Genomic DNA, 225,595 nt, shown 5'->3' with positions numbered 1-225,595 from the left:
TGGGCAACAACCTCCCGCACGGGGCACGCACGGTTCGCGCTCGGGCCGCGCTCGGACTGATGCGGGGTGTGAACGACTTGGATCCCAATCTCAGTGTCGAACAGCACATCGCCGAGCGACTGATCTTCCAGCAGCCGTGGTGGAAGCCCTGGGTGTCCCGCCAAGCCGTCCACAACATCGTCGAGCTCGTCAACACAACCATGTCGTCTCTCGCACACAGCCCTGGCCTCAAGGTCGGCGCACCTCGTCTGGAAGGCAGGAACTTTCCCAGCGAAGTCACCCCACTGGAACAGTTCCTCCTGGGGACCGTGCTGGCACTGGTCGGCAGCCCCGACATCCTCCTCGTCGACGACATCGACGCACTCCGCGACCGGGCCGACCGAGTCGCCGCGTGGACGGGCCTACTGCAGTTTCTGAACGGCCCGGCGAGTCCCACGACCGTCGTCACCTGTCAGGACGACACCGAACTCGCCGAGGCGCTCGACGCTCTCGGTAGCCCACTCACTGCGACACAGATCCACCGGATCGCGCTCACATCACCGTCACGCAACTAGCCGCCAAAGGACTCCCCGTGTTCTCTCTCCCCGTGCTCGAGATCTCGCGTTTCCGCCGAACACTCCTGACCCGGCTGGCTCTGCTGATCATCATCCTCATCCCCACGTTCTACGGCGGGGTGTACCTCGTCGCGAACTGGAACCCTACCGGCCATCTCGACGAACTCACCGCAGCGATCGTCAACGACGACCAGCCCGCCGACTCGCCCAGCAGCAACGGAACCGACCCGACCGTGGTCGCGGCCGGCGACGAACTGACCGGCCAACTCACCGGAAGCGACGACGCCGGCTTCACCTGGGTCACGGCCACCGACGCCACCGCCCAGCAAGGCCTGGACGATGGACACTACGACGCCGTCCTCCACATTCCCGCCGAGTTCTCGGCCTCGCTGACATCCCTGGGCGGCAGCGACCCCCGCACGACCGACCTCACCCTCACGACCAACGACGCCCACAACTACATCACCGGAAACATCGCCTCCACGATCCTCGCGAACATCCGTGCGAATCTCGCCAAAACCACCATCTCGACCTACCTGGACAATGTCTACATCGGCTTCAACACCATCCACGACAGCGTCTCCGAAGCCGCCACCGGTGCCACACAACTCGCCACGGGCAGCACCACGCTACTCACCGGAACCGGCAGTCTCACCGATGGGCTCGCCACCCTGAACTCCGGCGCGAGCGACCTCTCCGCCGGCGCCACCCGCCTCGCCGATGGCGCGTCGACTCTCGCGAGCGGCACAACCACAGCGGCCGGCGGTGCCTCCTCACTCGCGTCAGGCGCGAGTCGCGTCGCCGACGGCACAAGCACCCTCGCCCAGTCCGCTGACGACGTCACTGCCCGGATCTCAGACATTCGCACCAGCATCGATACATCCTTGAACGCAATTGACGCGACCACACTCGCTGCGCAGGTCACCGAATCCCGCGACGCCGCCGCCGCAGCGCTCACCGATCAGATCACAGCACTGCAGGCCCGCTACCCCGATGACCCTGACATCGCATCCCTCGCCCAGACGCTGGCCACCATCCAATCCACCCTCACCCCCGCAACAGACATCGCCAGTCGCATCGAGTCAGCCCGCTCAACGATCACCGGCAAAGCCGACCAGATCGCGTCGTCCGCCGCGACCATCGATACCCAAATCAACACCCTCAATGACGGCGCCCAACAAGTCGCCACCGGCGCATCCGCCCTCGCGGACGGGACAGCCCAACTCGCCACCGGCGCCGACACCCTTGCTACCGGGGCCAGCACTCTCGCCACCGGGGCCAGCACGCTGTCTACCGGCACTGGAACCGCCCTGACCGGGGCGCAGCAACTCCGGTCCGGGGCGTCGGAACTCAACGACGGCGCCAAGACCCTTGCCGAAGGACTCAACAGCGGCGTGGCGAGCATCCCCACCTACAGCGACACCGATCGAGCAAACCGCACCGATGTCGTCTCCTCGCCCGTCACCGCAACCGCCGTCAGGGAGAATAAGGTCGCAGCATACGGGGAAGGCCTCGCCCCCTACTTCATCCCCCTCGCGCTCTGGATCGGCGGCATGATCACCTACCAGATCCTGAAGGCAGCACCATCGCGAGCCTTCGCCTCCCGGGCCCCCTCATGGCGCATCGCCCTGGCCGGCTACTACCCGGGCGTACTCTTCGGAATCCTGCAGGCCGCGCTACTCTCAGCCGTTCTGCTTCTATTCGTCGGCGTGGAAACACCCAACCCAGTGGCGTTCACTGCATTCATCGCACTCATCGCCCTCGCCTTCACATCGATCCACCAGGCCCTCGTCGCCTACTTCGGAGGCACGGGCCGTCTCATCGGGCTCGTCTTCCTCGTCATGCAACTCGCCTCAGCAGGCGGCACCTACTCCATCAACACCTCACCGCCGTTCTTCCAAGCCATCAGCCCGTACATGCCACTGACCTACGCAGTCGCCGGAGTGCGCGCACTCATCGCCGGGGGCTCCCTCGCACCGGTCGCCATGGGAGTCATCGCCATGCTGCTCACCATGGCAATCGCCTTGAGTATCACCACCCTCGCCGCCCACCACGGCCGGCTCTGGTCCATGAAACGACTCCACCCCAGCCTCAGCATCTAGACACTGCGGAGGGCGCCCCCTCAGCTACTGATTACGGATATCTCTTCCTTTTCCCTGGGTCGCAGTAACCAATAGCTTTTCGAGACACCGCAATGACGCGCAAACGACAGTTCGAACGGCGCGTCATTTCGCGGTGGGATTTGTCTTAGAAAGGCGTCTTACCGCAAATTGTCTCAGGGCCGTGACCGGCGGGGGTTTCTGAGTCAGAATGGCCATATGAGACTTCTTGGGTACACACGGGTGAGTACGTCGAGTCAGGACGCGCAGCTGCAGCTCGATGCTCTTGTCTCGGCCGGGGTTCAAAAGCGAGACGTTTTCGCCGACGTCACCTCCGGGAGTAAAACTGCGATCGAGCGTCGAGGGATGAAAAAACTCCTCGAACACGCGGAACCCGGTGACACGGTCGTTGTGTGGCGGGTTGACCGCCTCGGTCGCTCCCTGATCGACGTTCTGAATACCGTCAACTTGCTTCGCGCGCGCGGTATCCACGTGCGCTCAGTATCTGATGGCATCGACCCGGCGACGTCGACGGGCCGGCTGATGCTCAACATGCTGGCCACGCTCGCAGAGTACGAACGTGAACTAATTGTCGAGCGAGTCAACGCCGGGATTGCCGCCGCTAGGCAGAGCGGAACCCGCTTCGGCCGCCCGCTATCGGATCCCGCAGTCATTGCCGACAAGCTCGCGATCGCCGCCGATGCTCGAGCAAAGGGTCGCACGGCAGAAGACGCCGCCCGGCTTGTCGGCTGGAGTCGAGCCACCCTGTACCGACACCAGCACGCCGTGGCCGGCCGCGAAAGCGCCACCGTGTAGCGATGAAATGACCGGCGACGAGCGATGGCGCATTCTTCGACTTCACGTCGAAGACCAGATACCCCTCGCCGTCCTCGCCCGAGATTCCGGAGTGGCCCTTCGAACACTGCAGCGCTGGCATCGGCTTTACCGGAACGTCGGCGGCACCGCACTCGACTCTCGCCCTCGAGCCGACACCGGCACCCGCCGCACTGCTGCCGAGACCGTCACATTCATCGAACGACTCGCACTGACTAGGCCTCGCCCCGCCCTCGCTACGTTGCACCGCCTCGCCGTCGACGAAGCAAAACGGTCGGGCCGCTCGGCGCCGAGCTATGCCACCGTACGGCAAATCGTCCAAGCACTGGATCCAGCGCTTGTCACCCTCGCTTTGGAGGGCCCGACCTCCTATCGCGACAAGCACGAGCTCGTGTTTCGTCGCCGGGCTGAACGCCCGAATCAGACCTGGCAGGCAGACCATACCGAACTCGACGTCCTTGTCACCGGTGTCGGCGGAAAGCCAGACCGGCCCTGGCTGACGATTGTCATGGATGACTACTCGAGAGGGATCTGCGGATACACCGTGTTCACCGGCGCGCCCTCGGCGATCAATACCGCCCTGGCTTTACGCCAGGCGATCTGGCGAAAGACCGACCCAGCATGGGCGATGTGCGGCATCCCTGACATCCTCCACGTCGACCACGGATCCGACTTCACCAGCCACCACCTCGAACGCACCGCCATCGAGCTGCGAATCCGCATCATCCACTCAACAGTCGGCCGACCACAGGGCCGGGGCAAGATCGAACGCTTCTTCCGAACGATCAACACCGAGCTCCTCGCCACTCTGCCGGGACGCATCGGACCCGGCAGCAGAAAACCTCAGCCCACCCTTGATCTCCCCGCACTCGACCAAGCCGTCAGCGCCTTCATCTCGACCTACAACGAACGAACGCACCGAGAGCTAGGCCTCTCGCCTCGAGATGCCTGGGTCGCTGAAGGTTGGCTTCCGCGAATGCCCACCAGTCTCGAGGAACTCGACGGGCTGCTACTCACCGTCCCGAAAAGCCGTGTGGTGCAACGAGACGGCATCCACTTCCAGGGCCAGCGCTATCTCGCACCGACACTGGCCCCGTTCGTCGGGCACACCATCACCATCCGCTACGACCCGCGCGACATCTCCGAGATCCGCGTCTACGACCGCAACATCTTCGTCTGTGTCGCCGTTGACGAAGCCCACCCGAATCTGCGGATGAGTCTCCGCGACATCGAAACCGCCCGTAGAGCCCGCCGCAAACAACTTCGGCACACGATCAACGACCGCATCCCAACCACGGCCGCCCGCGAGGAGCCGCGCGACGTCGCGCCCGCTCCACACCGTCGCCGACTTCGAACCTATGAAGAGGACGAGTGATGAACCAGACATTCATCGTGACCAAGGAACACCGACGCTTCACCGAGTTCGCTAACGCCGTCCGCAAGGAGAGAACCATCGGTATCTGCCATGGCGATGCCGGCGTCGGCAAAACCAACTCCGCCCGCCGCTACGCGAACTGGGACACCCTCGAGCCCTACATCAACGAATGGGGACCTCGCGGCGACCACGACGCCAAGCACTACGCCCTCGCTAACCGATCCCGCACCGTCTTTTACACACCCGAAGTTCTCTGCCGCCCCAAAGACCTCATGAACGACATCGACCACTGGCAAGCGAAGGTCGGCATCTGCGCCGACGAACACCTTCGCTCAACCGAGACCGCCCCCCGGATTAGAGCCGGCGGGGTGGCACATCTCGTCGAGCTACTCATCATCGACGAAGCCGAACGACTCACGCCCACCGGGCTCGAGCTGCTCCGCGACCGCCACGACCGCGAACACCTCTCGATGATCCTCATCGGCATGCCCGGCATCGACCAACGATTCCGCCACTACCCCCAGCTCTACAGCCGGCTCGGCTTCTCCCACCACTACCGCACCCTCGGCCGCGACGAACTCCTCTTCGTCCTCGACCGCCACTGGAAACGCATCGGCCGCAACCTCGACCCCGACGACTTCACCGACGCCCAAGCCATCGCCGCGATCGAACGCATCACCCGCGGCAACTTCCGCCTCCTCGAACGCCTTCTCCCACAAATAGCCCGAGTACTCAAGATCAACGAACTCGAAACCATCACCGACGACGTCGTCGAAGCCGCAGCAAGCATTCTCGTTATCGGCAACTAATGCCACCGAGCGATCACAGAATGCCGCCACTCAGCGATCAACTCCACATCTATTGTCATCCAATACCGACCGGTTGCTGCAGCTCGCATCTTCGCAAAGAGATGAAAAACTTGCGGCCCGAATCCTGTTGCTCTCGGATGAACTAGAGACGATCTGGATCGAACTCAAAGAGTTCGAAAAAGGGGTTGAAGACTGCTACTGGGCTGAATTTGCTATCCACGGGCGTGGAGACTTCCTGCTAGTCAACGACGCTGCAAAAGGGCTTGCGGATCATGGTCGAATAGCTGTCGCGCTCGACCTTCTCGCTCTCTATTCCCACGGGGAGAAGGGCAAAGTCGATCCAGAGCTCGTACACAGACTGCTCACTGAACTTATCGGCGCCGATGATCCAGAGGCCCGAGTTCTCTCTCAGTACGACCTGACCCATCTCATTGCGATCGTCAGGGACTCGGGTAAATATTCGACCGAAGAGAATGCCCTCCTAGAGTGGGCATTCCTTCCTGCGCTCGAGTCGCGCAACGACACAAAGACACCTCAGAAGTTCCTCGCTGATTCGCCCGAGTTCTTCGTGATGATGATTTCGTATGTGTATCGACGGAAGAACCCTTTGGAATCCGACGAGCCAAAAACCCCTCAGAATGTCGTATCTAACGCTTGGAACCTGCTCCGAAAATGGGCTGTGATCCCAGGTACCAATGACTCTGATGGGGAGGTGAACCTGGATGCCTTGAATAAATGGGTAGCAGAGGTTCGGGTGTTGCTCACCGAGGCCGACCGATTGTCGCCCGGCGAGGCGCATATCGGCGAAGTACTTGCTCACTCGAAGACGGATGAAGATGGAACATGGCCGACTCGTCCAGTAAGGGACTTTCTAGAAGCGGATAGTTCTGAGGTCATCGGTCGCAATTTCACAATAGGTGTCACCAATGCTCGAGGCATCACTTCGAGATCAATAGGTGAGGGTGGGGCTCAGGAAAGGGTGCTTGCGCTGAAATACAAAGACCTTGCATCGAAAGTCGCGGATGAGTGGCCTCGAACAGCGGGCTTGCTGCGAAAGATTGAGAAGTACTACCTCGGAGAGGCAAAGCGCCAAGACGAGGAAGCGGCTCGGGAAAATGAGGGGTTTGACTACTAGGACGTAGTGAAATCCGGAGCCGCGAGGAAGTTCTTGATCGTCTTAGGATCTCGCTTCATTTCTCGGCCGATCGCATTGAAAGATAGACCCTTCGCTTAGAGCGCTTCGGCTCTAGCTATCTCGGTCGTACTCAGTGGTTGCTTCCCAAGTCTCAACCCGCGGCGCTTGAGGTGCTCCGCGATCGTATTTCGATGTACTCCGTGCCGTGCCTGTAAGACTCGTGGGTAGCACTCCTGTGCTCGATCAGGACGGTGTCCCGCCACTGGCCGGCCCAGGGGCCGTAGGTCATCAAGGCGATGCGCTCACGGATGCCGATCCGGCGGAAGCCGGCGCGATCGTGGAGGGCGAGGCTGGCCGTGTTCTCGGGGAAGATGCTGGATTGAATCGTCCAGATGCCGGCCCCTTCCGCGGCGCCGATGAAGGCGTCGACGAGCTGCCGGCCGACGCCCTGACCGGCGGCCGCGCGCGCGACGTACACCGAGTGCTCGAACACGCCTCGGTAGACCTCCCGGGCTGACACGGGGGAGGCGGCGACCCACCCGACCACGGCGCCGGTGCTGTCGATGGCGACGAGGCGGCCGACGTCGAGCTTGCCGACGTCGAAATGCTCCCAGCTCGGCGGTTCGGCCTCGAAGGTCGCATTGCCGGTCGCGATGCCGGCGCGATAGATCGCCTCGACGGCCGGCCAGTGGGAGGCGGACATCGGCCGGATGGTGACCGGGCCGGTCATGGGTGGAGGGCTTGGGCCGCTCGGTCGAGGGCGTCGTCGACGACCCGGTAGTAGGCCCAGCGGCCGCGCTGCTCGCGCACGGCGAGGCCGGCGTCGACGAGCTGCTTCATGTGGTGCGACACGGTCGGCTGCGACAGGCCGACGGGCTCAGTGAGGTCGCAGATGCACGCTTCGCTGCCCTCGCTGGCTGCGATCAGTGACAACAGGCGCACCCGGGTCGGGTCACCGAGCGCCTTGAACGTGCGGGCGATGCGCTCGGCTTCCTCGGCGGTGAGCACGCCACCGGTGACGGGGGTGCAGCATGCGGCCGCATCCGTGCTCAGCGGGGGCAGGGCGATCGTCATGGTTCGATTCTCGCACGTCGTATTGACATCTGTCGATACATCGACCACTCTCGATGCATTGAAGTTCATCGATGTGTAGGGAGTCGACGGTGCAGAACGAGCTACCTGTCGTCGTGATCGGTGCCGGCCCCCAAGGGCTGGCTGCTGCGGCGCACCTGGTCGAGCGTGACCAGTCGGTGCTGGTGTTCGAGGCCGGCGGGAGCGCCGCGGCCGCGGTGTCCGAGTGGGGGCATGTGCGGTTGTTCTCGGAGTGGAGCGAACTGGTCGACAAGGCTCCGGCCCGGTTGCTCGAGCCCACCGGCTGGGAGGCGCCGACGGCCGGCTATCCGACGGGCGCACAGTGGATCAGCGGCTACCTCGCCCCGCTCGCCGCAGCCCTGGGCGACCGCGTCCGCTACGGCGCCCGCGTCGTCGGTGTCTCCCGGCGGGGCCGTGACCGCCTGGTCGACGCGGGACGCGCGGAGCAGCCCTTCACCGTGCACATCGAAGCCGCCGACGGCACCGAGTACCGGCTCGATGCCCGTGCGGTGATCGACGCCTCGGGCACGTGGTCGGCGCCGAACCCGGCTGGCGCCGAACCCGGCTGGCGCCGACGGTCTGCCGGTGCTCGGGGAGCGAGCGGCTGCGGAGCTGCTGGAGTACCGCATCCCGGACTACCGGAGCCGGACGAAGTACGAGGGCAGGCACAGCGTCGTCGTCGGGTCGGGGCACTCGGCCGTGACGGCCGTGATCGCGCTCGGCCGGATCGCGCGCCGCGACCCGTCGACGAAAGTCACCTGGGTGCTGCGCCGCGGCACGGTCGGCACCACCTTCGGCGAGGGAGCAGCGGATGAGCTGCCCGCCCGCGGCCAGCTCGGCATCACCGCGAGAGAGTTCGTCGATGCCGGCCTGATCGACCTGGTGACCGGGTTCCGGATCGAGAAGATCGCCCGTGACGGTGACCGGGTTCTGCTCACCAGCGAAGACGGCCGCACCCTGCCCGCCGCTGATCACGTCGCGGTGCTCACCGGGTTCCGGCCCGATCTGTCGTTCCTCTCGGAGCTGCGACTGGAGCTGGACGCGACGCTGCAGGCTCCGGTGCGGATCGCGGCCGAAGTCGACCCCAACCTGCACTCGTGCGGCTCGGTCGCCGCGACCGGCGCCGCCGATCTCGCCCAACCGGAGCCGAATTTCTACCTGGTCGGCGCGAAGTCCTACGGGCGCGCACCGACGTTCCTGGCGATGACGGGCTACGAGCAGGTTCGTTCCGTCGTCGCGGAGCTCGCGGGTGACCACGAGGCCGCGGCCCGGGTCGAGCTGATACTGCCCGACACCGGCGTGTGCGGGGGAGCGGGCCTGTTCGACTCGACCGGGACCGCGATCGGCGGGAGCTGCTGCGCACTCCCGGAGCAGTCGCTGATCCAGATCGGCCGCACCCCCGCCTCGGCCTAGCCGGTCAAATGTCGACGCCCGGCTCGGCCGCATTGTCGCTCGCTCGCTCGATCTCGGCCGGCGCGAGCGGCTGCTCGCCCAGGACGAGTCCCCGTGACTTCATGATGTCGACGAGGCTCGCGAATGGTGGCTGCTCAGGCCGAGCTCGTCGTTGCAGCAGTTCGGCGAAAGAGCCCTGGTCCACTGGGCTCATCAGGGAAGTGAACGTCTTCTCAGGGTCGTCGAGGGCACCGCGGCCGGGTTCCGTGCGATGTGTCCCTCCTGTTGGGGGATGTCGCTGATCACCATGTGTGCGACCGTTGTCGCGTCACTGCGGACCAGCACCTCTCGAATGCTTCGGGAGTCGACGCCGTGGCCTGTCCCACCTGTACGGAGGAAATATGTCCGGTTCCAGCGACACCACTCGTATCCCCACATCGGGTTCGCCGTGGTTCAGGGGTCTGAGCGTGATCGTCCTCACCGGACTGCTCTCGGTGGGAGTGCCGGCTGTCGCCCAAGCGGCTCCGACACCTCCGACGACGCCCACTCCGACGCCCTCGGCGACTGCCGGAACGGGAGCGACACAGGCGCCCGTTCCCGTCGATGGCGCGAAACCCGCCGACGGGCAACCGGACGAGGTCGCACCCGTGCCGGGCACGGGCGGTTCCGCCGAACCCGCCCCCGCCGGAGGACCCGAGCGAGACGTCACCGACGTCGACGAGGGCGCCGAGTCCGATGCCGAACGCGCTGGACGAGTGTCCGGCACCGACCGTTTCGAGACCGCCGTCCAGCTCTCGAAGAGCAGCTTCCCCGGCACTGCGCCCGTGGTCGTCATAGCGACCGGCGAGAGCTTCGCCGACGCGCTGAGTGCCGGCCCGGCGGCGGTCAAGGTCGGTGGCCCGCTCCTGCTCACCTACCGTGACGACCTTCCGGCCACCGTCACAGCTGAGATCAAGCGCGTGAACCCGACACAGATCATCGTCGTGGGCGGCACCGCCGCGGTGTCCATGCGTGTTGAGCAGCAGCTTCGGTCGCTCGCTCCGTATCTGGATCGTTATTCGGGCAGTGACCGATACGCGACGTCGATGACGGTCGCTCGGTGCGCGTGGAGTTCGCGATTCAATCCGAGCGTCGTCATGACAGAGACGTCCGAAAAGGGCTTCCGGCTCTGTGACCGCATCTTCTTCGGTGCTGACACCGCCTACCTCGCCGTCGGGAGCAATTTCCCGGATGCTCTTGCTGCCGGGGCGGCTGCCGGCCGGATCGCAGCTCCGGTGCTCGTCGGACCGACGTCGAATCGTGGGTCCGGCGGGTGGTCCACGAATTTCGACACGGCCCTGCTGAGTCCGGATCGAATTTCAGATCTTCGTATCGTCGGTGGATACAACGCACTCGACAGCGAATGGGAGCAGATCGCGTCGAGGAAGAAGATCAACGCGGTTCGTCTATCCGGTTCGACCCGGTACGACACCGCGGTGGCGGTGAACAGCTATTCCTTCCGCCAAGCGCCCGAGGTCTACCTGGCGACGGGCAGCAACTTCCCGGATGCCCTGGCCGGCGCTGCGGCTGCGGGAAAGCGCGGGGCTCCGCTGTATCTCTCGCAGGGCGATTGCGTCCCTGAGTCCGTGCTCACCGACCTCGACCGTCTCGGGCTGAAGACGCCGTCGAAGGTGACGCTCATCGGCGGCCTCAACGCGCTGGACGCCAACGTGGAACAACTCGGGCGGTGCTAGCTCCGGCAGGTGCCGGATGATCGGTGTCCGGGGAAGGGGCCGCGGCTGGCAGGCTGTCCGTATCGCCCGCCCGCTCCCCCACCCCGTTAGGAACCCACGACGTGCCCGACCTGCTCACTCCCACCTCCGCCATCGACGCGTCCGCCCTCGAGCTGGAGGCGCTGCCGCTCGACCCCGGTGACGTCGAGCAGGGCTCGCCCCGCGCGGCGATCGCCGAGCTGCTGGGCACGCCGTCGTTGGCGGTGGGCGTGTGGGAGCTCAGCGAGGGCGTCGTGCGCGACACCGAGGTCGACGAGGTGTTCGTGGTGCTGTCGGGCCGCGCCGAGGTGGAGGTCGAGGGATCGGCCGAGGTGCTGCGGCTGGTCCCGGGGGTCGTGGGTCGGCTCGCCGCCGGGAGCCGGACGCGGTGGACCGTGACCGAGACCCTGCGCAAGGTCTACGTGACGGCGTCGGCGCTGGAGGCAAGCGCCGACGGGGGCGCGGGGTCGGCCCGATGAGCGGCGCCACTTACGGTCACGAGCTGCGCCTCCCCGAGGCCGAGCTCGAGGAGTCGCTCCGCGGCGCCTCGGCGGTGCCGTTCTGGCTCGACGGCCCGAGGCCGACGGCGCTGCCGCTCTCCGGCGACACGAGCACCGATCTCCTCGTAATGGGCGGCGGCTACTGCGGCCTGTGGACCGCCCTTCAGGCCAAGGAGCGCGATCCCGATCGGGACGTGATGCTCGTGGAGGCGCATCGCATCGCGTGGGCCGCGTCGGGCCGCAACGGCGGCTTCGTCGAGGCGACCCTCACCCACGGCGACGAGAACGGCGCCCGTCACTTCGCGGCAGAGCTTCCGAGCATCGAGGCGCTCGGCGAGGAGAACTTCGACGAGCTGCGTGCGACGCTCGAGCGCTACGGCATCGACGCCGAGTGGGAGGAGGAGGGCGTGCTCTCGGTCGCGACCGAGCCGCATCAGCTCGACGCGCTGCGGCGGGGCGGAGCATCCGTTCTCGAGGGCGACGCACTGCGGAAGTACACCCGGTCGCCCGTCGTGCGCGGTGCCGAGTTCGAGCGGGACCACGTCGCGCTCGTGCACCCGGGCAAGCTCGCCGAGGGGCTGCGACGGGCCTGCCTGTCGCTCGGGGTCAGGATGCACGAGCGCACCCGGGTGTCGAAGATCGAGCGGCGCCACGGCTCGGAGATCGCCGTCACCGATGGCGGCCGCATCGCGGCCCGGCAGGTGGCGCTGGCCACGAACGGGTTCCCGTCGCTGCTCAAGCGCAACACGCTGCGCACGGTGCCGATCTACGACTACGTGCTCGTGACCGAGCCGCTCAGTGCCGCGCAGCTCGAGGAGATCGGCTGGGTAGGCCGGCACGGCATGACCGACCTGTCGCGCCAGTTCCACTACTACCGCAAGACCGCCGACGACCGCATCCTGTGGGGCGGCTACGACGCCGTCTACCATCGGGGGCGGCGCATCCGGCCCGCGTACGATCAGCGGCCCGAGACGTTCCTGCGGCTGGCGGATCACTTCTTCACCGCGCATCCGAGCCTGCGTGGCACGCGGTTCAGCCATGCCTGGGGCGGCATGATCGACATGTCGACGACGTTCGTGTCGTTCCAGGGGACGGCGCACGGGGGAGCGGTCGCGTACAGCTCGGGCTACACCGGGCTGGGGGTGGCGGCGACGCGGTTCGGAGCCGCCGTGATGCTCGACCTGCTCGACGGGGTTCCCACGAAGCGCACGTCGCTCGCGTTCTCGACGACGAAGCCGTTCCCCATCCCGCCCGAGCCCGTCGCCTACCCCGTGATACAGACGATGCGCGGCGCGATCGCCCGTTCGGACGCCGACGGTGGTCGGGACGGGATCCTCATCCGGGCGATGGAAGCGTTCGGCATCGGCTTCGATTCCTGAGCGTCCGTAGGCGTGCCGAGGTGCTCCGTCAAGCCGGTTGGCCGACCGCGGCGATCAGGGTGGGATCAGGGCATGGACAGAATCTTCTACGCCGGCGATTCGATCCTGACCGGCTCGGCGATCGCGCGGGCCCTATTGGAGTACGCCGAGGCCCTGGCGAAGGCGGACACCTCCGCCACCGTCGAGATCCCGACGCGGCTCGACGACGGCCGCATCGGGCGCTCGACGTTCCTCGTCGGTCCCGCGAGCCAGCTCGTGTCCGACGCCGAGCCGAGCCCCTGGGACGAGATCGTGGACGAGCAGCTGACCGCCTATTTCCGCGAGCAGACGCAGCGGTTGCGCTTCTCGGCGCCCGGAGGCAAGGCCTCGTCGACCGAGAGCACCGCGAGTGACGACGGCGGCCCCTCGAGTGATGACGGCGGCGACGCCTGGGTGGCTGACCTCTGAGCGGGGCGCGCGGGCTCAGCTGCGAGCGTCACAGCGGGTCAGGAACGGGCCTCGGCGACGTCGCGCGCCTTGAGGTGGCGGGCGGTCGAGACCGGCTGAGTGCCGAGCACGACCTTTCCGCGCGAGTGCAGGCGCTCCAGGTCGGCGTAGGCCCGGCCCACGTCGGTGAGCGGGTAGAAGCCCGAGATGAGCAGGGTGAAGGCCTGCGACTCGGCGAGGCCCACCAGCGTCTCGAGCTGCCGGGTGCCGTGCTCCACGGCGTCGGGCTCGTCGCGCAGGAGGGCCAGCTCCACCTCGCGGCGGTCGGCGCTCGAGCGGTAGCGCTCGGCCGGCACGTCGAGTTCGCGGGCCAGCTCGTGGCCGTCCTGCCCGAAGTTGTCGATGAACGCGGTGACCCCGCCGGGCGCCGCCGCGCGGATGCGGTCGGCGATGCCGGGACCGTACTCCACCGGGGTGATGCCGAGCTGCCGGAGGTAGTCGAAGTTGCGGGCGCCGCAGGTGCCGATGACCTTGGCGCCGCGGTGCTTGGCGAGCTGCGCCTCGATGCTGCCGACCCCGCCGGCGGCCGCCGAGATGACGACGGTGTCGCCGGCGCCGACGTGCAGGTCGTCGAGCGTGTCGAGCGCCGTGACACCGGCCAGGTAGAGCCCGCCGGCGGTCTCCCAGCCGAGCCGCGACGGCTTCTTCACCAGCGCCGTCACCGGCACGGTGAGGTAGGTGGCGTGGGCTCCCGAGCGCACGTGCCCGACCACGCCGGTGCCCCGCGGGAAGCGGGCGTCGGCCGAGTCGACCACGATGCCGGCGAAGTCGCTGCCCGAGTGCCGGGGGAACGGTTCGTCGGCCCAGGTCTCCTCGCGGCCGTCGCGGATGAAGATGTCGATGTGGCTGATGCCCGTGGCGATCACCTCGACCGTCACATGACCGGGCGGCGGCGGGTAGAGGGGGCGCGTGCGCGTCTCGAGCACGTCGACGTCACCGGTGCGGTCGTACTCGACGACCCTGGTCTCGCTGGGCTTCTTCACCGCGATCACCTCGATCCTGTGGGGTAGGGCTCACCCTATTCACCCCCGGGCCCGCGCGCCAGCGACATATCGGCGAGCGGCCAGGAGCCGGGCGTAGGGTGAGCCCATGGCACGCGAATTCAGTCACGACACCGACGCCAAGCGCTATGCGCTCCGGGTCGACGGGGCCCTCGTCAGCGCGGTCGACTACGTCGTCGGCGGGCAGCAGATCTCGTTCACCCACACCTTCACCGACCCGAAGCAGCGGGGCAAGGGCTACGCCGGCGAGATCGTCTCGTACGCCGTCGATGACGTCGAGACCACCACCGAGTACCGGGTGGTGCCCATGTGCTGGTACGTCGGCAAATGGTTCGACGAGCATCCGGAGCGTGCCGGTCTGCTGACTCGCTGAGCGTTTGGCACCCGGGCCGCCTGGGCGCTATGCTCATGCGTGGGGAGGGCTTCGGCCCTCTCCACCACCGTTTAACGGGTCGTTCCGGGCTCCGTCAGCCCGTGCAGGGTCAGCCCGAGCAGGGTCAGCCCGTGCAGGCCACGTTGCTCACGAAGGCCGGGTTCGAGACCCCGTCGACCGTCGCCACGTTGTCGCAGAGCACGATGGTGCCCGCGCTCCTGGCCGCGCCCTCGACGAGCACCCCGTAGCCGTCGGCCGCCACGGCGAAGCGGTTCGCCGAGAACCGGTTCGCCGCCCCCCAGCCGTCGAGAACGACGTGCACCTGTGCCCCGTCGCGCGGGCCGCCGCCGGTGTTGCCCGACACGGTCCAACCCGAGCCCTTCACGTCGATCAGCGAGTCGACGGCGGTGCTCGCGGAGCCGTCGAGGGTGTTGGCGCTCAGCTCGCCGCCGGTCGTGCCCTCCTTGACGTCGATCGCCTCGGCGGTGGTTCCGGCGATGTCCGAGCCGGTGACCACGTTGCGGTCGCTCGCGTCGGGCGCGCAGCTCGACACCTCGCACCAGTTGCTCTCGGCGGTGCCGATGTAGACCCCCTCGCCGAACTGCGCCTCGCGCAGCCCGGTGGTGCGCACGGTCAGGCCCTCCAGCCGGTTGTCGCTCGAGCCGCCCCTGAGGTGAACGGCCTCGTCACCGGTGTTCGAGACGCGGATGCCCGCCAACACGTTCGACGAGGAGCCGTCGAGCATCACGCCCTTCTGCCCGCCCTCGACCGAGAATCCGGTGAGGCGCCAGTGCGATGCGCCGTCGAGGTGCAGCGTGTAACCCGTGTCGGTCGACCCGCCTGCGAGCACGGCATCGGCCGGGCCGCAGAGGGTGAGGGGGGAGTCGGCCGTGCCGGAGCGGTCGATGGTGATCGGGGCGTCGTAGCGTCCGGCGGCGAGGACGATGGTCTGGCCCGGTTCGGACGCCTCGAGCGCGGCGGACAGCTCGGCGGTCGTCGTGACCGCGACGCCGTCGGGGCACGCGCCGGCGGCGGTGGCGGAGGGAGTGGCGGGCGGTGCCGGCGGGGCCGTGCATCCGCTCAGTACCGTCACGGCGAGCGCCACGAGGAGAGCCCCCGCAGCGGCCGACCTGCGGTGCGCCCTCATGCGATCAGTCTACGAAGCCGGGGGAGCAGCGGTGCATGCCGCAGACGGAATGCGCTCGGCCGCACCCTGAACTGGGGGTGCCGTCACCCCCGGCTCCGGGGCGTGTCGCCGCTACGCTGAGGGCCGAGGGACCCCGCCCAGGGTCTCCCGCCCTGCGCCACCGCCGCGGCCCACCCCTCCGCGGTGCTCACCCGAAACCGCCCGAAGGGTGGCCGCCCGATGCCCAGCGACGTGTCGTCGTTCCTCGACGACCTCGGCCGCACGCTGCTCTGGGTGCTGCCCTTCGGCGTGTTCGGCATCGTCTCGTGGAGCTTCTGGTTGGTGCGGAAGGTGATCTCGGCGGCGACGAAGCCGGTGGTGAACGACTACCGCACCACGACGACGGTGGTCGTGCCCTCCTATCGCGAGGATCCGGCGGTGCTGGTGCGCTGCCTCGAGACCTGGCGGCGGCAGGGGCCCTCGCGCATCGTGATCGTGCTCGACGTGGCCGACACCGAGGCCGAGGCGCAGATCGAGGCGCTCGGGCACCGCGAGGTCGACGTGATCATGTTCCGGCACCGGGGCAAGCGCTCGGCGCTCGGTGTGGGCATCCGGGCGGCCGACACCGAGCTCGTCATCCTGGTCGACTCCGACACGGCGTGGGAGGACGGGATGCTCGACGCCATCCAGATGCCCTTCGTCGACGCGGCGGTCGGCGCGGTGAGCACGCGGCAGAACGTGTACCTGCCGGGCACGAGCATCTGGCGACGGGTCGCCGATTGGATCATCGACCAGCGGTACTTCGACTACGCCCCCGCGATGGGGCGGTTCGGCGGCGTCATCTGCGCCTCGGGGCGCACGAGCGCGTATCGGCGGGAGGTCATCCTGCCGAAGCTGCCCGACTTGGAGCACGAGATCTTCCTCGGCAAGGAGTGCGTGGCGGGGGACGACGGGCGGCTGACCTGGCTCGTGCTCTCCGAGGGGTACCGGGTGACGCACCAGGACTCTGCGCGGGCGTTGTCGATGTTCCCCGACACCTTCCGGGCCTTCGTGAAGCAGCGGGTGCGGTGGAGCCGCAACTCCTACCGGTGCTATCTCACGGCGATCCGGCGGGGGTGGATCTTCCGGGTGCCGTTCATCTCGCAGATCACCGTGATGCAGATCCTCTTCACGCCGGTGAGCATGTTCATCGCCCTGGCGTACGTGTTCCACGCGCTGTCGTCGCCGGTGCCGTGGCTCGGGTTCGGTGTGGCGGTGCTGTGGATGCTCGTGGGGCGCGGGATCCGCGGCATCTCGCATCTCTGGCGGAGGCCGCAGGACCTCGTGCTGCTGCCGCTCGTCACGGTGGTGACCGCCCTGGTGGCGCTGCCGATCAAGCTGTTCGCGCTGTGCACGATGAACACGCAGGGGTGGCTGACGCGCTCGGCCGACAGCGTGGGAGGCGAGGGGCAGTCGGAGGCGACGCTGACGCCGGCCGCCGACGAGCCGGCGCCTGACGAGGCGGCCGGGGTGCGCGCGTGAGCGGCGGGCCCGACGAGGGGAAGGCCGGGCTGCTGAGCGCGGCCGAGCGTGGGCAGACGATGAGCGCGGGGGCGCGCTGGGCGGTGCGGGCGCTCGTCGTGGCGGTGATCGTGGTCGGGCTGGGGGCGACGGTCGCGGTGGCGAACGGGGTGCCGCCGCGGGTCTCCGCGTTCGTGCAGGGCGTGCTGGGCGGGGCGGCGGGGGCCGCGACCGCCGGGCCGTCGGCCGGGGCGGCCGCCTCCGCGACGACGGATGCGACGACCGACTCGACCACCCCGCCCGGCGAGGCGCTGACCAACGCGACCAACCCGGCCGGCGACGCGACCGCCCCGGCCGGCGACGCGACGACCGACGCGACCACCGCGGCCGACACCTCCACCGGCCTGATCGACCCGCGCACCGATCCCGACGCGTATAAGGCCGCTCTTCAGCAAGCCCGCGACGCGGCCGACCCCGCGGCGGTCACCCCCGACGCCGCCGAGCTCGCCGCCTACGAGCGCGCCCTCGAGGTCACCCGCGGAACCTCCACCACCCCCGAGGAGCACGGCGAGTCGCCGGGCGACGTCGCCCAGAGCCGCCTCGTGCGGCTGCAGGACGCCCGCTGGAGCCTGATCGCCCGCACCGGCGCCCCGGCTACCCGCGCCGACACGGTCGACGTCGTTCCCGCAGGCACGCGGGTGTCGCTCGACCAGCTCGTGGCCCGCGGCTCCGCGACCAGGGTCGACGACACCACGGTGCTCGTGACGCGGTCGGTGTTCGTGGCCCGCGGGGCGGTGCTCGACCTCACGGCTCCGGGGCAGAGCATCCGTCTGCTGAGCGGTGCGCACGGGGCCGTGTCGATCGTCGCGTGGGGCGGCACCGTGACGCTGGCCGGCACGACCGATTCGCCCGTCGCGCTCACCTCGTGGGACGAGGACGCTGGCGCCTCCGACCTCGACGTCTCCGACGGGCGCTCGTACCTGCGCGTGCACGAGGGCACCCTGTCGATCGACCACGCGAACGTCGCCGACCTCGGCTACTGGAGCGGCCGCACGGGCGGCATCGCCGTCACCGGCACGCTCGCGGCCGCGTCGACGGCCACCGTCACGCACTCCGTGATCACGGGGCAGCACATCGGCCTCTACCTCGCCTTCTCGGCGGCCCCGACGATCGACGACACCCTCGTGCGCGCCTCGAGCGCCCAGGCGGTCGTGCTCGCGAACGGCACATCGAGCCCCGTGATCAGCGCGAGCACGCTCACCGGCTCGGGCGGCGACGGCCTCGTCGTGCGACCCGGCGTCGACGACGTCACCCTCACCGGCAGCACCGTGACCCGCAACGGCGCCTACGGCATCCGCGCCGACGGGCGACCGCAGGCCGATGCGGCCAACTCCTCGGGCTTCTCGGTGGAGGGCTCGTGGGGCCTCGCCATCGACGGCAGCACGATCGGCGACAACCGCGCCGGCGGCCTCTGGGTGCGGGGCACCGGCGGGGTCGACCTCGAGGGCAACACCGTCGACCAGCGCACGGTGGGCCTCAGGCTCACGGATGCTCAGGGCACCGTCGCGCAGAACACGGTGCACGTCGAACCGGGCGACGGCATCGTGCTCGAGGGCGCCTCGACCGCGGTCACGGCGCGCGCCAACCTCGTGACGGGGGAGGGGCCCTCGGCCATCCGGCTGCCGGAGGACGGCACGGGCACCGTCGCCGAGTCGGGCAACGACACCACGGGCTGGACGGGACGGTGGGAGGCGCTGCTCTGGGTGGAGGCGCACCCGCTCGCCCTGCTCTGGGGGCTGCTGCTCGTCATCCCGATCGTCGGCATCGGCTTCGTGTTCTACCGGATGCGCCGGCAGCGGGCGATCCGCGAGCTGGTGGAGGCGTCGACGATCGCGATCGCGGCGGCCGAGAAGACGCGCTACGAGCGGGACCGGGCGGGCGGCGAGGCGGAACCCCCGCTCGGCTCGGCGGCCGATGCCGGTGCGCCGTCGGCAAGCGCCGCCGCGCCGTCGGGAAGCGCCGCCGCGCCGTCGGCTCAGCGCACCGTGCCGCGCGCCGGCGGGACGGCCTACCGTCCGGGACGGGAGACGGTCGCGCCGGAATCGCGCTACACCCACCGTCCAGCCGCGACCGCGGGGGCGGCCGCCGCGGCGAGGTCGGCCGCGCCGCAGCACCCGGCGGCCCCGCCGCACCGGGCAGCCCCGCCGAACCAGCACGCCCCGGCCGCTCCGCGCCCCGCGCCCGCCCGCGCCGCCACGAAGACGCTCACCCCGCCCCCGAGCATCGCGGGCTCCGACTTCGGCCAGTTCTCCTCGGTGGAGGAACTCGCCGTCGCGGCCGTGCTCGACGCCGGCAAGCCGATCGACAGTGTGGCCCACGCGCTGCGGGTGCCGATCGGCTCGGTGGCCGGCTGGGTCGCCAAGGCCCGGCGGGCCCGCGGCGAGCTCTGACGCGCATCCTGAACCCCGTCGCGGCACCGCCGCCGGGGGAGGCGCAGGCTGAGGCGTCGTGTGACCCACCGGGCGGGCCACAGCTCGGGGCACCGGGGCCCGCCACCGGGCAAGCCACCGGTCGCCGGGTGGCCTGACGCGGCCCCGGCGGGAGTCGGCGGCAGCCAATAGCCTGGAGGCATGGCTTCGCATGACGAGTACGACTTCCGCACCTTCCCCGCCGCCGTGGCGGAGGACGGCACGCCCGACCCGGCGTCGGTGGCGTGGCTGCAGGCCGAGACCCGCGGATTCCACGACCCGCGCAAGAGCGACACGGTGCTCGCCCGGTCGGTGCAGCGCCTCGCCGACGACGGCCGCCGCCTCACGGGGGTCTACGCCCGCACCGCACCGGCGAGCGCCCTCGGCGTCGACGTGCCCGTCGCGACCTTCGCCTGGTTCCCCAGCACCCTCAACACGGGGGCGGCCGAACCGGTCGACGTGCATCTGGTCTCGAACGTCACGGTGCGGCCGACGCACCGGCGCCGGGGGCTCCTCCGCTCCATGATGACCGCCGACCTGCAGCAGGCCGTCGACGACGGCTACGCGCTCGCCGGCCTCACCGCCTCCGAGGCCACCATCTACCGCCGCTTCGGCTTCGGCGAGGCCAGCTGGGTGCGGCACGTCACGGTCACCACGGGCAGCTGGTTCCGGATGCTCGGGGAGCCCCGGGGGCGCTGCGAGCTGATCGAGGCGTCCGCCCTGCGCACCATCGGCCCCGAGATCTTCGAACGGTTCCACGCCGCGCACCCGGGGTCGATCGACCGCCACGCCAAGTACTGGGACAGGGCCGCAGGACTCTCCGACGACAAGGGCGAGCCCGACGACGCGGTGCACGCGGCGGTGCACTACGACGAGTCGGGGGCCATCGACGGCTACGTGGCCTACAAGTTCCAGGGCTGGGAAAAGGAGCCGTACACGCTCGGCATCGTCGACCTCGTGGCCGCCGACGACGAGGCCTACCTCGGGCTCTGGGAGTTCCTGGGCGCGGTCGACCTGATCGAGCGCGTCGAATGGGAGTTCGCGCCGCTGGACGACCCGCTGCCCTTCGCCCTCACCGACTCGCGCCTCGTGCGCACCACCTTCGTCGAGGACTACCTCTGGCTGCGGGTGCTCGACGTCGAGCGCGCCTTCGCGGCCCGCGGCTACCTCGCCGACGGCGAGCTCGTCATCGACGTGACCGACCTGATGGGGTTCGCGGCGGGCGTCTTCCGGCTGCGGGTCGCCGACGGCGTGGGCTCGGTGCAGCGCGACCCGGGTGCGGCAGCCGACGTGTCGGTCGACGCGGCGGCGCTGGGCTCGCTCTACCTCGGCGGGGTCGACCCCCGGGTGCTCGCGGCTGCCGGACGGCTCGAGGAGCGCTCGGCCGGTGCGGTGCAGCGGCTGCGCGCGCTGCTCGCCCCGGTGGCGCCGGTGTACGGGATCACGCACTTCTGACGGACGGGCGCCGGGTGAGCCGGAGCCGGGTGGGCCGGGGCCGGGTGGGCCGGAGCCCGGTGGCCCGGAGCCCGGTGGCCCGGAGCCCGGTTCATCAGATCCGGCGCGTCAGAGCCCGGCGGCGGTGCGGGCGCGACTGACGAACGCGGGGCGCACCAGCTCGAACCCGTCGAGGTAGGCGCCCACGAGCGCCGCGTCGCGGAGCAGCACCAGCGTGGCGGCGGCCTCCTCGGCGTCGAACCGCTCCACGCTATCGTCCTCCACGCCCTCGTCCCCGGCACCCTCGTCCCCGGCGTGTGCGGCCGCCAGCGCGTCGCGCACCGTGTCGCGGAACCAGGCGCGATGACCCGTGACGATCGCGCGGATCGGGCTCCCCGCATCCGGGAACTCGGCCGCCGCGTTGATGAACGGGCAGCCGCGGTCGTGCCGCTCGGCGACGTCGTCGGCGACGGCCTCGATCAGCAGCCCGACGAACCGGCGCGGGTCGTCGCCCGCCGCGGCCGCGACGGCGGCGAACAGAGCGCGCACCCCGGCGTCCTCCCGCTGCAGGTACGCGGCGACGAGCGCCTCCTTGCCGGTGAAGTGCCGGTACATCGTCGCCCGGGTGACGTTCGCCTCCGCGAGCACGCGGTCCATGCCCACCCGGTGGATGCCCTCGCGGTAGAACAGCTCCGACGCGACGGCCACGAGCCGCTCCCGCGCCACGGACACGCGCGCGGCCGGAACCGGAGCGGAGGTGACGTCGAGCGCAATGGACACGCCGCAATCATAACGGAACACTCGTTCTGCCAGGCCGGTCAGGCGAGATCGGCGGAACCCGGCTCCCCCTGCAGGGCCGGCTGCATCGCCTGGGCCTGCCATCGCAGCGCGTCGACGACGGCCGCCACGGCCGGCTGCGCGAGCGACTCGGGCCGCACGACCATCCAGTACGACAGCGTCTCGCCCACCTCTTCGGGCAGCAGCCGCACCAGATCGTCGTGCCGGTCGGCCATGAAGCACGGCAGGAAGCCGATGCCCGCTCCCGCCCGGGTGGCCTCCACGTGCACGAACACGTTCGTCGAGCTGAGCGAGTCGCGCATGCCGGGCACCAGCCGGCGGGGCGCGTCGAGATCGTCGACCTGCAGCATCGAGTCGATGAAGTAGACGAGCGGATGCGCGCCCAGCTCCTCGATCGACCCCGGCACCCCGTGCGCGGCGAGGTACTCCCGCGACGCGTACATCCCGAGCACGTACCGTCCGAGCAGGATCGCTTCCGCCCGGTGCACCTCCGGCCGCCCCACGACCACCTCGACGTCGAGCCCCGAGCGGTGCTGCAGGGCCCGCCGGGTGACCGAGACGAGCTCGACGCGCAGCAGCGGATGCTCGCGCTGGAGCCGCGCGACCGCCGGGGCTGCCACGAAGGCGCTGAACCCGTCGGTCGCCGACATCCGCACGACGCCGGTGATCCGCGCATCCGCGTCGTCGGGTCCGAGCAGCGCGAGGGCCTCCTCCACCCCGGCGGCGGCCCGGAGCGCCCGCAGGCCGAGCTCGGTCGGCTCCCAACCGCCGGCCGCGCGCGAGAGCACCCGCCCGCCGAGGGCGCGCTCGAGGGCGGCGATGCGGCGGGCAACCGTGGTGTGGTTGAGGCCCAGGGTCGACCCCGCGCCCGTGAAGCGTCCGGTGCGGGAGACGGCGAGCAGCACCAGCAGGTCCTGCGGGTCGGGGGCCGTCTCCGTCGACATGTCTGCAATTATGCACAGCGGATGCGCCGCATTGCCCATTGCCCGCCCCGGAGTGTGCACGAATACTCGGTGCTGTCAACGACGACACCGAGGAGACAGCATGAGCGTCAACGATCGAGTCCGGGTCGAACCCGGCACAGCAGCCGGGAACGGGCGACCCGCGGGCGCGGCCCCCCGCGGCCTGAAGAAGGTGGTCGCCGCCTCGATGGTGGGCACCGTCGTGGAGTGGTACGAGTTCTTCCTGTACGCCACGGCCGCGAGCCTCGTCTTCGGCACGGTGTTCTTCCCGAACGCCGGCACCCGGCTCGACGGCATCATCGCCGCCTTCCTCACCTACGCGGTCGGCTTCGTCGCCCGTCCGCTCGGTGGCATCGTGTTCGGCCAGATCGGCGACCGGCTCGGCCGCAAGCACACCCTGCAGGTCACCATCGTGCTGATCGGCGCCGCCACCTTCCTGATCGGCTGCCTGCCCGGCTTCGACAGCATCGGCTACTGGGCGCCCGCGCTGCTCGTGGCCCTCCGCTTCATCCAGGGCTTCGCCCTCGGCGGCGAGTGGGGCGGCGCGGTGCTGCTGGTCGCCGAGCAGAGCCCCGACCGGTCGCGCGCATTCTGGGCCAGCTGGCCGCAGGCCGCCGTCCCGGTGGGCAATCTGCTGGCCACCCTGGTGCTGCTGACGATGTCGGCGGTACTGCCCGCCGAGCAGTTCCTCGGCTGGGGATGGCGCGTGGCGTTCTGGATCTCGGCGCTGATCGTGCTCGTCGGCTACTACATCCGCACCCACGTCAGCGAGGCGCCCATCTTCGTCGAGGCGCGCGCCGAGCAGGAGGCGACGAAGGCCGCGCGCGTCGGTGTCTTCGAGGTCGTGCGCCGCTACCCGCGCGGCGTACTTAGCGCGATGGGCCTGCGGTTCGCCGAGAACATCCTGTACTACATCATCGTCAGCTTCTCGATCGTCTACCTCGTCACCGTGCACGAGTACAACACCAGTCAGCTGCTGCTCGCGCTGCTCATCGCCCACGCCGTGCACTTCGCGGTCATCCCGCAGGTCGGGCGGCTGGCCGATCGCATCGGCCGCAAGCCCGTCTACCTCGCGGGGGCCGTGCTCGGCGCGACCTGGGCGTTCTTCGCCTTCCCGCTCTTCGACACGCTGAACCCGGTGCTGATCGTCGGCGCGGTCACCGTCGGCCTCTGCTTCCACGCCCTGATGTACGCGGGGCAGCCGGCCATCATGGCCGAGATGTTCCCCACCCGCATGCGCTACTCCGGCGTCTCGCTCGGCTACCAGGTGACGTCGGTGGTGGCCGGGTCGCTGGCGCCGATCATCGCCTCGGCGCTGCTGCAGCAGTACTCCTCCTGGATCCCCGTGGCCCTGTACGTGCTGGCTGCCTGCGCGATCACGGCCGTGACGGTGCTGACCCTCCGCGAGACCCGGGGCATCTCGCTCCGCTCGGTCGACGCCGCCGATGCGGCCCGCGTGGCCGCCGAGCCGGTCGCGGTGCGCTCATGACCCTGCAGCAGGTGCCCTGGGCGGTGGTTCCGGATGCGCGGCTCCCGCTCGCGGGCCGCCGGGCCCTGGTCACCGGCGCGGCCGGCGGCATCGGCGCCGCGGTCGCCCGGGAGCTCGCCTCCCGCGGCGCCGAGCTCGTGCTCGCCGATCTCGACGGAGCCCGCGCCGAGGCGCTCGCCGGGGAGCTGCGCAGCGGCCCCTCCGGAGTCGGCACCCGGGCGTGGGCCGTCGATCTCGGCGACACCGCGCGGCTGACCGACGAGCGGCTCGCGGGGGCGCTCGGTGACGTCGACATCCTCGTGAACAACGCCGGCGTGCAGCACATCAGCCCGATCGAGGACTTCGACCCGGTCGAGTTCCGGCGCATCCTCTCGATCATGCTCGAGGCGCCGTTCCTGCTCGTGCGCGCCGCCCTGCCCGGCATGTACCGCCGCGGCTTCGGCCGCATCATCAACGTCTCGTCGGTGCACGGCGTGCGGGCCTCGGCCTTCAAGAGCGCCTACGTCACCGCGAAGCACGGGCTGGAGGGCTTCTCGAAGGCGACCGCGCTGGAGGGCGCGCCGCACGGCGTGACGAGCGTGTGCGTCAATCCGGGCTACGTGCGCACGCCGCTCGTGGAACGACAGCTGGCGCAGCAGGCGGAGGCGCACGGCGTCTCGGTCGAGGAGGTGCTGGAGCGCATCCTGCTCGCCGACGCCGCGATCAAGCGCCTGGTCGAGCCGAGCGAGGTCGCGTCGCTCGTCGCCTGGCTCGCGTCGGACGACGCGGCCATGGCGACCGGCTCCAGCTACCTGCTCGACGGCGGGTGGTCGGCGCACTGAGCACGCGGACGACCGCGCGGACCGCCGACCGGCCTCACCGGCCGATCAGGCGGGCTGCAGCTCCGACGCCAGCTCGGGGAAGCGGGTCGCGAGCAGCTCGAGCGACTCGACCCGGGCCGGCGTCTCGCGTGGGCCGTCGGCGGCCAGCGAGCCGGCGACGGGCGAGACCATGACCTCGTCGACGCCGTGTCGCTGCATCTGCGAGCGGATGCGCGACTCGACCTCGTCGGCCGTGCCGATCAGCCAGTGGCGCTCCTGCTCCAGTACCGACTGCTCCTCCATCGGGCTGAGGGCGGTGGCCTCGGCCTGCTCGACGGTGAGCTGCGGGCCGAGCACGCCGCCGGTGCGGAGCCTCGCCATGGCGATCAGCTGCGGCAGGGCGCGGCGGCGGGCCTCCTCGGCGGTGGCCGCCACCGAGATGTTCACCGTGAGCAGGGTCTTCGGTGCCGCCAGAGCCTCCGAGGGCTGGAAGCCGTCGCGGTACAGGGCGAGCGCCCGGTCGATGCCGGGCTGGCCGAAGTGGTTGGCGAAGACGTAGGCGGTGCCGAGCTTCGCGGCGAGGGCGGCGCTGTAGTCGCTCGAGCCTAGCAGCCACAGCTCGGGGGCCGACGCGGTGCGCGGGGTGGCCTTCAACTCGTAGGAACGACCGCGGATGTTCAGGCCGACGCCCGGCTGCTCGTCGCCGAAGGGCTGCCCGGCGGGGCGGTCGGAGCCGAGCAGGGCCGCCACGGTCTCGACGTCGGTGGGGAAGGACGCCGCGGGGTCGCTGTCGGTCGTCGAGCGCTGGCCGCGCAGCATGTAGGCCGTGACCGGGTCGGAACCGGGAGCGCGGCCGAGGCCGAGGTCGATGCGGCCCGGGTGCATGGCCTCGAGCAGCGCGAACTGCTCGGCCACCGTGAGGGCCGCGTGGTTCGGCAGCATGACGCCGCCCGAGCCCAGCCGGATGCGCGAGGTGCCGGCGGCGAAGTGCGCGATCAGGGTCGCGGGGGACGTGGACGCCACCGACGGCATGTTGTGGTGCTCGGCCATCCAGTAGCGGGTGTAGCCGAGGCGGTCGGCCGCCTGGGCGAGCTCGAGGCTCGCGGCCACGGCATCGCCCGTCGTCTGGTCGGAGCGGACGGGGATGAGATCGAGTACCGAGAGAGCAGTCATGTCCCTGTTCTCAGCGGCGCGGAGCCCCCGTTTATTCCGAAACTCGCCCGTGGTTGCGCGATTTTGCGGGAGGTCGCACGTACTGTGGCGGTGTGTGGCGTGCCGATAAGAAACGAGAAGCAGACGATCCGACGTCTGCCCCCGACTCTGCCGAGTCGGCCTGGGGCCGCAGTGGGCAGTCCGCTGCCGGTGGCCCGATCGGACAGGTGTTCACGACGGAGAGTCTCGTCGAACCCGCCCGGGACCAGTGGCGGGCGGAGATCGCGGCGCTCGGCGGCGAGTCGCCGCTGATCGTCTTCGACGACACCCCTCGGTCGCGCATCGAGCTCAGCACCACCCATCCCGGTGGTCTCGCGCAGTTCATCACGGGCAACTCGACGCTGCTGTCGAGCCTCATCCGCGACGAGCTCGCGCTCCGCAACGCCCGCATCGCGGCCGGCGCCATCACCGACAAGGGTGTCGAGCTCCGCTCCGTGCGCGGCATCGACTCCGTGCACCTCGCCATCGGCCTGGCCGAGTGGCGCGCCCCGAACCCCGACGGCAGCCCGGCCGGCGTCGGCGACGCCGGCGCGCAGCAGTTCCGCGCCCCCGTGCTGCTGCGTCCCATCTCGGTGCGCCGCTACGGGCGCGACTTCGAGCTGAAGCTGCGCGGAGTGCCGTTCGTGAACCCGGTGCTCGTGCGGGCGCTGCAGGAGCAGTTCGGCATCACGCTCGACGGCGAGAGCCTCGTGGCGCTGGCGCAGTCCAGCGGGGTCTTCAAGCCCCAGCCCGTGATCGACCGGCTGCGCAGCCTCACCTCGCACCTGCCCTGGTTCGCCGTGCAGCCGCGCCTCGTGGTGTCGTCGTTCGCCGACGTCTCGAGCGCGATGCTGGCCGACAGTGCCGATCTCGCGCATCCGGTGCTCGACGCGCTCGCCGGCAACTTCAGCTCTCGCCGGGCCGTGCAGGAGGGCTACCACCCGGTCGAGCCCTCGCCGCAGGACCACCGCGCCCCGAGCACCGACACCCTGTTGCTCGACGCCGACAGCGAGCAGGAGAACGTGATCGCCCAGATCTCGGGCGGCAACTCCATCGTGGTGAAGACGCTGCCCGGAACCGGCGGCACCCAGACGATCGTCAACGCCATCGGCGCCCTGGTCGCGCAGAACAAGCGCGTGCTCGTCGTGAGCCCCCGCCGGCTCAGCCTGAGCGGCATCGGCCGCCGGCTGAGCGACGTCGGGCTGCCGGGGGTCGCTGTGTCGCCGCGCACCCTGCGTCGCGACCTGATCCAGTCGATCGGCCGCAACGAGAAGGCGGCGCAGCCTCGCGTGGCCGACATCGACGAGGCCCTCGTGCGCCTGCGCGGAGTGCTCCTCGACTACCGCTCCTCGATGTCGCGCGTCGACCCGACGCTCAAGGTCTCGGTGCTCGACGCCCTGCGCGAGCTCGCCCGGCTGGCGCTGCTGCCGAGCCCGCCCTCGACCACGGCCCGGCTCGACCGCGCCGCTCTCGAGTCGCTCGCGACGGGCCGCGCCAAGGCCGCCAAGACGCTCAGTCGGGCGGCCGAGCTCGGCCAGTTCCGCTACGGCCCCGACGACTCGCCCTGGTACGGCGCGCAGTTCTCGTCGAGCGACGACGCCCACAAGGCGCACCAGCTCGCGAAGCGGCTCGACCGCACCGATCTGCCCCGCCTGCTCACGGGGGCCTACGAGCTGATCGGTCAGACCCGCATGCGGCCGTTCACCTCGCTGAACGAGCTCGGCACCTACCTGCGGCTGCTCGCCGACCTGCGCGAGACGCTCGACAAGTTTTTGCCCGTGGTCTTCGACCGCTCGCTCACCGACCTGATCGCCGCCACCTCGCCGCGCCGCGACGCCCCGCAGATGTCGTCGACCTCGCGTCGCCGCCTCAAGGCGCTGGCCCGCGAGTACGTGCGCCCCGGTGTTCACATCGGCGACATCAACGAGTCGCTCCGCCGCATCCAGCAGCAGCGCACCCTCTGGTACCGCTACGCCGCGGCCGGCATCCCGCCGGAGATCCCCGTCGGCATCAACGACGTGCAGGTCGCGTTCCAGCGCGTCACCGAAGACCTCGCGCAGCTCGACCTGCCGCTCGGCCGCTCCGGCACCGCGCAGCACCTCGCGGCGCTGCCGATCGACCAGCTCATCGGCATGGTCGAGGGTCTCGCCGCCGAGTCGGAGGTGCTCGCGAACCTGCAGGAGCGCACCGCGCTCCTCGACTCGCTGCACGAGCACGCGCTCGACCCGCTGCTCGTCGACCTGTCGAACCGCCATGTGCCCGAGTCGGCCGTGCCCGACGAACTCGAACTGGCCTGGTGGCAGTCGGTGCTCGAGCTGATGCTCGAGGGCGACCGCGCGCTGCTCGGCGCGAACACCGGTGTTCTCGACCGGCTGGAGGGCGACTTCCGGCTCGTCGACGAGGCCCACGCCTCGATGAACGGCCAGCTGCTGTCGTGGCAGCTCGCCGAGACCTGGAGCGTCGGTCTCGTCGACCACCCGAGCGAGGCGAGCGCCCTCAAGGAGCTGCTGCGCACCGACCGGGTGACCTCCGCGAGCCTGCACGAGGCCGCGCCCCACCTCGGCAAGGTGCTCGCGCCGGTCTGGCTGGCCTCGCCCTACGAGGTGCCGCAGATCACCGACGCCATCACCTTCGACACCGTCGTGCTCGTCGACGCGGGGGCGACCACCCTCGCCGAGAACGTGGGCGCCATCCGCCGTGGCCGCCAGGTCGTCGCGTTCGGCGACCCGGTCACGCAGACGCCGTCGCACTTCGAGGTCGCCATCCGGCCCTTCGACGACTCCCGCACCCGCACGGCCGTCGACGCCGAGCTGGTGGAGGAGCTGCACGCCGACTCGGCGCTCGCCCGCCTGGCCGACCTCGTGCCCACCCTCTCGCTCACCCGCAGCTACCGCGCGGGCGGCGAAGACCTGGCCGAGCTCGTCAACCACCGCTTCTACGGCGGCAAGATCGACTCGCTGCCCTGGGCCGGTACCTTCCTCGGGCACGGCAGCCTCGCGCTGCACTACGTCGAGGGCCGCGGCGGCATGCCCGACTCCGAGACGGGTGCGGTCGAGAGCGTCGACGCCGAGGTCGACGAGGTCGTCTCGCTCGTGCTCGACCACGCGATCAACTACCCGCGTGAGTCGCTGATGGTCATCACCGCGTCGCCGAAGCACGCCGTACGGGTGCAGCAGGCGGTGCTGGCGGCTTTCGCCAAGCGCAGCGACCTGGCCGACTTCATCCTGAAGGAGCGCGCCGAGCCGTTCATGGTGGCGACGCTCGAGCAGTCGGTGGCCCAGAGCCGCGACCGCGTGATCTTCTCGGTCGGCTACGGCAAGACCGCCCACGGCCGCGTGCTCACCAACTTCGGCGGGCTCGCTCGTCCCGGGGGAGAGCGCCTGCTCGCCGTCGGTATGACGAGGGCCCGTCGATCCATGGACATCGTCAGCTGCTTCATGCCCGCCGACATCGACGAGGAGCGGATGAACTACGGGGTCGTGGCGCTGCGCCAGATCCTGCAGGAGGCCGAGACCGGCCCGACGCCCGACACCTTCTCGAGCCCGGGCGACGCGCTGCTGATCGACCTCGCCCGCCGCCTCGGCGCGCGCGGCCTCGAGGTGGCCTTCGAGCACCGCGGCAAGCTGACGCTGGTCGCCTCGCACGACGGTCGCGCGATCGCCATCGAGACGGATGCGGTGGTGCACTCCACTTCGCTCCGTGAGTCCCTGCGCCTCAGGCCCGACATGCTGCGCCGGCTCGGCTGGCACTACCTGCGGGTGCACTCCTTCGAGCTGTTCACAAATCCCGAGGCCGTGGCGGCCCGCATCGCCTCGGTGATCGGCGTGCGCGAGCTGTCGTTGGTGGAGACGTCGCCGATCTCGCTCTGAGCGGAGTGCTGTGAACGGATTGCTCTGAGCAGGGTGCTCTGGGCCTCGCCGTCTACGCTGGTGCCATGGACGTGAAGAAGGTCGGCCGCCGGCGCGTGGCCACGTCGGCCGTGCCCGGCAGCGACCCGACTCCGCAGACCGGGCCCGACGGGCAGCCGGTGCGTGCCGCCGAGGACACGGATCAGGCGTGGGGCGTCGCCCCGCGGACGAACGGCGGGGGCGCATCCGGAGCCAGCGGCGAGCAGCCCAATGACGAACGACTCAGGCGGGACGTGCCCCCGCACTGGTAGAGCTGGTGCTTCGGGGTGGTTAGTGCTTCGGGACGTGCCCTGACGCCGGCGGCTCGCCCGCTTCGGCGGCGCGCTGGGCCGCGAGCAGGTCGCGGATCTCGATCAGCAGCTCGGTCTCGGTGGGCGGGAGCTCCTCGTTCTCCTTCTCCAGCGACTCGGCCGGGGTGCCCTTGATCGCGAAGGCCGCCTTCTTCAGGTGGTTGATCGGCAATACGAAGACGAAGTAGACCACCACGGCCACGATCAGGAACTGGATGATCGCGCCGAGCACCGCGCCGAACTTGATCTGCGCGTCGCCGATCGCCACGATGCCCGCGTTGTCGAGGCTGTCGGCGCGGAACAGCGCGCTGATGATCGGGTTGAAGATGTTCGCGACGATCGAGTTGACCACCGCGGTGAAGGCGGCGCCGATGACCACGGCGACCGCGAGGTCGATGACGTTTCCGCGGAGGATGAACTCCCTGAATCCCTTGAACATGCGTTCAGCTTAGGAGGAGGCGGCCTTTGACGGGGTCGACGTGGCCGACGGCGTCGACTTCGAGGTGCTGCTGCTCGACGAGGAACTGGAGCTGGAGCTGGAGCTGGAGCCCGAGTCGGACTTCGGCGCGCTGGGCGTGCTGTCGCTCTTCTTCGCGCGCGAATCGGTGCGGTAGAAGCCCGAGCCGTTGAACGTCACGCCGACGGGGCTGAAGACCTTGCGGAGCTTGCCGCCGCAGACGTCGCAGACAGAGAGGGTGTCGTCGGTGAAGGCCTGTTGGATGTCGAAGGCGTTGTCGCACTCGGTGCAGCGGTAGGAGTAGGTGGGCACAGGAGCCTCCGGGAACGGGCTTCGCGCGCGGTCAGCGCGGGAAACGGATGATGCGGGTGGGGGTGACGGCGCCGTCGACGGGTGCGTCGTGCACTTCGCGCGGCACCTCGTCGAGGATCTCGTCGTCGAACACGACCGCGAAGACGGGCGGGCAGTTCTCCATCGAGCCGAGCGTGCGGTCGAAGTAGCCGCGGCCCCAGCCCATGCGGGTGCCCCGGCCGTCGACGGCGGAGGCCGGGATGACGATGAGGTCGGCGTCGTTGATGGCGATCGGGCCGAGGATGCCGCCGGCCGGCTCGGGCAGGCCGTAGAGCCCCTCGGTCTCGCTCTCGCCGTCGGCCTCGGCCCAGTCGAGCAGGCCGTCCTGGCGCGCGATCGGGAGCAGCACCCGCCGGCCGTCGGCGAGGGCCCAGTTGATGAAGGGGCGCGTGTTCGGCTCGAACGACGTCGACAGGTACGCGGAGATCGTGCGCGCATCCGTCTCGGTGGCGATCTTCACGAGGTTCTCGGTGAAGCCGAGTTCGGCGGCGTCGACGACGTGGGCGGGGCGGGTGCGCCGGCGCTCGCGCAGCTCGGCGCGGAGGGCCCGCTTGTCGGTGCTGCGGTCGGAGGCCATGTGTTCGATTCTAGAGCCGCGTGGAGTGAGGCATGCGCGAACCTGGATATGCTTCCGGCATGGGGACACCACTCACCAAAGCAGTCATTCCGGCCGCCGGTCTCGGCACGCGCTTCCTTCCCGCCACCAAGGCGATGCCGAAGGAGATGCTGCCGGTGGTCGACAAGCCGGCCATCCAGTACGTCGTCGAGGAAGCCGTGGGGGCGGGTCTGAACGACGTGCTCGTCGTGACCGGCCGCAACAAGGCCGCCATCGAGAACCACTTCGACCGGGTCTACGAGCTCGAGTCGACGCTCGAGCAGAAGGGCAAGGGCGAGATGCTGCGGGTGGTCAACGAGTCCACCGCCCTCGCCGAGATGCACTACGTGCGCCAGGGCGACCCGCTGGGCCTCGGTCACGCCGTGCTGCGCTCGCGCATGCACGTCGGCCACGAGCCCTTCGCGGTGCTGCTCGGCGACGACATCATCGACGCCCGCGACCCGCTGCTGAAGCGGATGCTCGAGGTGCAGGAGTCCCGCACCGCGACCGTCATCGCGCTGATGGAGGTCGACCCGTCGATGACGCACCTCTACGGCGTCGCCTCGGTCGAGGCCACCGACGAGGCCGACGTGGTCAAGGTGACCGGGCTGGTCGAGAAGCCCGACGAGGGCACCGCGCCCTCCAACCTCGCCGTGATCGGCCGCTACGTGCTGCAGCCCGAGGTCTTCGAGATCCTCGAGAACACCCCGCCCGGCAAGGGCGGCGAGATCCAGCTGACGGATGCCCTGCTCACGCTCGCCGACGACGACTCCATCGCGGGCGGCGTCTACGGCGTGGTGTTCGGCGGCCGTCGCTACGACACCGGGGACAAGCTCGATTACATCAAGGCGATCGTGCAGCTCGCCAGCGACCGCAGCGACCTCGGTCCCGACCTCCGGCCGTGGCTGCAGGAGTTCGTGTCAGGGCTCTGACCGGCGCGGAGCTCGCGGTAGTGTTCCAGCCATGTTCGTCCCCACGCTGACCGAGGGTCGTGTCACGCTCCGGCCCATCCGGGTGCGTGACGCGAAGACCCTCGAACGTGAGCTGATCGAGAACCGGTCGTGGCTGCGCACCTGGGAGGCGACCAACCCGCAGGGTCCGATGTCGTTCGACACCCGGGCGAGCATCCGCTCTCTTCAGACGAATGCTCGCGCCGGTTTCGGCCTGCCGTTCCTGATCGAGTACGACGGCGAGGTCGCCGGGCAGCTGAACGTCTCGTCGATCACCTACGGTTCCGTGGCTTCGGCCTCGATCGGCTACTGGGTGTCGGAGCGCTTCGCGGGCAAGGACATCACGCCGATCAGCACGGCGCTCGCGAGCGACTACTGCTTCTTCTCGGTGGGGCTGCACCGCATCGAGATCTGCATCCGGCCCGAGAACGGGCCGAGCCTGCGGGTGGTCGAGAAGCTGGGGTTCCGCTACGAGGGGCTGCGGCGGCGCTACATCCACATCAACGGCGACTGGCGCGACCACTTCTGCTTCGCCCTGGTGCGCGAGGAGCTGCCTGTGGGCGTGCTGCGACGGTGGCAGGAGGGCACGGTGCCGCCCGGCGACGGCAGCGTGCCCGAGAGCGAGCGCATCGCAGCCCAGCGGGCCATCCCGATCACCCGACCGTGAGGTCGCGGCGGCGCGTGCGCGGCTGATTCCCACCCGACACACGTGCCGCGTTGAGGGGTGCGGGCGGCGCGCGCCCCTACCGTAGAGCCATGACGACGGACTGGCTCAGCGGAGGGTTCATCATCGCCCTCGCGGCGGTGCTGTGGCTCGCATACCTGCTGCCGTCGTGGTTCCGTTCGCGGCAGTACCTCGCCACGGAGCGGAACGCCGTGCGGCTGCAGCAGACGCTGCGCATCCTCGCCGAGACCGCCGAGGTGCCCGAGGAGGTGCGGGTCGAGGCGAGTGCGCGCTCGATCGCCGAGCAGGAGCGCATCCTGAAGCACCGGGCGCAGCAGCAGACCCTCGCGGCCGTGCCGGCCGCCGTGCGCACCGCCGACCGGCTGCGGCGGTCGCGCGCCGTCACCGCGCTGGTGCTCGCCGTCTCGCTCTCGGTCGCCGTGCTCGGCGGGATGCAGGCCGTCTACACGGGGGCCTGGATCATCCTGATCGGCGGGGCGATCGCGTCGGTCGTGTGCGTCGCGATGCTCGTGCGGCTCGCTCAGGCCGGGCGCCGGCTGAAGCTGCCGGCGTCGCTCGCGCCGACGGCCGTGCCGTTGACGTCACCGGAGCTGGTGGACTACGGGTTCGAGGACGCCGCGTCGGCGTCTGGCGCGTCTGGGTCGTCGGCCTCGTCTGTCGTGGCCGAGGCGGACACGCGTTCCGCCGGTGACCGCGCTTCGGGCTGGGTGCCCGTCGCCATGCCGCGTCCCCTCTACCTCTCCCGCTCGGCCTCGCTGCCGCTCGGTCTCGACCAGCCGGCCGAGGTCGACGTGCCCGACCGGCTCGACACGGTGAAGACCGCCGAGCTCGCCGAGGCCACCGCCCGCGCCTCGCGGGAGCGTGCCGAGCCCGACCACCACGAGTCGCTGCGCCGGGCCGCGGCGTCAGCCGAGGCCGCCCTGCGGGCGCGCCTCGAGGCCGAGTCGGCCGCGGTCGCCGAGATCCCGACCGCCGCCCCGGCGACTCCGGCGGCTGAGGCCGCGCCGGTGGCGCCCGCGGTGCCGTCGCGGTTCGCCCGGATGGGAATCGTCGACGGCGACACGGACGCGCATCTCGACATCGATGCCGTGCTCGCACGGCGTCGCGCGGGCTGAACTGCGCCGTGCTCGCGCGGCGTCGCGCGGGCTGAGCCCGGTCGTATTCCCGTGCGGCGATATGGTCCGCTCCTAGGATGGCGACATGAGTGACGCCGGAGTCCGCGCCCCCACCTCGAGATCGCAGTCGGCCTCCGGGGCGGCATCCATCGATCTGTCGAAGCGGGACCTGACCCTCGACCTGGCCCGGGTGTTCTGCGTCCTCCTGGTCGTGCTGATCCACCTGCTGATGGTGGGTGTCGGCACCGCACCCGACGGCTCGATCGTCGTTTCGCGCCCGCTCGAGGAGCAGTGGTGGTTCGCCCCGGTCACCTGGGCCGGGCAGATCATGCCGCTGTTCTTCGTGGTCGGCGGATTCGCATCCCTCACCGCCTGGCGCAGCCACACCCGCCGCGGCGGAACGGCCGCGGGCTACGTGCGCAACCGCGTGCTGCGCCTCGCCCAGCCGGCGCTGCCCCTCTTCGTCTTCTACGCGGTGGTCATCGGGGGAGCGCGCCTGATCGGCGTCGACCCGGCGCTGATCGACGTCGCCGTCACGGGTGCCGCCTCGCCGCTGTGGTTCCTCGCTGCGTACACGCTCTGCCAGGCGCTCGTGCCGCTGATGGTCGGCTGGCACGCCCGGGCGCCTCGGGCGACCCTCGTGGTGCTGCTCGCCGGGGCGATCGTGGTGGATGCGCTGCGGTACTCCACGGGCATCACCGAGATCGGCCTGCTCAACCTCTTCTTCGTCTGGCTGCTCGTGCAGCAGCTCGGATTCTTCTACGCCGACGGCTGGTTCGCCGCCCGCCGCTGGTACACCCTCGTCGGCATCGCGGCCGTGGCCTACGCGCTCCTGGTGCCGCTGACGGTCTGGGGCCCGTACGCCGACGACATGCTCACCAACCTCAACCCGCCCACGCTGCCGCTGGTGGCGCTCGCGGTGGCGCAGGCGTGCATCCTGAGACTGCTGAAGCCGGCGCTCGCGAAACTCATGAACACCCACGCCGCCCGGGCCGTGGTGTTCCTCGTCGGCACCCGGCTGATGACGATCTACCTCTGGCACCTGCCGGTGATCCTGCTGGTCTCCGGAGCGCTGCTGCTGATTCCCGGCGCATCCCCGACGCCGGCGAGCCCGGCCTGGTGGTGGTCGCGTCCGGTGATGTTCGTGCTGGTGCTGGCCGCGGTGTTCGGGCTGTCGTTCCTCGTCGGGCGCTTCGAGGCGGCACGGGAGGTGGGCCCCACCCCGCCCACGCCGGTCGTCGCGGTGGCGACGGTGCTGGCGTTCGTGCCGCCGTTCCTCGTGATGGAGTTCTTCATGGACCTGCCCACGGCCCTGATCGGGGTGGTGCTGCTCTCCGCCGCCATCCTGATGCTCGGGCGCTGGCGCCCCGGTTCGCAATCGGCCCCGCTTTCGTCGTAGAATATCGGGGTTGTCGTTTCGACGTCAGCGGGGCTATGGCGCAGTTGGTAGCGCGTCTCGTTCGCAATGAGAAGGTCAGGGGTTCGAATCCCCTTAGCTCCACCACAGAACATCTCCGAAGCAGCGGTTCTCGACAGTCGTCGTAGGCTCGGGGGCATGAGCCTGAATCGCCTCGTGAGCCCCGCGTCCGCTGTCGCTCTTCTGGCCGCGGTCATCGTGCTGACGGGGTGCACGTCGACGGCGGGTCCGTCGTCGAGCGCCACCGCCTCCCCGTCCGCCACCGCGCTGCCCACCGCCACGGCGGCGGTCCCCACGGCGACGGTCACACCGACGCCCACCTCGTCACCCACGTCCGCACCCACCTCTGCATCCACGTCCGACCCGGCGGCTCCGGCGTCGTACGACCTCGACGCGGTCTACGCCGCGTGCGTGGAGGCCACCGCGGAGATCGGCGGCATCCCGGGCGAGGCGGTCGGCTACGACCCGGCCGATGTGCAGCCGGCCTCGGAGAACGTCTACCTCAAGGACCGCTTCGCCGACGACCCCACCGCGCTGGCGTTCTACTTCACCTTCGATCCCGACTCGGACGATCTGGCCGACACCGTCCCGGTGCTCTGCTCCGTCAGCGGGCCGTTCGACGCGCCGGTCGTCGAGCACGTGCGCTCGCTCACCTGACCACCCGGCCTCGAGGAGCACACGATGGGCAGGATCGTCGTCAGCAGCATGGTGAGCGTCGACGGGTTCACGGAGGGCGCGGGCGGCGACGTCTCGCAGATGCCGATGGATCTCGCGTTCGCCGAGCACAACGCCGACCGGGTGCGCTCCGCCGGGCGGCTGCTGTTCGGGGCCGAGACCTACACCCGCATGATGAAGTACTGGCCTGGGCAGGTCGACGACGCCGACGCGATCCCCGAGGACCGGTACATCGCCTCCCGGTACGCCACCGATCTCGGCATCACCGTGGTCTCCGACCGACTCACGCGCGCCGACATCCCGGTCTGGGGTGATCGCACCGAGATCGTCTCGCGTCGCGAGGCGCACGAACACCTGAGGAGCCTGCGCGACTCCGAGCCCGACGACATCGCGGTGTTCGGCAGCCGCACCGTCTGGACCGAGCTGCTCGCCCACGGTCTGGTCGACGAGCTGCACCTGCTCATCGGGCCGAAGATCGTCGCCGGCGACGCCCGCGCCTTCACCGGGCTGCCGCAGCTCGGGCTCGAGCTGCTCGGGGTGCGCACGTGGAAGGACTCGGGCACGGTCGCCCTCTCCTACCGCCCCGAGAACGCGCCGTCGGCGACCCGCACGAGCTGAGCCCAGCGCTACGGGAGTCGGCGCGCGCTGAGCCGCAGAGGGCCGCGACTCAGCTGTGCGTCGTGTTCTCGCGCATCTCGTCGAGGCTGAGTTCCGGTGGCCCGCCGGCCGCCGCGTCGGGGTCCATCCAGACGAAGTCCCAGTGGTGGCCGTCGAGGTCGTCGAAGCTCTTCGAGTACATGAAGCCGTGGTCCTGCTCACCGGCCGGCGTCGCGCCCGCCGCGAGAGCCTTCCCGTGCAGCTCGTCGACCTCGTCCTTGCTCTCGGCGCTGAGCGCGAGCTGCACCTCGGTCGAGGTGGTGGCGTCGATGATCGTCTTGCTCGTGAACTCAGCGAAGAACTCGCGGGTGAGCAGCATCGCCGTGATCGTGTCGCTGATCACCACGCTGGCCGCGTTCTCGTCGCTGAAGGCTTCGTTGATCGAGTACCCGAGCGCCTCGTAGAACGCGCGCGATCGCGCGAGGTCGTTCACGGCCAGGTTGATGAAGACTGTGGTCGGCATCGGGGACCTCTCGGACGGTCTGCCGGAGGCCCGCCGCCTCCGGTCGTCACCGACGATGATCCGAGGTCGCGGGGGCGGTGTCTAGAACGAAGGGCCCGCCGGAGCGGACCCTTCGTCGTTGCCGTGCGTGATTCCGCGTCGACTACTCCTCGGACTTCAGCGCGAGGCCGATCGCGAAGAAGGTCGGGGCCCAGTGGCCGATGAAGATGCCCCAGCGGTCGGACTGCGCCTTGTCGTCGGACTTCTTGCCGCGCGACACCAGCCACGCGATCAGCGACACGACGATCGAGGCGAAGCCCGCGAGGTACGCGTGCTTGCTCTGGATGCCGAGTCCGTGGGCGAACTCGATCGGGTCGAAGCCGACCTTCTCGATCTCTTTCTTGGCCATGATGGGTCCTTTCGAGGATTCCCGGGGCAGGGATGCTCTCACACTCCACCTCCGGCGCGGAAAACGCCACCCCTTCCCGTCGAGAACGTCGCCCTGCGGCCCAGCACCTGCCACTCATCCGCAGATCCGGCAGTAGAATCCGATCTGTGACGCAGATACGGATCAAAGACGCGGCAACGTACCTCGGCGTGAGCGACGACACGGTGCGCCGCTGGATCGACGGCGGCCTGCTCGCGAGCGGCAAGGACGACGCGGGTCGCGGCGTCGTCGACGCCCTGGCGATGGCTGAGCTCGCCCGCCGCAACGCCGTGCTGCCGGCCGACCCCTCCGAGATCGGCCGCTCCGCCCGCAACCGCCTCGTGGGCATCGTCACCGACGTCGTCACCGACACGGTGATGGCGCAGGTCGAGCTGCAGTGCGGTCCGCACCGCATCGTCTCCCTGATGAGCAGCGAGGCGGTGCGCGAGCTCGGGCTCGAGCCCGGTTCGGTCGCCATCGCGGTGGTCAAGGCCACGACCGTGCTGGTCGAGACCCCGGGCGGGCGGGCCTGATGCGCCGCGCCACGACGGCGGTGCTGGCCGCAGCCGCCTTGCTGCTGCTGAGCGGATGCGCGGGGCAGGCGGCTCCGTCGGGTGACGCCGCCCCGTCCGCCGCCTCGAGCGGCACGGCAGACTCCCTCGAGGGTTCGATCACCGTGTTCGCCGCCGCGTCGCTGAAGGCGACGTTCACCGAGCTGGCCCAGGAGTTCGAGGCCGCGCATCCGGGAGTCACCGTCGAGCTCTCGTTCGCCGGATCGTCGGACCTCGTCACCCAGATCACCGAGGGCGCCCCGGCCGACGTGTTCGCCTCGGCCGACGAGAAGAACATGGCGAAGCTCACCGACGCCGGGCTCGTCGACGCCGGCGCACCGGTCGACTTCGCCACCAACGTGCTGACCATCGCCGTGCCGCCGGGCAACCCCGGGACGGTCGAGGCCTTCGCCGATCTCGCCGATCCGGCCGTGCGCACCGTGATCTGCGCCGCCCAGGTGCCCTGCGGGGCGGCCACCGCGACGCTGGAGACGGCCACCGGGGTGACGATCCCCGCGGTCAGCGAGGAGTCCTCGGTCACCGACGTGCTCGGCAAGGTCACGAGCGGGGAGGCCGACGCCGGGCTCGTCTACGTCACCGACGTCGTCGCCGCCGGGGACGCGGTCGAGGGAGTCGACATCCCCGAGGCGGCTGAAGCTGTGAACACCTACCCGATCGCGCCGGTCGCCGGGTCCCAGAACGAGGCGGCCGCCCAGGCCTTCGTCGCGCTCGTCACCGGGTCGACCGGACGCGACGTGCTGACCGCCGCCGGCTTCGGCGCCCCCTAGGCGACACGATGGCGGGGAGCACGTACGGCGGGGTGCCGCGCTGGGTGGCGGTCGTCGCCGCGCTCGGCGCGGCCTTCGTGCTGCTGCCGCTCGTGGCGATGCTGCTGCGGGTGAACTGGGCGGAGTTCGTGCCGCTGATCACCTCGGAGTCGTCGCTCGACGCGCTCGGCCTGAGCCTCCGCACCTCGCTGACCTCGACGGCGCTGTGCGTGCTGCTCGGGGTGCCGATGGCGATCGTGCTCGCGCGCACCCGGTTCTGGGGGCAGAAGGTGCTGCGCTCTCTGGTGCTGCTGCCGCTCGTGCTTCCGCCGGTGGTCGGGGGCATCGCGCTGCTCTACACCTTCGGCCGACGCGGGCTGCTCGGGCAGGGCTTCGAGGCGTTCGGTGTCACGATCGCGTTCTCGACCACCGCGGTCGTGCTCGCGCAGACCTTCGTGGCGCTGCCCTTCCTGGTGCTGAGTCTCGAGGGGGCGCTCCGCACGGTCGGCACGCGCTACGAGGCGGTCGGCGCGACCCTCGGCGCCCGGCCCACCACGGTGCTGCGTCGCGTCACCCTGCCGCTCGTGCTGCCGGCCCTCGTCTCGGGCGCGGTGCTGTCGTTCGCCCGCGCGCTCGGGGAGTTCGGCGCGACGCTGACATTCGCCGGCTCGCTGCAGGGGGTCACGCGCACCCTGCCGCTCGAGATCTACCTGCAGCGCGAGACCGATCCGGATGCGGCGGTCGCCCTCTCGCTGGTGCTGGTCGTCGTCGCCGTCGTCGTCGTGGCCGTCGCGCACCGCGCCGGCGAGCCCGCCGGCCTCCGCCCGGGGCGGCGGGCGCGATGAGTTTCGAGCTGCACGCGCGCGTCGCCGAGCGCGACGTCTCGGTGGCGCTCGAGGTCGCCGAGGGAGAGACCGTCGCCGTGCTCGGTCCGAACGGATCGGGCAAGTCGACGCTGCTCGCCGTGGCCGCCGGGCTGCTTCGGCCCGACTCGGGGCGGGCGCGGCTCGGCGATCGCGTGCTGTTCGACCTGCAGGGCCGCGGTGGTGCCGCCGGCGGGCGGCCGGGGCGAGGCCCCTGGGTGCCCCCGCACGCCCGGGGTATTGCGCTGCTCGCGCAGGAGGCCCTGCTCTTCCCGCATCTGACCGTGCTCGACAACGTCGCCTTCGGCGCTCGGGCGCGGGGCCGCTCGCGCGCGGAGGCCGCCACACACGCCAGGAGCTGGCTCGAGCGGGTCGACGCCATCGAGCTCGCCGATCGGCGCCCGGCCGAGCTGTCGGGCGGGCAGGCGCAGCGGATCGCCGTGGCCCGGGCGCTCGCCGCCGACCCGGCGCTGCTGCTGCTCGACGAGCCGATGGCCGCCCTCGACGTCTCGGTCGCGCCCGCCCTCCGCCGTACGCTCCGTGCCGTGCTGGCCGGGCGCAGCGCCGTGATCGTCACCCACGACGTGCTCGACGCCTTCACCCTCGCCGACCGGGTGGTCGTGCTCGACGCCGGGCGGGTCGTCGACTCCGGCCCCACCGCCGCGGTGCTCGAACGCCCCCGCACCGCCTTCGCCGCCGGGCTCACCGGTGTCAACCTGATCACGGGCACGGCGCACCGCGATGGCGTCCGCACGGCGGAGGGTCAGTTCGTCGACGTGCGCTTCGTCGAGCGGGTCGTCGACGGCGCCGCGGTCGCGGTCGCGGTGCGGCCCGCCGCGGTCGCCCTCAGCGCCGTCGAGCCCCGCACGTCGTCCCGCCTGCCGGGCCGCGTCACCGACGTCGAGCCGCGCGGCGACGTGGTGCGGGTGCGCGCCGGCGCCCTCGCCGCCGACGTGACACCCCGCCGAGCGGCCGAGCTCGACCTGGCACCCGGGGCGACCGTGTGGTTCTCGTTCGCCGCCGACGACACGACCGCGTACCCGCTCTAGCGCATCCGGAACACCTCGCTCACGCGGCCCGGTGTAGGGATCGCGTGAGGAATTCGCACGAGCCCGGGCGCGGCCCGTCAGGAAAGCGTTAGGACCGCCGGAACCGCGCTCGCCGGCGAGCACACTCTCATCCGTACCGCGCGCCCATCCGGGGCGCCTGTCGGATGGAGAACACCGTGCTCGACGTGATCTATATCGTCGCGATCCTCGCCGCCTTCGGCGTCGTCGCCCTCGTCGCGAAGGGGGTCGAGAAGCTGTGATCGTGCTCGAACTCGCCGCCGCGCTGCTGGGTGTCGCCGGTGTGGCGTACCTGGTGGTCGCCCTCGTGAAGCCGGAGAGATTCTAGATGGAAGCCTGGCTCCTGGTCGCCCAACTGGCGACCCTCGTCCTCGTGCTCGCGGTCATCCACCGCCCTCTCGGCGATTACCTCGCCTGGACCTTCACCTCCGCCAAGGACTTCCGCGTCGAGCGCGGTCTCTACCGCGTCGTCGGGGTCGATCCCGACTCCGAGCAGAGCTGGGGGGCCTACCTCCGCGGTGTGCTCGCCTTCTCGCTGATCGGCGTGCTGTTCGTCTACGCCCTGCAGCGCCTGCAGGCGGTGCTGCCGTACTCGCTCGGCTTCCCCGCCGTGCCCGAGGGGCTGTCGTTCAACACGGCCGCCTCCTTCGTGGCGAACACCAACTGGCAGTCGTACTCACCCGACGTCACGCTGGGCTACACCGTGCAGATCGCCGGTCTGGCCGTGCAGAACTTCGTCTCGGCCGGTGTCGGGCTCGCCGTGGCCATCGCCCTCGTGCGCGGCTTCGCGCGCCGCAACACGGGCACCATCGGCAACTTCTGGGTCGACCTGACCCGCGCCACCCTCCGCATCCTGCTGCCCCTGGCGGTCGTGTCGGCGGTCGTGCTGATCGCGGGCGGCGTCATCCAGAACTTCAACGGCTTCACCGACGTGACCACCCTCACCGGCGGCAGTGCGACGGTTCCCGGCGGGCCGGTGGCCTCGCAGGAGGCCATCAAGATGCTGGGCAACAACGGCGGCGGCTTCTACAACACCAACTCCGCGCATCCGTTCGAGAACCCCACGCCCTGGACGAACCTGTTCGAGATCGTGCTCATGCTCGCCATCCCGTTCTCGCTGCCCCGCACCTTCGGCAAGATGGTCGGCGACACCCGCCAGGGTTACGCCATCCTCGCCGCCATGGGCGTGCTGTTCGTCGCCTCGCTCGCCGCGCTCACCGCCTTCGAGATCGGCGGCGCCGGCACCGGCCCGCAGCTCGCCGGCGGCGCGATGGAGGGCAAGGAGCAGCGCTTCGGCATCGCCGCGTCCACCCTGTTCGCCACCACGTCGACGATCACCTCGACCGGTGCCGTGAACTCGATGCACGACAGCTTCACTTCGCTCGGCGGGATGATGACGCTGTTCAACATGATGCTCGGCGAGATCGCACCGGGCGGCATCGGGGCGGGCCTCTACGGCATCCTGATCATCGCGGTGATCACCGTGTTCATCGCCGGGCTGCTCGTCGGACGCACCCCGGAGTACCTGGGCAAGAAGCTCGGCCCGCGCGAGATCAAGCTGGCGAGCCTGTACATCCTCGCCACGCCCACCCTCGTGCTGGTCGGCACGGCGCTCAGCTTCGCGATCCCGCCGATCCGCGAGGACGTGGAGAGCACGTCGATCTGGAACCCCGGGCTGCACGGCTTCACCGAGGTGCTCTACGCCTTCACCAGCGCGGCGAACAACAACGGCTCGGCGTTCGCCGGCCTCACCGCCAACACCCCGTGGTTCAACACCGCGCTGGGCCTCGCGATGCTGTTCGGCCGGTTCATCCCGATCGTGCTCGTGCTCGCGCTGGCCGGTTCGCTGGCCGCGCAGGGCAAGGTGCCCGTCACGGCCGGCACCCTGCCGACCCATCGCCCGCAGTTCGTGGGCCTCCTCGTGGGCGTGATCGTCATCGTCGTAGCCCTCACCTACTTCCCCGTGCTCGCACTCGGACCTCTCGCCGAAGGGCTTCAGTAATGTCCAACCTCCCCAGTCAGATCGCCGCCGGGCTCCCCGGGGCGCTCCGCAAGCTCTCACCTCGATTGATGTGGCGGAACCCCGTCATGTTCATCGTCGAGGTCGGCGCCGCGTTCACCACGGTGCTCGCCATCGCGCAGCCGTTCGTCGGCGGCTCCGACTCGCTCGCCTTCACCTGGGCGATCGCCGTCTGGCTCTGGCTCACCGTCCTGTTCGCGAACCTCGCCGAATCGGTGGCCGAGGGCCGCGGCAAGGCGCAGGCCGCGACGCTCCGCTCCACCCGCACCAGCACGATGGCGGCCAAGGTCGTCGGTTACGACCCGGCAGGCGATCCCGCCGCGCTGCGGGCCTCCACGCAGCAGGTCGCCTCGGCCGACCTCACGCTCGGCGACACCGTGGTGGTCGTCGCCGGCGAGCTGATCCCGGGCGACGGCGACATCGTCGACGGCATCGCGTCGATCGACGAGTCGGCCATCACGGGCGAGTCCGCCCCGGTGGTTCGGGAATCGGGCGGCGACCGCAGCGCGGTGACCGGCGGCACCCGGGTGCTCTCCGACCGCGTCGTGGTGCGCATCACCTCGAAGCCCGGCGAGACCTTCGTCGACCGCATGATCCGCCTGGTCGAGGGCGCCTCGCGGCAGAAGACGCCGAACGAGATCGCGCTGAACATCCTGCTGGCGAGCCTGTCGATCGTGTTCCTGATCGTCGTGCTCACCCTCGGCCCCATCGCCGGGTACTCGGATGCCGCACCCTCCATCGCCGTGATGGTCGCTCTGCTCGTCTGCCTCATCCCCACCACCATCGGCGCCCTGCTCTCGGCGATCGGCATCGCCGGCATGGACCGGCTCGTGCAGCACAATGTGCTCGCCATGTCGGGTCGCGCCGTGGAGGCAGCGGGCGACGTGACCACCCTGCTGATGGACAAGACGGGAACGATCACCTACGGCAACCGTCGTGCCGCGGAGTTCCGCACGCTGGACGGTGTGCTCGCCCACGAGCTGCGGGAGGCGGCGGCGCTGTCGTCCCTCTCCGACCCGACCCCCGAGGGCAAGTCGATCGTCGACCTGGCCGCCACCCAGGGCTTCGAGCGGCCCGCGTCGGTCGACGGCGAGATCGTGCCGTTCACCGCACAGACCCGCATGAGCGGTGTCGACTTCGCCGACGGCCGCCAGATCCGCAAGGGCGCCGGCTCGGCCGTGACCGCCTGGGCGAAGGAGACCGGCACCGCCGGCAGCACGCTCTTCGCCGAGCTCGAGGAGTCGACCGACCGCATCGCGAGCCTCGGCGGCACCCCGCTCGTCGTCGCGGTGCGCGAGCCCGGTGCTCCGGCCCGGCTGCTCGGCGTCGTCTACCTCAAGGACATCGTCAAGGAGGGCATGGCGTCGCGCTTCGCCGAGCTGCGCTCGATGGGCATCCGTACCGTCATGATCACGGGCGACAACCCGCTGACGGCCAAGGCGATCGCCGAGGAGGCCGGGGTCGACGACTACCTGGCCGAGGCGACGCCCGAGGACAAGCTGGCGCTGATCCGCCAGGAGCAGGAGGGCGGCCGACTGGTCGCGATGACCGGCGACGGCACCAACGACGCCCCGGCCCTCGCCCAGGCCGACGTCGGCGTGGCCATGAACACGGGTACGAGCGCCGCGAAGGAGGCCGGCAACATGGTCGACCTCGACTCCGACCCCACGAAGCTCATCGACATCGTGGCCATCGGCAAGCAGCTGCTGATCACCCGCGGCGCCCTGACGACGTTCTCCATCGCGAACGACGTGGCGAAGTACTTCGCCATCATCCCGGCGATGTTCGCCGCGGTGTTCCCGGGGCTCGGGCTGCTGAACATCATGGGCCTGCACTCGCCGGCCTCGGCCATCCTGTCGGCGGTGATCTTCAACGCGCTGGTGATCATCGCGCTGATCCCGCTCGCGCTGCGCGGGGTGAAGTACCGGCCCATGTCGGCGTCGCGCATCCTCTCCCGCAACATCCTCGTCTACGGCCTCGGCGGCGTGATCGCCCCCTTCATCGGGATCAAGATCATCGACCTCGTCGTGAGCCTCATCCCGGGCTTCTAGCCCACCCCGACCTCCTACAGACAGGACATCACCATGGCCTCCACCCGCGGGTTCGCCCGCCCCTACTGGGTCGCCCTCCGCTACATGATCGTCGCCACGGTCGTGCTGGGCATCGCCTACCCCGTCGCCGTGCTCGGCATCGGACAGCTCGCGCTGCCCGCCCAGGCCAACGGAAGCATCGTGACCGTCGACGGCGAGCCGGCCGGCTCGTCGCTGATCGGCCAGTCGTTCACCGACGCCGACGGGGAGGCCCTGCCCCAGTGGTTCCAGTCGCGCCCCTCGGCGGCCGGCTACGACGCCTCGGCCTCGGTCGCGAGCAACTACGGGCCCGAGAACCCCGACTTCATCGCGGAGATCGAGGCCCGCAAGGCCGCCATCGCCGCGAGCGACGGCGTCGACCCCGCCGACATCCCCGTCGACGCGCTGACCACCTCGGGCTCGGGTCTCGACCCGCACATCAGCCCGGCCTACGCGAACGAGCAGGTCGCCCGAGTGGCGGATGCCCGGGGCATCCCCGTGGCGAGGGTGCAGACGCTCGTCGACTCGTTCACCCAGGGTCGCGACCTCGGGTTCTTCGGGGAGCCCACCGTCAACGTGCTGCAGCTGAACGTCGCGCTGTCGCAGCTCGAGGGCTGAGCATCCGGTGCCAGTCATGACGAGTTCGATCGCATGAAGCAGGGACGGCTGCGGGTGCTGCTCGGGGCCGCCCCGGGCGTGGGCAAGACCTACGCGATGCTCGAGGAGGGGCGGCGGCTGCGCTCCGAGGGGCGCGACGTGGTGGTGGCGGTGGTCGAGACCCACGGCCGCGCCGCCACCCGCGCCATGACCCTCGGCTTCGAGATCGTGCCGCGGCTGCGCGTGGCCCACCGCGGCGTCGAGCTCGAGGAGATGGACCTCGACGCGGTGCTCGCCCGGGCGCCCCAGGTCGCCCTCGTCGACGAGCTCGCCCATACCAACGCGCCGGGTCTCGCCCACGAGAAGCGTTGGCGCGACGTCGAGACCTTGCTGGATGCGGGGATCGATGTGATCTCGACGGTGAACATCCAGCACATCGAGTCGCTCAACGACGTCGTGCAGCAGATCACGGGGGTGCCGCAGCGCGAGACCGTGCCGGATGCCGTGCTGCGCGACGCCGACCAGATCGAGGTCGTCGACCTGGCGCCCCAGGCGCTGCGCGACCGGCTGTCGGCCGGGGTCGTGTACCCCGCGGCTCGGATCGACGCCGCGCTGTCGAACTACTTCAGGCTCGGCAATCTCACGGCGCTACGCGAGCTCGCGCTGCTCTGGCTCGCCGACGAAGTCGACTCGTCGCTGCAGCGCTACCGCAGCGAGCACGGCATCGGCCAGAAGTGGGAGGCGCGCGAACGCGTGGTCGTCGCCCTGACCGGCGGCCCGGAGGGGGAGACGCTGCTCAGGCGCGGTTCCCGCATCGCGGCCCGGTCGGCCGGCGGCCAGCTGCTGGCGGTGCACGTCACCAATCAGGACGGTCTGCGCTCCATCGACCCGGCCGCCCTCTCCGCCCAGCGCGCGCTCGTCGAGAGCCTCGGCGGCACGTTCCACCAGGTCGTCGGCAGTGACATCCCCGAGGCGCTCGTGCAGTTCGCGCGGGCCTCGAACGCCACGCAGCTCGTGATCGGGGTGTCGCGTCGCAGCCGGCTCGCCGCGCTGGTCACCGGGGCGGGCATCGGGGCGACCGTCATCCGCGAGTCGGGCGACATCGACGTGCACATCGTCACCCATGCCGCGGCGGGCGGGCGGCTCAGGATGCGCCTGCCCGAGATCGGGGGATCGCTGACGACGCGGCGCCGGGTGCTCGGCACCGCCATCGCGCTGGCGTTCGGGCCGCTGCTGACGTGGCTGCTGACGACGTTCCGCAGCGACGACTCGATCACGTCGGACGTGCTGGCATACCAGCTGCTCGTGGTGGTGGTCGCGCTGGTGGGCGGAATCTGGCCGGCGCTGTTCGCGGCGGTGCTGTCGGGGGTGACGCTCGACTTCTTCTTCGTGGACCCGCTCTACACGGTGACCGTCGACGAGCCGCTGCACCTGCTGGCGCTGCTGCTCTACATCGTGATCGCGGTGCTGGTGTCGATCGTGGTCGACCAGGCGGCCCGGCGGTCGCGGGCGGCGCGGCGGTCGGCGGCGGAGTCGGAGCTGATCGCCGGGGTCGCGGGGGAGGTGCTGCGAGGGCAGGACGCGCTGCAGGCGTTCGTGACCCGCACGCGGGAGGCGTTCGGGCTGACGGGGGTGCGGATCGTGGTGGGGGAGCGGGTGCTGGCGAGCGACGGGGAGCCTGCGGTGTCGAGTGCTTCGGCGGGTTCGTCGGACTCGCCGGACTCGTCGGGCTCGCCTCTCGACGGGCCGGTCGACCGGGTGCCGGTGGGGGAGCGGGCCGTGCTCGAGCTGCACGGGCGCCCACTTCAGTCGTCGGATCGGCGGCTGCTCGGCATCATCGTCACCCAGCTCGCCTCGGCCCTCGAGAACGCCGACCTGGAGCAGACCGCCCGGGAGATGGCCCCGCTCGCCGCTGCGGACCGGGTGCGCACCGCGCTGCTCGCGGCCGTCGGCCACGACCTCCGCCGACCGCTGGCCAGCGCCACGGCGGCGCTCACCGGGCTGAGGAGCACGACGGGCATCCTGACCCCGGCCGATCGTGAGGAGCTGTTCGACACCGCCGAGACCAGCCTCGGTCAGCTGACCCGGCTGCTCACCGACCTGCTCGACGTCAGCCGGGTGCAGGCGGGGGCGCTCGCCGTGACCCTCGCGGACGTCGACCTGCTCGACGTCGTGCCCGCCGCCCTGGAGGAGCTCGACGTCGGGCCGTCCGCCGTCGAGCTCGACCTCCCCGCCGAACTGCCGGCCATGCGCGCGGATCCGGTGCTGCTCGAACGCGTGCTGGTGAACCTGCTCGCGAACGCCCTCAAGCACGCGCCGTCGTCGGGGCCGGTGGTGGTGGCGGCGTCGGCGTTCCTGTCGGGGGTGCAGATCAGGGTGATAGACCGGGGCCCGGGGGTGCCCATCGACCGCCGCGAGGACATCTTCGTGCCCTTCCAGCGGCTCGGCGACACCGACAACACGACCGGGCTCGGGCTCGGGCTGGCATTGTCGAAGGGATTCGTGGAGGGAATGGGCGGCACGCTCGAATACGAGGAGACACCGGGCGGGGGGTCGACGTTCGTGGTGGCGCTGCAGGCGGCGGCTGTACTGTGACCGCATGCCGATGACCGAACTCGCCGCCGCCAGCTGGACCGACGTGCGAGAGCACCTGGACTCCGGCCGCACCCTCGCCGTGCTGCCGTTCGGTGCGCTCGAGCAGCACGGGCCGCACCTCCCGCTCTCGACCGACACGATCCAGGCGGCCGGCGTCGCCGAGCGCATCGCCCGCCACTACGAGGCTCTGCTGCTGCCGGCCGTGCCCTACGGCGAGACGTGGGACAATGGCGGCTTCCCCGGCACGATCTCCCTGGCCGCCTCGACCGTCACCGCGATCTGCCGCGACATCGGCCTCTCGGCCCAGTCGTCCGGCGTGACGACGCTGGTCGTCATGAACGGCGACTACGGCAACCGTGCACCCGTGCACGCGGCCGCCCGCGAGCTCTCGATCGGTGGCTTCGACACGCTGGTGCTGGACTATCCGGGGCTCGCCGAGATCGGCGACACCGTGAAGGAGACCGCCTGGGCGGCACCGGGTCTCTGCCACGCCGACGAGATCGAGACCTCGATGGTGCTGGCCCTCGAACCGCGGCTCGTGCATCCGGACCGCTTCGTCGCCGCCTACCCCGAGCTGCCCGCCGACTTCGGGCGGCGGCCGATCCGCTTCGACACCCTCTCGCCGAGCGGCGTCTTCGGCGACCCACGGCCTGCGACCGCGGCCAAGGGCGAGGCGATCATCGCCTACGTCGTCGAGCGCTCGATCGAAGAGATCGACGGGCACCTGGCCGCGATCTCCGCCTGAGCGACGAAGAGCGGATGCCCGGCCGCGCTCACTCGGGCGGGAACGTGAGGGTCGCGAGCCCCCGCGCCCGCGCGTTCGGCCGCCGCTCCATCGTCGGCGACAGCAGCTCGACCAGCACGACCTCGGTGGGGTACTGCACCACGCCCGACAGCACGTGCCCCGAGTGCGCTCGCGCCGAGTCGCCCTTCGCGCCGACGGAGGCGTGCAGGTGCACGAGCGGGCCGTCGGAGCCGCGTGCGACGGTCGCCGTGCCCTGGCCCTCGCAGTTGCGCACGGTGATCGACTCGGGCATCGGCTCGTCCTCGTCGGCCGGCGGCTCGCCCGCGCCGATCAGCGTGAGCTCGCGGAAGGCCCCGAGGAACACCGGCACGTAGCCGTCGGTCACCCCGAAGCGGATGCACGCCTGCACCAGCGCCTCGAGCACGCCGTCGCCCGGCTCGAGCACCACGAGGATCGTGCGGCCCGTGACCGCTTCGCTACCGAACATCCGTCGATTCTCGCAGGTGCCGGCACCCCGTTCCGCCCGGGCGGTGCCCTGTGCTCAGGCCGCGCGCTCCGCTCGGCCGCCGATCCGCTGGTGGCTAGGGTGGTGCCAGCGCCGGCGAGGCGCCCGAACGAGGGGAACCCGATGGACGGCACGCTCGACGGCATCACGGTGTGGAACGGCGAGCGGATGCTCGGACCGTCCCGCCTCGCGTGGACGACGCCCGGCGACCGCGGCCCCGACCGCATCACCGCACTCGCCCCCGCCGACGACCGCCACCCGGGGCTCAGCGTCATCCCGGGACTCATCGACACCCACGTGCACCTCGACACGAACGTGCTCGACGGATTGGGCCCCGGTGACGCCTGGCCGCTCGTCACCCCGCCCGAGGAGAAGGCGCTGCACGTGGCCGCGCACACGCTGCGCTTCGCGGCGCACGGGGTGACGACGCTGCGCGACCTCGCCGCCTCCTCCGTGCAGATCGCGGTGGCGCGGGCCCTCGACCAGGGCGTGCTCGAAGGCCCGCGCCTGCTCGCCAGCGGCCCCGTCGGCATGACCGCCGGCCACGGCGACCTCTTCACGCCGCCGCGGGTGCGCGACCGTCCGCCCGTCGCCGACTCGCCCGAAGAGTGCCGGCGGCTCGTGCGGCAGTGGGCGCGGGAGGGTGCGACGGGTATCAAGCTCTACACCAGCGGCGGCATCTTCTCGATGGGCGACCAGGTGGGCTGGCGCAACCAGACGCGGGCCGAGATCGCGGCGACGGTCGACGAGGCGCACGCGCTGGGCATGCTCGTCGCCGCCCACAGCCACACGGCCGAGGGAATCGCGATCGCCCTCGAGGAGGGTGTCGACTCGATCGAACACGGCACCGGGATGACCCCGGAGCAGTTCCCGGCGCTGGTCGAGGCGGCCATCCCGGTGAGCCCGACGCTGCTGATCAACGACCTGGTCGCGGCCGGGGGGCCGGGCATCCGCCCCGAGGCGGCCGAGAAGGCGCGGGCGGTCGTTGCCGGGCGCGATGAGGCCTTCCGCGAGGCCGCTCGCGCCGGCGTGCGGTTCGTGCTCGGCACGGATGCGAACGGCCGATTCGTTCGGCACGGCAGCCAGCTCGACGAGCTGCGGGCGATGAGCCGGCTGTTCGGGTGGGACGCCTCGCGGGCGCTGGTCGCCGCCACCTCGGACGCCGCCGCCGCGCTCGGCCTCGGCGACCGGCTCGGGCGCCTCGCGGAGGGGCTCGCCGCCGACTTCGTCGTCGTGCGGGGCCGCCCGTGGGAGGACCTCGACGCACTCACGCCCGACCGCATCGTCGCGGTCGTGGCGCGCGGACGCGTGCTGGCGGGCCGGCTGCCCGGCGCCTGACCGGGTCACAGTGTGCCCGGCGGTCGCGTCGGCCTGCGGAGACTATACCCAGAAGTCCTCGTGCACGACCGACGCCTCGTCCTCGAGATGCGGGCCCGAGACGTCGATGCGGCGCTGGCCGCGGGCGAAGACCTCGCGGCAGGGGAGCGAGAAGGTCGGGTTCTCGGGGTGGTCGCCGGTGAGCTCGAGCAGCCGGTGCTCGGAGAGGGCGTACACGACGCGGTCGACGCCCGTCCAGTAGACGGCGCCCGAGCACATCGCGCACGGTTCGGCGCTCGTGTAGAGCGTGCTGCCGGCCATGCCCTCGGCGCCGAGCCGGCGGAACGCGAGCGCGACCGCGCGCAGCTCGGCGTGCTGGGTGGGGTCGCCGGTGGGCGGGAGGGAGTCGTTGCCGGCCTCGGCGACGATCGTGCCCTCGGCGTCGATGACTAGGGCGCCGAAGGGGTGGCGGCCCGACTCGCGGGATTCCGCCGCGACGCGCAGACTCGCGCGCAGCAGTCGGGTATCGGTGTCGTTCACGGGCGGCTCCACATGTACACAAGACGGTTGGACAGATCACAGCGAGTGTAGACGAACCGCGGGATTACGACGAAGTGTTACGGCGGCGTTACGGTCCTGCTACATCTCCCGTACAACTTGTGAACAAGTCGCGACGGGCGGTTAGCCTGCTGGAACATCGCGGCTCCGACCGTGCCGCCGCCTCCCCGAAAGGCCAGAATGCTCCACTCCGACGCCGCTCCCGCTCGAATCGACGAGCAGGAGATCCGGCTGCTGCCGAAGGCCGAGGTGCACGTGCACCTCGAGGGCACCTTCGCGCTCGGGGACATCCTGCGGCTCGCGAAGGAGAACGGCGTCGCCCTCCCCGGCCCGGCCGCCACGATCTTCGACGTCAGTACCCACGACGGCTTCACCCGCCCCGAGGTGAGCACCGGCGGCACCGCGCAGGGCGTCGGCGGTGCGGGACTGAGCGGGTTCCTCCGCTTCCTCGACTGGCAGTGCGGGCTGGTGCGCAGCGGCGAGCAGGCCGCGCGGGTGGCCTACTCCTTCGCCGCCCGGCAGACGGCCTCGGGCGTGCGCTACTCCGACGTCATCGTCAACCCGACGCACTGGAACGCCTGGCGCGGACGCGAGATCGCCCTCATGGAGGCGCTCGCCGCCGGTTTCGACGAGGCCGAGCAGGACGGCCTGGGCTCCGCGAACATCGCGTACTCGCTGCTCCGCGGCCAGAGCGCGGCCGAGGCCGAGCAGCTGATCGGCGATCTCGTCTCCCGTCGCCCGGCCCGCGTGGTGGCCGTGAGCGTCGACGGCGACGAGAAGGCCAGCGGCCGCACCGGCGAGAAGTTCCGCGGCGCCTTCCGTCTCGCCGAGTCGGCGGGACTCCGCCGCACGGTGCACGCGGGCGAGTCGAGCGGGCCGGAGGGGGTCTGGGACGCCCTCGACCTCCTGCACGCCGAGCGCATCGACCACGGCGTGCGCTCGATCGAGGATCCGGCCCTCATCCAGCGGCTGATCGACGACGACGTCCCGCTCGGCGTCTGCCCTCGCTCGAACGTCACGCTCGGCCTCTACGCCGACTGGGCCGCGCATCCGCTGCCCCGGCTCGTCGAGGCCGGCGTGCGGGTGACGCTCAACACCGACGACCCGGCGCCGCTCGCCTGCACCATCGACGAGGACTGGGCCGTCGCCGCGGAGGTCTACGGCTTCGACCGCGCGCAGCTCGCCCGCTTCGCCGCCGAGTCCATCCGCGCCTCCTTCGCCGACGACGATCTCAAGCGGGAGCTGCTGGCCGAGCTCGAGCTGCTGACCCCCGCGCTCGCGGGCGCGGCGCCCGGAGGCACGCCATGATCCCGCTTCCGACCGGCGCCCCGCGACCGGCGGCCTTCGCCCTGGGTCTCGGCGCGATCGCGCTCGTCTCCGTCGTGGTGCTGGCGGCGGCCCCGTCGCGCGCGGAGGCGCCCACGGCCGCCACCCCGACTGCCACCTCCGCGGTCACCGCGTCGGCCGCCGCCACCGCAACCGACGGCTCCGCGATCGCGCTCGCCCCGCTCCTCGCCACCTGGCCCGACGCCTACCGCGTCACCGGCACCAAGTCAGAGCCCCTGTACGTCGAGCACATCACCTCCACCCGCAGCGGCGACGACTACGCCCTCACCATCGACGTCGTGGCCCAGGGCGACAGCCCGCTCGGCGTCCAGTCGAGCTCGGTGCACCTCGACGCCGACGGCACGATCCGCTGGGTCGACGGATGCACGAAAGCGCCCGAGCGCTGCGCCGACGACCCCGGCCTCCGCGGTTTCCTGTCCCAGGCGGCGCTGCTCGCGGCCGAACGTCGAGGTGAGCTGCCCGAGTGGGGAGTCGCCAGGACGCTGCACGGGCATCCGGTGGTCTGCGTGTCGGACGCCGCGCTGCACCCCCTCGACCCGCCCACCGTGGCGACCCTCGACCCCTGCTTCTCGACCGCGACGGGCGCCCTGCTCGGTCACTGGTCGAGTGACAGCGCCGCCTTCGTCGGACCGACCCTCGCCGAGGGTCTCGTCGACGAGGCACGCTGACCCGCGCCCCGGCGCGCCGCACCACCCAGAGCACCACCACCCCAGAGCACCACCACCCCGCACCACCCCCACCCCTGCATCGCATCCTCGAAAGGACCACCATGAGACGCCGCGCCTCCCTCCTCCCGGCCGCCGCCCTGATCACCGTCGCCGGACTCGCCCTCGCGGGCTGCAGCTCCGGCTCGTCGGCCTCGAGCAACTCCTCCACCCCCGCCGCCGACGACGTCATCAAGGTCGGTGCGCTGACCCCGGGCAATACGAACGACGGCGCCTTCAACCAGTCGCTGGCGGATGCGCTCGAGAAGCTGAAGGACGAGGGGCTGATCGACTACGAGCTGCGCGATCAGATGAGCGACCCGGCCGAGAGCGAGCCGGTCATCGCCGACTTCGCCAGCCAGGGCTACGACCTCATCATCGGCCACGGCATCGAGCTCGGAGACGCCGTGTTCTCGGTCGCCGAGACCTTCCCCGACGTGAAGTTCACCGCGTCGGGCGGCCCCGACATCCTCGAGAAGTACACCGACAACGTCGAGACGTGGACCTACAGCACCCCCGAGGTCGGCTACCTCTCGGGCTACATCGCGGGCGCTACCGGTGCCTCTCCGATCGGCCGCGTCGAGAGCCTGGAGCTCGATTTCGTCACCGCGACCGACGCCTTCTTCCAGCAGGGCGTGACCGCGGCCAACCCCGCCGCCCAGTTCCTGCCGGTCGTCTACGCGGGCAGCTTCGACGACGCCCAGGCGGCCGCCGCAGCGACCACCGGCCTGATCGGTCAGGGTGCGAAGCTCGTCTACACGACCGGTGACGGCATCGCCGCCGGTGTCGGCTCGGCCGCCGCCGACGGCGGGGTGCTGAGCGTCGGCGTGTCCTCCGCCGGTGGCGAGGCCGCCCTGGCGAACAACGTCTCGACCGTCGACCTCGACATGTACCCGATCGTCAAGGCCTGGGTCGAGGAGGTCGCCGACGGCGGCTTCGGCGGCAAGGGCGTCACCTCGACGCTGGCGAACGGCGGCATCGTCTTCGACCCGATCAACGACGTCGGCGGACAGGTCCCCGCCGAGGCGGCGGCCAAGGTCGACGAGGTCATCGCGGGCATCAACGACGGATCCGTCACGATCGGCTGATGACCATCTCACCCCAGGAGGCGGGCCGCGTCGTCGAGGCGCGGTCCGTCTCCAAGAGCTACGGCCCGGTGCGGGCGCTGCACGAGGTCTCGATCACGGTGCGCCCCGGCGCGGTGCACGCCCTGGTCGGCGAGAACGGGGCGGGCAAGTCGACCCTGGCGAAGGTGCTCGCCGGCATCGAGCCGCCGTCGAGCGGCGCGATCAGTCTCGGCGGGGTGCCCTACGTGCCGCGCGACCGAGCCGAGGCGAAGCGCCGCGGCGTCAACATGGTGCCGCAGCAGCTCAGCCTCGTGGGGGAGCTCAGCCTCGTCGAGAACTACCTCGTCGTCGGCTCGCGGCCTTTCGTCAACCGGCGATCGGCCCGCTCCCTGCTCGCCGCGACCCTCGACCGGGCCCGCGTCGAGGTCGACCTCGACGCCCCCACCGCCTCGCTCACCCACTCCCACCGCCAGCTCGGCGAGATCGTGGTGGCGCTCGCCGAGGGCGCGCACACGCTCATCCTCGACGAGCCGACCGCGAGCCTCGGCCCGCTCGAGGTGGGCGGGCTGTTCGAGCACCTGCGCTCGCTCTGCGAGCTCGGCACCGCGATCGTGCTGATCACCCACCGGCTCGACGAGGTGCGCCAGGTGGCCGACGACCTCACCGTCCTGTCGCACGGCCTCGAGGTGCACCACGGCTCGGCGACCGGGCTGCGGCCGACCGAGATCGCCCGCTTGATGGTGGGGGAGCTGCCCGAGCTCGCCCCTCGCGCAGCCCGCACCCGCGGTGCCGTGACCCTGCGAGCCGAGGCCGTCGTGGCGCAGTCCACCCGCGACGCGCGCCTCGACGGGGTCGACCTCGCGGTGCACGCCGGCGAGGTCGTCGGCCTCGCGGGTGTCGCCGGCAGCGGCCAGAACCTGCTGCTCGACGTGCTCGCCGGCTTCGTGCCGCCGCGCTCCGGCACGGTGACGCTCGAGGGTTCCCGAACCGTCACGATCACCGGCAGCCGCGCCTCGACCGCCGCCGCCGAGCGCGGCGGGGCCACGGCGAGCACGCTCCGGGCCGCGGGCCTCGCCTGGATCCCGGAGGACCGCCGCGACGCCGTCGTGCCCACCATGAGCCTCCGGGAGAATCTCGCGGTCTACTCCAGTTCCCGGGGCCGGCGAGCGGATGCGCGGTCGCGCCCCCAGGGCTCCGATGACGTGTCGGCACCAGCCGACCGCCTCGCGGCCTTCGACGTGCGCCCGCCCCGCCCCGAGCTCCTCGCCGCCGGCCTCTCCGGAGGCAACCAGCAGAAGCTGCTCGCCGCCCGCGAGCTCGGCGCCGCGAAGACCCCGAATGCCGTGCTCGCCTACGGGCCGACGCAGGGCCTCGACCTCCGGGCGGCGCAGGCCATCCGCGAGCGCCTCGTCGACCTCGCCGCCGACGGCGCCGCCGTGCTCGTGGCCTCGCACGACCTCGAGGAGGTACTCGGCGTCGCCGACCGCGTCGTGGTCATGTTCGGCGGCCGCATCGTCGCCGACCTGCCCATCGCCGAGGCCACCACCGAACGCCTCGGCCGCGCCATGGCGGGCCTCCCCGCCGATGACACGCCCCGTCCCGCCATTTCCGAGGAGCCCGCACCGTGACCGAGCTGACCGACCTCTACCCCACGGCCGCCGAGCTCGGCCGCCTCCGGGCCGTCGCCTCCGGCACCGAGCGCCCCGACCTGATCGTCCGCGGCGGCCTCGTGCAGTCGCCCGGCACCGAGGAGTGGCTCGAGCGCGACGTCGTCATCGCCGGTCGCCATATCGCGACCCTGACCCCCTGGAACCACGTCCCACCCGGCCCCGACGTCGAGGAGATCGACGCCACCGGATCCCACGTCGTGCCCACCTTCATCGACGCCCACCTGCACATCGAGTACACCAACCTCACCCCGGGCGAGCTCGCCCGCCTCAGTGTCGCCCGCGGCACGGGCACCGTGCTGACCGACCCGAACGGAGCCGCGAACGTCTGGGGCGCCCGCGGCATGGACCTCCTGCTCAGCACCGGCACCCCGCTGCACATCTTCCAGCAGGTCTCGCCCACGACCCCTGCCTCGCCCATCCTGGAGCACGGCGGCGCGGTCATCCCGGAGGAGATCGTGCGCGCCCGCCTGTGGGACCCGGTCACCACCAACCTCGGCGAGGGCAACCCCTTCGACTACGGCGAGGTCTCCACCGGTCGCTTCCGCGAGGCGCTGGTGGCCGGCCGCCGCATCACCGGCCACACGGCCGCCCAGACCGAGGAGTCGCTCTGGGGCTACCTCGCCGCCGGCGTCGGCGATGACCACAACTCCGCGACCGTCGACGAGGTGCTCGAACGCGTGCGGCTCGGCGCCATGATCACGATCATGGGGGCCTCCCTCACCGACAATACGGTGCCGATCTTCGCCGACCTCGAGCGGGTCGCCCCGGCGCTCCGCAGCCTCTGCTTCTGCGCCGACGACAAACACGTCCTCGACCTGCACACCGAGGGGCACATCGACCACCACGTCCGCCAGGCCATCCGCTTCGGGGTCGACCCGCAGCTGGCCTACCGCATGGCCACCACTCAGCCCGCCGCGTACTACCGTCTCGACCAGGTGCTGGGGCTCCTCGCCCCGTCGCGCCTGGCCGATCTGCAGATCATCCCCGAGCTCGCCGAGGTGCGGCCGTCGGTGGTCGTCGTCGAGGGCCGGGTGGCCGCCCGCGACGGCCGGGCACTGTTCGAGAACCACGACGAACTGCCGGACTGGGCATCCGGAACCGTGCACCTGCCCGAGCTGCTCGACCCTGCGATGTTCGCGGTGCCCGCGACCGGCGACGAGGCCCGCGTGCGCGCGATGGCCATGTACAAGGGCTACTTCAAGCGCGAGTTCGAGGCCGGGCTGCCGATCGTCGACGGCCTCGTGCAGCCCGACCCGTCGGCCGACGTGCTCAAGATCGCGGTCGTCGACCGGCACCACGGCTCGGCCGAGACCGGCATCGGCTTCGTGCAGGGCTTCGGGCTGCGTGAGGGCGCCGTCGCCATCACGATGAACTGCCCGAACATGAACATCGCGGTCGTCGGAGTCGACGACGCCGCCATGCTCCGAGCCGTCGAGGAGCTGCGCGCCATGGACGGCGGCTTCGTCACGGTCGACGGCTCGGGCGAGGTGGTCGGCCGGGTGGCCCTGCCCGTCGGCGGCATGATGAGCGCCGATCCGTTCGAAGAGACGGCGGATGCTCTGCAGCGCGCCCACGCCGCCACCCACGCCCTGGGCTGCCGCATCCCCTCGCCGTACATCATCCTGTCGTTCGTGGGCCTCTACGTCGTGCCCGACCTGGGGCTCACCGAACTCGGACTGATCGACACCGCGTCGCAGTCCTTCGTCGACGTGCTGCTTCCCGGAGCCGTCGACCGGTGCGGCTCGTGAGGGCCCTCGACCGGCGACGGTGGGTGCTCACGGGTGCGGTCGTCGTCTCGATCATCCTGATCGCGGGCGCACTGATCGTGTTCGCCGGAGCCGACCCGCTGCTCGGCCTGCAGGGACTCGTCGACGGAGTCTCGAGCTCGCCGTACCGCATCGGCGAGGTGCTCGTCGGGGCGGTGCCGATCGGGATCGTGGCGCTGACGCTCATCCCCGCGCTGCGGGCCGGCGTGTTCTCGGTCGGAGCCGAGGGGCAGATCGTGGTCGGAGCGATCTTCGCGACCGCCGCCGTCTTCGCCGTCAACCGGATGCTCGACGGCGGTGCCCCCGCCCTGCTGCTCTGGGTCGCCGGCTTCGTCGCCGGTGCCGTCGGCGGCGGGCTGATGGCGCTGCTGCCCGCCTTCCTCACCGTGCGCTGGCGGGTGAACGAGATCCTCAGCACCCTGCTGCTCAACTACCTCGCCGCCGGATTCCTCGGCTGGACGCTCCGCACCTGGCTCGCCACCGACGCCGAGACCGCGACCCCGCAGAGCGACGAGCTGCCCGACGCCGCGAGCCTGCCGAGCCTCATCCCCGGCACCCGGGCGCACTGGGGCGTCCTGCTGGTCGTCGTGCTCGCGGTCGTGTTCCTCGTCTGGCAGCGGAGCGCGGCCAGCACCCGGTTGAGCGTGTTCGCCAGCCGGCCGAAGCTCGCGCTGCGACTCGGTGCGACCCGCAGCCGCACGGTGTACTCGACGATGCTCGTCTCGGGGCTCGGTGCGGGCGTGGTCGGCTGGATCCAGGTGGCCGGCGTCAACGACCGGCTGCTGAGCTCGGTGTCGGGCGGGGTGGGGTTCTCGGGCATCGCGGTGGCGCTGCTCGGGGCGCTCGCGCCGATCGGGATCGTCGCGGCGGCGCTGTTCTTCTCGGCGCTCAGCGCCGGCGCCGTGGGCATGCAGTCGGCCACCGGCACCGTGCCGTCGTCGATCGCCGAGGTGATCAAGGGGGTGTTGTTGATGGGCGTGGCGTGCATCGCGGCCTACCAGCGGCAGCCGGCCGCCGTCGTGGCGCCGGCCGAGCCGGTGGTGGCGGATGCGCCCGACGGCCCCGATGCTCCAGGCCCGATCGCGACGGCCGAGGCCGAGGAGGCGCGCGCATGAGCGTCGAGCTGTGGGTCGCGATCATCGCGGGCGCGCTCGCGCTGGCCGCGCCGCTCGTGCTCGCCGGTATCGGCGAGGGCTTCGTCGAGCGGGCGGGCCGGATCAACCTCGGCATCGAGGGCATGATGATCATGGGCGCCCTCACCGGCGTGTGGGCCGGCAGCCTCGCGGGCCCGCTGGCCGGTCTCGTCGCCGGTCTCCTGGTCGGCCTGGTGCTGGCCGTCGTGATGAACCTGCTCGTCTACCGGCTGCACGCCAACGAGATCGTGATCGGCCTCGGCATCACCATGCTCGGCCTCGGCCTCAGCACCTACCTCTACCAGCTCTGGGTTCCCTCGGGTCAGACCAACGTCGCCGTCGCCACCGTGCCCCGCGTCGACCTCGGGCCGCTGAGCGAGCTGCCGGTGGTCGGCCCCATCCTGTTCGGCCAGAGCCCGCTGGTCTATCTGGCCGTCGTGCTGCTCGTCGTCGCCTGGGCCGTGATGCGGTTCACCCGCTTCGGCCTCGCGGTGCGGGCCGTGGGAACCGACCCGGCCTCGGCCGCTCTGCGGGGCGTGCGAGTGGAGCGCACGGGCGCATCCGCTCTGCTGATCGGCGGGGCGCTCGCCGGGCTCGGTGGCGCGGTGATCACGGTCGGCACCATCGGCTCGTTCACGCCCGACATCACCGCCGGTCGCGGGTACATCGTGCTGGCGGTCGTGATCATGGGGCGCAGCCGGCCGATCGGCATCGCGCTCGGCGCCCTGCTGTTCGCGTTCCTGCAGAGCTTCGCCCTGCTGTCGCAGTCGACGTCGCTGCAGCTGCCCAGCGAGCTCTATCAGTCGCTACCGTACCTGGTGACCCTCGTCGTGCTCGTGATCACCTCGCGCAGCCAGATGCGACGGCTCTTCAAGACAGTGAGGCCTGCATGACCAGTGACAGCCAGCGCGTGCTCGCGGGGGTGCTGCGCTTCGTGCGCGACGCCGCCGCTTCGGGATCGACCCTGCCCGGCGAGGTGGAGATGGCCGAGCGGCTCGGCATCACCCGCAAGCAGGTGCGCGACGTGCTCGCCTCGCTCGAGCAGCAGGGCATCGTGCTGCGCCGGCAGGGCGCCGCCACCGAGGTCGACCCGGTGGCCACCCGGATGAGCGTGCGTTTCGAGGACCAGCTCGAGTACAGCACCCTGCTGCGGCAGCTGGGATACGAGAGCACCGTCGAGGTGCTGTCGATCTCGGACGTGCTGCTGCCGAAGGAGAGTGCGGGCCTGCTGATGACCGAGACCGGCCGGCCCGCCGCCCGGATCGTGAAGCGCTGGCGGGCCGACGGCTCGGTCGCGATGCTCTCGTTCGGCACGATGCCGTTGCCCTTCCCGCGGGCCGAGGTCGACCTCGGCGACTCGATCTACACGGCCGTCAAGCAGGTGTGGGGCGAGGCGATCGCGTGGGAGATCACGACCCCGTCGGCCGAGGTGCTCGGTGAGGAGGATGCCGAGCTGTTCGAGCATCCGGTGGGTACTCCCGTGCTGACACTCGACATCGTGGGGCTCGGCCTGAGCGGGCGGCGGCTGTTCCACGCGCGGGAGCTGCACGACCCGAAGACCGTGTCGTACTCGATCATGCGCACGATTCGACCTCCGCAGGTGTTCTCGACGGCGCGGTACCAGTTCTAGCGTCGCGTTCTCCTCTCTCATCCTCCTCGCTCCCTCGAAAGGAACTCCCATGCTCCGTCGCCCCTCACCGGTCGCCGTGCCCTCCTCGGAGGAGCCCTGGATCGACATCGCCACCGCGCTCGCCGCGCGCTTCGCCGCGACGGTCGCCGCCGACGACGAGTCGGGCGAGCTGCCCCTCGCGCACCTGCAGGCGATCTCGGACAGCGGCCTCGACACCGCGTTCCTGCCCGTCGAGCACGGAGGGGAGGGGCTGTCGTACGCCGCCCTCGCGCAGATCGTGCGTCTCTTCGCGGCCGCGCATCCGGCCCTCGCCGCCGTCTGGCTGATGCACATCGGCGCCGCGCACGGACTCGTGACCATGTCGCCGCCGCCCGCCGCCGCGTTCTTCGCCGAGCGGCTGCGCGCGGGCGACCGCTTCTCGAACGCGCTCTCGGAACCCGCCGGCGGCAACCACTTCCTCGCCTCGCAGCAGGACGTCGACCCGATCGACGGCGGCTGGTCGCTCACGGGCCGCAAGCTGTTCGTATCGGGCGTCGAGGTGGCCGACCACCTGCTGCTCAACGTGCGCATCGACGGCAACCCAGCGTTCTTCGGGGTCTCGCGCGACTCGACGATGAGCCTTCCGCCGATCGACCAGACCATCGGCATGCGGGCCACTCGCAGCCGCAGCATCGTCTTCGACGGCACCGTGCTGCCGGCGTCACGCCGCTGCGGCCCGCCACCGGCCGATTACGCGAACCTCATTACGGTCGGCTTCGCCTCACTCTCGATCGGCATCGCCGAGTCGGCGGTCGACGCCCTCGTGACTTCGGCGACGACGCCCAAGGGCCCTGCCGGAGCTGTGCTCGCCGACGAGCAGTGGGTGAAGGCCGAGACCGGGATGCTCTGGACCGAGCTGCGCGGCGCCACCCTCGTGGCGGAGCAGGTGGCCTGGCTCGCCGATCGCCGCGACCCGCTCGCGATGGCGGCCGCCACCGAGGCGAAGATGCTCGCGAACGAGGTGGCGAAGAAGGCGGCGGCGCTGGCGCTCAAGGTCGGGGGCGGGGGAGCGTACCTCGCGCGCTCGCCCATCCAGCGGATCTTCCGCGACGCGCAGGCCGGGGCGCTGATGGCGTACTCGGTGCCGTTCAGCGCGGAGGTCGTGGGGTCGTGGGTGCTGGGGTCGCGCTGAGCGTGCCGCTTGCAGTTCGCGGCTCGCCGCCAGCGCCCTACTTCAGCAGCCGCGACAGAACCCGATCGGCCAACGGCTTGCCGCCCGTCTGGCACGTGGGGCAGTACTGAAGGCTCGAATCGGCATAGGTGACCTGCCGGATGGTGTCACCACAGACCGGGCACGCCTGCCCTGTGCGACCGTGCACCGCAAGACCCTGCTTCTTCTCGGCCTTCAGCTCCGACGCCGCGAGCCCTTCTGCACGCGCGATCGCCCCGCGCAGAGTCGACTGCATGGCTCCGTAGAGCAGCGCCGTTTCGTCGGCGGTCATGGCGGCCGGCTTGAACGGCGACATCTTCGCCGCATGCAGGATCTCGTCGGAGTACGCGTTGCCGATGCCCGCGATCGTCGACTGGTTGCGCAGCACGCCCTTGATCTGCGCCCGCCCCGCCTGCTTCAGGATGCCCGAGAACACCTCGAGCGTGAAGCCCTCGTCGAGGGGGTCGGGCCCGAGCCGCGCGATGCCCGGCACCTCGTCGGGCGAACGGACGACGTAGATCGCCAGGCTCTTCTTCGTGCCCGCCTCGGTGAGGTCGAAACCGGTGCCGTCGTCGAGCACGAGCCGCGCCGCCAGCGCGCCGCGCCCGGGTTTGCCGCTGGGTGGCGGCGGCGGAGCATCCCGCCACCGGAGCCAGCCCGCTCGGGCCAGGTGGGTGATGACGTGCAGCTCGTCACCGGATGCGCCCCGCAGCACGAAGTCGAGGAACTTGCCGTGCCGGTCGAGCCGCTCGACCGTGCTGCCGGCCACCGCGGAGACCGGCGGGTCGAAGGTCTTGAGGGCCGCGAACGACACGGGCTCGAGCCTGTCGACACGTCGACCCGCCAGCCGGCCGTTCAGGTCGACCGTGAGGGCGTGGACTTCAGGCAGCTCCGGCACACGTCCAGTCTCCACCCGGCCGCCGACATCGGGTCGGAAACCGCAGAAGCCGTGAGCCTCAGGGCAGGATGCGCAGCGTGTTCGACGGGTCGAGCTTCTGCAGCAGCGTCGCCATGATCCCGTCGAGCTGCGTCACCTGCTCGTCCGACAGCAGATCGATGACGTGCTCGCGCACGGTCGCCACGTGCCCGGGCGCCGCGGCCACGACCTTCGCGCGCCCCTCGTCGGTCAGGTGCGCGTTGGTCGCCCGCCGATCGTCCGGGCAGGGCATCCGCGACACGAAGCCGCGGGCCTCCAGCCGCGAGACGACGTGCGAGAGGCGGGGCAGCGTGCTGTTGGTTGTGGCGGCGAGGGCGGTCATCCGCAGCACCTCGTCGGGCGACTCGGACAGCTTCGCGAGCACCACGTACTCGAAGTGCGTCAGCGACGAATCGCGCTGCAGCTGCGAGTCGAGCACGGTCGGCAGCAGTTCGACGACGGCCTCGAGACGGATCCACGCCCTGAGCTGATCGCGCGTCAGCCAGCGCACCTCGTCCATGGGCTCAGTGTACGTCCCTTGTCGCGACAACCCAGGGCGTCACTCCTCGCGCAGATCGACCAGCGCCCACTGCCGCACCTGACCCGGGCGGGTGGTGTCGCAGGTCGACAGCAGCGGTGCCGAGAGGTGCTCGGCGAGCTCGACTGAAAGAGTCGCCCCGCCACCGCCCGGAGCGGCGAGCCGCACGGTCCACCGCGCCCCCGGCCCCTCGACCCCGTTCCAGTGCTCGTCGAGCGGTGCGAAGGCGTCGAGCCGGTCGTCACCGAACGCCGTGCGCGCGAAGTGCTGCGCCGCCTGAACCGGATGCGTCAACGCGCTCCGCCCCCGGTAGAACTCCTCGACGACCCGCCCCTCGGTGTAGGCCGTCGCCACCGCGGCCGCATCTCCGTCGTCGACCCGTCCGTAGTACAGCCCGTGCGGGAACAGCACCATCGTGCCCGCGAACCGGTCTCCGCCGAGATGCGAGCACTCCCACGTCTCCTCGGGGTAGGCCTCGGCCAGCACCGTCGCCACCTGCCGCCCGCGCACCGCGCAGCAGCGGTCATGCCGCCCGTGCGCGCACACCGCGAAGAGCGGGCGATCGGATGCGCGTCCCGCCGTGCCGTCGAGGGGCACCTCGAGCAGCTTCTCGGGCGAGTCGACCTCCCCCCACCGGATGCCCTCGTGCCCCGGCCGCGAGTCGACGAACGCCCACCGCCACGAGGTCTGCGCCTCGAGCCTCGACGGGTGCCGCCCCGTGCGCCGGATCGCCAGCGGACGCAGCCCCGCGCTCTCGATGCGAGTCACCAGCGCCCGGCCGAGCTCGGCGTCGAACGGCGGATCGAGCAGCGCCCGTTTTCCCCACCCGCTCGACACCTCGACGAGGAACCACTGCAGCCCCCGCGATCCGGTCGCGAACAGCGGATCGTCGCGCTCCCGCGAGCGGTCGCTGCACGGCGCCCACTCCTCGGGCGACGCCGGGCCGGCACCGGGGAGGCCCGTCGCGGGGAGCGCGGTGGCACTCACGCAGGAACCAGGACGCCCTCACGCAGCAGTCGCCTCACGACGACCACCGCGCTGGCGGCATCGAGCCCCGGCAGCTCGCCGAGCGCGACCTCGCCGCCCTCGTGCAGACGGCGCACCGCCGCTTCGGCCTCGACGGGCAGAGCGACGGTCTTCGTCGAGGTGCGGATGCGCACGCTCTCTCTGTCGTCGCTGAGCTCGACGGCGGCGTGCAGCGAGCCGCGCCACCGCACCCGCGACGCTTCACTGAGCGCCGAGATGAAGTCGACGGTGGCCAACGGCGATACCGGTTCGGGGCGCGTGGCCGAGGCGAAGCGCGAGGTGAGGCTCTTCGACACGGTGACCACCGCATCCGTCTCGTGGCCGGCCAGATCGGCGAACGCCTGCTGCACCGCGGCGAGCGTGTCATCGACCACCGACTTCAGGGCGGCCGGGTCAGAGAAGTCGAGCCCCGCGGGCAACGACGACCGCAACGCGGCGACGTCGCCGAGCGACCCGATCAGCGCCTGCACGACGTCAGCGCGCGTGTACGCGGCGACACCGATGGTGAGGTGCACGCTCGTTCCGCCGAGCGCCTCGGCCGAGTGGATCCACCCGCGCGGGAGATAGAGGGCGTCGCCTGGCCGGAAGACCGCGTCGATCACGGGCTCGTGCGTCGCGGCCTCGGCCACGGCGGCGCGATGGTCGCCCCAGGGCTGATCGCGCAGGGGGTCGACATGCACAGGGGTGTGGATGCGCCAGTGCTTCTCGCCCGCGATCTGCAGCACGAACACGTCGTGCACGTCGTAGTGCGGGTCGAAGCCGCGCGAGGACGCGGGCGTGATGTAGGCGTTGACCTGGATCGGATGCCCGAGGTCGTCGACCAGCCGCCGGGTGAAGTCGATCAGCGGCGGCCAGGTGCGGTGCAGCCCCTGCAGCACGATGGTGGCCCCGCCGGCGAACTCCTGCAGCACCTTCTCGGAGCTCACCTGGTCGCCGACCTCGGCGCCGAAGCCGCCGGGCGCCGTGTACGAGGAAGGGGAGAGCACCGAACCCTCGTGCGCCATACGGATGAACGGCGTGCGCAGCCCCCGCGAGCTGACGAGCTCGTCGACCGCGGCCTCGGTCATCAGGTCGCTGAAGGCCGAGGGGAGGGTGTCGGCCCGGGAGAGCAGGGGCTTCGTTCCCCAGAACTCACGGTCGAACTCCTCAGGAGCCACCGCGATGCAACGGGAGAGCGCGGGCCGGTCGACCGACCCGCGCTCGATGTCGATCGTCACGCCGAGCCGTCGGCCCCGCCGTCGTGGCCGTCGGCGTTGGCGCCGCCGTCAGCGGTGCCCTCGCCCTCGTCGGCCGAGCCGTCGGCCCCGCCGTCGTGGCCGTCGGCGTTCGCGCCGCCGTCTGCGGTGCCTTCGCCGGCCGAGGCCGAGCCGTCGGCTCCGCCGTCGTGACCGCCGGGGTTGGCTCCGCCGTCAGCGGTGCCTTCGCCGCCGCCCGCACCGTCGGTGGTGATGTCGTCGTCGTTGATTGCCATGGGTTTCTCCAATCGCCGGCGGTTGCTGCCGTCGTGATCCACCGTACGCCGCACCCCCGACACCCGACAGGCCCCCGGTTCCGACCATCGACGGAACTTCGGCAGCCGGTGCCGGTACCGTCGTCATCATGCTCGACGACCCCACGCTCTCGATCTCCCGGCCCGATCCGGCGGAGGCCGCGAACGCCCGGTTCGTCGACCGTCTCGTCACGATCGTCAACGCCGCCTACGCGATCGGCGAGCAGGGGATGTGGACCCGGGGCACCGTTCGCGTGACGGCCGACGAGCTGCGTGGCCTCCTCCGGGCATCCGAGCTTCTGGTGGCGACGGTGGGCGAGAGGCCGGTCGGCTGCCTGCACGTTCACCGCCTCGACGACGCGGTCTGGGGCTTCGGGATGCTCGCCGCCGAACCCCACGCGCAGGGCACCGGGATCGGGCGAGGGCTCGTGACGGCAGCCGAACGCATCGCACGCGAGGCGGGCGCCACCGAGATGCAGCTCGAACTCCTCGTGCCGACCGGGCACCGGCAGGAGTCGAAGGTGCGGCTCGCGGAGTGGTACGGCCGGGCGGGTTACCGGAAGGTGGCGAGCCGATCGTTCGCCGACGACTACCCCGAGCTGGCGGCTCCGCTGGCCGTGCCCTGCGACTATCAGCTCTGGCGCAAACCGCTCGCCTGAGCCGGCGAGCGAGTCGTCAGGGGGAGACGCGGGCGCGGCGGCCCTCGAATCCGACGACGTCTCCGGCGACCAGCTGCCGCCCGCGGCGCAGGTCGACCTCGCCGTTGACCGTCACGTCGCCGTCGGCGATGGCCTCCTTGACCATGCCGCCGCTGTCGAGCAGCCCCGCGAACTTGAGGAACTGCCCCAGGCGGATCATCTCCCCGCCGATCGAGACGTCGTCGATCGGCGCCTGGTTCTTCTTCGTCATGCGGCCTCGCTCGTCATGCCGCCAGGCTACGCGAGCTCAGCCGCGGAAGTAGGCGTTCGCGCTGCGGGTGTAGAGCAGCACGATCCCAATCAGCGCGAGCACGGCGTTCAGGATGCCCTGCAGCACGTTCGACGGAGTGCCGATCACGAGGTACAGTCCGCCGATCAGGTTCAGTGCCAGCACGATCGTCGTCAGCACCCGGGCGAGCTGGCTGCCGCGCAGGAGGGCGGCGCCGACGACGATCGTCACGACGCCGAGCACGATCGCGATGATCGAGGTGGTCACCACCGAGCCGGCCGACCCGGTCACCTCGGCCGTCGTCTGGGCTGTGATCAGACCGATCACACCGCCGATGATCTGCAGCGCGCCGGAGATCCACACGATCACAGCCACCAGGGTCACTCCGCCGGGTCGTCTCATCACTGCGCTCCATCTCGATCGGGGGCATCGACGGGGATGCCCACCGCCATGGCCCGAGCTTAGGAGGCCGGACCCGGGTTCGGATAGACCGACTCGGGCGAGCGTGCGAAGGTGGGGGATGGCCTCACCGCAGACGCTCAGCGAGTCCGACCGCCGCCTCGTGGCCGCCTGGGCGGCCGACTGCGCCGAGCGGGTGCTGGCGCTGTTCGAGGCGGAGGCGCCCGATGACGACGACCGCCCGCGCGACGCGATCGCCCGGGCGCGGGCCTTCGCTCGGGGTGAGCTGGATGCGGCCGGGGAGATCAGGCGGCGATTCGTCGCCAACCGGGCGGCACAGGCCGTGACGTCGCCGGCGGCCCGGGCCGCGGCGTGGTCGGCCGGGCAGGCGGCGGGCGTTGCGCACATGGGCGCGCACGCCCTCGGCGCCGCGGCCTACGCGGCGAAGGCGGCGGGGCTGGCAGCGCACGGCGCTCCTGGCGCAGCCGAGACCGCGCGCCACGACGAGATCGCCTGGCAGCTCGACCATCTCAGCGACCCGGTGCGCGCGGCGCTCGCGCTGCTGCCCGCGCTCGGCACCGACACCTCGGGGCCCCTCGGCGCAGGCCTCCTCGCGTCGGGCGAGCTCGGAGCGAGCATCCGGGCCCTGCAAGCAGGCCTCTGAGCCCGGGCCCCTCACCCGCCCGAGACGCCGCCGCGCGTCCGCTCAGCCCGCAGCCTTCGGCAGGCGGATGCCGTACGCCGTGAGCTTGCGGTAGACCGTCGCGCGACTCATGCCGAGCTCGACCGCCGCCTCCTCGATCGAGATGCCGGGGCGGGTGAGCACCCGCACCATCTCCTCGCGCTCGAAGGCCTTGATGCGGGGCAAGTGCTCTCCGCGCGAGAGCAGCTCAGGCGGCAGGTGCCGCAGGTCGATCACGTCGGTGCGCACGGCCGCGTCCTTCATCACGGTGGCCAGCTCGGCAGCGTTGCCTGGCCAGCCGTAGTCGGTCAGGGCGCGCGCCGCCGCCGGGGTGATCTCGACCCGACGGGCGCGGGCCCGGGTGGCGAGGTGGTCGGCCAGGGGCAGGATGTCGGCGGGCCGGTCACGGAGCGCGGGCACCTGCACGACGGTGTCGACAAGGCCCGCGAGCGGTGCCGGCACCGCGTCGAAGCTCTCGGCCGACAACCCGTAGGCACCGGTCACCGAGCCGCGCGCCTCGAGCACCAGCGAGCGCAGACGCTCGGCGGCGGCGACGGGGAGGTCGTCGGTGTCGCAGATGACGAAGCCGGTCTGGGGTCGGGCGAGCTCCGGCGTCCAGAACGACAGCCAGGATTCGACGTCGTGGGGTTCGGGCACCCGCACCGCGATCAGGCGGTTGCGGGGCTGCACGGCGCGCTGCGCCTGGGCGAGCAGCGTCGAGCGGCCGCTTCCGCGCTCGCCGACGGCGGCGACCACGCGTCCGCTCTGCAGCGCGCCGACGGCCTGGGCCAGGGCGGCGGTCCACGCCTCCGAGAGCGGCAGCTCACCGTCGGTGCCGGGTGCGGTGCGCAGCGCCTCGATGCGGAAGACCTGACCCCGGGCTGCCCGGCGCGGCGGTCGGTGCCCGTGTGACCGCGCGAGCATGAGGTTCGCGGTCGAGGTGGCCGCCATCTGGGCGAGCGCGAGCAGGAGGTCGGAACGCGCATCCGACCACGTGGTGAAGTTCACGGCACCCTCGAGGCGCCCCGTCTCGGGATCGAAGATGGGGGCGGCCGCGCAGGTGTAGCCGCAGAGGCTGCGCGAGTAGTGGTCCTCGGCCCGCACGAGCGAGGGCACGCGGTCGGCGAGGGCGAGGCCGAGACCGTTCGTGCCGGCATCCCGCTCGGAGTACGAGAAGCCGGGAGCCAGGTGCACGCGGTCGAGCGACTGCAGCAGCTGCCGATCGCTGGTCAGCCGGCTCAGCACCAGCCCGTCGGCGTCGGTGAGCATGAGTCCGACGGGCTCGGAGGCGAGGGTGCTGTGCAGCTCGGCGAGCACCTCGCGCCCGCACTCCGAGAACAGCGACTCGTCGTCGTAGGTGCCCGAGAAGACCGGCTGCACCTCGTCGAGGGGAACACCGTAGCCCTCGCTCCGTCGCCACGAGGCGATCAGCCGCGGGGGCAGCGCCGCCACCGGCGCCGTGTGCTCCTGCGCACGGGAGGGGAGATCGTGAACGTCCATCAGCACCTTTGCAGTCGACCGTCCCAGTCATTCTAGGTGTGCCCGCTGAGGGTGTCCCCGGAGTCCGTCTCACATTGAGACCGGGCATTCCCCACGCAGCCGGGCCCGGCGTCTAGCGTCGCCTTCAGGACCGAGGTCCTTTCACATGCGGCAAAGGAGCAGACATGTATCAGAAGGACGGCGAGAGCTTTTTCATCGTCGACGCCCACGTGGCGTTGTGGGATGCGCGACCCGAGAACCAGCGCAACATCCACGGCAAGCAGTTCATCGACTGCTTCTACGACTACCACGCGAACCTCTCGCCCGAGAGCGAGAAGTGGAGCTATGAGGAGTACCTCTACCAGGGCGGCGAGCGCTTCATGCGCGACGTCTTCGCCGACGACATCGTCGACCACGCCATCTTCCAGCCCGCCGCGCTCGGCGAGTTCTACGTGAACGGCTTCGGCCAGACCGAGGAGGCCTGGGCACTCACTCAGGCGAACCCCGACAAGCTGACGTACAACCACAACTTCGACCCCCGCAACGGCGAGGCCGGCCTCGACCAGCTGCGCGCCGACGCCGAGCGCTTCAACCTGAAGGGCGTGAAGCTCTACACGGCCGAGTGGCACGGCGACTCGCGCGGATGGAAGCTCGACGACCCCTGGGCCTACCGCTACTTCGAACTGTGCCGGGAGCTCGGCATCACGAACATCCACGTGCACAAGGGACCGACCATCCGCCCCCTCGACCGCGACGCCTTCGACGTCGCCGACGTCGACCACGCGGCGACCGACTTCACCGACCTCAACTTCGTGGTCGAACACGTCGGCCTGCCCCGGCTCGAGGACTTCTGCTGGATCGCCACGCAGGAGCCGAACGTCCACGGTGGGCTCGCCGTGGCGATGCCGTTCATCCACACCCGCCCGCGCTACTTCGCGCAGATCATCGGCGAGCTCATCTACTGGATCGGCGAGGACCGCATCCAGTTCTCGAGCGACTACGCGCTGTGGACGCCGAAGTGGCTCGTCGAGGCCTTCGTCGACTTCCAGATCCCCGAGGACATGACCGAGTACGCGCCCATCACGATGGATCAGAAGCGCAAGATCCTCGGGCTGAACGCCGCGAAGATGTACGACATCCCGGTGCCGGCCGAGCTGCAGCTGCCGGATGCGCCGGAGACCGAGACGGGGCCGCGTCAGCCCGAGCGGGCCGACCTGGCAGCGGTGTGATGAGCACCGCGATCGCTCTGCTCGCGCTCACCGAGCACGACGTGATGCGGGCCCTCGACGCGGTGATCGACCCCGAGCTCGACGAGCCGATCACCGACCTGGGCTTCGTGCGCTCGGTGCGCTTCACCGACGTCGGCGTCGAGGTGCACCTACGCCTGCCCACCTCGTTCTGCGCGCCGAACTTCGCCTACCTGATGGCGTCCGACGCGAAGGACGCACTCACGGCGCTGCCCGAGATCGGCACGGTCATCGTGGAGCTCGACGACCACCACGACTCCGGGATCATCAACGCCGGGCTCGCCTCCGACGCCGGCTACCGCGGCACGTTCCGGCACGAGGCCGAGAGCGACCTCGAGGAGCTGCGCGCCGTCTTCCAGCGGAAGGCGCACACGGCCGCGATGGAGCGGGCGCTGACCGCGCTGCTGCGGTCGCGCTCCGATCTGCTGGAGGCCGACGTGGCCGGGGTGACCCTCGGCGATCTTCCCGACGACGGAGCGAAGGAGGCGCTGCTGAGGCGCCGCGAGACGCTCGGGCTCGACATCCGCGCCGACTCTCTGGTGCTGGTCGACGACCTCGGCGTGCCGTACCCGGCGGCGTCCGCGGCGTTGGCGCTTCGGCGGGCCCGGTCGACCCGCATCTCGATCGACGGCAACGCCCACTTCTGCCGCGGCCTGCTCGCCACCCGCTATCCCGGGTCGGAGGACGACCAGGCGCCGCGCGCCGAGGAGACCTTCTTCCCCCTGACCGACCTGATCCGCACGACGCGAAGGAGCGTGGCATGAGCACGATGCGAGCCGTCCAGGTGGTCGGGTACCACCGAGACCTCGAGATGACCGAGATCCCGAAGCCCGAGGTCTCGGGCCCCTTCGACGTGATCGTGCGGATCGGCGGTGCCGGCGTGTGCCGAACCGACCTGCACATCCTCGAGGGGCAGTGGGAGCAGAAGTCGGGAGTGGCCCTGCCCTACACGATCGGGCACGAGAACGCCGGGTGGGTGGATGCCATCGGCTCCGCCGTCACGAACGTGGCGGTGGGCGACAAGGTGATCGTGCATCCGATCATCACCTGCGGGCTCTGCCGCGCCTGCCGGCTCGGCGACGACGTGCACTGCACGCAGAAGGAGTTCCCGGGCATCGACACCCACGGCGGCTACGCCGAGTACCTCAGAACGAGCGCCCGCAGCGTCGTGCGCATCGCCGACTCGCTCGAACCGGCCGACGTGGCCGCGCTCGCGGACGCCGGGCTCACCGCCTATCACGCGGCGGCCAAGGCGGCGCGCAGGCTGCGGCCAGCCGACCGGTGCGTGATCATCGGAGCGGGCGGTCTCGGGCACATCGGCATCCAGGTATTGAAGGCGCTGACGGCGTCCGAGCTCATCGTCGTCGACCGCAACCCGGCGGCTCTCGAGCTGGCCACGTCACTCGGCGCCGATCACACCGTGGTGGCGTCGCCCGACGGCTCGCACGTGACGCGGGTGCTCGAACTCACCGAGGGCAACGGCGCCGAGGTGGTCGTCGACTTCGTCGGCGAGGGCGGTTCGACCTCGGAGGGCGTGCAGATGCTGCGCCAGGCGGGCGACTTCTACGTCGTCGGCTACGGCGAGAACATCGACATCCCGACCATCGACATCATCTCGAGCGAGATCAACTTCATCGGCAACCTGGTGGGCAGCTACAACGACCTCACCGAGCTGATGGTGCTCGCCGCCCGCGGGCTCGTCACGCTGCACACCGCGACGTACGCGCTCGACGACTTCCAGAAGGCGATCGACGACCTCGACGCCGGGCGTGTGCGCGGGCGGGCGATTCTCGTCCCGTAGCGCGCCGCGCCCTCCCTCTTCTTCATCCATCCCGACCCTAGGAGCCCCCATGCCCACCGCCCGACCCATCCGCACCGTCATCAGCCCCGGACGCTACGTCCAGGGCCCCGGCGCCATCTCCCGCCTCGGCGAGTACCTCGCCCCGATCGGCTCGAAGCCCCTCCTCGTCGCCGACGATGTGGTCTGGGGTTTCGTCGGTCATGACGTCGAGGCCTCGCTCGCCGCAGCCGGCCTGCCGGTCACCCGCGAGAAGTTCAACGGCATCCCGAGCTTGGGCGAGATCGACCGGCTCGTCGGGGTGATCGCCGAGGCGGGTGCCGACGTGGTCGTCGCGATCGGCGGCGGCAGCACGATCGACGCGGTGAAGTCGGCGGGGTTCCTCGCGGGCATCCGCTGGGTCACCGTGCCGTCGGTGGCGTCGACGGATGCTCCGACCTCCGCCCTGGCCGTCATCTACACCGAGGACGGAGCGTTCGAGGAATACCGCTTCTTCCCCCGCAACCCCGACCTGGTGCTCGTCGACTCGCAGCTCGTCGCGAACGCTCCGGCGGCCTTCCTCGCGGCGGGGGTCGGCGACGCGCTGGCCACCTGGCTCGAAGCCCGGGCCACCTCGCGCTCCAACTCGAACACCATGGCCGGCGGCCTGCCGACCGAGACCGGCACCGCGCTGGCGCGGCTGAGCTGGGAGGTGCTGTGGGAGAACGCCCTGCCGGCCCTCGACGCCGTGCGCGACCACGTCGTGACCCCGGCGGTCGAGCGCGTGATCGAGGCGAACACGCTGCTGTCGGGTCTCGGCTTCGAGTCGGGCGGTCTGGCGGCGGCGCACGCGATCCACAACGGCCTGACCGCGGCGCCGCAGACCCACGGTCTGGCGCACGGGCAGAAGGTCAACATCGGATCGATCACGCAGCTCGTGCTGGAGGGGGCGCCTACCGCCGACCTCCGGGACTTCATCGAGTTCACGACGCGCGTCGGGCTGCCGACGACGCTCACCGAGATCGGTCTCTCGGCCGACTCGCCCGAGCTGGAGCAGGTGGCGGAGCTCGCGACCGTCCCGGGGGAGACCATCCACGCGATGCCCTTCGAGGTGCGCCCGGTCGAGGTCGTGGCCGCGATGAAGTCGATCGAGCGATTCGCCCGCGGCGTGCGCGCCGACGCGAAGCTGCCGGAGCCGACGCCGTACAAGGCCCACCACTAAAGGGCCATCGGGCTTCACCCAGGCCGCCGCCCCGCCCACCGTCCACCCGGACGGTCGGGCGGGGCGGTCGTGCGTCCGGCCGGCGCGGGCGGCCCCGCCCCGGCCTCACTACGGTGGACACGTGGATGCACGATGGCTGACCGCCCCACCCGCCGAGGTGGCCGCCGCGATGGCGACGCAGCGCCGCTCGGCCCGCCCCGCCTGGGTGCCCACCAAGCGCCAGATGCTCGTGCACCTCACCTGGAGCCTGCTGCTCTGGTACTGCTTCATCGTGTTCATGACGATCGGGGTGCGGGTCGACGGCTACGGCGACAACGACACCGGGCCCGACGACTGGCGCGACCTCGCGATCGCGCTGGTGGTGCTGATGGTGTGGGTGCTCGTCGCCCTCCTGCTGCAGCGCTGGGCCAAGCGGCCACCCGCGCCGAGGGCCCGGTTGGCGGAGTGGCGCCAGACCCTCACTGCGCTCGCGAACGGGTTCGAGCCGCAGCTGCGGATCGCATCGCCGCTGCCGGTGCTGATCGGGCAGCCGGCGGGGAGAGCATCCGTCTACCCGCGCTTCACGGCCGCGGGTGACCAGCGGGTCGAGTTCGGCAACCTGGTGTGGCGCACCGGGATGCACGGCAGACCCGTCACGCGCGGCTACCTCGCGGTCACCCTGCCGTCGCCGCTGCCGCACCTCTATCTCGACTCGCTCGCCAATGGACGAACCCCCGGCGACCTGCCCACGAGCGTCGACCGCAGCCAGCGACTGAAGCTGGAGGGCGACTTCGACCGCCATTTCGCCGCCTACGCCCCCTCGGGCTACGGCACCGACGCGCTCTACGCGCTGGCGCCCGACGTGATGGCGGCGCTGATCGACGACGCGGCGGGCTTCGACGTCGAGATCATCGACGACCGGGTCGTGTTCTCGACCCCCACCGCCGCCGACTACTCGGATGCCGCCACCTGGTCCCGCATCGAGACCGTGCTGAGCGGCGTCGCGCTGCGCCTCGTGAAGCGCGCCGCCGCCTACCGCGACGACCGGGTGTCGGGCCAGCACCTCCGCCCGGCGCGGGTGATCGGGCCCGGCGGCCGCCGCCTCGCCAACGGCTACCGCAGCCGGGGGCCGTGGCCGATGCTGCGGCTGGTGGGGTGGATGCTCGCGCTGTTCTTCCTCTATGTGGTGCCCGGGCTCTTCGCCTTCGCCGGCTTCATGTCGATCGTGGACGACAAATGACGAAAAGCTCTCCTCGTGCCCGCACCGCCGCCGCTCGGCTGACCGGGCGCTGCTCGCCATCCCTTCACTGAGCCGTCGCCGGGTCGCCGGCACTCGGCGTCCGAGCCTTGAGGGCCTTGCGCGCCCCGCGCCCCGACGGCTCCACCCCGGCCTCCGGCACGTCCGCCGTCCCGCGGTGCGCCGCCGTGATCATCGCGTTCGCCGTCGCGATCAGCGGCACCGCGAAGAACGCCCCCGCCACCCCCGCGATCGCGGTCCCGGCGGTCACCCCGAGCACGATCCCCAGCGGATGCACCTTCACCGCCGACCCCGTCAGCAGCGGGTGCAGCACGTGGCTCTCGAGCTGCTGCACCAGGATCACGATCCCCAGCATGATCAGCGCGTGCACCCACCCGTTGAACACCAGCGCGATGACGACGGCGATCACGCCTCCGACGATCGCGCCCACCACGGGAACGAAGGCCCCGAAGAACACCACCACCGCGATCGGCAACGCCAGCGGCACACCGAGGATGGCGGCGCCGACACCGATGCCGATCGCATCCGTCACCGCCACCACCAGCTGCACCCGCACGAACGACGTGAGCGTGCGCCACCCTGCGGCGCCGGCCACCGCGATGCGCGGCTGCGCGGCCCGCGGGAAGATGCGTGTCACCCACTGCCAGATGCGCGGCCCGTCGATCAGCGAGAACAGCGTCACGAAGATGACGATGAACAGCCCCTCGAGCACGTGGATCGCCCCGCTGCCCACCGCGAGCGCACCCGCCCCGAGGTCGGAGGCGTGCTGCTGCAGCCAGGTGACGGCGTCGTTCACGTAGCCGCTCACCGCATCCGCCGTGAGGCCGAACGGCTGCGTCGCGAGCAGCGACTGGGCCGACTGCACGGCCTGCCCGGTCTGCGTCTTCAGCGCGGGCAGCTGCGTGCGGATCTGCTCGGTCACGATCAGCGCGAGCCCCGCGATGACGGCGAACACGACCACCCACGCGGTGATGATCGCGACCCACTTCGGCCACCGGTGCCGCTGCAGGAACGCCGACAGCGGCACCAGCAGCGCCGACAGGATGATGCCGATCAAGAACGGGATGACGATCTCCGACAGCCGCGCCACGAGGAACAGCACCACCGCGATGGCCGCCCCGATCACGAGCAGCCGCCAGGCGAACCCGGCACCCACCTTGAGGCCGGGCGCTATCGGGTCGTGAACAGCGGATGCGCGCTGCACGGTCGGGGCGACGGGGGCTGTTGCGGCGCCGGGGGCGGGGGTGGCGCGGCGCGATCGGAATGAGATCATGCTCGGAAGCTATTCCCGGTTCGCTGTGAGCGTGCTGAAGTTCGCCTGAAACGCTCATCTCCGAGACGTACCCCGTTCGGGGGCCACGCTTGCCCATTGTCTCTCTGCGCACCAGCTTTGGGAAGCCTCACGGCGCGGCATTGCGGCGAGCCTAGCGTCGTGCCCATCGATCGAGGGTGCCGCTCGCGAGAGTCCCGCCCTCCAATCCCAAGGAGGAGAGATGGGTGTGAAGACAGCGGTCGCCGTAGGCGCGGCCGGGATCGCGGCCGGCGTCGTGGCGAGGGCGCTCGTGAAGAAGAAGTCCGAGTCCGACGGCGACGGTCGGCATCCCGACGGTTGGAAGGCCGTCACGGTGCTGGGGGAGTCGGCGGAGTTCGAGCGGGGCGGCTACCCCGAGCCGCTGCAGCGTATCGCCGGGACGCTCGAGATCCGGCTCCAGCCGGCGCCGGGCGACAAGGGCTTCGAGGTGCATGCGCGGGTCAAGGACGACGCCGACACGACGTCGTTCGGGGAGGACGAGCCCGACCAGGCCCTGCGAACCGCGTTGCGGGATGCGAAGCAGCTGTTCGAGACGGGTGAGGTGCTCCGGGCCGTTCCGAGGCCGCACGGCGAGCGACCGACGACGCTGCTCGGAGCCGCCGTCGACAAGGCGGAAGACGATGCGAAGGGCGAGGGTGTGCTGTGAAGGCTCTGTGCTGGACCGGAGTGAACAAGCTCGAGGTCGAACGGGTGGACGATCCCGAGATCCTGAACGCGCAGGACGTCATCGTGCGCGTCATCCTCTCCACCTCCTGCGGGTCCGACCTGCACCTGCTGGGCGGCTACGTGCCGACCATGCGGGCCGGTGATGTGCTCGGTCACGAGTTCATCGGCGAGGTGGTCGAAGTCGGCTCGGCGGTCGCGAAGCACAGCGTCGGCGACCGCGTCGTGGTGTGCTCGTTCATCAGCTGCGGCAAGTGCTGGTACTGCAAGAACGAGCTCTACTCGCTCTGCGACAACGGCAACCCGAACGCGGGCATCCCCGAGGCCCTCTGGGGCCAGGCGCCGGGCGGATGCTACGGATACTCCCACGCGCTCGGCGGGTGGGCCGGGAGTCACGCCGAGTACATCCGCGTGCCGTACGCCGACCAAGGCGCGTTCCCCGTGCCCGAGGGCGTGAGCGACGAGCGGGCCCTGTTCGCCTCGGATGCCGCACCGACCGGGTGGATGGGCGCCGACCTCGGCGGGGTGAAGCCCGGGGACACGGTGGCCGTCTGGGGAGCGGGTGGCGTCGGCCAGATGGCGGCGCGCGCATCCATTCTTCTCGGGGCGGAGCGGGTGATCGTGATCGACCGGTTCCCGGAGCGGCTCGCGCAGGTCGAGAGCGTCATCGGCGCGGAGACGATGAACTACGAGACCAGCGAGGTGCTCCCCGAACTGCGCGAACTCACCGGAGGCCGCGGGCCCGACGTCTGCATCGAGGCCGTCGGCATGGAGGCGCACAGCGACCACCTCGACTTCGCCTACGACCAGCTCAAGCAGCAGCTGCGGCTGCAGACCGACCGGCCGACCGCCGTGCGCGAGGCGATCTTCGCGGCGCGGAAGGGCGGCAACGTCTTCGTGCTGGGGGTGTTCGGCGGCGTCGTCGACAAGTTCCCGCTCGGGCCGCTGATGAACAAGGGGCTGACGCTCCGGTCGGCGCAGCAGCACGGTCATCGCTACATCCCGATGCTGCTGGAGCGGATGGCGCGCGACGAGCTCGTCACCGAGCACCTCGCCACCCACGTCATGCCGCTCGAGGAGGGGCCGAAGGGCTACGAGATGTTCAAGGAGAAGACCGACGGCTGCGTTCGCGCCGTCTTCCAGCCGTAGAAGAAAGGACAGCATCATGAAAGCAGTCGTCTATCAAGGTCCGCGTTCCGTCGAGGTCATCGACGTGCCGGATGCCCGCATCGAACGTCCCACGGACGTGCTCGTGCGCATCACCACAACCAACATCTGCGGGTCCGACCTGCACATGTACGAGGGAAGGACCGACTTCGAGACCGGTCGCTGGTTCGGGCACGAGAACCTGGGCGAGGTGATCGAGGTCGGCGACGCCGTCGACAAGGTGAAGGTCGGCGACTACGTCGTGCTGCCCTTCAACGTCGCCTGCGGTCACTGCAAGAACTGCGAGCGCGGCCTCACCAACTACTGTCTGACCGCGCAGCCCAACCCGGCGTGGGCGGGGGCCGCCTACGGCTTCGCCGACATGGGCCCCTGGGCCGGTGGTCAGGCCGAGTTCCTGCGGGTGCCGTGGGGTGACTTCAACTGCCTGCGGCTCGGTGAGGATGCGCAGGAGAAGCAGAACGACTACGTGATGCTCGCGGACATCTTCCCGACGGGCTACCACGCCACCGAGCTCGCCCACGTGAAGCCCGGCGACCAGACGGTGATCTATGGAGCCGGACCCGTCGGGCTCATGGCGGCCTACTCGGCGATCATCAAGGGCGCGAGCAAGGTCATGGTGGTCGACCGTCATCCCGACCGGCTGCGGCTGGCCGAGGAGATCGGAGCCATCGCGATCGACGACTCGGCGGTCGACCCGGTCGAGGCGGTGACCGAGATGACCATGGGTCTCGGCGCCGACAACGGCTGCGAGTGCGTCGGCTACCAGGCGCACGATCCCGCGGGCGAGGAGGATCCGAGCCTGACGCTGAACCGGCTGGTGAAGTCGGTGCGGTTCACCGGCGAGATCGGCGTGGTGGGCGTCTACGTGCCGCAGGACCCGGGTGCGTCGGACGAGCTCGCCAAGCAGGGCAAGGTGGCGTTCGACTTCGGCGAGTTCTGGTTCCGCGGGCAGAAGCTCGGCAGCGGACAGTGCCCGGTGAAGAAGTACAACCGTCCGCTCCGCGACCTCATCGTGGCGGGCAAGGCCACCCCGTCGTGGATCGTCAGCCACGAGCTGTCGCTCGACGAGGCTCCGGATGCGTACGAACACTTCGACGACCGGGACGAAGGCTGGACCAAAGTGGTCCTGCATCCCGGCCAGACGACGGCGGGAGCGTGACATGGCCGGCGAACTGACCGGACGACGGGTCGCCATCCTGGCCGCCGACGGCGTCGAGCGGGTGGAGCTGGAGCAGCCGAGGCGGGCCCTCGACGAGGCCGATGCCGAGACCGTGCTGATCTCGATCGCCGACGGCTCGATCGCGGCGCGCAACAACGACCTGGAGGAGGCCGGGAGCTTCCCGGTGGACCTGCTCGTGCAGGACGTCTCACCGGGCGACTTCGACGCCCTCCTCCTGCCGGGTGGCACCGTGAACCCCGACAAGCTGCGGATGGATCCGACCGCGGTCGCGTTCGTGCGTGACTTCGTCGACACCGGCCGCCCGGTCGCGTCGATCTGCCACGGGCCGTGGACGCTCGCGGAGGCCGACCGTGTGCGCGGGCGTCGCCTCACCTCGTGGCCGAGCGTGCGCACCGACCTGCGGAACGCGGGCGCCGAGGTGGTCGACGAGGAGGTCGTCACCGACGGGACGCTCACCACCAGCCGGTCGCCGGATGACCTGCCGGCGTTCTGCGAGCGGATCGTGCAGGAGTTCGCGCGGGGGCCGCAGGGCGGGTGAGGCGGATGGTGCGCTGGGCTCCGAGCGCAGCTCGGGGCCCAGCGGCCGCAGCTCGGAGCCCAGCGGCCTCAGCGCGCCGTCGTCACCGCCTCGCTGCGGGAGCCGCGGGTGCGGATCTCCTCGCTCCAGGCCAGCGCGATGCCGAGCCGGTCGCTCAGCAGGCGCCGGTAGTCGGCGAGCAGCCGCGCATCCGCGTGCGCCGCCGCCGGCTCGTGCGAGCCCGCCGTGCAGAATGCGGCCAGCGCCCCGGCCGCCTCGCCGATCGACCACTCGACCGGATGCAGGCGGTAGGCGCCGTTCGTGATGTGGGTGCTGCCGATGTTCTTGTTCGCCGCCACCAGGTTCGGCACATCGCGCGGGATGAGCGCCCCCAGCGGGATCTGGAACGGGTAGCAGTCGATGTCGACGTAGGAGCGGCCCGAGGTCGAGGGGTGCAGGTCGATCCGGTAGAAGCCGATCCCGACGCTGTCGTCGAACAGCTCCGAGCCCGCCCCCTCGCCCCGCATCTCGCGCCCGATGTGCGCCTCCGTCACGGTGAACAGCGCCCGGATGCGGCGCGACTCCCGCACGTACACGGCCTTTGCGAGCCCGTCCGCCGTGCCGAGCACATCGCCCCGCAGCATCAGCTCGGGGTAGCCGGACCCGCCGTCACTCCGGGGTGCCTCGGTCTGGATCCAGTGCACGAACGACAGCGTCAGCTCCCGGGCCTCCGCCAGTGCGCGCTGCTGGTCGGCGGCGGTGACACCGGGCCCGACGAGCGGCGAGTCCCAGTAGTCAACCTGCGGCCAGTTCACCAGGGTCACGTCGTGGCCGGCCCAGTCGTCGGCCATCATTCGTCGTGACAGGATGCGCCGATAGTGCCAGAGGTCGAGGTCGTCGTTCTCGACCGCGTCCTCGGGTCGGCCGGCGAAGATGGGGCGCTCGCGGCGTTCGAGGGTAATGGGCTCGATGTCGGTCCAGGAGAGCTGCGAGCCGGGCCAGAACGTCGGCACCGTGGTTCGGAACCGGTCGTAGCTCGCGGGCCGGTCGACCACGTGGTGCTCGCCGAGGCGCAGCTCGAGGGCGGCGCACCAGGTGACGGCCTGCTGGTCGAGCGGGTCGGCGACCTCCGGGGCGTGCAGCTCGCCGGTCTCGAGCGACGACTCGCTTCCGACGACGTGGTCGATGCCGCCCAGCTCGAGTAGGTCGCCGAGCTCGGTCGCATCCGCCACCAGCCCGCCGTGCAGCACCACCTCGTCACCGGTGCGCCGGTCGACGAGCACCACGTCGAGGATGCGCCCGCCGGTGACTCGCCGCACGGCGATCGGGTCGTGCTCGGTGAGCACGGTGAGCAGGCCGGACGCCTCGAGCGGTGAGGTCATCTCGCGAACCGCCAGGTGGGCGACGCGCGGTTCGTGGCAGAGCCGCGACACAAACCCGGCCCCCGGGTTCAGTGCCACGGTCGACCGGGCGATCGACGACAGCGGGTACTCGCGCCGGTAGTGGTCGCGGATCCGCTCCCGCAGCTCGGTGTAGCTCGGCGAGATCGCCTGCCGGTCGATCCACTCGTGCTCGTCGGGCGGAACGCCCTGGCTGGTGAGCTGGCCGCCGAGCCAGTCGCTCGACTCGGTGAGGACGGTGCGCACACCGAGTCGCGCGGCGGTGACGGCGGCGGCGGTGCCGCCCAGGCCTCCGCCGACGACAACGAAGGGGGCATGGAGATGGCGGGTGGGCATGAGGCATCGGCCTTTCGTGAAGGAGTGGGTGGAGAGAGGGTGAGGGGCCGGCGTCAGCCCTTCACTCCTCCGTCGGAGAGCCCCGAGATGAAGCTGCGCTGATTGAAGAGGAAGACGATCAGCACCGGCACGGTCGCGATCACCGTTCCGGCCATCAACGGCCCGTACTGCACGTTGCCGCTGCCGAGGAACCGCGCCAGCGCGAGCTGCACCGTCTGCACCTCCTGCGAACTGGTGACCACGAGCGGCCAGAGAAAGTCGTCCCAAACTCCGGTGAACGAGAAGATGGCGACCACCGCGATCAGTGGTCTGGCGAGCGGCAGGTAGACGCTGACGAAGATGCGCAGCTCCCGGCGCCGTCCATCCGCGCCGCCTCGCCCAGTTCGAGCGGGGCCGAGGTGAAGAACTGGCGGGCGAGGAAGATGTTCATCGGCATCACGATGTACGGCAGGATGACGCCGGCCAGGGTGTCGAGCAGCCCTTAAGGAGATCTGATGCGAACCATGAAACGAACCACCTCGATCAGCGCTGCTCTCGTCTTCGCCGGTCTCGGATTGAGCGGATGCGCGGGTGTCGCCGCGAATGCCGGCGAGGAAACACGGGGGGTGGGGGTCTTCCCTCCGTCCCTCGCGCAAGAGAACGCGCTGGCCGACGGTGTCGTCGACGAGGCCGAATATGAGGCCGGTTTCGCGGCATTCCAGGCGTGCATGACTGCGGGTGGTTACATCGTGGAGGTGCGGGATAACAGCACCGCGATCATCGACTACCGCTATTTGGCGCAGGCGACCGATGACGGCACGGCAGACCGCTGCTACCAGATCGAGTTCGCGGCCGTCGACGAGTCGTGGCAGACCGCCCATCAGGACGAGCAGGCAGACAGTGCTCTCCTCGACGCCTGCTTGAGCGAAAACGGCCTCGCCATTCCGACAACGCGCCAGGAGAAAGTCGATGCCCTGGTTCGGGCAGGGGTCGATCTGGGTAGGTGCATGGCCAAGGGGTGATGAGATTCAGCGCGACTTCTCAGGCCAGCGCTGCAACGGCGTCCAGTTTCGTTGCGGAGCGAGTGGAGGGGGTCTAGATGCGTGCTTCTTCGCCCCGTGGGAGGGCTTCGGCGGCAGCGAGCTCCTTCCGAACGTACAAATTTTCGAGTCGAACCGTCGCTTCACGGGCCTGTTCGAAGGCCCGATCGAGGATGCGACGAACTCGTTCAGCTCATGGCCCTGGTCTTAGCTCGCGAACCTCTGGTGGCCCGCGGATCGCGTCTGGTTCGTCGTCGCCAAGATCGACTACGACAGCACGATCGTGGCCAGCAGCCGCGAGTGCATCGACGCCCTACTGCGCACCCGGGGCATAGAGGCCCTCGAGGTGAGCCCGGGGGATACCCTCGCCATCTCGTAGCTGGCGGGTGCTTCCGCGGCGGCCACCGGTTCGTCGATGATCATTGGAACGACGATCTATCCCCCGGCTTCTACCGTTCGAGCAACCTCAGCACGGCCGCGTGCAACGCCGGCACATCAGACCGGGCGGTCTCGGTCACGATCGCGTGCGAAGTGTCGAAGTAGTGATGCGCAAGAGAGTCGCGCATACGCGCAATGTCATTCCACGGCACTTCCGGCTCGCGTGCTTTGATGCCATCGGTGAGCCCTTCACGGCCTCGCCGATCTCGACTAGTCGGATGCGCACGGCATCGAACACGAGATCCTCCGGGGCGGAGTCTCGGCTGGCGTAGTCGATGATCGCCTCGCAGGCTACGGAGATGTCCTCCAACAGCCTCTGGTCGCTGCGGCTCACAGCGACACCGCATCAGCAAGAACGCTCTCGCGGACGTCCGGTTTCAACGAGTCCTCGGGTACGACGTCGACGTCGACTCCGAGGATTCGCTCCGCTTCGCCGCGCATGCGCGACAACGCGAACAGTCCCACGCCTGCGTCGAGCGTCACAAGCAGGTCCACGTCGCTCTGCTCATTGGAGTCTCCACGCGCCACACTGCCGAACAGCCGGATGCGAGATGCACCGAGGGAGCCGAGCGCTGCACCGAGCTCGTCGCGGTGCGTGTGGACCAACTCGCGCAAGTTCGGCCTGGGTGCGGGGTGCCCTTCGGTCACGCGGGTCTCGAGGTGCAGTCCGGTGGCATTCACCAGTCGGCGGAGAGTACTGAGCGACGGCTCTCGTTTCCCACTCTCGTAGGCGCTCACAACGCTCTGCGTCACGCCGGCCCTCTGGGCAAGCTGCTGCTGGGTGAGCCCGCCCCTGACGCGCGCGCTTCGAAGAAGTTCGGCTGCAGACGACATGTAGTCAATATAGCGGATCGTAGTTACATACAATGCGCTATCTCACAAACGATCGGTCCATCTCTCACAACTAGCAGGGAGAGATACGACTCATCAGAATCCGCTCTTTGCGCGCTTCATCGTCGAGTCGCCGTACTTGCACTTCCGGTGGGTTGTGCGGCGCTCAAAGAGTTGATCGGAACCCTCGTCTCCGGCAGCATCAGCCAGCTCCGGCTCCAGGCCTGGCCGACCGTCTCGCAGTCGTCGGCGGTCAGGCATCCCTGTTCAGGTCGGCGCGTTCTCCTAGAGACGATGGCCCGAACCATCTCCACAGGGGGCGAGCAGTGACCAAGATGAGCACCGCGAAGAGGCTCTGACTGCTGACGCCGAACAACGAGAGTCCGCCGACCACAAAGAAGACGGTCCAGTTCACTGCGATGTCGGCGACGATCACGACGATTCCGAGCACGATACCGGAGCGCCGTCAAAAGATGATCAGCGCAGCGGTGGCCGGATCCAGGAACGCCAGTGACACCCAGAACAGCCGGACGCCGAGAGGGAAGTCGCTGTAGGCGTTCACTCCGCCGACGATGAGATCCGCCGTGTGCGTGGTTGTCCCCACGAGGAAGCCGATCACCCACACGACCTGGAACACTCTGAGCGCTCGTGCTGATGCGGCGAGAGCGATCATGCGCTCATGCTACCGAGCCGGATGGCGCCGTCGAGTCCTTCGTCTAGTCCACGAAAGCGTCGAACGTCTCCTTGAACCAAAGGTTTTTGGAGCAGGCGCGGTGACCGTAGACCATCTCGCTGCGGGGCACCCGGATGCCACATTGCCGGCAGCGTCGGAACCGGCTGCAGAACCGTTCGTGCGCTTCGGTGGGGTCTCGGCCAGCGGTGCCGACATGGACCCGGCGAAGTCGGACCAGATGGCGCCCTGTCGGGACAGTCTGTCGCGGCCCTCGCTATTGATGGCGTAGCACTTGCGGTGCGGGCACCCCCAGGAGGGACCACGTAGCTCGGCAGCGCGCCCGCCGCGGTCTCCCAGAGCGTGGGCCGCCTGACGAATGACGAATCGGAAATAGTTTGGGATGCATTCATGTCTCGGCCGACGCGTCGCGCCCACCTCGCAAACGTCGCACATGATCTACTAAGTAAATGACTGACGGGGGAATGGACAGTCTCGACGAGTTAGCCGAGCTGCTGGGGGCAAGTGTCACCTTGCCGGTTTTGTTTGTGGGATCGGGTCTCTCCCGTCGCTACCTTGGGTCTCCGGACTGGGAGGGTCTTGTGCAATACGCGGCCAGCCTTACCCAGTTCCCGTTCGACTACTATTCCGGCCAGCTCCGCGCCGACACTCCGAAAGAAGACCGTCTGCCGTTGATCGCCACACTGATCGCGCAACAGTTCCACCAGGAGTGGTGGACGACCGAGAAGTATAAAGATCTTCGAGAAAACAACGTTGAGCCCCTACCCGATGGCGGGGATCCTCTAAAGCTCATGATCGCAAGGCACATTGCTTCACTTGGTGACGAGCCCGAGCTCGAAGTTTCGGTGGAACGCGAAAAACTGGGAAGAGTGAAAGCCCATGCGATCATCACCACTAACTACGATCGCGTCCTAGAGGAGTCCTTTCCGGACTTTAGTGTTTTTGTAGGGCAGCAGGATGTTCTGTTCGCATCCCCGCAATACGTCGGCGAGATCTACAAGATTCACGGCTCAGTGGAGAAGCCCACATCCCTCGTGTTCACGGGCGACGACTACGTCGCCTACCGAAAAAAAAATCCATACTTGATCGCGAAAATCATGACGCTTTTTGTCGAGCATCCGGTGATTTTTGTCGGTTACAGCCTCCGTGACCCTCACATTTTGGAATTGCTTGGGACACTAGTTTCGTGTCTGTCGCCGGAACAACTCGACACCTTCAATCAGCGCCTCATCTTTGTTGGGCGCGTCAGCGCCGCAAGAGCCAAAGGTTTGTCAAGTTCAAGCATTACTGTGCCTGGCTACACCTTCGGGGTGCAAGAGTTCGGGATAGATGACTTCGGAGGTGTCTACGACGTCCTTGCCGAGCTCCCGGAGCAATACCCCGTCAAGTTACTGCGAAATCTAAGCGAGCGCGTGACCCAGATGGCCTACTCCGACACGTCGAGTGAGCGAGTCCATGTGCTCCCCTTGCAGGAAGGCGAGGACATTGACGATGTTCAAGTTGTGGTCGGCGTTGGTGCCTTTGAGAGGCTGGGAGAGAAGGGATACACAGCTTACAGTCGGGCCGAGCTGTTCCTCGACATGATCGCGGGGGCTACGGACCACAACATTGAACACATCGGGAGTCTGATTTCGCACAGTTTTCGCAACGCGAAATTCTCCCCGATCTTCTACCCGAGGTTCTTGGCCGAGCTTCATGGAGTTCCGCTCGAGGAAACGACTCTGCCCACGCGCGCAAGAGCGCTACTGGGCGGCGAAACTGTGCTCGAGCCGTACCCGGGGAAACGTCCTGAGGGCTGGGCCGAGATGGGATTTCGTGAACTCCTCATCGCTCACCCGAAGTATGCCGAGAATCTTTCGACTGGATGTGCGTACGACGAAGAGGACGTCATTGCACTCGGCAAATATCTGTGGCCAAAACTTGTCGGGAACAGTGCGCCCGGAACTCCGCTGGCGAAGGCCGGCTCGAAGTTTGACCGCCTCGTGTACGGAGACGATTTCGCAGGTGACGTTGGCGCGCTGCGTGCACGCGTGCAGGTGGAGCTGGGACGGCCACGATATTAGGGGGCGTCTGGCATACCCCAACGGAACGAGACCAATGGCATCAATAGCCTGGAACTGTGCAGAGGAATTTGCGACGGGTCGGCAGGCTAAGTGAACTGGTCGTAGTTCACTACGTTCTTACGCGTGAGGTGTCGAGCGGGAGCTAGGGGAGATTGGCTGTAGGAAATTGGCGTAATTCGCGAATCTAGTAACTGGGTATTGGGGAGAGACATGTTCGAGCGGTTAAAGCGGCGTCGAGAAGAAACAAGCCCTGAGGCGATTCGTCAGGCAGCTCGCATCGCCCAGCGGCATCAAGCCCGTGATCGCAATTTGGCGGTGGACGTTGCTGCGGACGACACCGAGGCCGCAGAACGATTTGAGCGATGGAAGGATTCCGACCCATTCCCTGAAGTCCCATCTGCACTGCTCAATAGTGCCGATATCGCGGATTACGTATCCACTACCGGATTACTCTGGCCTTTTCGACCGGACAAGCTGAAGTCGGCAAGCTACGAGGTCGCGGCAGTTGGAGACTACTTCTACACAAATCAAGGCAAACTTCATCAGGGTGTGCTGCGGGTTGGTGAAAAACTTGTGCTGCCGCGGAACAGCATCGTGTTCTTGACAGTCGAGCCGTATTTCAGGCTTCCTGATTACATCGCGCTAAGGCATAACCTGAAGATCGACCATGTATATAAAGGCCTGCTAGTCGGTACTGGCCCTCTCATCGACCCTGGGTTTGTCGGGCGAATCGCTCTGCCGCTCCATAACCTCACGGAAAACGACTACGAGATTGTGGGCGGCGAAGGCGTAATTTGGATCGAGTTCACGAAGCTAAGCCCCTATAAAGACTGGGCTACTCGGTCTTCGTCAGTAGTGCGCCACGGTGCTTACGTGAACTTTCCAGCCGAGCGGACTGGAGGTCGCACGGTAAGCGACTATGTCCACAACGCGGTCGGCAACCTTCCAATACCGGCGAGCAGCTCGGACGCGATGGCTAATAATGCGCGGAGGGCTAAGAGGGATGCTTCCGCCGCGCGCAGCTGGGCAAGAAACCTAGGTATCGGCGCGTCTTTGGCCGTATTGGCGGTGGTTGTTGGTCTGATGGTCTACTTCATCGATGTGCAGAAACAGCTCGGTGAACTCCGCGTCGAGATCATCCATTTGCAGTCAACGTCTGCCCCCGGATGATCTAACAATGAGCTATATCAAAGATCGTGTGCAGTCTTTGCGGTCCCAGATAGCGGTCTACTCGAAGCGTGAAATCCACGACGTCCGGAACTCCTCCGACTACGGCCAGCTCCGCTATCGCTTTCTGCACGCTACGACCCCGGCGCCTCTCCGCGTAGTCGTAGTCGTCTATGGACTTGAAGGTGTGACTTCCTCGTTCGACAGAGGTAGGCCAAAGTGTAGCGCCGGAATTTATAGGCGACAGGCGGACGGCATCGCGATGCCGCGCCACCAATTTCGCTGTGTCGACCGTGATTACGTCCTGTTCGAGGTGGCGATAGTTTTTTGCCTGGAGAAGTTCGCTTAGCCGGTTGGGATGTAGCCAAAAAAACACGCGGCCGTTGAGTACGTCGAACCATTCGTACTCTGTCATGTCAGTCAAACTACGGCGCAGGTGGGACAGTGTTAGCGGGCCTTGGTCTCTTACGGACACGCTGCCAATCTCAGGGTGCGTGAACGTGACGGTCTTCGGACGGCGCTCATTCAACAGTGCAGTCTGGGCAGCGGTGTCTAACCCAGCTGACCCAACCAGTTGGCTCGTAGGGAGGAGACCGAATTCTTTGATGGAGTCCCAGCTGCCTGCAGACGCCATATGAAACAAGCGCGGGTAATTGCTAAATAGTGTGGTGTCGTCCAACTCACCATTCCCTTCGATCGATCAGTCCTCGACGGTTGAAGCCGGTCGCAATCAACGAAACCGGTGCACCTGCAACTCTCTCCACTTCCTCCACAAAATTGATCGTGTCGTCGCTTAACTGGTCATACCGTCGAGCTGACGCGTTCCCTTCGGAGAGGTAGTCCGCAAATGTCAGCGCGACGTCGGTTGCTCCATTTAATTCGGAGGCGCGTTCGAGGAGAGCCCAATCAAATTCGGCGACTCGGCGCTGGGTGCGCGACACAGAACCTCGTTCTAGCTCCGAAAGAAGCTCGCCACTCAATCCCGCCCGTTCTGCGATGTTGTCCCACGTGAGCTCTTGAGACATATGTCCAGAGTCGCCTGAAGGGGGGCTGCCAACGCGGATCGGGTATGTCCGCACCACAATGATGGATCTCCTGACGCGATGGATTCCGATTCCCGCTTCAGCAAGACAAGCGTTAACCGTCGTGTCACGGCTTGTGACGAAGGGATACTCGCCGTGGTAAAGACTTAGACCGGTTCCTTGAGTGCCCTCGAGCAACACGCGATGCCCTCGCTTATATGCCGCATCCAGAACTTCGCTCGCGGGGCGAAGCCACGGCAGTAGTTCGGGGACATCCTTTGCCAAGCGCACGGCCGACGATCCATCTCCGAGACGCCCCATTATTCGTCTGGACGCTGCAGAGCCGCCGCCTTTTCCCGTTGATCCAATCGATGCTTTCATCGCGAGCTCGGAAGACTTGTCCTGGTCCTCGATCACCATTGCCTGCGGATCGATGAATAGTCTGCCGACTTCCACGTTGCAATCAGCGATCTCCTGCAGGAGAAGCGCGACATCTATCGTTGCGCCCGGTCCGATCAACAACTTTGCGTCAGGATTTGCGAGTGTGCCGGATGGCAGTAGGCGATGGGTATATACCGGGTCAGTTGGAACCTTGTGACCGGCATTGGGGCCTCCAACGCGAACGAGTAGTCCGTATTCCGAAGCGATATGAAACGCGATGTTTCCCTTTCCCTCACTTCCATACTGCCCCCCAACTATGACGTCCACTAGCCGGCTCGATCTAGGCGCACGCAAGCGAAGCGCAGCCGCAACGCGCGTCAATACGTCCTGCTGCGTGCTGCGCAACGTATCAATCGCAACGTCCGCATCGCGACCTAGAAGTGGGACATTCGCTTCAGTTTTATTGGTGAGCACGGCATCGAATCCGTCCAGCTCAACTAGTCCCGAGCGCCCACGGCGGTCCTCGTAGCGCATCGCAAGGACATCGCGTGGCGCGCTGAGGTGTACATGTGTCACTTCCGCGAATGCGTCTCGGAGTCGATCAACCTGAGCGAGAATGCGTGCGGAATCGACGATCACGAGACCGGGCATCTCAGCCGCCTCGGCGACGCCGGCGGCAACCATGTCAGCTACCCACTGACCCTTCGTCTGCGAGTCAAGAGCTTCACCGTAATCCTGCAGTTGCTTCCGGTCCGCTTCTAGGTCCGTGCCCGCAGAAGCGGCGTACTCGAAGAGTAGATCCTGCGTTCGGAACAGCAAAGCGTCAGAGTTGCCCGCTAGCAAGCGCGCTAGCGTCGACTTTCCAGCGCCGACCGAACCGCTGATGACTACAATTCTGGGTGTTCTGCTTGCCCGTTCAAGCATGATCATTTCCCCATTGCTCGGGCGTGCGAGACGGCAAAGTGTGCACTACTACCTCGACGCCCTTGGATGCGAGCCGTTCGGCCAATAGCCTTTCGACATGATCCCACCTACCTCCGGCCTGGCCAGCACCCAGCCGAGGAACATGCACCGTGGCATCCAGCTCGATTGCGCGACTGGCGACGACATCGAGACCAACTGACATCGCTTCCAGATCCAATCGCGAATCGAATGAACTCCCGTATCCCGCTTGTGCCACGATGCTGGCGATTTCGATGAGCTGGTGGTTACGGTATCGGCTGATGAGATGAACCCGCCCGAGCCTTAGGTGCTCTGGACTAAAAATGGTCCACGCACGAAACGACCCTGCGGCATCGGGAAAGGCCCGACGTAGCGCACCTGCGACACCCCAATTTGACCACTGTCGGACTTCATCGGACACAATGTGCGCGACGAGCGCGGGTCCAGAGGCCTGATCGATGTCGAGAATATCTCCCACAACATGAATGATGCCTCGGTCTGACTCGTATTCCTCCTCACTTTGTATGTATGCAAGAACTCGAGGCAACGTCGACCCAGGGTAGGGCGGTACGCCAACTGCTTGCACGGAGAGCCGCACGCCACCCTGGATCATCGTGCCTCGGACCGTCTGACCGACGGCCACACAGGTGTTGAGCAAATTAGGTTGATCGAGAATTTGTCCATGGTGGAAAAGTGTCCCCAACATGCCACTGATGCTCGGGGGGTTTTGTGCATAATCCACTCGAAAAATCGAGCGCGCTTCACCATCGACGCGAGACGTTGCGATTAGGACGCCTTCACGTCCCGAATCTGTGACGTACTTTCGCAAGATCGCTTCGGTCGATACGTCCCAGCGACGCCGAAGTTCCATGAGGAAATCGATATCGAAGTCGCTGTTGAGGTGACCCTGAATCGACTCTGTAGGCATCAGAATCTCTGCCGCAATCAAGTTGCAAAGTAGCTCGACTTCCCAGCTATCGCCCTGTGGGTCAGGGACTGCTCCTTGGGCGGTACGGTGACGGATCGACTCGCCAGCGTCAGCAAAGCATGTATGGGCGATCTCATGCGCGATGCTGAACCTGAGTCTGCCCTTGGGTCTCGTTGGGTCGTACTCGACGACGAACTGCCCCGACCGCGAATGAAGGCTAGCGTCCCATCCCTCAGCGCTAGGCCTCAATTCGATCGCAAGAGCGCGGGCGAGGCCAAATATGTCCACTGGAGGCCCCAGCACGTCGGCTGTCTGTGCTGTCCTGAGCAGATCTCTTGCTGCCGCGCTTGCGGCTTCAAGCGGGTCGCTGTCGCCAGCGAACGCGATCACGGACGAATTGCGCCACTCACCGCCGTGAGATTTCTCCACATCCTGAGCTTAGCGAGAAGAACAGACTCTTAGTCCAGGAAGAGTGGTGGTTGGTCGAGTAGAGCGCGTTCGATATTCGGGGGAGTATAGCCGTCCGGCTTCAAGACCTTCCCGTCATGCCGAAGAATCGGCTTTCCATCGGAGCCGAGTTTCGTCATGTTTGACCGGTGGATCTCGCGAAGGACCGCATCCAAATCGACGCCCCAGGTGAGGGCCGCGCCGTATGTCACGTAGAGGATATCGCCAAGCGCGTCGGCGATCTTCGTGAGGTTGCTGGCTTCGACAGCCTCCCGCAGCTCCCCGACTTCTTCTTCCAGGAGGTCGACGCGGAGGTCTGCAAGCCCGAACGGGAGTACCCGCTGAGGACGGTTTGAAACAGGTAGATCGAACGCGTGATGGAATTCAGCGACGAGCATGATCGCTTCGCTAACCCCGGTGCCGCGACGCACGAACACGCGCTGAGGCTTTGGCGGAAGTCCAAGCTCGAACTCCTCTTGGTGGTACTCATGCACGGTTTCGGAGTTCACGCTCACTATTCGCTTCCTCATCGCCCTCCAGGTCCAGCCACGCAACCTCACTTATGGCGCCAAGCGATACTGACAGCCTACGTCGGCTTGAAGCACCAAGTCGTCGTGCCCGTCACGATCGGTGCTCTGAAGTCCGTGGACGGAGTTCATCCGGGTGGTGCCGAGGACTCGAGGTGACGTCGTGATGCTTCGCGGCGAGGCGTCGCGGCGGACTGGACACGCCGACTCGCCGCTCGAACGTTTGGTTGGTGTACGAGCTAAGGCTGGTCCCATGAATGACGGCAGGGTTGCTGCGGCGCTCCGGGTCAGTACAGGATTGTCGTGTGCCTGCGTGGAAGGAATATCAAGAGGAAGCCGCGGACGTATTTCGAGATTTGGGATTCAACGCTGAGACGGATGTTTCAGTGGACGGGGTCAGAAACCGACATGACATCGACGTCCTGGCAACGTATGAGCACGCTGGACTAGATCTCACGTGGCTAATTGAGTGCAAGCAATGGAAGTCGCGCGTAAAGAAGGTGCAAGTGCTCTCGCTTCGCACGGTGGTAGAGGACGTGGGAGCGGATCGAGGCCTATTGATCGCCGAAAGTGGCTTTCAGAAGGGTGCCATTCAGGCCACGCACAAGAGCAACGTCGTCGTTACGTCGCTTGCGAAGCTTCGGATTGAGGCTGCGGCTGCTCTCGTGCAGAGACGATTGATGGCCTTACCCGAAAGGTTGTCCTCCGCTCAGGCAAGGTACTGGGCAATTCCAAAGTCGTATCGCGAGGCAACTGGACTCCGCCCCGAGAGTCTTGCCAGTGGCTACAGCGGCACCATCATTCTGCAATTGCTTCCCGGGCTGATTGTCGATGCCCTTGCTGGCACGCTTCCACCTCAACATCCCTTTGGTATTCCGATCCCGGTAAAAACGAAATCGTCTGCTGCTGATGTTGCAGAAGTGCTGCTCAGCGACCTAGAGCGGCGACTCGCCCAAGCCGAGGTCGGTCTGCCGCAGGAAATCCGCGACCTCGCAGCGGCTGATCAGCGAGCCCGGGATGAGTACGAGGTCTCTCCGGAAGACGCGCTCGCAGTCACAATGGCCGTTGACCTGTTGATGGGCCGGCCTAGTGGTTACTCGCTGGCTCAGTCCGAAGCGCCGGCGAAGCCAATAACGCATCAAGGCGAAAACGAGCGGTGATCAAGCCGATCTTCCGCAGTTGATTCAGCCCCGCCGTACGCCAAGATCGAAACATGAGTCTTGAGAAGTCAACGAGAATGCGATTGGTGTGGTGGATTGTTATCCTGTTGACTGCCTTGATCGCCGGGGCAATGGGCGGGCTTGCAATCTGTTGGGTCAACAGCGAAGCCGACAATCCCGTGGTTGGGTGGTTCGGCGGTTGGATCAAGAGCCCAGGCGCGGCTGTTCTGGGAGCCGTCGTTGCCGCGGGCATCGGTCTCGCAGGCATCTCCCTTCAGCTCACAGCAAGCAGAGAACGTGACGCGGATGCCGGATGGTGGCAGTCCTTTGAATGGGCAAGCGATAGAGGGGTACCGCGCAACCCGACGGAATTGAGTCTGTCTTATGAAGCCGCCGTCGACACCCTCAATGCTCTCGCGACGGCCGCGCGCACTGAAATTCAAAGGAACGCCGTCGGAGGTGTGGTCGACGAGCTGCTACGGTCACGTGGCGGCGAGAAGCTCGGAAACGACTCAAGCACGACAAATCGTCGAGGGGAGTCACTTGCGTCGGATGATCGAATGCCTGACGATACACCTCGAGTCAGCGCAGAGTCGGTTCAAGAAGTCGATGAGTCGAATCTGGAGGGTGCTTCCTCAGCTGTCCTGAGGTATGCGCTCCAGCAAGCCGGGACGGCTGCTGAGTCTCGTCGCGCGAATGCATCCGCATACAAGACCGAGGTGCTGAGGGCATTGAAGCATCAGTATGGAGAGGTGCTGCCCCTGCGAGCGGCCCAGGCGGGTGACGCTATCGTGCGCACGGTGAATCGCGAGCTGGTGGTGGAAATCAAGTGGTCACATGGTGCGACTTTGAATCTCAGCGACAGGCCACTCTCTAAAGAAGTAGAAGTGGTCATCTCAAATGTGGAGATATTGATTCTCCCGCCCGGCGTGAACGGTGTCGTGTGGACCCCCAAAGATGCATCGTTTGCGCTGCGCAGAGAGTTGGATGCCATCCAGTGAGCGATTCGTGATACTCGGTGCTCGAATCGAGGACCCGGTGCTTGTTATCCCCCTCTCAGATGCGCAGCGTTCATTCGGTGTGCAAGGGCGAAGGAGGTCGCCTAGTTCGACCCCGAAGGCGCGTAACGCGGCGTCGCGACTCAAAGCTTGCCCCATCGGATCCCCCGATCGTTGGATGCCGCGGATTCGATTTGGTCATCGGGCGATTCCCACGTCGTCGGACGCAGTCGGGTCATCCCAAGCGTCGCGCTCGGGTGGGGTCATCCTGGCGGGGTCGGTGCCCAATATCGTGCAGTGGTCCGACGTCCACCTATAACCACCTTCGCTCCGTACTTCCGTACCGAGTTCTTCGATGCCGACTCACCCGATTCGCTGATCTACGTCTACGCGCTCTTCGCCCTGACGTTCGTGGTTCGCCCGCTCGGCTCCTGGCTCTTCGGCCGACTCGCCGACACGCGGGGCAGGCAACGGGCGCTCGTTGCGGCGGTCACGTTGATGTCGGCCGGATCCGTCGCTCTCGTGCTCGCCCCGACCGAGCGCGCGGTCGGGGCGTGGGCGGCCGTGATCCTCGTTGTCGTGCGCCTGCTGCAGGGCATCGCCACCGGGGGTGAGTACGCGGCCGCCACGGTGTTGTTGTCGGAGTCGGGCACGTGGGGCCACCGCGAATTCTTCCCCTCATTCCAGGCCGCCACGATCGTCGGTGGTCTCGTGATCGCTCAGGCGTGCCTGCTGGTGCCGCTGCTGGTCAGCGATCGGGCGGGGACTTCGGAGTGGGGGTGGCGGGTTGCGTTCGTGGCCGGCGGGGTGGCCGGGGTTGCGTAGCCGTGGTGGGCGCGCGGATTCAAGCGCGGCGTATCCAACTCCACCACAAACGGCGACGACTGGCCGGCCCACCGGTCTGTTGCGATCGCATGAACGGTATCGGTTGCCTAGTGGTGCTTGCGCCTCGCTGCGCGTGATCCGACCCTGGTAGCATCGTGGTATGACCACCAAGTTGAGCGTGAGTTTATCGGAGAGTGATCTCGAGTACATCGACGAGCTCGCGCGCGCCAGGTCGGGCAACCGATCGGCTGCCATCCACGATCTCGTTCGCATCGCCCGCGAGCGCGCCGCGGTCAGCGATTACGCGATGGCCAACGGTGAGTGGATCGACTCCGGAGAGTCTCGTGCGTGGGAGGCGGCCCAGGCTGACGGCCTGGGGGCATGAGACGCGGAGACGTGGTCGACGTTCGACTCGATCCGGCTGAAGCCGGCGAGGCGTCGAAGACGCGGCCGTGCCTGGTGGTCAGCAATGACGGCGCCAACGAGGCGGCGACCATGACGGGCCGGGGGACGATCACCATCGTGCCGTTGACCACGAACGTGACGAACGCGCGCGGGGAGTTCCAGGTGCTCCTGGTTGACGGCGAGGCGCTCGAGTCGATGGGTCTGACGAGCACCTCCAAGGTGCAGGCGGAGCAGGTGCGCACCGTGTCGGTCGAGCGGCTTGCGCGCATCCGGGGGGCCGCGCCCGGGTGGGTGATGCAGCAGGTCGACCACGCGCTGCGCTTCCACCTGTCGCTCTAGGCGCCCGGCTCGCGTCAGGTGTGCTAGGTCGCGCTCCGCCAGTCTGCCGGCGCGGGCCGCGCATTCGGCAGGGTCGTCCCGTGATTCCCACACCGTCGGCGGCAGGCGGGGCACATTCGGGTCGGCGCGCTCAGCTACGGGTAATAGGGGCATTTCGTGGAAGATGCGCCTCCACGCGGCCCCGGTCGGAGTTCGCGGCTCACGAGGCGGCGTCTGCGGCCATCGTCGGAAACGCGACATCGGTCTGCGTGAGAGCCCAGCTCGCCAGCAGGCGCAGCTTCTCCTCGGTGGCCGAACCGCGGGCGGCGTTGTAGACGGTGAGGGTGAGTCCGGGGTCGGCGGGGAGGTCGAGGGCGTTGTAAATCAGCTCGAGTTCGCCGACGGCCGGGTGCACGAAGGTCTTCACGCCGGAGTGGTGCAGGCTCACCCGGTGGGCGGCCCAGCGGGTGCGGAAGTCGTCGCTGCGGGTGGAGAGCTCTCCGACCAGGTCGGACAGGCCCCGGTCATAGGGATTGCGGCCGGCCTCGGTGCGCAGGATCGCCACGTTGTCGTTCGCGGCGCGCTCCCAGTCGTCGTAGAACTCGCGGGCCTTCGGGTTGAGGAAGATGAACCGTGAGTGGTTCACCGGCCGTTCCGGGGCGGCGAACAGCGGCGAGTAGAGGGCGTGGCAGAGCAGGTTGCCCGCGACGAAGTCCTCCGCGCGTTCCGCACGAAGGCCGGTGCCGCCGAGATCGAGTCGAGCAGCAGTTGGATGCTCTCCCGGAGCTTCGGCTGCGACGGTCGTCTGCGGGGCCCCCGGATGCCCGCATTCGCGGTGCGCGACAGATCGAAGAGGTGCTCGGTCTCCGCGTCGTCGAGGTGCAGAGCCTGGGCGACGGCAGCGAGCACGCTGTCGGAGACGCCGGTGAGGTTTCCGCGCTCGAGGCGGGTGTAGTAGTCGGTCGAGACGCCGGCCAGCATCGCGACTTCCTCGCGCCGGAGGCCGGGGACTCGGCGCCGGCCGCCGTGGAGCGGCACACCGGCCTGCCCGGGCGTGATCCGTGCCCGTCTGGCGGTCAGGAACGCCTGGATGTCGTCGCGGTTGTCCATACGACGACGCTACGCCCGGGGTGCGGGCCGGAGAGAGTGTCTGTCATAACCGGGATAACACCGCCCTCTCACCGTTCCCTCGCGCGGGTGTCGACTGAAGATCCACCACCCGAAAGGAGCCCACCCATGCGTGGAGCAGTCATCTACGGCCCCGGCGACGTGCGAGTCGAGAACCTTGACGACGCCGGCGTCGTGAAGCCCACCGATGCCGTCATCCGCCTCGCCGCGACGTGCGTGTGCGGATCGGACCTCTGGGACTGGCGCGGCATCAACCACGTCGATCAGCCGACGCCGATGGGTCACGAGTACGCCGGTGTCGTCGAGGAGGTCGGCGACGACGTGACGACCGTGAAGGTGGGTGACTTCGTCATCGGGTCGTTCTTCGCCTCCGACAACACCTGCCCGATCTGCCAGGCCGGTTACCAGTCGTCGTGCGTGCACCGCGAGTTCGTGGGCGGCGCTCAGGCCGGGCTGCTGCGCGTGCCTCTGGCCGACGGCACCCTCGTCGCCACCCCGGGGATGCCCGACCCCGAGCTGATCCCGAGTCTGCTGGCCGCCTCCGACGTGCTGGGCACCGGCTGGTTCGGTGCCGTGGCGGCCGAGGTCGGCCCGGGCAAGACCGTCGCGGTCGTGGGAGACGGCGCGGTGGGCCTTCTCGCCGTGCTCGCCGCGAAGCAGCTCCGCGCCGAGCGCATCATCGCGATGAGCCGCCACGCCTCCCGGCAGCAGCTCGCCCGCGAGTTCGGTGCCACCGACATCGTCGAGGAGCGCGGCGACGCCGACGTGGCGAAGATCAGAGAGCTCACCGACGGGCTCGGAGCCCACTCGGTGATCGAGGCCGTCGGCACGCAGGAATCGATGATGCAGGCCATCCGCTCCACCCGCGCCGGCGGGCACGTCGGTTTCGTCGGCGTCTCCCACGACGTCGAGATCCCCGGTGAGGAGCTGTTCTTCTCCGCCGTGCACCTCCACGGCGGGCCCGCCCCGGTGCGCCGATTCCTGCCGGAGCTGATCGAGCTGATCTGGAGCCGGAAGATCGACCCGGGCAAGGTCTTCGACCTCACTCTCCCGCTCGAGGACGCCGCCGAGGGGTACAAGGCGATGGATGAGCGCCGCGCCATCAAGGTGCTGCTTCAGCCGTAGCTGCTTGGGTTAATCCGCACTGTTCCGATCCACCCGCACGAGAGAGAAGGCACACCATGAAGATCGCTGTTCTGGGAACCGGGATGGTCGGGCGAGCGCTCGCCGGACGCCTCGCCGAGCTCGGGCACGACGTCAGCGTCGGCACACGCGACGTCGCCGACACGCGACGCTCCGCGGACTACCCCGCCTGGCAGAAGCAGCACCCCGCCATCGCGCTCCGCACCTTCCGGGAGGCGAGCGAGGCCAGCGAGCTGATCCTCAACGCCGTCGCCGGCGCCCACGCCCTGCCCGCCCTCGAGACCGTCGGCGCAGCAGCGCTCTCCGGCAAAGTGCTGCTGGATCTCGCCATCCCGCTGGACCTGTCCGCCGGGCTGCCGCCGACGCTGACCACAGCGAACACCGACTCGCTGGGCGAGCGGATCCAGGCCGCGTTCCCGGACACGTTCGTGGTGAAGTCGCTGCACACGGTGTACTACGAGGTCATGATCGACCCCGCCCGTGTGCCCGGCGAGCACTCGATCTTCGTCGCGGGGAACGACCCGTCGGCCAAGGACGTGGTCATCGGCATCCTGGAGCAGTTCGGATGGCCGGCCCGATCGATCATCGACCTGGGCGACATCACGGCCGCACGCGCCACCGAGATGTACTCGCGACTGTTCTTCGCCCTCTACAACCGGCTCGGCACCTTTGACTTCAACATCACCGTCGTGCGCGCCGGCGCCTGAACCCCGCGACACGTCAGACAACCGATAGGAGAACCCCATGACTGATCAGCCCAAGCAAGTCGGCGGCGGCCGTCGCCTGTTCGGCTACGTCGCGCCGAAGCTCGCCGCCCTCACCGACGACGTGCTCTTCGACGACGTCTGGAACAGGCCCGAACTGTCGGCCCGCGACCGGAGTCTCATCACCGTGGCCGTTCTCGCCGCGGGCGGTGACACCGCCCAGCTCGAGTTCTACCTCGGGCGCGCCGTCGAGAACGGAGTGACCGAGGAGGAGCTGATCGAAGCCATCACGCACGTCACCTTCTACGCCGGCTGGCCGAAGGGCATGGCCGCGATGGGTGTCGCGAAGAAGGTGTTCTCCGAATGACGATCATCCCTAAGCCCGTCACCGTGAAGAACCCGCCGGAGCAGTTCACCGGCGACGTGTGGGTGGACGCGATCGTGTCGCCGCAGAACGACGACCAGCGCGCCACCGTGGCCCTGGTGCGGTTCAGCCCCGGCGCCCGCACCGCCTGGCACTCCCACGCGCGAGGCCAGACGCTGCACATCACCGAGGGCGTGGCGCTGCTCGGCAGCCGCGACGGAACCGTCATCGAGGCGCGGCCAGGGCAGACGATCTACACCCCGCCGGGCGAGGAGCACTGGCACGGTGCCACCCCCGACGACTTCATGCAGCACCTCGCCTGCCTCGAGATGGGTGAGGATGCCGCCACCACCACCGTCTGGCTCGAGCACGTCACCGACGCCGACTACCACCGGCCCTAGATCGCAGCGGAAAGAAGAAGGAGAGCGCAATGCACACGCGAACACTCGGACAGGGACTCGACGTCTCCGCCATCGGCCTCGGCTGCATGGGCATGTCGCAGGGCTACGGCCCGAACCCCGGCGACCGCGAGGAGATGATCGGCGTGATCCGCGCCGCCGTCGACCGGGGGATCACCTTCTTCGACACCGCCGAGGTCTACGGCCCCTACGTGAACGAGGAACTGGTCGGTGAGGCCCTCGAGCCGGTGCGCGACCAGCTCGTGATCGCGACCAAGTTCGGTTGGGACATCCGGGACGGGAAGTCGGTGGGCCTCGACAGCCGGCCCGACCAGATCAGGCGGGTCGCCGACGCCTCACTGCGGCGGCTGCGCACCGACACGATCGACCTCTTCTACCAGCACCGCGTCGACCCGGACGTGCCGATCGAGGACGTGGCCGGGGCCGTGGGCGAGCTGGTGCAGGAGGGGAAGGTGCGTTACTTCGGCCTCTCCGAGCCCGGTGCGGCGACCATCCGGAAGGCTCACGCGGTGTTCCCCGTCACCGCCGTGCAGAGCGAGTACTCGCTCTGGACCCGCGACTCGGAGTCCGAGGTGCTGCCGGCGCTCGCCGAGCTGGGCATCGGCTTCGTGCCGTTCAGCCCGCTCGGCAAGGGCTTCTTTACCGGCACGGTCGACACGGCGGCCCCGTTCGGCGCGGGCGACGTCCGGGGCAGCATCCCGCGGTTCGATGCCGAGAACCGTGCCGCGAACCAGGCGCTCGTCGATCACGTGACGCAGCTCGCCGAGGCGCGAGGGGTGACCCCGGGGCAGGTCGCTCTGGCCTGGCTGCTCGCGCAGCATCCGTGGATCGTGCCCATCCCGGGCACCCGCCGCATCTCGCGACTCGACGAGAACGCCGGCGCCACGCGGGCGGCGCTCTCGGCCGACGACGTCGCCGACCTCGACACCCTCGCCTCACGCCTCGGCGTTCAGGGCGACCGGTACAACGAGCAGCACATGGGGTACGTGGGCGGGTGAACGGGGCGGCGGATGCCCGGTTCCGGACCTGTCCGCCAACCGGCCGGCATCCGCTGAGCTCGCCTGGCTCTGCGCCTTGGGTCAGTCGCCCGTGGTGCCGTCGATGAGTTCGCGGATGATGTCGATGTGGCCGTTGTGGCGGGCGTTCTCCTCGATCAGGTGGAGAATCAGCCAGCGCAGCGTCGGATGCTCGCCCGAGCGGAACGGGATCGTCGATCGGTCGTCGAGCTGGGCGTCGGCGATGATCGCGTCGGTGACGGATGCCTGTGCGCGGAAGGCGTCGATCACCTCCTGCAGCGGCATCGTGGCGCCGTCGATGAACTCCCGGTCGGGGGACTCGTCGGTCCAGGGCCCGAGATCGGGGCCGCCGACGAAGCGGTTCTCGATCCACGAGTGCTCGACCCAGCGCAGATGGTTGATCACGCCGCCGACGGTCATCAGGGGGGAGGTGGCGATGGGGGCTGCGGCGGCCTGCGCATCCGTCAGACCCGTTGCTTTCTCGATGGCGGTGTCGCGGGTGTACTGCAGCATCGTGAGCAGGGTCGATCGCTCGTCCCAGGCGTGCGGATGATCGGTGCGTTCCATGCGTCGAGTATGTCCGACACCGCCCGTTGCCGCAGCCTCCGGGTGATGCGATTGCGGATGTGCGCCTGCAGTTGCATCGAAGCAACTCGAGTTGCAGCGTCGCCAGGGAACCGAGCCGAGCTCCTTTGGCCGTCAGGACTCCGACCCGAGTGCTGCTCGCAAGAGCCGCCGGCTCACCCAGGGGCCGCTCGCTGACCGCGCTCTTATCGACCAGGGCAGTGTGTCCCGGTCTGAAGGCGGCCGGGACGCGGGCTGCAGCATGGTCGACCGGCTGCTGGCCGGCGCTGGTCACCGTCTCTACTCGGCTCCCACCCGGCGGGATGACGCGGCGACGGCAGCGGCCGAGATCCGCCTACGTCTCAGGCAGAACGACCGAGACCGTGCGCTGCGCGCATTGCTGCAGCTCAACGACGACCTGGTCGCCGAGTACGGCCTCGTTCGCGGCATCCTGGGTCTCGCTGAGCCGGAGCAGACCGGCGAACCTTTGTGGGATGCCGCGATCGCTGCGCTGGTCGAATGGCGATTGCGGGCCGAGGGAATCCCGCTGCCCGGTTGGGTCGACCAGCCGGAGCGATTCGTCGCCGAGCCGCGGACACTCGAGGTCGATCCTTCCGACCCCGTTCGGCCTCTCTCCGAGGTGCCGGATGAATTCGCCAAGCGCGGCGTCCTCGCCTGGCGCGACACCTTCGCGAGCATGTGACCATGACAACCGCCTTGAACCGCGACGACATTATCGCGGGGTTGAGCGAGTTGCAGTGGTGCCACCTGTTGTCTCGAGGGCAGAACGTCAGCTGTAGGGCGGGTCGCGGGCGACGGTGAAAATTGCATCCATGAGCGACTGGATGCGCGCAAGGCGAGTCTGGTTGCCAACTTTATTTCGTATTACGATAAGCCGCATGGATGAGCGCGAGACCATCAACGGAGTCCCGGTCACGTCAGAGCAGATTGACGCCTGGGCGGCTGAGGCAGAGCGCGGCTATGACGTCGAGGCTTTGAAGAGGCGTGGGCGGGGACGACCGGGCCGTGGGGCTCAGCCGACTCAGGTGGTCGCGATCCGACTCACGGCTGAAGAACTCGCGGCGATCGACGATCGGGCCGCGCGGGAGCACAAGACGCGGTCGGAGGTCGTGCGCGAGGCTCTGGTCGCGTCGGCCGCATGAAGGTCCATCCGTTAGCGCTGAAGCACGGCATCGACCCCGAGGACTCGGTGCAGGCTGCGACCTGGCCGCTGTGGGCGGAAGACCTCGATGACGACAACCCGGCACGCCAGCTGCGACTCGGCTTCGACTCCGCCGGACGATTGCTCGAGCTGGTGGTGCTGAGGTTCGATAGCGGGAACGAGCTGATCATCCACTCGATGAGGGCGCGGCCGCAGATGTTCGACCTCCTGCCCTGAAACTGGCCCGAAGGCGACGCTTGGAATCGCAGCCGAGCGGGCGGCCGGGCGCGTGGGTACGGTGGTGACTCCGGGCGTGACGGGAGGAGCAGGATGGCGACGAGCACCAGCACCAGCACGAGCACGAGCACGAGCACGAGCGGCACCCCGCTGAGCGCCGCCGACCGCGAGCGGCAGGCCGCGTTGCGGCGCATGAAGGCGATCGCGACCGCGCTGCTGGTCGGCGCCGCGGTCGTGTTCGCGGTGGCGTTCGCGCTGCAGGACGAGTATCCGTGGCTCGGGTACGTGCGTGCCGCGGCCGAGGGTGCGATGGTCGGTGCGCTCGCGGACTGGTTCGCGGTGACGGCGTTGTTCCGGCATCCGTTGGGGCTGCGCATCCCGCACACCGCGATCATCCCGAACCGTAAAGACGAGATCGGGGTGAGCCTCGGCGAGTTCGTCGAGCAGAACTTCCTCTCCGACGAGGTGGTGCGCAGCAAGCTCGCGACCTTCAGCGTCGCCGACCGGTTGGGGGCGTGGCTGAAGGATCCGGCGAACGCCGAGCGCGCGAGCAGCGAAGGCGCGGTGATGGCGCAGGGGCTGCTGCGGTTCCTCAGCGACCGCGACGTCGAGAGCCTGATCGAGCGGCTCGCGCGCGAGCACCTGTTCGAGAAGGAGTGGGCGCCGACCCTGGGGCGGATGGGCGCCGAGCTGGTGGCGGCCGATCAGCAGCGCGCGGTCGTGGACGCGCTGGTCGATGCTGCTGCGACGTGGCTCGACGAGCATCCGGATGCCCTCGATTCGGTCGTCGCCACCCGCCTGCCGCGGTGGATGCCCGGGTTCGCGCGCGACTTCGCCGACGATCGGGCGCACCGGGAGCTGGTGAAGCTGCTGCAGGCGGTGAAGGGGGACCCCGAGCATCCGCTTCGCCTGGCCGTCGACGGCTACCTCGACGACCTCACCGACCGGCTGCAGCACGACCCCGCGATGTCGGCGCGGGTCGAGCAGATCAAGGCCGAGTTCCTCGAGAGCCCCCGGCTGCGCTCGTTCGCCGCCCAGCTCTGGGACGCGGCCAAGCGGGCGCTCGCTGAAGCCCTGGCCGACCCTGCGAGCGAGCTTCGAGCCGCCGCCACCTCGGCGCTGGTCGACGTGGGGGTGCGGCTTTCAAGCGATCGGATGCTCGCCGCGAAGATCGACGCGTGGATCGCCGACGCGGCGGGGTATGCGGTGCAGAAGTACCGGCACGACCTCGCGTCGGTGATCAGCGACACGGTGCAGCGGTGGGATGCGCGGGAGACGACGGAGAAGATCGAGTTGCAGGTGGGGCGGGATCTGCAGTTCATCCGGATCAACGGGACCGTCGTGGGGGCGTTGGCGGGGTTGGCGATCTTCGCGGTCGCTACGGGGGTGCATGCGCTGCTCGGCGCCTGACGCGGTAAGTAGCAAGTACTCATAGACCCGCGACCGGGGTCGCCTTAGCGTGCGTGGTAAGCAGACGAGACGGTCACCGAGGAGAGTGCGTGCACCAGCGAAGCAGACAACCGTGGCGGCGCCTTGTTGTGGCCGGGCTCGCGCTCGCTTTGGTCGGCGGGATCCAGCTCGCCGGTGGCCTGCCGGCTACGGCCACCGGAACCGCATACAAGAACTGCACGCAGGGACTGTCGGTGACGGGCAAAAGCTCTCAGGCCCTGGGTGGGCAGACGGCCTCGCCGACCAGCCCGAATCCGAAGCTGGGGTGCGGACAGGCCCGGGTGCAGGTCCGCTATCGGGTTTATCCCGGAAGCCCGACCTACAGCAGCCCCTGGCAGGCGGCCGCGGGCATCGTCACCCACCACCCCGGCGGCACCGTTGTCGGCGCGTCTCACGATTGCGGCTACAAAGCCTGGGGGTTCTCAGGCGGCTGGCCGTTCACGACATAGGGAGCACTGATGATTGCACTGAAACGGGTGACTTCGATCTTCGCCGGCGCCATCTTCGCCGGGTCCATTCTCACCGGATGTGTCGGCGTCGCAGCTAATGCCGACTCTGAGGGCCGCGACGCCAGCGCGCCCACCCCGTCGATCGCGCAGGAAGAGGCGCTCGCCGACGGAGCCGTAGACCGGGCCGAATACGAGGCGGCTTTCGCAGCCTTCCAGGCCTGCATGGCAGAAGGCGGCTACCCCGTAGAAGTCCTCGACGCGAACAGCACCCTCATCGACTATCGCTACCTGGCCGAGGCTGACGACGTCGGGATCGCCGATCCCTGCTACCGATCCGAGTTCGTCCTGGTCGACGACTCGTGGCAGCTCGCTCATCAGGATGAGCGGGCCGATGGCGCCCTGCTCGACGCGTGCCTCGAGGAGAACGGTCTTACGGTGCCGAAGACGCGACAGGCGAAGGTCGACGAGCTCATCGAGGCCGGGGTCGACCTCGGCTCGTGCCTAGATGACTAGAAGAGCTGCTGATCGACCGCCCAGCGCCGGGGCCCGAGCGACGGGCGACTAGCGGCCTTGACGCGCACGGGGCGCGCTACCCCCGCACCGCCGCGCGGATGCGGTCGACGGGGAACTTCGGGGAGCGGTCGGCGTAGAGCAGGCCGTTCGTCTCCTGGCCGGTGTCGGTGAGCTGGGTGTAGCAGAAGCCGGCGAGGGGCGCCGACGACCGCACCGCGCGGAGGATGGCCGTGACCTGCTGCTCGAACGCCTCGACGTCGTGCGCAGTCGAGTAGCCCCAGTCGCCCGAGTCGCCGGTCGCGAGGCTCACTCCGCCGAACTCGGTCAGCATGATCGGGCGCATGATGGGGCGGTGCGGATGCGCGCATCCGACGCCAGACGGCGTCCGAGCGTCCGGGTCCGCGGACATCCGCCGGCCCGCCGGCCCGAACCCGTCGATCATCCGGCGCAGGCTCTCGGCACTGCCGTACCGCTCGCCGAGCGTGGCCGGGTCGGCCTCGTAGTCGTGGATCGTCATGATGTCGGAGTCGGTGTGCTCCCAGCCGTCGTTCGAGATGACCGGTCGCGTGCCGTCGAGCGCCCGGGTCAGGTCGGCGATCGCGCGGCTGAAGGCGCGCTGACGGGGGTCGTGCGAGATGTGCTGCACCCCCCAGCTCTCGTTCAGCGGCACCCAGGCGACGATCGACGGATGCGAGCGGTCGCGTTCGAGCACGGCGGTCCACTCGGTGACGAGTGCGCTGATCGACGTCGGGTCGAAGGCGTAGGCGCTGGCGGTCTCGCCCCACAGCATCAGGCCCAGCCGGTCGGCCCAGTAGAGGAAGCGCGGGTCCTCGACCTTCTGGTGCACGCGAGCCGCGTTGAAGCCGAGCTCGAGGATCAGTTCGACCTCGCGCCGCAGCGTCTCCGCCGACGCGGCGAGATGCGATTCGGGCCAGTAGTTCTGGGCCAGCACCGAGCGGAGATAGATCGGTCGGTCGTTGAGGAGCAGGGCGTCGTCGGAGGTCGCGACGCTGCGCAGGCCGAGGTAGCTCGACACGGCGTCGAGAACGGGGGCCTCCGGATCGGCCCCCTGCACCGAGATCCGTGCTCCGATCAGCGTCGGGGACGAGGGGCTCCAAAGCAGCTCCTCGTACTGCTGCCCGTTCAGCTGGCGGGGGATCACGAGTCGCACGGAGACCGTGCGCTCGCCCATCGTTTGAACTCTCGTGGCGGCGATGGTCTCGCCGAGATGGCTGAGGGTGACGCTCACCGAGTCGGCGGCGTCGACGGGCCCGGCGAGCTCGATGTCGGCCTCGACCGTCGACGTCGTCAAATCCGATCGCCAGGTGATCGAGCCCACGGCCACCGGCGGCACCCACTCGAGCCACACCGGCTGCCAGATGCCCGTCGTGCGGTGATACCAGATGGTGTGCGGTTCCTCGCGCCAGTCCTGCTTGCCGCGCAGCGTCGAGACGTCGTCGGGCAGGTCGACGGCGCGCACCACGATCGTGAGCTCCTCGTTCCGGGAGTGCACGAGGCGGGTGATGTCGGCCGAGAACGGTGTCTGCCCGCCGAGGTGCGTGGCCACGAGGTGGCCGTCGACCCAGACGCTGGCCGCATGGTCGACGGCGCCGAAGTGCAGAAGCACCCGCCCCGGTTCGGCCCGCGCATCCGTCGGCACACCTGCGGCCTGCAGCTCGCTCGCGCCGACCGTGCGGCGGTACCAGGCGCGCGAGTGGAACCCGGTCTCATGGATGCCCGATGCCGGCGACTCGGGCGGGAACGGCACCTCGATGCGGCGGGAGAAGGGCACGGCGTCGTGCTCGTACTCGTCGTCGTCATCCCATTCGAAGTCCCAGGTGCCGGAGAGATCGTGCCAGGCGGAGCGCATCAGCTGAGGCCTCGGGTAGCTGCCGTCCTGGGTCGTCGCGTCGGGGAGCTCAACGGCTCGGGAAGCCGAGACGGGGGCCGAGACGGGGGCCGGGACGGGGGTCGTCGTGATGGTCATTGCGCTGGACCTTTCGTGCTGGCGCGATGGGTGATCGTGAACCCGACGGTGTGCATCCCCGGCTCGGGCGGCTGGGCGAGCAGCAAATCGATCGCCGTAGCGACGAGCTCGCCGGTGTTCGGCGAGACGGAGCTCAGCGTGGGCGTGCTGTACTGGCCCTCCTCGATGTCGTCGAAGCCGATCACCGCGACGTCGTCGGGCACGCCGACACCCGCCGCGGCCAGGGCGTGCATCGCTCCGAGGGCGAGCAGGTCGTTGAAGGCGAAGATGCCGTCGGGTCGGAGGCCGCTGCTCAGGATGGTGCGGGCGGCCCGGGCGCCGTCGGCGCGATGGAAGCCGTCGACCGGCAGGATCAACGACTCGTCGACCGGGATGCCCGCTTCCTCGAGCGCGGCGCGGTACCCGGCGAGTCGCAGCAGCGCCGTCTCGTTCGGCCCGTGGTCCTGCGCACCGATCGCGGCGATGCGGCGGCAGCCGATCGACAGCAGGTGCTGCGTCGCCGCCTTCGCCGCGGCCGTGTTGTCGACCGTGACGTGCGGGAAGGTGCTGGTTCCGATGTGCTCGCCGAGCAGCACGAGGGGAGTGCCGTCGCGGCGCCCCTCGAGGTCGCTGGCGCTGAGTGCAAGGGGGCTGAGGATGATGCCGTCGACGGCGGTCGCGCCGATGCCCTCGCTGATCTTGCGCTCGACGTCGGCGAGGCCGTCGGTCTGATTCACGAGCACGGTGATCATGCGCCCCTGGGCCTCGCGCACGAGGGAGGCCGCCAGTTCGGCGAAGTACGGCTGGCTGAGCTCGGGCACGGCGAGGGCGATCATCCCGCTGCGTCCGCTGCGCAGTTGGCGTGCGGCGGCGTTCGGTCGGTAGCCGACCTCGACCAGCGCGACCTGCACGCGCTCGCGCAGTTCGGCGGTCACCCAGCCGGTTCCGTTCACCACGTTCGACACCGTCTTGGCCGAGACGCCGACGCGATCGGCGACGTCTTTCAGTGTGGGCCGCGCCATTGCCGACCTCCCTTCCGTATCGCGTGCATCCGGCTGATCACCTTCACGGTAACGCCTTGTTCAACGATTACCAGTCATGTATAACGGTATTTGTCCTCTCGTTCAACGTTGAACGACACACGAAGGAGAAAGTCGATGAAGACACAGCACCGGCGCCGTTCACGTGAGCAGCGTTCCCGTCACACCATTCGCCCGCTGACCGTCGTGGCCGCCCTGGCCGTCACGGGCCTCGCGCTGGCCGGCTGCACCGGTCAGGGTTCGGGTGGCAAGGATGATCAGCCCGACGCCTCGGGCAAGGTCACGCTCGACTTCTGGAACGGGTTCACCGGGCCCGACGGTCCGGCGCTCGAGAAGGTGATCGAGGACTTCAATGCGTCGCAGGACGACGTCGAGGTCAAGGCGAACATCATGCCGTGGGACACCCTGTACCAGAAGGTCCTCACCTCCGTCGCCGGCAACGACGGCCCCGACATCATCGCGATGTCGGCGTCGCGCATGCCCCAGTTCGCGAGCCAGGGCCTGTTCGAGCCGCTCGACGACTACTACTCCGACTCCTCGAACGACAGCGCCGCGCTCGCCACCGCAGCGGTCGACGCCTCCGTGTTCGACGGCGTCAACTACGGGGTGCCCGTGAACTTCACGCCCATGATGATGTACTACAACAAGGACCTCTTCTCGGCCGCCGGGCTCGACCCCGAGGCGCCGCCGGCCACCTGGGACGAGCTCGCGAGCATGGTGCCGAAGCTCACCGTCGACGAGAACGGCGACGGCCAGCCCGAGCAGTTCGCTCTGGCCATGGCCGATCACGAGACGGTCCCCGTCTTCGCCTCGATGCTCTGGGGCACCGGCGGCAGCATCGCCAACGACGACGGCACGAAGTCCACGCTCGGCGACCCCGAGTCGATCGAGGCCCTCGACTTCTGGGTCTCGCTGATCCGCGACCAGAAGGCCACCCAGATCGGCATGTCGGGCGCGGATGCGGACAAGCTGTTCCAGACACAGAAGGCCGCCATCGAGATCGTCGGCCCGTGGATGACGACCGGGTTCGACGAGGCCGGCCTCGACTACGGTCTCGCCAAGCCCCCGGCCGGTCCGAGCGACGAGGCGGTGCTCGCCGACGTCGTGTCGATGGGCCTGCCCGCCGGCACGAGCGACGCGCAGAAGAAGGCGGCGTACGAGTTCTTCGCCTACTGGAACTCGGCCGAGGGCCAGACCACCTGGGCCGATGGATCCGGCTTCCCGCCGAACCGGGCCGACGTGGCCGACAAGGTGACCGCGAGCCCGTACCCGGCGATCTTCGGGGCGGCCGACGTCACCGACGTCTCGAAGACCCTCCTGCCCGGCGTCGCGAGCGGCGGCCCGATCATGGAGACCATCTTCAATCCCTCGGTGCAGAAGGCGCTGAACGGCGAGGGCTCGGTGAAGGACATCTTCACCGACGCCTCCGCCCAGGTGCAGGCCGAACTCGACAAGTGATCCACCCGGAGGGCGGGTGCCTCGCGCACCCGCCCTCCGCGAAAGGCGCCCCATGACGACCACCGCAGAACGGCCCACCGTTCAGCTCCAACCGCCGAAGCGGCGGCGGCCCGCCCTCCGGGTGAGCCACCGGCGCTCGCTGACCGCGTGGCTCTTCCTCACGCCCACCCTGCTCATCCTTATCGCGTTCACGGTCTACCCGATGGTGCAGGCCCTCTACCTGTCCTTCACCGACTACAACCTGATCCGGGCGGCCGAGTGGGTCGGCCTCGACAACTACACCGAGCTGCTCTCCGACGGCGCGTTCTGGAACGCGTTCGGCAACACCGTGCTCTACGCCCTCGTGGTCACCCCGGTGACCGTCGTGCTGGCGCTCGCGTTCGCATTGATGCTCAACCAGGCCTTCCTCGGCCGGGCGTTCGCCCGCACCGCGATCTTCCTGCCCTTCATCGTGTCGCTCGGCATCATCGCGATCGCCTGGGCCTTCCTGCTCGACCCCAACATCGGTCTGATCTCGCACTGGCTGAGCCTCGTGGGCATCGTGCCCGAACAGGGCTGGCTGAGTGACCCGCGCTACGCGATGGTGGCGGTCATGATCGTGGGGGTCTGGAAGAACGTCGGCTTCTACATGGTCATCTACCTGGCGGGGCTGCAGTCCATTCCGGTGGACATGTACGAGGCGGCCCGGCTCGACGGCGCGGGCGTGTGGCAGCGCTTCCGCAACGTGACTCTGCCCCTGCTGTCGAACCAGACCCTGCTCGTCTCCGTGCTGGCGCTGATCGCGACCCTGCAGGCCTTCGACCAGATCTACGTCATGACCCGCGGCGGCCCGTTCTTCCGCACCGAGACGCTCGTGATGCTGGTCTACCGCGAGGGCTTCCAGGAGCTCCGCTTCGGCTACGCCTCGGCGATCTCGTTCGTGCTCGTGGTCTTCGTGTTCATCCTCTCGATGGTGCAGTTCGGCTATCTCCGACGGAAGCGGGTGACCTACTGATGGCCGCGACGACCCTCACCAGAAGCGCGAGCACTGAGCGGGTGAACCCCGGCAGAGCGAACCCCAGACGGATGACCACCCGCCGGGCCACCACCTGGCTGCTCGCCATCACCTCCATCGCCATCGGCCTGCTCATGCTGCTGCCGATCATCTGGATGGTGTTCACCGCGTTCAAGCCCGAGAGCGACATCGTCAGCGCGCCGCCCACGCTCTGGCCCCGGGAGCTCACTCTCGAGCACTTCGTCGAGGTGTGGGACCGCATCCCGTTCGCCCGCCTCTACGTCAACACGATCGTCTTCGCCGGCAGCGTGACGATCATCTCGCTGCTGTTCGACTCGATGGCGGCCTACGCCCTGGCCCGCCTGCCGTTCAAGGGCCGGGCCGTGGTGATGGTGCTCATCCTGCTGCTCCTGATGCTGCCGTTCCAGGTGACGCTCATCCCGCTCTACGACATGCTGAACGGCCTGGGGCTGACGAACACCCTCCCCGGCCTGATCATCCCGAGGATGACGAACGCGTTCGGCATCTTCTTCCTCACGCAGTTCTTCCTGTCCCTTCCGAAGGACCTCGAGGAGGCGGCGCGGGTCGACGGAGCCTCGGAGTGGCGCATCTACTGGGGCATCATCATGCCGCTGTCCCGCCCCGCTCTGCTGACGCTCGGGCTGTTCCACTTCCAGTACAACTGGAACGACCTGCTCTGGCCGCTCGTCATGTCGTCGTCGGTGGAGACGTCGACGCTGCCGGCCGGTCTCGCCCTCTTCATGGGGCAGCACGTCGTGGAGTACGGCCTGCTGATGGCCGGCTCGCTCCTGGCGATGCTGCCGGTCATCCTGTTCTTCCTCCTCATCCAACGCAGCTTCGTGGCGGGCATCGCCACCACGGGCCTGAAATGACGAAAGGATGCCGCGTGAGCGACACCCCCTGGTACCGCGAAGACCGCCTGCACTACGGCGTCGGCATCGAGGACACCTTCATCCCGCAGGAAGCGGTCGGCCATCGCAAGCTCGACGAGTACGAGCTCACCCAGCACTACGCTCGGTGGCGCGAGGACCTCGACCTGGTGGCCGAGAGCGGGGCCGAGTTCGTGCGGTGGGGCATCCCGTGGTACCTCGTCGAACCGCGGCCGGGCGAGTTCGACTGGTCGTGGCTCGACCAGGTCGCCGAGCGGATGCGCGAACTGAAGCTGCGCTGCATCGTCGACCTGATGCACTACGGCACGCCGCTGTGGCTCGACAACTCGTTCATCAACGCCGGCTATCCCGAGCGGGTGGCGTCGTACGGCCGCGCGGTCGCCGAGCGGTACCGTGACGTCTTCACCGACTTCACCCCGCTGAACGAACCGGTGGTCAACGCGGAATGGTGCGGCGAGAACGCCAAATGGCCGCCCTACCTCTCGGGCCATGACGGCTTCGTCAAGGTGACCCTGCAGCTGGCTCGCGGCATGGTGCTCACGCAGCGGGCGATCGCCGCCGTGCATCCGGACGCCACCTTCGTGCACGTCGACGCCGGCTTTCTGTACCGAGGAGACGGGGAGTCGCCGCTGCTCTCACGAGAGCTGCTCGAGGAACGGCGCTTCGTCGCCCTCGACCTGATCACGGGGCGCGTCGACGCCGACGCCCCGCTGCACCCCTGGCTGACCTCGCACGGGGTCACGGAGGCGGAGCTGCAGTGGTTCCGTGACAACGCCGTCACGCCCGACGTGATCGGGGTGAACTACTACCCCCACTTCACCACCGGCGAGTTCGTCGACGGCAGGCTCACCCCGGTGCACAACGACGGGGGAGGGCTGCGCGCCCTCGTCTCGCTCTACTCCGATCGCTACGGCCTGCCCATCGCCGTCACCGAGACCTCCCTGGTGGGCACTCCCGCCGAGAAGATCGACTGGATGCGCGAGGCGGGAGCGGTGCTCGAGGCGATGCGGTCCGAGGGCCACCCCATCATCGGCTTCACGTGGTTCCCCTTCTTCTCGATGGTCGACTGGCTGTACCGCTTCGACCAGCTGAAGCCCGACGACTGGATGCTCGAGTTCGGCATCGTCGACCTCGTCCGGGGCGCCGACCTCGGACTCGAGCGGGTGCGGAACGAGGCGTTCGAGGTGTTCCGGCGGGCGGCGGTGGCGGCGCGGGAGGGCTGATCGCAGGCGTTCAGTGCGTTCGTTGCCACTTGGGCTTGTTGTCGTAGGTGTAGCGGTAGTAGTCGGTGAGCCGGAGCCGTGATGCGGCCGCTTCGTCGACCACGATGGTCGCGTGTTCGTGCAGCTGCAGCGCGCTCGCCGGCACGAACGCGCTGACGGGTCCTTCGACCGCCGCCGCGATGGCGTCGGCTTTCTGCTCGCCCTGCGCCACCAGGACGAGGGCGCGGGCGTCGAGGATCGTTCCGAGTCCCTGCGTCAGGCAGTGGGTGGGAACCTCGTCGGGTGTCGCGAAGAACCGCGCATTGTCTTCGCGCGTGCGGAGGGCGAGCGTCTTGATGCGGGTGCGCGAGGCGAAGGAGGACGTCGGTTCGTTGAAGCCGATGTGCCCGTTGGTCCCGATCCCCAGGATCTGGATGTCGATGCCGCCGGCGGCCAGGATGGCTGCCTGGTACTGCCTCGCCGCGAGGTCGAGGTCGCTCGCCCGGCCGTCGGGCACCTGGACGAGGGAGGGATCGAACCCGAGCGGCTCGACCACGTCGCGAGCGATGATGCTGGCGTAGGACTGCGGGTGCTCCTGCGGGATGCCCACGTACTCGTCGAGGGCGAAACCGCGGGCGCGCTCGAACGCGATCTCGCCCGCGTCGACCCGACGAGCGAGGTCGCGGTAGATGCCCTGCGGGCTCGACCCCGTGGCGAGGCCGATCACGGCTTCCGGACGATTCGCGACGACCGCCGCGATCACGCCGGCGGCCGCGCGGCCGACATCGGCCGGGGTGGGGAGGATGAGGATTTCCATGGTGATCTCCGGTGAGGGTACGGGGGAGTCGGCGCGGGTTCGTCAGCCGATGCGGCTCGCGCGAATCAGCGGCCCATAGCGATTGACGTCGACGTGCAGGAGTCTGCTGACGCCGTCGAGCGGCCCGCCGACGGGTGGGACGCGTGATGCCTGTGGTGCGAGAGGCCTCAGCCGCGCGTCGAGGCCGGGCTGAAGGAGGTCGTCCGCTCGGGACAGCCGTCCGATGAGTGTCCACTGCGGGCGGTCGCCCAACCCGGCTCCCGCGGCCGCGGCGGCGACCACGCCACCGATGTGCTCGCCGGCCTCGCGCCAGATGCCGGCGGACACCGCGTCACCGTCCCTGGCGGTGTCGGCGACGTCTTTCGCGAAGGACGCCACGACCGCCACGGGGGAGGGGTCGGCCGCGAGGGTGCCGGGGAAGTCGGCGACGGCGCCGAAGCGGGTCTGCAGCCGGGCGAGGAGCGCGGCCGATCCATCGGGGCGCCCGTCGGCGGCGCTGATCGCGGCGATGATGCCCCGTCGTCCGATCCACCAGCCCGAGCCCTCGTCGCCGATGAGGTACCCGACCCCGTCCACCCGGGTGGCCCCGGCCGGTCCGAGACCGAGGCCGACCATGCCGGTTCCCGCTGCGACGACGACGCCGTCCTGATCGCCCCGGGCTCCGAGGTAGGCCGTGACCGCATCGTCGGCGAGCACGATCGACGTCGTCGTCAGGGTGCGGTTCAGCTGACGCAGCACCTCGTCGACGGCGGGAACCCGACCGTGCAGGCCGGTGCTCCCCACCGCCACCGCGTCGACACGGTCCAGACCGAGAGTCCCGGCGCATTCCGTCACGATCCGGGTGATGCTGCCGAGAAGGTCCGAGCCGTAGACGAAGCCGGCGGTCTCGAGTTCCCGGCCGGGCCCGCCGTGCTGCACGACTCGGATGCGGGCCTGGGTCTGCCCGATGTCGATTGCGAAGTCGACCACTGGTTCCTCTCTACGGGTGGCAGGGCGCCGCCGGCCCGGGTTCGTTCCGTCCGCACGACTGTCGGGATCAGCCCTGGAGCTGCTCGTCGGCGATCCGGCTGCGCTCGCCGGCGATGGCGTCGACGTACCACGAGGTGATCGAGGCGGGATGGGTGATGGCCGTCCCCACGACCACCGAGTAGGCGCCGGCCTCCAGTGCCCGGCGCGCCTCGGTGGGGGTGTGGATGCGCCCCTCGGCGAAGAGCGGGACGCGGAGGCGAGCGGCGAGCGCGTTGACGAGCTCGAGGTCCGGCCCCGTGGTCCGAGGTCGTTCACCGGTGTAGCCGGCGAGCGTGGTGCCCACGATGTCGGCACCCGCGTCTTCGGCCGCCAGCCCGTCGTCGACGCTTCCCGCATCGGCCATCACCAGCACGTCCGCACGCTGCTTCAGCTCGCGGATGGTCTGCTCCAGGGTGCGCCCGTCGGGTCGTTCGCGGCGTGTCCCGTCGATCGCGACGACGTCGGCGCCGGCGTCGGCGACCGCCAGGGCGTGCGTGAGCGTCGGCGTGATGAACACCCCGTCCGAGCCGACCTTCCACAGACCGATCTGGGGAACGGCCACGCTGCGGGCGATCGCCCGGATGTCGTCGAGCCCTTGGGAGCGGATGGCCGCAGCTCCGCCGATGACCACCGACTGGGCGATCCGCGCCATCGTCTCGGAGTCTCGGAGGGGCTCGCCCGGGTAGGCCTGGCAGGAGACGATGAGGCGGCCGCGCAGGGTGTGGAGCATGGGGAGCTTTCTGTCGGGGGTCGGGTCGGACGTCATTTGTCGTCCCGGGTGACGGCCAGTTGGAAGGTGTACCGGTCGGCCCGGTACGTGGTGCGGGCGAATTCGATCAGCTGACCACGGCGCGAGGAACTGACCCGGGTCACGGAGAGCGCGGCAGAGCCCTCCGCGACGTCGAGCAGGTGACTGTCGTCGGCCGACAGGGAGATCGCCATGATCTCCTGCTCGGCTCGGAACACCTCGTACCCGGCCACGCGGAGCTGCTCGTAGAGCGACGAACCGAGGTTCAGCGACTCGGTGGGCAGCACCGTCGTCGGAAGGTAGACCTCTTCGAGCGCGATCGGGGTGTCGTCGGCCAGTCTCAGCCTTCGGATCTTCGTCACCTCGCTGGACGGGGCCAGACCGAGGGCCGACGCGACCTGGTCGGGCGCCGCTATGCGCGTCAGTTCGAGCACCCGCGAGGAGGGGGTCGATCCCCGGCTGATCATGTCCTCGGTGAACGAGGTCAGCTTGGGGGTCTTCGAGAAGATGTCGGCCGAACCGACGAAGGTGCCCGAGCCGTGGACGTTGTAGACCCGGCCCTCCTCCACGAGGACCGAGATGGCCTTCCTCACGGTCATCCGGCTCACGCCGTGGATGGCCATGAGCTCGCGTTCGGACGCCAGCGCATCGTGCGGCGAGAGGGACCGGGCGATCGATTCCCGGATGCTGGCCGCGACCTGTTCGTACTTGTGGACCACGATTCGTCCCTCCCCGCCTTCCCCGGTCATCCCTTGACCGCGCCGGAGGACAGGCCACTAACAAGGTAGCGCTGCGCGAACACGGCGAAGAGGAGCGGGGGCAGGGTGGACAGCACCGAGGCGGCGGAGATGTCGCCCCACCGGATGCCGGTGCTGGTGATGAAGTTCGCCGCGCCGAGGGTGACCGGTGTGGCGCTCGAGGTCGACAGCACCAGGGCGAACAGGTAGTCGTTCCAGCTGAAGATGAACACCAGCACCGACACGGCGACCATGGTGGGTGCCAGCAGCGGGAGCACGATCGACCCGAGCGTGCGATAGATGCTGGCACCGTCGACCGCCGCTGCCTCCTCGATCTCCTGCGGGATGTCGCCGAGGGCCGACGAGAGCAGGATGATCGCGAGCGGCAGATTGAGGAAGGTGTTCGCGGCGATCAGGCCGGGGATGGTGTCGGCGAGCCCGAGGGTCGAGAACAGGATGAAGAACGGCACGACGAAGAAGATGGCGGGAAGCAGGCGGAGTCCGGATGCGCTGCTGATGATCCACCGTCCGCCGAAGTTCAGTCGCACGATGGCGTAGGTGGCGGGAATGGCGATGACCAGGACGAGCAGCACGGTTCCCACGGCGATCATCGCCGAGTTGGCGAAGAAGCGGGGGAAGTCGTAACCCGATGCGTAGAGCACGTTCGCGTAGTGGTCGAGCGTGGGCGAGGTGGGGAGGGAGATCGGGTTCTTCGCGATCTCGCCGTCGGGCTTGAAGCTCACCAGCACCGCGTTGAGCAGCGGCACGTTGACGATCAGCGCGATGACGCCGGCGACGATCGTGAAGACCCACGCTCTGCGGTGGCCCGGAGCCTTCGCGGGTGGCCGCTCGGCCGCGGTCGTCGTCGAGTCGTTGACCAGGACGCTCATTTCTTGGCCTCCATTCCGGTCGAGGAGATACGTCGCACGATGAACGGCACGAACGGGATCAGGCACACCAGCACGACGAGCGCGGCCGCGGCGGCCTTGCCGAAGTCGCCCGACTCGAATGCGGTCTTGTAGATGTAGATGCTGAGAGTGGTGGTGCTGGTGCCCGGCCCGCCTGCGGTCAGCACGTAGATGACGTCGAAGGTCCGGATGGCGTCGATCGCACGGAGGAAGAAGGCCGCGAAGAGCACCGGCTTGAGAACGGGCACGATCACCGACGTCAGCGACCTCAGGTAACCGGCCCCGTCCATCGCGGAGGCTTCGAGGAGCTCCTTCGGAAACGACTGCAGACCCGCGTAGATGATCAGGAAGGTGAAGGGCGTCCACTGCAGCACGTCGAGCACGACGAGCAACGGGACGACGGAGTCGGGGGAGAACAGCGAGACACTGAGGCCGACGCTGTCGAGCAGTGCGGGCAGGGCGCCGATGTCGCCGTTCAGCAGCAACCGGAACATCACGCCGAGCAGAGCCGGAGCGACCATGATCGGCAGGAGGAGCAGGGTGAAGAACAGCTTCTTGCCGGGGAACGCCCGATTCATCAGCAGGGCCAGGGCGAACCCGAGCACCATCTCGATCGCGACGACGGCGGCGGAGAAGCCGAGGGTGAAGCCGGCGGCCTTCGCGAATCCGTCGCTGCGGAAGAGCGAGACGAAGTTGTCGATGCCGTTCGGTTCGTTGGACTGGTCCAGCAGGGTGCTGCTCTGGAAGGCGGTGAGTGCCCCTGAGGCGAGCGGGTAGATCACGAAGACGGCGGCGAAGAGGATGAGGGGCAGGCTCAGGATCACGGCTGCCGTGGTGCGCTTGCGGCGTTCCGTGGCAGATGATCTCGGGCGTTCGGCGACGGTGGGTGGCATCTGTGGTTCGACCTTCTGTGCAGGAGGAGACCGAGGGGCGGGCCGAGGACGGCCCGCCCCAGGGAGTCGATCAGCCGAGCAGCTCTTGCAGGTTGGCGTTGGCGGTCTCGAGTGCGTCGTCGACGTCCGTCTGGCCGACCCAGGCTCCGCTCAGGTCCTCGGCCAGCTTGCTGTAGGCCTGGAACGTCTTCGGGAAGACGGGCTCGGAGAAGCCGTTCTCGTCGATGGTCTCGGACACCTGGGCGAAGGCCGGGTTCACGGCTGCCTGGGCCTCCAGCACCTCGGGCATGGGCGGGATGCCGCCCGCCTGGGCGTACTGGGTCATCGCGTCGGTCGACGCCAGGAACGAGAGGAACTTCTTCGCGGCGGCCTTGTTCTCGCTGTACTTGTTGAGCGAGACGGCGAGCGCGTGCACGTGGGTCTTTCCGCCGGGAACCGGGGCGATCGCGATCTTTCCCGCCACGTCAGGCGACTGAGCGGGGTCGTTCAGCGCGGCGAAGGCGGCGGACCACTGGATGGCGAACGCGGTGTCGCCCGACTGCAGCGCGGCCTGCGTCTCGGGGAACTCCGCCTGGGCGCTGTCGGGGGAGGTCCAGCCGTTCTTGTAGATGTCGGCGTAGAGCTCGACGGCCTTCTTCGCGGCATCGCTCGTGAGCGCGGCCTGGCCGTCCTCCTCCCAATTGCCGCCGTAGCCCCACAGCACGTCGTTCCAGATCATCGTGTTGTAGAGGAGGTTCTTCGCCTGCAGGATGGTGCCGTACTCGGTGGGGGAATCGGGGTTCTCGCTCTTCGAGAAGTAGGCCGCCGCGACCTTGAAGTCGTCCAGGTCCCACTCGGCGGGGTCTTTCGGCGCTCGCTTCTCGCCCAGGACCGACTCGCTGACCGTCTCGTACTCGGCCTGTGCGGCCGGGTCGCTCAGCAGAGCATCGGTCAGGTCTTTGCGATAGAGCAGGAAGTGGTTGCTCACGTCGAGCGGGAGCGCGTACAGCTCGTCCTCGTAGGTGAGGCCCTCGGCCGCGACGGGGAAGTACGCCGAGGTGTCGATGTCGGTGAGCGGCTCGAGCGAGGGGGCGAACTGACCGATGTTGTACGACGCGGTGAAGTAGATGTCGACGTCGGAGGACTTCGACGCCATCAGCGCGGCCTCCTTCGAGAACGTGTCCTGCCGCGACAGCAGCGTCAACTCGACGTCCACACCGTCGTCTTCGCCTTGACCGGCGTTGTAGGCGTCGACGACCTTGCTCATCGCGTCACCCTCCGGGCCCGGCCAGGCGACCAGCTTCACGGTGCCCTCGCCGGAGCCTTCATCGCCGGCCGACCCGTTCGAGCCCGCCGAGCAGCCGGCAAGCAGCGCTGCCGACACGACCATCGCGCCGAGCGCCATTGCTTTCCTACGCATCATTCCTCCAGTGGTACGGTCCAGTTGTGGTATCTACTGTCCCATAGCAATGGCGAATTAAGCGAGCATGTAACTCAAACGAAACATTGGTACGGTCCAGTGGCTATTGGTGGCGGGCGGGCTTCCGCCAGACTGGGCCTATGACCAGCGCGAGGTATCCGATCGTCGACGTGCTGAGAACCCGGCACACCGGATACCTCCTCGTCACGTCGCTGCTCGGCCGCCTGCCCGGCGCCATGGCCGCGCTGGCGATCGTGCAGCTCGTTCGGGCGACGAGCGACGACTTCGGGTTCGCGGGACTGGTGACGGCGGTCTACGTGGTCGCCGGCGCGGTGGGGCAGCCACTTCTCGGACGACTGATCGACCGCGTCGGGCAGACGGCCGTGCTGGCGGTCAGCGGCATCCTGAGCTTTCTCGCGTTCGCGGGGATGGCGCTGGCCCTGGGGACCGCACCCGGGCTCGCCGTGGCGCTCGCCGCGGCCGCCGGGGTGTTCACACCGCCGCTCGAGCCGGCGCTGCGCGCGCTGTGGCCGCGGCTGGTGGCGCCCGGGCCGCAGCTGAAGGCGGCGTTCATCCTGGATGCCGGGGCGCAGGAGATCATCTTCATCGTCGGGCCGCTGCTCACCGTTCTGGGGATCGCGGTGTTCGGGCCGGTCGGGAACCTGCTGTTCGCGGGGGCGCTGGGCCTGGTCGGAGCGATCGCGTTCGTGCTGAACGCCGCGCCGCGCGCTGCCTCGAGGAGCCGACGCGGCGCTGGTCCCCGCCACCCGGGCGTCCGTTCGCCCATCCTGATTCCGGCGGTCGCGCGGGTCGCCGTGTTCACGTTCGGCATCGGCGTGCCGGTCGGTGCGCTGACCATCGTCGCGACGGCGTCCGAAGCGGCGCGCTCCAGCGCGGGGCTGGCGGGGTGGATGCTCGCGGTGAACGCGCTCGGAGCCCTCGTCGGGGCGACCGTCGTCGGGATCCGGCCGCTCGGTTCGACGCCGGCGCGGCTGCTCACGGTGTGCGGGGTGCTGCTCGCCGTCGGCTACCTGCCGCTCGCCGCGACGTCGCTGCCGAACGTGGCGTACCTCGTCGCCGCCGGGCTTTCGGGGCTGATGCTGCCGCCGACGCTCGGTCAGGTCTTCGAGCGGATCTCGCAACTCAGCCCGGCGGCGGCCCTCACCGAGGCGAACGGCTGGGTGGTGAGTGCGATGACGCTCGGGGTGGGGGCGGGGACGCTCGGCGCGGGGGTGGTCGTGGGGGCGAGCGGCTCGGCGGCGGTGACGTGGGTCGTGCTGGGGGCTTCGGCGCTCACGGCGGCGCTGTCACTGATCGTGCTCCCCGGCAGAGCTGAGAGCGTCCCGCTCTCGGTGGACTAGTTCCGCCCTCCGATGAAGCGACGATTCCGCGACGGCACGGGCGGATGGCCGTCTCCCGCCGCTACTCTGGTGGCATGTCGCTTCTTGATCGCATCGTCGTCGACCCGGAGGTCGTGCACGGCCGGCCCGCGGTTCGCGGCACGCGCGTTCGGGTCACCGACGTCCTGTCCCTCCTCGCCGCCGGGGCGTCCGAGGCGGAGATCCTCGATGACTACCCGTACCTCACGGCCGATGACATCAGGGCCTGTCTGGCCTACGCGGCAGCGCAGGCCGATCACCCGATCCTGCTCGCGTCCTAGTTCGTGCGCTTCCTCGTCGACGCTCAGCTTCCGCCGGCGCTCGCCCGCATGCTGACCGCCCACGGCCATCAGGCGGAACACGTCGCGGACATCGGCCCGGTCGACGTGTCCGATCGGGAGCTCTGGCTCTACGCGCTCGATCGCGGGGCGGTGCTCGTCACGAAGGACGAGGACTTTCCCGCCATGCTCGCCCTCGGGGGCGATGGGCCGGCGATCGTCTGGATCCGCGTCGGCAACACACGGCGTCAGGCCCTCATCGCGTGGTTCGAGCCGCTGATCGGCACCGTGGTCGCAACCATCGAGGCCGGCAACGGTCTCGTCGAACTCCGCTGACCGAAGCGCCGAGTCCGGGCCGCCTCAGTCGGCGGGCGGCGGGGTCGTCGCCATGTGGTCGCGCATCGGGATGAGGTTCGACAGCGGCGCGAAGTAGCCGTGGGTGGGGAGGTCGAAGGCGATGCCCTTCACCCCGACCGCCGCGAACGACGCCGCCCACTCGATGGCTGAGGGCAGCGGCATCGCGAGCAGCCGCGAGGCTTCGTCGTCGGAGAGGCCGGCGCCGAGTCCCGCGGCGCGAGCGCGGTCGCCCGTGGTGAAGGCGAAGAGCATCGGGCCCTGGGCGAGCTCGCCGGCGTACGGACCGGGCTGCTCGTCGGTGCCGCGGGCGATGAAGATCCAGCGGTCGAGGGAGTAGACGGCGCGCCAGAGGGCGTCCATCGCGGCGAAGCTGTCGGGCTGGTCGCGCAGCGCGGCGGCACGGCGGTCGATCTCACCGACCTGCTCGGGCGACGGGTCGAGGCTGGGCTGGTCGGCGTTCTCCATCCTTCTACTCTTCCACGCCGCCCTGCGTCCGGGTGAGGCCGCCTCCACCCGCCGAGTAGGGGCCGTCCGCGATCCGGTGCCGGGCGTGCCCGTCGAGCCGCGACAGGATAATTTCACGCCGGCCGTGCATCCACGCAGGCGTGCAGGCGTGCAGGCGTCCCAGTCCGCCGCGGGTGGCACGTACAGCACGGGTGGCTCGACGCCCCAGCCCGCGTCGAACAGGAAGCCCACCGCAGGGCCCACGTCAGCGGGTGCGGAGGCCGTCGAGCAGGAGGCGCACCATCGGGTTCGGCGAACCGTCGGGCGAGGGCGCGCGGTGGCTGAGGTCGCCGACGGCCTGGAGGAGCACGACGGGGTCGATCCCGGGGCGCACCGCGCCGGCGGACTCGGCGGCCTCGAGCAGCGAGGTGATGGCGGGGCCGAGCTTCGCGGTGAAGTGCGCCGGCAGCGCGTCGAACGCCGGGTCGCCCGAGTGCAGCGCGGCCGAGAGGCCCTGCTTGGTGGCGACGAAGCGGGTGAAGTGAGTGATCCAGAGGTCGAGGGCTTCGCCGGGCGGATGCTCGGCCAGCAGTTCGCCCGCCGCCGAGGCCGTGGCGTCGATCTCGGTGGTGAAGACCGCGGCCACGAGCTCGGCGCGGTTCGGGAAGTGGCGGTAGAGGGTTCCGACCCCGACTCCGGCTTCGGCGGCGATCTCGCGGGCCGGAGCGTCGACCCCTGAGCGCGCGAAGACCGTGCGCGCGGCGGTGAGGAGGGCGTCGAGGTTCTGGCGGGCATCCGCTCGCACTTTGCGTGGTTCTGTCGCTGCGGTCGACATCGAAGACCCTCTTGCGTAAGCGGAACAGCGTTCCGTATAGTGATGGACATAGCGGAACACTGTTCCGGCTCTGATCCTAACAGGAGGACCCCATGCAGTATCGACCCCTCGGCCGCACCGGAATCAAGGTCACGCCCTACGCGCTCGGCGCGATGATGCTGGGCTCGTTCGGCAATCCCGATCGCCAGGAGGGCGTGCGGATCATCCACCGCGCGCTCGAGGGCGGGATCAACTTCATCGACACGGCCGATCGGTACGGCGACTCCGAGGAAGTCGTCGGCGAGGCCCTCGTCGGCCGGCGCGACGACGTCGTGCTCGCGACGAAGTTCTGGGGGCCGGTCGACGACGACGTGAACCACCGCGGTGCGTCGCGGCGGTGGATCCGGCAGGCCGTCGAGCGCTCGCTGCGCAACCTCCGCACCGACCGAATCGACCTCTACCAGCTGCACCGCCCCGACCCCGAGACCGACATCGAGGAGACGCTCTCGGCCCTCACCGACCTCGTGCGCGAGGGAAAGGTGCTCGCGATCGGCACGTCGTCGATGCGCGGGTCGGAGATCGTCGAGGCGCAGTGGGCGGCCGAGCGCCGCGGGTTCGAGCGGTTCCGCACCGAGCAGCCGAACTACTCGATCCTCGACCGCGAGATCGAGCGCGAGATCCTGCCGGTGGCCGAGCGGTACGGCATGGGCACGCTCGTCTACAGCCCGCTCGCGGGCGGGGCGCTGACGGGGAAGTACCGGGCCGGGCAGGCCAACGAGAACTTCCGCGCGAGCACCGGCATGCGGCACTTCCACGACGAGCGGCGGCTCGGGGCCATCGAACAGCTCATCTCGCTCGCCGACGAGGCGGGCATGCCGCTGACGCACCTGGCCATGGCGTTCGCCATCGCGCATCCGGGGGTCACCTCGGCCATCGCCGGGCCGCGCACGATGGAGCAGCTCGAGGACACCCTCGCCGAGGCGGACGTCGTGCTGTCGGAGGAGCTGCTCGACCGGATCGACGCGATCGTGCCGCCCGGCGAGAGCATCGGCGCGATGGACATGGTCTACCGCGGGCCCGAGGTCGGCGACGCGTCGCTGCGACGGCGGCCGCCGGCAGCGCGGTCGGCGAGCTAACGCTGCGGTCGGCGCGCTAGCGGCGCGCGTCCCACTCGTCGAGCCACGCGTGCACCGCGTTCCAGTGCGGGGCGTCGGGCGCGATGGCGTCGAGGTGGGGCAGCGAGTCGAGTTCGAGAACGGATGCCCGCCCGCCCGCAGCCCGCGTGGCCTCCGCGTAGGCGCGGGAGTGGGCGACCGGCACCCGATCGTCGTCCCGCCCGTGCACGATCAGCACCTCGGCCGGCGACGGCTCGCGGGCGAGCGGCGACGCCTCGGCGTAGACCTCGGGCAGCTCGGCGGGCGAGCCCCGGAGGAACTCCGCGACCGCGTCGCCGCCGTTCCCTTCCGCGTAGGCGCGAGCGAGGTCGGTGACCGGCGCCAGCGCCACCACCGCATCCCCGGCCTCGCCGCCGAGGAGCGCGAGCTGCCCGCCGACGGAGTGGCCGACGAGGGTCACCTCCGAGAAGGGGCCCGCCGAGCGGATCGCTGCCAGCCCCGCCGCCAGGTCGTCCTTTAGTGCGGCCCACCCGTCTGCGGCGCGGCGGTACTCGAGGTTGGCGACCGTCCAGCCGCGGGACGTGAACGGCGACACGAGGGGGAGCATGAGGTCGGCCGTGTAGCGGGCACGCCAATAGCCCCCGTGGATCAGGACCGCGGTGCCCTGCGCCGGAGCATCCGGAGACCACCACTCGACCCACTGGTCGGGATGCGGCCCGTAGCGCTCGAGCCGGCCGCCCGTCACGCGCCCTCGACGGTGCCCGGCGCCAGGAAGTCGACGCCGTTGAGGGCCGAGAGTCGCACGACCTCCTCGGGGTCGGTGACGTCGTGCAGCAGGCTGAACAGGTTCGCGAGCTTGCCGCCGGGGCTGACCCAGAACAGCGACTTCGCGTCGGACTCCTGCTTGTTGTAGTAGGCGTGCGGCAGGTTGCGGGGCATCTGCACGAGGTCGCCGGGGCCGGCGGTGGTCCACTGGCCGTCGAGGTAGAGGGTGTAGACGCCCTCGAAGACGTAGATGAACTCGTCCTGGGTCGAATGCACGTGGGGAGGCACTCCCGTGCCGGCCGGGTCGTGCGACAGCCACGAATAGGTCGACGCGCTCTCGATCTTCGTCGTGTAGGTGTGGCCGAGCACGTTCCAGACGCGGCCGTTGAAGGCCTCGTCGGCGCGCACGATCCCTGCGGGCAGGTCTCCCAGGATGATCTCGTCAGCGCTCACGGTCGTACTCCTTCGTCGGGGATGCGGGTCGTGCCAGTGTGCCCGACGGGGCGCTCGATTGCACGGAAATGTCGCCCGAGGCGCTGATGACAGTCAGCCGGTCTCGCGGGGCGTCCGGTCGGGGTCCGGTGGACATCGGGGCGCGGGCCTATTCAGAATCAGTCCCACGGCGAGGAGCGCCGTCCCGAGGGGTGCCGCAATGTTCTCGAGAACCCGGACCCCTAGCTCGACCGCGACGAGATACTCCTGGCCCCCGGACGTGTTCGCGTCGAGCATCGCGTAAGCGAGTGCGGGCAGGGTGACGGTCACGACGGCGGACAGCACGATCAGTGCCGCACCGGCGATCAGGTACCGATTTCCGACCTTCATGCAGACCTCCTGGACTGTGCACAGATCGCTGGAACCACTTGAGGACCTCCTCGGTTTCAGACATCCTTCGCAGTAACTGATGATCCCTCAGTATAAAATCAGCGAAGGAGAAGCTGTGACCAAACGAATTGAGATTCGCGCTCGACGGGGTAATCTCACCGCGATCGGCATACTGACGCTGGTGCTCTACTCAGCGCTGGCCCCGTCGTCACACGCGTCGGCGGCGGACCTCGAGGAAAAGCTGCAGTCGCCGGCGGCGAGCCAGGAGTCGCCATCCGGCCCACTCGATGAAGACACTTATGCCGGTCCGGTCCTCATTGCGACGACGGAAGGCGACGTCTACGTCGTCGTTCAAGCCGGTGAACTGATGACTGTCGCCGCGCAGGTGCGGGCGGAGGTGGCAGCCGGGACGCTCGACCCGAGAGAGCTCGCCGACGAGACCAAGGAGTTGAGGGCCGGCGGATGTCGCGACTGGGCGAACGCGGTGGCGAGCCCATTCGGATACGCCGCGTCGACCAATGGGTGCGCGGTGATCGGGTATCCCGGCTACACGCGAACCTACAACTGGAACAACGGTTCGGACGTGCAGATCTGCGTGCAGGCCAAGGCCTTCACGAGCCCCGGAGTTCAGAGCTGGTCGTCGATCGGCTGTCAGGGCAATCGGGACTTCGCGGTCGCGTGGGGCAATACCTTCGCTCACAATCAGGTCCGCGGGCGCTCACTGTCCGGCGCGACCGGCGCCTCCTACATCTGGTGGGACTGATCGGCATTCGAAAGGGTGAGTATCGACGGGGGTGCCCGGATGCGGACATGTCCGGAAGAGGGTCTGGTCGGCGGGGCCCGCGCTGCCGGAGAGTGAGGGGATGCCCGAAGCGCCCCGCGACGAACCGACGTCGCTCTCCGATCTGTTCGCGATCTTCTCGCACCGGGCGACGGATGGCCGCTCCGCCGGTGTCTCGCGACGCACGCTCCTCGGCGCGGCCTGGTCGGCCCCCGTCATCGCCGCCGCGGTCGCCGCACCGCTCGCGGCCGCCAGCACGACCCAGCCTGACGCGTCGCTGTACTGGTCGGAGGCCGAGGGCATCCAGGGGCAGCCCTCGGTGCTCACCCTCTCGGTGCCCGCCGGGTCGCCCGGCATCGGCAGCACAGGGACGATCGTGCTGCAGATCCAGAACTACGGCCCCATCCCCGACACGATCGCCTCGGGGCGCTGGACCTGGACGCCGAACTTCGGGGCGTCCAACGGGATCCTCGCGTCACCCCTGGGAGGTGTGACGGGGGGTACGAGAGCCTTCACCGTCGACGAGTGGGGTGAACTCTCCGGCCCCTACACGGTCGTCGCCACCTACACGAACGACCAGGAGCCGGGGTCGCTGACCGCGACCATCACGGTCGGTTTCGGGCCCGAGCCGACGCTCGAGTGGATCCCGGATCCCGCGGAATTCGGCACGACGACGACGCTGAGGGTCACCGTGCCCGAGCATTCGTACGCGATCGGGCGACGGGCTGTCGTCGCCGACCTCAACCAGTTCCCGCCTCCCTTCCAGACCCCGCCGTTCCCGGCCGGCACGACCGTCGTCGCGGCGCCGGGCTGGGTGGAGACCGAAGATCCCCAAACCGGCCAGTCGGGTTTCATCTTCGAGTCACTTGTGGCGGGCGTCTACGACTTCGCCTACACGCTCGGCGCGGGCAGCACCGCCGTGTCGCCCGGCGTGGTGCTGGCCGTCGGCTTCGGCATCCCGGTGCAGGCCACCCTGAGCATCGTCCCCGCCTGAGCGAACCCCGCCCGCCCGGCGTGAGCCCCGCCCCGCTCCGCGTGAACCCGCGCCCCGCCATAATGGTGGGCATGGAGGCGGATGCGGTCGGGACCATCGTGTGGATCGTCTCGTTCGTCGTCGTCACGGTCGCAGTCACCGGGGTGGCCGGGCGGGTGGGCTGGTCGGCGCCGGTCGCGCTGGTGGCCGTCGGCGCCATCGTGTCCTTCATCCCCGGGGTGCCGACGATCGCGGTCGAGCCCGACCTCATCCTCTACGGGCTGCTGCCGCCGCTGCTGTTCGCGGCGGCCATCCGCACCTCGTTCGCCGACGTGCGGGCGAGGCGCGACGGCATCCTGCTGCTCTCGGTCGGCCTCGTGGTGTTCACCGTCGTCACGGTGGGGCTCACGGCCTGGCTGATCATCCCCGCGATCTCGCTGGCGGCGGCGTTCGCGTTCGGCGCGGTCGTGGCACCGACGGACGCGGTGGCCGTGACCGCGGTCGCCGGCCGGCTCAAGCTGCCCCGCCGCCTCGTCACCGTGCTCGAGGGCGAGAGCCTGCTCAACGACGCCACCGCGCTGGTGGCCCTGAACGCCGCCATCGCGGCGATCGTCAGCGCCAACACGCCGGGCGCCGAGCCGCTGACGCCGTGGGGCATCATCCTCGAGTTCGTCGTCGCGGTGGCCGTGGGGGTCGGGGTCGGGTTCGGCGTGGGCTGGGTGTTCGCGCTGATCCGCAAGCAGTTGCGCTCCCCGGTGCTCGACACGAGCCTGTCGCTGATCACGCCGTTCGTGGCGTTCATCCCGGCCCAGTTCCTGCACGGGTCGGGGGTGCTGGCCGTGGTGGTCGCCGGCCTCTACCTCGGCTACAAGGCGCCCGTCATCCAGACCGCCGAGTCGCGCATCGCCGAGTCGCTGAACTGGCGCACCATCCAGTTCCTGCTCGAGAACGCGGTGTTCCTGTTCATCGGTCTCAGCCTCTTCGGCATCTTCCAGGGGGTGGCGAACAGCGGCCCCGGGCTGTGGCCGACCGTGGTCATCTCGGTCGTGCTGCTGCTGGCGATCTTCCTGTCGCGCTTCGCCTGGATGATGCTCACCACCACCGTCTACCGCTTCGGCCCGCAGTGGCTGCGCAACCGCGGCTGGAGCTACCGCACGGGCACGGCGGTCGCCTTCGCGGGCATCCGCGGGGTGGTCACCCTGGCCGCGGTCTTCCTGTTGCCGGAGGAGACCCCCGAGCGGTCGTTCCTGCAGTTCCTGGCCTTCGTGGTCGTGGTGGGCACGCTCGTCGAGGGGGCGTTCCTGCCGTTCGTCATCCGCCGGCTGAAGCTGCCGCCGCCCGACTTCTCGCAGGAGATGACCGAGGTGCACATGCTGATGGCCGAGGCGCAGGGCCAGGGCCTCGCGCGCCTCGAGAGCGAGGTCACCGACTCCGACGAGCAGCGGGTGGTCGACCGTCTGCGCCTGAACGCCACCTTCTTGACGGATGCCCTCGAGAACCCCGCACCGGAGGGCAGCGAGCCCCCGGCGCGCGCCTACAACCGCCTGCGCCGCATCATGATCGAGGCCGAACGCGAGGCCGTGCTGCAGGCGCGCTCGGAGGGCCGCTACCAGGAGCGGGCCGTGAAGTCGGTGCTCGCCAAGATCGATGTCGAGGAGACCGAGCTCAACATCGGCAAGCCCCGCAAGGGAGAATAGGCGGGAGCAGGTGACCGGCTAGCGCCGCTCGGCCACGAACCCCTCGATGAACGTCGCGGTGTCGTGCCAGCTGTGCACGGCCACGGTGTCGATGCCCATCGCCTTGACCGGGTAGTCGTTGCCGCCCTCGTCGAGGCGGTCGCCGACGAAGAGCATGTCGCTCTGCGCGATGCCGGTCAGCTCGGCGAGACGGTTCATTCCGTAGGCCTTGTCGATGCCCTTGCGGGTGATGTCGACCGAGGTCGATCCGCCCGAGCGCACCTCGAGCTCGGGCAGCAGCGCCGCGACGGCGGCCCGGAGGCGCTCCTTCTTCTCGCCCGTCGGGTCCCAGGCCGACTTGATGTCGACGGGCGCCGCCTGGCCGAGGGCCGAGAAGGTGATCTGCGAGCCGCGGTCCTCGAGTACGGGGCCGTAGGTCTCGGTCTCCCAGAGGCCCAGGCGCTTCGCCTCGGACTCGAGCGCCGCCTGCGCCTCGGCCTTCTGCTCGTCGGTGAGGTTCTCGGCGTAGACCTGCGTCCAGCCGTCGTTCTCGTAGCGGTAGTACTGGGTGCCGCAGGTGGGCATGAGGTGCAGGCGCGCGAGCTTGTCGCCGGCCGACGCGGGCAGGTTCGCCACGAGCTGCGACTCGAACTGGCCGAACTGGCCGCCCGAGATGACGCACACGGGAACGACGTCCAGCAGCTCGACGAGCAGCTCCGCCATGCGCGGATCGAGGGGCGCCTTCGAGGGCGCGAGCGTGTCGTCGAGGTCGAAGGCGACCAGGCGGACGTTCGTCGTCAAGCGGAGTTCTCCTCTGTCGGCCGCCGGTGCGGCGGGGCGGTGGGGGTTCCAGGCGAGGCTAGCAGGTCGTCTATCCGCTCGGCGGGCACCGGCTCCGAGATCAGGAAGCCCTGCACGCTGGTGCAGCCCATCTCCGCGAGCAGCCGTCGGTGCTCCTCGGTCTCGACACCCTCCGCGACGGTCTCGCTGCCGAGATCGCCCGCCAGGGCGATGGTCGAGCGCACCAGTGACCGGGCCCGCGGGTCGTCGCTCAGGGCCGCCACGAAGCTGCGGTCGATCTTGACCTCGTCGACCGGGACGTCGTGCAGCGCGATCAGGGAGTTGTAGCCCGTGCCGAAGTCGTCGAGCGAGATGCGCACCCCCGCGGAGCGGAGCGGTTCGATCCGGCGCCGGGCCGCCTCGGGGTCGGCGACGAGCGACTGCTCGGTGATTTCGAGCGTGAGCGTCGAGGGGGGCAGCGAGCGGAGCCCGAGCGCCGGCAGCACCTCGTGCACGGCCCGGGCATCCTGAAGCCACTCGGCGGTGATGTTGACGGCGACGCCCACGGGTGTGCCGCGACGGCGCCAGCGGGTGGCATCGTCGAGGGCGTGGTTCAGGATGCTCGAGGTCCACTCCCGCAGCACCCCCGCCTCCGCGAGCAGCGGCACGAACTCCGCCGGGCCGACGAGGCCCCGGGTCGGATGGTTCCAGCGCACCAGCGCCTCGACCCCGTCGATGCGGCCGGTCGAGAGCCGCAGCTTCGGCTGGTAGACGAGCACGAGCTGCTCGTGACTCGCGGGGGAGCGCAGCTCGCGCACGAGGCGCTGACGCCGGCCCGTCGCCCCCACCCCCGGCAGAGCCCCGCGGCGGAGGGCGACCGAGAGCACCGTGGTGAGCAGCGCGCCCATGGCGAGCGCCACCGCGATGACCGACCCGTCGACGATCGGTGCCGCGACGAGCACGACGAGGGCGCCGGCCATCGACACGATGGACAACGTGGTGCCGGCCCGGGTCGTCGATGCCCGCCGGGGCGCGGCGACGGGGCGGGCGGTGATCGCGCAGACCCAGAGCGCGATCAGGAACGACCCGGCGATCCACACGGCGTCGAGCGGGGTGCCCGCCCGGTACCCGTCGCTCGGCAGCTGCAGGGCGAGCACCGTGTCGGCGAAGGCGAAGAGCAGCAGCGCCCCGGCCAGGATGCGCCACTGACCCCCCACGCCGTCGGAGGCGCCGATGGCCACGATGGTGGCCACGAGCAGCAGGTCGAACAGCGGGTAGACGGCCGAGAGCACGAACTCCGCGGTGCCCACCCCGTCGAGCGCCGCGTCGAGCACCGGGCTGAGGGCGAGCGCGAGCAGCGCCGCCAGCCCGAAGGAGGTGATGACCAGGTCGAAGACCACCGCTGCCGTCGGGGCCACGAGGTGACGGCGGGCCAGCGCCGAGACCGCGACGTAGAGCAGCAGGTAGAACGCGAGGTAGGCCGCGTCGGGCCAGGCCGGGAACGGCACGGCGCCGCTGAGGTCGGCGACCGCGATCGAGAGCGTGTCGCCCAGCACCGTCGCGGCCAATGCTGCCGTGGCCAGGGCGGGCGCGATCCGGCCGCCGCGGCTGAACACCACCGCGGTGGCGGCGGCGAGCACGGCCACCCACTCGCCGCCGAGCGACAGCACGGCCTCGAGCAGCGGATGCACGCCCGGCACGGCGAGCACCACGACCGACGCCACCAGCAGCAGCGCAGCGACGAGCAGCAGCAAGCGAACCGGCAGGCGCCCGCGGGCCCGGGCCACGGGGGCACCCGGAGCGTCCCGACGTCCCCCCGGAAACCCCGCGTCGCGCGTCACAGCACCCCTGCCCTGAGCGTAGCGCCCGCCGCCCTGTCAGACGAAGGAGATCGCGCTGTCTCCCCACGCTTCCCGGATACTCGCGTCCGGATCGTCGATGACGCGCTCGCCGCGGTCGAAGACCATCGTCGCCCGGCGCTCCTCGTCGTAGCGGGGCCACTCGGGGGCGGGGCCGCCCTCGAGGGGGCTGAGACCGGCCGGCTCGCCCTCGCTGGCGAACGAGAGCCAGCGCCGCTGCATCGCCTCGGAGAGCTGCCTCGCCTCGGCCAGACCGCCGAGCCGGAAGCTGGGGTCGCGGCGCCCGATGCCGAGCGTGCCGAAGACGTAGGCGATCTCGGCGCCGTGCGTGGCTCCGATGCCGAGCAGGGTGAGGGCCGGGGTGCTGTGGTCGAAGCGGTACATCCAGGTGGGGAACGTGCGGCTGTGGGCCGACGCGAGCCAGATGCCGGGCATCCGGAAGCCGGCGTCACGCGAGAGCTCGGCGGGCGTGCGATGGTGCGGGAAGCGCGGGTAGGCGGCCTCGATGCGCGGCTCGGCGGCGGCGAACTCCGGATGCTCGGCCGCCAGTTCCTCGAACATGACGTGCACCGAGTCGGCCGTGATGGGCATCAGCGGCGACTTCATCAGCCGGAACAGCGACGCCTCGTCGTGGTTCGTGCCGATCATCAGGGGCACTCGCAGCTGTCGGCCCGCGCGGTAGGCGTCGACCGGATGCTCGGGCACGAGCTCCCCGTCGACCACCGGTGCCACGGCGAGCGTTCCCGGCTGCTCGGCCGCCACGGCCGCGACGAGGTCGAAGGTCGCTCGGGCGAGGTCGGCGGCGGGCGCCGTGCGCAGCCGGGCCGGCGTGCCGGCGTCATCCGGATCGAGCCCGAGCAGGCCGAGGAAGCGGCGGGACACGCGGGCGGCGCGCTCACCGTCGTAGACGCTCGTCGCGGGGGAGCTCTCGGCGATCGCGCGATGGAACAGCCCCGCGGCGGCGGGCGAGGTGAGGAGGGTGGTGATGCAGCCGGCGCCGGCAGATTCGCCGAAGAGGGTGACGTTGCCCGGGTCGCCGCCGAACGCGGCGATGTTGCGCTGCACCCAGGCGAGCGCGGCCAGCTGGTCGCGCAGGGCGACGTTGGTCTCGAAGCCGTCGCCGAGCAAGGAGAAGTCGAGGAAGCCGAGGGCGCCCAGCCGGTAGTTCAGGCTCACCACGACCACGTCGCCATTCGCCACCAGACCGGTGCCGTCGAAGAGCGGCTGGGCGCTCGATCCGGCGACATAGGCGCCGCCGTGGATCCAGACCATCACCGGGAACGGGCCCTCGTCGAAGCCCGGGTCGCGGGGCGGGGCGAGCACGTTCAGGGTCAGGCAGTCCTCCGACTGCACGACGCCCTCGGGCAGGGCGACCGCCCGGTTCTCGTGCTGCACCGCCGCCGGGCCGAAGTCGAGGGCGTCCCGCACACCGTCCCAGGGCTCCACGGGCTCGGTCGCCCGGAAGCGCAGCGGCCCGACCGGTGGCGCCGCGTAGGGGATTCCGCGCCAGGAGCGCACGCCGCGGCGCAGGGCGCCGCGCACGGCCCCCGAATCGGTCTCGACGAGGAGCGGATCGCCTGAGGAGCGCGTCATGGGGTCACTGTAGCGATTGAATGGGGACGTGAGCCACGAATCGATCGCCCTGCCGTCCGCCCTCAGCTCGTCGGCCTCCGCCGACGTCGCGCTGGTCGACGCGCTCCGCGACGACCTGGTGGCCGCGCGCTACCGGGTCGACGTGATCGACGCGCTGTGGGGGCCCTCGGCGGCGGCCGCCCTGCACCGCGGGCAGCGGGAGCCGGCGGTGCGCGCGATCGAGCGGGCACGGGCATCCGGAGCCCCCGTCTCGCCGGTTTCGACGCTGGCCCGGCTCTTCTTGCTGGGGTCGGCTGTGCCCGTCGCCGAGCTGGCGGATGCACTGCCGCGGCTCGGGGCGGAGGGCCTCGAGGCGCTCGGCTTCGTCGGGCCGGCGAGTGACGGGGCTGCGGGTGACGGGACTGCGAGTGACGGGTCGGCGGGCGGCGGGCCGTCGGATGACCCGGCGGGTGGGCTGCGGGCGCGGCTCGACCTGCGGCCCTACAGTTTCGTCGACTCGCTCGGCGCGGGCAGCTGGTGGATCGCGTCCGACCTCGGCGAGTCGGTGCTCGGCCGGCCGCTCGACCCCGATCACGTGCTCGGCATCGGTGGCGCGTCGATGACGCTGTCGGGGCTGATGATCCCGACGCCCGTCGACTCGGTGCTCGACCTCGGCACCGGCTGCGGCATCCAGGCCCTGCACGCCGCCCGGCACGCGCGCCGGGTCGTGGCCACCGACATCTCGCTCCGCGCTCTGGCGCTCGCCGCGTTCAACGCGCGACTGAACGGCGTGGACTCGATCGAATTCCGGCACGGCAGCCTGTTCGAGCCTGTCGCGGGGGAGCGGTTCGACCGGATCGTGTCGAATCCGCCGTTCGTCATCACGCCGCGGCAGGAGGCCGTGCCGCTCTACGAGTACCGTGACGGCGGGCTGGTGGGGGATGCGCTGGTGGCCTCGGTCATCCGCTCAGCGCCGCTGCACCTGACGGCCGGGGGCATCGCGCAGCTGCTCGGCAACTGGGAGTACGGAGCATCGGACGGGCTGCACCGGGTGCGCACGTGGGTGCAGTCGGCCTCCGTGGGGGTCGACGCGTGGGATCGAGCGCGACCGTCAGGATGCGCCGCTGTACGCGGAGACGTGGATCCGCGACGGCGGCACGCGGCCGGGCACGCCCGCGTTCGACGCCCTCTACGCCAGCTGGCTCGACGACTTCGAGGCGCGGGGAGTGCGCGAGGTCGGGTTCGGGTACGTGCTGCTGCGGGTGCCGGCGGCGGCGTCCGGGCCGTCGGGTGCCCCCGGCCCGGTGTCGATCGGGGTGCCCACGCTCGACCGCTACGAACGCGTCGACGCGGCCATCGGCTCCAACCCGATCGGGCTCGGCGACCACCTCGCGGTCTGCCTCGCGGGCCACGACTGGCAGGCGCACCGCTCGGACGACGAGCTGCTCGCGGGCACCTACGTCTACGCCTCCGACGTGACCGAGGAGCGGCACTACTGGCCGGGGCACGACGACCCCGTCGTGATGACCCTCCGCCAGGGCGGCGCATTCTCGCGCTCGGTCGACCTCGACACCGGCCTCGCGGCCTTCGTAGGGGCCTGCGACGGCGACCTCTCGGCCTCGGCGATCGCGGCCGCAATCGCCCAGGTGCTCGACGCCGACGAGACGGCGCTCCGCGCCGCCCTCGCTCCGCGCCTGCGCGAGCTCCTCGCCGACGGGTTCCTGCTCCCCGCCCCCTGACCGGGCCCGCCCCGTGTCAGGCTCGTGCGCACCGGCCCGGTGCAGCTCGCGCACAGTCAAACCACAGACGGCGCGGGAAAACTGGGGGGAAGCGACGGCGCACGCGGCGCCGCCTGAGATCGGAGCGATCAGCATGGGATTCCTCGACCGACTGCTTGGCCGGGAAGAACCGCAGCAGAACCCCGGCTACGGCCAGGGCGGGTACGGGCAGCCGGGCTACGGCCAGCAGCCACCCGCCGCACCGAACGGCGGCGCGTCCGCGGCGCAGGGCGGCCAGGGCGCGCAGGGCGCTCAGCGCAGCGACGACGAGATCGCCGTCGAGCGCTACCGCTACCTGCTGCGCACCGCGCCGCCCGAGACGATCGAGCAGGTGCACGAGGAGGCCTTCACGAAGCTGACGCCCGAGCAGCGGCGCATCCTGTTCACCCAGTTGAGCGAGAACGCGCCCGCCGGCGACCAGCCCAAGGGCGATGACCCGCACTCGTTGGCGCAGTCGGCGACGCGGTCCGAGATCCGTCAGCCGGGCACCATGGAGCGCGCCTTCGCGGGCGCCGGGCGTCAGGGCGGCGGCCTGGGCGGCGGGGGAGGCATGGGCTTCGGCTCGATGATGGCCTCGTCGATGCTCGGCACGGTGGCCGGTTTCGTGATCGGGTCGGCGCTGGTGAGCGCCTTCCTGCCGCCGGTCGGATTCGACCAGGCCGGCGCCGACGGTGCTGACGGCGGCGACGGCGGCGATGCCGGGGCCGACGGCGGCGATGCGGGCGGCGATGCCGGGTCGGACGTCGGCGGCGACGCGGGATCGGTCGACGCCTCGGGCGGCGACTGGTCGGGCGGCAGCGGCGACTTCGGCGGGGGTGACTTCGGTGGCGGGGGCGACTTCGGCGGCGGAGACTTCGGCGGAGGCGACTTCGGCGGCGGCTTCGACTTCTAGGTCACCCGAGTTTGCGACGACGTCGCGCGGCCGGCAGATCCCGCCGCGCGACGTCCAGACCCCGCCGCGACGGGCGGACGGCTGTCGACTGGATAGGGTGAACGGTATGACCGATCTGCGCATCGTCGAGCACGAGCAAGACGACACCGTCACCTACTACGTCGTCACCGACCTCAACCCCGACGACTTCCCCGACGCCCCGTCGCTCGGCCCGTTCGCCACCCGCGCCGAGGCCGAGCAGGCCGTCACCGATTGGGACGCCGAGCTGGTCGCCGACGCCGACTCGGGTGACGAGCCGCTCCCCGCCTGAGATGACCACGAACGCCTACGACAGCCGTCCCTGGTTGGCGAGCTACTCGCCTGACCTCGCTCCCACGATCGGCGACCGCGAGGTCGACTCCGTCGGCGCGCTCGTCGACGCGACCTGCCGCCGCTACGCCGACCGCCCCGCCTTCTCGAACCTCGGCAAGGTGCTCACCTTCGCCGACGTGGGCCGGCTGAGTGACGACTTCGCCGCCTTCCTGATCGGCGATCTCGGCCTGAACAAGGGCGACCGCATCGTGGTGCAGAGCCCCAACCTGCTGCAGTACCCGATCGCCGTCTATGGCGCCCTCAAGGCCGGGCTCGTGGTGGTCGGAGCCAACCCGCTCTACAGCGCCAGCGAGATGAAGAAGGTGTTCATCGACTCGGGCGCCGTCGCGATCGTCGCGCTCGAGAACTTCGCCGACAAGCTCGAGAAGGTCATCGGCGAGACCGCGCTGCAGCACGTCATCCTCACCGAGGTGGGCGACCTGTTGCCGGCGCCGAAGCGCGTGGTCACGAACTTCGTGGTGAAGCGGGTGCGCAAGCTGGTGCCGTCGCACGGGCTCACCGGCACGATCGGCTTCCGGCAGGCCTTGGCGGCGGGGGCGCGGCGAACGGCCGGCCGCGGGGCCGACCCGGCACGGGCATCCGTCGACCGGCCCGCGGTCGAACCGGGCGACACCGCCCTGCTGCAGTACACCGGCGGAACCACCGGGGGCACCAAGGCCGCCGTGCTCACCCACGCCAACCTGCTCGCGAACCAGGCGCAGATGCTCGCGCCGATGAAGCTGCGGCTGACGCCCGGCGAGGAGACGATCCTCGCGGCGCTCCCGCTCTATCACATCTTCTCGATGACGGTGAACGGCCTCGCGTTCTTCGCCTACGGCGCGCACAACGTGCTCGTGACGAACCCGCGCGAGACCGCCGACCTCGTCAAGACGCTGCAATCGACGAAGCCGTCGGTGTACATCCTGGTGTCGACGCTCGCCGCCCAGCTGCTCGACAACGAGGCCTTCCGGGCGCTCGACTTCTCGGGCCTGAAGCTCGCGGTCGCGGGCGGCATGGCCGTGCGCAGCGCCACCGCGAACGACTGGCGCGAGGCCACCGGCAGCGACATGCTCGAGGGCTACGGTCTCACCGAGGCCTCGCCGGTCGTCTGCGTGAACCCGACCTGGGAGCATCCACGGGTCGGCACCATCGGCCTGCCCCTCCCCTCCACCGACATCGAGCTGCGCGACGACGACGGCCGGCCGGTCGCGCTCGGCGAACGCGGCGAGCTGTGCGTGCGCGGGCCGCAGGTGATGTCGGGCTACTGGAACCAGCCCGAGAACAGCGCCGAGGTGCTGGTCGACGGCTGGCTGCGCACCGGGGACGTGGGCACGATGAGCGACGACGGCTTCATCACGATCGTGGACCGCAAGAAGGACATGATCGTCGTCTCGGGCTTCAACGTCTACCCGAGCGAGGTCGAGGAGGTGGCGATGTCGCACCCCAAGGTGAAGGACGCCGGCGCCATCGGCGTGCCCGACGACCGCACCGGCGAGAGCGTCGTGCTCTTCGTCGTGCCCGGCGATCCGTCGCTCACGGCCGACGAGCTGCGCGCCTACTTCAAGGGCGAGCTGGCGGGCTACAAGCGGCCGCACCGCATCGAGTTCCGCGACGAGCTGCCGAAGACGAACGTCGGCAAGGTGCTCCGCCGCGAGCTGAAGGCGCTGCTCGACGAGGCCCCGGCCGCCTAGCCGGCGGCGCTCGTGGAGGGCGGCGCCGGGGCCGGGGCGGGGGAGGGCACTCGGCGGTAGAGCACCGTGGCGGCGACGGCCGCGGCGACCGCCAGGGCGGTGAGCAGCACGACGGCGCCGAGCGAGATCGCCGGGGCCGCGAGCGGCAGCAGCAGCACCACGGCCGCCGCCCCCAGACTCACCGCGGGCGGGATGACGGTGGGGCCGGTCAGCGGCCGGTAGAGCACCCACATCATCACGAAGAACGCCGCCACCGGGATGCCGATCGCGTAGCCCACGACGGTCACCGGCACCTCGAGCTCGTGCCCGATCGACTCGACGGCCACCTCGAGCCCCGCCCCGAGCGCTGCCAGGGCCGCGAACACGAGGTAGTGACCATAGCCCCAGAAGTACGAGCGCGAGCGGTGCTTCTCGAGCCCCTCATGCGCCGGTTCGAGGAAGTACACCCACCACAGCCCGAACAGCAGCGCCAGCCCCGACGCGGCGATCAGCACGAACTCGCCGGTGGCGGCGCCCGCGCTCACCACGCCCTGAACGGCCGAGCTCGACGCCGCCACCGATTCACCGAGCAGGATGATCGTGAACAGCGAGTACCGTTCGGCGACGTGATGCGGGTGCCACGCGATGCGGCGCTTGCGTTCGGCGATCAGCGGCACGGCGAGCTCGCACAACGCGAGCAGCGAGAACACCGCGACCTGAGCGGCGAAGGGCAGGTCGTTCAGCACGAGGAGCCGGAAGATCCACAGCGCCTGCACCACAGAGATGCCGATCGCGTAGCCCAGGGCGGTGCCGCGCCCCGGTTCGTCCTGCGCAGCGGCCCGAAGCCACTGGCCCACCAGGGCGATGCGCATGATGAAGTACCCCAGGGTGACGAGGCCCCAGTCCTCGTCGTTGAAGGCGCCGGGCACCCCGGCGGCGAGCACGAGCACTCCGCCCATCTGCAGCATGGTCAGCAGCCGGTAGGGCACGTCGTCGGTGTCGTACGCCGAGGCGAACCAGGTGAAGTTCAGCCACGCCAGCCAGATGGCGAAGAACACCATCAGGAAGTTCGGCAGCGCGGTGGCGATGTGGTCCTCCGCTACGGCGTGGGCGAGCTGGGCGACGATCGACGCCACCGCGACGACGAAGGTGAGGTCGAAGAGCAGTTCGAGTGGCGTCGAGACGCGGCCCTTCTCATCGATGCTGCGGCCGCGCATCCTGAGCACCGGCACGATGCTGCGGCGGCGCAGGCCGCGCTCGTGCACGCTGCGCTCGTGCAGGCTGCGCGGGCGGATGCTCATGCCGCCGTCGAGGACACGATCAGCAGCACGAACTGCAGTACCACCGCGGCCACCCCGATGCCGAGCAGCACCCACCCCGTGGTGCGGAACGCGCGACCCTCGTGCGACGGGTCGTCGATGCGGCCGATCGCCGGATCGCGCGGGTTCACGTGCACCGTGACGTCGTCGCCCGGTTCGGGGGAGTGCCCGTGGTCGTCGGCGCAGGGGGCCTCGTAGAGCACGCCGTCCTCGCCCATCCAGCGGTAGACGAGCTCGCCGCGCTCGTCGAGCACGACCACGCCGAGGGTCTCGGGCCAGTTGCGGAAGAACGCGCCGCGCACGGAGCCGACGACGAGCAGCAGGGCGCCGAGGCCGATGCCGATCCAGCTGAACAGTTCGGTGATCAACGAGAGCGCGTCGACCGGATCGTCCATGCTGACACCCTATTGCCTGGCCGCTGCTCGACGGCTGACGTTCCGTGCTCGCTAGAGTTCTCGCATGAACGGCGTGCAGCTCCTGCTGGTGATCGTGGGTGCGATCGCCGTGACCGGCATCGCTCAGCGGCGGGGGCTCCAGCCCGCTCTGGTGATCACACTCGTGGGGTTCGCGGCGTCGTTCATCCCGGGGTTCACCGGGCTCGAGCTCGACTCCGAGATCATCCTGGGGCTGGTGCTGCCGCCGCTGCTGTACTCGGCGGCGCTGAACTTCTCGTTCGTCTCGTTCCTCCGCAACCTCCGGCCGATCATCGGGCTGGGGGTCGGCCTCGTGGTCGTCACGGCGCTCGTCGTGGGCGCCTTCGCCTCGTGGGTCGTGCCGGCGCTGACCCTCGGCACGGCCATCGTGCTGGGAGCGATCGTGGCGCCCCCGGATGCGGTGACCGCCGTCGCGATCGGCACGAAGCTCGGCCTGCCGAAACGGGTGATGTCGATCCTCACGGGCGAGAGCCTCGTGAACGATGCGGCCGCGCTGACGCTGTTCTCCATCGCGGTCTCCGCCGTCGTCGGCACCCACACCTTCATCGACAGCCCGGTGCTGCTGTTCCTCTACAGCGCGGGTGTCGGTATCGGGGTCGGGGTCGTGCTCGCGATCGTCGCGACCATGATCCGGCGCTTCCTGAACGATCCGCCGCTCGAGACCGTGCTCGGGCTGATCGTGCCGTTCGCCGCCTACCTGCTGGCCGAGCAGCTCGAGGCCTCCGGCGTGCTCGCGGTGGTGGCGGCGGGGTTCGCGATCGGGGCCTCCTCGCGCCGGGCGGGCTACGCGACCCGGCTGCAGGAGCGCGACGTGTGGTCGTCGATCGACGTGCTGCTCGAGGCCTTCGTCTTCGCCTACATGGGGCTGCAGCTGCGCTTCGTCATCCAGGACGTGCAGGAGGCGGGCGGGCCCGACTCGGTCTGGCAGGTCTTCGCGGCGGCGCTGCTGGTGCTCCCCGTGGTGCTGCTGATCCGGCCGGTCTGGGTGTTCGGCTCGTTCGGTCGCAACGTGGTCACCGACCGGCTGATGCGGCGCAAGGTGGCGAGTGACGAGCGGATGCGCGCCCGCATCCAGCGCGAGAACGCCGCCCGGGCGGCCCGCGGCCGAAAGCCCCGGCAGTTCCCCGTCTTCCTGTCGTGGAAGGAGAGCGTCGTCGTGTCGTGGACCGGCATGCGCGGCGTGGTGACGCTCGCGGCCGCCGCGGGTGTGCCGCTCTCGCTGGCCGACGGCACGCCCTTCCCCGGGCGACCCGAGATCCAGGCGATCGCGTTCACCGTCGCCGTGGGGACCCTGCTCGTGCAGGGGCTCACGCTGCCGGTGCTCATCCGCTCGCTGAAGCTCAGCGACCCGGAGCAGGACGCCCAGGACGCCGAGCAGGCCGAGCACGCCCAGGAGGTCGCCCGGGCGGCCTCGACGTCGGTGTTCGAGGAGTTCGTGCGCAACCCGCCGGCGAGCATGCCGCCCGAGATGGTCGAGCGGGTCGAGGAGCGCGTGGCGCAGCGCGCGGCGGAGGTCGAGCGCCAGCCCGATCCGGCGACGACCGAGTTCGGGAAGGAGATGGGGGCGCTGCAGCGCCGGGTGATCCAGGCGCAGCGGTTGGCGATCATCCGGGAGCGCGACCGCAACCAGCTCGACGACGAGGCGGCGCGGGAGTTCCTGGCGAAGCTCGACTACCAGGAGGCGGCGATCGAGTCGCGGTTCGGGGACCGGCTGTGAGCCGCCCGAGGAGGAGGACGGCATGATCATCGCGGTGAACGGGCACACACCCGTCGTGGACGAGGCGGCGTGGATCGCTCCGACCGCGACGGTGGTCGGCGAGGTGCGGCTGGCGCCGGGCTCGAGCGTGTTCTACGGCGCCGTGCTGCGGGCCGACGGCGACCGGATCGAGCTGGGCGCCGGATCGAACCTGCAGGACAACGTGGTGGTGCACGTCGACCCCGGGCATCCGGCGATCATCGGCTCGGGTGTCAGCGTCGGCCACAACGCCGTGCTGCACGGCTGCACGGTCGAGCACGACAGCCTGATCGGCATGAACGCCACCGTGCTGAACGGGGCGGTGATCGGATCGGGGTCACTCGTCGCCGCGGGCGCCGTGGTGCTGGAGGGCACGGTCGTGCCGCCCGGATCGCTCGTCGCGGGGGTGCCGGGGAAGGTGCGCCGGTCGCTCAGCGAGGAGGAGCGGGAGGGCATCCGACGTAACGCGACGACGTATCTGGGGCACGTCGAGGCCCACCGGGGCGGCACCGTCGGGGGCTGAACCTAGAGTGGAGGAATGACCTCTCCACGTGTCTACGTCATCCACGAGAACCCCGAGTGGCTTCCGCCGCTCGCCGCCGCGTTCGAGGCGGAGGGGGTGCCGCTCGAGGAGATCCTGCTGACGGAGGAGTCGCCGTTCGGGGGCATCGACCTCGCGTCGCCTCCGCCGCCCGGCGTCTACTGGTCGCGCATGAGCGCCTCGGCGCACACCCGCGGCAACCCGCACGCGAAGGAGTACACCCGCGCGGTGCTCGCCTGGCTGCAGGCCGGGGGAGCCCGCGTCGTGAACGGCAACCCGGGGGCGTCGTCGGCATCCGGGCTGCCCGTCATCGACCTCGAGGTGAGCAAGATCGCGCAGCACCTGCTGCTCTCGCAGGCCGGCTTCGACGTGCCCCGCACGGTCGCGGTGTTCGGCCGCGGTGGGCTGCCGGCGGCGGCGCGGCAGTTCGGGCTGCCCTTCATCTCCAAGCACAACCAGGGCGGCAAGGGCCTCGGTGTGCGGCGGTTCGACAGCTACGAGGAGTTCGACGCCTACGTCGACGGGCCCGAGTTCGAGGAGCCGATCGACGGCATCACGCTGCTGCAGGAGTACCTGGTCGCCCCGTCTCCCTTCATCACGCGGGCCGAGTTCGTGGGCGGGCGGTTCGTCTACGCCGTGCGGGTCGACACCTCGGCGGGCAGCTTCGAGCTGTGCCCGGCGGATGCGTGCGCCGTGCCCGGGGCGGAGCCGCTGTTCTCGGTGCGCCAGGGGTTCGAGAGCGATCCGCTGGTCGCCCGGTACGAGGCGTTCCTCGCGGCGAACGGCATCGAGATCGCGGGCGTGGAGTTCATGGAGACGCTCGACGGGCGGCGCGTGACCTACGACATCAACACGAACACGAACTACAACCCCGACGTCGAGGCGTCGAGCCCGGTGTCGGGGCCGCGGCGCATCGCGCAGTTCCTCGGCGGTCTGCTGGCGCCCTCGCTCGCTCCGGTGGGTGCCTGATGGCGGGCATGCGGTTCGGGTACTGGACGCCGATGTTCGGCGGGTGGCTGCGCAACGTCGACGACGAACAGACGCCGTTCAGCTTCGAGCACGTCAAGGAGATCGCGCAGACGGCCGAGCGCATCGGGTTCGACCTGACGCTGATCGCCGAGCTCAACCTGAACGACATCAAGGGCCAGGAGGGCCCGAGCTTCGACGCCTGGGAGCTCGCGGCGGCCATCGCGGCCGTCACGTCGACGCAGGAGATCATGACGGCGGTGCGCCCGGGCTATCACCTGCCTGCCGTGGCCGCGAAGCGTGCGGCCACCATCGACGAGATCTCGGGCGGGCGCTTCTCGCTGAACGTGGTGTCCGCGTGGTGGGCCGAGGAGGCCCGGCAGTACGGCGGCATCTTCTCGGAGCACGACGACCGGTACCGGCGGAGCCTGGAGTTCGTGTCGATCCTCAAGGGGCTGTGGGCCGAGACGCCGTTCAGTTTCGACGGGGAGTACTACTCGCTGTCGGGCACGTACCTCTCGCCGAAGCCGCGGCGGGCGCCCGTCGTCTACGCCGGCGGGGAGAGCGAGGGCGGCAAGCAGGCCATCGCGCGGTTCGCCGACGCCTACGTCACGCACGGCGGCACCCCCGACGAGCTGCGCGCGAAGGTCGCCGACCTCACCGCGCGGCGGGCCCAGGTGACGGATGCGCCGTTCCAGTCGTTCGGCATGGCCGCCTACGCCATCGTGCGCGACACCGAGGAGGAGGCGCAGGCGGAGCTCGAGCGCATCACCGACGTGCGCGGGGGAGCGGCCTACGAGTCGTACCAGGACTTCATCTCGAAGTCGCAGCTCGACACCAAGGTCGACCTGCGCGACTACTCGGTCTCGAACCGGGGGCTGCGGCCCGATCTGGTGGGCACGCCCGACCAGGTCGCGCGGCGGGTGCTCGAGTTCTCGGACGCCGGGGTCGATCTGCTGCTGCTGCAGTTCTCGCCGCACCTGCGGGAGATGCAGCGGTTCGGGGAGCAGGTGATCCCGCGGGTACGGGAGCTGGAGGCGCGGGGGTAGATCGGCTGCGGCCGGGCGCTGCGGCTGCGCACGGGCGCTCTGCCGCTGCCGTGCTCGGCGCTGCGGCGCTTTCGTCCCGCACGACAAAGGGGGGCGGTGACCAGATGGTCACCGCCCCCTTCAGGCGTTCAGCGGGAGGTTACTCCGCGCGGCGTGCCTTGTTGGTGCGACGTGCGACCAGCAGCATTCCACCGGCTGCGAGCAGCAGCGCGATGCCGCCACCGGCGAGCGGGGCGATCGGCGCGCCGGTGTTGGCCAGCGAGCCGTTGCCGCCGTTGCCGGCCGGAGCCGGAGCGGGCGTCGGGGTGGTGCCGCCGTTGTCGACGGGGGTGACCGTGATGGTCGACGTGGCGACCGCGCTGGTGGCGCCGTCGATCGTCTGCGTGGCGGTGATCGTCACGGTGCCGGCGTCGAGCTGCTTCGACAGCGCGATCTTCCAGGTGCCGTTCTTGACGACGGCGGAACCCGCCTCGTTGCCGTTGATCGTGAGCTTGACCGTGGCGCCGTCGATGCCGGTGCCGCTGACCGCGACCGGGCCGGAGCCGAGGTCGTAGCCGAGGCCCGACTTCGGGTCGGTGATCGCCGGGGCGACCGGCACGACCGAGAACTTCACCGTGGTCGGCGCCGAGGAGGAGGCGTTCTCACGGGTCTGCACGGCGGTGACGCTGTACGAGCCGTAGGACAGGTCGACGTCGGTCGACCAGGTGCCGTTCTGCGGAACCGTGAGGGTCTTCTCGACGTCGCCCGACAGGGTCAGGGTCGCACCGGGCTCGCCCTTACCGGAGATGACCGGCACCGAGGTCTCGACGACCTGGCCGTCGAACGGCGAGCTGATCACGGCCGGCTCCAGCGGTGCCGGAACGACGTTCACCGAGAAGGTGCTGCTCGCCGAGGTGTCGAAGCCGCGCTCGGCGCGCACGGTGTAGCTGTACTCGCCGACGGTGCCGGGGGCCGGGAAGGACCACGTGCCGTCGTTGACCGCGACCTCGAAGGGCTCGCCCGAGCCCTGCGTGGCGATGACGGTCGAGCCGGCGGGAGCCGTGCCCGAGATCGCGCGACCGGTGTAGACGTCGCCGCCGTCGGCGGGCGAGGTCAGCGCGGGAGCGTCGAGGTGCAGCGCGACGGTGTAGCCACCGGTCAGCGCGAGGCCGGCCTCGAGGTTGGCGCCCCAGACGAAGTCCTGACCGTCGACGGTGCCGCCGCCGGAGAGCACGCCCACTGCGGTGTTGCCCTGGACGAGCGCGCCGCCCGAGTCACCGGGAGCAGCCGTGAGCAGTGCGCCGAAGCCGTAGACGAGGCGGTCTTCGCCCTCGTCGTTGCGGATGTTCGCCCAGCCGTTGACCGAGTCGACGGTGCCGCTCGTGTAGCCGGTGGTGCGACCGCTCTTCACGATCGAGGCGCCGACCGTGGCGGAGCCGACCGAGTCGATGTCGAAGGTCGAGGCGGCGAGGTCTTCGCTGTCGGCCGTCGTCCAGTCGGTGACCTCGGGGCGGAGCTTGAGGGCGTCGTTGGTGACGTCGATCACCGAGATGTCGACGCTCTTCGTGTCGCCCTGCGCACCGGTGGAGTTCCCCGCTCCACCGAACTGCGAGAAGGACAGCTCGCCGAGCTCGGCGATCGGCTGGAAGTCGCTGTTGTCGTCGGCGCCGCCACCTGCGGGGTCACCGGTCGGCAGCGTCAGCTGGCTGAAGGTGAGGGCGTTGTCGCCCGTGCAGTGGCCGGCCGAGATGACGGCGGGGTCACCCTCGGGCGACCAGCCCGAGAATCCGACGGAGCAGAGGCCGCCGGAGGTCGCGGACGGCGAGCTGGTGGCGAAGTAGCCGGCGCCGCCGACGACCTCGTCGGTGTCGTAGGCCTGCAGCGGCGCGGAGAGCACCTTGACCTCGACGTTGCTCTTCGACTCGACGAGGAAGCGCGCATCCGCACCGATCTCGGCGACGGGTTCGGTCGTGTAGACCACGGGGCCGTTCGCGCCCGCGGCGACGGCCTGGATGTTCTCGTCGGTCAGCAGCGACTGGGCGTAGGCGTCGAACGCCGGGCCCGAGGTCGGAACGACCTCGTCATCGCCGGCCGCGAAGGCGACCTGACCGAAAGCGCCGGTCATGCCGGCGATGGCCACTGTTCCGACCGCGAGATACGCGAGTCTCTTCTTCATCGTCATCTATGACTTCCCCTGGTTCTGTAGTGCTGATTCGGGGGCATAGCTCTAGCCGCGCATGCGGCGACCTGGATTCCCCCGTCAACGACCATAGTCAACAACTGACGGCAAACACAGAGGAAGGTCGCAGAAAGAACAGGGTTTCTTGTGGATGAGGTCACCGGATGATCGGATGGGGGGCATGACCGCACGCACCGTTCTCTCTGCTCTCGTGATCCTCGTGGCCGCCTCGGCCCTCACCGGGTGCGCCTCGGGTCAGGGCGGGACGGGGTCGGGTGGGGACTCGTCCGGGGGCGCCGGGGGGTCGGGTTCGGGTTCGGGCTCGGACGCCCTTTCGATCGAGGGGGAGTGGCGCACCGCGGCCCCCGACGAGGCGTGGCTGCGCTTCGACGCCGACGGCGGCGTGACCGGCAGCGACGGGTGCAACGGTGTCGGGGGCACCGCCACGGTCGAGGGCGACGAGGTGAGCTTCGCGCTCGACCCGTCGACGTTGAAGGCCTGCGTCGGGGTGACGGTCTCGTTCTCGAAGCTCGGGTCGGCGGTGGTGGATGGCGACGTCATGACGACCCGCGCGGTCGACGGGGGCGAGATCGTGCAGCTGCAGCGCCAGTAGTCCCAGCCGCTGGGGCGTCTCCCGGCCGCAGGGGCGGCTCCGGCGTCCTCCGCTTCGGTGCGACTGAGGGGGTTGTCAGGGGTCGGCGGTAGCGTGGGAGTATGCCCGAGAACCTGCCCACCGGTGGTGTCGGCGACGGTGCCACCGCGTCCGTCGTCGACGACGAGCTGCTCGCGCGCATCCGCTCGAGGGCCGCGACGCACGACCGCGAGAACACCTTCCCGCACGACGACCTGCGCGAGCTGCGCGAGGCCGGCTACCTGCGGATGTTCGCCCCGCTCGATCGCGGCGGCCTCGGCTTCGGCCTCGAACGGGTCGCCCGCGAACAGACCCGCCTCGCCACCGCGGCACCCGCCACGGCTCTGGCGCTGAACATGCACCTGGTCTGGACGGGAACGGCCAAGGTGCTGCTCGACCGCGGCGACGACTCGCTCGCCTGGGTGCTCGACGACGCGGTGGCCGGCGAGGTCTTCGCCTTCGGCAACAGCGAGGCCGGCAACGACCTCGTGCTCTTCGGCTCCCGCACGGTGGCGGCACCGCAGCCCGACGGCGGCTACCGCTTCACCGGCACGAAGATCTTCACCTCCCTCTCGCCGGTCTGGACGAGGCTCGGCGTCTTCGGCCGCGACGACACCGATCCCGATGCGCCGCTGCTCGTGCACGCCTTCCTCGACCGCCAGCCGGGGGTCGAGACCCTCTCGGATTGGGACACGCTGGCCATGCGAGCCAGCCAGTCGAACACCACGGTGCTGCGCGACGCGGTGGCCTCGGCCTCGCGGGTGGTGCGGCGGCTGCCGGCCGGTCCGAGTGCCGACCCGCTCATCTTCGGCATCTTCGCGAATTTCGAGGTGCTGGTCGCCGCGGTCTACACCGGTCTCAGCCAGCGGGCGCTCGAGCTCGCCGTCGAGGCCGCGCACCGCCGCACCTCCCTGAAGGTGAATGGTCGCCCCTACGCGCACGACCCCGACATCCGCTGGCGCATCGCCTCGGCGGGCATCCAGCACGACGGGATCCCGCCGCAGATCGCCGAGCTCGCCCGCGCGGTCGACCGCCTCGAGAACCGCGGCGCGGCCTGGTTCCCGGCGCTCGTCGGGCTGAAGGTGCGCGCCACCGAGAGCGCCCGCGTCGTCGTCGACCATGCGCTGCGAGTCTCGGGCGGCTCCGCAATCGCGTCCGCGAGCGAACTGGGGCGGCTCTATCGCGACGTCATCGCGGGGCTCTTCCACCCGTCCGACGACGAGTCGGCGCATTCCACGGTGGCGAACGCACTGCTCGGGCCCGTGCCCGAATGAGGCGCATGGTCTCGACCCGGCACCGAACGGCGGCCGGGCGCATCGGGGTGCTGTCGGGGGTGCTGCTCGCATCGACGCTGGTGGTGTCCGGATGCACGGGGTCGGCGTTGTTCGGGGGCGAGGACTCGGGCGCGCCGTACGGTGGGGCGACGGCGGGCGGGGGCGTCGCCCCGTCCGCGGGGGCGACGGCGGGTGCGGGCGGCGCCTCGGCGGCGGCACCGGAGGGGAGCGGACGGGTGCGCGGGGAGTTCCCTGTCGTGTCGGAGCGGCAGCGCATCCGCCTGTATGCCGAGGCGCGACTGTCGACCATGACGCTCGAGCAGAAGCTCGCGTCGCTCGTGATGGTGCACGTCGGCGGGCCCGACCCGGCGCCGTTGCAGGCGTACCTCACGGCGAACCAGCCGGCCGGGCTGCTGCTGCTCGGCGACAACGTGCCGGGGTCGAGCGCGCAGGCGGCGACGCTGACGTCGGCGCTTCGGCAGAGTGAGGGGCTCGGCACCCTCGTGGCGATCGACGAGGAGGGCGGGATCGTGGCGCGGTTGGCCGAGGACGGGTATCCGGCGGCGGACACGCTGAAGTCGGTCCCGGTCGCCGAGACCGCCTCGGCGTTCGGCCAGCGGGCGGCGCTGCTGGAGTCGACCGGCATGACGGTGAACTTCGGCGTGGTGGCCGACGTGACGGCCGACCCCGGGTCGTTCATCTTCGAGCGGGCGCTCGGCACGGATGCTCCGGCCGCCGCCGACCGGGTGGCCGCCGCCGTCGGGGCCGAGCGCGGGCACGTGTTCAGCACGCTGAAGCACTTCCCGGGGCACGGGGCGACGGCGGGCGACTCGCACACGTCGATCCCGTCGACCGGGATGGCGCTCGATCAGTGGCGGAGCGACGTCGCGCCGCCGTTCGCCGCGGGGGTCGAGGCGGGGGCCGAGCTCGTGATGTTCGGGCACCTGGCCTACACCTCAGTCGATGCGCTGCCGGCGTCGCTGTCGCCGGAGTGGCATCGCATCCTGCGCGAGGAGCTCGGGTTCGACGGGGTCGCCGTCACCGACGATCTGCTCATGCTCGAGGCGTCGGGGGTTCCGGCGTACGCCGATCGCACGGCGAACGCGGTCGCGGCGGTCGCGGCGGGCAACGACGTGCTGCTGTACAACAGCACGGTCGACCTGCCTCCGCTCGTCGCGTCGCTCGCGGCGGCGGTGCGGGCGGGCACGATCCCGGCGTCGCGCGTGGACGACGCGGCGCTGCACGTGCTGACGCTCCGCCGCGAGCTCTGGCTGCAGCAGCACCCGGGCGCCTGACGTCGCGCGCCCTCTTGCGTGCGATCGAGTTGCCCCTATCCGCCCTAAAACGTCGTGGTTGGGGCGGATAGGGGCAACTCGATTCTCGCTAGAGGGTGTCGGGGCGCGGGGGGTCGTTCGGGGTGCTGTGCGCTTCGGTGGGCGCGGTGGCCGGCGCGGGTTCCGCTGGTGGCGCGGGTTCCGCTGACGGCGCGGTGGCCGGGGCGGGCGCGGGTTCCGGGTGTGCGGGGCCCGACGGGCCCGCGGGGTGGGGGCGGCGGGAGGAGCGGCGCACGAGGGCGACGATGAGAAGCGCGATCGCCGCGAGCACCGCGAGGGGCAGCAGCCACGGGATGAGCACCCCGACGAGCACCAGCAGCCCCGAGGCCGCGGCTCCGAGCGAGGCCCAGCCCGCCGCGAGGCCGCTCCAGAAGTCGCCGGGCACGGCTGAGGGCAGCGCGCCCTTCTGCCGCAGGTCGAGCGTGATCGTCGAGTAGTCGATCTGGTCGGAGAGGTACTGCTTCTGCGACTTCAGGCTGTCGAGCTGCCCCTGCCGATCCGAGATCGCGGTCTCCAGCTCGATCAGGTCGGCCGTGGTGGCCGCCGAACCCACGAGGTCGAGCAGGCGGTCGACGGAGGCCTGCAGGGCGGAGATCTGCGCATCCAGGTCTCGCACCTGCAGGGTGACGTCGCTCGCGCTGATCGACACCGACTCGACGTCGCCCAGCTCGCGGAGCCCGTCGACCGCCTTGTCGACGGAGTCGGCCGGCACTCGGATGGTCAGCTGCGCGCTGGCCTGCTGCTGATCCGAGCCGGCCTGCTGCGTGCGGGAGTCGATTCGCCCGTCGAGCGACTCGACCAGCGCCACGGCGTCGTCGGTCGCGAGGGCGGGGTCGTCGACGGTGATGGTGATCCAGCCGGTGGTGATGACGCTCTGGTCGGTGTCGGTGAGCGACTCCGTCGAGCCGTCGGCCGCGACCCCGCCCTCGCTCGTGCCCGGGCCGCCCGGCAGGGCGGGCTCCACGCGCTGCCCGTCGGCGGAGGGGACGCCGCCGGACTGGCTCGACGAGGAGCCGCCGGCCGAGCATCCGGCCAGCAGCAGGGCGGTGGCGACAGCCGTCGAAGCGAGGATCATTCGTCTCATGCCGCTCACGTTAGAGGCGGTTCTCTGAACGCCGCCTGGGACGGCGGCGATGGTTACCCGGTCGTTATCGCGGGCCTGCCGTCGGCTGGTCGTGGGCCCGAGACTCGGCCGTCGTGAGCCGTCCCGGACTGGTCGCCGGCTGATCGCGGGCCGATGTCGGGGGCTCGCATTAGGGTCGGAGCATGCTCGAACGAACCCTCGGCCGCACCGGCCGCTCAGTCTCCATCATCGGTCTCGGCACCTGGCAGCTCGGCGCCGACTGGGGCGACGTCGACGAGAACGCGGCGCTCGACGTGCTCGCGGCCTCGGTCGACGCCGGCGTCACCTTCTTCGACACGGCCGACGTCTACGGCGACGGGCGCAGCGAGACGATCATCGGCCGCTTCCTGCGCGAGAATCCGGATGCTCGGCTCACCGTCGCCACGAAGATTGGCCGCCGTGGCGCCCAAGACCCGGCGGAGTTCACCCTGGCGAACTTCCGCGCGTGGACCGACCGCAGCCGCGCCAACCTCGGCGTCGACACCCTCGACCTCGTGCAGCTGCACTGCCCGCCCACGCCCGTGTTCTCGAGCGACGCCGTCTACGACGCGCTCGACACCCTCGTCGAAGAGGGCGCGATCGCCAACTACGGCGTGAGCGTCGAGACCACCGCCGAAGCACTCGCCGCCATCGCGCGGCCGGGCACGGCGACGGTGCAGATCATCCTGAACGCGTTCCGCCTGAAGCCGCTCGACGAGGTGCTGCCGGCGGCCCGCGAGGCCGGCGTCGGCATCATCGCGCGGGTGCCGCTGGCCTCGGGGCTGCTGAGCGGCAAGTACACGGTCGACACGACGTTCGCCGAGAACGACCACCGCAATTACAACCGTGACGGCAGCGCCTTCGACGTGGGCGAGACCTTCTCGGGCGTCGACTTCGCGACCGGGGTCGAGGCGGCGCAGGCGTTCGCGGCGGCCCTCCCCGAGGGTGTCTCCCCGGCGGCGGCCGCGCTGGCCTGGGTGGCGGCGCAGGACGGCGTGTCCACGGTCATCCCCGGAGCGCGCAACCGCGCCCAGGCCGAGTCGAACGCGGCGGCCGGCTCGCTCGAGCTCCCGCCGACGCTCGACGCCACCGTGCACGAGATCTACGACCGCTCGTTCCGGGCGGCGATCCACGACCGCTGGTAGCAGAACCGTCGGTCGAGGTCCCCTGACTGGGGGTGCGGGAGCGCGCCCGGTCGGGGGATGCTCGGCCTAGTCTGGGCTCGCGGCAGCTCGGAGGGCCGAACGGCTTGGGGGATCGATGAGCAGCGGAACCGGTGCGGCACCGGCCTCGGGCGCGGACGCGGACGGATCGCCGGGGCCCTCGGTCTCGGGCGCCCCGTCGGGCGCGAGCGTGTCGCCGGCCACAGGTGGGTCACCGGCCACAGGTGGGTCACCGGGCGCTTCGGTCCGGGGCGGCTCGCCGGGTGCGGCTATCCCGGGTGGGTCGCCGGGCGCGGGGGGCGCGGTGGGCGGAGCATCCGGGGTGCGGCGGGCGACCGTGGTCGCCGTCGTGTCGCTCGTGCTCGCGACCGCGTTCTGGGCGGGCAACAACGTCGTGGGTGTGGTGGCGGTCCGGGAGCTCGATCCGATGAGTCTCGTGCTGCTGCGGTGGTGCCTCGCGCTGGTGCCGCTCGTCGTGATCGCGCAGCTGGTCGAGCGGCCCGACTGGCGGGCGTTGGCCCGGAACTGGCCGTGGTTGCTGGCGCAGAGCGTGGCGGGCATCCTGGCGTACTCGCTGCTGCTGTACTCGGCACTGCAGCACATCGATGCGCTCAGCGCCTCGCTCATCAACGCGTTCAACCCGGCGCTGATCAGCATCGCGGCGATCGTCGTGCTGCGGCAGAGGCTGTCGCGCACCGCGGCGGTCGGAATCCTCGTCGCGCTGATCGGGGTGCTGATCGTGCTGTCGCGCGGGTCGATCGTGTCGCTGTTCACCGGCGGGTTCGGGGTGGGCGACGTGCTGATGATCGGCGCGATCCTCGCCTGGACGGCCTACACGCTTCTGCTGCGCCGTGCCCCGCGGATGCCCGCCATCAGCGCCACCGCCGGCCAGGTCGCGATCGCGGTGGTGCTGCTCGCACCCGTGGCGCTGCTCACCGGCGGACCGACCCTCCCGCAGACCAGCGGCGGGTGGTGGGCGCTCGGGTTCATCGCCGTCTTCCCCTCGGTGCTGTCGTACCTGCTCTGGGGGCGGGCGCTCGCGGTCATCCCGCCGGCGCGCGCGGGGGTATTCCTCAACCTGATCGCGGTGTTCACGGCGATCTTCGTGGTGGTCGCGGGGCAGCCGCTCACCCTCGCCCAGGCCATCGGTGGCCTCATCGTGCTCGGCGGCGTGGCCCTGGCGAACAGTGCGGCCTTCCGCCGCGCCCCGGCCCCCGCCTAGCCCGCTCCCACCCGGCGGCGGGCCCCCGCCTAGCCGACCGCTCGCCTGGCGGCGAGAAAGCTCAGCGGCCACCCGCGGCACCGCAGCTCAGTTGCGGTCGTTCGGGTCGACCCCCGTGCGCTCGCCCGTCTCGAGCGACGCGATGGCCGCGAGATCGTCGGCATCGAGCGTGAAGTCGAACACATCCAAATTCTCGACGATGCGCTCCGGCGTGACCGACTTCGGAATGACCGAGAGCCCCAGCTGCACGTGCCAGCGCAACACGATCTGCGCGGGCGAGCGCCCATGCTTCGCAGCGAGCCGCGCGAGCACGGGGTCGGCGATGAGGCCCCCACGCGCCAGCGGCGACCACGACTGCGTCACGACCCCCTGCGCGGAATCGAAGGCCCGGAGCGAGGTCTGCGGCAGCCGCGGGTGCAGCTCCACCTGATTCACGGCGGGGACGATGCCGGTCTCCTCGACGATCCGGGTGTGGTGCGTGGGGTGGAAGTTCGCGACGCCGATCGAGCGCACCCGACCCGAGTCGCGCAGGGCGATGAGCGCCCGCCAGGCGTCGACGTACCGGTCGCGCAAAGGCGCCGGCCAGTGGATCAGGTAGAGGTCGAGGTGGTCGAGGCCGAGCATCCGCATCGACTCGTCGAAGGCGCGCATCGTCTCGTCGTAGCCGTTGTCGGTGAACCAGACCTTCGTGGTGACGAAGACCTCGGAGCGGTCGACGCCGGACGCCCGCACGCCCTCGCCGACGCCCCGCTCGTTGAGGTACATCGACGCGGTGTCGATCAGGCGGAAGCCGTGCTGCAGGGCGAAGGAGACGGCGGTCGCGGCCTCGTCGTCGGTGGTCTTGTAGACGCCGAGCCCGAGCTGCGGCATGGCGGCGCCGTCGTTCAGCAGAAGTAGAGGGGAGGACGGCACGATCAGCCCGTGATCGTCGCGACGGGCTCGGTGTCGGGCAGCGGGCTCGCGTCGCGCCCCCGCAGGTCGGGGTGGAACCGCTTGCCGAACAGCGGCACGAGGAACCCGAACAGCGCCAGCACGGCGGCCACGATGAACGCGCCGACCGCACCGATGCCGTCGATCAGGAAGCCCGCGAGCGCCGACCCGACGGCCGCGCCGATCAGTTGGCCGGTGCCCACCCAGCCGTAGGCCTCGGCGGTGTCGCTGAAGCGCACGCTCGCCGAGACGATCGCGAACATCACCGCGAGGGCCGGCGCGATGCCGATGCCCGCGATGAACAGGGTGATCGACAGCCACCAGATGTTCAGCCAGGCGGCCGCGATGGCGGTGCCGACGAACACGATCGCCATGCGCCGGGCGAGCGCCCACGGGCCGATCGGCTTGTGGCCGAGCGAGAGCCCGCCCACCAGCGAGCCGATCGCGAAGACCGCGAGCACGATGCCCGCCTCCGCGCCGCCCTCGCCGAACGTCGACACCACTCCGGCCTCGATGGCCGCGCACGCCGCCACGAGCAGGAAGCCGACGATGGTCGCGAGCAGCACCGGCGGCTTCTTCAGCACGACGCCGAGCTTGCGCTTCGAGCGCGGGATGCGCACCCGACCGAGCTCGGGACTCGTGAGGAACCAGATGCCGCCGCCCACGAGGAACGCCACGGCCAGTATGATGCCCCAGACGGTGCCGATCTGCACCGAGACGAAAGTGACGATCACGGGGCCGAGCACCCAGATGATCTCCTGCGCCGAGGCGTCGAGCGAGAACAGCGGGGTGAGCTGCGACGAGTTCACCATCTTGGGGTAGATGGTGCGCACGGCCGGCTGGATGGGCGGGGTGCTGAGACCCGCGACCAGGGCGATGGCCATGTCGGCCGCGATGCCGAGCGGGAACAGCGCGATGCTCGTGATGGCCAGCGAGCAGACGATCATGGCCGACAGGATGACCGGCCGCATGCCCCAGCGGCCCATCAGCCGGCTCGTCAGCGGCCCGGCGATCGCCTGGCCGATGCTCAGGGCGGCGAGCACGAGACCGGCGACGCCGTACGACCCGTAGGTGTGCTCGATGTGCAGCAGGAACGCCAGCGACAGCATGCCGTTCGGGAAGCGAGCGGTCAGCTGGGCCGCGATGATGCGCGCGACTCCGCGCGTCTTCAGGAGGTCCCGGTAGCTGCTCATAACCGAACTAGCCTACCCTCCCGCTCCCGCCGCCAGCAGTTTCGTGACCCGCTGCAGCGACGCGGGCTCCGCGGTGCCGAGGGGTTGGGCGAACAGGCCGACCCGCAGCTCCTCGATCAGCCATCTGGCCTTCACGATCTGCGGGGGCGAGTGCGGGGCGAGCGGGATGCGCCCGCCGGCGTCGATCAGCTTGGCGACCGCGGTCTGCACCTCGGTCATCCAGGCGCGGTCGCGCGCGGGGTTGTCGGGCAGCTTCTCGAGCCGGTAGACGATCGCCGCGAGGTAGCGCGGCAGGTGTCCGAGCCGGGCGAGGCCCGACGCCGAGACGAAGCCGGGGCGTACGAGGGCCGCGAGCTGCTCGCGGGTGTCGGCGATGGCCGGCAGCAGGGCCATGCTCGTCACCGACTTGATCGCCCGCTCGACGTCGCGCACGCCGGTCAGGATGCGCACGACGGTGGCGACGGTCTGGTCCAAGAGCGGCAGCACGGCCGTCGAGAGGCGGTCGCGCACCGCGTCGAACTCTTCCTCGGTCCAGACCAGGCCGTCGGGGTGCAGCGCCGTGAGCGCCTCGTCGGCGCAGGCCTGCATCGCGTCGTCGAAGAGCGCGTTGACGTTCTGGTAGGGGCTCGTGGCCAGCAGCAGCTTCTCGTTCTGGGTGAGGTGCTCCCGAACGTACGAGGCGGGGCTCGGCACGGCGAGCAGCAGCAGGCGCCGCACGCCCTCCGGCGTCGAGCGGGCCTGCTCCTCGGGGGTGGCCATCAGGCGCAGCGACACGCTCGTCTTCTCGTCGACGAGGGCCGGGTACGCCCGGATGACGCCACCGTGCTGGCGGGTGTCGACGTGGTGGGGGAGGGTTCCGATGCTCCACGAGGTGAGCTGCGACCGCTCCCGGAAGGCGCCGGCGGCATCGCCGGCCGAGGTCGGTGCCGCGGGGCCGCTCGCGGCCGCCACGGCGTCGGGGCCCGCGCCGCGTCGGCTGCCCTCGACGGCGCCTGAGGGTGCGCCATCGCCACGGCGGGTGGGACGAGCATCCGGAAGCTGTCGCACGGCGCGCGAGATCGAGGCGCGGGCGGCGTCGGAGAGGGTGCGCTGCAGCTCGACCAGCTCTTTCGAGGCGCCGACGGTGCGGCCGCGCTCGTCGACGACGCGGAAGGTCACGCGCAGGTGCTCGGGGAGCTTGGAGCGGTCGAAGTCGGCGGCCGTCACGGGAGTGTGCGCGAGCTTCGCCATGAGCGCGGCGAGGCGGGTCGGGAAGTCGTCGCCGACGTCGGGGCCGAGCTCGTCGAGCAGCCGGCCGGCCCAGTCGGTGGCGGGCACGAAGTTCACGCGCAGGCGCTTCGGCATCGAGCGGATGAGCGCGGTCACCAGGTCCTTGCGCAACCCCGGCACCTGCGCCTCGAAGCCCTCGGGACGCAACCGCGGCAGCAGTGCGAGCGGCACCGTGGCCGTCACGCCGTCGTCGGCGGCACCCGGCTCGAAGCGGTACGAGAGCGCGAGCCGCTGGTCGCCCTGCTGCCACTCGGCCGGGAACTCGGTCTCGTCGACGTCGGGAGCGCCCTCGGGCAGCAGCGTCTCGACCGTCATGGTGAGCAGCTCGGGATCGTCGTGGCGGGCCTTCTTCCACCAGCCCTCGAAGCTGCGCTGCGAGACGACGTCGCGCGGGATGCGGGCCTGGTAGAACTCGAACACGGCCTCGTCGTCGAGCAGGATGTCGCGGCGGCGGCTGCGCTCCTCGAGCTGCTCGAGGTCGCGGCGGAAGGCCCGGTTCGCGCGGTCGAAGGCCTGCTGCGACTCCCACTCGCCCTCGACGAGCGCATGTCGGATGAACAGCTCCCGGGCGTACTCGGGGTCGATGCGGGCGAACTGCACCCGGCGGTGCACGACGATCGGCACGCCGAACAGGGTCACCCGCTCGTAGGCGACGGCGGCGCCCTGCTTCTTCTCCCAGTGCGGCTCGGAGTAGCTGCGCTTCACCAGGTCGCCCGCCAGCGCTTCGGCCCAGCCGGGGTCGATGGCGGCGTTCATCCGCGCGAACAGGCGGCTGGTCTCGACGAGCTCGGCGCTCATCACGGCCGCGGGCTGCTTCTTCGCCAGCGCCGAGCCGGGGAAGATCGAGAAGCGGGTCTGGCGGGCGCCGAGGTAGTCGCGCTTGACCTGGTCGCGCAGGCCGATCTGGCTGAGCAGGCCCGACAGGATCGAGCGGTGGATGCCGTCGGGGTTCACGCTCGGCTCGCCGATCTCGAGGCCCAGGGGCTTGGCGAGCTGGCGCAGCTGGCGATGGACGTCCTGCCACTCGCGGATGCGCAGGTAGTTCAGGAACTCGGCCTTGCACAGGCGCCGGAACGCGCTCGAGCCGAGCTCGCGCTGCTTCTCCTCGAGGTAGTTCCAGAGGTTGAGCAGGGTGAGGAAGTCGCTCGTCTGGTCGGCGAACCGGGCGTGCAGCTCGTCGGCGCGGCCACGCTTCTCGAGGGGGCGCTCGCGCGGGTCCTGGATCGTGAGGCCCGCCACGATCGCCAGCACCTCGCGGCTCGTGTTCGTGCGCTTGGACTCCACGACCATGCGGGCGAAGCGCGGCTCGATCGGCAGCCGGGCGAGGTCGCGGCCGATCGCCGAGAGCCGCGGCGGCTCGCCCGCCCGGCCGGGGCGCGTCGCGTTCAGCTCGGCGAGCAGGTCGAGTCCGTCTTTCACACCGCGCGAGTCGGGCGGCTGCAGGAACGGGAAGGAGGCGATGTCGCCGAGCCCCAGCGAGATCATCTGCAGGATGACCGCCGCGAGGTTCGTGCGCAGGATCTCGGGATCGGTGAACTCGGGCCGCCGCGTGTAGTCGTCCTCGGAGTACAGCCGGATCGCGATGCCGTCGCTCGTGCGGCCGCTGCGCCCCGAGCGCTGGTTCGCGCTCGCCTGCGAGATCGGCTCGATCGGCAGCCGCTGCACCTTCGAGCGCACCGAGTAGCGGCTGATGCGGGCGGTGCCGGCGTCGATCACGTATTTGATGCCCGGCACCGTCAGGCTCGTCTCGGCGACGTTCGTGGCCAGCACCACACGGCGACGGATGCCCGGGGTGCTGCTGCGCTGGAACACCCGATGCTGCTCGGCGGCGGTCAACCGCCCGTACAGCGGCAGCACCTCGGTCTGGCCGGCGCCACCGGTCGCCGCGAACTTCCCGCGGAGGGCCTCCTCGGCGTCACGGATCTCGTTCTCCCCGCTGAGGAACACGAGCACGTCGCCCGGCTTCTCGCGGGCGAGCTCGTCGAGGGCGTCGCCGATGGCCTCGAAGAGGTCTTTCGTCTCGGTCTGACCGGGGGCGTCGTCGGCGGGGTCGTCGGAAGGAGCATCCGGAGCCAGCGGACGGTAGCGGATCTCGACCGGGAAGGTGCGGCCCGAGACCTCGACGATGGGCGCCGGCGTGCCGTCGGGCTCGGCGAAGTGGCGCGCGAAGCTCTCGGGGTCGATTGTGGCGCTGGTGATGATGAGCTTCAGGTCGCGGCGCTTCGGGAGCAGCTGCTTGAGGTAGCCCAGCAGGAAGTCGATGTTGAGGCTGCGCTCGTGGGCCTCGTCGATGATGATCGTGTCATAGCGGCTGAGCAGCCGGTCATGGTTCATCTCGTTCAGCAGGATGCCGTCGGTCATCAGCTTGATGCGCGTGTCCTTACTCGCGCGGTCGGTGAAGCGCACCTGGTAACCGACGAGACCGCCGACCTCCTGGCCGAGCTCTTCGGCGATGCGCTCGGCGATCGTGCGGGCGGCGAGGCGGCGGGGCTGCGTGTGGCCGATGTTCTCGCGGCCGAGCTCGAGGCAGATCTTCGGCAGCTGGGTGGTCTTGCCCGAGCCTGTCTCGCCGGCGACGATGACGACCTGGTGGCCCTCGATGGCGCGCGCGATGTCGTCCCGCTTCTGGCTGACGGGCAGCTCGGGAGGGAAGACGATGCGCAGGGGAGGGGCGGCAGACATGAGCCCTCCATCGTACCGCCGCGCGGGCGGCGGCCGTCAGCCGAGTGCGCGCACGAACTCCACGAGCTCGGCGGCCATAGCGGCCGGCTGCCACGAGTGCATCGCCCCGGCGACCGTCTTCTCCCGCGCGCCCGGGATCGCGCCGACGATCCGGGCCGCCGCGATCGGCATCTGTGGGAACGTCTCGGTGCCGTACACCGCGAGCACCGGCACGTCGATCTCGGGGAAGCCCCCGTTCTCGAGCGCCGCGTTCGCCCACTTCATCGACTGCCCGTCGGCTCGCTCCGTGCGGGCGTTGGCCACGATCGCGGGCCAGGCCGGCGAGGCCTTCGCCCCGGCGAGGAACTCGGGCGGCATGTCGCGCATGTAGTGCTCCTTCGCCCGCTCGTCCTCGCCCGCGTCGAGCAGCTCCTCGAAGCCGTCGCTCCACTCCGCGGTGTCGGCGGCGGTCTCGCTGAGCGGCGCCTCCCAGAGCACGAGTCCGCTCACCGGCAGTCCGCGCACGGCGGCGGCCAGGGCGATCGAGCATCCCGACGAGTGCCCGACGAGCACCGCCCGCCCCTCCTCCGAGCCGGACGCCGCCGCGATCGCCGCCCGAACCGCCTCCAGCTCGCGATCGAGGTCGACCACGCCGTCGGCGACGCTCTCGCCGCGGCCGAGCCGGTCGAACACCAGCGTGGTCAGACCGTCCGCCGCCGCCAGCCGGGCGGTCTCGGTGGTGACGGCGTCCCCCGCGCGGAACGGCCCGGCACCGGCGATGAACACGACCGCCGGGCCGCTCCCGTCTGCGTACCGGTCGAACGCCACGGTGTCGCCCGTGCTGGTGCGCGTGAACTCGGTCATGGGGGCCTCCGTCGCTCTCGAGCCGGCCTCGACGACGGCTCCCGGATGCGCGGCGGCGCCGCCGCGCGGCACCCAGTCTCGGGCATTCCGGCCCTCGGGTCCAGCGCCGGTCGTAGGCTCGACGCGTGACCGACCAGAACGCCCCCGCTGCCGCTGCCGCTCCTGCTTCCGCTGCCGCTGCTGCTCCTGCTTCTGCTGCCGCTCCGGCCCCGCCCCGCTCGGAGTTCGAGGAGGACTGGGCCTCCTGGCACCAGGCGCGACTGCGGCTCGTGACCGCACCGCAGGGCATCGCCGCCCTCGTCGGCACCCACTGGCTGACGCCCGGCGCCGACCCGGTCGCGATCGACGGCCTCGACGGCACCTGGCGCGTCGAGGACGGCGACATCGTCGGCGACGACCTCACCATCGAGGAGGGCGGCGAGGTGCTGCTCGGCACCCGGGTGCTGCGGCACTTCCGCCGCGACGACGACGTGGCGCTGCGCGTTCTCGACGCCGAGGCGCCCAGCCGAGCATCCGTCGCCGACATCGACGCGTACATGCCCGATGAGGCATGGGTTCTCACGGGGCGCTTCGAGCCGGCGTCGGAGGGCTCGACGATCGACGTCGAGGAGATCGACGGGTACACCGAGACCAGTGCGCTGGCCGGCACCGTGACCGTGACCATCGACGGGCAGGAGCACGCGCTGCTCGCGACCGGGCCGCTCACCGGGCTGGAGGTCGTCTTCGCCGACGCGACGAGCGGAACCGAGAGCTACCGCTTCCGCTTCCTCAAGCTCAGGGCCGACGGCGGCGCCCGCACGATCGAGGTCGACTTCAATCGGGCCTACCTGCCGCCCTGCGCGTTCGCCGACTTCTACGTCTGCCCCCTGCCGCCGGCGCAGAACCGCCTGCCCGTGCCCGTGCGCGCGGGCGAGAAGCAGGTCACGCGCCGCTGACGGGCCCCGGGTGGGAGGGTGAGGGCATGACGAATCGGCTCGCGGACGCCATCAGCCCCTACTTGCGGTCGCACGCGGGGAACCCGGTGGACTGGTACCCGTGGAGCGAGGAGGCGTTCGCCGCGGCGCGGGAGCGGGACGTGCCGGTGCTGGTGTCCATCGGATACTCGACGTGCCACTGGTGCCACGTGATGGCGCGGGAGAGCTTCAGCGATCCGGGGCTCGCCGCGTTCCTGAACGAGCGGTTCGTGGCGATCAAGGTCGACCGGGAGGAGCATCCGGAGGTCGACTCGGCCTATCTCGCAGCCGCGGGGGCGTTCACGCAGAACCTGGGGTGGCCCCTGAACGTGTTCGTCACGCCGTCGGGGCAGGCGTTCCACGCCGGCACGTACTCGCCTCCGGTGCCGGTGGACGGGCATCCGTCGTTCTCGCAGGTGCTCGCCGCGGTCGACGACGCCTGGACCACCCGCCGCGCCGAGGTCGAGCGCTCGGCCGCGGGGCTCGCCGAGATGCTCGCCGAGGGGCAGCAGCGGCTGCGGTCGCGGGGTGCCGTCGCGCTCGAGGCGGGTGAGGCGGGCCCGGTCTCGCCGTCGCAGCTCGCCGCTGTGGTCGCCGAGCTCGGCCAGTACGAGGATGCTGAGCACGGCGGCTTCGGCGGCGCACCGAAGTTCCCCGTGGCGCCGGTGCTGCGGTTCCTGCTCGAGGTGGGGGCTGCGCCCGGGGCCGACGGGGCGCCCGGGGCCGACGGGGCGCCCGGGGCCGACGGCGCCGCGGCGGCGCTCGCGACCCGCACCCTCCGGGCCATGGCGCGGTCGCCCCTGCGCGACCCGGTCGAGGGCGGCTTTTTCCGCTACGCCACGAAGCGCGACTGGAGCGAGCCCCACTACGAGCGCATGCTCTACGACAACGCCCTGCTGCTCGACGCCCTCACGGCGGCCTGGGCGGCCGACCCGGCTGACCCCTCGGCCGACTGGGCGCGCGACGCGGCGCTCGGTGTCGCGGGCTTCCTCACCGACGTGATGCAGCTGCCCTCGGGCGGGTTCGCCTCGGCCCAGGACTCCGAGAGCACCGTCGACGGCCGCCGCGTCGAGGGCGGCTACTACGCGCTCGACGCCGCCGACCGGGCCCGCCAGACCCCGCCCGCCCTCGACGAGAAGGTGCTCACCGGCTGGAACGGCCTCGCCATCGGCGCACTCGCGCAGGCCGCTCTCGTCTTCGACCGCCCCGAGCTGGCGCTCGCCGCCGACCACGCCGCCGACCACCTCCTCACGGCCCACGTCGTCTCGGCGCCCGGTGAGTGGCCCCGCCTCCTGCGCGCCTCGATCGACGGCCACGCCTCGGCGGCGGTCGCCACGCTCGAGGACTACGGCATGCTCGCCGAGGGCCTCCTCCGCCTCGCCGCCGCCACCGGTTCGGCGCGCTACGCGACAGCGGGCCGGATGCTCGTGGACGCCGTCCTGACGAGCGACCCCACCGGCCCCGTGTTCGCCGTGCCCGGCGGCGGCGACCCCGTGCTCGGTGCCCAGGGCCTGGCGAGCGAACTGGACCCCTCGGAGGGCGCCTACCCCTCCGGCAACTCCGCCGCCGCTTCGGCCGCTCTCCTGCTGCACGCCCTCACCGCCGAGCCGCGGTACCGCGCCGCAGCCCTCCGCGCGGTGGCCCCGCTCGCGGCCGACGCCGTGGCGCAGCCGATCGCGTTCGGCGCCACCCTCGAGCTGCTCACCCGGCTCTCCCGCCCGGCCGAGCAGCTCGTGCTCGTCACGCCCGCCCCGGCCGACCCCCTTGACCGCGCACCGGCCGGTGCCGGCAGCTCCGAGCTGGAGGCGCGCGTGCGCACCTGGCGCGGCGGGGTGGTCGCCCGGGCCACGGAGGAGCAGGCGCGTCTGCTCGCCGCGGCCGGCTTCGAGCTCTTCGCCGACCGGGCGACGCGCGGTGGCGTGCCGACGGCCTACCTCTGCCGCGACTTCGTCTGCCGGCTCCCGGTCACCGACGCGGCGGGCCTGGTGCGCGCCTGACGTCCGTCCGTGTCGAGAAGCGGCCGACGCCGTAAAAGCGCACGTCAGCGCGCGTGAGAGCCCACGTCAGCGCACGTCAGCGCCGCGTCACCATCGCGTCAGCGCGCCCGAGGAGGGTAGGGGCATCCACTACGAAAGGACGCCCCATGACGTACTCCTCCGACTGGGCCGTCGAGGCCCACGGCCTCGTCAAGGTCTTCGGCGACAACCGGGCGGTCGACGGCGTCGACCTGAGCGTGCGCACGGGAACCGTGTACGGCGTGCTCGGCCCGAACGGCGCCGGCAAGACCACCACCATCCGCATGCTCGCCACCCTGCTGAAGCCCGACGGGGGCGAGGCGACGGTGTTCGGGCACGACATCCGCCGCGAACCGCAGATCGTGCGCCAGCTGATCGGCGTCACCGGCCAGTACGCCAGCGTCGACGAGACGCTCTCGGCCACCGAGAACCTCGTGCTCTTCTCGCGCCTCAACGGGCTCAGCCGAGCGGATGCCCGCCGGAAGTCCACCGAGCTGCTTGAGGAGTTCGGCCTGACCGAGGCCGCGAAGCGCCCCTTGAAGAAGTTCTCGGGCGGCATGCGCCGACGCCTCGACCTGGCGGCGAGCCTGATCTCGCAGCCGCCGCTGATCTTCCTCGACGAGCCCACCACGGGGCTCGACCCGCGCACCCGGGCGCAGATGTGGGACACGATCCGTCGCCTCGTCGCCACCGGTTCCACGGTGCTGCTCACGACCCAGTACCTCGACGAGGCCGACCAGCTGGCCGACCGCATCGCGGTGATCGACCGCGGCGTGGTCGTCGCCGAGGGCACGGCGGGCGAGCTCAAGGCGAGCGTCGGCAGCGCCTCCCTGCTGCTGCGCCTGGCCGATCCGGCGGCACTCGAGCGGGCGCGGCACGCGGTGCTCGACGTGCTCGGCGTCGAGGCGGTGCTCACCCCCGAGGCGGGGCGCATCACCGCCCCGATGAGCGACCCCGACTCGATCACCGACCTGCTGATCCGCCTGCGCTCCGACGGCATCGCCGTCGAGGAGCTGGCCGTGCAGCAGCCCACCCTCGACGAGGTCTTCCTCGCCCTGACGGGCCACGCGGCCGGCGACGACGAGTCGGCCGAGGAGTCGCCCGACGAGTCGCCCGAAGGCCCCACCGCCGGCGCGACCACCTCGCCCCGCCCGACCACCGCATCCGGCCCCACCACCCCCGAACTGGAGAACGCCCGATGAGCACCCTCACCATCACCCCCGGTGCCCAGCGCACCCTCAAGAACCACGTCACCATCGCCCAGACCGTGCGCAACTCGTTCAGCATGGCCGCGCGCGGGCTGATCAAGATCCGCCGCACTCCCGAGCAGCTGATCGACGTCACCGTGCAGCCGATCATCTTCACGCTGATGTTCACCTACATCTTCGGCGGGGCGATCGCCGGGAGCGTCGCCGACTACCTGCCTCTGTTGATCCCGGGCATCCTCGTGCAGACGGTCATCACGACCAGCGTGGTCACCGGCGTGCAGCTGCGCGAGGACATGGACAAGGGCGTGTTCGATCGCTTCAAGTCCCTGCCGATCGCCCGCATCGCCCCGCTGGCCGGCGCGCTGCTGGCCGACACCGTGCGCTACGCCATCGCCACGACCCTCACCTTCGTGATGGGCTTCATCATGGGCTACCGCCCCGGCGGCGGGCTCGGCGCCGTGGTCGTGGCGGCCCTGCTCGTGATCGCCTGCTCGTGGGCCATCAGCTGGATCTTCGCGTTCTTCGGCGTCATCGCCCGAAGCGCCGCCAGCGTGCAGGGCATCTCGTTCCTCGTGCTGTTCCCGCTGACGTTCCTGTCGAACGCCTTCGTGCCGGTCGACACGCTGCCGCCCGTGCTGCAGTGGTTCGTGAACGTCAACCCGGTGTCGCACCTCGTGACCGCGGTGCGCGATCTCGCGAACAGCGCGATGTTCACCTCCGATGCCTGGATCTCCCTGCTCGGCGCCGCGATCATCGTCGCGATCTTCGCGCCCCTCACCGTGCGCGCGTACATGAAGAAGGCGTAGCCGCCAGCCGCTGGTCCTCAGTCGGTCCAGGCCCACGACCACGGCCCGGGTGTGCGCAGCAGTTCGGCTGCTCGCCCGGGTCGTTCGTCGTGGTCGATCAGAGCGGCGGATGCCCGGGCCGCCGCCACGGCGTCCTCGCTCACCTCCTCCACGAACCGCGCGAACAGCGGAGCGACGTGCAGGCTCGGGTTGTCCTGGCGCGGACCCATCGTCTCCGCGAGGGCCAGCAGCTCGAGCGCCACCCCTGCACCGATCGCCGGAACGCCCGCCGCCCAGGCCGCGAGCCCGACGAGTGAGGCGCCGAACACCGGCCGGTCGACGAACGCGCCGTCGGGACGGAGCCCCGCCAGGGTACGGGCCCGCAGCCGCCGGGCCAGCCGCCGCCGCTCGTCGGCCGTGCCCGTGCCGTCGACGACCAGCGAGGCGAGCACGCTCGACAGCATCATCCGGAACCACGGCGACGACCGCCCCCGCGGCACGTCCAGTGCGGCGAGCGCGAGCCGGTACGCCTCGGCCGACTCCTCGACGAGGCCCCGGGCCCGCAGCACCTCGGCGAGGCCGGCCCGACCGATCGCGGCGACGTCCACGCCGTCGCTCTGGCCGGGGTCGGCGGTCAGCCGCTCGAAGATCTCGGCGGCCTCGTCGAGGGCGCCGACGCCGATGTCGTTGGCGGCGATCACCCACTCGAGCTGCCGCACGTCGTCGCTGGCGCCGACGGCCGCCATGCTGACGCGCGCCTCGAGTGCCCAGCGCAGGGCCTCCGCGGGCTCGGCGTTCTGGCTGTGCAGCTGGGCGAGCGTCTGCGCCGCCATCCCCGCGCCCCAGGTGTCACCGAGCGCCTCGGCGAGCGTGACCGCGCGCCGGGCGGCCGCCACGGCCTCGGCGCTGCGGCCGGCGTTCTCGGCGGTGAGGCTCGCGACCAGGCCGGCGAGAAGGGCGGTCGGGCGGTCGGCCGACGACCGGGCGCGCACGACGGCGGCGTCCAGGCGGCCGAGGTCGCCGACGGCGAGCGCCAGCTCAGCCATCGCGGCCAGCCGCGGTTCGGTGACCGGATGCGCGGCGAGCACCTCGCGCAGCCGCGACAGCGCCCGTACCCCCGCTCGCTGCTGCCCGACCAACTGCGTGATCGCGACCAGCACGAGCGACAGCACGGTGCTCCCGGTGCGCTCCGCGGTGGGCTCGTACCGACGGATGGCCTCGAACACCGGACCGGAGAACGCCAGCACCTCGGAGTGGGCGCCCCGCAGCGACCAGTACCAGGCGAGCAGCGCGAACACCGAGGCCACGACGTCGGCCCGGCCGGCGTCGACCGCCCGGCGCAGGACGTCGACGAGGTTGTCCTCCTCGGCGGCCACGGCGGCCAGAGCGGGCAGCTGCTCACGTCCGCTCAGCCGCGGCAGGGTGCGCTCGCCGAACGCGGAGGACCAATCGAACAGGGCTGCCTCGACGTCGTCGCGGAGGCCCTCGCGCTCGAGCTGGAGCCGACCGAACTCACGGACGGTCTCGAGCATCCGGAACCGCAGCCCCGCGCCGCCGGCGCCCACACCGACCACACCCGAGCCACCCGCACCGGCACCGGCCGCACCCGAGCCACCCGCACCGGCACCGGCCGCACCCGAGCCGCCGACCTCGGTCACCGTCACCAGCGACTGCGCGACCAGCCCGTCGAGCGCCTCGTCGACGCCGGCCCCCACCACCGCGCGCGCCGCCTCGGCGCTGAACCCGTCGGCGAACTCCGACAGGCGGGCCAGCGCCCGCTGCTCCTCGCGCCCGAGCAGGTTCCAGCTCCACTCGATCACCGCGAGCAGCGTGCGGTGCCGCTCGGGCGCACTCCGGTCGCCGCCGGTGAGCAGCGAGAACCGGTTGCCGAGGCGGCGCTCGATCTCATCCAGCGACATCGTGCGGATGCGCGCCGCCGCCAGCTCGATCGCCAGCGGCAGCCCGTCGAGCCGCTCACACAGCCGGGCGACGACGACGGGGTCGAGCACGGCACCCGGTCGGGCCGCGGTTGCCCGGTCGAGGAAGAGCCGCACGGCCGGATCGTCCGTCGTCTGTCCGTCACCCACCCCGAGCGGCTGCAGCGCGTAGACGCGCTCGCTCGAGATGCGCAGCGGCGTGCGACTGGTGGTGAGCAGCGTCAACGCGGGCAGCTCGGCGGTGAGCTCGGCGGCCCACTCGGCCGCCGCGTCGATCAGGTGCTCGCAGTTGTCGACGACGAGCAGGGTGCGGCGCTCGCCGAGCCGGTCCAGGATGCGCGTGCGGAGGTCGGCCCGCACCCGCTGGTCGCCCATCCGGCGCGAGCTCCCGAGCTCCCGGATGCCCAGGGCCGACGCCAGCGCGAACACGACGTCCTCGGCGCTGCGCACGCTCGCCAGCTCCACCACGACGACGGCGCCGAACTCCCCGACGGACCGGGCCGCCACCTCGTGCGCCAGCCGCGTCTTGCCGAGACCGCCGGGACCGAGCACCGTCGTCACGCGGGCCGCCTGCAGCAGCGCCCGCACGGTCGCGACCGCCTCCTCGCGGCCCACCAGGGCGTTGGGGGCGGCGCGGATCCCGCGAGCGACGGGTGCGGCCCCGTCGTCCGGCGCCGCCGCGTCGCGCGAGCCCTCGGTAGCCGACGAAGGCGCGGTCGGAGCCCGCTCGGCGCGCTCCAGCAGCTCGAGGTTGAGCGCCTGGAGCTCGGGGGAGGGGCTGGCGCCGAGGGCGTCCTGCACGCGCTCGCGGAACTCGGCGAAGGCGGCCACGGCCTCGGTGCTCCGGCCCTGGCCGTCGAGCGCGCGCATCAGCAGCAGCTGGGCGTGATCGTCGAAGGGGGCCCGGGCGGCCAGTCGGCGCGCGGCGGTCTCCGCGTCGGCGGGATGCCCGAGCGCGAGGGCCGCCGTGGCCGCGGTCGTCTCGAGCGACAGGGACAGCTCGCCCGCCCGGGCGGCGAGGTCATCGGCGAGCTCGCCCGGCTCGAGGTCGGCGCCCGGAGCGCCGCGCCACAGCCTGATGGCCTCGGCGGCGAGCCGGGCCGCGTCCTCGTGGGCGCCCCGAGACAGAGCCTCGGCCGCGTGCCCCGCGAGAGCGCTCGCCGACGCCAGATCCACGCCGACCCCGAGCCGGTACCCCGACGCCGTCGACTCGATCACGCCGTCGCCGAACCCCGACCGCAGCCGCGACACCAGCGCCTGCAGCGCCCCGCGCGCAGCCCGCGGCGGATCCTCGCCCCACACCTCGTCGATCAGCGCCTCGGCACCCACCGCGCGCGGCGCCGCGAGAGCCAGCACCACGAGCACGGCCTTGGCCCGCCGCCCGGCCGGCTCGCCCCACGCGCCGTCGCGCCCCACGGCGACGGGCCCCAGCACCCCGACCACCGCGCGCACCCGACCGTCACCCGAGGGCGCCCCCGCGGGCTCCGCGCCGCTCTCGCCACCCCCACCGCTCACGCGCACAGCCTACTTTCCCGCCCAGCCCACCCCACCCGGCTCAGGTGAGGAGCGCCACCGCGGCGAGCGAGAGGCCCGCGATCAGCGCCCACGAGACCAGCCCCACGATGAGCGCGCGCCAGCCTGTGCGGGCGAGGCGCGCGAAGCGGATGCTCGTGCCGAGCGCGAACAGCGCCACCGCGAAGAGGGCGTTCTGCGCGAGGTCGGCCGCGTCCAGCAGCGTCGTCGCCACGGGTGCCGCCACCAGCGGTAGCACGAGGGTGCGCACCAGCACCGCCGCGAGGAAGCCCGCGACGAACAGCGGCACGAGCGCGGGGCGGGCGGCCGGGGTTACGGCGGCCCGGGCATCCGCTCGTCTCATCACGAGGGAGACACCCGCCACCATGGGCGCCAGCGTCAGAACCCGCGTGAGCTTCACGACGACGGCCACGGCGAGCGCCGTGGGCCCGGCGATCTGCGCGGTGGCGACGACCTGGCCGACGTCGTGCACGCTGAGGCCCACCCAGAGCCCGAACTGCTCGGGCGTGAGGCCGAGCGGGAAGCGCAGCGCCGGCAGCACCGCGATCGCGAGCGTGCCGCAGAGGGTGACGAGGGCGATGGGGGTGGCGGTCTCCTCCTCGTCGCTGCGAGTGACGGCGCTCACGGCACCGATCGCCGAGGCGCCGCAGATGGAGAATCCCGCCGCGATCAGCACAGGCTGGTGGCCGGGCAGCCGCAGCAAGCGGCCGAATCCGAAGGTGGCGACGAAGGTGATCAGCACGATCACGACGATGGCGATCACCGTCGGCCAGCCGAGCCCCGCGATGTCGACGAGGCTGAGCTTGAGGCCGAGCAGCACGATGCCGATGCGCAGCAGTCGCCGCGACGCCAGCCCCAGCCCCGGCTTCAGCACCCCGTCGAGCAGACGCTGGGCGGGCGGCAGCTGGCCCACCACGATGCCGAGCACCACCGCGATCGTGAGCAGCGGCACCGCCGGCAGCACGAGGTGCAGCGCGAACGCCACGAGCGCCGCGCCCGCGGCCGTGGCGAGTCCGGGCAGGGTGAGACCGGGCCGGGTGCCCTTCACGTCAGCGCCAGCTCGGCAGCCAGTAGTGCAGGCTGAGGAACCAGGCGGGCACGGGCATCCCGACCCACACCGGGTAGAACCAGGCGCTCACCAGCACACACACCACGAGGAACGCCCCGACGACCGCCAGTGCCCGGGTGCGCTGGGGCCGCGGATCGGCCCGGGAGCCGAGCGCCAGCCCGATCACCATCGTCAGCCCGAGGATCATGTAGGGCTCGAACGCGATCGTGTAGAACTGGAACACCGTGCGGCCGGTGTACATCAGCCACGGCAGGTAGCCGGCGACCATGCCCATCAGCACGAGGCCCACCTGCCACTCGCGACGGCGCACCAGGCGGTAGACGAGGTAGAACAGGGCGGCCGTCGCGCACCACCAGATGATCGGGTTGGCGATCGAGGTGATGTTCTCGTAGCAGGTGGTTCCGCCGCAGACCGAGTCGTCGACCTGCGACACGTACATCTGCGTCGGACGGATCAGGAACAGCCAGGTCAGCGGGTTCGCCTGGTACGGGTGCGGCGAGTTCTCGCCCACGTGGTACTGGTAGATCGCCACCTCGAGGTGCCAGAAGTTCTGCACGGCGAGGGGCACCCAGCTGAGCGCGCCGGTCCACTCGCCGCCCGAGGTCTGGGCCCAGGTGCGGTACATGCCGCCGGTCGTGGCGAACCAGCCGATCCAGGTGGTGAGGTAGGTGGCGACCGCGAGCGGGATGAGCAGCACCGCCGTCACGGGGCCCTGCTTCAGCACGGCCGAGCTGAACCAGAACGGCAGGCCGAGCCGGCGCCGGGCGAGGGCGTCCACGACGACGAGGTACACGCCGAAGGCGGCGAGGAAGTACAGGCCGCTCCACTTCACCGACGACGCGGCACCGAACGCGACGGCGGCGGCGAGCACCCAGGGGCGCCACCAGACCGCAGGGCCCCAGGTGGGTTCGCGCCCGGCCTCCCGTGCCCGCGTCACGGCCTCGCCCAGCCGTCGCTCGTGCCACCCGCGGTCGAGCAGCACCGCGCCGAAGCCGAGCAGCAGGAACAGCGACGACAGTCCGTCGAGGATGCCCACCCGGCTCATCACGATGGCGTGCCCGTCGATCGCCAGCAGGAATCCGGCGATCACACCGAGCAGCGTCGAGCGGGTCAGCTTCACCGCGATCAGCGTCGTCAGCAGCACCAGCAGGATGCCCGCGACTGCCACCGAGATGCGCCACCCCGTCGAGTCGCCCGGGCCGAACAGCTCCATGCCGAGCCCGATGATCCACTTGCCGAGCGGCGGATGCACGGCGAACGAGCCCATCGTCTGGAAGATGTCGGTCTCGCCGGCGTTGAACCGGGTGTCGGCGTCGGCCGGCCAGGTGGCCTCGTAGCCGAGGTTCCAGGTGGTCCAGGCGTCCTTGACGTAGAAGGTCTCGTCGAAGACGAGGCTGTGCGGGTGGCCGAGGTTCACGAGGCGCAGCACGGCGGCGAGCAGGGTGACCGCGATCGGGCCGCCCCAGCGCCAGGCGCGCTCGCGGGCGGGGGTGGCCATGAGGCGCAGCCACCAGTCGTCGAGCCGCGAGCCGGTGGGGACAGGGGCGGGGGGGACGTCGGCGAGCGGCGCGGTCGTCGGCTCCTCGGTGCTCACCGGGCAATGCTAACGGTGGCGGCCCGCGAGCGCCGTGCACGCTGAGAGACTGGACGCATGCTCATCCTCGCCGCCACGCCCATCGGCAACCTCAAGGACGCCTCGGCCCGGCTCGTCGAGCTGCTCGAGTCGGCCGAGGTCATCGCGGCCGAGGACACCCGCGTCACCGTCAAGCTGCTGCGCGGTCTCGGCATCGAGAACCGCCCGCGCCTGCTGCCGCTGCACGAGCACAACGAGCGCGAGAAGGCGGCGTCACTCGTCGAGCTCGCGCGCGACGGGGACCTCGTGCTGCTCTCCGACGCGGGCATGCCCACCGTCTCCGACCCGGGCTACCTCCTGGTCTCCGCGGCCATCGCGGCCGACGTGCCCGTCACGGTCGTCCCCGGCCCCTCCGCGGTCGTCACCGCCCTCGCGCTCTCGGGCCTGCCCACCGACCGCTTCACCTTCGAGGGTTTCCTGCCGCGCAAGCACGGCGACCGCCTGTCGGTGTTCCGGATGCTCGCCCGAGAGCCCCGCACGATGGTGTTCTTCGAGTCGCCGAACCGCCTGGCCGACTCGCTGACCGACCTCGCCTCGGTGCTCGGCGACGACCGCCGCGTGGCCGTGGTGCGCGAGCTCACGAAGCTCTACGAAGAGGCACGCCGCGGCACCGCGGCCGAGCTCGCGGAGTGGGCCGTCGCCGGGGTGAAGGGCGAGATCGTGATCGTCGTGGCGGGCGCACCGGCGCTCGCCGCCGATCTGCCCACGGCGCTCGCCGAGGTGCAGTCGCTCGTGGAGTCGGGCACGCGCCTGAAGGAGGCCACGGCCACGGTCGCCGAGGCGACCGGACTGTCGCGCCGCGACCTCTACGAGGCGGCCCTGGCGGCGAAGCGGCCCTGAGGGAACCCCTTTGCGGGCGGGCGTCCGCCGGGGTAGGCAGGAACGCATGGCTTCAGCAGTGCGATTCCCGACGTTCGGCGGCACCGAGGTGCTCGAGGTGGTCGACGTCGACCGGCCCGAGCCCGGCCCGGGCGAGGTGCGTGTCGAGGTCGTCGCCTCCGCGATCAACCCCGGCGAGGCGGCGATCCGCGAGGGGCGCCTCGAGCAGATCTTCCCCACGACCCTGCCGAGCGGCGAGGGCAGCGACCTCGCGGGGCGCGTGCAGTCGACGGGACCGGGGGTCACGGGCATCCAGGCCGGTGACGAGGTGATCGGCTTCAGCGACACCCGCGGCGCCCATGCCACCCACGCGGTCGTGCCGGCCGAGAACGTCGTGCCCAAGCCCGCCGGTGTGACCTGGGAAGAGGGCGCCGCCCTGTACGTCGCCGGCACCACCGCGGTCGCCGCCGTGCGGGCCGTCGGCGCGGCGGCGGGGGAGACCCTCGTCGTCGCCGGCGCCACCGGGGGCGTCGGACTGTTCGCCGTGCAGCTCGCGAAGCTCGCGGGCGCCCGAGTCATCGGCCTCGCCCGCCGCGACGACCACGCCCTGCTCGCAGAACTCGGAGTCGACCCGGTCGAGTACGGGCCGGATGCTCTGCAGAGCATCCGCGAGGCCGCCCCCGACGGCGTCGACGCCTTCATCGACACCGCCGGCCACGGCTCGGTCGACCTCGCGCTCGAGCTCGGAGTCGCACCCGAGCGCATCGACACCGTCGCCGACCCGGCCGCAGCGGCGCGCGGGGTGAAGACCGACGGCAACGCCCAGGGCGGCGGCGCGCCCACCCTCGCCCGGCTCGCCGAACTGGTGGCCGAGGGGGCTCTGCGCGTCGAGATCGACACGGTCTACCCCCTGCAGCGCGTGGCGGAGGCCTACGACCACCTCGCCTCGGAGCACGTCGTCGGCAAGATCGTGCTGCGCATGGAGTAGGGCCCCGGATGCCCGTCCCGCCCCCTTTAGGATGGTCAGCATGTCCGCCGGCTCCGCCTTTTACATCACCACGCCGATCTTCTACGTGAACGACGTGCCCCACATCGGGCACGCCTACACCGAGGTCGCCGCCGACGTGCTCGCGCGCTGGCACCGGCAGGCGGGTGACGACACCTGGTTCCTGACCGGCACCGACGAGCACGGGCAGAAGATCCTGCGCACGGCCACGGCCAACGGCGTCACGCCGAAGGAGTGGGCCGACAAGCTCGTCGCCGAGGCCTGGCAGCCGCTGCTCCAGACGATCGACATCTCGAACGACGACTTCATCCGCACCACCGACGAGCGGCACGAGGTGAACGTGCAGTTGTTCCTGCAGCGCCTCTACGACGCCGGGTACATCTACACGGGCGAGTACGAGGGCTACTACTGCGTCGGCTGTGAGGAGTACAAGCAGCAGTCCGACCTGGTCGACGGCACGGGGCAGTACGAGGGGCAGCTGGTCTGCGCCATCCACTCCAAGCCCGTCGAGCTGCTGAAGGAGCGCAACTACTTCTTCCGCATGAGCGACTTCACGCAGCGGCTGCTCGACCTCTACGAGGAGCGGCCCGAGTTCGTGCAGCCCGAGAGCGTGCGCAACGAGATCATCTCGTTCGTGCGCCGCGGCCTCACCGACCTCTCGATCTCGCGCCAGACCTTCGACTGGGGCATCAAGGTGCCCTGGGACGAGTCGCATGTCGTCTATGTCTGGTTCGACGCCCTGCTGAACTATGCCACCGCGGCCGGCTACGGCTCCGACGACGAGAAGTTCGCCCGGCTCTGGCCCGCCACCCACATCGTCGGGAAGGACATCGCGCGCTTCCACGCGGTCATCTGGCCGGCCATGCTGATGGCCGCCGGGCTCGAGGTGCCGAAGCAGGTCTACGGCCACGGCTGGCTGCTCGTCGGCGGCGAGAAGATGTCGAAGTCGAAGCTCACGGGCATCGCGCCCGAGCAGATCACCGACACCTTCGGTTCGGATGCGTTCCGGTACTACTTCATGCGCGCCATCAGCTTCGGCCAGGACGGCTCCTTCTCCTGGGAGGACCTCTCGGCCCGCTACCAGGCCGAGCTCGCGAACGGCTTCGGCAACCTCGCCTCGCGGGTCGTCGCCATGGTCACCCGCTACTTCGACGGGGTCGTGCCGACCGCGGTCGAGAGCGCGGTGACCGATGCCGAGCTCGCCATCCGGGCCACCGAGCGGCGGGTCACCGCGGCCGCCGACGAGGCGATCGAGCGCCTCGCGGTGCACGAGGCCCTGACCCGCATCTGGGAGCTCGTCGACGAGCTGAACGGCTACATCACCACCCAGGAGCCCTGGGGCCTCGCGAAGGACCCGGCGAACGCCGACCGCCTGGCGACCGTGCTGAGCACGGCGCTCCGCGGGCTCGGCACCCTCGCGGTGCTGCTCTCCCCGGTCGTGCCCGAAGCCGCGGCCAAACTGTGGACGGCACTGGCCGGCGTCGGCACGGTGCAGGAGCAGAGCATCCGCTCGGCCTACGACTGGCGGGGCGGCGAGCGCGTGCAGCCGCTCGAGGCGCTCTTCCCCCGCATCGAGGTGGACGCGTCGTGACCGACGCCCACGAGCTGCCGACGCACCTGCGCACCCGCGAGCCCTCCGACCGCGGAGATCAGAGCTACCCGCCGCTGCCCGAGGCGCTCGTGGTGCCGGTCTACGACAACCATACGCACCTCGAGATCGCCGACACCGCCGACCCGATCGACTACCACGAGCACCTCGACCGGGCCTCGGCCGTCGGGGTGCGGGGTGTCGTGCAGGTCGGCACCGACCTCGAGACCAGCCGCTGGTCGGCCGAGCAGGCCGCCCGCGAGCCGCGCATGCTGGCCGCGGTGGCGCTGCACCCGAACGAGGCGCCCGAGTACGCCGCCGCCGGAGGCCTCGACGCCGCCCTCGCCGAGATCGCCGAGCTGGCGAGCTGGCCGCGCGTGCGGGCCGTCGGCGAGACGGGGCTCGACTTCTACCGCACGGGCGACGAGGGCCGCGAGGCGCAGTACCGCTCCTTCGAGGCGCACATCGAGATCGCGAAGGAGAACGGCATCGCGCTGCAGATCCACGATCGCGACGCCCACGCCGAGGTCATCGAGACGCTGAAGCGCGTCGGCGCCCCCGAGCGCACCGTCTTCCATTGCTTCTCCGGCGACGCCGAGCTCGCGCGCATCTGCACCGAGAACGGCTGGTACATGTCGTTCGCGGGCAACGTCACCTTCAAGAACGCGCACAACCTGCGCGAGGCCCTCGAGACGGCGCCGCGCGCGCTGCTGCTCGTCGAGACCGACGCGCCGTACCTCACCCCGATGCCGTTCCGCGGCCGGCCGAACGCGCCGTACCTCATCCCGCACACCCTGCGGGCGATGGCCGCACACCTCGGCACCGACGTCTCCATGCTCGCCGCCCAGATCTCGTCGAACACGGAGCTGGTCTACGGCCGCTGGGAGGACGAGCCGGTGCAGGCCTCGTGAGCGACGACTCCGCCGGCCCGGGCGAGTCCGGCGCCGCCGCAGTCTCACTGCTCGGCCCGGCCGAGATCCGCGACCTGGCGGGACTGCTCGACCTGACGCCCACCAAGAAGCTCGGCCAGAACTTCGTCATCGACGCCAACACGGTGCGCAAGATCGTGCGGGTCGCCCAGGTCGAGGCGGGTGACGTCGTGGTCGAGGTCGGCCCGGGCCTCGGCTCGCTCACGCTGGGCCTCCTCGAGGCCGGCGCCGAGGTGGTCGCGGTCGAGATCGACCACCGCCTGGCCGAGCAGCTGCCGCTCACGGTGTCGCAGCTGGCTCCGGATGCGCGGCTCACCGTCATCCGCGACGATGCGCTGCGCATCCGCTCGCTGCCGGGCGACCCCACGCGCCTCGTCGCCAATCTGCCCTACAACGTCTCGGTGCCCGTGCTGCTGCACCTGCTCGAGCACTTCCCGTCGATCCGCTCGGGCGTGGTGATGGTGCAGGCGGAGGTCGGCCATCGCCTCGCCGCGGAGCCCGGCTCGAAGGTCTACGGCTCGCCGTCGGTGAAGGCGGCCTGGTACGGCGAGTGGCGCACGGCCGGGCAGGTCAGCCGGCAGGTGTTCTGGCCGGTGCCGAACGTCGACTCGGTGCTCGTCGCGTTCGACCGGGTCGGCTCGGGGCTCGCCTCGGAGGAGCTGCGCGTGCGCACCTTCGCGATCGTCGACGCCGCCTTCGGACAGCGCCGCAAGATGCTCCGGCAGTCGCTCAGCGAGCTGCTCGGCGACTCGCAGCGGGCCTCGGCAGTGCTCGAGGCGGCGGGGGTCGCGCCGACCTCGCGGGGCGAGACGCTCACGGTGCATGACTTCCTGGCCATCGCCCGCGCTGCCGCCGCCGAGGACGACGTCGCTGAGTAGCAACTGCTCATAACGGTCGGCGGTCGACGCGCGGCATCCTGAGGCTCTACCCCAGGAGTCGACATGACCTCGATGCTCACCCCTCCGGCGGTGGCGTCGTGCGCGGTCGAACGCATCGGCGGTGCCGACCGCTACGAGGTGTCGGCGGCGGTGTCGTCCCGCACCTTCGCCACCGCGCGGCTCGTCTTCGTCGCCGGCGGCGAGTCCTTCCCCGATGCGCTGTGCGCGTCCGCGGTCGCCGGAGCGCAGAACGCGCCGGTGCTGCTGGTCGCGAGGTCGACCCTGCCCGATTCCGTCGCGGCCGAACTGCGACGACTCGCGCCCGTGACCGTGGTCGTCGTCGGCGGCCCGGAGGCCGTCGATGCAACCGTCGAGGCGGCACTCGCGCCCTTCGCCCACCGGGTGACGCGCGTCGGCGGCGCCGACCGGTACGAGGTGGCGGCACGGCTCTCCGCGCTCGCCTTCCCGTCGTCTCCACCCGTCGCCGTCGTGGTCTCCGGCGAGGTGTTCGCCGACGCCCTGGGCGGGTCCGCGGCCGCCGGCGCCCTCGGCGGTCCTGTGCTCCTCGTGCCGACCGACCGGGTGCCCGACACCGTCGTCGCCGAGCTCGCCCGCCTCCGACCGTCGAGGCTGGTCGTGCTCGGGGGCCCCGCCGCGATCGCCGAACCGGTCGTCGACACGCTCCGCACCATCGTCGGCGACACCACGCGGCTCGACGGAGCCGATCGGTTCGTCGTCTCGGCGGCGACGTCGGCTCACGCCTTTCCGCGCGGTGCGCGAACGGTCTTCATCGCCTCCGGCAGCACCTTCCCCGACGCCCTGTCGGGGCCGGCAGCCGCGATCCACGATCGCGCCCCCGTGCTGCTCGTCACCGCCGACGCCGTGCCGGCCGTCAGCCGGGCCGAGCTCGCCCGGCTGAGGCCCGAACGCATCGTCGTGCTGGGTGGCAGCCACACGGTCTCCGACAAGGTGATGCGCGACCTGCTCGACCGACCGGGAGGTGGCACGATCGGAGGGTGACGCATTCCGAGCCCATCCCCGTGCAGCTGTCCACCTTGCGCTGGGGCCCCGCCGACGCGCGGCCCGCAGCCCTGCTGCTGCACGGCCTGACCTCCTCGGCCAACACCTGGTGGCGGGTCGCCCACGAGCTCGCCGCCCGAGGCTGGTCGGTCACCGCACCCGACCTCCGCGGCCACGGCTCGTCGCCCCGGGCCCTCGGCTACACGCTCGACGAGTACGCCTCCGACGTGCTGGGCCTCGCCCCGCACGGCAACCCGGTGCTCGGCTGGGACCTCGTGATCGGCCACTCCCTGGGCGGAGCCGTCGCCACGGTCGCGGCCGCTCGGCGTCATCACTGGGCGCGATCGCTGCTCCTCGTCGACCCGGTGCTCGCGGTGGCTGAAAATGATCGGAACGGCCTGATCGATGAGCTCCTCGGTGAACTCGGCGACCTCGGCCCGGCCGGCCTGCTCGCACGGCATCCCCGCTGGCACAGCGAGGACGCGACGCAGAAGGCCGCCGCCGCCCGCCTGGTCAGCCCGTACGTGGTCGAGCGCACGGTTCGGGACAACGGACGCTGGCAGCTCGAGCAGGTGCTGGCGGGCATCCGCTCGCCCGTTCACGTGCTCGCGGCCGACCCGGCCCTCGGCGCCTCGTTCACCGCCGCCGAGGGCGACCGCCTGGCCTCGGCCGCGGCGGCGTTCGACTTCGCCGTGGTCAGCGGCGCCGGCCACTCCATCCAGCGCGACGACCCCGACCGCGTGGTCGCGGAGACGGTGGCACTGCACGCCCGGGTGTGACGAGTGTGTTTCGTTATGTGTCCCGGGCACGGGTTGGGACCTGCCGTCCCGATACCATGGGGTGCGGCCCCTCGTGCGGCCGCGCAATCACAGCAGATCCACTTGTAAGGGGACACCCATGTCGAAATTCGTGCGTCGAGCGGGTGCCGCAGCACTCGCCGTCGGCCTCGTCGCCTCCGTAGCCGCGTGCTCGAGCGGAGGCAGCGGCAGCGCGGACAGCACCGGCGCCGCGGCCGACGGCGACAGCTCGATCATCCTGATCACCCCGACCCCCATCGGCTCGAACAACTTCCTGCAGCTCGCCGCCGACGGCGCCGAGCAGGCCGGCGAGAAGTACGGCGCGAGCGTCGACGTCTACGAGAGCGAAGACCCGACGAGCATCCAGCAGAACATCGACGCCGCCGTGCGCGAGAAGCCGAGCATCATCATCGGCGTCAGCTTCAGCGTGCTCGACCAGATCACCCAGGCCGCCGCGGACTACCCCGACCAGCAGTTCCTGCTGATCGACACCTCGGCCGAGGAGCCCACCGAGAACCTCACCGCCGCCGTGTTCAAGGAGTACGAGGCGACCTACCTCACCGGCGTCGAGGCCGGCCTCCTCACCCAGTCGGGCAACGTCGGCGTTGTCGCCTCGCTCGACACCCCCTTCCTGCACCGCTGGGTCGACCCGTTCTTCGCGGGCGCCGAGAGCGTGAAGCCCGGCGTGAAGACCGCCGTGCAGTACGTCGGCGGCGACAACCCGTTCGGTGACCAGGCGCGTGCCAAGGCGCAGGCTCAGATCCTCGCCGACGGCGGAGCCGACTACGTGCAGGCCGCCGCCTCGGGCGGAAACCTGGGCGTCTTCGAGGCCGCCTCCGAGGCGGGCTTCAAGGCCTTCGGCGTCGACACGAACCAGTGCCTCGACTCTCCCGGCAACGTCGTCGACAACGCCATCAAGCGCGTCGACGTCGCCCTGATCAACTCGGTCGGAGACATCCTCGACGGCACGACCGGCGGCTTCACCTCCTACGGCCTGGCCGAGGGCGGCGTGAGCCTCACGGGCCTCGAGGACGGCGTCGCCGACTCGAAGTGCCTGATCGCCGACCACCCCGACGTGATCGAGAAGGTCGCCGCCGTGCGCGACCAGATCGTCTCGGGCGAGATCACGGTGACCGACCCGCTGACCGCCGGCTAGTCCTGCATGGTCTCTCGCGCATCCGATGATGCCGCCGACGCAGCTCGGCCGCCCGCTCCCGTCGAGGGAGTCGCGGCGGTCGAGCTGATCGGCGTCGGCAAGCGGTTCGGCTCCGTCGTCGCGAACGACGGGGTCGACCTCGTGCTGCGCCGGGGCACGGTGCACGCGGTGATGGGCGAGAACGGCGCCGGCAAGTCCACTCTCATGTCGATGCTGTTCGGCCTGCTCGAGCCCGACTCGGGCGAGATCCGGGTCGACGGCCGCCCGGTGCGCTTCGGCGGTCCGCTCGATGCGATCGCCGCGGGGCTCGGCATGGTGCACCAGCACTTCCGCCTCTTCGACACCATGAGCGTCGCCGACAACGTGGTCTACGGGGCCGAACCCCGGCGCCGGGGCATCCTGGGCCGGGCCTTCGTCGACCGACGGGCAGCGGATGCGCGGGTGCGCGAACTGGCCGCCCGATACGGTCTCGACACCGACCCCGCGGCCGTCGTGGGCTCGCTCTCCGCCGGGGCGCGGCAGCGCGTCGAGATCCTCAAGGCGCTGCACCGGGACGCCCGCATCCTCATCCTCGACGAACCCACCGCCGTGCTCACACCCAGCGAGGTGGACAGCCTGTTCGCGGTCATCCGCCGCGCGGCCGACGCGGGAACGACCGTGGTGCTCGTGACGCACAAGATCCACGAGGTGCTCGCGGTCAGCGACGAGGTCACCGTGCTGCGCGACGGCCGGGTCACGGGGCGATTCGCCACCCGAGACGCCACCGGGCCGGAGCTCGTGCGGGCGATGACCGGACGGGCCATCGCCGAGGTCAAGAACCCGGGAACCGGCACTCCGGGAGACGCCGTGCTCGAGGTCGAGGGGCTGTCGGTCTCCGACGGACGACGTGACGTCGTGCGCGACGTGTCGCTCGCGGTGCGCCGGGGCGAGATCGTCGGCATCGCCGGAGTCTCGGGCAACGGGCAGCACGAGCTCGTGGCCGCGGTGCTCGGCACCATCGACGCCTCGGCCGGGCGGATCCGCCTGATGGGCTCCGACGTCACCCGCTCGACCGTGCGGGATCGCCGGGCCGCGGGGCTCGCCGTGATCCCCGAGGACCGCCGTGGCGAGGGCAGCGCCGTCACCATGACGGTCGCCGAGAACGCGGCGCTCGGCCACCACCGCAGCGCTCCGATCGGCGCGTCCACGGGCATCCGTCGCGGCTGGATGTCGCTGAAGGCCGAGCGGTCGCAGGCCCGCCAGCTGATCGGCGACTACGACGTGCGCACCTCGGGGGAGCAGCAGCTGATCGGCTCGCTCTCGGGCGGCAACGCGCAGAAGGTCGTCGTCGCGCGGGAGCTCTCGCACGGGGCGCCGCTGCTGATCGCGGAGCAGCCCACCCAGGGTGTCGACGTGGGGGCGATCGAGGCCATCCACGGGCGACTGCTCGACTACCGGGCGGCGGGCAACGGCATCCTGCTCGTCTCGCACGAGATCAGCGAGCTGCTCGCGCTGGCCGACCGGGTGCTCGTGATGTACGGGGGCGCGATCGTCGCTTCGTTCAGCGCGGCGGAGGCGACGACCGAGCGGATCGGCGCCGCCATGGCGGGGGCCGCGGCCGCGGATGGGCCGGTGGACGGCGTCAGGGCCGGCGCCGCGACCGACGCCGTCGCAGCCGGAGCCGCGGCCGACCCCGTGATCGACCAGGGAGACCGAGCATGACCGCCCCGCCCGAAACCACTCCCGGGGCCGCCCCCGTGGCCGGCCCCCGGGCGCCCGGAGCCGGACGGCGACTCGCCGCGGCCGCGCTGCGTCACCCCGCCGTCGTGCCGATCGGCGCCGTCGTGCTGGCGCTGCTGATCGGCGCCGTGATCATCCTCGCCGCCGGCCTCGACCCGATCGCGGCCTACACCGCAGTCATCCAGAACTCGCTCGACCCCGGCCAGCTCGACTACACCTTCTCGGTCTGGGCGTTCATCTGCGGCATGGCCCTCGCGGCCGCGATCCCGCTGCGCATGGGCGAGTTCAACCTCGGCGGCAACGGCCAGCTCGTGCTCGGCGGCCTCACCGCCACCGTCATCGCGAGCAGTCTGCCGCTGCCCTCGATCGTCCTCATCCCGCTCGCCGTGATCGGCGCCGCGATCGTCGCCGGAGCCTTTGGCGCGATCTCCGCCCCGCTCGCGACCCGCTTCGGCATCCCGATCATCATCTCGACCCTGCTGCTCAGCCCGGTGGCCGTCGCGGTGGTCAGCTTCCTCGTGCGCTTCCCGCTCGGCGAGGCGGGCTCGGCCGTCGCCCAGACCACCCGCCTGCCCGAGGGCGCCCGGATGTGGGCGCTCGGCGACCTCTCGTACTCCAACGCCGGACTGATCATCATCGTGCTGATGATGGTCGTGTTCTGGGTGGTCGACTCCCGCTCGGCGGTCGGCTTCGAGCTGCGCGTGGTCGGCGCCAACCGGCGCTTCGGGGCCTACGGCGGCGTGCGCGTCGGCCGGCTCTCCCTCGGCGCGATGGCCGCGGCCGGTGCGGCGGCGGGTGTCGTGGGTGCGGTCATCGTCATGTCGTCGCCGTTCCGGCTGATCGACGGCGCGCTGATCTCTCCCGGCTACACCTTTGCGGGGCTCGCGGCCGCGCTGCTGGCCGGAGGTCGCCCGGCGCTCATCCCCGTCACGGCCATCCTGTTCACCGTGCTGCAGGTCGGCGGCGCCGGCATGGAGCGCTCGGCCGACGTGCCCCGGCAGCTCTCCGACGTGCTGCAGGGCGTCGTCATCGTCGTGCTCGCCCTCCGCACCGTGCTCGACCAGCGGCGCACCGAGAGGAGCTCGGCCTGATGCACGTCTTCGAACTCGGCTTCGTCGCGGCCGTGCTGCTCGCGGCCACGCCCATCCTGTACGCCGCCCTCGCGGGCGCCATCTCGGCTCAGGTCGGGGTGTTCAACATCGCCCTCGAGGGGCAGATGCTCTGGGGTGCCTTCGCCGCCGTCGCGGGCAGCTACTACACGGGCAGCGCCTGGGGCGGGGTGCTCACGGCGCTCGTCTCGACCGCGCTCTTCTCGGTGGTGCTCGCGATCGGCGCCGCCCGCTGGCACGCCGACCCGATCATCATCGCGATCGGCACGAACCTCCTCGCCATCGGCCTCACGGGGTTCCTGCTGCGGGTGCTCTTCGACACCTCGGGGTCGTTCTCGCCGCGCGGGCTGCAGGGGCTGCCGAAGATGGCGTTCCTCGCCGACGTGCCCGTGATCGGCCCGATCTTCGCGGGGCAGACGGCGCTCGTGCCGCTCGCCTTCGTGCTCATCGTGGCCGTGGGGCTGTGGCTGAAGCGCTCGGCGGGGGGCCTTCGCCTTCGGGGTGTGGGCGAGCATCCGGATGCCGCGGCCGCCCTCGGTGCGAACGTCGCCTCGTACCAGACCTGGGTCACCATCGTGGGTGGCGCCCTCTGCGGCATCGCCGGAGCGCAGCTGGCCCTCGGCAACGTGACGGTGTTCACCGAGAACATGACCGCCGGTCGAGGCTGGATCGCGGTCGCCGCCGTGATGCTCGTCGCCGGACGTCCGCTCTGGCTGCCGGTGGCCTGCCTCGGCTTCGGAGCGGCCGAGGCCCTGGGGTTCCGGCTGCAGGGGATCGGGGCGCCGCAGCAGCTGACCGACGCCGCGCCCTATGCGATCACGCTGCTCGTGCTGGTGGCCACGCGCATCCGATTCGCGAAGCGGGCTTCGCTGACGACCACCTGACCCCGCGGGCTCGACCCTGCAGCACGCCCCGACCGAGCCCCTCCGCCGCCCCTACCTGACACCGCCACGCACCCGACCCGCATCGAAGGACCCACCATGACCGACGCCGCACCCGCCGCACCCACTGCCCCTACCTCGCCCACCGCCCGCGAGACCCGCCACATCATCGTCGACACCGATACGGGCATCGACGACGCGCTCGCCCTGCTCTACCTGGCCGGCCGCGACGACGCCGAGATCTCGGCGATCACCAGCGTCTACGGCAACACCCCCGTCGAGGCGGCCCTGACGAACATCGCCCGTGTGCAGCAGCTCGCCGGCCTCGAGGACGTGCTCGTCGCCCGCGGCGCCGCCGGACCCATCGACGGCGAACCGCGCATCGCCTCGCACGTGCACGGCCACGACGGGCTCGGCGACCTCTGGTCGGAGCCGATCGCCCCGAAGAACCTCTCCCCGCTGTCGAGCGCCGAACTGCTCGTCGAACTGGGACGGTCGAAGCCCGGCTACTACGACCTGCTGCCCGTCGGGCCGCTTACCAACGTCGGCCTCGCGCTCGAGATCGAGCCCGAGCTGCTGACGCTCTTCCGCTCGGTGGTCATCATGGGCGGCTCCGGGCCCTTCCCGCCGCTCGGCACGGTGCAGATGGTCGACGCGAACATCCACAACGACGCCGAGGCCGCCCGCCGGGTCTTCGCCGCCCCTCGAAAGAACCTCGTGATGGTCGGCGTCAACGTCACCGCCCACACGATCGTCGACGAGCAGGCCGTTCAGGCGCTGCATCGCGCCGGCACGTCGTGGGGCACGTTCTCGGCGCAGGTGCTCGAGGCGTACATGGACTTCTACCAGTTCTCCTGGGGCCGGCGGGTCTCCCCGGCGCACGACGGCCTCGCGGCGGCGCTGCTGGTGCAGCCCGAGTGGATCACCTCCTCGATCACCGGCCCCGTCAACATCACGAGCGACGGGTTCGCCACCCGCGCGCACCTCATGCAGACCGCGACCGGGCTGCCCGTCTCGTGGCCGAGCGAGCCGGCGCCCGACACGTTCGTCGTGCTCGACGTGGACCGCGAGGCGTTCCTGACCGACTTCGTGCGGGTGCTGTCGGGGCACTGACCGGGGGCGCCGTCGGGGCGCTGATCGGAGGCGTCCTCTGGGCACTGATCGGGGCCATCCGCGGCGTGGGATAGGTTGGAGGACATGATCGACCGGGGCGCCACGAAGACCGTGCACGTGCGGGCGCCCGGCAAGATCAACGTCTTCCTCAAGGTCGGCGCGGTCATGCCCGACGGCTACCACGACCTCGCCACGGCCTACCAGGCGGTCTCGCTCTACGAAGACGTGTTCGCCTCCCCGGCGAGCGACTTCTCGGTCGTGTTCGAGGGCGGCCACATCGACACCTCGGGTCTCGAGACCGACGGGTCGAACCTCGCGATCCGCGCCGCCCGGCTGCTCGCCCGGCGCGCCGGCTACCGCGAGGGTGTCTCGCTCCGCATCTCGAAGAACGTCCCCATCGCGGGCGGCATGGGCGGCGGGTCGGCGGATGCTGCCGCCGCCCTCCTGGCCTGCGACACCCTCTGGGGCACCGACCTCGGCCGGGACGAACTGCTCGCGCTGGCCTCCGAGCTCGGCGCCGATGTGCCCTTCGCCCTGGCCGGCGGAACCGCGATCGGAACCGGTCGCGGCGACCAGCTGAGCCCCGCACTCGCGAAGGGCCAGTTCCAGTGGGTGCTCGTGCTGCCCGAGCACGGTGTCTCGACCCCTGAGGTCTACCGCGAGCTCGATCGCCACCGGGAACGCCACGCGCAGGACATCTTCCCCGCCCAGGGTCAGCCCCTCGTCGACGCCGACGTGCTGCAGGCGCTGCGGGCGGGCGACCCCCACATGCTCGCCGAGTCGCTGAGCAACGATCTCCAAGCGCCGGCGCTGCACCTCAGCCCGGGACTCGCGACGGTGCTCGAGGTGGGGGAGCAGAACGGTGCCCTCGCGGGCATCGTCTCGGGCTCGGGCCCGACGGTCGCGTTCCTGGCGGCCGACCTCGACGGCGCCCTCGAACTGCAGATCGCCCTGAGCGCGGCCCGCCACCACGTCGTGCGCGCCACGGGCCCGGTAGCGGGTGCCCGCGTCGTCGCCGACTGACCCGGCCCATAGGCCCCGGTTCCTCGTCGACCCCACCGGGCGCCCACCTCGCGAACCGGCCGACCCGCCAAGCTCCGAAGGCTGCGGCCTACCTGACCCGACCATGACCATCTCGGGCAAGCGCGTCAGCGCGCGGCAGCCCGTCGGCAGCCAGCGCCGGGCGTTCCGCTTCTCGGGTGCTGCCGCGCGCTTCGCGCTTGCCCTCGATAACCATGGCTGGCTTTCGCAGAATGGTGTGTCGTCACGCCGCCGGGTGCTGAATCGTGCGTCGGCGCGTGGTTGGGATGGGTGTCTGTTCGGGATCGTTCCACCGGGGCGGAATCAGATGCGGGACTCCACCCTGCATGACTAGTTTCCAGTCCGCTTTGTGCAGGTGCGAGTGGTGGAAGTGGCAGAGCAGAACCCCGTTATCGATATCGGTTCTGCCCGGCGGATGATCATCCGAAACCCACTCGTCGACGTGATGCGTCTCGCAGTAGGAGGGTGGCCTGTCGCAGTTGGGCCACACGCAGCCGCCGTCTCGGGCGGCGAGTGCCCGGTTCTGGGCGGGAGTGAACAGCCGTTTGGTTTTGCCGTGGAAGAGGACCTCGCCCCGGTCGCCGAACAGTGTCACCGCCATCGGTGAGGTGCACCGCATCTGCTCTACGGTCGACACGGGCACGGGTTCGTCGAGGCCGTCGATGTACCCGACCCCGCGCCCGGCTTCGAGGTCGGCAAGCGTCATATGGAGGTTGACGGTCGTGATGGCCCCGTTAATCCGGGGCATGTCCTCGGCGCCGGCCGCCCGGGCGATCAGCTCCGTGATCGTGTCGGCGTTCTTCTGCGCCGAAGTGCGATCGTCAGCGGTGACGTAGTCGCCCTCCTCCATGAACCGCGGGCCGCCCACGCGGGGGCTCTGCATCGCTTGCAGGCTCGACATCCACACCCCGCCCTGCTCCGGCATCAGTGCGAACTTCCCGCGGACCATCCCGTCCGGCGATTGACCGATGGTGAGGAAGCGGAGTTGCTGGTGCACTTCGTCGCGAGGCTCGGCGCCGTCGGGGTCGAGCACGTCCCGGAGGTGGATCGCCATTCTCGCGGTCTCGTCGGCCGAGAAGTGGCAGGCCAGAGTTTTGTCGACGAGGGTTTTTTCTGCTCCGGCGACGACATCGGGCGCGCATCCGCGGTGAGCCAGTTCGCCGCACCGCTTGACGATGGTCGCGGCCGCCTCGATCGGCAGGTCACCCGCGTCGAGCGCCTCCGCCACCCGCGGGAACGGCGCCGGCCCCTCGCCGCCACCGAGCAGCACTTCGCCCCGCAGCCGCTTCCCAAGATCGAGCCGCGCCTTGCACTCCTTCGCCGATGCGCCGGTGACAGTGGCCAGCAGCGCGACCGGCGAGGTGAAGTTCTGCGACCGGCTCAGACCCTCGTCACCTAGTTCAGGGCGCGACCGCACCGCGACCTCGCCCGCGAACCGGATCTGCAACGCCAGAGCCGCGCGCACCACGAGCTCGTTGGCCGCCATCGCCTCGAGCAGCGCATCATCGCCGAGGGCTGAGATGGCTGCCGAATTCATACTGAGATTCTATCAGAAACCTCTGAAGAAAGCTCAGTGATTCGAAGACAGATTCGACTCGAGTTCGTCAGCCTTCAGAGGGCGAGAAGCGCCTTCACCGGCGCGGAGGTGACCGCCTCCACCACTGCACGCCCGCCGAGGTCGACGAGCTCGAGCACGACGGCGACGCCGACGACGTCCCAGCCCGCGCGCTCCATCAGCCGGATCGTCGCCGTCAGCGTCCCACCGGTCGCCAGCACGTCGTCGACGATCACCACGCGAGCCCCCTGCGGCAACGTCGACGGATGCACCTCGAGGCTCGCCGACCCGTACTCCAGCGCGTAGCTCTCGTTCAGCACCTCGCCGGGCAGCTTGCCCGCCTTGCGGACGGCGAGCATCCCGTTCCCGCTCGCGACGGCAGCGGCGGCCCCGAGCACGAAGCCCCGTGCCTCGACCCCGGCCACCGCATCGATCGGCCCGAAGCCCTCGACGAGCGCCGATGCCACGGTGCGGAGCCCCGCCGCGTCGGCGAACAGCCCCGAGAGGTCGCGGAACAGGATCCCCTCCGACGGGAAGTCGGGCGTCTCGGTCATGCCCGAGCGGATCGCCGCGATCGCGTCGGCACCCGGCACAGCGACGGCGCCGCTAGTAGAGCCGGAGACGGAGGGGTCAGCAGATGCATTCAGATCGGGCATCCGTCAATCGTATTGCCCGTCGCTAGAGTGTGGCCATGCGCAGGGCGTTCGGAGTCATCAGGGTCATCGCGGCGGGCGTCATCATCGCCGCCATTGTCGGTCAGCTCGTCTTCAGCCTCGAGGTCGTGCCCGACCAGACCGATTTCCTGGTGAACTTCTTCAGTTACTTCACCATCCTGTCGAACGCGCTGGCGGCGATCGCGCTGCTGATCGGCGCCTACTACTCCTTCACCGTGCGCCGGGACCCGGCCTGGTACAACGTCTCCCTCGCCGCGGTCGTGACGTACATGGCCACCACGGGTGTGGTCTACAACCTGCTCCTGCGCAGCATCCAGCTCGAGCAGGGGCGCACGCTCGCCTGGTCGAACGAGGTGCTGCACTTGGCGGCGCCGATCTACATCGTGCTCGTCTGGATCCTGTCGCCCGGCAAGTCGCCGCTGCGCTGGCGAGCGCTGTGGGCGATCGTGGCGTTCCCGATCGTCTGGGTGGTGTACACGATGATCCGCGGGGCCATCGTCGGATGGTACCCGTATCCGTTCCTCAACCCGGCGCAGCTCGGTGGGTACGGGGCGGTGGCGGTCTACGTGCTCGGTATCGCCGGGTTCATCTGCCTGATGGGCGCCGCGGTGATCGGGTTGAGCCGCACGCGGTTCATCCGTGGCTGAGCTCCGCTGAGTAGCGATTGCTCAGGCTGCCGTCGGGCCGGGTGGCTCTAGGGTCTACGCATCCGGACGTCACCGCGGTGCCGAGCCGGCGGAACGAGAGGCAGCACCATGGGTACACTCCCACCCCGTCCGCGCCCGGCGAAGCCCTGAGGCGCGGCGTCAGGCCCAGCGCGGCGCTAGGCCCAGCGAGGGTCGTCGATGTCGGGCGAGTCGATGCGGTCGGCGTCGGTGAGAACGCCGGCTTCGGCGATCCATGCGGTGAGGTCTGCGTCGTGCAGAACGAAGGGCGGTTCGTCTCCGAAGAGCTCCGGATGCTCGGCCACCGCCACGGCCCCACCGCTCGCCAGCACCACCACGTTGCCGAGCGGCCCCTCGGTATCGGCGGGGTCGAAGTCGGTGATCACGGCCACGTCGGCGAACACCTTCCGAAGGGTGGCCGCCTGCGCTCGCGCGTAATCGAACGGATGCCCGTCCAGCAGATTCACCGCCACCAGCCCCTGCGGCGCCGAGCGCTCTGCCACGAGCCGGTAGAACTCCAGGCTCGCGACGTGGGCGCGAATGGTCGCGGCATCCCAGAGGTCGACCACCGTGACTTCGGCGCCCTGCCACTCGCGGATCGCGGCCGAACCCGCCCCGGCGACCCCTGCCGCGGCGACTCCCGTCTCGGCGACTCCCGTCTCGGCGATCGCGCGGGCGTCGCCGAACACGAGCTCGATGTCAGCAGCGTCGGGCAGGGGCAGTGCGGCCAGCACGGCTTCGCAGAGCTCCCGTTCGAACTCCACCACGAGCTGCGGGGAGCCGGGCCGGGTCACCGCCACGTAGCGGGTGAGCGCCATCGCGCCCGCTCCCAGGTGCACGGCGAAGACGGGAGCGCCGGGCGCCGCGACCGCGTCGATAGCCCGGGCGATGTGCTGCACGTAGGGCCAGGCGAGCCGCCGCGCATCCGTCAGCGACACCACCGACTGCGCCACCCCGTCGACGCTCAGCTCGTAGCTCTCGCTCGCCCGGTGCACCCGCTTCAGAGTCGCCTTGCGGCCGTCGAAGGCGAACGAGAACCGGCGGCGATCGGCGAGCATCCGCCCAGCATAGGCGCGCCCGCCCGACCCTGAGCACCCCTCCCATCCACGCCCTGTACCCTCGACAGGTGGCTCATCTCCTGGGCGCTGAGGCGCTCCATCTCGAATATCCCACCCGAGTCATCTTCGATTCCGTCACCGCGGGCATCAACGAGGGCGACCGCATCGGCATCGTGGGGCGCAACGGCGACGGCAAGTCGACCCTGCTCTCCCTGCTCTCGGGCCGCATCGAGCCCGACGGCGGCCGCGTCACCCGCCGCCGCGGCGTCACCCTCGGCATGCTCGACCAGGCCGACACCGTCGACTCGTCCCTCACGGTCGCGCAGGCGGTCGTCGGCGACCTCGACGAGCACGTCTGGGCCGGCGACCCGAAGGTGCGCGACGTCATCGGCGGCCTCCTCGGCGACATCGATTGGGAGGCCGTCGTCGGCACCCTCTCGGGCGGCCAGCGCCGCCGGGTCGCCCTCGCGGCCCTGCTCGTCGGCGACTGGGACGTCGTCTTCCTCGACGAGCCCACCAACCACCTCGACGTCGAGGGCATCGCCTGGCTCGCCGAGCACCTCAAGCGCCGCTGGCCCGCCTCGAGCGGAGGCCTCGCGGTCGTGACGCACGACCGGTGGTTCCTCGACGAGGTCTCCAACCAGACCTGGGAGGTGCACGACCGCATCATCGAACCCTTCGAGGGCGGCTACGCGGCCTACATCCTCCAGCGCGTCGAGCGTGACCGGATGGCCAGCGCCACCGAGGCGAAGCGCCAGAACCTCATGAAGAAAGAGCTGGCCTGGCTGCGCCGCGGTGCCCCGGCCCGCACCGCGAAGCCCAAGTTCCGCATCGATGCGGCTGAGGCCCTGATCGCCGACGAGCCACCCATCCGCGATACCGTCTCCCTCACCCAGATGGCCACGGCCCGCCTCGGCAAAGACGTCGTCGACGTGCTCGACGCGAGCGTCTCGTTCGGCGACAAGTCGGTGCTCGAGGGCGTCGAGTGGCGCATCGCCCCGGGCGAGCGCACGGGCATCCTGGGCGTGAACGGCGCCGGGAAGTCGACGCTGCTCGGCCTCGTCACGGGCGCGGTCAAACCCACCAGCGGAACTGTCAAGCGCGGCAAGACCGTGAAGATCGCCACCCTCACCCAGCAGCTCGCCGAGCTCGAGGACGTGCTGAACGACCGCGTCAGCGAGGTCATCGGCCGCTACCGCACCTCGTACGTCGCCGGCGGCAAGGAGCTCACCCCCGGGCAGTTGCTCGAACGACTCGGCTTCACCAGCGCCCAACTGTCGACCCCGGTGAAAGACCTGTCGGGAGGCCAGAAGCGGCGACTGCAGCTGCTCCTGATCCTGCTCGACGAGCCGAATGTGCTCATCCTCGACGAGCCCACCAACGACCTCGACACCGACATGCTCGCCGCCCTCGAAGACCTCCTCGACTCCTTCCCGGGCACGCTGCTCGTCGTCTCGCACGACCGGTACCTGCTCGAGCGCGTCACCGACCAGCAGTACGCGGTGCTGAACGGCCGTTTCCGGCACCTGCCCGGCGGCCTCGAGCAGTACCTCGCGCTGCGCAAGGCCGGTGAGGGCTCGCTCGAGGTGGGTACGAAGGCGACGGATGCGGGGCACAAGTCCTCCGCCCCGGCACTCGCGGGCGCAGAGCTCCGCGCCGCCGAGAAGGAACGCTCGTCGCTCGAGCGCAAGATCGAGAAGCAGACCCAGCAGATCGTCAAGCTGCACACGCGCATCGCCGAGCACGACCAGTCCGACTACGTCGGTCTGGGCACGCTGACGGCCGAGGTTCAGGCGGCCGAGGCGCAGATCGCGGCGCACGAGACGCGGTGGCTGGAACTCTCCGAGCTGCTCGATTGAGGTGAGCCGCTAGGCCATATCGAGCGACAGCCGGCGCAGCAGCCCGGCCAAGCGCTCCTGGTCGGCCTTCGTGAGCCCGGCCAGCAGCTCCGTCTCCGCCGCGACGAGATGCGAGATGGCGCCGTCGACGCGGTCACGGCCCTCCCCGGTCATCCGCACCCGCACCCCGCGCCCGTCGTTGGGGTCGGTTCGTCGCTCGACCAGCCCGCGTCGCACCATGCCGTCGATGCGGTTGGTCATCGTGCCGCTCGAGACGTAGGTCTGCTCGAGCAGCGCCTTCGGGCTGAGCTCGTGCGGGCTGCCGGCGCGGCGCAGGGCTGCGAGCACGTCGAATTCCCACGACTCGAGGTCGACGGTGGCGAACGAGGCGCGGCGGGTCTTCTCGAGCTGCTTCGCGAGCCGCGACACCCGCGACAAGATCTTCAGCGGCGAGAAGTCGAGATCCGGATGCTCGCGCATCCACGCGTCGACGATCTCGTCGACGCTGTCCCGGGCCGGCCTGCTGCTCATCCCCTCATTATCCCCAAGCCGGTCGTCGCCGAGATCCCTCCACAGATCCCCACGCCGCGCCCGGCGTGAGCAGGCAGGTCTGGCAGACTGGGCTACTGCACCGGGCGAGACCCGGTGGTCCGCCTTGGTGTAATGGCAGCACGACAGCCTTTGGAGCTGTTAGGTCTGGGTTCGAATCCCGGAGGCGGAGCGCGTGAATCGATCCGGTTGATCGATTCCCGTGCTCCGCAAGGCGGCAGCCCGAAGCCGGGGCACACCGCGAAACACGACTCGATGCGGTCGTATCCGACGAGGGAGATCCGGAAGATGACCGACAGCAACCTTGCAATCATCGTCTTGGCGGCAGGCCAGGGCACGCGCATGAAGTCGAGCCTCCCGAAGATCCTGCACGAGATCGCCGGAGTGCCGCTGATCGGCCACGTGCTCGCCACCGCCGGCCAGCTCGACGCCGCCCACACCGTCACCGTGGTGCGCCACGACCGCGACCGCGTCGTCGAGGTCATCCACGACCACTTCCCCTCGGCCCTCGTCGTCGATCAAGACGAGGTGCCGGGCACCGGTCGTGCCGTCGAGCAGGCCGTGCAGGCGCTGCCGGCCGACTTCGCCGGCGACGTGCTGGTCGTCAGCGGCGACGTGCCGCTGCTCGACGCCGACACGCTCACGGGGCTCCTCGCCGAGCACCGACGCACGGGCGCGGGCGCCACCCTGCTGAGCGCCGAGCTCGATGACCCCACCGGTTACGGCCGAATCGTCCGCAGCGGCGACGGGATGCTCGACCGCATCGTCGAGCAGAAAGACGCGAGCGACTCCGAACGGGCCCTGCGTGAGATCAATGCCGGCGTCTACGTCTTCGGCCTCGCGCGGCTGCGCGACATGCTCGCCCAGGTCACCACGGCGAACGCCCAGGGCGAGAAATACCTCACCGACGTCGTCGGCCTGCTCCGTCGCGCCGGCTCCGACGTGGCCGCCGTCACGGTGTCCGAGCCGTGGATCGTGGCGGGCGTGAACGACCGGGCCCAGCTGTCCGATGCGGCGGCCAAGCTGAACGCGCTGATCGTGCGGGGTTGGCAGCTCGCGGGGGTGACGGTGGTCGACCCGGCGACGACATGGATCGACCTGAAGGCGAGCCTCGCCGAAGATGTGACCGTGCATCCGGGAACCCAGGTCAAGGGCGCCACCAGCGTAGCCCGCGGTGCCGAGATCGGCCCTGACACCACGCTCGTCGACTGCGAGGTGGGGGAGGGCGCGGTCGTGAAGCGCACCGACGCGACCCTGAGCGTGATCGGGGCGGGCGCCTCCGTCGGCCCCTTCGCCTATCTGCGGCCGAACACCGTGCTCGACGCGGGCGGCAAGATCGGAACGTTCGTCGAGACGAAGAACTCGCACATCGGCGAGGGCTCGAAGGTGCCGCACCTGTCGTACATCGGTGACACCGAGGTGGGTGTCGAGTCGAACGTCGGGGCCGGCACGATCACCGCGAACTACGACGGGGTGAACAAGAGCCGCACCCAGGTGGGCTCCCATGTGCGCACCGGGTCGCACAACGTGTTCGTCGCCCCGGTTAGAATCGGAGACGGCGCCTACACGGGCGCCGGAACGGTCGTCCGCAAGGACGTGCCGGCCGGCTCGCTCGCGATCACCGTGGCGCCGCAGAGGAACATGGCCGGCTGGGTCGAGCAGAACCGGGCGGGCACGGCGGCGGCGCAAGCGGCGGCCCGGGCCCACGACGGTGACGGCACGACCACGACGCAGACCCCCACGCGAACGAGCGGAGAATAGGTGTCCGGAATCAAGGCCAGCGGAGAGAAGTCCCTCCTCGTCGTATCAGGGCGAGCGCATCCGCAACTGGCCGAGGACATCGCGGCCGAACTCGACACCACCCTCGTCGACACCGAGGCGCGCACCTTCGCCAACGGCGAGCTCTACATCCGCTACGGCGAGAGCGTGCGTGGGGCGGATGCGTTCGTCATCCAGTCGCACACGGCTCCGATCAACGAGTGGCTGATGGAGCAGCTCATCATGGTCGACGCCTTGAAGCGGGCCTCCGCCAAGCGCATCACCGTGGTCGCCCCGTTCTACCCCTATGCCCGGCAAGACAAGAAGGGCCGCGGGCGCGAGCCCATCTCGGCCCGCCTCGTCGCCGACCTGTTCAAGGCCGCCGGAGCCGACCGCATCATGTCGGTCGACCTGCACGCCGCGCAGATCCAGGGCTTCTTCGACGGCCCCGTCGACCACCTCTTCGCCATGCCCGTTCTGATGGAGCACATGCGCAAGGTGCTCGACCCCTCCACGCTCACCGTGGTCAGCCCCGACATGGGCCGCGTGCGTGTCGCCGACATCTGGAGCGACAAGCTCGGCGCGCCGCTCGCGATCATCCATAAGCGCCGCGACCCGCGGGTGCCGAACCAGGTCAGCGTGCACGAGATCGTCGGCGACGTGGCCGGCCGCGTCTGCCTGCTGGTCGACGACCTGATCGACACCGGCCGCACCATCGTCGCCGCTGCCGAGGCGCTGAAGGCGAACGGCGCCACGGGTGTCGTCGTCGCGGCCACCCACGCCGTGTTCAGCGACCCGGCGTCGACCATCCTGCAGTCGGAGTTCATCGACCAGGTCGTCGTCACCGACACCCTGCCGATCCCCGTCGAGAAGCACTGGGACAGGCTGACCATCCTGCCGATCGCCCCGCTGATCGCGCGGGCCATCAGCGAGGTGTTCTCCGACGGCTCGGTCACCACGATGTTCGACGGCGACGCTTGAGCTCCTCGCCGGGCTTAAACTGATGCCATGAGCATCGCCTCGATCGACACCTACACGCCCGCCGCGGGTTCCGTCACCATGTTCTCCACCGGGTGGTGCGGGTACTGCAAGCGCCTGAAGAGCCAGCTCGACGCGCAGGGTATCGCCTACACCGAGGTGAACATCGAGGAGGTCGAGGGCACTGCTGAGCTGGTCGCCTCGGTCAACGGCGGCAACCAGACGGTGCCGACCCTGATCTTCCCCGACGGCTCGACGGCCACCAACCCGTCGGCGCGTGAGGTGTCCGAGCGCATTGGCTGATCGCACTCCCTGGTCGCTCTCGGGCGCCCTGCGCGGGATGTTCCAGAAGCGCACGATCGACGACGAGACCTGGGACGATCTCGAGACCGCGCTGCTGAAGGCCGACTTCGGTCCCACCGTCACCGAGCAGGTCGTCGACGAGTTGCGTGCCAACGTGCAGCGCTACAACACCACCGATCCCCGTGACCTGCAGCGGATGCTCCGCGAGACCATGGAGGAGCGCCTCTCCAAGTACGACCCGACCCTGAAGCTCACGGAGCGTCCGGCCGTCGTGCTCGTGGTGGGCGTCAACGGCGTGGGCAAGACCACCACCATCGGCAAGTTCGCCCGCTTCCTCAAGACCTATCAGCGCACCGTCGTGGTCGGAGCAGCCGACACCTTCCGCGCCGCCGCCGTCGAGCAGCTCGCCACCTGGGCCGAGCGCGCCGGCGCCGACATCGTGCGCCCGCAGCACGAGGGGCAGGATCCGGCTTCGGTCGCCTTCCAGACCATCGAGAGGGCCAAGGCGAACGGCACCGAGATCGTCATCATCGACACCGCTGGCCGATTGCAGACCAAGGGCGGTCTGATGGACGAGCTCGGCAAGATCCGCCGCGTGATCGAGAAGCAGGCGCCGGTGGCCGAGGTGCTGCTGGTGCTCGACGCCACCACGGGCCAGAACGGCCTCGCCCAGGCCGACGCGTTCATCCAGCACGCGGGAGTCACGGGCCTCGTCATCACCAAGCTCGACGGCTCGGCGAAGGCCGGCTTCGTGCTGGCCGTGCAGGAGAAGACGGGTATCCCGATCAAGCTGATCGGCCAAGGCGAGGGCATCAACGACCTCACGGGCTTCACGCCCCACGTCTTCGCGCAGAACCTCGTCGGCTAGGTCATTGAAAGCGACAGAAGCTCATATTTGAGGTAGCATCGAAGTGTGAAACCTCTTCTGCGGGCCGCGATGTCCTCCACCCTCGCTGTGGCGCTGCTGCTGGGCGGCACGGCGGCAGCGGTCGCCGCCGAGGAGTCGGCGCGGTCGGGCGCTCGCTTCACCGTTCTCGACACCGTCGAGCCCGGCAGCGATGAGCTCTATGCTCTGGCGATCGATAACGCGGCTCGTAAAGCCTTCGTGCTCGACAATCGCAATCGGATGGTGCGGGCCTATGACATCGCGGCGGGCAAGCTCACCCCAGCGGGTACCGTGATCGTCGGAACGAAAGACGGGTGGGTGAATGGACTCGCGCTGAACGAGACCACCCACGAGGTCTACGTCGTGGACAGCTCGTCCGGAACCGACGAGATCGTGGTCGTCGACTCCACGAGGATGGCTGTCGCGTCTCGCGTCCCGACCGGCGGCCGTGGCGCGACGAGTTTGGCGGTCGACGAGAAGTCGCGCAGGGTCGTTGTGGCGAATGTGTCGCCGAGCAACGTGACCATGGTGGACCTCGACGACAGATCGACTCAGAGCGTGGCTACCGGGGTACGTCCTCGAGAGCTCACCATCGACCCGGCGACACAGGTGGTCTATGTCGCGAACTCCGACGATTCGTCCATCGACGCCATCAAGCCGGATGGATCCTGGACCAGGACGCCTCTTGAGGGCGCTCCTTCCCTCGTTCGGATCATCGACGGACAGCTCGCGGTGGCTGATCGTGCGCCGTTCGGGTTCCGCCTCGAGATGTTCGACCCGGCGACCATGACGCGCACGGCGGTGTCGGAATCGTTCGCGAGCCCGATGTCGGACATTGTCGGAGACCCGGGACGGAACGTCGTCTACGTCGTCAATGCCGCCTTCGAGGCGGCGGGCATAGTCGCGCTTCGTAGCGATACTCTCGCGACCCTCGGATCGGGGCCGGTCGACTACTTCAGTGACATGGTTCTCGACGGGGCAAGTCATCGACTCGTCGGACTGCAGAACAGTGTCTCGTCGAAGGTCGTGCTTGTCGAACCGACGCTCAGTCCGTTCCCGGCGGTGGATCGGGTGGGGGGTGCGGATCGGTTCGCGGTGGCGGCGGGGGTGTCGCGAGACACGTTCGAGTCGGGGGCGGCAGCGGTGGCGTATGTGGCGTCGGGGGAGGTGTTTGCGGATGCGTTGAGCGGGGCCGCCGCGGCGGGGCTCGAGGGTGGGCCGGTGCTGTTGACGCGGCGGGACGAGCTGCCGCAGGCGACGGTGGAGGAACTGCGGCGATTGCGCCCGGGACGGGTCGTGGTGCTCGGCGGTACCGCGGCCGTGAGTGCCGGCGTGGAGAAGGCTCTGGGCGAATTCGGGTCGGTGTCGCGGATCGGTGGGGTTGATCGGTTCGCGGTTTCGGCGGCGATCTCGGCGAAGGCGTTCCCAAGTGGGGCGACGTATGCGTATCTGGCGTCGGGGGAGACATTCCCGGATGCGCTGTCGGCGTCGCCGTTGACGGGGCGGGAGCCGGGGCCGGTGCTGCTGACGCAGAAGGGCACGCTGCCCGCTGCGGTGGGGGCGGAGATCGGGCGGTCGAAGGCGCAGTACGTGTACGTGATGGGCGGGGAGCAGGCGGTCAGCGCCGCCGTGGTCGCGGAGGTGTCGAAGATCGCGACGGTCATCCGTGTCGATGGGCCGGACCGGTTCGCGGTGTCGGCGGCGGCGTCGAAACGGTCGTTCCGGCCACACACGTACACCGTGTACGTGGCGTCGGGGCAGGCGTTCCCGGACGCGCTGGCCGGTGGCCCGGCGGCGATCGTGGCGGGTTCGCCGGTGCTGCTGGTCACGAAGGACGGCATCCCGGCGCCGATCGCGGCCGAGCTGGAGCGGCTGTCGCCGTATCGGATCGTGCTGCTGGGTGGCCCGAACGCGGTGTCCGACGCGGTGGAGACCCAGCTCGAGAGCTACTTGCCGGATTGAATCGATGGGGCGGCGGGATGCGGCTCAGGCAGGGTGGCGGGCTAGGAAGTCGGTGATCGCCGGGAGGGCGCCCGGGTGGCGCGGGGTGTCGGCGTGGGTGGCGCCGTCGAGGAGCGTCAGCTCGGCCGCCGGGAACAGTGCCTGCACGTGCTCGGCGGCGCGGAGACGCGGGCGGTCGCGGGTGCCGGCGAGCAGCAGGAGCGGCATCGGGAAGGCGCGGATCGCCTCGTCGGGCACGGTTGCCTGGCGTTCGGTCTCGCGCATGTAGGCGGCCAGGGCCGGGGCGTCGTTCGCGAGGAACGCCGTGCGGGTGATCGGGTCGACCGGTGACCCGGTCGCGCGCTGCCACTCGGCGAGGAAGCCCTCCATGCCGCCGCGCTCGAGCGCGCTGATGCTGCCGTCGAAGAAGACGCGGTCGAAGGTGCCTGCACCGGTGCCCGGGGCGCCGGCGACACTGATGAAGCTCGCCAGGCGGTCGGGGTGGGAGGCGGAGAGCGAGAAGCCGACGCGTGCGCCAAGGGAGTAGCCGAGGTAGTGCGCGCGGGCGATGCCGAGGGCGTCGAGCACGGCGACGACGTCGTCGACGAAGCGGCCCATGTCGTAGGCGGCGGCGTCGTGCGGCTTGGCGCTGCGGCCGTGGCCGCGGAGGTCGAGCGTGACGACGGCGCGGGTGGGCGCGAACGCCTTCAGGTAGCCGAAGCCGCGCCAGATCGCCTGCGACAGGGCCGTGCCGTGCACGAGCACGATCGGCAGGGCCGCGTCGGCAGCAATGGCGGCTCCGGCAGGGTGGGCTGAATCGACAGCGTGGGCAGACCGGGCAGAGTGGGCCGCATCGGCAGCGTTGGCCGCGTGGGCCGAATCGGCTGCCCCAGGCGAGTGGGCCGCGTCGACAGGGTCGGCCCCGTGGGCCATTTCGGCCGCGCGGGCGTCGCCGCCGTCCGGGACTCCCGGGTGCGCACCCGTAGGCACCAGGTGCCGGTACGCGATGCGAGCGCCGTCCTGGGGATTGGTCGCGAACTCCACCCCTCCACGCTACCCGTGGGCGGCGAAGCGGGAGGCCGCCTCGACCAAGACCTCCTCGCGTCCGGCGTAGATGCCCGACTCGCGGGGCCAGTGGCTGACCACGTCGGTGAAGCCGAGCTCCGCCGCCCGCCCGGTGAGCTCCTCGAACGCGTCCATGCTCGAGAGTGAGTAGGTGCCGCCGCTGTCGAGCGACAGGTGACGTGAGAGAGACGAGGGGTCGCGTCCTGCTGCCGAAAGGGCGTCGTCGAGGCGGCTGCACTGCTCCTCGACGGAGGCCCACCACGATGAACCGGTGGCCCCGTCGCGCCCGGTAGTCACCCAGCCCTGACCGAAGCGGGCCACCAGCGCCAGACCCTTCGGCCCGTTGCCCCCGATCACGAAGGGGGCGCGCGGTTGCTGCGACGGGGAGCCGACCATCCGAGCATCCTGAGCCGTGTAGAAGGACCCGGTCGCCGAGACACCGCCCGAACCGGGGGTCTCGAAGCGCAGCAACTCGTCGAGCAGCGCGACGAACTCGGTGAAGCGCTCCTGCCGCGCGCGCGGCGGCAGCACCTCGGCGCCGAGCACGGTGGCGTCGAAGCCGGTGCCGCCCGAACCGAGGCCGACGGTCAGCCGCCCGCCCGAGAGCTCGTCGAGCGCGGCGAGCTCCTTCGCGAACGGCACGGGGTGCCGGTAGTTGGGCGACGCCACGAAGGTGCCCAGCCGGATGCGCGACGTCACCACCGCGGCTGCCGCCAGCGTGGGCACGGTCGCGCCCCAGGGCTCGTCGGCGAGCGACCGCCACGAGAGATGGTCGTAGGTGTAGGCGCTGTCGAAGCCCAGCTCCTCCGCGAGCTGCCAGCGGCGCCGCATCTCGGGCCACGGGTACTGGGGCAGGACGACGATTCCGTGGCGCATACGACCACTCAAGCAGACCCCACCGACAGCGGCGAGAAGCACTCACCCCCGCCGCGCGTCCGCCTCGTCGAGCGACAGATCCTCCGCCAGCTCCTCCCGCGGCCTGACCGCCCGGAACGACCCGGTCGCCGTCACGGCCGCGGCCATCCGGTCGCCCTCGCCGTACACCACCCGCAGCCGCGACCCCAGCCCGTGCCCCAGGCGACGGATGCGCGCCCGGCGGTACACCGCCAGCCACACCACCCCGGCGGCGAACGCCGCGAACCCCGCGACGGCGGCCACCCCGAGCCCCCACCGCGGCCCGAGCGTGTTCGACACGGCCCCGATCAGCGGAGCCCCGATCGGCGTGCCGCCCATCAGAATGGCCATGTACAGCGCCATCACCCGCCCGCGCATCAGCGGGTCGGTGCTCGTCTGAACGGTTCCGTTGGCGGTGGTGATCATCACCTGGCCGGCGAAGCCGATCAGCACGATCGCCAAACCGAACAGCACGAGCGAGGGCGCCAGGGCCGCGGCGACGGCGGCCACCGCGAAGATGCCGCACGAGATGAACACCAGCCGCATCCGGGGCTTGTCCCGGCTCGCCGAGAGCAGCGCCCCGGCCACCGAGCCGACCGCCATCACCGAGGTCAGGATGCCGAAGCCCGCCGAGTCCAGGCCGAAGGTGACGGTCGCCATGGTCGAGGTGAAGATCTGGTAGTTGAAGCCGAACGTGCCCATGATGAACACCACCGCGAACACGATCAGCAGATCGGGCCGCCGCCTGACGTAGCGGAATCCCTCGAGCAGCTGCCCCTTGGCCCGCGGTGCCCGCGGAACCTGCACGAGGCGGTCGCGACGGATGGCGACGAGCGAGGCGAGCACCGCCGCGAACGTGATGGCGTTCAGCAGGAAGACCCAGCCCGCGCCGATGCCGGCGACCAGCAGTCCCGCGACGGCCGGGCCGATCGTGCGGGCGGCGTTGAACGAGGCCGAGTTCAGGGCGACGGCGTTGCCGAGATTCGGGCCGGCCACGAGGTCGGAGACGAAGGTCTGGCGCACCGGGGCGTCGACCGCGGCGGCGACGCCGAGCAGCAGGGCGAAGAGGTAGACGATCCAGAGCTGGGCGAGGCCGGCGAGCACGATGACGCCGAGCCCGGCGCCCAGCAGCCCCATGGCGAGCTGCGTCACCATCAGGGTGCGACGGCGGTCGAGCCGGTCGGCGATCAGCCCCGAGAAGGGCACCAGCAGCAGCTGGGGGAGGAACTGCAGCGCGGTCGTGATGCCGAGGGCGACGGCGTCGTGGTCGCTCAGCTCGGTCAGGACGATCCAGTCCTGCGCGGTGCGCTGCATCCAGGTGCCGACGTTCGAGACGAGGGCGCCGGCGAACCAGATGCGGTAGTCGATGCTGGCCAGGGAACGGAACATCGCGCTCATGCGTCCCCCTTCCGTCGACCAACTATTTATTTTACGTTAACCAGTTGCACGACGGCTGAGAAGGGCGCCGGGCGGCGTTCGCCCTGAGCGCGCGTCGGCCGCGCGGCGGAGCGGTTAAACTAGGCGCACGATGGCTACTTTTGGAAATCTCTCGGACAGGCTCGCCGAAACCTTCAAGAACCTCCGCACGAAGGGCAAGCTGAGCCCGGCCGACGTCGACAGCACCGTGCGTGAGATCCGGCGCGCCCTGCTCGACGCCGACGTCGCGCTCGAGGTCGTCAAGGAGTTCACCGGCAAGGTGCGCGAGCGCGCCCTCGGCGACGAGGTCAACCGGGCGCTGAACCCCGCTCAGCAGGTCGTGCAGATCGTCAACGAGGAGCTCGTGCAGATCCTCGGCGGGCAGCAGCGCCGCCTCGAGTTCGCGAAGAAGCCGCCGACCGTCATCATGCTCGCCGGCCTCCAGGGTGCCGGTAAGACGACGCTCGCGGGCAAGCTCGCGCGCTGGCTCGCCAAGGAGAACCACACCCCGATCCTCGTCGCGGCCGACCTCCAGCGCCCCAACGCGGTGAACCAGCTGCAGATCGTCGGCGGCCAGGCCGGCGTGCCGGTCTACGCCCCCGAGCCCGGCAACGGTGTCGGCAACCCGGTGCGCGTGGCGAAGGACTCGATCAAGTACGCGATCGACAAGCAGTACGACACGGTCATCATCGACACCGCCGGTCGCCTCGGTGTCGACGCCGAGATGATGAAGCAGGCCGCCGACATCCGCAAGGCCGTCGACCCCGACGAGGTGCTGTTCGTCATCGACGCGATGATCGGTCAGGACGCCGTGGCCACGGCCCGCGCCTTCCAGGACGGCGTGGACTTCACCGGTGTCGTGCTCACGAAGCTCGACGGCGACGCCCGAGGCGGTGCCGCGCTCTCGGTGGCCTCGGTCACCGGCCGACCCATCATCTTCGCCTCCACGGGCGAGACGCTCGACGCCTTCGAGCCCTTCCACCCCGACCGGATGGCCTCGCGCATCCTGGATCTCGGTGACATCCTCTCGCTGATCGAGCAGGCGCAGGGCGCCTTCGACGAGGAGGAGGCCCGCAAGGTCGCCGAGAAGTTCGCGACCGACAGCTTCACGCTCGACGACTTCCTGAAGCAGATGCAGCAGCTGCGCAACGTCGGCTCGATCAAGAAGATGATGAGCATGCTGCCCGGCGCCGGCGGCCTGAAGGAGCAGCTCGACAACTTCGACGAGAAGGAGATCGTGCGCACCGAGGCGATCATCCAGTCGATGACCAAGGCCGAGCGCACCAACCCGAAGCTGCTGAACGGCTCGCGGCGCCTGCGCATCGCCCGCGGTTCGGGCATGACCGTCACCGACGTGAACCAGCTCGTGCAGCGCTTCGAGCAGGCCTCGAAGATGATGAAGACGGTCGCCAAGGGCGGAGTGCCGAACGTCCCGGGCATGGGCCCCATCCCGGGTGCCGGCTTCGGCGGTGGGCGCGGGAAGGCGCAGGCCAAGAAGAAGAGTGGATCGCGTTCGGGCAACCCCGCGAAGCGCGCCGCCGAGAACGCGGCGCGAGCCACCGGCGAGAAGCCGGCCATCGCGGCCGGCTCGGGCGGCGGTGCAGGATTCGGTCTCGGCTCGAAGGGTCCGAAGGGTGAGCAGAACCCGAGCCCCGAGGAGCTCGAGGCCCTGCAGCGCTTCCTCCGCTAGGCGGCCCGCGAGGTGCCTATGCTGGCACCATGACGACCACCTCCCGCCCTGTGCGCGTCGGCGTGCAGATCGCTCCGCAGCACGCCTCCTACGCCACCATCCGCGACACCCTCGCCGAGCTCGAAGACCTCGGCGTCGACATCGCCTTCAACTGGGATCACTTCTACCCGCTCTCGGGCGAGCCCGACGGGCTGCACTTCGAGGGCTGGACGATGCTCGCCGCCTGGGCCGAGCAGACCACCCGCATCGAGTTCGGCCCGCTGGTCACCTGCAACAGCTACCGCAACCCCGACCTGCTGGCCGACATGGCCCGCACCGTCGACCACATCAGCGCGCACGACGGCGACACCGGCCGGCTGATCTTCGGCATCGGCTCGGGCTGGTTCGAGCGCGACTACGACGAGTACGGCTACGAGTTCGGCACGGCCGGCCAGCGGCTGGATGCGCTGTCGGAGGCCCTGCCCCGCATCGAGGCGCGCTGGGCGAAGCTCAATCCGGCGCCCACCCGCGACATCCCGGTGCTGATCGGCGGCGGCGGAGAGAAGAAGACCCTCCGCATCGTCGCCCAGCACGCCGACATCTGGCACTCCTTCGCCGACACCGAGACGCTCGAGCGCAAGCTCGGCATCCTCGGCGAGTGGTGCGAGAAGGTCGAGCGTCCGATGTCCGAGATCGAGATCTCGGTCGGCACCCGCGGTGCCCGGGGCGACGCGCTGCCCGACATGGACCGGCAGCTCGAGCTTGGCGTCACGCTGTTCACGCTCGGCATCACCGCACCCGAGCTCGACATGCAGGGCGTGCGCGAGCTGATCGCCTGGCGCGACTCGGTCACGAGCTGATCGCCTGGCGCGACTCGGTCACGAGCTAGCGGGCGGGCGGATGCTCAGGCGAGCCCGTGCCGCAGCTCCCGCGTGAGCGACGCCACGACCGCCTTGAGGCTCCCGCCGTTCGCCTCGGCGACCCGCAACTGCCGCTGGTAGCTCGCGCCGTGCTCGAGGATCAGGTTCACCTGATCCAGCTCCGCCGCGCATCCGAGCCGCTCGGCGACCGGGGCGAGCCGCTCGAGCTCGCCGGCCACTGCCTCGGTCACTAGCTGCTCGTCGCCGGCGGAGTTCAGGATGATCTCGGCGTCCATGCCGTAGCGGGCGGCCCGCCACTTGTTCTCGCGCACGTACCAGGGCTGCATCGTCGGCAGCTCCTCCCCGGCGTCGAGGCGCGCCGACATGTCGTCGACGAGGCACTGGATGAGTGCCGCCACCGCCCCGATCTCCTCGGGGCTCGACAGCCCGTCGCAGGCGCGCATCTCGACCGTGCCCCACTGCGGGCTCGGCCGGATGTCCCAGCGCACCTCCGTGTGATCGCTGATTACCCCGGTGCGCAGCAGATCGTCGACGTACTCCTCGTAGTTCGCCCACGAGCCGAACTGGTAGGGCAGCCCCGCCGTCGGCAGCTGCTGGAACATCAGCGCCCGGTTCGAGGCGTAGCCGGTGTTCACGCCGCCCCAGAACGGGCTCGAGGCGCTGAGGGCCTGCAGGTGCGGGTAGTAGTTGAGCAGCGAGTTCACGATCGGCAGCGCCTTGTCGCGGTCGTCGATGCCGACATGCACGTGGATGCCCCAGATCATCATGTTCCGGCCCCACCACTGGGTGCGGTCGATCAGCTTGTGGTAGCGCTCCTTGTCGGTGACGGTCTGGTCGAACCACTGCCCGAACGGGTGCGACCCGGCGCACATCACCTCGACGTCGAGGGAATCGGTGATGGCGCGCACCTCGGCCAGCTGGCCCTGCAGGTCGGCGACCGCATCCGCCACCCGGTGGTGCACCCCGCTGACGAGCTCGACCGTGTTGAGCAGCAGTTCGCCGGTGATCTGCGGATGCTCCGCACCGTCGTCCTGGCGGAGCGCCTCGAGCACATCGGCGGCCACCGACACCAGATCTCCTGAGCTCTGCTCGACCAGCGCGACCTCCCATTCGATGCCGAGGGTCGATCGCTCCGAGGGGGCGAAGGAGATCTCCATGCAGCTGCCTTTCCAGAATTACCGCTTTGGGCGCGATATCTGTCAGAATAGCCAGTCGAGTCTGCCCCCGCCCGACCCTCTAATCAGGCGGAGTGGATTCCCTCAGAGCTTGTGCCGAGTGTGCCCCCACGCTCACGGCCCCCAGTTCGCCCACCTCATAGATCACACAGGAGAATTGTGGCTGTCAAAATCCGTCTGAAGCGTCTCGGCAAGATCCGTGCGCCCTACTACCGCATCGTCGTCGCCGACTCGCGCACCAAGCGCGACGGTCGCGTCATCGAGGAGATCGGTCTGTACCACCCGACCGAGGAGCCCTCGGTCATCAAGGTCGACTCCGAGCGTGCCCAGTACTGGCTCGGCGTCGGCGCCCAGCCCACCGAGCAGGTCGCCGCGCTGCTGAAGCTCACCGGCGACTGGGGCAAGTTCAAGGGCGACAAGGACGCGGTCTCCACCGTGCGCGTCAAGGGCGAGAAGGAAGCCTTCGTCGCCGACGAGAAGAAGAAGCCCGTGCTGAAGCCGAAGGCCGCTGAGCCCAAGGCCGTCGAGGCCGAGGCCGCCGCTGACGCCGAGGCCGCCGCCGCGACCGACGCCGAGGCCAACGAGGTCGCCGTCGAAGCGGCCGAAGACGCTGCGGACAAGGCCTGACCTTGCTCGCTCCTGCTCTCGAGCACCTCGTCAAGGGGATCGTCGACAACCCGGGCGACGTCCGGGTCATCACGAAGAGCTCACCACGTGGCGAGGTCCTCGAGGTTCGTGTGAACCCCGATGACCTCGGCCGCGTGATCGGCCGTTCCGGTCGCACCGCCAAGGCGCTGCGCACCCTCGTCACCGCTCTGGCCGACGGCCGGCGCGTTCGTGTAGACGTGGTGGACACCGATTACTGAGAACAGCAAGACCCAACTCCGGGTGGGTCGACTCACGAAGGCCCACGGGCTCAAGGGCGCGATCAAGCTGGAGCTGTTCACCGACGACCCGGAACGACGCTTCGTTCCGGGCGCGGTGTTCACGCTCCAGGTGCCGACCTCGTCGCCCTGGCACGGCAAGACCCTGGAGCTCTCCGAACTCCGCCTCTACAACGGGCATCCGGTGGGATTCTTCAAGGGCGTCTCCGACCGCACGGCGGCCGAGGGCCTGGTCAAGGCCATCCTCTGGATCGACCTCGACGAGGCCGACGCCGTCTCGACCGAGCCCGACGCCTGGTACGACCACCAACTGGTGGGCCTCCGCGTCGAGCGTGACGGCGCGCAGATCGGCACGGTCAAGCTCGTCGAGCACATGCCGGCGCAAGACCTGTTGATCGTCAAGACGACCGAGGGCACCGAGGTCATGGTGCCGTTCGTCAAGGCGATCGTTCCGTCGGTCGACCTGGCCGCGGGTGTGGTCACGGTCACGCCGCCGACCGGGCTCTTCGAGGAGCTGCCCGAGGACGACGAGCCGTCGGCACCCGAGGCCGACGCGAAGTAACGCAAGCCACACGAGGACCGACCCGCATGCGGTGTCGGTCCTCGTCGTTCTTGGCGATGTCCGCGCGCCTAGGCTTAGGGGATGCGCATCGACGTCGTCACGATCTTCCCCGAGTTCTTCGACGTGCTCGATATCTCGCTGCTCGGCAAGGCGCGGCGCACCGGCATCCTCGAGGTCGTGCCGCACAACCTGCGCGACTTCACCCATGACCGTCACCGCACGGTCGACGACACGCCCTACGGCGGCGGCGCGGGCATGGTCATGAAGCCGGAGCCCTGGGGTGAGGCCCTCGACGAGGTGCTGCCCGAGCATCCGGATGCCCGGCCCGTCGTCATCTTCCCCTCGCCGGCCGGCACGGTGTTCACGCAGGCCATGGCCCGCGAACTGGCCGGCCGCGACCACCTCGTGTTCGGCTGCGGCCGCTACGAGGGCATCGACCAGCGCGTGTTCGACCACGCCGCGACCCGCGCCGAGGTGCGGCTCGTCTCGATCGGCGACTACGTGCTGAACGGGGGAGAGGTGGCCGTGATGGCGATGATCGAGGCCATCGGCCGGCTCATCCCGGGTGTCGTGGGCAACCCAGAGAGCCTGGTCGAGGAGTCGCACGAGGACGGCCTGCTCGAGTACCCGAGCTACACCAAGCCCGCCTCCTGGCGCGGCCTCGACGTGCCGCCGGTGCTGATGAGCGGCAACCACAAGGCGGTCGACACCTGGCGGCGCGAGCAGCAGCTCGAGCGCACGCGGCGGGTGCGGCCCGACCTGCTGCCGCCGGCGTAGCCGCTCTTTCGCGGGCCTGCGGGTGGGGGTGACGGATGCTCGCCCCTACGCCCGCGCGGTGAGCACGAGCGGCCCGTCCTCCGTGATGGCAACGGTGTGCTCCATGTGGGCGCCGTTCGAGCCGTCGGCCGAGCGGAGGGTCCAGCCGTCCTTGTCGGTGTAGATCTTGTCGGTGCCCTCGAGGAACCACGGCTCGATCGCGATCACGAGTCCGGCGCGCAGCGGCAGCCCGCGGCCGGCGCGGCCCTGGTTCGGCACGTGCGGGTCGCCGTGCATGGTGCGGCCGACACCGTGGCCGCCGAAGTCGGTGTTGACGCCATAGCCGGCCGCCGTGGCGACCGCGCCGATCGCGGCCGAGATGTCGCCGAGCCGATTGCCGGGCTTCGCCTCGGCGATGCCGGCGGCGAGGGCCGCGGTGGTGACTTCGATCAGCGTGGTGTCGGCCGCCGACTTGGGCGTGCCGACGACGACGGACAGCGCCGAGTCGGCCACCCAGCCGTTCACCGAGGCGGCGAAATCGAGGCTCAGCAGATCGCCGTCGCGGAGCGCGTAGTCGTGCGGGAGCCCGTGCAGCACGGCGTCGTTGACGCTCGTGCAGAGCACCTTGCCGAACGGAGAGGCGCCGAACGAGGGGTGGTAGTCGATGTAGCACGACTCGGCACCGCGGGAGCGGATCAGCTCGTGCGCGATCTGGTCGAGCTTCAGCAGGTTCGTGCCGACGGTGGCGCGTTTGGCGAGCTCGGTGAGCACCTCGGCGACGAAGGCGCCGGCCGGACGCATCTGCTCGATCTCGGCGGGGGTCTTCAGCTCGATCATGCGGGGTCCTTCCGGGCGGTGATTGCGTTCATAGAGACCCTACCCACCGGGATCACAGCGAACATCCGGAGTGGCTGCATACTCTGGAGCCGTGTTCATCCGACGGGCCTTCTTCTACTGGCAGTTCCCCGCTGCGGTGATCCTCCCCGCCTGGATCCTGGTGGGCTGGGGTGTCTTCGCCGCCACCGGCTGGCAGATCCTCGGGCTGATCGTCGGCGTGATGATGCTCACGGTCGGCATGCTCGCCGTCGCGGGCGTCACCTCGGCGCGAAAAGACGTTCGCGCCGAGAAGGCCGTCTCGTGGCTCGACGTGCTGCTGCTCACCGTGCTGCACGCGCTCGTCATCGTCGTCGGCTTCTTCACCGACTACACGGCGCTGCTGGGCACTCTCGCCGTCGTGGCGCTGATCGCGCTGTTCTGGGTCGGCATCGTCGAGCTGATCGTCGAGACCCGCAAGCGCGTGCGGGCGACCCTCGCGGCCTTCGAGGCGCAGGCCGCCCGGGCGCAGATGCCGCGCACGCCGTCGGGCTCCGGTGCGGGTGCTCCCGGTTCCGTGCGGGCGCCTCGCGTCGACGGCGAGTACATCGTGATCGAGACGTCCGACCGGGGAGCGTCGCCCCGCGCCTGACGGCGGGCTTTGCGAGCATCCGTTCGCGTGTGCCCGACTTTGCGGGCAACTGCTCGCGTGTGCCACAATGGACGCTTGTGCCGCGGCCCGGCTCTGCCACAGGGGAGCCACCATCAAGCAGGCACACATCATCTACTGACACCGAAGCCGTAGTCGACCTGTGGCGGGTACAGATTGCGAACACATCATGCACATCCTCGACTCCGTCGATGCAGCATCGCTCAAGAGCGACATCCCCGACTTCCGTGCCGGCGACACCGTCAAGGTGCACGTGAACATCATCGAAGGCACGCGCTCGCGCATCCAGGTCTTCCAGGGCGTCGTCATCGCCCGCAAGAACGAGGGCGTCCGCGAGACCTTCACGGTCCGCAAGGTCAGCTTCCAGGTCGGCGTCGAGCGCACCTTCCCCGTGCACTCCCCGGTCATCGACCACATCGAGATCGTCACCCGCGGTGACGTGCGTCGCGCGAAGCTGTACTACCTGCGCAACCTCCGTGGCAAGAAGGCCAAGATCAAGGAGAAGCGCTTCGCGTAAGCTGCGCATTCTCTGCGTGGGCCCGGCCCGCTGAGAGCTATCCTGAGCTCCCGACCACTACAGTGGTTCGGGAGCTCAGGCGGTTAAATGACAGACACATCAGTGCCCTCGCACGAACCACGCGAAGACACCGCCGGGGGGCGGGAATCCGGTTCGAGGTCGGGGCGATCTCGCAGCGCGTGGCTGTTCGCCCGCGACCTGCTCATCATCTTCGTGATCGCGCTGCTGGCGTCGGTGCTGATCAAGACGTTCCTCGTGCGGTCGTTCTACATCCCGTCGGGGTCGATGGAGAACACGCTGCAGGTCGACGACCGCATCCTCGTGAACCAGCTCGAGCCGAACCTCATCCCCATCACCCGGGGCGACGTCGTCGTCTTCAAAGACCCGGGCGGCTGGCTGATGCCCACCGTCGAGCAGCCGAAGAACCCGCTCGCCGCCGCCGTCGACTGGGTGCTCGAGGGCGTCGGTCTCGCGGCCGACGACGCGAACGACCACCTCATCAAGCGGGTCATCGGGCTGCCCGGCGACCACGTCGTCTGCTGCAACGCGCTCGGGCAGATGGAGGTCAACGACATCCCGCTCGACGAGAACTCCTACCTCAAGCTGCCCGACGGCGTCTCGGCCGTGTCGCAGGAGCCGTTCGACATCACCGTTCCGGCCGACTCGCTCTGGGTGATGGGCGACAATCGCTACAACTCCGCCGACTCGCGGTTCAATCAGGACAAGCCGGGCAAGGGGTTCGTGCCCGAGGCCAACGTGGTGGGGCGGGCGGTGCTCGTGACCTGGCCGATCGACCACTGGGGGTGGCTCGACAACCACGGGAGCGTGTTCGACGGGATCCCGTCGCGGGAGGAGTCGGCGAAGCCGCTTGCGGCGCTGTCATCTCCGGCTCTTTCATACCCGGCTCTTTCGTCCGGTGGGGGTGCTGTTGCGGCGCCCGCGCTGCCGGGAGCGGGGCGATGAGTCCGGTCGCTGATCCCACGCTTCGGTTCGAGCGCGAGATCGCGGGCTTGGTGAAGCCTCGGCGGCGCACTGCCGGGTCCCCGGTTCAGGATGCTCCTGCCGACGCCACTCCGCACAGCGGTCTGATCATCGGGTGCGACGAGGTCGGGCGCGGTGCGCTCGCGGGGCCGGTCGGTGTCGGCGTGAGCGTGATCGACATCCGTGTGACCAAGTCGGTGCCCAAGGGGCTGCGCGACTCGAAGATGCTCTCCGAGCCGCGCCGTGAGGAGCTCGCACCCATCGCCCGGGCCTGGAGCCTCGCGCACGCCGTCGGCTACGCCTCGGCCGAGGAGATCGACACGCTCGGCATCAGCGCCTGCCTCGGGCTCGCCGGCCGGCGAGCGCTGTCGTCGCTGCTGGCCGATGGGGTCGACGTCTCGGCGGCCACGATCATCCTCGACGGGCAGTGGGACTGGCTGAGCGCCTCGGCTCCGGTTCCGGTGACGGTGCGCACACGCATCAAGGCCGACCGCGACTGCGCCTCGGTCGCCGCGGCGTCGGTGATCTCGAAGGTCGCGCGGGACCGGATGATGATCGAGCACTCGGGCGAGCATCCGGCCTACGGCTGGGAACGGAACAAGGGCTACGCCAGCGAGGAGCACCGGGACGCGATCGTGTCGCTCGGGGCGACGGCGCTGCACCGGCACACCTGGCTGTCGCGGATCGTCGGGTCGACGGAGCTGTTCGACCTCGCGGCGCTGTCGGCGCTGGAGGCGGCACCCGACGTGCGCGGGGAGACGTCCCGGTCGCGTCCAGGCGTGGGCGGGCATCCGGAACCCGGCGTCGAACCGGTCGCGTAGCCGCCTAGACTGGAACCACGATGGACGAAGACGAATTCGAGGACTACGACCGGGAGGTCGAGCTCGCCCTCTACCGCGAGTATCGAGACGTGGTCTCGCAGTTCAAGTACGTGATCGAGACCGAGCGCCGCTTCTACCTCGCCAACGAGGTCGAGCTGGCCCGCCGCGACACGGAGCACGACTTCTACTTCGAGCTCACGATGAACGACGTGTGGGTGTGGGACGTGTACCGTTCCGACCGGTTCGTGAAGTCGGTGCGGGTGCTGACGTTCAAGGACGTGAACGTCGAGGAGCTGTCGAGCAAGGACTTCGAGCTGCCCAAGGAGCTCGCGCTCGACGAGTAGGGTTTCGCTCCCGCCAGCGCCTCTTCTGCACTTCTGCCCTTTCCGGTGATCTCTCCACAGATCCCCGACTGAGGCCCTGCCTTCTGCTGCATTTCCGCACCCTTGGTCGCGGAGGTACACATGAAGGCGAAAGACGAACTGGGCCGCCGCGGTGAGGGCGTCGCGGCCGAACACCTGACCACGATCGGCATGCAAGTCGTGCAGCGCAACTGGCGCTGCCCGGTCGGCGAGATCGACATCGTGGCGAGCGACGGGCCGACACTCGTCGTCGTCGAGGTGAAGACGCGAACGTCCGAGGCCTACGGGCATCCGTTCGAGGCCGTCACCTCGGCGAAGCTGCGGCGACTGCATCTGCTCGCCGCGGCCTACATCGCCTCGGTCCATCCGGGGCGGCGCGTGCCGTTCCGCATCGACGTGATCGGGGTCGTCTGGCCGACCCACGGCGAACCGAGCGTGCAGCACCTCCGGGAGGTGCACTGATGGTGGCGCGAACGCTGTCCGTGGCGCTGCTCGGACTGAGTGGCGCGGTCGTCGAGGTCGAGGCCCACATCGCCGACGCCATACCGGGGTTCCAGCTGATCGGTCTTCCGGATGCGGCGCTCTCCGACGCGAAGGACCGGGTACGCGCCGCAGCCGCCAACGACGGCTGCGCGCTCCCCGCGAAGAAGATCGTCGTCAACCTCTCGCCGGCGTCGCTGCCGAAGCAGGGGTCGACCTACGACCTCGCCATCGCCGTGGCCGTGCTCGCCGCCGAGGGGGTCATCCCGGCGGCGGCGATCGGGTCGGTGGTGCATCTCGGCGAGCTGAGCCTAGACGGTCGGGTGCGGCCGATGCAGGGCGCGCTCCCGGCGATCGTCGCGGCCCGGGCCGCGGGGTACCGGCGCTTCGTCGTGCCGGCCGGCAACGCGGCCGAGGCGCTGCTCGTGCCCGACGTCGAGATCGTCACGGTCGCATCGCTGCGGGACGCCCTGATCCACCACGGAGCGCAGCTCGAGCCGAGCTCGGTCGACCCGCTGACGCTCCCGGCCGCTGCGGCGCCGCCTGCGCCGGAGGGAGACCTCGCCGACGTCGTGGGCAACGCCGACGCCGTCGAGGCGCTCGTGGTGGCGGCGGCCGGCGGCCACCACCTGCTGATGCTGGGCCCGCCCGGCGCTGGCAAGACGATGCTCGCCCAGCGGCTGCCGGCCCTCCTGCCCGACCTCGACGCCGAGCAGTCGCTCGTCGTCACCTCGGTCTCGTCGCTCGCGGGCCGACCCCTGAACGGCCTGATCACCCGCCCGCCGCTCGAGAGCCCCCACCACACCTCGTCGGCGGCAGCGCTGGTCGGCGGCGGCTCGAAGGTCATCCGGCCGGGTGCCGCGGCGCGGGCCGCCCACGGCATCCTGTTCCTCGACGAGGCGCCGGAGTTCCCGTCGTCGGTGCTCGACGCCCTGCGCCAGCCCCTCGAGTCCGGCACGATCGTCATCCACCGTGCGAGCACCACGGCGCGCTTCCCGGGCCGCTTCCAGCTCGTCCTGGCCGCGAACCCGTGCCCCTGCGGCCAGTACGGCGCCGGAGACGTGCCCTGCACCTGCTCGCCGCTGTCGCGCCGCCGCTACCTCGGCCGCCTCTCGGGCCCCCTGCTCGACCGCGTCGACCTGCAGCTGCGCGTCAACCGCGTCACCACCTCAGCGGTGCGGATGACCGACGACGACCTCCCGCGCACCACCACCGCCTCGGCCCGCTCCCGCGTCGAGAACGCCCGCGCCGTCGCCCGCGCGCGCCTGGCCTCGACACCGTGGAAGACGAACGCCGAGGTCCCCGGCGCCTGGCTCCGCTCCCGCCCCCGCCGTCTGGCTCCGGCCACCTCGGCGCCCATCGACCGCGCCCTCGAACGCGGCACCCTCACGATGCGCGGCTACGATCGCGTGCTCCGCGTGGCATGGACGCTCGCCGACCTCGACGCCGTCCCGTCCCCGACGCCCGACCACGTCGGCTGGGCGCTCTTCCTCCGGAAGTCGGTTTCGGCATGATGCTCTTCGGGCTCGACCGGTCGCTCGTCCTGTCGCTGGCCCGTGCGGTCGCGGTGCCGGAGTCGCGCGGCGGGAGTTCGCGGCCCGTTCCGACTGCTCCCACCACGCTCGATGGCGACGACTACGGGGCCGGCGAGCTGTTCGCGGCGGCGGCCTGGTCGGGCATCGCCGAGCCGGGCGATTCGATGGCGGGGCTCGTCGTGGCGGTGCTTGGCGGTGCCCGCGCGCTCACCATGCTCATCGACAAAGCCGAACCCTCGCGGTGGCTCGACGAGCTCCACTCACCCGACGCAGCAGACCCGAGCCGGGGTGAGGTCGAAGCGGTTTCGATCGAGACGATGACGGCAGCGCTCGAACGCTGGCGCCCGCGCGTGGCCTCGAGGGCCGTCGTCGCGTCGTTGCAGACGGCGGCGCGCTTCGAAGCGCGTCTGCTCACGCCGAATCACCCGCTCTGGCCCGCGGGCTGCCGCGATCTTGACCTGCACGCACCCCACGCCCTGTGGGTGCGGGGGAGCGTCCGCGCCGTGGACCATTCCGGTGGCTCGGTCGCCATCGTGGGGTCGCGCGACGCCACGAACTATGGCGAGCACGTCGCCATGGAGCTGTCCGCCGGGGTGAGCGACCGCGGCTTCTCGGTCGTATCCGGCGGCGCGTACGGCATCGATGGGATGGCGCACCGCGCGGCGCTCGTCAGCGGCGGCACGACCGTCGCGTTCCTCGCCGGCGGCGTCGACCGCCTCTACCCGGCGGCCCACCACGACCTGCTCCTCCGCATCGCCGCCCGGGGCGCCCTGGTCTCCGAGCTGCCGTGCGGCGCCTCACCCACGAAATGGCGCTTCTTGCAGCGCAACCGGCTGATCGCCGCGCTCACCCGGGCCACCGTCGTCGTCGAGGCGGGCCACCGCTCGGGCTCCCTCAACACCGCAGGCCACGCCGCCGCCCTCGGACGCCCCCTCGGCGCCGTGCCCGGCCCCGTCACGAGCGTCACCTCGGCGGGCTGCCACCGCCTCCTCCGCGAGTACGACGCCACCTGCGTCACCTCCCCGGCCGAGGTCGTCGAACTCGTCCTCGGCCCCACGGCCGACCGCCCCGCCCTCTTCGAGCTCCCGCCCGGTCCCGCGGCGATCCAGCTCGCCACCGACGTGGCCGCCCCAGCCCGATCGCCCCGGATCGGAAGATCAAATCTCGACGCGCCGCGGCCGACGACGTCCGGGGCGACGGATGACGCCCTCACCCCGACCGTCGAGCATCGGCCACCGTTGGAGACCTCCTCGGGTGACGTCGCAGCTCCACCGGCCGACGACGGCACGGCGGTGCGCGTGCTCGACGCGCTCACTCGGCGGTCGCGCCGCACCCCGAGTGACGTCGCCGCCCGCGCCGGCCTGTCCGTGCGGGCAGTCGAGGCCGCGCTCGGCATCCTGCTGCTCGAGGGCCGCGTCGAGGAGACCGAGACCGGCTGGCGCCGCGCGCGCGCCTGACACCGCGCTCGGTACATCACGGACGGCACCGATGGTGCCGCAGCCGTGCTGGCGTCGCTGCCCAACCTTGGCGAGGACGGGGGAGGCGCGGGGCGGGTGGGGCTGGGAGGATGGGGGCATGGGTCAGTACGGGGTGCCTGGGCACACGATCGTTCATATCAGCGACACGCATTTTCTGGCGGGGGAGAGGGCGCTGTACGGGGCCGTCGACACCGATGCGGGGCTGACGCAGGCGCTGCGGCAGTTGGAGGCCTCGGGGATGCGGCCCGAGCTGTTCGTCTTCACCGGGGACATCGCCGATCTGGGGGAGGAGGACGCGTATCGGCGGATCCGGGGGATCGTCGAGCCGGCCGCCGAGCGGTTGGGGGCGCAGGTGCTGTGGGTGATGGGCAACCATGACGACCGGGCGCGGCTGCGCGTCGAGCTGCTGGACGAGGCGGCGGCGACGGAGCCGGTGGTGGCGAGCATCCGGCTGGGCGGGCTGCGGGTGATCGCGCTCGACACGAGCGTGCCCGGGTACCACCACGGCGAGCTGGCGGCCGAGCAGCTGGACTGGCTGCGGGGCGAGCTTGCCGAGCCGGCGCCCGAGGGGACCGTGCTCGCGCTGCACCACCCGCCGATCCCGACGACGATCCCGCTGATGCCGATCCTCGAGCTGCAGCGGCAGGACGAGCTCGCCCGCGTGATCGAGGGCAGTGACGTGCGGGCGGTACTCGGGGGGCATCTGCACTATTCGACGCACAGTGTGTTCGCCGGGGTGCCGGTGTCGGTGGCGGCGGCCACCTGCTACACGATGGACATGCTCGCGCCGCGCGGCCGGCTCGTGGGGCTCGGCGGCGGGCAGTCGTTCTCGATCGTGCAGGTGTACGACGACCGGATCGTGCACTCGATGGTTCCGGTGGGGGAGTTCCCGGTTGTGTCCGGGTTCGACAACGCGTTCGTGGAGCGCATGGCCGAGCTGCCCGCCGACGAGCAGCTCGAGGCCTTCTCGAAGCACGTCGCCCCGCCCGCCTGACACAGCCGGCGCCGGCCGTAAGGTGGCGCGTGGTGATCGCGTGCAGGCGGCGTGGGGTGGGTGGCCCGAGCATGGGGCGGGGGCATGCTGGGGGGATGGTCGGGATCGGCGAGGCGCGGGAGGCGTATGCGCGGTATCTGCGGCTCGAGCGGGGGTACTCCGAGCACACGGTGCGGGCGTACGGGGCCGATCTGGGGGATCTGGAGCGGTTCGCGGGGGCGCGCGGCGTCGACGACGTCGAGGGGCTCGACCTCGAGGTGTACCGCGACTGGCTGTGGGAGGCCTCGCAGCGGGAGCTCGCCAAGGCAACGCTCGCGCGGCGGGCCGCGACCGCCAAGACGTTCTCGGCGTGGCTGCGGCAGACCGGACAGACAGAGGTCGACACCGCGGTGCGGCTGCGAGCTCCCAAGCCCGACCGGTCGCTGCCGCGGGTGCTGAGCGACGACTCGATGGGCGGGGTGCTGCAGGCGCTGCAGGAGCGCGCCGCCGAGGGTGAGCCCGGGACGCTGCGGGATGTCGCCGTGGTCGAGCTGCTGTACGCGTCGGCGCTGCGGGTGTCCGAGCTCGTGGGCATCGACGTCGACGATCTCGATCTCGATCGCCGCACGGTGCGCGTCGTGGGCAAGGGCTCGAAGGAGCGCATCGTGCCGTTCGGGCGACCGGCCCAGCTCGCCCTGACCGACTACCTGGCGCGGGCGCGGAAGCCGTTGATGAAGCGCGGCAGCACGCAGGGAACGCAGGGCACACGAGGCGCCCTGTTCCTCGGCGCGCGAGGGGGCCGGCTCGGTACGAGAGCCGTGTACCAGCTCGTGGCGGCCCTGCTCGAGACCGTGCCGGGGAGCGGGCCAGCCGGCCCCCACGCCCTGCGCCACACGGCGGCGACGCACCTGCTCGACGGGGGCGCCGACCTCCGCGCTGTGCAGGAGATGCTCGGCCACGCCAGCCTCGGGACGACCCAGATCTACACCCACGTGAGTGTCGAGCGGCTGCGCGAGTCGTACCGGGCGGCCCACCCCCGGGCGTGAAGCGGGCCGGGAGGGACGTAGGCAGCAGCACCGCGCGGGGGATGCCTCCGAGGAGCAGTCGCGGGTTGACGTAGTCGCCCGCGATCCGTACGCCGAGGTGCAGGCAGTGCGATCCGCAGTGCCCGCCTGAAGAGACCGCGCCGAGGGGCTGGCCGCGCGTGACGCGGGAGCCGACGGCGAGGTCGGGGGCCGCGGCGACCGGTTCGAGGGACGAGCGGAGGGAGTCGCCGTGGTCGAGGGCGACGAGCATCCGGTCGCCCACCGTGCCCGCGAAAGCCACCACCCCGTCGGCGGGGGCCAGCACCGTGACGCCGGGTGACGCCGAGAGGTCGAGGCCGCGGTGTCCGGCACCGTAGCGGTGGGTCGGCGCCACGAACTCGGCCGTCACCGCATGATCCACGAGCGGCCACGCCCAGCGTGCAGCCAAAGCAGGCCCAGGCGGCCCGAGCGCAGGCGGCCCGAGCAAAGGCGGCCCGAGCACGGGCGGCCCGAGCACGGGAAGCAGGGCGAGGACGAGCAGCAGAGCGACCGACGGCAGGGGCATGCCGAGCATCCTGAACCCCGGCACGCACGACGCACCAGACTCCACCCCACCCCTGCAGAAAGAGGAACCCCCTACGACAGCTGTGCAGGAGTAGACGCCAAGCCGCCCGAACCGTGCCAGGATCGAAAGGCGGGTCACGTCGGACGAAGGCGTCCGACACCCGATTGGTGCGAGGGAGTGTGTGCGATGAGCAATCAGAAGACCGACGATCACGCGACCGAGAGGAAGCTCCGCCGCAAGGTGATCGCCTTGTCGATCGCCGCAGCCCTCGGCGGGTTCCTGTTCGGCTTCGACTCCTCCGTCATCAACGGAGCGGTGAAGGCGATCGAGGAGGACTTCGACCTCGGCAGCCTGCCGCTGCTCAGCGGCTTCACGGTGGCGAGCGCCCTGCTCGGCTGCGCGATCGGCGCCTACTTCGCGGGTCGCATCGCCGACCGCATCGGTCGCATCCCGGTAATGCTCATCGGCGCCGGCCTCTTCCTCGTCTCCTCGATCGGCTCGGGCTTCGCCTTCGCGGTCTGGGATCTCATCGCCTGGCGCGTCATCGGCGGCCTCGGCATCGGCATCGCGAGCGTGATCGCACCGGCGTACATCGCCGAGATCGCGCCGAAGGCGGTGCGCGGCGCCCTCGGCAGCCTGCAGCAGCTCGCGATCACGCTCGGCATCTTCGCCGCCCTGCTCTCCGACACCCTGCTGCAGGGTGCGGCGGGCGGCGCGAACGAGCCGCTCTGGTTCGGCCAGGACGCCTGGCGCTGGATGTTCATCGTCTGCGCCATCCCCGCCATCGTCTACGGCGTGCTGGCCTGGCGCCTGCCCGAGTCGCCGCGCTACCTCGCCGGCAAGGGGCGCCGGGACGAGGCCCGCAAGGTCATCGCCAGCGTCGCTCCTGCGGCCGAGGTCGACGGCGCGCTCGAGGAGATCGAGACGTCGCTCCGCGAGGACAAGGAGAACGCCCGCACCGCCAGCCTCCGCGGCAAGATGTTCGGCCTGCTGCCCGTGGTCTGGGTCGGCATCCTGCTGTCGACGTTCCAGCAGCTGGTCGGCATCAACGTGATCTTCTACTACAGCACCAGCCTGTGGAGCTCGGTCGGTTTCGACACCTCGAACTCGAGCACCAGCTTCACGATCTCGGTCGTGACGAGCATCATCAACGTGCTGGTGACCTTCGTGGCCATCTTCTTCGTCGACAAGGTCGGCCGCCGCCCGCTGCTGCTCACCGGTTCGGCGGGCATGGCGGTGTCGCTCGGCGTGATGGCGCTCGCGTTCTCGCAGGCGGTCGTGACCGACGGCGGCACCCCGCAGCTTCCCGGGGCCTGGGGCCCGATCGCCCTGGTGGGCGCGAACCTGTTCGTCATCTTCTTCGGCGCCACCTGGGGCCCGATCGTGTGGGTGCTGCTCGGCGAGATCTTCCCGAACCGCATCCGCGGCAAGGCTCTCGGCATCGCCGCGGCCGCTCAGTGGCTGACGAACTTCGCCATCACCGAGACCTTCCCCGCGCTGTCGAGCTTCTCGCTGGCGTTCACCTACGGGCTCTACACCTTCTTCGCGCTGGTGAGCTTCTTCTTCGTGTTCTTCGCCGTGCCCGAGACGAAGGGCCGCTCGCTCGAGAGCATGGACAGCCTGAAGGTCGTGCGGAAGAACAGCAAGCAGGCGGTCGACGCCCAGTCGTAGGCGCCGCACCGGGTGATATAGTTCTCGGAGCACCCCGCTCGTCGGGGTGACTTCGCGTGCCCTCGAGGCAGCAGCATCCGATCGGTCCCACCGTGAACACCCCACCGTGAACACGGGCGGGCCGGATGCGCGCCGGGCACCAGGATCCACGGCCATCGTCGTGGAGCAAACCGAGAACAGAAGGAGTACGGCACATGGCCGTCGTCACCATCCGCCAGCTGCTCGACAGCGGCGTGCACTTCGGGCACCAGACCCGCCGCTGGAACCCGAAGATGAAGCGATTCATCTTCACCGAGCGCTCCGGCATCTACATCATCGACCTGCAGCAGTCGCTGGGCTACATCGACAAGGCCTACGACTTCGTCAAGGAGACGGTCGCCCACGGCGGCACCGTGCTCTTCGTCGGCACCAAGAAGCAGGCGCAGGAATCCATCGCCGAGCAGGCGACCCGCGTCGGCCAGCCCTACGTCAACCAGCGCTGGCTCGGTGGCCTCCTCACCAACTTCCAGACGGTCTCCAAGCGCCTCGCGCGCATGAAGGAGCTCGAGGAGCTCGACTTCGAGGACACCTCGAAGAGCGGCTTCACGAAGAAGGAGCTCCTCATCAAGAAGCGCGAGCTCGACAAGCTGCACAAGTCGCTCGGCGGTATCCGCAACCTGACGAAGACCCCGAGCGCGCTCTGGGTCGTCGACACCAAGAAGGAGCACCTCGCGATCGACGAGGCCAAGAAGCTGGGCATCCCGGTCATCGGCATCCTCGACACGAACTGCGACCCCGACGAGGTGCAGTACCCGATCCCGGGCAACGACGACGCCATCCGCTCCGTCGCGCTGCTGACCCGCATCGTGGCCGACGCCGCGGCCGAGGGCCTCATCCAGCGTCACCAGAAGCCCGAAGAGGGCGACGCCCCCGCCGAGCCGCTGGCCGAGTGGGAGCGCGAGCTGCTCCAGGCCTCCGAGAACCCCCAGGCCGAGGACGAGAAGATCGAGGCCGTCGACGGCGAGATCTCCGGTGAGGTCAACACGGAGGCCGTGGCCGAGGTCGTCGCCGCCGAGGTTCCCGTCGAGGAGAACGACGCCGACGCCCAGGCCGAGGCCGACCTCGCCGCGATCACCGACGAGTCGCTCGTGGTCGAGCACCACGTCGAGTCCGACGCCGAGACCGAGGCGAAGATCGAGGCCGAGGCCACCGAGGCCGAGAAGCGCCCCGCCGCCGAGTAGTCGAACCAGTCACACCGGCGGGCCGGCCACGAGCCGGCCCGCCACATCTCTCAAGGAGTCAGAAACACATGGCAACAATCAGCCTGGCTGATGTCAAGGCGCTGCGCGAGCAGCTCGGCACCGGCATGGTCGACACCAAGAACGCCCTGGTCGAGGCCGACGGCGACATGGAGAAGGCCGTCGAGATCCTCCGCCTCAAGGGTGCGAAGGGCAACGCGAAGCGTGCCGACCGCTCCACCAGCGAGGGCCTCGTGGCCGCCTCGCAGGGCGACGGCGCCGCGACGATGATCGAGCTCGCCTGCGAGACCGACTTCGTGGCGAAGGGCGAGAAGTTCATCGCCCTGGCCGACAAGGTGCTCACCGCGAGCGCCGCCGCCGGTGCGTCGACCGTCGAGGAGGCCCTCGCGGCCCCCGCCGACGGCAAGACGGTCGCCGACGTCATCAACGACGAGGCCGCCATCCTGGGCGAGAAGATCGAGCTCCGCCGCATCTCGCGACTCGAGGGCGAGAACTTCGAGATCTACCTGCACAAGACCTCGAAAGACCTGCCCCCGCAGGTCGGCGTGGTCGTGGCGTACACGGGTTCCGACGCCGAGACCGCTCGCTCCATCGCGCAGCACATCTCGTTCGCCGACCCGCAGTACCTCTCCCGTGACGACGTCCCCGCCGACGCCGTCGAGAAGGAGCGCGCGATCGTGACCGAGATCTCGAAGAACGAGGGCAAGCCCGAGGCGGCTCTGCCCAAGATCGTCGAGGGTCGCGTCACCGCGTTCTTCAAGCAGGTCGCCCTGCTCGAGCAGGACTACGCGAAGGACAACAAGCTCTCGGTCTCGAAGGTGCTCGCCGAGGCGGGCATCCAGGTGACCGGTTTCGCCCGATTCAAGGTCGGCGCGTAACACGCTGAGAGAGGGGCTCGGGCCAGTCGGTCCGGGCCCTTTTCCACGCCCGGGCGCATTCGGGGCCGGGCGGGAGACGATAGCCTGAGCAGGGGCATGACGAGAGGATGCATGGCGGATGAGCGAGCCGGATTCGAAGCGCAGGGTACTACTCAAACTCTCGGGTGAAGCGTTCGGCGGTGGCTCCCTCGGGGTCAACCCCGACGTCGTGTCCGGGCTGGCCAGGGAGATCGCGGAGGCGGCCCAGGAGGTCGAGGTCGCGATCGTCGTCGGCGGTGGCAACTTCTTCCGCGGCGCCGAGCTGTCGACCCGCGGCATGGACCGCGGTCGCGCCGACTACATGGGCATGCTGGGCACCGTGATGAACGCCCTCGCCCTGCAGGACTTCCTCGAGCAGGCCGGCGCCGAGACCCGCGTGCAGTCGGCGATCTCGATGACCCAGGTCGCCGAGCCCTACATCCCGCGCCGCGCCATCCGGCACCTCGAGAAGGGCCGCGTCGTCATCTTCGGCGCCGGCGCCGGGCTGCCCTACTTCTCCACCGACACGGTCTCGGCCCAGCGCGCGCTCGAGATCCACGCCGACGAGGTGCTCGTCGCCAAGAACGGCGTCGACGGCGTCTACTCCGCCGACCCGCGCATCGATCCGGATGCGGTGAAGCTGGAGTTCCTCACCTACAACGACGCCCTCGTGCAGGGCCTCAAGGTCGTCGACTCGACCGCGTTCAGCCTCTGCATGGACAACGGCATGCCGATGCACGTGTTCGGCATGGAGCCGGCGGGCAACGTGGCGAAGGCCATCCGGGGCGAGCGCATCGGCACGCTGGTCGCGACCTCGCACTGAGGCGCCCCACTACACTTGACAGCACAGATCCACTGAAGGAGTTGCCGTGATCACGGATGTACTGGCAGATGCCACCGAGCGAATGACCAAGGCCGTCGAGGTCACGAAGGACGACTTCTCCAGCGTGCGCACGGGCCGGGCGAACCCCGCGATGTTCCAGAAGATCCTCGTGTCGTACTACGGAACTCCGACGCCGCTCGAGCAGCTGGCGTCGCTGCAGAACCAAGAGGCGCGCACCCTCCTGGTCACCCCCTACGACAAGAGCGCCCTGCGCGATATCGAGCAGGCCATCCGCGACGTGCCGAACCTGGGCGCACAGCCCAACAACGACGGCACGGTCATCCGGGTCACCCTGCCCGACCTCACTGAGGAGCGCCGCAAAGAGTACGTGAAGATCGTCCGCACGAAGGCCGAGGACGGCAAGGTCTCCATCCGCAACATCCGCCGCAAGGCGAAGGACGACCTCGACGCCCTGAAGAGCGAGGTCGGCGACGACGAGGTGACCCGCGGCGAGAAGGAGCTCGAGCAGGTCACGAAGCGCTACGTCGACGCGATCGACGACGCGCTGAAGCGCAAGGAAGCCGAGCTCCTCGAGGTCTGACCTCGACAGGTCTGACACCGACGGCCCTCCGATGAGCCACGAACCCGGCCGGCCCCAGCCCGGCCGCCACGAGCCCCGCCCGAGTCGAACGCCGCGCGTGCGCCGCACCCGCACGCTCACGCGCGCCGAGATCCAGGCGCAGGTGCGGGCCCGCAAAGACCAGTTCGACGTGGCCAACGAGAAGATCACGGCCCGCTCCGGCCGCAACCTCGTCTCGGCCATCCTGATCGGGGTGGTGCTGGCCGGCGTGATGATCGTCAGCCTCGTGGTCATCAAGGAGCTCTATCTGGTGCTGGCCGTGGTGCTGGTCACCTTCGGCACGCTCGAGCTCGCGACCGCGCTGCGGGTGGCGAAGCTGCACGTCGCGCGCATCCCGACCGTCGTGGCGGGCGTGGCGGTCGTGCCCGCCGCCTACTACTGGGGCGCCACCGGGCAGTGGCTCGTGGCCCTGGCGGGCATGCTGCTCGTCACCCTCTGGCGACTGGTCGAGGTGGCGGTGCGGCAGCCGCGCAGCCAGGGGGCGAGGCCGGATGCCCGGGGACTCCTCAAAGACCTGGGCGCCGGCATCTTCGTGCAGGTCTACGTCTCGTTCCTCGCGAGCATCTCGGTGCTCTTGCTGGCGCAGGACGGCGGGCAGTGGTGGGTGCTGTCGTTCATCGTCGTGGTGGTGCTCGTCGACGTCGGCGCCTACGCCAGCGGCCTGAACTTCGGCAAGCACCCGATGGCCCCCACGATCAGTCCGAAGAAGACCTGGGAGGGTCTCGCCGGAGCCGCGCTGGCCGCGCTCGTCGGTGGCGTGCTGCTGTCGATCTTCGTGCTCGGCCAGCCCTGGTGGTTCGGTCTGCTGTTCGGTGCCGTGATCACCTTCACGGCCACCGTCGGCGACCTGTCGGAGTCGCTGCTGAAGCGCGACATCGGCATCAAGGACATGAGCTCCTGGCTCCCCGGGCACGGCGGATTCCTGGATCGACTCGACTCGATCCTGCCCTCCGCGGCGGCCGCGTACCTGCTCTGGGTGATCTTCGGATCGTGATCTCGGCGAAGTTCGGCACAATAGAGCCGTGAGCGCACCGTTTTCCCGCACCCGCAGTTCGAGCCTCGGCTACGACACGACCGAGGTCGACGACTTCCTGACCCGCGCGCGCGTCGCCTACGACGAGCGCGACCAGGCCGGTGAGTACACGCTGACGGCCGCGATGGTGCGTCAGACGGCCTTCGGCATGGAGAAGGGCGGCTACGACCCGCGCGCGGTCGACGCCGCGCTCGAGCGGCTCGAGGACGCCTTCGCCCTGCGCGAGCGCGACCAGGCCTACCGCCAGCAGGGCGACGAGGCCTGGTTCGCCGAGGCGCGCGGCCGCGCGGCCGAGATCCTCGCGAGGCTGGAGCGCCCCGACGGCGAGAAGTTCGACCGCGCCGGCTTCCTGCGTCAGGGCTACGACCGCCGCGACGTCGACGCCTTCGCCGCCCAGCTGATCGAGTACTTCCGGGCGGGAGCCGACGTCGCGGTCTCCGACGTGCGCACCGCGGTCTTCCGTCCGCGGCGCGGCGGCTACAGCGAGTCGCAGGTCGACACCGTGCTCGACGCGGTGGTCGACGTCATGCTCGCGGTGCGCTGAGCGCAGGAATCTTCAGAATCCGCGCTCGAATCGAGCATCCGGTGGAGGAAATCGCCGTCGATATTTCGATCGCGTAAAGAAACCTCTTCAGGCCTGGCCCCCGCTTGGGCGGCGCCCGTTCTTTGTGTTAGCTATGGTGCACAGCACAAGCGGGGAGCACGCGCATCGTCGCGCCTGCCCGCCTTCGAATCAGGAAGAGGTAATGCGAGACATGACGCCCGCATCCACGTTCACCCGGCGCTCGCTGACGCTCGTCGCCGGCGGCGCCGCCTTCGCGCTCGCCCTCACCGGCTGCGCCGGCTCCGGCGGCGACTCGTCGAGCTCCGGCGACGCCATCATCGTCGGCACGACCGACAAGGTCACCACGCTCGACCCGGCCGGCTCGTACGACAACGGCTCGTTCGCCGTGATGAACCAGGTCTTCCCGTTCCTCATGAACACGCCCTACGGCAGCCCCGACGTCGAGCCTGACATCGCCGAGAGCGCCGAGTTCACCTCGCCCACCGAGTACACGGTGAAGCTCAAGGAGGGCCTGACTTTCGCGAACGGCAACGAGCTCACCTCGTCCGACGTGAAGTTCAGCTTCGACCGCGACCTCGCGATCGCCGACCCGAACGGCCCGTCGTCGCTGCTCTACAACCTCGACTCGGTCGAGACGCCCGACGACCTCACCGTCGTGTTCAAGCTGAAGAGCCCCGACGACCAGGTCTTCCCGCAGATCCTGTCGAGCCCCGCCGGCCCGATCGTCGACGAGGACGTGTTCTCGGCCGACTCGATCACCTCCGACGCCGACATCGTCGAGGGCAAGGCGTTCGCCGGTCAGTACTCGATCGACAGCTACGACTTCAACAATCTGATCTCCTACGTGCCGTTCGACGGCTACAAGGGTGTGCTCCCGGCGGCCGAGTCGCCGGTGCAGGCGAAGTACTACGCCGACTCGTCGAACCTCAAGCTCGACGTGCAGGAGGGCAACATCGACGTGGCGTTCCGCAGCCTCTCGGCCACCGACGTCGACGACCTCTCGGGCAACGACAAGGTGAAGGTCTACGACGGCCCCGGTGGAGAGATCCGCTACATCACCTTCAACTTCAACACGCAGCCGTTCGGCGCCACCACCGCTGATGCCGACGTCGCCAAGGCGACCGCCGTGCGCCAGGCCGTGGCCGACCTGATCGATCGCGACGAGATCGCCGAGCAGGTCTACAAGGGCACCTACACGCCCCTGTACTCCTTCGTGCCCGCCGGCCTGACCGGCGCCACCGAGGTGCTGAAAGAGACCTACGGCGACGGCAACGGAGGCCCGAGCGCCGACAAGGCCAAGGCGACCCTCGAGGCCGCCGGCGTCACCGGCCCGGTCGAGCTGAACCTGCAGTACAGCCCCGACCACTACGGCCCCTCCTCGGGTGACGAGTACGCGCTCATCAAGGACCAGCTCGAGTCGTCGGGCCTGTTCACGGTGAACCTGCAGTCGACCGAGTGGGTGCAGTACGCGAAGGACCGCACGGCCGACCTGTACCCGGCGTACCAGCTGGGCTGGTTCCCCGACTACTCAGACGCCGACAACTACCTGACGCCGTTCTTCCTCACCGAGAACTTCCTCGGCAACCACTACGACAACAAGGAGGTGAACGACCTGATCCTGAAGCAGGCGTCCACCCCCGACGCCGCCGAGCGTCAGTCGATCATCGAGGAGATCCAGGCCAAGGAAGCCGTCGACCTGTCGACCGTGCCCTACCTGCAGGGCGCCCAGGTCGCCGTCGCCGGCACCGACGTCGACGGCGTCACGCTCGACGCCTCGTTCAAGTTCCGCTACGCACCCCTCACCAAGGGATAGTCCGCACGACGGGTTAGGGTACTCCCTGGCCCATCGCACAGGGGCGACCGGTTCTGCCGGTCGCCCCTCGTGCGCCACCGGCTCCGACTGATTGGCAACGATGACGACAAGTCTGCTTCCGACCGACGCACCGTCGGTGGTCGCTCCCAAGCCCAAGAGCGCGGGCGGAGGGCTCGGCAGGTACCTGCTGATCCGCTTCCTGCTGATCTTCCCCACCATCTTCATCCTGGTCACCCTGGTGTTCCTGCTGATGCGCACCATCGGCGA

At 70.2% G+C, this 225,595-nt stretch carries 218 protein-coding genes, 2 tRNA genes and 5 pseudogenes (2 of these 225 cut by a window edge); 150 read left to right on the top strand and 75 right to left on the bottom strand.

Features of this window, described 5'->3' with window-relative positions:
- From NVV95_RS08975 to NVV95_RS08950, 6 genes are all read left to right on the top strand, one after another.
- Positions 1-554 carry the 3' portion of an ATP-binding cassette domain-containing protein gene (locus NVV95_RS08975; RefSeq protein WP_259486203.1) on the top strand. It extends 271 nt beyond the left edge of the window, so the window shows 554 of its 825 coding nt (coding positions 272-825); its start codon lies off the left edge, out of view; it ends in the stop codon at positions 552-554.
- A gap of 17 nt (positions 555-571) precedes the next feature.
- Positions 572-2,656: a YhgE/Pip domain-containing protein gene (locus tag NVV95_RS08970; RefSeq protein WP_259486202.1), complete on the top strand. Its 2,085-nt coding sequence runs from the start codon at positions 572-574 to the stop codon at positions 2,654-2,656.
- 216 nt (positions 2,657-2,872) lie between these two features.
- Positions 2,873-3,469, top strand: a complete 597-nt coding sequence (locus NVV95_RS08965; protein WP_259486201.1) for a recombinase family protein — start codon at positions 2,873-2,875, stop codon at positions 3,467-3,469.
- Between the two features lie 7 nt (positions 3,470-3,476).
- Positions 3,477-4,862, top strand: a complete 1,386-nt coding sequence (locus tag NVV95_RS08960) for a TnsB C-terminal domain-containing protein (protein ID WP_259486200.1) — start codon at positions 3,477-3,479, stop codon at positions 4,860-4,862.
- Positions 4,862-5,671, top strand: a complete 810-nt coding sequence (locus NVV95_RS08955) for an AAA family ATPase (RefSeq protein ID WP_259486199.1) — start codon at positions 4,862-4,864, stop codon at positions 5,669-5,671. The genes NVV95_RS08960 and NVV95_RS08955 overlap by 1 nt, the downstream gene beginning before the upstream one ends.
- A gap of 73 nt (positions 5,672-5,744) precedes the next feature.
- On the top strand, positions 5,745-6,806 hold the full coding sequence (locus NVV95_RS08950; protein WP_259486198.1) for a hypothetical protein: 1,062 nt from the start codon (positions 5,745-5,747) through the stop codon (positions 6,804-6,806).
- Between the two features lie 151 nt (positions 6,807-6,957).
- On the opposite strand, the gene NVV95_RS08945 is transcribed toward NVV95_RS08950, so the two are convergent.
- Together NVV95_RS08945 and NVV95_RS08940 are read right to left on the bottom strand one after the other, a co-directional pair.
- Positions 6,958-7,509, bottom strand: coding sequence for a GNAT family N-acetyltransferase (locus NVV95_RS08945; protein ID WP_375163795.1), 552 nt, complete (start codon positions 7,507-7,509; stop codon positions 6,958-6,960).
- 23 nt (positions 7,510-7,532) lie between these two features.
- Positions 7,533-7,880, bottom strand: coding sequence for an ArsR/SmtB family transcription factor (locus tag NVV95_RS08940; protein WP_259486196.1), 348 nt, complete (start codon positions 7,878-7,880; stop codon positions 7,533-7,535).
- Positions 7,881-7,951: 71 nt separating this feature from the next.
- Between NVV95_RS08940 and NVV95_RS18510 the strand changes: the two are divergent.
- A pseudogene (locus NVV95_RS18510) lies at positions 7,952-9,311 on the top strand (NAD(P)-binding domain-containing protein).
- Between the two features lie 4 nt (positions 9,312-9,315).
- On the opposite strand, the gene NVV95_RS08930 reads toward NVV95_RS18510, so the two are convergent.
- The gene (locus tag NVV95_RS08930) at positions 9,316-9,504 is read right to left on the bottom strand and encodes a hypothetical protein (RefSeq protein WP_259486195.1); all 189 of its coding nucleotides are present in this window, start codon (positions 9,502-9,504) and stop codon (positions 9,316-9,318) included.
- 253 nt (positions 9,505-9,757) lie between these two features.
- Between NVV95_RS08930 and NVV95_RS08925 the strand changes: the two genes are divergently transcribed.
- The 4 genes from NVV95_RS08925 to NVV95_RS08910 all read left to right on the top strand — a co-directional run bounded on the left by NVV95_RS08925 (position 9,758) and on the right by NVV95_RS08910 (position 13,367).
- A complete protein-coding gene (locus NVV95_RS08925; RefSeq protein WP_259486194.1) occupies positions 9,758-11,023 on the top strand; it encodes a cell wall-binding repeat-containing protein in 1,266 nt (421 codons plus the stop codon).
- A 101-nt stretch (positions 11,024-11,124) separates the two neighbouring features.
- Positions 11,125-11,520, top strand: coding sequence for a cupin domain-containing protein (locus tag NVV95_RS08920; RefSeq protein ID WP_259486193.1), 396 nt, complete (start codon positions 11,125-11,127; stop codon positions 11,518-11,520).
- Entirely contained in the window at positions 11,517-12,920 is a 1,404-nt protein-coding gene (locus NVV95_RS08915) for an NAD(P)/FAD-dependent oxidoreductase (protein ID WP_259486192.1), read from the top strand. Before NVV95_RS08920 ends, NVV95_RS08915 begins: the two co-directional genes overlap by 4 nt.
- Positions 12,921-12,992: 72 nt before the next feature.
- Positions 12,993-13,367 carry a hypothetical protein gene (locus NVV95_RS08910; RefSeq protein WP_259486191.1) on the top strand — a complete coding sequence of 125 codons (375 nt, stop codon included), beginning with the start codon at positions 12,993-12,995 and terminating at the stop codon, positions 13,365-13,367.
- Between the two features lie 38 nt (positions 13,368-13,405).
- On the opposite strand, the gene NVV95_RS08905 is transcribed toward NVV95_RS08910, so the two are convergent.
- A complete protein-coding gene (locus NVV95_RS08905) occupies positions 13,406-14,389 on the bottom strand; it encodes an NADP-dependent oxidoreductase (protein WP_259486190.1) in 984 nt (327 codons plus the stop codon).
- Between the two features lie 106 nt (positions 14,390-14,495).
- Between NVV95_RS08905 and NVV95_RS08900 the strand changes: the two genes are divergently transcribed.
- A complete protein-coding gene (locus NVV95_RS08900; protein WP_259486189.1) occupies positions 14,496-14,780 on the top strand; it encodes a GNAT family N-acetyltransferase in 285 nt (94 codons plus the stop codon).
- A 124-nt stretch (positions 14,781-14,904) separates the two neighbouring features.
- On the opposite strand, the gene NVV95_RS08895 is transcribed toward NVV95_RS08900, so the two are convergent.
- The gene (locus tag NVV95_RS08895) at positions 14,905-15,927 is read right to left on the bottom strand and encodes a right-handed parallel beta-helix repeat-containing protein (RefSeq protein ID WP_259486188.1); all 1,023 of its coding nucleotides are present in this window, start codon (positions 15,925-15,927) and stop codon (positions 14,905-14,907) included.
- A gap of 219 nt (positions 15,928-16,146) precedes the next feature.
- On the opposite strand from NVV95_RS08895, the gene NVV95_RS08890 reads away from it, so the two are divergent.
- The 3 genes from NVV95_RS08890 (at position 16,147) to NVV95_RS08880 (ending at position 21,329) form a co-directional block, all read left to right on the top strand.
- Positions 16,147-17,427: a glycosyltransferase gene (locus NVV95_RS08890; protein WP_259486187.1), complete on the top strand. Its 1,281-nt coding sequence runs from the start codon at positions 16,147-16,149 to the stop codon at positions 17,425-17,427.
- Positions 17,424-19,856, top strand: a complete 2,433-nt coding sequence (locus NVV95_RS08885) for a right-handed parallel beta-helix repeat-containing protein (RefSeq protein ID WP_259486186.1) — start codon at positions 17,424-17,426, stop codon at positions 19,854-19,856. Before NVV95_RS08890 ends, NVV95_RS08885 begins: the two co-directional genes overlap by 4 nt.
- 180 nt (positions 19,857-20,036) lie before the next feature.
- Positions 20,037-21,329: a GNAT family N-acetyltransferase gene (locus tag NVV95_RS08880; protein WP_259486185.1), complete on the top strand. Its 1,293-nt coding sequence runs from the start codon at positions 20,037-20,039 to the stop codon at positions 21,327-21,329.
- A gap of 108 nt (positions 21,330-21,437) precedes the next feature.
- On the opposite strand, the gene NVV95_RS08875 is transcribed toward NVV95_RS08880, so the two are convergent.
- On the bottom strand, positions 21,438-22,088 hold the full coding sequence (locus NVV95_RS08875) for a TetR/AcrR family transcriptional regulator (RefSeq protein ID WP_259486184.1): 651 nt from the start codon (positions 22,086-22,088) through the stop codon (positions 21,438-21,440).
- A 38-nt stretch (positions 22,089-22,126) separates the two neighbouring features.
- Complete coding sequence (locus NVV95_RS08870; protein WP_375163793.1) at positions 22,127-23,089, bottom strand: LysR family transcriptional regulator; 963 nt, start codon at positions 23,087-23,089, stop codon at positions 22,127-22,129.
- Positions 23,090-23,150: 61 nt separating this feature from the next.
- Here NVV95_RS08870 and NVV95_RS08865 point away from each other — a divergent pair, with 61 nt between their 5' ends.
- Together NVV95_RS08865 and NVV95_RS08860 are read left to right on the top strand one after the other, a co-directional pair.
- Positions 23,151-24,557 carry an MFS transporter gene (locus tag NVV95_RS08865; protein WP_269909040.1) on the top strand — a complete coding sequence of 469 codons (1,407 nt, stop codon included), beginning with the start codon at positions 23,151-23,153 and terminating at the stop codon, positions 24,555-24,557.
- Positions 24,554-25,378, top strand: a complete 825-nt coding sequence (locus tag NVV95_RS08860) for a 3-hydroxybutyrate dehydrogenase (RefSeq protein WP_259486182.1) — start codon at positions 24,554-24,556, stop codon at positions 25,376-25,378. Before NVV95_RS08865 ends, NVV95_RS08860 begins: the two co-directional genes overlap by 4 nt.
- Positions 25,379-25,423: 45 nt before the next feature.
- Here the strand turns inward: NVV95_RS08860 and NVV95_RS08855 are convergent, their stop codons facing one another.
- Positions 25,424-26,530 (bottom strand): LLM class flavin-dependent oxidoreductase, encoded by a 1,107-nt coding sequence (locus tag NVV95_RS08855; RefSeq protein WP_259486181.1) that lies wholly within the window; start codon positions 26,528-26,530, stop codon positions 25,424-25,426.
- A gap of 206 nt (positions 26,531-26,736) precedes the next feature.
- Here NVV95_RS08855 and NVV95_RS08850 point away from each other — a divergent pair, with 206 nt between their 5' ends.
- Together NVV95_RS08850 and NVV95_RS08845 are read left to right on the top strand one after the other, a co-directional pair.
- Positions 26,737-30,417, top strand: coding sequence for an AAA family ATPase (locus NVV95_RS08850; RefSeq protein WP_375163792.1), 3,681 nt, complete (start codon positions 26,737-26,739; stop codon positions 30,415-30,417).
- Positions 30,418-30,482: 65 nt separating this feature from the next.
- On the top strand, positions 30,483-30,707 hold the full coding sequence (locus tag NVV95_RS08845) for a hypothetical protein (protein ID WP_259486179.1): 225 nt from the start codon (positions 30,483-30,485) through the stop codon (positions 30,705-30,707).
- A 19-nt stretch (positions 30,708-30,726) separates the two neighbouring features.
- Here NVV95_RS08845 and mscL read toward each other — a convergent pair whose 3' ends face one another.
- The 3 genes from mscL to NVV95_RS08830 are packed head-to-tail and all read right to left on the bottom strand — an operon-like array spanning position 30,727 to position 32,131.
- The gene (gene mscL / locus NVV95_RS08840; RefSeq protein WP_259486178.1) at positions 30,727-31,185 is read right to left on the bottom strand and encodes a large conductance mechanosensitive channel protein MscL; all 459 of its coding nucleotides are present in this window, start codon (positions 31,183-31,185) and stop codon (positions 30,727-30,729) included.
- 9 nt (positions 31,186-31,194) lie between these two features.
- Entirely contained in the window at positions 31,195-31,515 is a 321-nt protein-coding gene (locus tag NVV95_RS08835; RefSeq protein WP_259486177.1) for an FmdB family zinc ribbon protein, read from the bottom strand.
- 31 nt (positions 31,516-31,546) lie between these two features.
- Positions 31,547-32,131 (bottom strand): 5-formyltetrahydrofolate cyclo-ligase, encoded by a 585-nt coding sequence (locus NVV95_RS08830; RefSeq protein ID WP_259486176.1) that lies wholly within the window; start codon positions 32,129-32,131, stop codon positions 31,547-31,549.
- Between the two features lie 59 nt (positions 32,132-32,190).
- Between NVV95_RS08830 and galU the strand changes: the two genes are divergently transcribed.
- The 7 genes from galU to NVV95_RS08795 all read left to right on the top strand — a co-directional run bounded on the left by galU (position 32,191) and on the right by NVV95_RS08795 (position 37,609).
- On the top strand, positions 32,191-33,081 hold the full coding sequence (galU, locus tag NVV95_RS08825) for a UTP--glucose-1-phosphate uridylyltransferase GalU (RefSeq protein ID WP_259486175.1): 891 nt from the start codon (positions 32,191-32,193) through the stop codon (positions 33,079-33,081).
- A 31-nt stretch (positions 33,082-33,112) separates the two neighbouring features.
- Positions 33,113-33,766: a GNAT family N-acetyltransferase gene (locus NVV95_RS08820; protein WP_259486174.1), complete on the top strand. Its 654-nt coding sequence runs from the start codon at positions 33,113-33,115 to the stop codon at positions 33,764-33,766.
- 89 nt (positions 33,767-33,855) lie between these two features.
- Entirely contained in the window at positions 33,856-34,899 is a 1,044-nt protein-coding gene (locus NVV95_RS08815; protein WP_259486173.1) for a hypothetical protein, read from the top strand.
- Between the two features lie 85 nt (positions 34,900-34,984).
- Positions 34,985-36,298 (top strand): acyltransferase family protein, encoded by a 1,314-nt coding sequence (locus tag NVV95_RS08810; RefSeq protein WP_259486172.1) that lies wholly within the window; start codon positions 34,985-34,987, stop codon positions 36,296-36,298.
- A 29-nt stretch (positions 36,299-36,327) separates the two neighbouring features.
- Positions 36,328-36,403 (top strand) — tRNA-Ala (locus NVV95_RS08805).
- Between the two features lie 51 nt (positions 36,404-36,454).
- Entirely contained in the window at positions 36,455-36,973 is a 519-nt protein-coding gene (locus NVV95_RS08800; protein WP_259486171.1) for a hypothetical protein, read from the top strand.
- Between the two features lie 24 nt (positions 36,974-36,997).
- Positions 36,998-37,609, top strand: a complete 612-nt coding sequence (locus tag NVV95_RS08795; RefSeq protein ID WP_259486170.1) for a dihydrofolate reductase family protein — start codon at positions 36,998-37,000, stop codon at positions 37,607-37,609.
- Between the two features lie 49 nt (positions 37,610-37,658).
- Here the strand turns inward: NVV95_RS08795 and NVV95_RS08790 are convergent, their stop codons facing one another.
- Positions 37,659-38,111: a VOC family protein gene (locus NVV95_RS08790; protein ID WP_259486169.1), complete on the bottom strand. Its 453-nt coding sequence runs from the start codon at positions 38,109-38,111 to the stop codon at positions 37,659-37,661.
- A gap of 142 nt (positions 38,112-38,253) precedes the next feature.
- The gene (locus NVV95_RS08785; RefSeq protein WP_259486168.1) at positions 38,254-38,499 is read right to left on the bottom strand and encodes a hypothetical protein; all 246 of its coding nucleotides are present in this window, start codon (positions 38,497-38,499) and stop codon (positions 38,254-38,256) included.
- Positions 38,500-38,645: 146 nt separating this feature from the next.
- On the opposite strand from NVV95_RS08785, the gene NVV95_RS08780 reads away from it, so the two are divergent.
- From NVV95_RS08780 to NVV95_RS08735, 10 genes are all read left to right on the top strand, one after another.
- Entirely contained in the window at positions 38,646-39,050 is a 405-nt protein-coding gene (locus NVV95_RS08780; RefSeq protein ID WP_259486167.1) for a TOBE domain-containing protein, read from the top strand.
- Positions 39,050-39,856, top strand: coding sequence for a molybdate ABC transporter substrate-binding protein (modA, locus tag NVV95_RS08775; protein ID WP_259486166.1), 807 nt, complete (start codon positions 39,050-39,052; stop codon positions 39,854-39,856). Before NVV95_RS08780 ends, modA begins: the two co-directional genes overlap by 1 nt.
- Positions 39,857-39,864: 8 nt before the next feature.
- The gene (locus tag NVV95_RS08770) at positions 39,865-40,680 is read left to right on the top strand and encodes an ABC transporter permease (protein ID WP_259486165.1); all 816 of its coding nucleotides are present in this window, start codon (positions 39,865-39,867) and stop codon (positions 40,678-40,680) included.
- The gene (locus NVV95_RS08765) at positions 40,677-41,747 is read left to right on the top strand and encodes a sulfate/molybdate ABC transporter ATP-binding protein (RefSeq protein ID WP_259486164.1); all 1,071 of its coding nucleotides are present in this window, start codon (positions 40,677-40,679) and stop codon (positions 41,745-41,747) included. The genes NVV95_RS08770 and NVV95_RS08765 overlap by 4 nt, the downstream gene beginning before the upstream one ends.
- 256 nt (positions 41,748-42,003) lie before the next feature.
- Complete coding sequence (locus NVV95_RS08760) at positions 42,004-42,093, top strand: potassium-transporting ATPase subunit F (protein WP_173183582.1); 90 nt, start codon at positions 42,004-42,006, stop codon at positions 42,091-42,093.
- Positions 42,094-43,767, top strand: a complete 1,674-nt coding sequence (gene kdpA / locus NVV95_RS08755) for a potassium-transporting ATPase subunit KdpA (RefSeq protein WP_259486163.1) — start codon at positions 42,094-42,096, stop codon at positions 43,765-43,767. It begins immediately after the preceding gene.
- A complete protein-coding gene (gene kdpB / locus NVV95_RS08750; RefSeq protein ID WP_259486162.1) occupies positions 43,767-45,836 on the top strand; it encodes a potassium-transporting ATPase subunit KdpB in 2,070 nt (689 codons plus the stop codon). Before kdpA ends, kdpB begins: the two co-directional genes overlap by 1 nt.
- A gap of 33 nt (positions 45,837-45,869) precedes the next feature.
- The gene (kdpC, locus tag NVV95_RS08745; RefSeq protein WP_259486161.1) at positions 45,870-46,472 is read left to right on the top strand and encodes a potassium-transporting ATPase subunit KdpC; all 603 of its coding nucleotides are present in this window, start codon (positions 45,870-45,872) and stop codon (positions 46,470-46,472) included.
- A gap of 33 nt (positions 46,473-46,505) precedes the next feature.
- Positions 46,506-49,046 carry a sensor histidine kinase gene (locus tag NVV95_RS08740; RefSeq protein ID WP_259486160.1) on the top strand — a complete coding sequence of 847 codons (2,541 nt, stop codon included), beginning with the start codon at positions 46,506-46,508 and terminating at the stop codon, positions 49,044-49,046.
- 4 nt (positions 49,047-49,050) lie between these two features.
- Complete coding sequence (locus NVV95_RS08735) at positions 49,051-49,791, top strand: creatininase family protein (RefSeq protein WP_259486159.1); 741 nt, start codon at positions 49,051-49,053, stop codon at positions 49,789-49,791.
- Between the two features lie 28 nt (positions 49,792-49,819).
- Here NVV95_RS08735 and NVV95_RS08730 read toward each other — a convergent pair whose 3' ends face one another.
- Complete coding sequence (locus NVV95_RS08730) at positions 49,820-50,278, bottom strand: PPC domain-containing DNA-binding protein (RefSeq protein WP_259486158.1); 459 nt, start codon at positions 50,276-50,278, stop codon at positions 49,820-49,822.
- A gap of 141 nt (positions 50,279-50,419) precedes the next feature.
- On the opposite strand from NVV95_RS08730, the gene NVV95_RS08725 reads away from it, so the two are divergent.
- Positions 50,420-51,634 carry a metal-dependent hydrolase family protein gene (locus NVV95_RS08725; protein WP_259486157.1) on the top strand — a complete coding sequence of 405 codons (1,215 nt, stop codon included), beginning with the start codon at positions 50,420-50,422 and terminating at the stop codon, positions 51,632-51,634.
- Positions 51,635-51,676: 42 nt separating this feature from the next.
- On the opposite strand, the gene NVV95_RS08720 is transcribed toward NVV95_RS08725, so the two are convergent.
- The gene (locus tag NVV95_RS08720) at positions 51,677-52,153 is read right to left on the bottom strand and encodes a nucleoside deaminase (protein WP_259486156.1); all 477 of its coding nucleotides are present in this window, start codon (positions 52,151-52,153) and stop codon (positions 51,677-51,679) included.
- Between the two features lie 198 nt (positions 52,154-52,351).
- Between NVV95_RS08720 and add the strand changes: the two genes are divergently transcribed.
- From add to NVV95_RS08675, 9 genes are all read left to right on the top strand, one after another.
- Positions 52,352-53,479 (top strand): adenosine deaminase, encoded by a 1,128-nt coding sequence (gene add / locus NVV95_RS08715; RefSeq protein WP_259486155.1) that lies wholly within the window; start codon positions 52,352-52,354, stop codon positions 53,477-53,479.
- Positions 53,476-54,186 carry a hypothetical protein gene (locus NVV95_RS08710; protein ID WP_259486154.1) on the top strand — a complete coding sequence of 237 codons (711 nt, stop codon included), beginning with the start codon at positions 53,476-53,478 and terminating at the stop codon, positions 54,184-54,186. Before add ends, NVV95_RS08710 begins: the two co-directional genes overlap by 4 nt.
- A 101-nt stretch (positions 54,187-54,287) precedes the next feature.
- A complete protein-coding gene (locus tag NVV95_RS08705) occupies positions 54,288-55,310 on the top strand; it encodes a BMP family lipoprotein (protein WP_259486153.1) in 1,023 nt (340 codons plus the stop codon).
- Positions 55,310-56,917 (top strand): ABC transporter ATP-binding protein, encoded by a 1,608-nt coding sequence (locus NVV95_RS08700; RefSeq protein WP_259486152.1) that lies wholly within the window; start codon positions 55,310-55,312, stop codon positions 56,915-56,917. The genes NVV95_RS08705 and NVV95_RS08700 overlap by 1 nt, the downstream gene beginning before the upstream one ends.
- A complete protein-coding gene (locus NVV95_RS08695) occupies positions 56,914-58,707 on the top strand; it encodes an adenine deaminase C-terminal domain-containing protein (protein ID WP_259486151.1) in 1,794 nt (597 codons plus the stop codon). Before NVV95_RS08700 ends, NVV95_RS08695 begins: the two co-directional genes overlap by 4 nt.
- Positions 58,704-59,840: an ABC transporter permease gene (locus NVV95_RS08690; protein ID WP_259486150.1), complete on the top strand. Its 1,137-nt coding sequence runs from the start codon at positions 58,704-58,706 to the stop codon at positions 59,838-59,840. Before NVV95_RS08695 ends, NVV95_RS08690 begins: the two co-directional genes overlap by 4 nt.
- The gene (locus NVV95_RS08685; RefSeq protein WP_259486149.1) at positions 59,837-60,751 is read left to right on the top strand and encodes an ABC transporter permease; all 915 of its coding nucleotides are present in this window, start codon (positions 59,837-59,839) and stop codon (positions 60,749-60,751) included. The genes NVV95_RS08690 and NVV95_RS08685 overlap by 4 nt, the downstream gene beginning before the upstream one ends.
- Positions 60,748-61,488, top strand: a complete 741-nt coding sequence (locus NVV95_RS08680) for a GntR family transcriptional regulator (RefSeq protein WP_173183599.1) — start codon at positions 60,748-60,750, stop codon at positions 61,486-61,488. Before NVV95_RS08685 ends, NVV95_RS08680 begins: the two co-directional genes overlap by 4 nt.
- A gap of 49 nt (positions 61,489-61,537) precedes the next feature.
- On the top strand, positions 61,538-62,659 hold the full coding sequence (locus NVV95_RS08675; protein ID WP_259486148.1) for an acyl-CoA dehydrogenase family protein: 1,122 nt from the start codon (positions 61,538-61,540) through the stop codon (positions 62,657-62,659).
- Between the two features lie 37 nt (positions 62,660-62,696).
- On the opposite strand, the gene NVV95_RS08670 is transcribed toward NVV95_RS08675, so the two are convergent.
- The 5 genes from NVV95_RS08670 to NVV95_RS08650 are packed head-to-tail and all read right to left on the bottom strand — an operon-like array spanning position 62,697 to position 66,628.
- Entirely contained in the window at positions 62,697-63,575 is an 879-nt protein-coding gene (locus NVV95_RS08670; RefSeq protein WP_259486147.1) for an Fpg/Nei family DNA glycosylase, read from the bottom strand.
- A gap of 58 nt (positions 63,576-63,633) precedes the next feature.
- A complete protein-coding gene (locus tag NVV95_RS08665; RefSeq protein ID WP_259486146.1) occupies positions 63,634-64,113 on the bottom strand; it encodes a MarR family winged helix-turn-helix transcriptional regulator in 480 nt (159 codons plus the stop codon).
- Between the two features lie 39 nt (positions 64,114-64,152).
- Positions 64,153-65,118 (bottom strand): ferredoxin family protein, encoded by a 966-nt coding sequence (locus tag NVV95_RS08660; protein ID WP_259486145.1) that lies wholly within the window; start codon positions 65,116-65,118, stop codon positions 64,153-64,155.
- Entirely contained in the window at positions 65,115-66,374 is a 1,260-nt protein-coding gene (locus tag NVV95_RS08655) for a cupin domain-containing protein (RefSeq protein ID WP_259486144.1), read from the bottom strand. The genes NVV95_RS08660 and NVV95_RS08655 overlap by 4 nt, the downstream gene beginning before the upstream one ends.
- Entirely contained in the window at positions 66,371-66,628 is a 258-nt protein-coding gene (locus NVV95_RS08650; RefSeq protein WP_259486143.1) for a BatC protein, read from the bottom strand. The genes NVV95_RS08655 and NVV95_RS08650 overlap by 4 nt, the downstream gene beginning before the upstream one ends.
- 128 nt (positions 66,629-66,756) lie before the next feature.
- Here NVV95_RS08650 and NVV95_RS08645 point away from each other — a divergent pair, with 128 nt between their 5' ends.
- On the top strand, positions 66,757-67,305 hold the full coding sequence (locus NVV95_RS08645) for a GNAT family N-acetyltransferase (protein ID WP_259486142.1): 549 nt from the start codon (positions 66,757-66,759) through the stop codon (positions 67,303-67,305).
- Between the two features lie 16 nt (positions 67,306-67,321).
- Here NVV95_RS08645 and NVV95_RS08640 read toward each other — a convergent pair whose 3' ends face one another.
- Positions 67,322-67,555 carry an RNA-binding S4 domain-containing protein gene (locus tag NVV95_RS08640; protein WP_259486141.1) on the bottom strand — a complete coding sequence of 78 codons (234 nt, stop codon included), beginning with the start codon at positions 67,553-67,555 and terminating at the stop codon, positions 67,322-67,324.
- 36 nt (positions 67,556-67,591) lie between these two features.
- Positions 67,592-67,975, bottom strand: a complete 384-nt coding sequence (locus tag NVV95_RS08635; protein WP_259486140.1) for a DUF7144 family membrane protein — start codon at positions 67,973-67,975, stop codon at positions 67,592-67,594.
- Positions 67,976-68,093: 118 nt separating this feature from the next.
- On the opposite strand from NVV95_RS08635, the gene NVV95_RS08630 reads away from it, so the two are divergent.
- A complete protein-coding gene (locus tag NVV95_RS08630) occupies positions 68,094-68,636 on the top strand; it encodes a putative immunity protein (protein ID WP_259486139.1) in 543 nt (180 codons plus the stop codon).
- A 42-nt stretch (positions 68,637-68,678) separates the two neighbouring features.
- Here the strand turns inward: NVV95_RS08630 and NVV95_RS08625 are convergent, their stop codons facing one another.
- Positions 68,679-70,154, bottom strand: a complete 1,476-nt coding sequence (locus tag NVV95_RS08625) for an AAA-type ATPase lid domain-containing protein (protein ID WP_259486138.1) — start codon at positions 70,152-70,154, stop codon at positions 68,679-68,681.
- A 164-nt stretch (positions 70,155-70,318) separates the two neighbouring features.
- On the opposite strand from NVV95_RS08625, the gene NVV95_RS08620 reads away from it, so the two are divergent.
- The 5 genes from NVV95_RS08620 (at position 70,319) to NVV95_RS08600 (ending at position 75,598) form a co-directional block, all read left to right on the top strand.
- Positions 70,319-71,362, top strand: coding sequence for an amidohydrolase family protein (locus NVV95_RS08620; RefSeq protein WP_259486137.1), 1,044 nt, complete (start codon positions 70,319-70,321; stop codon positions 71,360-71,362).
- Positions 71,362-72,144, top strand: coding sequence for an iron-sulfur cluster assembly protein (locus NVV95_RS08615; protein WP_259486136.1), 783 nt, complete (start codon positions 71,362-71,364; stop codon positions 72,142-72,144). The genes NVV95_RS08620 and NVV95_RS08615 overlap by 1 nt, the downstream gene beginning before the upstream one ends.
- Positions 72,141-73,181, top strand: a complete 1,041-nt coding sequence (locus NVV95_RS08610; RefSeq protein ID WP_259486135.1) for an NAD(P)-dependent alcohol dehydrogenase — start codon at positions 72,141-72,143, stop codon at positions 73,179-73,181. The genes NVV95_RS08615 and NVV95_RS08610 overlap by 4 nt, the downstream gene beginning before the upstream one ends.
- Before the next feature lie 49 nt (positions 73,182-73,230).
- A complete protein-coding gene (locus tag NVV95_RS08605; protein ID WP_259486134.1) occupies positions 73,231-74,379 on the top strand; it encodes a glycerol dehydrogenase in 1,149 nt (382 codons plus the stop codon).
- A gap of 121 nt (positions 74,380-74,500) precedes the next feature.
- Positions 74,501-75,598: a hypothetical protein gene (locus NVV95_RS08600; RefSeq protein ID WP_259486133.1), complete on the top strand. Its 1,098-nt coding sequence runs from the start codon at positions 74,501-74,503 to the stop codon at positions 75,596-75,598.
- A 64-nt stretch (positions 75,599-75,662) separates the two neighbouring features.
- Here NVV95_RS08600 and NVV95_RS08595 read toward each other — a convergent pair whose 3' ends face one another.
- Complete coding sequence (locus NVV95_RS08595) at positions 75,663-76,889, bottom strand: AI-2E family transporter (protein WP_269909039.1); 1,227 nt, start codon at positions 76,887-76,889, stop codon at positions 75,663-75,665.
- A gap of 220 nt (positions 76,890-77,109) precedes the next feature.
- Between NVV95_RS08595 and NVV95_RS08590 the strand changes: the two genes are divergently transcribed.
- The 4 genes from NVV95_RS08590 to NVV95_RS08575 are packed head-to-tail and all read left to right on the top strand — an operon-like array spanning position 77,110 to position 80,476.
- Positions 77,110-77,574 carry a hypothetical protein gene (locus NVV95_RS08590; protein ID WP_259486132.1) on the top strand — a complete coding sequence of 155 codons (465 nt, stop codon included), beginning with the start codon at positions 77,110-77,112 and terminating at the stop codon, positions 77,572-77,574.
- Positions 77,571-78,740 carry a zinc-dependent alcohol dehydrogenase gene (locus NVV95_RS08585; protein ID WP_259486131.1) on the top strand — a complete coding sequence of 390 codons (1,170 nt, stop codon included), beginning with the start codon at positions 77,571-77,573 and terminating at the stop codon, positions 78,738-78,740. The genes NVV95_RS08590 and NVV95_RS08585 overlap by 4 nt, the downstream gene beginning before the upstream one ends.
- 16 nt (positions 78,741-78,756) lie before the next feature.
- Positions 78,757-79,917 carry a glutathione-independent formaldehyde dehydrogenase gene (locus tag NVV95_RS08580; protein ID WP_259486130.1) on the top strand — a complete coding sequence of 387 codons (1,161 nt, stop codon included), beginning with the start codon at positions 78,757-78,759 and terminating at the stop codon, positions 79,915-79,917.
- A 1-nt stretch (position 79,918) separates the two neighbouring features.
- Positions 79,919-80,476, top strand: a complete 558-nt coding sequence (locus tag NVV95_RS08575; protein WP_259486129.1) for a type 1 glutamine amidotransferase domain-containing protein — start codon at positions 79,919-79,921, stop codon at positions 80,474-80,476.
- Positions 80,477-80,544: 68 nt separating this feature from the next.
- On the opposite strand, the gene NVV95_RS08570 is transcribed toward NVV95_RS08575, so the two are convergent.
- Positions 80,545-82,191 carry an FAD-dependent oxidoreductase gene (locus tag NVV95_RS08570; protein ID WP_259486128.1) on the bottom strand — a complete coding sequence of 549 codons (1,647 nt, stop codon included), beginning with the start codon at positions 82,189-82,191 and terminating at the stop codon, positions 80,545-80,547.
- A 53-nt stretch (positions 82,192-82,244) separates the two neighbouring features.
- On the bottom strand, positions 82,245-82,532 hold the full coding sequence (locus NVV95_RS08565) for a carbohydrate ABC transporter permease (protein WP_259486467.1): 288 nt from the start codon (positions 82,530-82,532) through the stop codon (positions 82,245-82,247).
- A 162-nt stretch (positions 82,533-82,694) separates the two neighbouring features.
- Here NVV95_RS08565 and NVV95_RS08560 point away from each other — a divergent pair, with 162 nt between their 5' ends.
- Positions 82,695-83,192 carry a hypothetical protein gene (locus NVV95_RS08560; protein WP_259486486.1) on the top strand — a complete coding sequence of 166 codons (498 nt, stop codon included), beginning with the start codon at positions 82,695-82,697 and terminating at the stop codon, positions 83,190-83,192.
- 285 nt (positions 83,193-83,477) lie between these two features.
- On the opposite strand, the gene NVV95_RS08555 is transcribed toward NVV95_RS08560, so the two are convergent.
- From NVV95_RS08555 to NVV95_RS08535, 5 genes are all read right to left on the bottom strand, one after another.
- The gene (locus NVV95_RS08555; RefSeq protein ID WP_259486127.1) at positions 83,478-83,633 is read right to left on the bottom strand and encodes a hypothetical protein; all 156 of its coding nucleotides are present in this window, start codon (positions 83,631-83,633) and stop codon (positions 83,478-83,480) included.
- Between the two features lie 26 nt (positions 83,634-83,659).
- A complete protein-coding gene (locus NVV95_RS08550; protein WP_259486126.1) occupies positions 83,660-83,776 on the bottom strand; it encodes a HepT-like ribonuclease domain-containing protein in 117 nt (38 codons plus the stop codon).
- Positions 83,777-83,978: 202 nt separating this feature from the next.
- Complete coding sequence (locus NVV95_RS08545) at positions 83,979-84,482, bottom strand: helix-turn-helix domain-containing protein (protein ID WP_259486125.1); 504 nt, start codon at positions 84,480-84,482, stop codon at positions 83,979-83,981.
- A gap of 250 nt (positions 84,483-84,732) precedes the next feature.
- Complete coding sequence (locus NVV95_RS08540) at positions 84,733-84,915, bottom strand: hypothetical protein (protein ID WP_259486124.1); 183 nt, start codon at positions 84,913-84,915, stop codon at positions 84,733-84,735.
- Between the two features lie 30 nt (positions 84,916-84,945).
- Positions 84,946-85,152, bottom strand: a complete 207-nt coding sequence (locus NVV95_RS08535) for a hypothetical protein (RefSeq protein WP_259486123.1) — start codon at positions 85,150-85,152, stop codon at positions 84,946-84,948.
- Between the two features lie 467 nt (positions 85,153-85,619).
- Here NVV95_RS08535 and NVV95_RS08530 point away from each other — a divergent pair, with 467 nt between their 5' ends.
- A complete protein-coding gene (locus tag NVV95_RS08530; RefSeq protein ID WP_259486122.1) occupies positions 85,620-87,233 on the top strand; it encodes an SIR2 family protein in 1,614 nt (537 codons plus the stop codon).
- A gap of 210 nt (positions 87,234-87,443) precedes the next feature.
- Positions 87,444-88,403 carry a dCTP deaminase/dUTPase family protein gene (locus NVV95_RS08525; protein ID WP_259486121.1) on the top strand — a complete coding sequence of 320 codons (960 nt, stop codon included), beginning with the start codon at positions 87,444-87,446 and terminating at the stop codon, positions 88,401-88,403.
- A 1-nt stretch (position 88,404) separates the two neighbouring features.
- On the opposite strand, the gene NVV95_RS18470 is transcribed toward NVV95_RS08525, so the two are convergent.
- The 4 genes from NVV95_RS18470 to NVV95_RS08505 are packed head-to-tail and all read right to left on the bottom strand — an operon-like array spanning position 88,405 to position 92,635.
- Positions 88,405-89,043, bottom strand: coding sequence for a DUF7002 family protein (locus NVV95_RS18470; RefSeq protein WP_375163802.1), 639 nt, complete (start codon positions 89,041-89,043; stop codon positions 88,405-88,407).
- Positions 89,044-89,080: 37 nt separating this feature from the next.
- Positions 89,081-90,733: an adenylosuccinate synthetase gene (locus NVV95_RS08515; RefSeq protein ID WP_259486119.1), complete on the bottom strand. Its 1,653-nt coding sequence runs from the start codon at positions 90,731-90,733 to the stop codon at positions 89,081-89,083.
- Positions 90,720-92,102: an ImmA/IrrE family metallo-endopeptidase gene (locus NVV95_RS08510; protein WP_259486118.1), complete on the bottom strand. Its 1,383-nt coding sequence runs from the start codon at positions 92,100-92,102 to the stop codon at positions 90,720-90,722. The genes NVV95_RS08515 and NVV95_RS08510 overlap by 14 nt, the downstream gene beginning before the upstream one ends.
- 29 nt (positions 92,103-92,131) lie before the next feature.
- The gene (locus NVV95_RS08505) at positions 92,132-92,635 is read right to left on the bottom strand and encodes a pyrophosphohydrolase domain-containing protein (RefSeq protein ID WP_259486117.1); all 504 of its coding nucleotides are present in this window, start codon (positions 92,633-92,635) and stop codon (positions 92,132-92,134) included.
- 317 nt (positions 92,636-92,952) lie between these two features.
- On the opposite strand from NVV95_RS08505, the gene NVV95_RS08500 reads away from it, so the two are divergent.
- The 5 genes from NVV95_RS08500 (at position 92,953) to NVV95_RS08480 (ending at position 96,374) form a co-directional block, all read left to right on the top strand.
- Positions 92,953-93,807 carry a restriction endonuclease gene (locus NVV95_RS08500; RefSeq protein ID WP_259486116.1) on the top strand — a complete coding sequence of 285 codons (855 nt, stop codon included), beginning with the start codon at positions 92,953-92,955 and terminating at the stop codon, positions 93,805-93,807.
- Between the two features lie 53 nt (positions 93,808-93,860).
- The gene (locus tag NVV95_RS08495) at positions 93,861-94,808 is read left to right on the top strand and encodes a hypothetical protein (RefSeq protein WP_259486115.1); all 948 of its coding nucleotides are present in this window, start codon (positions 93,861-93,863) and stop codon (positions 94,806-94,808) included.
- 294 nt (positions 94,809-95,102) lie between these two features.
- Complete coding sequence (locus NVV95_RS08490; RefSeq protein WP_259486114.1) at positions 95,103-95,630, top strand: MFS transporter; 528 nt, start codon at positions 95,103-95,105, stop codon at positions 95,628-95,630.
- A gap of 160 nt (positions 95,631-95,790) precedes the next feature.
- Complete coding sequence (locus tag NVV95_RS08485) at positions 95,791-96,015, top strand: ribbon-helix-helix domain-containing protein (RefSeq protein ID WP_259486113.1); 225 nt, start codon at positions 95,791-95,793, stop codon at positions 96,013-96,015.
- A gap of 11 nt (positions 96,016-96,026) precedes the next feature.
- Complete coding sequence (locus tag NVV95_RS08480) at positions 96,027-96,374, top strand: type II toxin-antitoxin system PemK/MazF family toxin (protein ID WP_259486112.1); 348 nt, start codon at positions 96,027-96,029, stop codon at positions 96,372-96,374.
- Between the two features lie 199 nt (positions 96,375-96,573).
- On the opposite strand, the pseudogene NVV95_RS08475 reads toward NVV95_RS08480, so the two are convergent.
- Positions 96,574-97,463 (bottom strand): annotated as a pseudogene (locus NVV95_RS08475) (helix-turn-helix transcriptional regulator).
- A gap of 126 nt (positions 97,464-97,589) precedes the next feature.
- Here NVV95_RS08475 and NVV95_RS08470 point away from each other — a divergent pair.
- Genes NVV95_RS08470 through NVV95_RS08450 form a run of 5 tightly spaced genes read left to right on the top strand, consistent with a single transcriptional unit; the run spans position 97,590 to position 101,109 of the window.
- The gene (locus NVV95_RS08470) at positions 97,590-98,606 is read left to right on the top strand and encodes a zinc-dependent alcohol dehydrogenase family protein (protein WP_259486111.1); all 1,017 of its coding nucleotides are present in this window, start codon (positions 97,590-97,592) and stop codon (positions 98,604-98,606) included.
- 56 nt (positions 98,607-98,662) lie between these two features.
- Positions 98,663-99,331 (top strand): NADPH-dependent F420 reductase, encoded by a 669-nt coding sequence (locus NVV95_RS08465; protein WP_259486110.1) that lies wholly within the window; start codon positions 98,663-98,665, stop codon positions 99,329-99,331.
- A 37-nt stretch (positions 99,332-99,368) separates the two neighbouring features.
- The gene (locus NVV95_RS08460; protein WP_259486109.1) at positions 99,369-99,695 is read left to right on the top strand and encodes a carboxymuconolactone decarboxylase family protein; all 327 of its coding nucleotides are present in this window, start codon (positions 99,369-99,371) and stop codon (positions 99,693-99,695) included.
- Positions 99,692-100,093, top strand: a complete 402-nt coding sequence (locus NVV95_RS08455; RefSeq protein ID WP_259486108.1) for a (R)-mandelonitrile lyase — start codon at positions 99,692-99,694, stop codon at positions 100,091-100,093. Before NVV95_RS08460 ends, NVV95_RS08455 begins: the two co-directional genes overlap by 4 nt.
- 29 nt (positions 100,094-100,122) lie before the next feature.
- Positions 100,123-101,109: an aldo/keto reductase gene (locus tag NVV95_RS08450; protein ID WP_259486107.1), complete on the top strand. Its 987-nt coding sequence runs from the start codon at positions 100,123-100,125 to the stop codon at positions 101,107-101,109.
- 81 nt (positions 101,110-101,190) lie between these two features.
- Here NVV95_RS08450 and NVV95_RS08445 read toward each other — a convergent pair whose 3' ends face one another.
- Positions 101,191-101,694: a DinB family protein gene (locus NVV95_RS08445; protein ID WP_259486106.1), complete on the bottom strand. Its 504-nt coding sequence runs from the start codon at positions 101,692-101,694 to the stop codon at positions 101,191-101,193.
- A gap of 259 nt (positions 101,695-101,953) precedes the next feature.
- Here NVV95_RS08445 and NVV95_RS08440 point away from each other — a divergent pair, with 259 nt between their 5' ends.
- The 6 genes from NVV95_RS08440 to NVV95_RS08415 all read left to right on the top strand — a co-directional run bounded on the left by NVV95_RS08440 (position 101,954) and on the right by NVV95_RS08415 (position 105,501).
- Entirely contained in the window at positions 101,954-102,394 is a 441-nt protein-coding gene (locus tag NVV95_RS08440) for a Cro/Cl family transcriptional regulator (protein WP_259486105.1), read from the top strand.
- A 196-nt stretch (positions 102,395-102,590) separates the two neighbouring features.
- Entirely contained in the window at positions 102,591-102,854 is a 264-nt protein-coding gene (locus tag NVV95_RS08435; RefSeq protein ID WP_259486104.1) for a ribbon-helix-helix protein, CopG family, read from the top strand.
- Positions 102,851-103,090, top strand: coding sequence for a toxin (locus tag NVV95_RS08430; protein ID WP_259486103.1), 240 nt, complete (start codon positions 102,851-102,853; stop codon positions 103,088-103,090). Before NVV95_RS08435 ends, NVV95_RS08430 begins: the two co-directional genes overlap by 4 nt.
- 93 nt (positions 103,091-103,183) lie before the next feature.
- Positions 103,184-104,500: a DUF445 domain-containing protein gene (locus NVV95_RS08425; protein ID WP_259486102.1), complete on the top strand. Its 1,317-nt coding sequence runs from the start codon at positions 103,184-103,186 to the stop codon at positions 104,498-104,500.
- 89 nt (positions 104,501-104,589) lie between these two features.
- Complete coding sequence (locus tag NVV95_RS08420) at positions 104,590-104,988, top strand: hypothetical protein (protein WP_259486101.1); 399 nt, start codon at positions 104,590-104,592, stop codon at positions 104,986-104,988.
- A gap of 9 nt (positions 104,989-104,997) precedes the next feature.
- The gene (locus NVV95_RS08415; RefSeq protein ID WP_259486100.1) at positions 104,998-105,501 is read left to right on the top strand and encodes a hypothetical protein; all 504 of its coding nucleotides are present in this window, start codon (positions 104,998-105,000) and stop codon (positions 105,499-105,501) included.
- Between the two features lie 76 nt (positions 105,502-105,577).
- On the opposite strand, the gene NVV95_RS08410 is transcribed toward NVV95_RS08415, so the two are convergent.
- Both NVV95_RS08410 and NVV95_RS08405 read right to left on the bottom strand, forming a co-directional pair.
- On the bottom strand, positions 105,578-107,488 hold the full coding sequence (locus NVV95_RS08410) for a glycoside hydrolase family 2 protein (RefSeq protein WP_259486099.1): 1,911 nt from the start codon (positions 107,486-107,488) through the stop codon (positions 105,578-105,580).
- On the bottom strand, positions 107,485-108,489 hold the full coding sequence (locus NVV95_RS08405) for a LacI family DNA-binding transcriptional regulator (protein ID WP_259486098.1): 1,005 nt from the start codon (positions 108,487-108,489) through the stop codon (positions 107,485-107,487). Before NVV95_RS08405 ends, NVV95_RS08410 begins: the two co-directional genes overlap by 4 nt.
- Positions 108,490-108,624: 135 nt before the next feature.
- On the opposite strand from NVV95_RS08405, the gene NVV95_RS08400 reads away from it, so the two are divergent.
- The 4 genes from NVV95_RS08400 to NVV95_RS08385 all read left to right on the top strand — a co-directional run bounded on the left by NVV95_RS08400 (position 108,625) and on the right by NVV95_RS08385 (position 113,093).
- Positions 108,625-109,965 (top strand): ABC transporter substrate-binding protein, encoded by a 1,341-nt coding sequence (locus NVV95_RS08400; RefSeq protein WP_259486097.1) that lies wholly within the window; start codon positions 108,625-108,627, stop codon positions 109,963-109,965.
- Positions 109,966-110,017: 52 nt separating this feature from the next.
- Positions 110,018-110,959, top strand: coding sequence for a carbohydrate ABC transporter permease (locus tag NVV95_RS08395; protein ID WP_259486096.1), 942 nt, complete (start codon positions 110,018-110,020; stop codon positions 110,957-110,959).
- Positions 110,960-111,030: 71 nt separating this feature from the next.
- A complete protein-coding gene (locus tag NVV95_RS08390) occupies positions 111,031-111,852 on the top strand; it encodes a carbohydrate ABC transporter permease (protein WP_259486095.1) in 822 nt (273 codons plus the stop codon).
- A 14-nt stretch (positions 111,853-111,866) separates the two neighbouring features.
- Positions 111,867-113,093 carry a family 1 glycosylhydrolase gene (locus tag NVV95_RS08385; RefSeq protein WP_259486094.1) on the top strand — a complete coding sequence of 409 codons (1,227 nt, stop codon included), beginning with the start codon at positions 111,867-111,869 and terminating at the stop codon, positions 113,091-113,093.
- Between the two features lie 10 nt (positions 113,094-113,103).
- Here NVV95_RS08385 and nagB read toward each other — a convergent pair whose 3' ends face one another.
- From nagB to NVV95_RS08350, 7 genes are all read right to left on the bottom strand, one after another.
- A complete protein-coding gene (nagB, locus tag NVV95_RS08380; RefSeq protein ID WP_259486093.1) occupies positions 113,104-113,889 on the bottom strand; it encodes a glucosamine-6-phosphate deaminase in 786 nt (261 codons plus the stop codon).
- A 42-nt stretch (positions 113,890-113,931) separates the two neighbouring features.
- Complete coding sequence (locus NVV95_RS08375) at positions 113,932-114,858, bottom strand: N-acetylglucosamine kinase (protein WP_259486092.1); 927 nt, start codon at positions 114,856-114,858, stop codon at positions 113,932-113,934.
- A gap of 67 nt (positions 114,859-114,925) precedes the next feature.
- Entirely contained in the window at positions 114,926-115,627 is a 702-nt protein-coding gene (locus tag NVV95_RS08370; RefSeq protein ID WP_259486091.1) for an N-acetylmannosamine-6-phosphate 2-epimerase, read from the bottom strand.
- Positions 115,628-115,659: 32 nt separating this feature from the next.
- Entirely contained in the window at positions 115,660-116,364 is a 705-nt protein-coding gene (locus NVV95_RS08365; protein ID WP_259486090.1) for a GntR family transcriptional regulator, read from the bottom strand.
- 26 nt (positions 116,365-116,390) lie between these two features.
- Positions 116,391-117,272 carry a carbohydrate ABC transporter permease gene (locus NVV95_RS08360; RefSeq protein WP_259486089.1) on the bottom strand — a complete coding sequence of 294 codons (882 nt, stop codon included), beginning with the start codon at positions 117,270-117,272 and terminating at the stop codon, positions 116,391-116,393.
- The gene (locus tag NVV95_RS08355; RefSeq protein ID WP_259486088.1) at positions 117,269-118,183 is read right to left on the bottom strand and encodes a carbohydrate ABC transporter permease; all 915 of its coding nucleotides are present in this window, start codon (positions 118,181-118,183) and stop codon (positions 117,269-117,271) included. The genes NVV95_RS08360 and NVV95_RS08355 overlap by 4 nt, the downstream gene beginning before the upstream one ends.
- A gap of 70 nt (positions 118,184-118,253) precedes the next feature.
- Positions 118,254-119,567, bottom strand: a complete 1,314-nt coding sequence (locus NVV95_RS08350; RefSeq protein WP_259486087.1) for an ABC transporter substrate-binding protein — start codon at positions 119,565-119,567, stop codon at positions 118,254-118,256.
- Positions 119,568-119,722: 155 nt separating this feature from the next.
- Here NVV95_RS08350 and NVV95_RS08345 point away from each other — a divergent pair, with 155 nt between their 5' ends.
- From NVV95_RS08345 to NVV95_RS08335, 3 genes are all read left to right on the top strand, one after another.
- A complete protein-coding gene (locus tag NVV95_RS08345) occupies positions 119,723-120,943 on the top strand; it encodes an MFS transporter (protein ID WP_259486086.1) in 1,221 nt (406 codons plus the stop codon).
- Between the two features lie 74 nt (positions 120,944-121,017).
- Positions 121,018-121,242 carry a DUF433 domain-containing protein gene (locus NVV95_RS08340; protein ID WP_259486085.1) on the top strand — a complete coding sequence of 75 codons (225 nt, stop codon included), beginning with the start codon at positions 121,018-121,020 and terminating at the stop codon, positions 121,240-121,242.
- A gap of 3 nt (positions 121,243-121,245) precedes the next feature.
- Complete coding sequence (locus NVV95_RS08335) at positions 121,246-121,575, top strand: DUF5615 family PIN-like protein (RefSeq protein ID WP_259486084.1); 330 nt, start codon at positions 121,246-121,248, stop codon at positions 121,573-121,575.
- A gap of 24 nt (positions 121,576-121,599) precedes the next feature.
- Here NVV95_RS08335 and NVV95_RS08330 read toward each other — a convergent pair whose 3' ends face one another.
- Positions 121,600-122,061 (bottom strand): hypothetical protein, encoded by a 462-nt coding sequence (locus NVV95_RS08330; RefSeq protein ID WP_259486083.1) that lies wholly within the window; start codon positions 122,059-122,061, stop codon positions 121,600-121,602.
- Between the two features lie 244 nt (positions 122,062-122,305).
- The gene (locus NVV95_RS08325; RefSeq protein WP_259486082.1) at positions 122,306-122,875 is read right to left on the bottom strand and encodes a TetR/AcrR family transcriptional regulator; all 570 of its coding nucleotides are present in this window, start codon (positions 122,873-122,875) and stop codon (positions 122,306-122,308) included.
- 92 nt (positions 122,876-122,967) lie between these two features.
- Between NVV95_RS08325 and NVV95_RS08320 the strand changes: the two genes are divergently transcribed.
- Positions 122,968-123,990 carry an aldo/keto reductase gene (locus tag NVV95_RS08320; protein WP_259486081.1) on the top strand — a complete coding sequence of 341 codons (1,023 nt, stop codon included), beginning with the start codon at positions 122,968-122,970 and terminating at the stop codon, positions 123,988-123,990.
- Positions 123,991-124,006: 16 nt separating this feature from the next.
- On the opposite strand, the gene NVV95_RS08315 is transcribed toward NVV95_RS08320, so the two are convergent.
- The 3 genes from NVV95_RS08315 to NVV95_RS08305 all read right to left on the bottom strand — a co-directional run bounded on the left by NVV95_RS08315 (position 124,007) and on the right by NVV95_RS08305 (position 125,556).
- The gene (locus NVV95_RS08315) at positions 124,007-124,714 is read right to left on the bottom strand and encodes an alpha/beta hydrolase family protein (RefSeq protein ID WP_259486080.1); all 708 of its coding nucleotides are present in this window, start codon (positions 124,712-124,714) and stop codon (positions 124,007-124,009) included.
- Positions 124,711-125,187: a cupin domain-containing protein gene (locus tag NVV95_RS08310; RefSeq protein WP_259486079.1), complete on the bottom strand. Its 477-nt coding sequence runs from the start codon at positions 125,185-125,187 to the stop codon at positions 124,711-124,713. Before NVV95_RS08310 ends, NVV95_RS08315 begins: the two co-directional genes overlap by 4 nt.
- A gap of 93 nt (positions 125,188-125,280) precedes the next feature.
- Entirely contained in the window at positions 125,281-125,556 is a 276-nt protein-coding gene (locus NVV95_RS08305) for a hypothetical protein (protein ID WP_259486078.1), read from the bottom strand.
- 115 nt (positions 125,557-125,671) lie between these two features.
- Here NVV95_RS08305 and NVV95_RS08300 point away from each other — a divergent pair, with 115 nt between their 5' ends.
- The 3 genes from NVV95_RS08300 (at position 125,672) to NVV95_RS08290 (ending at position 129,007) form a co-directional block, all read left to right on the top strand.
- Complete coding sequence (locus NVV95_RS08300; protein WP_259486077.1) at positions 125,672-126,319, top strand: hypothetical protein; 648 nt, start codon at positions 125,672-125,674, stop codon at positions 126,317-126,319.
- A gap of 100 nt (positions 126,320-126,419) precedes the next feature.
- Positions 126,420-127,331: a hypothetical protein gene (locus NVV95_RS08295; RefSeq protein WP_259486076.1), complete on the top strand. Its 912-nt coding sequence runs from the start codon at positions 126,420-126,422 to the stop codon at positions 127,329-127,331.
- A 71-nt stretch (positions 127,332-127,402) separates the two neighbouring features.
- Positions 127,403-129,007 (top strand): cation:proton antiporter, encoded by a 1,605-nt coding sequence (locus NVV95_RS08290; RefSeq protein ID WP_259486075.1) that lies wholly within the window; start codon positions 127,403-127,405, stop codon positions 129,005-129,007.
- A gap of 18 nt (positions 129,008-129,025) precedes the next feature.
- Here the strand turns inward: NVV95_RS08290 and NVV95_RS08285 are convergent, their stop codons facing one another.
- The 3 genes from NVV95_RS08285 to NVV95_RS08275 all read right to left on the bottom strand — a co-directional run bounded on the left by NVV95_RS08285 (position 129,026) and on the right by NVV95_RS08275 (position 133,218).
- On the bottom strand, positions 129,026-129,787 hold the full coding sequence (locus NVV95_RS08285) for an HAD-IIB family hydrolase (RefSeq protein WP_259486074.1): 762 nt from the start codon (positions 129,785-129,787) through the stop codon (positions 129,026-129,028).
- Entirely contained in the window at positions 129,784-131,553 is a 1,770-nt protein-coding gene (locus NVV95_RS08280; protein WP_259486073.1) for an EAL domain-containing protein, read from the bottom strand. Before NVV95_RS08280 ends, NVV95_RS08285 begins: the two co-directional genes overlap by 4 nt.
- 90 nt (positions 131,554-131,643) lie before the next feature.
- Entirely contained in the window at positions 131,644-133,218 is a 1,575-nt protein-coding gene (locus NVV95_RS08275) for a carboxylesterase/lipase family protein (RefSeq protein ID WP_259486072.1), read from the bottom strand.
- Positions 133,219-133,267: 49 nt separating this feature from the next.
- On the opposite strand from NVV95_RS08275, the pseudogene NVV95_RS08270 reads away from it, so the two are divergent.
- From NVV95_RS08270 to NVV95_RS08255, 4 genes and pseudogenes are all read left to right on the top strand, one after another.
- Positions 133,268-134,936: pseudogene (locus NVV95_RS08270) on the top strand (DUF7059 domain-containing protein).
- Positions 134,937-135,069: 133 nt separating this feature from the next.
- Positions 135,070-135,867, top strand: a complete 798-nt coding sequence (locus tag NVV95_RS08265; protein ID WP_259486071.1) for a hypothetical protein — start codon at positions 135,070-135,072, stop codon at positions 135,865-135,867.
- 106 nt (positions 135,868-135,973) lie between these two features.
- Positions 135,974-136,177: a hypothetical protein gene (locus NVV95_RS08260; RefSeq protein ID WP_259486070.1), complete on the top strand. Its 204-nt coding sequence runs from the start codon at positions 135,974-135,976 to the stop codon at positions 136,175-136,177.
- A 1-nt stretch (position 136,178) separates the two neighbouring features.
- Positions 136,179-137,909, top strand: a complete 1,731-nt coding sequence (locus NVV95_RS08255; protein ID WP_259486069.1) for an AMP-binding protein — start codon at positions 136,179-136,181, stop codon at positions 137,907-137,909.
- On the opposite strand, the gene NVV95_RS08250 is transcribed toward NVV95_RS08255, so the two are convergent.
- A complete protein-coding gene (locus NVV95_RS08250; protein ID WP_259486068.1) occupies positions 137,906-139,189 on the bottom strand; it encodes a low temperature requirement protein A in 1,284 nt (427 codons plus the stop codon). The two genes, NVV95_RS08255 and NVV95_RS08250, sit on opposite strands and share 4 nt — an antisense overlap.
- The gene (locus NVV95_RS08245) at positions 139,186-139,602 is read right to left on the bottom strand and encodes a DUF3592 domain-containing protein (protein ID WP_259486067.1); all 417 of its coding nucleotides are present in this window, start codon (positions 139,600-139,602) and stop codon (positions 139,186-139,188) included. Before NVV95_RS08245 ends, NVV95_RS08250 begins: the two co-directional genes overlap by 4 nt.
- 64 nt (positions 139,603-139,666) lie before the next feature.
- On the opposite strand from NVV95_RS08245, the gene NVV95_RS08240 reads away from it, so the two are divergent.
- Genes NVV95_RS08240 through NVV95_RS08225 form a run of 4 tightly spaced genes read left to right on the top strand, consistent with a single transcriptional unit; the run spans position 139,667 to position 143,932 of the window.
- Positions 139,667-141,358 carry a cation:proton antiporter gene (locus NVV95_RS08240; RefSeq protein ID WP_259486066.1) on the top strand — a complete coding sequence of 564 codons (1,692 nt, stop codon included), beginning with the start codon at positions 139,667-139,669 and terminating at the stop codon, positions 141,356-141,358.
- 22 nt (positions 141,359-141,380) lie between these two features.
- Complete coding sequence (locus tag NVV95_RS08235) at positions 141,381-141,899, top strand: gamma carbonic anhydrase family protein (protein WP_259486065.1); 519 nt, start codon at positions 141,381-141,383, stop codon at positions 141,897-141,899.
- 15 nt (positions 141,900-141,914) lie between these two features.
- Entirely contained in the window at positions 141,915-142,886 is a 972-nt protein-coding gene (locus tag NVV95_RS08230; RefSeq protein WP_259486064.1) for an ATP-grasp domain-containing protein, read from the top strand.
- The gene (locus NVV95_RS08225) at positions 142,886-143,932 is read left to right on the top strand and encodes an LLM class flavin-dependent oxidoreductase (protein WP_259486063.1); all 1,047 of its coding nucleotides are present in this window, start codon (positions 142,886-142,888) and stop codon (positions 143,930-143,932) included. Before NVV95_RS08230 ends, NVV95_RS08225 begins: the two co-directional genes overlap by 1 nt.
- 139 nt (positions 143,933-144,071) lie before the next feature.
- On the opposite strand, the gene NVV95_RS08220 is transcribed toward NVV95_RS08225, so the two are convergent.
- Entirely contained in the window at positions 144,072-146,093 is a 2,022-nt protein-coding gene (locus tag NVV95_RS08220; protein ID WP_259486062.1) for a S1 family peptidase, read from the bottom strand.
- 178 nt (positions 146,094-146,271) lie between these two features.
- On the opposite strand from NVV95_RS08220, the gene NVV95_RS08215 reads away from it, so the two are divergent.
- The 3 genes from NVV95_RS08215 (at position 146,272) to NVV95_RS08205 (ending at position 149,290) form a co-directional block, all read left to right on the top strand.
- Complete coding sequence (locus tag NVV95_RS08215) at positions 146,272-146,703, top strand: META domain-containing protein (RefSeq protein ID WP_259486061.1); 432 nt, start codon at positions 146,272-146,274, stop codon at positions 146,701-146,703.
- A 101-nt stretch (positions 146,704-146,804) separates the two neighbouring features.
- Entirely contained in the window at positions 146,805-147,995 is a 1,191-nt protein-coding gene (locus NVV95_RS08210; protein ID WP_259486060.1) for an acyl-CoA dehydrogenase family protein, read from the top strand.
- A 5-nt stretch (positions 147,996-148,000) separates the two neighbouring features.
- Positions 148,001-149,290 (top strand): glycoside hydrolase family 3 N-terminal domain-containing protein, encoded by a 1,290-nt coding sequence (locus NVV95_RS08205; protein WP_259486059.1) that lies wholly within the window; start codon positions 148,001-148,003, stop codon positions 149,288-149,290.
- Between the two features lie 88 nt (positions 149,291-149,378).
- On the opposite strand, the gene NVV95_RS08200 is transcribed toward NVV95_RS08205, so the two are convergent.
- A complete protein-coding gene (locus NVV95_RS08200; protein WP_259486058.1) occupies positions 149,379-150,413 on the bottom strand; it encodes a DUF4349 domain-containing protein in 1,035 nt (344 codons plus the stop codon).
- Positions 150,414-150,595: 182 nt separating this feature from the next.
- Between NVV95_RS08200 and NVV95_RS08195 the strand changes: the two genes are divergently transcribed.
- Together NVV95_RS08195 and NVV95_RS08190 are read left to right on the top strand one after the other, a co-directional pair.
- Positions 150,596-151,576, top strand: coding sequence for an aldo/keto reductase (locus tag NVV95_RS08195; protein ID WP_259486057.1), 981 nt, complete (start codon positions 150,596-150,598; stop codon positions 151,574-151,576).
- 322 nt (positions 151,577-151,898) lie between these two features.
- Positions 151,899-152,816: a DMT family transporter gene (locus NVV95_RS08190; protein WP_259486056.1), complete on the top strand. Its 918-nt coding sequence runs from the start codon at positions 151,899-151,901 to the stop codon at positions 152,814-152,816.
- Between the two features lie 87 nt (positions 152,817-152,903).
- Here the strand turns inward: NVV95_RS08190 and NVV95_RS08185 are convergent, their stop codons facing one another.
- From NVV95_RS08185 to NVV95_RS08170, 4 genes are read right to left on the bottom strand one after another with little or no spacing between them, the layout of a single operon-like run.
- Positions 152,904-153,728 (bottom strand): aldo/keto reductase, encoded by an 825-nt coding sequence (locus NVV95_RS08185; protein ID WP_259486055.1) that lies wholly within the window; start codon positions 153,726-153,728, stop codon positions 152,904-152,906.
- A gap of 2 nt (positions 153,729-153,730) precedes the next feature.
- Positions 153,731-154,939, bottom strand: coding sequence for an MFS transporter (locus tag NVV95_RS08180; protein WP_259486054.1), 1,209 nt, complete (start codon positions 154,937-154,939; stop codon positions 153,731-153,733).
- Positions 154,940-154,951: 12 nt separating this feature from the next.
- Positions 154,952-158,890, bottom strand: a complete 3,939-nt coding sequence (gene hrpA / locus NVV95_RS08175; protein WP_259486053.1) for an ATP-dependent RNA helicase HrpA — start codon at positions 158,888-158,890, stop codon at positions 154,952-154,954.
- A 36-nt stretch (positions 158,891-158,926) separates the two neighbouring features.
- Positions 158,927-159,733, bottom strand: coding sequence for an alpha/beta fold hydrolase (locus NVV95_RS08170; RefSeq protein ID WP_259486052.1), 807 nt, complete (start codon positions 159,731-159,733; stop codon positions 158,927-158,929).
- Between the two features lie 125 nt (positions 159,734-159,858).
- Between NVV95_RS08170 and NVV95_RS08165 the strand changes: the two genes are divergently transcribed.
- The 4 genes from NVV95_RS08165 to NVV95_RS08150 all read left to right on the top strand — a co-directional run bounded on the left by NVV95_RS08165 (position 159,859) and on the right by NVV95_RS08150 (position 164,715).
- A complete protein-coding gene (locus NVV95_RS08165; protein ID WP_259486051.1) occupies positions 159,859-160,668 on the top strand; it encodes a DUF1684 domain-containing protein in 810 nt (269 codons plus the stop codon).
- A gap of 26 nt (positions 160,669-160,694) precedes the next feature.
- The gene (locus tag NVV95_RS08160; RefSeq protein ID WP_259486050.1) at positions 160,695-162,683 is read left to right on the top strand and encodes a thioredoxin domain-containing protein; all 1,989 of its coding nucleotides are present in this window, start codon (positions 160,695-160,697) and stop codon (positions 162,681-162,683) included.
- 146 nt (positions 162,684-162,829) lie between these two features.
- Positions 162,830-163,903 carry an ATP-binding cassette domain-containing protein gene (locus tag NVV95_RS08155; RefSeq protein ID WP_259486049.1) on the top strand — a complete coding sequence of 358 codons (1,074 nt, stop codon included), beginning with the start codon at positions 162,830-162,832 and terminating at the stop codon, positions 163,901-163,903.
- Entirely contained in the window at positions 163,900-164,715 is an 816-nt protein-coding gene (locus NVV95_RS08150; protein ID WP_259486048.1) for an ABC transporter permease, read from the top strand. The genes NVV95_RS08155 and NVV95_RS08150 overlap by 4 nt, the downstream gene beginning before the upstream one ends.
- A gap of 17 nt (positions 164,716-164,732) precedes the next feature.
- On the opposite strand, the gene NVV95_RS08145 is transcribed toward NVV95_RS08150, so the two are convergent.
- The 3 genes from NVV95_RS08145 to NVV95_RS08135 are packed head-to-tail and all read right to left on the bottom strand — an operon-like array spanning position 164,733 to position 170,827.
- Positions 164,733-168,146 carry an ATP-binding protein gene (locus NVV95_RS08145; protein WP_259486047.1) on the bottom strand — a complete coding sequence of 1,138 codons (3,414 nt, stop codon included), beginning with the start codon at positions 168,144-168,146 and terminating at the stop codon, positions 164,733-164,735.
- Positions 168,147-168,186: 40 nt separating this feature from the next.
- A complete protein-coding gene (locus NVV95_RS08140; protein WP_259486046.1) occupies positions 168,187-169,212 on the bottom strand; it encodes a YeiH family protein in 1,026 nt (341 codons plus the stop codon).
- A 1-nt stretch (position 169,213) separates the two neighbouring features.
- Positions 169,214-170,827 carry a dolichyl-phosphate-mannose--protein mannosyltransferase gene (locus tag NVV95_RS08135; RefSeq protein ID WP_259486045.1) on the bottom strand — a complete coding sequence of 538 codons (1,614 nt, stop codon included), beginning with the start codon at positions 170,825-170,827 and terminating at the stop codon, positions 169,214-169,216.
- A gap of 57 nt (positions 170,828-170,884) precedes the next feature.
- On the opposite strand from NVV95_RS08135, the gene rsmI reads away from it, so the two are divergent.
- The 13 genes from rsmI to NVV95_RS08070 all read left to right on the top strand — a co-directional run bounded on the left by rsmI (position 170,885) and on the right by NVV95_RS08070 (position 184,904).
- The gene (gene rsmI / locus NVV95_RS08130; RefSeq protein ID WP_259486044.1) at positions 170,885-171,706 is read left to right on the top strand and encodes a 16S rRNA (cytidine(1402)-2'-O)-methyltransferase; all 822 of its coding nucleotides are present in this window, start codon (positions 170,885-170,887) and stop codon (positions 171,704-171,706) included.
- 46 nt (positions 171,707-171,752) lie between these two features.
- Positions 171,753-172,673 carry an NADP-dependent oxidoreductase gene (locus NVV95_RS08125; RefSeq protein ID WP_259486043.1) on the top strand — a complete coding sequence of 307 codons (921 nt, stop codon included), beginning with the start codon at positions 171,753-171,755 and terminating at the stop codon, positions 172,671-172,673.
- A gap of 40 nt (positions 172,674-172,713) precedes the next feature.
- Positions 172,714-174,282: a methionine--tRNA ligase gene (gene metG, locus NVV95_RS08120; RefSeq protein WP_259486042.1), complete on the top strand. Its 1,569-nt coding sequence runs from the start codon at positions 172,714-172,716 to the stop codon at positions 174,280-174,282.
- The gene (locus tag NVV95_RS08115) at positions 174,279-175,190 is read left to right on the top strand and encodes a TatD family hydrolase (protein WP_375163791.1); all 912 of its coding nucleotides are present in this window, start codon (positions 174,279-174,281) and stop codon (positions 175,188-175,190) included. Before metG ends, NVV95_RS08115 begins: the two co-directional genes overlap by 4 nt.
- Entirely contained in the window at positions 175,187-176,086 is a 900-nt protein-coding gene (gene rsmA / locus NVV95_RS08110) for a 16S rRNA (adenine(1518)-N(6)/adenine(1519)-N(6))-dimethyltransferase RsmA (protein WP_259486041.1), read from the top strand. The genes NVV95_RS08115 and rsmA overlap by 4 nt, the downstream gene beginning before the upstream one ends.
- 63 nt (positions 176,087-176,149) lie before the next feature.
- Complete coding sequence (locus tag NVV95_RS08105; protein WP_259486040.1) at positions 176,150-177,106, top strand: cell wall-binding repeat-containing protein; 957 nt, start codon at positions 176,150-176,152, stop codon at positions 177,104-177,106.
- Positions 177,103-177,885, top strand: a complete 783-nt coding sequence (locus NVV95_RS08100; RefSeq protein ID WP_259486039.1) for an alpha/beta fold hydrolase — start codon at positions 177,103-177,105, stop codon at positions 177,883-177,885. The genes NVV95_RS08105 and NVV95_RS08100 overlap by 4 nt, the downstream gene beginning before the upstream one ends.
- Before the next feature lie 118 nt (positions 177,886-178,003).
- Entirely contained in the window at positions 178,004-179,059 is a 1,056-nt protein-coding gene (locus NVV95_RS08095; protein WP_259486038.1) for a BMP family ABC transporter substrate-binding protein, read from the top strand.
- 6 nt (positions 179,060-179,065) lie between these two features.
- A complete protein-coding gene (locus NVV95_RS08090; RefSeq protein ID WP_259486037.1) occupies positions 179,066-180,760 on the top strand; it encodes an ABC transporter ATP-binding protein in 1,695 nt (564 codons plus the stop codon).
- Entirely contained in the window at positions 180,757-181,869 is a 1,113-nt protein-coding gene (locus NVV95_RS08085) for an ABC transporter permease (protein WP_259486036.1), read from the top strand. Before NVV95_RS08090 ends, NVV95_RS08085 begins: the two co-directional genes overlap by 4 nt.
- Positions 181,869-182,771 (top strand): ABC transporter permease, encoded by a 903-nt coding sequence (locus NVV95_RS08080; protein ID WP_259486035.1) that lies wholly within the window; start codon positions 181,869-181,871, stop codon positions 182,769-182,771. Before NVV95_RS08085 ends, NVV95_RS08080 begins: the two co-directional genes overlap by 1 nt.
- Before the next feature lie 96 nt (positions 182,772-182,867).
- Complete coding sequence (locus NVV95_RS08075) at positions 182,868-183,881, top strand: nucleoside hydrolase (protein ID WP_259486034.1); 1,014 nt, start codon at positions 182,868-182,870, stop codon at positions 183,879-183,881.
- An 84-nt stretch (positions 183,882-183,965) separates the two neighbouring features.
- A complete protein-coding gene (locus NVV95_RS08070) occupies positions 183,966-184,904 on the top strand; it encodes a 4-(cytidine 5'-diphospho)-2-C-methyl-D-erythritol kinase (protein WP_259486033.1) in 939 nt (312 codons plus the stop codon).
- 241 nt (positions 184,905-185,145) lie between these two features.
- Here the strand turns inward: NVV95_RS08070 and NVV95_RS08065 are convergent, their stop codons facing one another.
- Positions 185,146-186,459 (bottom strand): HNH endonuclease signature motif containing protein, encoded by a 1,314-nt coding sequence (locus tag NVV95_RS08065; RefSeq protein WP_259486032.1) that lies wholly within the window; start codon positions 186,457-186,459, stop codon positions 185,146-185,148.
- A 74-nt stretch (positions 186,460-186,533) separates the two neighbouring features.
- The gene (locus tag NVV95_RS08060; RefSeq protein WP_259486031.1) at positions 186,534-187,133 is read right to left on the bottom strand and encodes an adenine phosphoribosyltransferase; all 600 of its coding nucleotides are present in this window, start codon (positions 187,131-187,133) and stop codon (positions 186,534-186,536) included.
- Between the two features lie 35 nt (positions 187,134-187,168).
- Between NVV95_RS08060 and NVV95_RS08055 the strand changes: the two genes are divergently transcribed.
- A complete protein-coding gene (locus NVV95_RS08055; RefSeq protein WP_259486030.1) occupies positions 187,169-187,798 on the top strand; it encodes a Pr6Pr family membrane protein in 630 nt (209 codons plus the stop codon).
- Between the two features lie 176 nt (positions 187,799-187,974).
- Here the strand turns inward: NVV95_RS08055 and NVV95_RS08050 are convergent, their stop codons facing one another.
- The gene (locus tag NVV95_RS08050) at positions 187,975-188,874 is read right to left on the bottom strand and encodes a spermidine synthase (protein ID WP_259486029.1); all 900 of its coding nucleotides are present in this window, start codon (positions 188,872-188,874) and stop codon (positions 187,975-187,977) included.
- A gap of 68 nt (positions 188,875-188,942) precedes the next feature.
- Between NVV95_RS08050 and NVV95_RS08045 the strand changes: the two genes are divergently transcribed.
- Complete coding sequence (locus NVV95_RS08045) at positions 188,943-190,733, top strand: ABC-F family ATP-binding cassette domain-containing protein (protein WP_259486028.1); 1,791 nt, start codon at positions 188,943-188,945, stop codon at positions 190,731-190,733.
- 9 nt (positions 190,734-190,742) lie between these two features.
- Here NVV95_RS08045 and NVV95_RS08040 read toward each other — a convergent pair whose 3' ends face one another.
- On the bottom strand, positions 190,743-191,243 hold the full coding sequence (locus NVV95_RS08040; protein WP_259486027.1) for a MarR family winged helix-turn-helix transcriptional regulator: 501 nt from the start codon (positions 191,241-191,243) through the stop codon (positions 190,743-190,745).
- 118 nt (positions 191,244-191,361) lie between these two features.
- Between NVV95_RS08040 and NVV95_RS08035 the strand changes: the two genes are divergently transcribed.
- From NVV95_RS08035 to NVV95_RS08010, 6 genes are all read left to right on the top strand, one after another.
- Positions 191,362-191,433, top strand: a tRNA-Gln gene (locus NVV95_RS08035).
- Between the two features lie 116 nt (positions 191,434-191,549).
- Positions 191,550-193,022 (top strand): bifunctional UDP-N-acetylglucosamine diphosphorylase/glucosamine-1-phosphate N-acetyltransferase GlmU, encoded by a 1,473-nt coding sequence (glmU, locus tag NVV95_RS08030; RefSeq protein WP_259486026.1) that lies wholly within the window; start codon positions 191,550-191,552, stop codon positions 193,020-193,022.
- Entirely contained in the window at positions 193,023-194,000 is a 978-nt protein-coding gene (locus tag NVV95_RS08025; protein WP_259486025.1) for a ribose-phosphate diphosphokinase, read from the top strand.
- A gap of 27 nt (positions 194,001-194,027) precedes the next feature.
- A complete protein-coding gene (locus NVV95_RS08020; RefSeq protein ID WP_259486024.1) occupies positions 194,028-194,300 on the top strand; it encodes a mycoredoxin in 273 nt (90 codons plus the stop codon).
- Complete coding sequence (ftsY, locus tag NVV95_RS08015; protein WP_259486023.1) at positions 194,293-195,168, top strand: signal recognition particle-docking protein FtsY; 876 nt, start codon at positions 194,293-194,295, stop codon at positions 195,166-195,168. Before NVV95_RS08020 ends, ftsY begins: the two co-directional genes overlap by 8 nt.
- Before the next feature lie 69 nt (positions 195,169-195,237).
- Positions 195,238-197,148, top strand: a complete 1,911-nt coding sequence (locus tag NVV95_RS08010) for a cell wall-binding repeat-containing protein (protein WP_310796066.1) — start codon at positions 195,238-195,240, stop codon at positions 197,146-197,148.
- 24 nt (positions 197,149-197,172) lie between these two features.
- On the opposite strand, the gene NVV95_RS08005 is transcribed toward NVV95_RS08010, so the two are convergent.
- From NVV95_RS08005 to NVV95_RS07995, 3 genes are all read right to left on the bottom strand, one after another.
- A complete protein-coding gene (locus NVV95_RS08005; RefSeq protein WP_259486022.1) occupies positions 197,173-197,886 on the bottom strand; it encodes an alpha/beta fold hydrolase in 714 nt (237 codons plus the stop codon).
- Positions 197,887-198,180: 294 nt separating this feature from the next.
- A complete protein-coding gene (locus NVV95_RS08000) occupies positions 198,181-199,068 on the bottom strand; it encodes an LLM class flavin-dependent oxidoreductase (RefSeq protein WP_259486021.1) in 888 nt (295 codons plus the stop codon).
- 42 nt (positions 199,069-199,110) lie between these two features.
- Complete coding sequence (locus tag NVV95_RS07995) at positions 199,111-200,484, bottom strand: MFS transporter (RefSeq protein WP_259486020.1); 1,374 nt, start codon at positions 200,482-200,484, stop codon at positions 199,111-199,113.
- Positions 200,485-200,614: 130 nt separating this feature from the next.
- On the opposite strand from NVV95_RS07995, the gene ffh reads away from it, so the two are divergent.
- Together ffh and NVV95_RS07985 are read left to right on the top strand one after the other, a co-directional pair.
- Complete coding sequence (gene ffh / locus NVV95_RS07990; protein ID WP_259486019.1) at positions 200,615-202,192, top strand: signal recognition particle protein; 1,578 nt, start codon at positions 200,615-200,617, stop codon at positions 202,190-202,192.
- Positions 202,193-202,221: 29 nt separating this feature from the next.
- Positions 202,222-203,031: an LLM class F420-dependent oxidoreductase gene (locus tag NVV95_RS07985; protein ID WP_259486018.1), complete on the top strand. Its 810-nt coding sequence runs from the start codon at positions 202,222-202,224 to the stop codon at positions 203,029-203,031.
- A gap of 44 nt (positions 203,032-203,075) precedes the next feature.
- On the opposite strand, the gene NVV95_RS07980 is transcribed toward NVV95_RS07985, so the two are convergent.
- Positions 203,076-204,209 (bottom strand): glutamate--cysteine ligase, encoded by a 1,134-nt coding sequence (locus NVV95_RS07980; RefSeq protein ID WP_259486017.1) that lies wholly within the window; start codon positions 204,207-204,209, stop codon positions 203,076-203,078.
- Between the two features lie 177 nt (positions 204,210-204,386).
- Between NVV95_RS07980 and rpsP the strand changes: the two genes are divergently transcribed.
- From rpsP to trmD, 4 genes are all read left to right on the top strand, one after another.
- Positions 204,387-204,854, top strand: a complete 468-nt coding sequence (gene rpsP / locus NVV95_RS07975; RefSeq protein WP_259486016.1) for a 30S ribosomal protein S16 — start codon at positions 204,387-204,389, stop codon at positions 204,852-204,854.
- A gap of 2 nt (positions 204,855-204,856) precedes the next feature.
- Positions 204,857-205,093 (top strand): RNA-binding protein, encoded by a 237-nt coding sequence (locus NVV95_RS07970; RefSeq protein ID WP_173183736.1) that lies wholly within the window; start codon positions 204,857-204,859, stop codon positions 205,091-205,093.
- A 22-nt stretch (positions 205,094-205,115) separates the two neighbouring features.
- On the top strand, positions 205,116-205,673 hold the full coding sequence (rimM, locus tag NVV95_RS07965; RefSeq protein WP_259486015.1) for a ribosome maturation factor RimM: 558 nt from the start codon (positions 205,116-205,118) through the stop codon (positions 205,671-205,673).
- 81 nt (positions 205,674-205,754) lie between these two features.
- Positions 205,755-206,450 (top strand): tRNA (guanosine(37)-N1)-methyltransferase TrmD, encoded by a 696-nt coding sequence (gene trmD, locus NVV95_RS07960; protein WP_259486014.1) that lies wholly within the window; start codon positions 205,755-205,757, stop codon positions 206,448-206,450.
- A gap of 45 nt (positions 206,451-206,495) precedes the next feature.
- Here trmD and map read toward each other — a convergent pair whose 3' ends face one another.
- A complete protein-coding gene (map, locus tag NVV95_RS07955) occupies positions 206,496-207,266 on the bottom strand; it encodes a type I methionyl aminopeptidase (protein ID WP_259486013.1) in 771 nt (256 codons plus the stop codon).
- A gap of 91 nt (positions 207,267-207,357) precedes the next feature.
- Here map and NVV95_RS07950 point away from each other — a divergent pair, with 91 nt between their 5' ends.
- From NVV95_RS07950 to NVV95_RS07905, 10 genes are all read left to right on the top strand, one after another.
- On the top strand, positions 207,358-207,894 hold the full coding sequence (locus tag NVV95_RS07950) for a hypothetical protein (RefSeq protein WP_259486012.1): 537 nt from the start codon (positions 207,358-207,360) through the stop codon (positions 207,892-207,894).
- A gap of 187 nt (positions 207,895-208,081) precedes the next feature.
- Entirely contained in the window at positions 208,082-208,429 is a 348-nt protein-coding gene (gene rplS, locus NVV95_RS07945) for a 50S ribosomal protein L19 (protein ID WP_194678889.1), read from the top strand.
- Positions 208,430-208,516: 87 nt separating this feature from the next.
- On the top strand, positions 208,517-209,392 hold the full coding sequence (gene lepB / locus NVV95_RS07940) for a signal peptidase I (protein ID WP_259486011.1): 876 nt from the start codon (positions 208,517-208,519) through the stop codon (positions 209,390-209,392).
- Positions 209,389-210,231 (top strand): ribonuclease HII, encoded by an 843-nt coding sequence (gene rnhB / locus NVV95_RS07935; protein WP_310796058.1) that lies wholly within the window; start codon positions 209,389-209,391, stop codon positions 210,229-210,231. The genes lepB and rnhB overlap by 4 nt, the downstream gene beginning before the upstream one ends.
- Positions 210,232-210,251: 20 nt before the next feature.
- Positions 210,252-210,575 carry a DUF2469 domain-containing protein gene (locus NVV95_RS07930; protein WP_022898285.1) on the top strand — a complete coding sequence of 108 codons (324 nt, stop codon included), beginning with the start codon at positions 210,252-210,254 and terminating at the stop codon, positions 210,573-210,575.
- A gap of 120 nt (positions 210,576-210,695) precedes the next feature.
- Complete coding sequence (locus NVV95_RS07925) at positions 210,696-211,055, top strand: YraN family protein (protein ID WP_259486010.1); 360 nt, start codon at positions 210,696-210,698, stop codon at positions 211,053-211,055.
- Positions 211,052-212,587 carry a YifB family Mg chelatase-like AAA ATPase gene (locus tag NVV95_RS07920; RefSeq protein ID WP_259486464.1) on the top strand — a complete coding sequence of 512 codons (1,536 nt, stop codon included), beginning with the start codon at positions 211,052-211,054 and terminating at the stop codon, positions 212,585-212,587. The genes NVV95_RS07925 and NVV95_RS07920 overlap by 4 nt, the downstream gene beginning before the upstream one ends.
- Positions 212,584-214,065, top strand: a complete 1,482-nt coding sequence (gene dprA / locus NVV95_RS07915; RefSeq protein ID WP_259486009.1) for a DNA-processing protein DprA — start codon at positions 212,584-212,586, stop codon at positions 214,063-214,065. Before NVV95_RS07920 ends, dprA begins: the two co-directional genes overlap by 4 nt.
- A 118-nt stretch (positions 214,066-214,183) precedes the next feature.
- Positions 214,184-215,080, top strand: coding sequence for a phosphodiesterase (locus NVV95_RS07910; protein WP_259486008.1), 897 nt, complete (start codon positions 214,184-214,186; stop codon positions 215,078-215,080).
- A gap of 95 nt (positions 215,081-215,175) precedes the next feature.
- Complete coding sequence (locus NVV95_RS07905) at positions 215,176-216,105, top strand: tyrosine-type recombinase/integrase (RefSeq protein ID WP_259486007.1); 930 nt, start codon at positions 215,176-215,178, stop codon at positions 216,103-216,105.
- Positions 216,106-216,178: 73 nt separating this feature from the next.
- Here the strand turns inward: NVV95_RS07905 and NVV95_RS07900 are convergent.
- Positions 216,179-216,649: pseudogene (locus NVV95_RS07900) on the bottom strand (murein hydrolase activator EnvC family protein); the annotation flags it as partial.
- A 186-nt stretch (positions 216,650-216,835) separates the two neighbouring features.
- On the opposite strand from NVV95_RS07900, the gene NVV95_RS07895 reads away from it, so the two are divergent.
- The 9 genes and pseudogenes from NVV95_RS07895 to NVV95_RS07855 form a co-directional block, all read left to right on the top strand.
- Positions 216,836-218,320: a sugar porter family MFS transporter gene (locus NVV95_RS07895; protein ID WP_259486006.1), complete on the top strand. Its 1,485-nt coding sequence runs from the start codon at positions 216,836-216,838 to the stop codon at positions 218,318-218,320.
- A gap of 194 nt (positions 218,321-218,514) precedes the next feature.
- A pseudogene (gene rpsB, locus NVV95_RS07890) lies at positions 218,515-219,271 on the top strand (30S ribosomal protein S2); the annotation flags it as partial.
- A 337-nt stretch (positions 219,272-219,608) separates the two neighbouring features.
- Entirely contained in the window at positions 219,609-220,436 is an 828-nt protein-coding gene (gene tsf / locus NVV95_RS07885) for a translation elongation factor Ts (protein WP_259486004.1), read from the top strand.
- Between the two features lie 118 nt (positions 220,437-220,554).
- On the top strand, positions 220,555-221,277 hold the full coding sequence (gene pyrH / locus NVV95_RS07880) for a UMP kinase (RefSeq protein ID WP_259486003.1): 723 nt from the start codon (positions 220,555-220,557) through the stop codon (positions 221,275-221,277).
- Positions 221,278-221,323: 46 nt separating this feature from the next.
- Positions 221,324-221,878: a ribosome recycling factor gene (frr, locus tag NVV95_RS07875; protein ID WP_259486002.1), complete on the top strand. Its 555-nt coding sequence runs from the start codon at positions 221,324-221,326 to the stop codon at positions 221,876-221,878.
- A gap of 97 nt (positions 221,879-221,975) precedes the next feature.
- A complete protein-coding gene (locus NVV95_RS07870; RefSeq protein ID WP_259486001.1) occupies positions 221,976-222,911 on the top strand; it encodes a phosphatidate cytidylyltransferase in 936 nt (311 codons plus the stop codon).
- A gap of 28 nt (positions 222,912-222,939) precedes the next feature.
- A complete protein-coding gene (locus tag NVV95_RS07865; RefSeq protein WP_259486000.1) occupies positions 222,940-223,494 on the top strand; it encodes a DivIVA domain-containing protein in 555 nt (184 codons plus the stop codon).
- Between the two features lie 211 nt (positions 223,495-223,705).
- Positions 223,706-225,328 (top strand): ABC transporter substrate-binding protein, encoded by a 1,623-nt coding sequence (locus tag NVV95_RS07860; RefSeq protein WP_259485999.1) that lies wholly within the window; start codon positions 223,706-223,708, stop codon positions 225,326-225,328.
- 100 nt (positions 225,329-225,428) lie between these two features.
- Positions 225,429-225,595 carry the 5' end (the start) of an ABC transporter permease gene (locus NVV95_RS07855; RefSeq protein ID WP_259485998.1) on the top strand. The gene runs 919 nt beyond the window's last position, so the window shows 167 of its 1,086 coding nt (coding positions 1-167); its start codon is at positions 225,429-225,431; its stop codon lies off the right edge, out of view.

Source organism: Herbiconiux gentiana, from assembly GCF_024978135.1.
Classification (GTDB): domain Bacteria; phylum Actinomycetota; class Actinomycetes; order Actinomycetales; family Microbacteriaceae; genus Herbiconiux; species Herbiconiux gentiana.
The sequence above is the reverse complement of the archived record's forward strand: the minus strand, read 5'-3'. Positions and strand labels throughout refer to the sequence as shown.

Bases quoted from the DNA above. Each gene is read 5' to 3' on its own strand.
- NVV95_RS08965 (WP_259486201.1), top strand. From the start codon at position 2,873: ATGAGACTTCTTGGGTACACACGGGTGAGTACGTCGAGTCAGGACGCG.
- NVV95_RS08960 (WP_259486200.1), top strand. From the start codon at position 3,477: ATGACCGGCGACGAGCGATGGCGCATTCTTCGACTTCACGTCGAAGAC.
- NVV95_RS08955 (WP_259486199.1), top strand. From the start codon at position 4,862: ATGAACCAGACATTCATCGTGACCAAGGAACACCGACGCTTCACCGAG.
- NVV95_RS08945 (WP_375163795.1), bottom strand. From the start codon at position 7,509: ATGTCCGCCTCCCACTGGCCGGCCGTCGAGGCGATCTATCGCGCCGGC.
- NVV95_RS08940 (WP_259486196.1), bottom strand. From the start codon at position 7,880: ATGACGATCGCCCTGCCCCCGCTGAGCACGGATGCGGCCGCATGCTGC.
- NVV95_RS08930 (WP_259486195.1), bottom strand. From the start codon at position 9,504: ATGAGCCCAGTGGACCAGGGCTCTTTCGCCGAACTGCTGCAACGACGA.
- NVV95_RS08915 (WP_259486192.1), top strand. From the start codon at position 11,517: ATGAGCGGCGCCACTTACGGTCACGAGCTGCGCCTCCCCGAGGCCGAG.
- NVV95_RS08910 (WP_259486191.1), top strand. From the start codon at position 12,993: ATGGACAGAATCTTCTACGCCGGCGATTCGATCCTGACCGGCTCGGCG.
- NVV95_RS08900 (WP_259486189.1), top strand. From the start codon at position 14,496: ATGGCACGCGAATTCAGTCACGACACCGACGCCAAGCGCTATGCGCTC.
- NVV95_RS08895 (WP_259486188.1), bottom strand. From the start codon at position 15,927: ATGAGGGCGCACCGCAGGTCGGCCGCTGCGGGGGCTCTCCTCGTGGCG.
- NVV95_RS08890 (WP_259486187.1), top strand. From the start codon at position 16,147: ATGCCCAGCGACGTGTCGTCGTTCCTCGACGACCTCGGCCGCACGCTG.
- NVV95_RS08880 (WP_259486185.1), top strand. From the start codon at position 20,037: ATGGCTTCGCATGACGAGTACGACTTCCGCACCTTCCCCGCCGCCGTG.
- NVV95_RS08870 (WP_375163793.1), bottom strand. From the start codon at position 23,089: ATGGGCAATGCGGCGCATCCGCTGTGCATAATTGCAGACATGTCGACG.
- NVV95_RS08865 (WP_269909040.1), top strand. From the start codon at position 23,151: ATGAGCGTCAACGATCGAGTCCGGGTCGAACCCGGCACAGCAGCCGGG.
- NVV95_RS08860 (WP_259486182.1), top strand. From the start codon at position 24,554: ATGACCCTGCAGCAGGTGCCCTGGGCGGTGGTTCCGGATGCGCGGCTC.
- NVV95_RS08855 (WP_259486181.1), bottom strand. From the start codon at position 26,530: ATGACTGCTCTCTCGGTACTCGATCTCATCCCCGTCCGCTCCGACCAG.
- NVV95_RS08845 (WP_259486179.1), top strand. From the start codon at position 30,483: ATGGACGTGAAGAAGGTCGGCCGCCGGCGCGTGGCCACGTCGGCCGTG.
- mscL (WP_259486178.1), bottom strand. From the start codon at position 31,185: ATGTTCAAGGGATTCAGGGAGTTCATCCTCCGCGGAAACGTCATCGAC.
- NVV95_RS08830 (WP_259486176.1), bottom strand. From the start codon at position 32,131: ATGGCCTCCGACCGCAGCACCGACAAGCGGGCCCTCCGCGCCGAGCTG.
- galU (WP_259486175.1), top strand. From the start codon at position 32,191: ATGGGGACACCACTCACCAAAGCAGTCATTCCGGCCGCCGGTCTCGGC.
- NVV95_RS08820 (WP_259486174.1), top strand. From the start codon at position 33,113: ATGTTCGTCCCCACGCTGACCGAGGGTCGTGTCACGCTCCGGCCCATC.
- NVV95_RS08815 (WP_259486173.1), top strand. From the start codon at position 33,856: ATGACGACGGACTGGCTCAGCGGAGGGTTCATCATCGCCCTCGCGGCG.
- NVV95_RS08810 (WP_259486172.1), top strand. From the start codon at position 34,985: ATGAGTGACGCCGGAGTCCGCGCCCCCACCTCGAGATCGCAGTCGGCC.
- NVV95_RS08800 (WP_259486171.1), top strand. From the start codon at position 36,455: ATGAGCCTGAATCGCCTCGTGAGCCCCGCGTCCGCTGTCGCTCTTCTG.
- NVV95_RS08795 (WP_259486170.1), top strand. From the start codon at position 36,998: ATGGGCAGGATCGTCGTCAGCAGCATGGTGAGCGTCGACGGGTTCACG.
- NVV95_RS08790 (WP_259486169.1), bottom strand. From the start codon at position 38,111: ATGCCGACCACAGTCTTCATCAACCTGGCCGTGAACGACCTCGCGCGA.
- NVV95_RS08785 (WP_259486168.1), bottom strand. From the start codon at position 38,499: ATGGCCAAGAAAGAGATCGAGAAGGTCGGCTTCGACCCGATCGAGTTC.
- modA (WP_259486166.1), top strand. From the start codon at position 39,050: ATGCGCCGCGCCACGACGGCGGTGCTGGCCGCAGCCGCCTTGCTGCTG.
- NVV95_RS08770 (WP_259486165.1), top strand. From the start codon at position 39,865: ATGGCGGGGAGCACGTACGGCGGGGTGCCGCGCTGGGTGGCGGTCGTC.
- NVV95_RS08765 (WP_259486164.1), top strand. From the start codon at position 40,677: ATGAGTTTCGAGCTGCACGCGCGCGTCGCCGAGCGCGACGTCTCGGTG.
- kdpA (WP_259486163.1), top strand. From the start codon at position 42,094: ATGGAAGCCTGGCTCCTGGTCGCCCAACTGGCGACCCTCGTCCTCGTG.
- kdpB (WP_259486162.1), top strand. From the start codon at position 43,767: ATGTCCAACCTCCCCAGTCAGATCGCCGCCGGGCTCCCCGGGGCGCTC.
- kdpC (WP_259486161.1), top strand. From the start codon at position 45,870: ATGGCCTCCACCCGCGGGTTCGCCCGCCCCTACTGGGTCGCCCTCCGC.
- NVV95_RS08740 (WP_259486160.1), top strand. From the start codon at position 46,506: ATGAAGCAGGGACGGCTGCGGGTGCTGCTCGGGGCCGCCCCGGGCGTG.
- NVV95_RS08735 (WP_259486159.1), top strand. From the start codon at position 49,051: ATGCCGATGACCGAACTCGCCGCCGCCAGCTGGACCGACGTGCGAGAG.
- NVV95_RS08730 (WP_259486158.1), bottom strand. From the start codon at position 50,278: ATGTTCGGTAGCGAAGCGGTCACGGGCCGCACGATCCTCGTGGTGCTC.
- NVV95_RS08725 (WP_259486157.1), top strand. From the start codon at position 50,420: ATGGACGGCACGCTCGACGGCATCACGGTGTGGAACGGCGAGCGGATG.
- add (WP_259486155.1), top strand. From the start codon at position 52,352: ATGCTCCACTCCGACGCCGCTCCCGCTCGAATCGACGAGCAGGAGATC.
- NVV95_RS08710 (WP_259486154.1), top strand. From the start codon at position 53,476: ATGATCCCGCTTCCGACCGGCGCCCCGCGACCGGCGGCCTTCGCCCTG.
- NVV95_RS08705 (WP_259486153.1), top strand. From the start codon at position 54,288: ATGAGACGCCGCGCCTCCCTCCTCCCGGCCGCCGCCCTGATCACCGTC.
- NVV95_RS08700 (WP_259486152.1), top strand. From the start codon at position 55,310: ATGACCATCTCACCCCAGGAGGCGGGCCGCGTCGTCGAGGCGCGGTCC.
- NVV95_RS08685 (WP_259486149.1), top strand. From the start codon at position 59,837: ATGAGCGTCGAGCTGTGGGTCGCGATCATCGCGGGCGCGCTCGCGCTG.
- NVV95_RS08680 (WP_173183599.1), top strand. From the start codon at position 60,748: ATGACCAGTGACAGCCAGCGCGTGCTCGCGGGGGTGCTGCGCTTCGTG.
- NVV95_RS08675 (WP_259486148.1), top strand. From the start codon at position 61,538: ATGCTCCGTCGCCCCTCACCGGTCGCCGTGCCCTCCTCGGAGGAGCCC.
- NVV95_RS08665 (WP_259486146.1), bottom strand. From the start codon at position 64,113: ATGGACGAGGTGCGCTGGCTGACGCGCGATCAGCTCAGGGCGTGGATC.
- NVV95_RS08650 (WP_259486143.1), bottom strand. From the start codon at position 66,628: ATGGCAATCAACGACGACGACATCACCACCGACGGTGCGGGCGGCGGC.
- NVV95_RS08645 (WP_259486142.1), top strand. From the start codon at position 66,757: ATGCTCGACGACCCCACGCTCTCGATCTCCCGGCCCGATCCGGCGGAG.
- NVV95_RS08640 (WP_259486141.1), bottom strand. From the start codon at position 67,555: ATGACGAAGAAGAACCAGGCGCCGATCGACGACGTCTCGATCGGCGGG.
- NVV95_RS08635 (WP_259486140.1), bottom strand. From the start codon at position 67,975: ATGAGACGACCCGGCGGAGTGACCCTGGTGGCTGTGATCGTGTGGATC.
- NVV95_RS08630 (WP_259486139.1), top strand. From the start codon at position 68,094: ATGGCCTCACCGCAGACGCTCAGCGAGTCCGACCGCCGCCTCGTGGCC.
- NVV95_RS08625 (WP_259486138.1), bottom strand. From the start codon at position 70,154: ATGGACGTTCACGATCTCCCCTCCCGTGCGCAGGAGCACACGGCGCCG.
- NVV95_RS08620 (WP_259486137.1), top strand. From the start codon at position 70,319: ATGTATCAGAAGGACGGCGAGAGCTTTTTCATCGTCGACGCCCACGTG.
- NVV95_RS08615 (WP_259486136.1), top strand. From the start codon at position 71,362: ATGAGCACCGCGATCGCTCTGCTCGCGCTCACCGAGCACGACGTGATG.
- NVV95_RS08610 (WP_259486135.1), top strand. From the start codon at position 72,141: ATGAGCACGATGCGAGCCGTCCAGGTGGTCGGGTACCACCGAGACCTC.
- NVV95_RS08605 (WP_259486134.1), top strand. From the start codon at position 73,231: ATGCCCACCGCCCGACCCATCCGCACCGTCATCAGCCCCGGACGCTAC.
- NVV95_RS08595 (WP_269909039.1), bottom strand. From the start codon at position 76,889: ATGATCTCATTCCGATCGCGCCGCGCCACCCCCGCCCCCGGCGCCGCA.
- NVV95_RS08590 (WP_259486132.1), top strand. From the start codon at position 77,110: ATGGGTGTGAAGACAGCGGTCGCCGTAGGCGCGGCCGGGATCGCGGCC.
- NVV95_RS08580 (WP_259486130.1), top strand. From the start codon at position 78,757: ATGAAAGCAGTCGTCTATCAAGGTCCGCGTTCCGTCGAGGTCATCGAC.
- NVV95_RS08575 (WP_259486129.1), top strand. From the start codon at position 79,919: ATGGCCGGCGAACTGACCGGACGACGGGTCGCCATCCTGGCCGCCGAC.
- NVV95_RS08570 (WP_259486128.1), bottom strand. From the start codon at position 82,191: ATGCCCACCCGCCATCTCCATGCCCCCTTCGTTGTCGTCGGCGGAGGC.
- NVV95_RS08560 (WP_259486486.1), top strand. From the start codon at position 82,695: ATGAAACGAACCACCTCGATCAGCGCTGCTCTCGTCTTCGCCGGTCTC.
- NVV95_RS08555 (WP_259486127.1), bottom strand. From the start codon at position 83,633: ATGATCATCGACGAACCGGTGGCCGCCGCGGAAGCACCCGCCAGCTAC.
- NVV95_RS08550 (WP_259486126.1), bottom strand. From the start codon at position 83,776: ATGCGCGACTCTCTTGCGCATCACTACTTCGACACTTCGCACGCGATC.
- NVV95_RS08545 (WP_259486125.1), bottom strand. From the start codon at position 84,482: ATGTCGTCTGCAGCCGAACTTCTTCGAAGCGCGCGCGTCAGGGGCGGG.
- NVV95_RS08535 (WP_259486123.1), bottom strand. From the start codon at position 85,152: ATGATCGCTCTCGCCGCATCAGCACGAGCGCTCAGAGTGTTCCAGGTC.
- NVV95_RS08530 (WP_259486122.1), top strand. From the start codon at position 85,620: ATGACTGACGGGGGAATGGACAGTCTCGACGAGTTAGCCGAGCTGCTG.
- NVV95_RS08525 (WP_259486121.1), top strand. From the start codon at position 87,444: ATGTTCGAGCGGTTAAAGCGGCGTCGAGAAGAAACAAGCCCTGAGGCG.
- NVV95_RS08515 (WP_259486119.1), bottom strand. From the start codon at position 90,733: ATGATCATGCTTGAACGGGCAAGCAGAACACCCAGAATTGTAGTCATC.
- NVV95_RS08495 (WP_259486115.1), top strand. From the start codon at position 93,861: ATGAGTCTTGAGAAGTCAACGAGAATGCGATTGGTGTGGTGGATTGTT.
- NVV95_RS08485 (WP_259486113.1), top strand. From the start codon at position 95,791: ATGACCACCAAGTTGAGCGTGAGTTTATCGGAGAGTGATCTCGAGTAC.
- NVV95_RS08470 (WP_259486111.1), top strand. From the start codon at position 97,590: ATGCGTGGAGCAGTCATCTACGGCCCCGGCGACGTGCGAGTCGAGAAC.
- NVV95_RS08465 (WP_259486110.1), top strand. From the start codon at position 98,663: ATGAAGATCGCTGTTCTGGGAACCGGGATGGTCGGGCGAGCGCTCGCC.
- NVV95_RS08460 (WP_259486109.1), top strand. From the start codon at position 99,369: ATGACTGATCAGCCCAAGCAAGTCGGCGGCGGCCGTCGCCTGTTCGGC.
- NVV95_RS08455 (WP_259486108.1), top strand. From the start codon at position 99,692: ATGACGATCATCCCTAAGCCCGTCACCGTGAAGAACCCGCCGGAGCAG.
- NVV95_RS08450 (WP_259486107.1), top strand. From the start codon at position 100,123: ATGCACACGCGAACACTCGGACAGGGACTCGACGTCTCCGCCATCGGC.
- NVV95_RS08445 (WP_259486106.1), bottom strand. From the start codon at position 101,694: ATGGAACGCACCGATCATCCGCACGCCTGGGACGAGCGATCGACCCTG.
- NVV95_RS08440 (WP_259486105.1), top strand. From the start codon at position 101,954: ATGGTCGACCGGCTGCTGGCCGGCGCTGGTCACCGTCTCTACTCGGCT.
- NVV95_RS08435 (WP_259486104.1), top strand. From the start codon at position 102,591: ATGGATGAGCGCGAGACCATCAACGGAGTCCCGGTCACGTCAGAGCAG.
- NVV95_RS08430 (WP_259486103.1), top strand. From the start codon at position 102,851: ATGAAGGTCCATCCGTTAGCGCTGAAGCACGGCATCGACCCCGAGGAC.
- NVV95_RS08425 (WP_259486102.1), top strand. From the start codon at position 103,184: ATGGCGACGAGCACCAGCACCAGCACGAGCACGAGCACGAGCACGAGC.
- NVV95_RS08415 (WP_259486100.1), top strand. From the start codon at position 104,998: ATGATTGCACTGAAACGGGTGACTTCGATCTTCGCCGGCGCCATCTTC.
- NVV95_RS08410 (WP_259486099.1), bottom strand. From the start codon at position 107,488: ATGACCATCACGACGACCCCCGTCCCGGCCCCCGTCTCGGCCCCCGTC.
- NVV95_RS08405 (WP_259486098.1), bottom strand. From the start codon at position 108,489: ATGGCGCGGCCCACACTGAAAGACGTCGCCGATCGCGTCGGCGTCTCG.
- NVV95_RS08400 (WP_259486097.1), top strand. From the start codon at position 108,625: ATGAAGACACAGCACCGGCGCCGTTCACGTGAGCAGCGTTCCCGTCAC.
- NVV95_RS08395 (WP_259486096.1), top strand. From the start codon at position 110,018: ATGACGACCACCGCAGAACGGCCCACCGTTCAGCTCCAACCGCCGAAG.
- NVV95_RS08390 (WP_259486095.1), top strand. From the start codon at position 111,031: ATGACCACCCGCCGGGCCACCACCTGGCTGCTCGCCATCACCTCCATC.
- nagB (WP_259486093.1), bottom strand. From the start codon at position 113,889: ATGGAAATCCTCATCCTCCCCACCCCGGCCGATGTCGGCCGCGCGGCC.
- NVV95_RS08370 (WP_259486091.1), bottom strand. From the start codon at position 115,627: ATGCTCCACACCCTGCGCGGCCGCCTCATCGTCTCCTGCCAGGCCTAC.
- NVV95_RS08360 (WP_259486089.1), bottom strand. From the start codon at position 117,272: ATGAGCGTCCTGGTCAACGACTCGACGACGACCGCGGCCGAGCGGCCA.
- NVV95_RS08355 (WP_259486088.1), bottom strand. From the start codon at position 118,183: ATGCCACCCACCGTCGCCGAACGCCCGAGATCATCTGCCACGGAACGC.
- NVV95_RS08350 (WP_259486087.1), bottom strand. From the start codon at position 119,567: ATGGCGCTCGGCGCGATGGTCGTGTCGGCAGCGCTGCTTGCCGGCTGC.
- NVV95_RS08345 (WP_259486086.1), top strand. From the start codon at position 119,723: ATGACCAGCGCGAGGTATCCGATCGTCGACGTGCTGAGAACCCGGCAC.
- NVV95_RS08340 (WP_259486085.1), top strand. From the start codon at position 121,018: ATGTCGCTTCTTGATCGCATCGTCGTCGACCCGGAGGTCGTGCACGGC.
- NVV95_RS08330 (WP_259486083.1), bottom strand. From the start codon at position 122,061: ATGGAGAACGCCGACCAGCCCAGCCTCGACCCGTCGCCCGAGCAGGTC.
- NVV95_RS08325 (WP_259486082.1), bottom strand. From the start codon at position 122,875: ATGTCGACCGCAGCGACAGAACCACGCAAAGTGCGAGCGGATGCCCGC.
- NVV95_RS08320 (WP_259486081.1), top strand. From the start codon at position 122,968: ATGCAGTATCGACCCCTCGGCCGCACCGGAATCAAGGTCACGCCCTAC.
- NVV95_RS08305 (WP_259486078.1), bottom strand. From the start codon at position 125,556: ATGAAGGTCGGAAATCGGTACCTGATCGCCGGTGCGGCACTGATCGTG.
- NVV95_RS08295 (WP_259486076.1), top strand. From the start codon at position 126,420: ATGCCCGAAGCGCCCCGCGACGAACCGACGTCGCTCTCCGATCTGTTC.
- NVV95_RS08290 (WP_259486075.1), top strand. From the start codon at position 127,403: ATGGAGGCGGATGCGGTCGGGACCATCGTGTGGATCGTCTCGTTCGTC.
- NVV95_RS08275 (WP_259486072.1), bottom strand. From the start codon at position 133,218: ATGACGCGCTCCTCAGGCGATCCGCTCCTCGTCGAGACCGATTCGGGG.
- NVV95_RS08265 (WP_259486071.1), top strand. From the start codon at position 135,070: ATGGGATTCCTCGACCGACTGCTTGGCCGGGAAGAACCGCAGCAGAAC.
- NVV95_RS08260 (WP_259486070.1), top strand. From the start codon at position 135,974: ATGACCGATCTGCGCATCGTCGAGCACGAGCAAGACGACACCGTCACC.
- NVV95_RS08255 (WP_259486069.1), top strand. From the start codon at position 136,179: ATGACCACGAACGCCTACGACAGCCGTCCCTGGTTGGCGAGCTACTCG.
- NVV95_RS08250 (WP_259486068.1), bottom strand. From the start codon at position 139,189: ATGAGCATCCGCCCGCGCAGCCTGCACGAGCGCAGCGTGCACGAGCGC.
- NVV95_RS08245 (WP_259486067.1), bottom strand. From the start codon at position 139,602: ATGGACGATCCGGTCGACGCGCTCTCGTTGATCACCGAACTGTTCAGC.
- NVV95_RS08240 (WP_259486066.1), top strand. From the start codon at position 139,667: ATGAACGGCGTGCAGCTCCTGCTGGTGATCGTGGGTGCGATCGCCGTG.
- NVV95_RS08235 (WP_259486065.1), top strand. From the start codon at position 141,381: ATGATCATCGCGGTGAACGGGCACACACCCGTCGTGGACGAGGCGGCG.
- NVV95_RS08230 (WP_259486064.1), top strand. From the start codon at position 141,915: ATGACCTCTCCACGTGTCTACGTCATCCACGAGAACCCCGAGTGGCTT.
- NVV95_RS08225 (WP_259486063.1), top strand. From the start codon at position 142,886: ATGGCGGGCATGCGGTTCGGGTACTGGACGCCGATGTTCGGCGGGTGG.
- NVV95_RS08220 (WP_259486062.1), bottom strand. From the start codon at position 146,093: ATGACGATGAAGAAGAGACTCGCGTATCTCGCGGTCGGAACAGTGGCC.
- NVV95_RS08215 (WP_259486061.1), top strand. From the start codon at position 146,272: ATGACCGCACGCACCGTTCTCTCTGCTCTCGTGATCCTCGTGGCCGCC.
- NVV95_RS08210 (WP_259486060.1), top strand. From the start codon at position 146,805: ATGCCCGAGAACCTGCCCACCGGTGGTGTCGGCGACGGTGCCACCGCG.
- NVV95_RS08205 (WP_259486059.1), top strand. From the start codon at position 148,001: ATGGTCTCGACCCGGCACCGAACGGCGGCCGGGCGCATCGGGGTGCTG.
- NVV95_RS08200 (WP_259486058.1), bottom strand. From the start codon at position 150,413: ATGAGACGAATGATCCTCGCTTCGACGGCTGTCGCCACCGCCCTGCTG.
- NVV95_RS08195 (WP_259486057.1), top strand. From the start codon at position 150,596: ATGCTCGAACGAACCCTCGGCCGCACCGGCCGCTCAGTCTCCATCATC.
- NVV95_RS08180 (WP_259486054.1), bottom strand. From the start codon at position 154,939: ATGAGCAGCTACCGGGACCTCCTGAAGACGCGCGGAGTCGCGCGCATC.
- hrpA (WP_259486053.1), bottom strand. From the start codon at position 158,890: ATGTCTGCCGCCCCTCCCCTGCGCATCGTCTTCCCTCCCGAGCTGCCC.
- NVV95_RS08170 (WP_259486052.1), bottom strand. From the start codon at position 159,733: ATGACCGAGTTCACGCGCACCAGCACGGGCGACACCGTGGCGTTCGAC.
- NVV95_RS08160 (WP_259486050.1), top strand. From the start codon at position 160,695: ATGACGAATCGGCTCGCGGACGCCATCAGCCCCTACTTGCGGTCGCAC.
- NVV95_RS08155 (WP_259486049.1), top strand. From the start codon at position 162,830: ATGACGTACTCCTCCGACTGGGCCGTCGAGGCCCACGGCCTCGTCAAG.
- NVV95_RS08150 (WP_259486048.1), top strand. From the start codon at position 163,900: ATGAGCACCCTCACCATCACCCCCGGTGCCCAGCGCACCCTCAAGAAC.
- rsmI (WP_259486044.1), top strand. From the start codon at position 170,885: ATGCTCATCCTCGCCGCCACGCCCATCGGCAACCTCAAGGACGCCTCG.
- NVV95_RS08125 (WP_259486043.1), top strand. From the start codon at position 171,753: ATGGCTTCAGCAGTGCGATTCCCGACGTTCGGCGGCACCGAGGTGCTC.
- metG (WP_259486042.1), top strand. From the start codon at position 172,714: ATGTCCGCCGGCTCCGCCTTTTACATCACCACGCCGATCTTCTACGTG.
- NVV95_RS08105 (WP_259486040.1), top strand. From the start codon at position 176,150: ATGACCTCGATGCTCACCCCTCCGGCGGTGGCGTCGTGCGCGGTCGAA.
- NVV95_RS08095 (WP_259486038.1), top strand. From the start codon at position 178,004: ATGTCGAAATTCGTGCGTCGAGCGGGTGCCGCAGCACTCGCCGTCGGC.
- NVV95_RS08090 (WP_259486037.1), top strand. From the start codon at position 179,066: ATGGTCTCTCGCGCATCCGATGATGCCGCCGACGCAGCTCGGCCGCCC.
- NVV95_RS08085 (WP_259486036.1), top strand. From the start codon at position 180,757: ATGACCGCCCCGCCCGAAACCACTCCCGGGGCCGCCCCCGTGGCCGGC.
- NVV95_RS08080 (WP_259486035.1), top strand. From the start codon at position 181,869: ATGCACGTCTTCGAACTCGGCTTCGTCGCGGCCGTGCTGCTCGCGGCC.
- NVV95_RS08075 (WP_259486034.1), top strand. From the start codon at position 182,868: ATGACCGACGCCGCACCCGCCGCACCCACTGCCCCTACCTCGCCCACC.
- NVV95_RS08070 (WP_259486033.1), top strand. From the start codon at position 183,966: ATGATCGACCGGGGCGCCACGAAGACCGTGCACGTGCGGGCGCCCGGC.
- NVV95_RS08065 (WP_259486032.1), bottom strand. From the start codon at position 186,459: ATGAATTCGGCAGCCATCTCAGCCCTCGGCGATGATGCGCTGCTCGAG.
- NVV95_RS08060 (WP_259486031.1), bottom strand. From the start codon at position 187,133: ATGCCCGATCTGAATGCATCTGCTGACCCCTCCGTCTCCGGCTCTACT.
- NVV95_RS08055 (WP_259486030.1), top strand. From the start codon at position 187,169: ATGCGCAGGGCGTTCGGAGTCATCAGGGTCATCGCGGCGGGCGTCATC.
- NVV95_RS08050 (WP_259486029.1), bottom strand. From the start codon at position 188,874: ATGCTCGCCGATCGCCGCCGGTTCTCGTTCGCCTTCGACGGCCGCAAG.
- NVV95_RS08040 (WP_259486027.1), bottom strand. From the start codon at position 191,243: ATGAGCAGCAGGCCGGCCCGGGACAGCGTCGACGAGATCGTCGACGCG.
- glmU (WP_259486026.1), top strand. From the start codon at position 191,550: ATGACCGACAGCAACCTTGCAATCATCGTCTTGGCGGCAGGCCAGGGC.
- NVV95_RS08020 (WP_259486024.1), top strand. From the start codon at position 194,028: ATGAGCATCGCCTCGATCGACACCTACACGCCCGCCGCGGGTTCCGTC.
- NVV95_RS08010 (WP_310796066.1), top strand. From the start codon at position 195,238: ATGTCCTCCACCCTCGCTGTGGCGCTGCTGCTGGGCGGCACGGCGGCA.
- NVV95_RS08000 (WP_259486021.1), bottom strand. From the start codon at position 199,068: ATGCGCCACGGAATCGTCGTCCTGCCCCAGTACCCGTGGCCCGAGATG.
- NVV95_RS07995 (WP_259486020.1), bottom strand. From the start codon at position 200,484: ATGAGCGCGATGTTCCGTTCCCTGGCCAGCATCGACTACCGCATCTGG.
- ffh (WP_259486019.1), top strand. From the start codon at position 200,615: ATGGCTACTTTTGGAAATCTCTCGGACAGGCTCGCCGAAACCTTCAAG.
- NVV95_RS07985 (WP_259486018.1), top strand. From the start codon at position 202,222: ATGACGACCACCTCCCGCCCTGTGCGCGTCGGCGTGCAGATCGCTCCG.
- NVV95_RS07980 (WP_259486017.1), bottom strand. From the start codon at position 204,209: ATGGAGATCTCCTTCGCCCCCTCGGAGCGATCGACCCTCGGCATCGAA.
- trmD (WP_259486014.1), top strand. From the start codon at position 205,755: ATGCGCATCGACGTCGTCACGATCTTCCCCGAGTTCTTCGACGTGCTC.
- map (WP_259486013.1), bottom strand. From the start codon at position 207,266: ATGATCGAGCTGAAGACCCCCGCCGAGATCGAGCAGATGCGTCCGGCC.
- rplS (WP_194678889.1), top strand. From the start codon at position 208,082: ATGCACATCCTCGACTCCGTCGATGCAGCATCGCTCAAGAGCGACATC.
- lepB (WP_259486011.1), top strand. From the start codon at position 208,517: ATGACAGACACATCAGTGCCCTCGCACGAACCACGCGAAGACACCGCC.
- rnhB (WP_310796058.1), top strand. From the start codon at position 209,389: ATGAGTCCGGTCGCTGATCCCACGCTTCGGTTCGAGCGCGAGATCGCG.
- NVV95_RS07930 (WP_022898285.1), top strand. From the start codon at position 210,252: ATGGACGAAGACGAATTCGAGGACTACGACCGGGAGGTCGAGCTCGCC.
- NVV95_RS07925 (WP_259486010.1), top strand. From the start codon at position 210,696: ATGAAGGCGAAAGACGAACTGGGCCGCCGCGGTGAGGGCGTCGCGGCC.
- dprA (WP_259486009.1), top strand. From the start codon at position 212,584: ATGATGCTCTTCGGGCTCGACCGGTCGCTCGTCCTGTCGCTGGCCCGT.
- NVV95_RS07910 (WP_259486008.1), top strand. From the start codon at position 214,184: ATGGGTCAGTACGGGGTGCCTGGGCACACGATCGTTCATATCAGCGAC.
- NVV95_RS07905 (WP_259486007.1), top strand. From the start codon at position 215,176: ATGGTCGGGATCGGCGAGGCGCGGGAGGCGTATGCGCGGTATCTGCGG.
- NVV95_RS07895 (WP_259486006.1), top strand. From the start codon at position 216,836: ATGAGCAATCAGAAGACCGACGATCACGCGACCGAGAGGAAGCTCCGC.
- tsf (WP_259486004.1), top strand. From the start codon at position 219,609: ATGGCAACAATCAGCCTGGCTGATGTCAAGGCGCTGCGCGAGCAGCTC.
- pyrH (WP_259486003.1), top strand. From the start codon at position 220,555: ATGAGCGAGCCGGATTCGAAGCGCAGGGTACTACTCAAACTCTCGGGT.
- NVV95_RS07860 (WP_259485999.1), top strand. From the start codon at position 223,706: ATGACGCCCGCATCCACGTTCACCCGGCGCTCGCTGACGCTCGTCGCC.